Source organism: Methanocaldococcus infernus ME (genome assembly GCF_000092305.1).
Taxonomy (GTDB): Archaea; AGJL01; Methanococci; order Methanococcales; family Methanocaldococcaceae; genus Methanocaldococcus; species Methanocaldococcus infernus.
Genome location: NC_014122.1, coordinates 1,079,853 through 1,310,538 on the forward strand (window position 1 = coordinate 1,079,853; position 230,686 = coordinate 1,310,538).

The window sequence follows — 230,686 nt, forward strand, 5'->3', positions numbered from 1 at the left end:
CTATATCTCCAACATATATTTCCTCATTTCCTCTTTTAAAAGTCAGAGTTAAAATGATTCCCTCATTTGGATATCTTTTTTTTAATTTTTTAATATCTTCAATTATTTGTTTCTCCTTTTCTTTAAGTACTTGTTCTAATTTTTTTAAAAATTCAGTTTCTTTATATTTTTTTGCATCACTAACAGCTTTTAATATTTTATTTTTAAATGTTTTTTCTGGTTCTGTTAACTTAGATGTTGGACTTAGGTCAGCTCCTCTTGCAGATCCTTTTTTGTAAAGTAATTTTAATATTAGAGATTTATCAAAACTATCATCAAAAACCCCTAAATAGTTAAAATTTTCATCAAAGGTTATTTTAAAAATAATATTATATTTATTGTCAATATTTGGATTCTCTACAAGTATTGATAAGGGATTGTTAATATCTTTTTCTTCTTTTTTAATGATGTATTTACCAATTGCTGCTACACTTGATAGCATAGTTATCACCAGTTTGATATATATAACTGAATAATCATATATAACTTTTAAGATTTTCAACTGGTGAAGTTATGGACATTATATTAAAATCTTATGGATTTTTTATATATAAAAAAGGAGATAGGTTTATTTTTGAAGTTAAAGAAAATGGAGAAGTAAAGAAAGTTGAGATCTCTGCAAGTAAAGTTAAAAGAATAATTTTAGGAAAAGATGGAACTATTACTACATCAGCAATTAACTTAGCAATAGAATACAATATTCCAATAATATTTTTAAAAAATGAGGATCCTACAGCAATGATATGGCATTGTAAGTTAGGTAAGACTGGAAAAATAAGAAGAAATCAGATAAAGTTTTCAGACACTATTGAAGGAATGAAATATGCATCAAAATGGATTGAAAGAAAAATGAAAAATCAAATAGATTTTTTAAAAGAGCTTAAAAAGAACCATGGTAAGAAAGGAGATTTTAACAAAATAATTGATAATATAAAAGAGTGTATTGATGATTTAAATAGATACTTAAATAATACAAAGGAAAATTTAGGGACTGTTAGAGACACTATTATTGGAATTGAAGGGACTGCCTCAAAATACTATTTTAAAGGAATTAATTTAGCTCTTCCAGAAAAATATAAATTTAGTGAGAGAAGTAGAAGACCTGCAAAGGATAGGTTTAATGCTCTACTAAATTATGGTTATGGAATGCTTTATCCAGTTGTAGAAAAAGCTTGTATAGTTTCTGGTTTAGATCCATATATTGGATTTATACATTCTGATGGATATAATAAGAGGTCATTAGTCTATGATATAATAGAGATATATAGAATTTATGTGGATAAAGGAGTTGTAAGTTTTATAAATAAAAAGAAAGTAAAAGATGAGTTTTTTATTAAACTACATAATGGAGTAGCCTTGTCAGATACAGGAATTAAAGAGTTTGCAGCATTCATAAATGAATATATATTTGATAAAGAGCTTGAGATTTATAAAAAGAGATATAAATTTCCTGATGCTATACAAAAGGAATGTTATAAAATTGCAAATGATATAAGGGAGAGATATTTATGATTTATGTAATTTATGATATAAGTGATGATAAAATTAGAAAAAAAGTTTCTGATAAGTGTTTAAATTATGGATTATTAAGAATCCAAAAAAGTGTATTTGCGGGAAATCTAAACAAAAATAGAATTGATGAATTAAGAGTTTTCTGTGAGAATATTATTGAAGAGAATGACAAAGTTTACATAATTGAAGTTTGTGAAAAGTGTTTTGGAAAGTTAATTTGTATTGGTGAAGAATTTGATAAGGAGTTAGTTAATGACTCTAAAAAAACTATGGTGCTCTAAAATGGAATTTGATATGATAACAGTGTCAGATGTTATTGAATACTTATACTGTCCAAGATTTGTTTATTTTGAGAGAGTTTTAGGAATTCTTCAACATGAGGAAAAAAGAGAAAAAGTTTTAATTGGAAGGCATATTCATGAGCTGAAAGAAAAAATAAATAAAAACTATATCAGAAAATCAATAAATGCTAAATCAAAATATTCAAATGTTTATCTATCATCTAAGAAATACAAAATAGTTGGGATTGTAGATGAAGTTTTAGAATTAAATGATGGAAGCTTTTCACCTCTAGACTATAAGTTTGCAGAGTATAAAAGTAGATTATTTAAAACATATAAGTATCAATCTGTTTTGTATGGCTTATTGATTAAAGAAAATTTTAATGTCAATGTAAATAAAGGGTTTATAGTTTATGTGAGAAGTGGAAATCTTATTAAAGAAATTAAATTCAAAAAAGAAGATTTTAAAAAAGCTATTGAATTCATTAAACTTATATTTGAGATTATTGAAGATGAAAAATTTCCCATAGATATTAAAGTTAATAAAAAGAAATGTATTGATTGTTGTTATAGAAATTTATGCTGCCTTTAGAAGGAAACTTTTATAAGAAACTTTTAGAAAAAGTTTCATCAAAAGGAATTAGTTTGATGGGTTTTTATTTTTTTGTTATTAGTTATTTGGATATCGCTATTAACGTTTTTAATTAAGTTTTCTTGCTTTTATATAGGGGTTGTTGAAAATTGGTACGAGAAAATTGGGGAAAAGTAATACTGATTTTTTCGTTGGAGAATTGTGATTTTTTAGTTTTTTGGTTTGTTTGCTGTTATTTTATATGTTTTAGGTTTAGTTAGGAGTTGTTTTTAGTGAAATAAGGGTTAATTGCTGAGCTTTATTTTAACGGTTGTGCATAGTATTTTTAAATGGAGGGAACAATCTTTCTTACTTTTATATAGGGGTTCAATAATCAACCAGTAAGAAAACTCGGGTTTAAAAAGAAAGTTTTTTATAGGAGTTTTGATATAAAATAAGGACAGACATTAAGGGTTTGAATCGCCAGTCCATTAAAACAAGGATGGAAACTAAGTATCAATTTCTAATGTACCTTGGGTATCTGGGTTTGAATCGCCAGTCCATTAAAACAAGGATGGAAACCTTGTGCTTTTTCTTCTTGCCATTATCTCATTCCTCGTTTGAATCGCCAGTCCATTAAAACAAGGATGGAAACAGATGGACGGGTTGTTTTCTCATATCAATGATTTGTGTTTGAATCGCCAGTCCATTAAAACAAGGATGGAAACTTCACAGGAGTATGTTTAGGTGGTGGAAAATCAGATTCGTTTGAATCGCCAGTCCATTAAAACAAGGATGGAAACATAAAATAAGAGCGTATTCTCTAAAAAACTTTGGCTTGTTTGAATCGCCAGTCCATTAAAACAAGGATGGAAACCCCAGCAGATCTATGTCCTCCATTCCCGAGGAAAATGTGTTTGAATCGCCAGTCCATTAAAACAAGGATGGAAACCTTTTGCAGTTTTTAGGATGTGCATTTAACCAAACAAAAGTTTGAATCGCCAGTCCATTAAAACAAGAAAAAATGAAAAACATGATAGAAATTAGAGGAAAAAACAAGGAAGAAATTCTAAAGAAGATTGAGAGCTTAGGAGAGCATGAGGAAATATATATAAATAAAGAGCTTGATAGAGATATAGCTATAGCTCTCCTGGAAAATGTTGAGCCTTCTAAAATATATATCCCCATATCTAAATATAAAAGAAGCTCAAAGAAAATTCTTAAAGCTCTTGAGAAAATAGGAGTTGAAGTAATTCCAATTAAAGCCAAGGTTGGGAAGCCAACAAATATAGATAAAATTATAAAAAAATACTTAGATAAGAAGCCTAAGGAAATAGCTGAGCTTACAGGAATTAACTTAAAAACTGTTGAATATCACTACTACAAGCTAAAAAAGAGGGAAAAGGGTTGTATATCATCATCTCAGGTTTAGGAAGGGTGGGCTTTACCTTAGCTAAATACTTAGAAAAGAAACATGACTTAGTTTTAATTGACATAAACCCTAAGAAGTGTGAAATAGCCAGTAATGAGATTGATGGGATAGTAATAAATGGAGATTGTACAAAAATTAAAATTTTGGAGGATGCTGGCATAGATAATGCTGACTACTACATAGCTGTCACTGGGAAGGATGAAGTGAATTTGTTAAGCTCTCTTTTAGCTAAGAGTTATGGTGTCAAAACCATAGCAAGGATCTCTGAGCTTGAGTATAAAGATGTCTTTGAGAGGCTTGGGATTGACATAACCATCTCCCCTGAAATTATAGCAGCTAAATATATTGAGAAACTAATTGAAAGGCCAGGAATTATAGACTTGGCTATAGTTGGAAGAGGGGAAGCTGAAATCTTAGAGCTTAAGATTAGTAAAAATTCAAGGGCAGCCAACAAAAAAATTAAAGACTTAGGTGGAGGAAAAGATTTCTTAATAATCTCTGTTTTTGAAAATGGTAATTTAATTATCCCAAGTGGAGAAACCTTATTAAAGCCTGGAGATAGAATTTTAGTTCTTGTTAAAAGAGGGTGTGAGGATAAAATAAAAAAGTTGTTCCTTGAGTGAAAGAATGAAGGTTAAAGCTCCCTGTTCATCAGCAAACCTTGGGGTTGGCTTTGATGTCTTTGGCCTCTGTCTTGAAGAACCTTATGACATTATAGAGGTTAAGAAAATAGATGAAGGGATAGAGATAGAGGGAAAAGACATTCCTCTAAACCCTAAGGAAAATGTTGCTGGGGTTGTAGCTGAAAAGATGTTAAAAGACTTCAATATTGAGAGTGGAGTAAAGATAAAGATAAAAAAGGGAATTAAGGGAGGAAGTGGCTTAGGAAGCTCTGCAGCCTCAGCTGCTGGGACAGCATTTGCCATCAATGAGCTATTTAACTTAAAGTTGAGTAAGCTAAAGTTGGTTGATTATGCCTCCTATGGAGAGCTTATAGCCTCCGGAGCTAAGCATGCTGATAATGTAGCTCCAGCCATTTATGGAGGATTCACAATAGTTAACTACAATCCTCTAAATGTTCTCCACATAGATGTTGATTTTAATGTAATAGTGGCTATCCCTAATGTGAAAATAGAGACTAAGAAAGCAAGGGAAATAATTCCTAAGGAAGTGAGCTTAAAAGATATGGTTCATAACTTAGGTAGAGCTACAGGGATGATTTATGCTCTATTTAACAATGATTTAGAGTTATTTGGAAAGTATATGATGGAGGATAAGATAGTTGAACCATACAGAGGGAAACTGATCCCTCACTATTTTGAGGTTAAGGAGAAGTTGAAGAATTTAGCCTATGGAGTTTGTATAAGTGGCTCTGGCCCTTCCATCTTAGTTATCCCTAAGGAAGAGTTTCAAGATGAAATTATTGATATTTTAAGCTCTTACTATGATAAAATAATTAAAACAAGGGTAGGGAAGGGCTGTGAGTTATATAAAGCATGATAAATATGATAAGATCATTTGGAATAGAGTTAGGAAAGAGATAAGCTCTAATTTATCAGATGAGCTTACTGAATCCATCTTCTACCTCTTTTTTAAGTACAATGTTGAAATTATTAAGAGTCATGAAGTTATTGAGAAGATAATGAAGTCAAGGAAATTTAGTTATATTAAATCTATCACTACCCTTGATGAATCCCTTTCTCTAATAGCTACTAACCACTTCTGCTCAAACATTAAAGAGAAGGATGTTGAAGAAATTATGAGTGAGATTGAATCTTTTTTATCCCTAACCTATGGTTTTGGAGGAGGAGAGAAAATATTCTTAGACCCTAAGAAAAAGATAGAGTTATATGAAAAACTCTTAAAAAATAAAAATTTAATAAGATTCCTTGACTTCTTCACCAAATTCAATAGATTGGCTATAAAAAAGAGCAGGAGGAAGATAAAGCATATAGTTGGAGTTAAGTATGATGTTAAACTTGGGAATAGGATAAGTAATTTACTCCTCTCTGAAGTTAAGAACTTAGCTGATCCCTACTTACTCTTAGACTTTTTAAGAAGATACTCTGAAAGTAAATTACTAAACTATGAGATACTTGAAAATAGTGAGAAAAAAGAGTTAGTTATTTGCCTTGATGTTAGTGGGTCAATGAGAGGAAAAAAGGAAGAATGGGCTAAAGCCTTGGCTTTGGCTATAACAAATCTCTCAATCAATGAAGGGAAAAAAGTACATATAATTTTCTTTGATGATGGAGTTAGAGAGGTAAAGGAGTTCAATAAAAAGCTAAGTATGAATGACATTCTCTACATAGCCTCTGTTTTTTATGGAGGAGGGACAAACTTTGAAAAGCCATTAAAGAAGGCTATGGAGTATAATGGAGACATTATCTTTATCACTGATGGTGAGGCAGAGATATCAAAGAACTTTACTAACAAATTTATTGAGGAAAAGAAAAAGAGGGGGATAAAGCTATATTCCTTTTTCATAAACACTAAATCAACATACTCCTTAAAAAAGCTCTCTGATCTCTCTCTAACAATCTATGAGATAAATGAGAGATCAGCAGAAAAAATTTTAGATAAAATTATTTAGCCTCTTCTTCCTTCTTATGCTCTTCAAGAATCTTATCTAAAACCTTGGCTATCTTATCACAGCTTAACTTCTCCACCCTTCCATCAATGTGTATAAAGCAGGCATCAACATTTTCTGCCTTAATGTTCTCATTAACCTTATATAGTGAATATAGAGCTAACCTTAATCCCTCTTCTAAGTCCATGTCTTCCTTATACTCCTTTTCTAAGATTTCCATAACTGTCTGTCTTCCACTACCTATAGCTGTGGCTTTATACTCTATTAAAGCTCCACTTGGGTCTGTTTCAAATAACCTTCCTTCTCCTTTATCTATCCCAGCAATTAAGAGAGAAACTCCAAATGGTCTAACTCCTCCATGTTGAGTATAGGCCTGTTTAATATCACAGATCTTCTTAGCCAACAACTCTATAGAGATCTCTTCTCCATAGGTAACTCTATAAATTTGAGCCTCTAACCTTGCTCTATCAATTAAAACTCTTGCATCAGCCACCAACCCAGAGGTTGCAGCAGCTACATGGTCATCAATTTGGTAAATCTTCTCTATAGACCTTATCTTAATTAACTTACTTGTAACTCTTCTATCCACAGCTAAGATAACTCCATCCTTACAAACTATTCCTACTGCAGTAGTTCCTCTTTTTACTGCCTCTCTTGCATACTCAACTTGATATAACCTACCTTCAGGGCTAAATACTGTTATAGCCCTGTCATAAGCAGTTGGTGGTACAGCTTGCATATTTAATCACCAAGATTTTATTATAATTAAGGGAACATAATTTCTTAAGATAAAAAATTTTCTAAAGTGATTGGGAATGATATCAATAGTCTTAGGAACAAGGCCAGAAATTATAAAGCTCTCCCCTATAGTTAGGGCATTGGATGAAATAGAGTATTTTATTGTCCATACCAATCAGCACTACTCTGAGAACATGGATAGGGTATTTTTTGAAGAGCTTAACCTTCCAGAGCCAAAGTATAATTTAAATGTTGGTTCTGGTAACCATGGAGAACAGACAGGAAAAATGTTAATAAATATAGAAAAAGTTCTATTAAAAGAAAAGCCTAAGGTTGTTATAGTCCAAGGAGATACAAACTCAACACTATCTGGAGCCTTGGCAGCTTCAAAGTTACATATTAGAGTGGCTCATGTTGAAGCAGGTTTAAGAAGCTATGACAAAAGAATGCCTGAAGAGATTAATAGAATTTTAACTGATCATATTAGTGACTATCTATTTGCTCCAACTGAGATAGCTAAGGAGAACTTAATTAAGGAAGGAATTGAGGAAAATAAAATTTTTGTTGTAGGAAATACAATAGTTGATGCCACTCTGCAAAATTTAAAAATTGCTGAGAAAGTTATTAAAGATTTTGACTTAGAAGATTATTTTTTATTAACCCTACATAGGGCTGAAAATGTTGATAACAGAGAGAGGTTAAAGAAGATAGTTGAAGGAATATTAGAGGTTAGTGAAGTATATGAGAAAGATATTATCTTCCCAATCCACCCAAGAACCAAAAAGAAATTAAAAGAATTTAACTTATTTGATAAGCTAAAGGATAATGAAAGGATAAAAATCATTAATCCAGTAGGATATTTGAAATTTTTAATGTTAGAGAAGAATGCTGAATTAATATTAACTGACAGTGGTGGAGTTCAGGAAGAGGCTTGTATATTAAAGGTTCCATGTATAACCTTAAGGGACAATACTGAACGACCAGAAACTATAAAAGTTGGGGCTAATATCTTAGTAGGAGCCAATAAAGAGAAGCTAATTAAAGCTATAAGTGTTATGCTAAATAAAAAGAGAGATTGGGAAAACCCATTTGGAGATGGAAAGAGTGGAGAAAGAATAGTAAAAATATTGAGGGAAGAGCTATGAAGTTATCCTTAAAAACACCATGTACAACTTGGACATTTGATGAACTAATGGCTTGTGTCTTTGGGATTAAAGTTTTTGATGTTCACCTCTACTTCTATCTTTTAAAGCATGGTCCATTTAAGGTTAATGAGTTAGCTGAGAAATTAAATAAGAATAGAAGTACAATTCAGAGATCAGTGCAAAATTTAATGAATGCTGGCTTAGTTTATAGGAAACAGGTTAATTTAAAAGATGGTGGCTACTTCTATCTTTACTATGCTGTTCCATTTGAAGAAGTTAAAGAGAGAATGAAAAGAGAGATTGAAGGATGGTATAAGAAGATGAAGGATTGGATTGATAGCATAGAGTTAGAGGATCTGAGGGATTTACATTGTTAGAAATAACCTTCTTAGGCACTGGGGCAGCAATTCCATCTAAGAGAAGGAACCACATGGGAATAGCATTAAAATTTAATGGAGACATCTACTTACTTGACTGTGGTGAAAATATACAGAGACAGTTTTTATATACAAACCTCTCACCTATGAAGATAAAGGCTATTTTTATCACTCACTTACATGGAGATCACATCCTTGGCATTCCTGGGATTATTCAGAGTCTCTCTTTTATGGGAAGAACTCAGAAGTTAGAGATTTATGGACCTAAGGGGATTAAGGAGATTGTTGAGATGGCTAAAAATTTTGGATACAACTGTATAGAGTATGAGGTAGAGGTTAAGGAAATTAAAAAAAATAAAGAGGTTAAAATTTTAGAGGAAAAAGATTTTTGTTTCTATGCTTATCCCACTAAGCATTACATTCCTTCCTATGCATACATATTTAAGGAGATAAAGAAGCCAAGGCTTGACATAAATAAGGCTAAAGAGCTTGGCATAAAAGTGGGGCCTGACTTAAAAAAGTTAAAGGAAGGGATCCCAGTTAAAAACATTCATGGAGAAACTATTTTCCCTGAGCAAGTTCTTCTGCCCCCAAAAAGAGGAATTTGTGTAGCCTACAGTGGAGACACCTTACCAATAGAAGACTTTGCCCTATTTTTAAAAAATTTAGATTGCTCTCTTCTTATTCATGAAGCCACCTTTGACAGCTCTGAGAAGAGCTTAGCAGAAGAGACTTATCATTCAACTGTTGAAGATGCTTATAGAATATTCAAGCTTTCCCAAGCTGAGAAGTTGATATTAACACACATCTCAGCAAGATATGATAAAGAGGAGAACTTTTTAATTTATAAGAGAGATGTAGAGAGATTTAATGACAATATAGAGATATCAGAGGATTTAAAGAAGTATGAGGTGAGAGTTTGATAGCCATTATAGGAGGAACAGGAATGGCTGAAATTTTGAATGAAGGAAGAGAAAGGATAATCTATACAAAGTATGGAAAGGCTAAGATTTTAGAAGATGATAATGTTATTATCTTACTAAGACATGGTTTAAAGCATAACATTCCACCACATAGGATAAACTATAAAGCTAATATCTATGCTCTAAAGCTCTTAGGAGTAGATAAAATTTTAGCTATAAACTCTGTTGGTTCCCTAAAAAAAGAGATAAGGCCAGGAACTTTTTTTATTCCAAATGATTTTATGGAATTTACAAAGAGAAGAGATGACACTTTTTACAATGATAGGGTTGTTCATGTTGACCTCACTGAACCTTACTGTCCAGCTATGAGGAAAGAGCTTAAAAAAATTTTAGACAAGTTTAACTTTGAGTATCAAGAAGGGGTTTACATTTGTACAGAGGGGCCAAGGTTTGAAACTAAGAGTGAAATAAAATTCTATTCTAACCTTGGAGATGTTGTTGGAATGACTGGTTATCCAGAGGTTGTTTTAGCCAGAGAGCTTGGTTTATGCTACTCCTCTCTCTGTAATGTTACAAACTATGCCTGTGGAATCTCTGAAGATCTGTTAAGTGTTGAAGAAGTCTTTGAGACCATAAAGAAGATGGAGGAGAAGATAGTTAAGGTGGTTAGAGAGTTTATAAACTCTAATTTTGAAAGCTGTAAGTGTAGAGAAGCCTACGAGAGGGGGATAATTTGTTAATAGTTACTGTTGATGAATTTAAAAAGATGATAAGGAACAATGATGAGAGAATAGAGGAGGTTGATATAGTTACAACAGGAACCTGTGGCATCATGTCAGGAACTTTAGGAATCTTTCACATCCCTTTCAATGAGATTTTTAAAAGAGCTGAAAAGATATTTTTAGACAACATTGAGGGAAAAGTTGGAGTTTGTCCTAATGAATATCTTGGAAAGGTTGATGCTCTATTTTATGGAGAGGTTGGCTTTCTATTTAAAAGATTGGTGAGAGGGGAAGAATTAGAGGCTAAAGCCATAGCTGATGGGAAAGTTTATAGAAATATTGTAAACATAGATGAGCTTCCAACAGCTAAGATGTTAGGGACAAGGATGGCATTTAAGAATTATATGGCATTCACAAACTTAGGGGAGCCAGTAAAGACAATATTCCACAGATTTGAGCTAAAAAGAGGAGAAGCTACTTTCTCAGGATGTGGAGAAATTAATCCCTTAGAAAATATGGTTATTAAAAGTGAGAAAGATATTATAGGGAAGAAAGCTTTATTAAATGGTGCTGAAGCTTTAATCTTAGGGTTTGGAACAAGATCAAGCTTAGAGAGGCCAAATATAATGATCTCAGCTGATATGAAGGAGATGGACAGTTATTATTTAGGGGGCTTTTACACTTCAGGAGGAATTGAGATTTATAATACTGTAGCTATAGCTGTTGATGTTAGAGAGCATAGAGAGGCTTTGATGAAGTTAGATAAAGATATAGCCCTTCCTCTGGTTAATATCTTTGGAAGGGAAATAATTGATAAGGGAAAGTATAGTGAGGTTTGGGAAGATGTTGATCTAAGACCAAAGGTTCATGTTGAGAGATGTAAGAATTGTAAAAGTTGTGTCTCTGAAATCTCATGTCCTACTGAAGCCATAAAAAGAGAGAATGGCAAAATAAAAATTTCAGAAGATTGCTTTGGCTGTGGAGTTTGTAAAATATGCCCATATAATGTTTTTGAAATAAAGCTTGGCTCTATCTGTGGAATCCCTATAGTTTGTAGGCAATCTGACAGAAAAAGAGCTTTAGACTTAGCTAAAGAATTAAAGAGGAGACTAAAAGATGAGACCAAAGAGAATAGAGATTATTAAAAAGATTGTTGAGAATGTTAAGGATGAAATAATAGTCTGTAATATAGGAATTCCCTCAAAAGAACTTTATCACTTAAAAGATAGGGAGAGAAATTTTTATATGCTTGGTTCAATGGGCTTAGCTTCATCTATAGGCTTAGGCTTAGCTTTAAATGTTGATGAAAAGGTTATAGTTATTGATGGAGATGGCTCAATATTAATGAACCTTGGTTCCCTTGCTACTATCTCTTACTGTAAGCCAAAAAATTTAATCTTGGTTATAGTTGATAACTCTGCCTATGGCTCTACAGGGAATCAAGAGACAAGTGCAAAGGTTGTTAAGTTGGAGAAGATAGCTGAGGCTTGTAATTTAAATGTGGAGAAGAGTGAAACACTTGAAGAATTTGAAGAAATATTTAAAAAAGCTCTAACTAAGGATGAGTGTTTTGTTATAGTAGCTAAAGCTATCCCTTACAATGAAAAAGTGCCAAACATTCCTTTACATCCTGTTGAGATAAAGTATAGATTCATGAAATCCATAAATCAATAAATTTAATATTAGTTTTTCTAATAGCTAAGTTTATATATCTTAAATACCTTTTTTAAATAAAAAGCTCAAGTGTGAGCCTTATGAAAAAATTGGATGTTACTGGAGACATCTGTCCAATCCCTGTTTTGAAAACAAAAAAGGCTTTAGAAGAGTTAAACTCTGGGGAAGAGTTGGAAGTGGTTGGAGACTATAAACCTGCATTAGAGAATATTAAAAGATTTGCAGAGAATAATGGTTATATAGTGGTTACTGCCGAAGAAACTGAGAATGGATTTAGAATAGTAATTAAAAAACCTTAAGAGGGAAAAAATGAAGGTTACTGTTGTTATAACCTCTGCTCCTTATGGTAGGGAGAGAGCTTACTCAGCCTTAAGGTTTGCTCTAACTTCTCTATTAGAAGGGTTGGAAGTAAATATCTTCCTAATTGAAGATGGAGTTTATGTTGCTAAGAAGGGACAAGATCCTTCAGAGGTTCCTAACTACTTGGATTTATTAAAAAATGCCATTGAACTTGGAGCTAAGGTTAAGGCCTGTGGTCCTTGTTGTAAGGCAAGAGGGTTAAAAGAAGAGGATCTTATTGAAGGTGTTGAATTGGCAACAATGCATGACCTTGTTAGCTTTGTAAAAGAGAGTGACAAAGTTATCTCATTTTAAGGCTTTTTTATACTCTTCAACAAAGGTTTTGTAGCAAAGGTTTAAAACTTCTTTTATAACCTCTTCCTTCTTCTTTTTCTTATCATAAGGAGCATTCAACCCACCAGCTTCACTATGCCCTCCTCCAGAGCCATTAAGCTTTTTAGCTATCTTCTCCATAAGTTCTCCTAAGTGTATATATCTTGAAACATTCTTCCTACATCTTGCACTAACCCTTATCTCTCCTTCTTTCTTTCTAACTGCTACAACAAAGGCTAAGTCTGCTCCAATGCTGACAAGGGTTTTAGCACAGGAAGCTTCATGAGAGCTGACATGAGAGAGAGCTATATTTAGCCCATCAAACTCTTTTAAGACCATTCTACTACATGCCTTTAAGTGGGCTGTTCTCTTACTGTAGTCACTCTCTAAATTTAACATCCCTAAAATTTTGTTAAAAGAGATATCTTTTAAGAGATAACTTATCCTCTCAAAGGTTTGGGCATTTGCCAGCTTTAAATGCTTAGTGTCATAAACTATACCACAGAGAAGAGCTATTCTAACAGGCTTAGGAGGATATATATTTAACTCTCTGAAAATGTCTACCAAAATCTCAGAGGTTGAAGGATACTCCTTTATGATGGCTAACTTACACATGTCAGCAAGATCAGTCCTCTTATGATGATCAATTAAAATAACCTCTCTCTTCTTCAACTCTTCCTCATTAACCTTCAGCTGATTTATTGATGAGGTGTCAACTATAAAAACAGTGTCAGACAGCTTAGGATAACTTTCTACAAAGATAGCTTCATTAATTTCATTTAAAACATTCTTTGAAACCTTACTTATGGAGTCAGCATATATCTTACAGTCTGCATTTGGATTGTATTTATTAATTAAATATTTTAAAGCTATGGCACTTGCAATAGCATCAGGATCAGCATTGTGGTGGCATAAAATAGTATAACTATCTCTATTCAAATAATTTAATAGCTCCATAGTTATCCCAAAAAGTTAAAAAATTTATTGAGCAGCTGGGATAACACTCTGTAATTTCTTCTGGATCTCTTCTAACTTCTCCTTTAACTTGTCCTCCTGCTTTTGTAAAGTTTTTAACCTCAACTCTAAGGTTTCCAATTTCTCCTTAAGTTCATTTATAACTTCATCCTTCTTTCTCTTTACAAATAGGCCACCAACTAACTTATAAACCTCTTCAGCACTACTCTTCTCTAACTCCTCTAAAGCCTTCTTAGTCTCATTTAGCTCAGCTTCAACTCCCTGCTTCTGTAAAATGATCATCTGTAATTGCTGCTGAAACTGCTGAAATTGCATAAGTTGAGCTTGAACTTGTGGAGGGATTTCCAAAAACATCACCTATTTATCTTTTGTGTTTTTTAATTTTACTTAATCATATATAAACCTTTATTTTTTAAACCATTCTGGAAATCCTATAATTTTATAGCCACCAAAGGCACCTGATTTACTCTCAATTTCAAAGCCTAATTTTTTCAAATCTTTAATTCTATTATGTACAGCAACCCTACTTTTTCTATTTATATATTTTTTTAAAAATTCTCCTGAAATGTAGTTAGAGTCTTTAGCAAAAATTTTATAGTTTCTAAAAATTTCCTTACTCTTCTCTTCTCCAATTTCCTTAGAAAGTTTTTCATAAAGCTTAGGAATTTCTATTAAAATATTTAATAATATAAAATGGCCTATATCTAATTTAACCCCTGATTCATAAGCCTTTTCAAGAAATGTCCAAAAGTCATAATCTTTCTTTTTAATAACTTTCTCAATCTCCTTCTCTATTATCATGTTTTTCTCCTCTTAGCCACTTTCCTGGCTAATGCTACTCTACCTATCTCAATTAACCCAATGAAAAATTTTTCCAAACCTCCACAAGACCATATAGCCTTTCCAAAGGTAGTATTTTTAATTCTCTTCTCATACTCCTCTGGAGTTATCTCTTCTCCAGTCATCTTTTTAGTTACTATAGCTGAAGCTTCCATAAGCTCTTCCCAAGTTATATCTCCAAGATACTTCTGTAAGCTCTTAAAAATTTTATAAACAGGGATTTCATAAAGTTGAGCTAAGGTTCTAACAATGTCACAGTGTCTAACCATCCCTACAACTCTCTCCTCTCTATTTAATACTGGAATACTAACAACCTTATACTTAACAAACTTTAAAACTACCTCTCTTGCTTCATCATCTTCATAGACAACAATAACCTCTTCCTTGTTTCTCATATATTTACAAATGTTATCATCTAAATCTTTAACTCCAAGAAGTTCTAAGGTTGTGATCCAACCATATAACTTATCATTATCATCCAAAATAGGAGCTGCAAACCTCTTTTTCTTCTTGAACAACTCAATGGTCTTTTTTACAGAATAATCTTTATAAATCTTAATAAAGTTTCTATCCATTAAGTCCTTGACTTTCATGCTCTTCACCAAAAGAAAAAATAAAAAAGAAAAAAATTTAGAGTCTCTTCTTTATAGCTTCTATTAATGCCTCCTTTGTAGGTGCTCCTATAAACTCTATCTCTCCATCTATAACTATTGTAGGAACAGCCATAATTCCATATTCCATAGCCTTCTGAGGGTTTTGAGTAACATCAATATATTCAACCTCTATAGGCATCTCTTTAGCTACTTCTTCAACAACTCTCTTAGCTGCTGGACAGTGAGGACACATTGGGGATGTGAAAACTTCTACCTTAACCATCTAACCACCTCAAAAATTTTTAAAGAGCTATATACTTATTGTCCATATATAATATTTCACCCTTCCCTTCTAATTTTTCTAATATCTCCTTTAACTTATCTTCAGGAATCTTTACCATCTTACTAATATCGTCAAATGTTAGCTCTCCAAACCTTTTAATGATTTCTAATACTTTTTTCTCTATATCTTCATCAGTTGGAATCTTATCTAAGTATTTCCTTGTAGCCCTAATTTCCAACTCTCTCAGTAGTATCCAACTTCTCCCTCTCTTTCTTACAAGCTCAGCCTCTATATATCTATCATTGTCATTTTTAACATAGCCAATAACATCCAGAAGATCATCTTTATTTATTCCTTCTTTATCCATCTTAACCTTAACCTTATCAACTATTACATAATCTCCTTCAAATCCTTCAACATATCCCAATATTCTAACCTTCTTAATTTTTTTGCCATTTATTATTAAGTAGTTATCAACAACTTCATTAGTTAAAAACTCCTTTGGATAAATTTTTATAGCAACTTCCATTTATTACACCCTATAAAAATTCTTGGTAATGAATATGAACTTAATAATTATAGGGATTGGTGGATTCTTTGGAGCTATTTTAAGATATTTAATAAGTTCCTATATAACTAAGTTTAACTTCCCACTGGGAACCTTAATAGTGAATATCTTAGGTAGCTTTATCTTGGGCTTTATTATGTACTTCTCTCTCTACTCAACTATAAACCCTGAATATAGATTATTCATAGCCACTGGCTTCTGTGGAGCTTTAACAACCTTCTCAACCTTTTCATATGAAACCTTTCTCATGATAGAGGAAGGACTTTATATAAAAGCTCTTTTAAATATTTTGTTAAATATTATTCTTTGCCTAATCTCTATCTACCTTGGAAGAGTCTTAGCTTTATTCTTGGTGAGAGTGTGAAGCTCTTAAAGATTTATATAAGAGAGGGAGATAAGTATGAAGGTGAGCCCTTATATAAATACATAATAAGGGTTTTAAAAGAAAATAACATTTCAGGAGCTACAGTAGTAAAGGGAATTTATGGCTATGGAGAAAGAGGAATTTCAGACTTTAACATCTTATCCTTATCTGTAGATTTGCCAATTATTGTTGAAGCTGTTGATGAAGATGAGAAGATAAAGAAAGTTTTTAAAAAGATTAAGGAAATCTTAGGGAAAAATGGGTTAGCAATAATAATAAGTTGTGAGAAGTGATCAAGTATGATAGAGAGGGTTAAGGAATTTTTTGATAAAAAACCTTGGCTTTTGACAGTAGTAATTATCTTGTTACTAATGTTCCTAAGTTTTCAGCTTAGAGCCCAAACTGCAGATATGAAATTTGCCAAAAATGAGGAAATAAAAAAGTTATTTTCAGATGAGCATGGAAGGATGTATCTCTTGGCCTTAGATCCTTATTATTACTTAAGATTAACAGAGAACCTTTATAAGCATGGCCATGTTGGAGAAACTTTAAAAGTTGTTGATGGTAAGCTTGTTCCTTATGACACTTGTCAATATGCTCCTCCAGGCCATCCTGTTCCTTGGGAACCTCCAGTTATATGTTTAGTAGAGCTCTTAATCTATTATATCTGGCATTCAATTGATCCAACAGTAACCATAATGAATGCTGCCTTCTGGTTTCCACCACTGTTAAGTATGCTCCTCCCAATCCCAGTATTCTTTATAGTTAGGAGAATAACTAATAGTAACCTTGGAGCATTGGTTGGTTCAATAGTTATAATTTCAGCCCCTTCCTTACTTTATAAAACCTGTGGAGGATTTGCAGACACTCCAATTTTTGAAGTTCTTCCACTACTCTTTATAGTGTGGTTTATCTTTGAAGCTATCCATAATATCAATAATTCTAAAATAGTAAATAAAGAGCTCAAGTCCTTCCCAACTTTATACCTAATAGTTTCAATTGTATTAGTAGGAATAGTTGGAGCACTGCTTAATAACTTAGATGGAGAGATAGTTGTTAAGTTAGCTATTTCTTTTTACTCATTGTCAGTACTTCTAATCTTATTAGGGTTAGTTTATGTTGCTAAGAGATATTTAGAAAATAGAGAGATAGAGTTTGAAGTCTTCCTAACCTTAGCTTTATTAGTAACTCTCTTAGCCCCAAAAATGTGGGGCGCTTGGTGGTATGGCTTTGATATAGTCTCATTATTCTTAATTGTATATGCTGGAATCCAGTACTTTATAAATAAGAGTAAGGTTAAGATCCTTGAAAGATTGGAGATGAAAAATACTGTCTTCTTAGCAGTTTCTTACATTTTACTATCTTTCATCCTACTAACTTTAGTTTATGGAATTAACTTAGCTCTATCTCCAATAACATCACCAATTGGTTATCAGAAAGTTTTATCCTCCTATTCTTTATCAGTTGGTTGGCCAAATGTATTTACAACTGTTTCTGAGTTAGCTAAGCCAAATTCTTGGAATGAAATTTTCTACAATGCTATTGGCTCTCCATACATAGCACTCTTAGGAATCTTTGGATCCATACTTTCAGTTATCCTACTAAGAAAGGAGAAAATAGGAGTTGATATTAAATACTCTCTACTTCTCCTTATTTGGCTTGTTGTAACTTTATATGCAGCTACAAAGGGGATAAGGTTTGCTTCCTTAGCAACATCTCCATTAGCTATAGGCTTTGGAGTTTTTATAGGGCAGATGATTAATTTACTAAGAAGAGGAGACATCTTCCTCTATATTATAGCCCTTCCTTCTGTTATTATAGGGCTTATTATATTAATTAAAAGCTATACTAAAATTCCTTTAATTTTAGTTCCTACAACTTATGTTCCTTACATGGCCATAGGATTTTTAGTTACTTTAGCTATCTTAATAGTCTATAAGTTAGCTGATTTAATTAAAAGTAAGGATAACAAAAAAGAACTCTTTATAAAAGTCTCAGCTCTACTTCTCTGTATCTCAGCTATCTTACCACCATTAGCTATGGCTGTTCCTTTCTCAGTGGCTCCAACATTTAACAATGGCTGGAAAGAGAGTTTAGAGTGGATCAAGGAAGAGACTCCTAAGAATGCTGTCATAACTTGCTGGTGGGATAATGGACATATCTATACTTGGACAACAAGAAAGATGGTAACTTTTGATGGAGGTTCTCAGAACACTCCAAGAGCTTACTGGGTTGGTAGAGCCTTTGCTACATCAAATGAGAATTTATCAATAGGAATTTTAAGAATGTTAGCTACAAGTGGAGATGAAGCTTATAAAGAGAATGGAATATTGTGGAACTACACTAAAGGAAACATCTCTAAGATTGTTAAAATATTAAATGAAATTCTTCCTGTAAAGAGAAGTGAAGCTTACAAGATATTAACTGAGAAATATAAGTTAAAAGAGAGTGATGCCTTAAAGTTGTTGAACTACACTCATCCAGAACATCCAAATCCTGATTATTTAATAACATACAATAGAATGACTGACATAGCTCCAGTTTGGAGTATGTTTGGCTTCTGGAACTTCTCTTTACCTTCAAATACCCCAAATGAGAAGAGAGAGAAAGGCTATTTCCTTAAGGGAATATGTACAGTAAGAGGAGACATTATTGTAAGTAATATAAAGCAAAACCCATATATTTATGCTACACTGGTAAACTTAAGTAGTGGTAAAGTCTTCAGCTATGTTATTTACAACAACCAACCAGTGGGAACAATAAATATTCACAAAGTCTATATAAAGTCAGGAGACTTTGTTAAGGTGATTGAAGTAAATAACTCTGGAGAATTCTCAATCTTTGTTAGACCAGATAAAGGAATTTCTTGGTTATCAACAAGAAACTTGGAAGATAGTATTTATGCTAAACTCCATTTCTTAGATGGATATGGCTTAAAGCATATTAAATTAGTTAAAGCCTCCTTAGATCCTACAAACTTTGGAATCCAGCCAGGGTTTAGAGTTTATGAAGTTGATTATGGAAAGGAATATTTAAACTAAATTTATTTTTTTAATAACTCTTTTAGCTATTAGATTTTCTAAAAAGTAAAATTTTTATAAAAAATTTTTGTAAAAATTTAAGTTGTCTCTCTTTTAAAAATAAGTTGTTAAGGAGAAAAAGGAGGTATTAAAATTCCTAATATGGTGATCTTATGAGAATCTCTCCATTAGTTGCTGGGCTCATAGGAGGCTTTGTAGCTGCTTTGTTACAAGCATTCTTTAATGTCTTCCCCCCTCCAGCTTATGGAGTTTGTATAGCATGTCATACAAGAGATTTAGTTAATTGGATTGTTAATAATTTATTTGGAAGTAATTTAGGCTTAGCTCCTGTTTCTAAAGCCTTTCCAGTTTTAACAGTTGTTGGCATATTCATAGGAGCCTTTATAGCAGCCAATGCTCATAAGGAGTTTAAATTAAAAGAAACTCACAACCCTATAGTTGGCTTTGTTTTAGGAATCTTAGTTATTATCTTTGCCCTACTAATGGGAGGTTGTCCATTGAGAGAAACAATAAGAACAGCTTATGGAGATATTATAGCTTTCATAAGTTTAATAGCCATGTTCATTGGGGTTATAGTTGCAAGTGAGGTTTATCTAAAAAGAAAGGCTTGGTGAAAAAATGCTTCATGTCATAGGAACTTTTATTTTTGGGATAATATTGGGCTATCTCTTCCAAAGGGCAAGGATGTGCTTTATTGGAGGGATGAGAGATCTATATCTAATTAGAGATACTTGGCTAATTAAGGGACTTTTTGGTTTCTTCATTGGAGCTTTGATAGGTTATATAATATTTAGTGCTATTGGAAAAATTCCTGCTTTCCCATGGTTTGTAGCAAAAGGCTTAACTCCAATTCCAGGAGATCCTTTAGGAGCAAAAGGTTCTTTAATTGGCCATCTAATTTTAGCCATTATAGGAGGCTTTGGAGTGGGCTTTTTCTCAGTTATCCAAGGGGGCTGTCCATTAAGAAACTATGTAATGGCTGCTGAGGGAAATAAGACAGCTATGGCTTATATAGTTGGGCTGTGTGTTGGAGCTATTATCTTCCATACTGTTGTAGCTCCACTTGTTAAAATGCTCTTATTATAAATTTTTTATTTTGTGGGACTATGATCTTGGAAAAAGTTAAATCTCTATTTTCAAAAAGAGAAGATAGTAAAGAAGGAAAGGGATTAATTATTTTTAAAAGTGTTAAAGATGCTATGAAAGCTGAGAAGGTGTTAAAGGATTTTAATATAAGGGTTGTAGCTCCTCCTCCAGAGATTAGAGAGGGATGTGACTTAGCTATAGAGTATGAGTTAGTTGATGAAATAGGGATTAAAAGAATACTGAAAGAGAATAAAATAGAGCCTTTAAGGTTTATCTCTTTAAATGACTACTCTTTAAAGCCTTTAGAGCTTGTTAAGGTTAAATATATTGGAAACTTTGTTATGGTTAGATGTGGGAATATGAAAATAACCCTCAATAGAGAAGGGAAGATAGTCAATATCTCTGGTGGAGGTTGTCCAGATGTTCCTTATCTATCTTTGAAGTTGTTGGGAAAAAATATTTACAATAGTGAAGAGCCTAAGGATATTGGATATTCTCTCTGTGCATATACACTTCAGAAAGCCTTTGAAAGGGCAAGGGAAGAGGTGAAAAAATTAAGAGAATAAAGATAAAATTTAAAGACTTTGAGATTGAGGCTGAGCTTTATGAAGAGCTTGCTCCAAAGACAGTTAGGAAAATATTGGAAGGTCTTCCTATTAAAGGAATAGTTAATAGATGGGGAGATGAGATATATTTTGAAACTGAGGTTATTGTTGATGAGGAAGAAAATTCTAAAGAAGTTGTTGAGCTTGGAGACATTGCCTACTGGATCCCTGGGAGAGCTATTTGCCTATTCTTTGGGAAGACCCCAATAAGTGATGATAAAATAAGGCCTGCAAGTGCTGTTAATGTTATAGGAAAAATAATTAACATAGAAAAATATATTGATAAATTAAGAGAAGTTAAAGATGGAGAAGTTGTTGAAGTTAGAAGTGATGCTCAATGATCATAGCTGGAACTTTGCCAATAAAAGGCTTAGACTTAGTTAGAGGAAAACCAAGGTTAGAGGGAAATAAATTAATCTTAAATAACTTGGAGATTCCAATATCTATGGGTACTTCTACACTTATAGCAAGTGCTATAAAAACCTTAGAATACTTTGGAGAGAATGAGTTAGAGGTTATAACTGCTGGAGATATAGGAGAAGGAGATGGAAGCTTAAAGATTTACAATGAGTTGAAGGAAGTTAATGATGACTTGTTAGTTATTCATTACATAAAGCCAAAGATCTCAAAGATTAGGGAGATAGACTTTTCTCCAAAGATTATAGCTGATGCTGGAGGAATGTATGCTGCTAAGGCTGCAAATATTGGAGATAAATTTTTTCTCTTCCTTCCAGATGTTGGAGAACTCTCTTTCTTAGCTGATGAAAAAGCATATCATCCAGCATATGTTAGAGGCTTCATCTCTGAAGTTGATGATAGGGAAGTTCCTAAGCTAATTGAGAGAGCTTACAAAAATGTAAAGATGCCAAAATACTTAGTTGTTAAGGGAGAAAAAGACTATGTTGTTAGTGAGGGAAAGATTATTAAAACTATTGAAGAGCCTAAGATAGAAGCTATGGAGTGTATAGGAGGAACTGGAGACAGCTTAACAGGAATTATTTCCTCTTTAATTTCTCTCAACTTTAAGCCAGAAGAGGCCTGTATTTTGGGGTGTAAAGTAAATAGAGTTTTAGGAGAAATAAGTGAAGTGAAGCCTGATACAAAAATTGAAACTTTAATAAAAAATATTCCAAAAGCTTTAAAAATTTTAAAGATTTAATTAAGCTTATTTTTTCATATTTATGTTTATGACTATTTTAACATTCTTCATAATAATCTGTATGCCTCTCTCTTTTATAATAGATTTAATATCTTCAAACTCCAACCCTTCTTTTTCCTCTTCTTCTTTCTCTTCCTTAACCTCTTCAACTTCTTCCTTACCAAGGGATTCAACGATCGGATGACCTTTCTCTTTTAAGAATTTAATTAGTTCGTCAACGCTACTTACATCTTCCTCTGTTGCTATCTTGTCATAGAGCTCTTCAGGGATAGCTTCTTTAACCCTCTCTTTCAACTCCTTAGGTAGCCACACTACTCTCTTCCAACCGCCATCTCCTTGTAAGAACTTAGGAGACATCATATAGCCAATAGAAACGCCAACAAAGCCAGGAACTTGCTTTCCTCCACTACACTGTCCAGCTATTGAAGAGAAAGGCAAGCCGAGAGGAGTTTCTCCTTTAAAGTTTCTATGCACTACTCCAAAGCCATCCACTTCTGGAATGTAAAAGACGACAGCTTCAAAGCAACCACAGGAAGTACAAGGATTATTTAAAGCTGAGTGTAGGCAGAAAGACTCTACAGAGCCTTGAGATCTTTCAGAGACAACTTCATTAACTCCACTATAAACGCCAAGGGTTTCATCTAAGCACTCTCCCTTAGGAATTTCAAATATTGGTCCATTAGGATCTATCTTAGCCGCTGCTCTTGCGTCTAAGTAGTTTATCCCTCCACATAACGCTGGCCTATCTGGAGTTATAACACAGACATGAGTAGGAGCGAAACTTTGGCACATTATACAGCCATAAAACACGTCAACATCTTCCTCTTTTAAAGCCCTTGTTCTCTCGTCTCTCTTTTTATAAATCTCCTTAGCCTTCTCCAACTCTTCCTTTATCTTCTCAGGATCTGTAATTATTGTAACTTCACAGCTCTTTATAAATGGGAACTCTTCCTTGAAGAGTTGTTTAACGACTTCTCCAATATGTTTTAATCTCAAACCCTTTTTAAAGCTCTCCTTTCCTATTCTAATCCATATCTGATCTCTCTGATTTAAGTGCATAACTCCCTCTATGTAGTTAAAGAACTCGTGTATCCTCCTCTCTAAAACTCCTTCTAACTCCTCTTCTAAGTTGTCTCCACTAACCTTAACAATAATAGCGAATGGATACCTCTCCCCTTCCTTCATCTCATCTAACTCTTTTCCAATAACCTCAACCTTATCCTCAGCGTTATCAACAACCTTAACCAACTCAAAACCGAAACTCTTCGGCCCAGCGAGTTCAACATACATATCAGGCTTTCTTATCCTCTCTCCCTCATTCATCGGCCCTACTGAGACTGGAATCTTAAATTCTGAAACCTTAACCTCAATGCCCTTCATCTTTAAAGCTTTATCTACAATTTCATCTAAACTTGCCTTCTCTAAAGCTCCTTCAATTACTGGAACATCATTATCAGTGATAACAGGAATTCCAGCCTTTATACATCCAGCTCCAGCTGATAAAGTTATATTATCCAACTCTCCCAAGGCTAAGACAACAGCAGGAACCCTTTCTTTCAAATACTTTATAATTTCTTCAGTGTCTCCAGGCTTGACATTTCCAAAAATAAGAGGAGCCCTTATAGCTAAGTTAGCTGCATGTGAAGCTTTAGTTATCTCTTCTCCAATAGGAACTAATAATTTATCTAATCCAACCTCTATATTAGCCTCTTCAAGCTCTTTAACTATCTTTCCAACAAAGAGAGCTAATATATTTCTCTTCTGAATTTCTTCAATTAACTTCTTCAACTTTTCTTTATCTCCAACACTTCCCACAACCACAAAAATAGCTGGAATCTTCTTCTCAACCAATGGAACCCCAAGCCCTCTTAAAACTTCATCAGGAATAAACCCTGAACCTTCTCCTTTAGCATACTTTAAAGCCTCAAGAGCTTCAGCACAGATTAAGGTTATTACTCCAGCATTAAGAGCATTTTCTAAGCTTTTTTCATCTTCAATTTTTAAGCTTTTTATTAATTCTTTTAAATCTTTAACATTTTCAACTTTCTTCCCTAAAAGTCCATAGATTATAGGTAAGTTATAACTTGTTCCAGGATAGCCTAACTTTAAGTTGTCATCTTCATCTTTTATAGTATTCCATGTCAATTCTAACACTTTTTTAGCACCATCAATTATATTCTCAACTACCAAAATCTCACCTAAATTTTTTATTTTATTAAAGCTTTTAATCTAAAATAAAAGCCTATTTAATAAGCTTTAAAAATCAGTTATTCAAATAATATGAAAAATCTCTACATTTGTAATACTTAGGTGGTATAATGTCTCTAATTCTTTGTTACTTTGGAAATAATGGGGCTATAATCTTAGGAGATAGGAGGGAAATGTTCTTTAGAGGAAATGAGGAGAAGAGGAAAGAGTTGGAAGAACTACTATATAGTGGAGAAATAAAGAGTGAGGAAGAGCTTAGAAAAAAAGCTGAAGAGCTTGGAGTTAAGATAATTATTGAAGATAAAAGAAGAAAGGTTTGGAAAATAAAAAATGTTGTTGTAGGGGAGGTTAGAAGCTTAGGGTTGGATGCTAAAAGAAGGAGAGTTTATGCTACAAAAAGAAAAGCTAAGATATTAGAAATTCTAAATGACCAAATTATTGGGGAGAAGAACTTAGAAGGGTTCAGCATTATCATCTTCTCAAACAAATTTATTAAGGAGGAGATTAACAAATATCTAAAGGAGTATTATAGAGTATTACCAATGAAAAGAATTGATGAGGTTGGGGAAATCTTTAAAGAGATATATAAAAAGGTCTCTTGGCATCCTACTTTAAGTGAAGAGTTTGATGTAGAAAAGACAGATAAGGAAGAGGAAGACTTTGAAGAGGTTATAGAGGAAGATGTTAAAAAGTTATTTGAGTATAGGGAAGAATTGAAAAAGAAGTTAGTGGATTTTGGTAAGGTTATGGACATAGTTAATAGAATAGTCAAAAATGGAGAGATAGGAGAAGTGAAAAATGGAAAGCTACATTTATTTGATGACTATATAGCAGTAGATTCAATAAAACCAAATCCTAAAACCTATAAGGTTATAGATATTGAAGGAGCTGAGGATGGAGACATAATAGTTATAGAAAATGGAGAAATGAAAGTAAAAGGAAAAGATAAAAAGGTTAACACTAACTATATTATTATAAAATCATGGTGATTAAGATATGGCTGTTGCTATTGCTATTGCTTCTGGAAAAGGAGGAACTGGGAAAACAACAATTGCTGCTAACCTTGCTGTTGCATTAGCAAAGTTTGGGAAAAAGGTGGCTGTTTTAGATGCTGATATAGCTATGGCTAACTTAGAGCTTATCATGGGTTTGGAAGGGAAGCCAGTAACTTTAAATGATGTTCTTGCAGGGAAGGCAAGTATTAAGGAAGCTATCTATAAAGGGCCTGAGGGAGTTTTAGTCATTCCAGCAGGGGTTTCCTTAGAAAAATTTAGAAGAGCAAACCCTGAAAAGTTGGAAGAGGTTTTAAAAGAGATTCATGACTTAGTTGATATTTTAATTATAGACTGTCCTGCAGGGATAGGGAAAGAGACCCTTATAGCCATATCATCAGCTGATGGGCTTATCTTAGTGGTGAATCCTGAAATCTCTTCCATCTCTGATGCTTTGAAGGTTATAGCTATAGCAAAGAGGTTAGGAACTGAGATAATAGGGGCTATAGTTAATAGAGTATCTAATGAAAGTACTGAGCTTAGTGTTAAGGCAATCCAAACAATTTTAGAGATTCCAGTCCTTGGAGTGGTTCCTGAGGATCCACATGTAAGAAAGGCTGCAGCCTTTGGTACTCCTTTAGTTGTTATGTATCCAGATTCTCCTGCAGCTCAGGCTATAATGGAGATAGCTGCTAAGTTAATTGGAGCTAAGTATGAAGCTAAATATAAAAAGAAGAAAAAAGAAAGCTTTATCTCAAGACTTATTAAGGGACTATTTGGTGGTAGAAAATGATTTTATATATTGTGGTTGCAGCAAGTATTCTTTTGAATATTATATTATTAATTAAAGTTATACAACTACAGAGGGAGTTAGATGAATTAAAGAAAGCTACAAGATTAACTAAGGAAGAGGTTGAAAAGCTTAATGAGAGAATTAGAAGGTTAAAGCTTGGTGGATAAGTATGAAAAAACTGATAATAATGTTTTTACTATTCTTAGCTTTTCAAGCTACTTTAGCAGAAAATTTTTATGTTGATCTAACTCCAAAAACTTGTAGCTTAGGAGATCAAGTTTATCTAATTCTTAAAATTCCTGAGGGATTGAAAGACATTAAAATAAAAATTATCTCAGAGAAAGTGAATTTCTCTGACCAATATATTTATATCCCAAAGACTCAGAAAGAGATGGATAAGGTTATAGTGGGAAAAGCTACTGAAGAAGGAACTGGAGAGGTTTATGTAACAATCCTATACTTTAAAAATGGAAGCTCATTTATTGGGACATATAGGTTTTCTATCAATATAGTTGGTAGTAAAGAAAAAAGCTTAGTGGAGGAGAACAAAACTGAGGAAAAAGTGGAAAAAAATGAAAAGATAGAAGAAAGCAATATTACAGTTAATAACACTTTAATTAATAATAAAACTGAAATTAATAAAACTAAGCCTATAAATAAAAGTGAAGTTAATCTAACAGGAAAGCTTAACATTACTATAAAAACAGAGGAAAATAATAAAGAAGTTATAGAAGTGAATTATATTATTTATGCTATCCTTGGGCTTATATCAGGAGGAATCTTTGGATATCTATTAGGTTATGTAATTAACATAAAAGCTTAATAAGATGGCTTATGATTGTTGCAGTGGTTCCAGCATACAATGAGGAGAAAAATATTGAGAAGGTTTTAAAGGAGTTGGATGAAATAAAGATAGATGCTATAGTTGTGGATGATGGCTCTGAGGATAGGACAAGTGAGAAGGTAAAAAATTTTAAGCCAAAGAATATAAAAATCTTTTTAATAAGGAATAATAAAAACTTGGGAAAGGCTAAAGCCTTGGAGTTAGGAACTAAAGAGGCTTTGAGGTTAGGCTATAAATATATAGCATACATAGATGGAGACTATCAGCTGAAGCCAAGGGATATTTTAAAGCTCTACAAACTCTTAAAAGAGAGAGAAGCTGATGCTGTTTTTGGAGTTAGAAAATTTGATAACATTCCCTTCCCAAGAAAGATAACCAATTTTTTAGCAAATCTTTTAGTGTCTTTTGCTATTCTTGTACATACTAAAAGATTTTACTTTTTAAGAGATGTACAGTGTGGTTTAAGATTGATAAAGGCTGATCTCTTAAAAGATATTTACTTTGGGAAAGATTATTCAGTTGAGCATATTGTAGCTATACAGCTTATTAAAAAAGGGGCTAAGATCTTAGAGGAAGAGATAGATGTTGAATACCATGAAGATGCTGTCTCATATCTAAACTCTAAAAAAGTCTTAGATGTTATTAAAGAGGTTTTAAACTTTATATTTTGAGGGGGTACTAATTGTTTATGGGAGCCTCTACTGATGAAGGTTTAGAGATAGCTAAGAGGTCAAGAGATATAGTTAGAGAGAAGATAAAAGAGTATATAAAAAATTTTAGTGAAGAAGAGCTTGAAATAGTTGAGAGAGTTGTCCATGCTACAGCTGACCCAGAGTTTGCCAAGCTCTTGGTTTTTAAGAATGATCCTATAAAAGAGGGGGTAAGAGCTATTAAGGATAGAGTTCCTATAGTTGTTGATGTAAATATGGTTAAGGCTGGAGTTAGATATGAAAATATTATTTGCCCAATAAATAATAAAGAAACTTTGGAGTTGGCTAAGAAAGAGAATATAACAAGGGCTAAGGCTTCTATGAGAGTAGCTAAGAATTATATAGATAATGGAATAGTGGTTATTGGTAACTCTCCAACAGCTCTTTTAGAGGTTATCAATTTAGTTGAGCATCATAATGTGAAGCCAAGGCTCATTATAGGAGTTCCTGTAGGGTTTGTTAAGGCTGAGGAGAGTAAGGAAAAGTTATTAAATTTAGATTTGCCAATAATAACTTGCAAAGGAGCCAAGGGAGGAACTCCTGTAGCTGTCTCTATTATAAATGGAATTATAGCTAAAGCTCTTGGAGGGAAAGCTTAATGGACATCTTAGTTAGATATGGAGAGATTGGACTAAAGTCTAATGTTATAAGAAAAAAATTAGAAGAAATTTTAAGAAAAAATATTATCAAGAGCTTAAGAAGATATGAGATAGATGCTGAAGTTGAAATTTTACATAGAAGGCTGTTAGTCAAGGTTAATAAGGATGAAGGGAAAGCTTTAGAACTTTTAGGAAAAACTCCTGGGATAGTTTCCTATAGCCCTGTCTACATCTGTAACTTAGACATAAATGAAATTGTTAGCTTAGCCTTACAAGTGATGAGGAAGAAGTTAAAGGAAATAAAAAAAGAAGATGTAAAGTTTGCAGTGAAAACTAAGAGAAGTAATAAAAAATTTCCTTATAACTCAGTTGAGGTTAATGAAATTGTTGGAGAGAAGATAATAGAGAAGTTTAACCTAAAGGTTGATTTAGAAGAGCCAGATGTTGTTTTGGGAATAGAGATCTCTGATAAAGCCTATATATTTACAGAAACCTATAAAGGAGTTGGAGGACTTCCTGTTGGTAGCCAGGGAAGAGCTGTATGCTTAGTTTCTGATGGTATTGACAGCCCTGTAGCAGCCTTTATGATGATTAAGAGAGGATGTAGGGGGGTGATATTACACTTAAAAATTACTGAAGAAGCTCTCAACAAGGTTAGGAAGATTGTTGAAGTCTTAAATGACTATGATCCTGAGTTAGAATTTGTTGTTTATGATTATAAGAAAGAGCTTGAAGAGATCAAGGAGAAGTTAAAAAGCATAAAAAAGGAGGAATATACTTGTATATTCTGTAAGAAAAAGATGTTAAAGATAGCTGAAAAGTATGCTAAGTATCTTAACTGTGATGCTATTGTTACTGGAGACAACTTAGGACAGGTGGCTTCACAAACATTAAAGAACTTGAGAGTTATAAGCTCTTCTATAGAGTTTCCAATTTTAAGACCTTTAATAGGCTTTGATAAAAATGAGATCGTTGAAATTGCTAAAAGTATAGGGACTTACAACATTTCCATAGAGAAAGAAATTAAGTGTCCCTATCTCCCAAGATTTCCAAAAACTATATGTAAGTTAGAAGAGGTTAAGAAAGTTCAGGAAAAGGCTAACATAAAAATTTAGAGGGAGGGAAATGAAGGCTGTCTTAGCATACTCAGGGGGTTTAGATACAAGTTGCTGTCTAAAGCTCTTAGAGGATCAGGGTTATGAAGTTATCTCTGTCTGTGTAGATGTAGGCCAGCCAGAGGAGGAGATTAAAGAGGTTGAAGAGAAAGCTAAGCTCTTAGGGGCTAAGCACTATACTATAGATGCTAAGGAAGAATTTGTTAAGGACTATATTTTTAGGGCTATAAAGGCAAATGCTCAGTATGAAGGCTATCCATTATCAACAGCCTTAGCAAGGCCATTAATAGCTGACAAGGTTGTAGAGGTTGCCAAAAAAGAAGGAGCTGAAGTTATAGCCCATGGTTGTACTGGAAAGGGGAATGATCAGTTTAGATTTGAAACAGCTATAAGAATTAAGGCTCCAAATATAAAGATAGTTGCTCCAATAAGAGACTTGAATTTAACAAGGGCTGAGGAAATTGAGTATGCTAAGAAAAAGGGAATTCCAATTCCATCAGAGAGTAAGAAGTGGAGCATTGATGAGAACCTATGGGGGAGAAGTATAGAAGGTGGAGAATTAGAGGATCCTAATTTTATTCCTCCAGAGGAAATATACAGTTGGACTAAAAACCCTGCTGAAGATAGAGAGGAGGAAATAGTTGAAATAGAATTTAAGGAAGGGGTTCCTATAGCTATCAATGGAGAGAGGTTAGGTTTAGTAGAACTAATAAAGAAAGCTAATGAGATTGCTGGAAAACATGGGGTTGGAAGAATAGACATTATGGAGGATAGAATTATAGGACTAAAATCAAGGGAAAACTATGAATGTCCTGGAGCTATCTTATTGTTAACTGCTCATAAAGCCTTGGAACAGTTGGTTTTAACAAGAGACATTTTAAGATTTAAAGAACTTGTTGATTCTTTATATGGAGAGTTAATTTATAAAGGTCAGTGGTTCTCTCCATTTAGAGAAGCTTTAGATGCTTTCATAGATAAGACACAAGAGAGAGTTACTGGAACAGTAAAGGTTAAGCTATTTGGTGGCAGTGTAAGAGTTGTAGCAAGAGAAAGTGAATTCTCCCTATACAGTAGGGAGATGGTTTCCTTTGATGAGAAAGACCTTGACCAGAGAGAAATTGCTGGAATGGTTAAGTATCACTGCTTACAGGATTTATTATATTATATGAGGAAGTAAGTTGTCTTTGAAATGAAACTTTTAGAAAAAGCTCCATCTGAAACTTTTAGAAAAAGTTTCATCAAAAGAGTTAGCTTAATGAGTTTTTGTTATTAGTTATTTAGATATCGTTATTAATGTTTTTAATTAAGTTTTTCTTTGAAACTTTTAGAAAAAGTTTCATCAAAAGGAATTAGTTTGATGGGTTTTTATTTTTTTGTTATTAGTTATTTAGATATCGTTATTAACTTCCCTAATTAAGTTTTCTTGCTTTTATATAGGGGTCGTTGGAAATTGGTACGAGAAAATTGGGGAAAAGTAATACTGATTTTTTCGTTGGAGAATTGTGATTTTTTAGTTTGTTGGATTGTTTGCTGTTATTTTATAGTATTAGGTTTAATTGGACTTTATTTTTGGTTAAATAAGGGTTAATTGTTGAGCTTTGTTTTTACGGTTGTGCATAGTATTTTTAAATGGAGGGAACAATCTTTCTTACTTTTATATAGGGGTTCAATAACCAACCAGTAAGAAAACTCAGGTTAAAAAAGAAAGTTTTTTATAGGAGTTTTGATATAAAATAAGGACAGACATTAAGGGTTTGAATCGCCAGTCCATTAAAACAAGGATGGAAACCGATGGTTTAGAAGCCCTAACACAATTAATAGAAAAGTTTGAATCGCCAGTCCATTAAAACAAGGATGGAAACCTGGAGTTCCAACAACATACTTTTTTCTCCAAGGCACGTTTGAATCGCCAGTCCATTAAAACAAGGATGGAAACAAGCAGAGGTAAATACAATAGATAACGAATTAGTGAGTTTGAATCGCCAGTCCATTAAAACAAGGATGGAAACAAATTCTTCTTTTTAACTTTTCTACTATCTCCTGATAAGGTTTGAATCGCCAGTCCATTAAAACAAGGATGGAAACGCATTAGTTACCATATCTGCATATCTCAACGTAAACGTTTGAATCGCCAGTCCATTAAAACAAGGATGGAAACTGAATGTTCATTTTAAATATAAACATCTTGGATTAAAGTTTGAATCGCCAGTCCATTAAAACAAGGATGGAAACATGGATAAGATAAATCAAGCTCCTCCAGAACTTTCTTTCTCAATGTGATCTCAACAAAAGACATGTTTGAATCGCCAGTCCATTAAAACAAGGATGGAAACTTTTTGTTGGCTCAGGAGTTGGTGGGAAGATAATTGTTTGAATCGCCAGTCCATTAAAACAAGGATGGAAACACACTAACTTTGGGATTTTGTCTAGGGGTATTCTGGTTTGAATCGCCAGTCCATTAAAACAAGGATGGAAACATCTTGACGAAAGAACCCAAGAATCCCATATCCATTGTTTGAATCGCCAGTCCATTAAAACAAGGATGGAAACTCAACATAAATTCTCTTAGCACATATGTATTCCTCAGTTTGAATCGCCAGTCCATTAAAACAAGGATGGAAACACGTGGATAAGAGGTATGTGACATACTACATCATAGTTTGAATCGCCAGTCCATTAAAACAAGGATGGAAACTAAAATGATGCCCACTTCAGCATCTCATTATAAATTGTATCTTTTTTCAGTAAATTTTCATTACCAATTAAAATAAGCTTTCTTTTAGCCCTTGTTATAGCCACATTTAACCTTCTATAATCTTTTAAAAAACCAAAGTTTTTAGTTCTGACAAAAGAGATGACTATAGCTTCATTTTCCCTTCCCTGGAAGCCATCTACAGTGTTAACCTCAACATCTAAGCCTTCTTCTTCAAACATTCTTCTTAAGAGTCTAACCTGAGCATCATATGGAGTTATAACACTCACAGGAATTTTATACTTAACCAACTTCTTCACAACCTCTAAAACCTTCTTAGCCTCTTCCTCATTGTAGTAGGATGGAGAATCCTTATCTCTCTTCTCCTCTCCATCCACATGAAAGAATTGGACAGGAATCTTATTTATAATGTCTTTATCTTCCTCATCAACTTCCTTAACAAGATCCATTAAAGTTATATTCTTAACACTCTCAGCAGCCTTTAGCTTATTTTCATAAAACATCCTATTAGGAAATTCCATAATCTTCTCATTCATTCTATACTGAATCTCTAAGATTGATGAGAACTCAGGATACTTCTTTATAAGCTTTTCAAATAGTGTCTTTTTAAGCTCTTCATTATCACTTAAAACTGTTGGTGGCAACTGCTTATGATCTCCAGCCATTATTAGCTTCTCTCCCTTTATTATAGGGATTAAGCAAGATGGTTCCATAGCTTGGCTACCTTCATCTATAACCACAACATCAAAGAAGTAATCCTTTAAAACTTCAGAGCCAGCCATTGAGTTAGTTGAAACAATAACATCAGCCTCTTTAATGATTTCGTCAGCTATCTCCTTAGAAAGCTTTTCCAACTTATCAACTAAAACTTTTATCTTAGCATTCTTTTTAATCCACTGAGCCATGCTCTTTATCTTCTCCTTAGGAACTCCTCTATAGTCTTTATTTTTCTTAGCCACCTTTAAAATTTGGTCATCACTCATTCCCCTTCTCCATCTTGGAGATGGCTTTAAAAACTTGTCCCTCTCTTCTTTAATCTCAGAGATCTTCTCCTTTAACTTCAAAACCTTCTGATACTTTGGATGACACTCTATTAAGTAAGGAAGGGAATGCTCTATCAAATCCTTACTTATCCTTGTTGGATGACCAATTCTAACAACCTTTAAAAAAGGATACTTCTTTATCAAATACTCTAAAATGTTATCTGCAGCTATGTTAGAGTCTGCTGTTGCTAAAACCTTATGCTTATTAAATTTAACCTCCTGAACTATCACTTCAGTTAAAGTTCTTGTCTTCCCTGTCCCTGGAGGACCATGGATTAGGTAGAGGTCTTTACTTAAAATAGCTCTTTTCACAGCCCTCTTTTGAGATTCATTTAGCTCTTTATCATAAAATTCCATCTCAATATCTTCCTTTAAAGGTTTCTCTGGCTTTTCTATTCCTAAAATAATATTAATTAGCTTAGGCTTCTCTTTTTCAATGTATCTTAAAGCTTCCTTCATTCTCTTGAAGGTTATGTCATTTATGAAGAGATCTATCCTAACTCTCTCCTTAAAAACCCATCTTGGAACATCAACATCAAAGGCTACATCAATAAAGTTTTTCCCAACATAGATGACATTGGCATAGAGATCACTCTTTAAAGGATCTCCCTTACTAACTAAAACAACATCTCCTGGAGAGATCTCAGTCTTTATCTCTTTACTTCTCCCAAATCTTACTAAAGTACAGCCTAAGCTTTGCCCTAAAAATTTTCCCTTTAGATTTAAAATAGCTCTTCCAACCTCTTCTCTTTTCCTCCCAAGTCTTTTTATCTCTTCCTTGTGAAATTCCATTTCATACTTTCTCTCAAGCTCTATCAAATTTAGAAATTTTCTAACATACATGTCTATTAAGTTCAACCTTTCCCCTCTCACTTATATAGTAATTTTCAATTTTCTCCAAATTTCTTTAAGTTCCTCTATTTCTATTTGTCCAGGGGCTGAACTCTTCCCTTTGTAGGAGGCAAAGGTTAAGATAGAGCCAAAGTAAGGGGCTAAGATTCTTGTTAATCTCCCTTCTTCTCCCATTCCTATGGCTATAATTCTTCCCCTATATTTATTTGCAAGGTTTAAAATCTTTAGCACATCTTCCTTATCCTTAACCATAGTGGCAATCTTAGCAATATCTCCAATCTTTAAAGAATTCTCAACAACCTCACAAAGTTTTTCAAAAGAAGGAGTTTCCTCAAAGTTGTGATAGGAAATAATTACTTTAGTTTTTGACCCTATTCTATTCCTAAATTCAACTAACTCTTTATTTTTTTCTTCTCTTAACTCAACATCTATAAATTTTGCATTCTCCTCAATGGCTTTTTTAAACAACTCTACCCTCTCTCCCTTATCCCAATAACCTCCTTCCCATGTTGGTCTTATGGTTATAATGCTATTAAATTTACAAAACTTACCTATATCCTCTAAGCTAACCTCTTCTAAGTAGTCTAATCTAAACTCTACAATGTCAGCCACTTTCAAATACTCTTCAGCAACTCTTAGAGAATCTTCTACTTTCCTCTCAACAACCGGCAGAGCTATCATTCTCTCACTTTCTTAGATTTTAAAATTCTATAGCCTCCCTTTATTTTCACAGTTTCAACATTTCCAAACACTTCCTCCATATATTTAGCCATTGACTTAGCCCCTTGCTTGGTTTGGATAACCATCCAAAGCTCTCCACCATCTTTTAAATGGTTTAGAGCTTCACTAACTATTTTTTTAACCACATCCTTCCCAGCTCTAATGGGAGGGTTGGTAATAATTTTATCAAACTTTTCATCTACATTCTCATACAAATCTGAGAATCTAACTTCAGCATTCTTAATATTGTTTAACTTCACATTCTCCTTAGCTAACTTTAAAGCTCTTCTGTTAATATCAACCATTAAAACCTTCTTAACCTCATCAGCTAAGGCTATCCCTATTGCTCCATAGCCACAGCCTAAGTCTAAGATTTCATCTTCTTTATTAACTTCAACTGTTTCAATTAAGAGCTTTGTCCCCTTATCTATCTTATTATGAGAAAAAACTCCAGAGTCTGTTTTAAATTTAAAAAGCTTTCCTCTTAAAATTTCTTCTATCACTTTAATCTCTGACTTTGATGTTGGCTTCTCAGAAAAATAGTGCATGAACCTCACCAAAAATAAAAATTAGCCTTGCCCCTCTCTAACTCCCATAACCTCAAGTATCTTTTTAGTTATGGCTTCTTCAACAAGCTTCCTTAAAGATTCTTTATCTGAGACTGAGGCAAAGATTCCCAATGGAATAGTGGCTGCTGCAGCTGTTTGATGCCCTCCTCCTCCAAAGGCTTCTCTTAAAATCTCTCCTAAGTTAATTCTTAAATCCTTTGTTCTTGCAGAAATATGTATTTTATCTCCAACAATTCCATAAACAAATGTTGTAGAAATCCCTTCCATCTTTAAGAGAAAGTCAGCAGCTTGAGGAAGAGCGTCTCTATTACTTATCTCTTCAACATAGGCTAAAGCTATATTTCCTTTTATTATCTTTCTGTTCATAATAGCTTTAGCTATAACCTCCATCACTTCAGTAGAGATCTCAGGATTCTCAATCATATTCAGGATGGTAGCATCTATATAAGGCTGTAAGTAAGAGGCTGCTTCAAAGTCCAACTTAGAAACATTCCTTTTAAAGTAGTCAGTATCTGTCTGTATCCCATAAAAGAGAGCTGTAGCTAACTTCCTTGTTGGCTCTATGTTAAGTTCCATAAGATACTGGGTTAAAATAGATGCTGTAGCTCCAACATTTCTAACATCCATATACCTTGCTGAGATATCAGGATTTTGGTGATGGTCAATAACTATATCTATCTTCTCTGGGTCTATGTCAATATATTTACTTGATGAGCTATCAACTAAGGCAATGACACAGTATTTATTAATGTCAATATCTTTAAGATTTAATATTTCCACTTCTAATAGGTTTATCATAGCTTTGTTTTCATCATAGCCAATATTCCCACTGTATGCTATGTCAGAAGTAACTTCCCACTTCTCAGCAATGGTTTTTAAAGCCATGGCACTGGCTATAGCATCAGGATCAGGATTCCTATGGGTTATAATTAGTAACCCCTTCTTCCCATTCTTAGAAGAACAAAATTCTTTTTTCTTTTCAATTAAGATATTCTTTAGTTGAGTGAGCATTCTTTTTAGCTTAGCCTCCTCAACATCTTTAGCTATATCCTTAGCCCCACTCTCTAAGACATCTATTATTTTATCAATATCTAAGCCTTCATAGAGATCAGGCTGTCCTGGGATGTGTCTAACTATTTTATAGGCTGAAGGGTTTAAGTTACAGACAAGCTCAGCTATTCTTCTATTAACCTCTGGCTCATTGGTTAGCACTAAAATAATGTCAGCCTTTTCAATATTTGCCTTCTTTAGCACTTCCTCTTTAGTAGCATCTCCAATAACTATATTAAAGTCACTTTCCAGTTTCTCCTTATCATTAATTTCTTTATCAACTATAGTTATTTCTTCCTTCTCTTTAATAAGATTAGCAACTTTTTTACCAAATCTACCATAGCCTATAAGAAGTATCATGATTCCCCACTTAAGTTAAGACTTATAATTAATCTTGATATCAAATTATCACTTTGGATATATACTTTACCATTTATTGGAGATTGTTGAAAGCTAATTTTGGTTTTGTTAAAATTTGTAGATTTCATTAATAACATTAATGAATTTTTTGTCAACATCTCCTTTTATTAAAGTATCTAAATCATAAGTTAAAATATATAATTTTAAACCATCAAAAAATATCCCTTTTCCAACTATTCTTTTATCAAAGTTGTTATAGCTTTTTGATTTTGGGAAAATTAGGGCTGAGGCAATATCTTTATTCACATTAGAGTAATATCTTGCATAGGTATAAATTTGTCTAAGAATGTCTGGAGATAAAATAATTTCATTTTCCTTTTTAATTTCTTGATATTTGGCATCTAAAATTAGTATTGGCTTATTTTCTTTGTAAATTACATTATCATAAAGTCATTCTATCTAAACATTAACTTTTATATATTTAATTTCCTTTAAAATAAATTTTTTGATCTTCTATTACCATAATCTAAATTTTAGAAAATTTGTAAGGGGTTGGTTGTGATGAAGAAAAATGATAATAGAGGAATGAAAAATTTTGATAAAATTGAATTTCTAAGGAGAATTAGTAATATGAATAAGTTTGAGCTACATAGATACTACAAAAATATTGTAAAAGGTAGGCCTCTTGGAGATCCTTCTCTAAATGATATTGAGAGATTTAAGGCTTCAGAAATATTAATGAAAATGTTTGAGCCTGAGATAACAGATATTATTAGGCAAAAGTTAGTTTGCTCAAGGGTTTATTTTGATACTGAGATTATGCATGACTATATGGGCATTGATGCGGTAACTGACTTTGGAGATAGGATACAAATAAAATTAACTGACAAGGGAAAGAGAAAGCTGTTTGATGTTTTAAAGGTTAGCTTTAGTGAGAGAGAATACTTAAAGATTTTATTAAATGACTATCATGCTGATTACTACTTTAAATTTATTATAGAAGATGCTATAGAAAAGCCAAGGATTATAGCTTATTTGTGGTGTCCAATGGATTACATAAGAAAAAATATAGACAAGTTTAGAAAGAGGAAAAACAAAGCTGGAAAGGCATTTTATGAAGCTACCTTTAGAGAGTTGAACTTAACTATTTCTTCCCCTTAAGCTCTTTTATAACATTCTCTACAATCCGTGGAGCTAAGCCAATATAGGTTTTTGGGTTCATCAACTCTTCTAACTCCTCTTTTGTTAAATACTTCATAACTTCTTCATCTTCTAAGAGAACATCTTTTAGATGCCTTCCTTCCTCATAAGCCTTCATAGCATTTCTTCTAACAACTTCATAAGCTCTCTGTCTTCCCATCCCTCTCTTGGCCAACTCTATCATTATTCTCTCAGCCATTATCAAGCCCCTGGTTAGCTCAAGGTTTTTATCACAAGCTTCTTTATTAACCTTAAGTTTCTTTATTCCCTTTATAGCCAAGTTTAAGATGTGATCAGTTAAAACAGCTGTTTCAGCAAAGATACACCTCTCAGCTGAAGAATTTGTTAAATCCCTCTCTTCCCATAAAGGAATGTTGTCAAGCTCTGCTATACAGAGAGACTTTATAACCCTTGACAATCCACAGATCTGTTCAAAGGTTATAGGGTTCCTTTTATGTGGCATTGTTGAAGATCCTGTTTGCTTTTTAACATCAAATTCTTCTTCAAGCTCTCTAATTTCAGTCCTCTGCATGTTTCTAACAGTAACTCCTATTTTATTTAAGGTTTGGGCAATTAAAGCCAATAAGAAGATGTATTCAGAGTGCCTATCCCTCTGAATAACTTGGTTTGATATTAAAACTGGCTTTAGGTTTAAAATTTCAGCAACTCTTTTATGAACCTCCAATCCCTTCTCTCCCATAGCTGCTAATGTTCCAACTGCTCCAGTCATCTTAGAGACACAAACCCTCTCTCTAATTTGCTTTAGCCTTTCTAAGTGTCTATCAATCTCTGCAGCCCAGAGGGCAAACCTCATCCCATAGGTTGTTGGAATTGCATGTTGCCCATGTGTCCTTCCAATACAGACAGTTAATTTATGCTCTTCAGCTTTCTCTAATAAGATGTCTCTTAACTCTCTTAACTTCCTCTCTATAATGTCAAGGGTCTCTTTAATTAATAGAGAGTTAGCTGTATCAACAATATCATTTGAGGTAGCTCCAAAGTGTATATACTCTCCAGCATTTCCTTCACAAACCTCTGCTAAAGCTTTTATCATGGCTACAACATCATGCTTAGTCTCTCTTTCTATTTCTTTAACTCTCTCAAGCTTCACATACTTAGTTGAAGCCTTTCTATTTATTTCCTCAGCAGCCTCCTTAGGGATTAAGCCAAGCTCGGCCTGAGCCTTAGCTAAGGCAGCTTCAACTTTTAGCATCTTCTCTAACTTATTCTCTTCCTCCCAAACCTTCCTCATCTCTTCACTACCATATCTATAGTCTATGGGATGAACAGCCATTTTTTCACCTTTTTAGCTTTAGCTAAATAAAAAATAAAAACTAATTTATATATGCTGTGAAAGTTTTTAAAATAAAAATTTTGGGTTAGGAAAGTATGAGAGTGAAGGTTAGTTTATCAGCTGATGAGCCATTTAAGATATCTTTTAACCATCAATACTACTTAGCTTCAGCTATCTATAATATTGTTAAGGAGGGAAATCCAAACTTTGCTGAGAAGCTACATAAAATTAGAGATTTTAAATTTTATACATTCTCCACCTTAAAGTTACCAAGGAGAGTTATCTACAAAGATTACTTAGAGTCCTATGATGGAAAAGCTTATTTTTATGTATCTTCACCAAATAAAGAGTTTATAGAATGCTTTGTAAATGGCCTTTTTGAGAAGGGAAGGATTAGAGTAGGAAATATTATTTTTCATATTGAGAGGATCTCTCTTTTAGAGTCTCCAAAAGAATTTAAAATTTTAAAAACTTTATCTCCAATATATTTAAAGACTAAAGTAGAAGAAGATGGAAGGTTAAAAACTAAAGACTTGCTACCAACACACTCAAAGTTTTATGAAAATCTAAAAAAGAACTTGAAAAGAAAATATGAGAAATACTTTAATAAAGAGTGTAACTTAGATTTTGATTTTGAAATTTTAAAATTTAAGCCAAAAAGAGTTAAGATTAAAGGGGGCTATCTAACTTGCTCAGACTTGGTTTTTAAGGTTTGGGGAGACTATGAATTAATTAAATTTGGTTATGACTGTGGCTTTGGAGAAAAAAATAGCTTAGGTTTTGGAATGGTTGAGGTTAGTAAGTAGCTTTTTTGTTATTTATTTTCATTCTCTTAGGGGCGTTATTTTACTGTGCACTACTAGTTGAGGTGAAAAAAGATGCTGTAGTTTCCATCCCCTTAGGGGCGTTATTTTACTGGAGTAGGAAAATCATATACTGCTCTACATCTTGCAAGTTTCCATCCCCTTAGGGGCGTTATTTTACTGCTTTTCAATTGGCAAATTGAGCCTGTCAAATAGCTTATAATCGTTTCCATCCCCTTAGGGGCGTTATTTTACACACTCCATCTTATCACCTATTTCCTTTTCTGGATATGTTTCCATCCCCTTAGGGGCGTTATTTTACTACTGAAAAATGTAAAGCTGCTGGAGGTGTGCAAAATGAGAGTTTCCATCCCCTTAGGGGCGTTATTTTACGATTGAATATCTTCCAAATGGAACCCTAACTAATAACATTGTTTCCATCCCCTTAGGGGCGTTATTTTACCTTACCATAACTTCATTGTGGATTTTATCCAGTAACTCAGTTTCCATCCCCTTAGGGGCGTTATTTTACTGTATTGTATATAGGGGATATGAATGAGGAACTATGCAATGTTTCCATCCCCTTAGGGGCGTTATTTTACTTGCCAGCAGGAAAATAGACCTCTCTAAGCCAATTCCGTTTCCATCCCCTTAGGGGCGTTATTTTACATAACGAAAACAAAAATAAGAGGTGAGAGAGATGGAAGTTTCCATCCCCTTAGGGGCGTTATTTTACCTTAAATCATACGCCTTCAATATATCAACATAGTTTCCATCCCCTTAGGGGCGTTATTTTACGACATTACTCTGCTCAGTAGCAAGTGTAAAGTTGTTTGGTTTCCATCCCCTTAGGGGCGTTATTTTACTTACGACAAGATTTTGGGACATGGCTTGACTTTTTTTGTTTCCATCCCCTTAGGGGCGTTATTTTACCTCCATCTTTCACAATCAGAACTATCTCATCCCCGTTTCCATCCCCTTAGGGGCGTTATTTTACAAGGCAAAATTTTGCTTGTTTATAACATTCGCTCTTATAGTATATAAGCTTTATCCCTAATCAACGGGATGAAGGTTAGGTTCTCCTATTTATTTAAAAAGATCCGAAGTTTGGTAAAAATCCTTACTTTCCTTAATACTAAAATAAAACCAAACCTCAAAACCAAAAACAAAATTTCCAAAGGGAAAACAAAATTCTAAAAACAAATAACCTAAAAAACTAAAAAATCCTAATAATTCATAAAAACCGAATATTCAAATTAATAATACAAAGCTACCATCCGAAGCTAACTAAAAACCAAATAAAAATTAAAAAACTCACCTAAAAACAACAAAAATCTAAAAACAAGAATTTTAAACGAGATAACACTTAAATAAAAAAGAAAAAATAATAATTTATAAACTTCATAAATTTAAATATAAAAACTAAAGAATAGAAAACCTACAACCTTGGCTCATCATTAATTGTAATATTATTCTCTTTAAACCATCTTCCATATTTTTTATCCATATTTTTTATATGCATAACCAACCAGCCAACTAAAAAAGAAACAACTGATCTAAACTCACTATCGGACTTTTCAATCTTTGGTAACATCTTATTTACAATCATGTTAACAAACATATTATGAATTTTTTTATGATTTTCAAGTTCAGGATAGTTATATTTTTCCATAATTTCCTCTTCATGTTTAAAGTGCTTACTTGCATACTCAACTATATTATTTCTCAACAATTCTTTAGCTTTCTCAGACTCTTTATTTTCTAAGAGACTATAAACTTCATTTAGTGTTTCAATTAGTGTTTTATGCTCTTCATCAAAAGTAGAGATTCCAGTTTCTAAATCTTTGCTCCACTTTATAATTTCTTTCATATTATAACCCCACAAAATTTTTTATTTAATTAAATCAATTAAACAATTAAAAAAGTCATATTTAAAACTTAACTAATTAAAAAAAGTTGTCCAGGGTTAATTGTTTTTCTTGCTTTAACTCCTTCTCTGAAACTCCTAAGGATTCCATAATTCTTATGATAGGAGGGAGAATTTGATTGTCAATATAGTAATTGATATCAATCTCATCTAAACTAACTTCCTCTGGTAACTTGGCCCTCTCACTAACTTGCTTAGCCCCTTTAACTATTATATAGCCTAAGACATCTCCAGGTTTTATTTTCTTTCCTTCCCTAACCAACCTCTTGGCCAGCTCAACATGTGGAGCTGTACTCTTATACTCATTTAAATCCTTTGTTATCTGAGTGTAAATAATTAACTCCTCTTTATCCACTTCCAAGTTTCTTAGCTTCTTTATAGTCTCTTTAATAATTTTCTTAGCCTTCTCTATATCCCCCTCTTTCAATAGAGCCTCTAACACCTCTTTCTGTGTTCTCTTAGCTATTCCACTCCAGTCTCTTCTAACATATTCCAATCCTTTAATTATAATCTCCCCTTCCTCTGTAATTAGAGCATATTTCTTTTTTGTTATGAAAATGCCTCTACTATAAAATCCTTCAAACTCAAGCTCCATATCCTCTGGTAACTTACTATTTATATGATTTAAAAAGTTATAGGCTTTTTTTAGGATAGCTTCTTTATTCTCTCCCTTTATTGTCAGAAAGATTCCATCAGTGTCAGCATAGAGAACAGTAAAGCCAAAGACTTCAGCCTCCTTTATAGTTTCCATAATATACTTTCTCCCCAAGAAAGTGATGATTTCAGCGCAAACCTTATTATAAAATCTTGCTCTTGGATAGGCTAAATAGCCATAGACAGAGTTGGCTAAGATCTTTAAAGATTGTTGCTCATAATTTAACAACTTATCCTTTTCTTTCTTTAGCCTCTCTTTTATTTCTACTCTTCTTCTAACCAAGTCCTTAACTGTCATGGGGATTAAGCCAATCCTTCTCTTACAAAACCAATGTCCTAATATTTTCTCACTCTCTTCCTTACAGCATGGGCAGTCTAAGGTGTCAGGGCTTATATTATATGAGATTATTATACTTGGATACAATGATTTAAAGTCTAAATAAACAATGTTCTCATGAATCCCCTTTATTGGCTCTTTAACATAACCTCCCTCATAGCTCTCAGCAACTCTCCTTTTATACTCTTCCTCACTTGGCTTATTTGGCACTATATAGTTTAGCTTATAAGCCCTCTTCATCAGTAGATACTCAACCATCTGGCTTGAGCTCATCCTTGTAACTTCAAATAAAACTTGGTTAATAATCCTTGAGAACATCACTTCTAAAGGTAAAAAGTATTTTCCAATTAAGTAAGTGTATTTAGCATCCTGTAGGGAGTATTCAACTAAGATATTGTCTTTATCTTCCCAATACTCCACAAAATTTTTAATTTTAAGCTTTTCAACATTAAATAGGTTATAAACTACATCCTCCAAGGTGTATTTTGTTAATTTTAATAACCTCTTAGCTATTGGGTAGAGGTCTATATGAACCCTCCCAGGGATATAAACCTTTGTTTCCACACCTCTCTTTATCTTAATTTCTTCTCCCCCTCTACCTAACTTAACCTTTAGACCATAAAACTTAGCCCTCTCTTTTAAGAAGGGGAAGTCATAATAGTCTCCATTGTAGGTAAAGATTAAATCATAATTCTTAAGAATTTCAATAATCTTTAATATTAATTCTTTCTCATCCTTAACAAGCTCAACACTCTCATGAGAAAAGTCTTTATATGTTAAAACCTTCCCTCCTTTCTCATCCCAAAAGCTTGCCATAATGATTTTATTATCAACAACTTCAATGTCAAAAGCTACCATCTTCAACTCTGGCAGTTTGTCACTAACAACCCTCTTTTTCTCAAAGTCAAAGTATATCATTGGAACTATGTCATTGTCTATCATATACCTTTTAGCAAATGGAATGTCATGCTCATAAATCTCTTTAACCTTTTCAAACTCTTTAATAACTCTCAGCTTAGGAACCTTTTGAGGATGTGTTGCTATAATTTTCAAAATATCTTTTTCTTCTCTAATTATTCTTTTCTTTACAATTTCCATATCTTCAACAAATTTTAATAAATCTTTTCTAAGCAAAAATTTTTTAACTTCTTCTATATCTTCTTCTTTAGCATCTTCATAAAGTTCAACATAAAAATAGGGCTTAAAATTATAATCTTTCAAAATAGAGTTTAGTAAGTAGAGGTAAATAATTCCCTTATCTTTTTCAGTTTTGTAAGTGTTATCAAGTAAAACATCTATCATAAGTGATCAATTCTTATTCTTTTTCTTTGTAGCATTTTTCACTGTTGCCAATATCTTCTCTTTTTTCTCACTTTCTCCAAGCTCTTCACTAATAATATCTAAGAGATAGTTAACTAACTCATTTAAAGAGTCTATTAAATAAGGTAGAGTATCAACAAGCTCCTCCTCTGATATCACTCCAACTATTTTATTTGTACTTTTGTCTATAATAGGTAATTTAGTTATATTATACTTCTTCATTATTTTTAGAGCATCCTCTATACTTGTTTCTGGGTAGATAGTTACTATTTTACGTGTTGCTAAGTCCATAGCTTTAACGTTTGAAAGATCAGAAGTGTTATTTAAAACAGAGTATTTTAATATATCAAATATGGTCAATATTCCAACTGGATTATTACTTTGATCAACTAAAATACAGTATCTTTTATTCTTTTTTAACATTAACTCTAAAACTTTCTCCGCGCTAAGCGTGTTTCTTAAAAATAATGGTTCAGACATAACTGCAAGTACTGGGACATTTGTTAATGACGGATCCATGTTATTCCCTATTGAGTAATTTACTTTCAGTAAAACTAAATTTAATTTTTAACTTTTTCTCTATTTAAACGTTATTAAAATGTACTTAATTAAAATTGTTAAATTTGAATTTATAGATTAAATAGAATATAAAATTGTGAAAGCAAAATTAATTTCTTGAAAAAAGAATTGGTGGGCTCGGGGAGATTCGAACTCCCGACCACCGCCGTGTCAGGGCGGCATCATAGCCAGCTAGACCACGAGCCCACAAAAGTAAGCATTGTGATAATTTACAGAGGTTATATATAAAGTTTTCTGTTTTATTAATTTATAAATTCAAATAATTAGTATTTTATCTTGAAATAATTTCATAAACTTTTTTCAATACAATCAGTGCAAAAATAACTATTAAAACATAAGATGTTGATTTTAAAATTACTTTTGTTTTATAGTTTAGATAATATTCAAAGACGCTCATAAATATTAGAAGTTCAATTAACAAAAGAGTCATAAATATCTCAAAATAGTTAGATGTTAAATATGATGTAATTAGAACAATAATTGAAAACCCTAATAATAACTTATTTTTCATAAAAATCTCACCATAAAAACTTATCTGGATGTCCAAGTTTTTTTAAAGTTATTATATATTTAAATCCTTCTTTTTTGTTATCTACTGTTAGTAGCAAATTATTCGTTGAAAAAGCTATTGAAGCAATTATAGATGAAACAATTGGAGATAATATAAAATAATTTCCTTTTAGATTTTCTATTGTTAGAGTTATTTTATCATCTTTTTCTTCAAGTTCAATATTATCTAAATAGTTATAGGATTTTAATGTTCCTTCTACAATAGATATAGCTAAATATAAGTCACATTCATCTAATTTAACTTCTCCTCTATCCTCATATTCCTCTATTAACTCATAACCTAAAGGAGGTGAAATTAATAAACCAATAGGTGTTATAAAGGTTTTTTCATCAAATAATCCTAAATTTACTGAAGTTATTTTCTTTTTTGGAATTAATATACCTCCAGATTTTAAATTTTTATATGGAGGAATAAATATTATGTTTCCTACATAAATACTGGAAATTTTTTTAAATATCTTAGAGTAATTCTTATTAGCTTTTAAGTATAAATGTAAACCTTCATCTTCTAAAAAAGTATATGCAAGTATTGCTATAAAAATAGAAGAAATTCCTAAAGTAATATATCCATAGTATATGAGTAGAATTCCAACAATACTAAATATAGCTCCAACAATTATGTTTTTGTATTCACTTAGTTTTAATATAGTATCACCCCAACACCATATTTAGGTGAGATATTGAAAAAATTGTTATGTTTACTTACTTTATTAATGTTGTTAGGAAGTGTTTTTGGTAAAGTTATAAACACTGAAAATATTGTTGAAGATGATTCTTTTACTTATAAGTATTTTTCAAATGTTATTAATAAATATGAACAAGTATTTAACTTAATACTAAATAATGATAATTCATACATTAATATATCTAAGGGTTTATATTATAACCTTACAGCACTAAAAAATGAAGTTCTATATTATAAAATGAGTAATATAACAAGTCCAGTAACCTATATAATACCTCCTTTTTATGATTTTTCAAATGATTTATATTTATTATGTGAAATTAATAATAAATTTAAAAAAGAGAAAACATTAGAGGATTTAGAGAGACTAAAGATTTTAATAAATAATTTAGAGAATTATATTAAGGAGATAGAAAGTATTCAACTAAAAAAAGAAAATGAAACTTTAAAATTTGACACTGAAAATTTGAAATATTTAATAGAAATATATAAAATGAAATTTTTTAAAAAAAGGTTAGTTTATAATGGAACTCTAAAAATATTCATTTCAAAGGAAGATCCTATCATATATGAAAAGGTTAAAATATTTGGTTTGGCAGACAATGGATCAATTGTTATATATATAAAAAATTTGAGGAGTAATATATCTGAAAAACATACTTTAGAGGTTAAAAATAATACATTTTCTCTATATTACTCTTTTAAAGATTTGAGTGCTTATATGATCTATGCTAAACAAAATAATAAAACTTCAAACATTTTGTATATAAAAACGTCAAGAATACCAACATTTATATATACTGAAGAAAAGTTTAAAGGATATGTAAATTTACCTTTAAATATTAGCGGTTATATTTTAGACTATTTTGGTAATAAAGTTGATGGAAAAATATATTTTTTAAATGAAAGTTATAGAGTAGAGAATGGTCTTTTTTCAATATCAATAGTGTTCAATAAAACTTTTAATGAAACATTTTTAATAAAATTTTCACCAAGCAACCATATTTATAAGAACTCTACAAAATATATTAAAATAGACATTAAAAAAATTCCATTATTTATATCTATATACACAAAAACTAATACTAATAAAATTAGAGTACATGAGCCCTTAACAATTTATGGAAATATTACAAGCATTATTAATGTTAGTAACATTCCTGTCTATATAATAGTTGATAATAAAACATACAAAAAAATAGAAGTAAATAGTAGATTTTCATTCAATATATCTTTCAATAGCTCTGGGAATCATACTTTATATGTTTACTTCCCTGGAAATAACATATATGAAAGATCAAAATCAAACATAATTACTATTAATGTAGAAGAACCTAACTATTTAGCTTTTGCTATTGTGTCTATAATTACGATCTCTTTAATAGGATTTTACTATTTAAGATATAGAAAGGATAAAATTCCTGAAAATAAAGAGCATGTAGAAGAAGAGAAAGATAAATATAATTTTATTCCAAGAGATGTTGAGAAAGCATATAAGTTAATATTTGAATTCTTGACAGATAAATATAATTTACCAAAAACATTAACTCCAAGAGAATTACTGCAAAAAATTAAACATTTAGACAAAAATATATATGAGAAGTTAGATTTTATAACAAGAGTTTATGAGCATAGTATATATGGAAAACAAAAATTAGACAATTCAATAGTGGAAAAATACTTTAAAGATATAGAAAATATATTAAAAAGTGAGAATAATGAGAAAAATACTTAAATATGTTACTATAGCTATAATAGGAATTATTTTTATTTCCCTACCTTATTTCATTCCAATTATAAAGTCAAACACTCCTTATAGTGTATTTAACAAAAAATGGAATGGTTGTTTTGAATTTGGTAAATTACTATATCATCTTGGCAATATAAAGCCAATTATTAATCCATATAGTATGTATAAATTTAATAGTGATGGAGTTCTAATAATTATTGCTCCTGATATAGACTATAGTGATGAGGAAATTAACATTATTAAAAACTTCTTAGAATCTGGGGGAATTTTAATTTTAGCTGATGATACTGGGAAAGTTAACAAATTATTAGAAAAATTAAACATAAAAGAAAAAATAATAAATAAAGAAGTTAAAGATTTATTTTACTACAAAAATTGTAATTTGGTAATTTGTAGAAGCCCTTTTGGAAATGTAGTATTTAACTATCCAAGTTATATTAATAGTAAAGAGGGAGATATAAAAACCAGTATTGTTACAAGTAAAATATTAATGAAAAAAATAAATTATGGAGAAGGAGAAGTTATTTTAATTTCTGATCCTGATATTTTTATAAATGGTATGTACAAATATAATAAAGACTTTCTTAAAAATTTTTTTAAACAATTTGAAGGTAGAACCTTTTATATAGATGAACTTCACCATAGCTCATTTTCTTTATATGATGTAGGTGTTGTGTATATACAAAACCAAGTTTCTAATGAGACTAAATTTTTAATTTTTACAGTATTAGTAATAGGAAGCTATATATTATCAAACATTAGATTGGATTTATCAAGATTCTTAAGAAAAAAGATTGACTTAAAAGAAGTAGCTAAAAAATATAATATAGACTACAAAAAATTAAAAGAAATTATTGAAAAAATTTAAATCTTGGGGGATACATTTGAATGGAAAGCAATTCTATGAGAAAATTTTAAAGGAACTAAGAAAGTGTATTGTTGGCTATGAAGATGTTATTAAATTCTTGACTATTTCTATATTAGTTGGTGGTCATGTATTATTGGAAGGTTACCCAGGGTTGGGGAAAACTACATTAGCTAAAAATTTTGCTAAACTCTTTAATTTGAAATTTTCAAGGATACAAATGGTTCCTGATCTTCTACCCTCAGATATAACAGGATTTTACTATTTTAATCAAAAAACACAAGAATTTGAATTTAGAGAAGGGCCAATTTTTGCTAACATTGTTTTGGTTGATGAAATTAATAGAGCTTCACCAAAAACTCAGGCTTCTTTGTTGGAAGCTATGGAAGAAAAAACTGTAACTGTTGAAGGGAAAACTTTCAAATTACCAGAACCTTTTATGGTTATAGCCACCCAAAATCCATTGGAATTTGCTGGAGTTTATGAGCTACCAAAAGCTGAAATAGATAGATTTATGTTTAAATTAACCTTGGAATATCCTAAGTTAGATAATGAGAAACAGATACTTTATACTAAAGTTAATGGAGATAAAAAAGAGGTAAATCAGATATTTACCATAGATGATTTAAAAAAGGCCATGAATGATGTTAAAAATGTTAAGGTTTCTGAAAAAATATTAGATTACATTTGTAGAATAGCTAAAGAAACAAGAATTGATGAGAGAATAGAATATGGAATATCTCCAAGGGCTTCTGAACATATACTCTTAGCTTCTAAAGCTAATGCATACTTAGAAGGAAGATCTTATGTTATCCCAGATGATGTTAAAGCTGTAGCTAAATACTGCATTCCTCATAGAATTGTTGTTAATAGAGAATATGATATAGATGAAAGAGAATTAGTTGAAGAGATATTAAATAAAGTTAAAGTGGTTGAATGAAGAGGGATGACATTTTAATACTAACAATAATTTTATTAATGGCTCAAGCTTATTTATTTGTGAATATAAGTTCTATTATTTTAGCTTTATTAATATTAGGATATTTGATTTTTATAAAACTCTTTTTTGTCCCAAAGGTAAAAATATTTCCATTGAATAAGAAAATAGAATGTTATGAAGGGGAAGAAATAGAAATAAGATTTAAAATAAAAAACATGTCAAAAATTCCATTGGTAGTTAAATATATTTATGGCTGTGAAATTACTATAGAAAAAAATGGAGAAGGAATATATAAGTTATTTCTAAAATATGATAAAAAAGGAAGACATAAAATTGATGAATTTAAGTTTTTAGTTTATGAGAGGAATAAGATATTTTTTAAGGAATATGTTGTAAGTGACAGTGTAGTTATTGATGTTTACCCAAGTGTAGAAAGTCTAAAGAAATTACTAAGAATAAATAGAAATGCTAAAATTGCAGAAGAGTTTTTAACACTTTTAAAAAGTACTGTAGGGTTAGATTTTGAGGGAGTTAGGGAATATACAGTTGGTGATAGGTATAAAAGTATTGATTGGAAAAGATCTGCTAAATATCAAAATTTGATGGTTAAAGAATTTTTAAGGGAAGGGGAAAAGATAACTTTATTATTAGATGTTAGTAACACTTTTAAAAGAGGTAAGGCTGATAAGTTAGCTCAACTGGTTTATCATTTGATAGATTTATTAAATTCTAAAAATCTAAACTTTAAAGTAGTTTTATTTGATGACTTTGAAATAAAAGGTATTTATGAAAATTTAGACTTGAAAAAGGCAAAGAAGATTATCCAAGATTATTTAGAGGAGGTTTATGGAATCCCTAATTTGAGGGTGGAGGAATATAATTCTTTATATAGTATGTTAAGTAAAGTTGCTGAAGGGAAAGTTATATTAGTGACAGACTTTGCTCTAAGGATTAAGGATATATTAAATTTGTCTAAAAATTGTAAGCTTTTTGTTATTTCTTTGAATCCTATATTATTTCTAAGTAAAGAGGACTTAGATAGTGAAGAGAAGATAGTAAAAATATATCATAGATATGTAGAGAGGGAAAGGTTAAAGAAAAAGCTTTTACAGTACTGTCCAATTATAGATTTAGGTAAAAATGACATCATTGAGTTGAAACCATGATCTCTTCTATAGTGGCATTTATTACAGGATCAGTAATGATCAATTATTACTATGGACTTTTTATTTTAGTTATCTTTTTATTATTGATGAAGGGAAAAAAAGAGTTATCTTTAATTATTTATTTGTTATTTTTGATATTCTCATTTTATTACATTAAATTAAGCTTAGACACTTTTATTATTGCTTTGCCTTCACTATTACTTTTAGATTATCTCTTAGAGGAAAATTTTAAAGTTGATAAAGAGGAGATAATTTTCTCTTTGCTATTTCTTATTAGCTTTTTTAATAATTATTTATTTTTATCTCTTGTTTTCTTGAAGTTAATGAAAAATTTATATAAAAAATATAATATAAGATTTATATTTTTATATATTACTTACATAATAATTTTAGTATCACTTTTGTTATTTTTAGATGTGAATATATTTAATAAAATATTAATACTAATTGGCTTTGGTTGTCTATCCTTTATAGCATTTTTATATGAGGTGGAATAGATGCCTTTTGAGTTTGTGAGGTTAGAGATTCCAGGGGTTATATTAATAAAGCCAAAGGTGTTTGGAGATGAAAGAGGATTTTTTATGGAAACTTATAAGAAATCTGACTTTAAAGTATAAAAAAGTATAAAAATACTTATTTATCTTATTATGTTATGTTCATATATTTGGACAATTCCATAAAAGGATGGTTTATGTACTTGCAATTGATATATATACTTATAGAATAGAAATGTATAATATTATCATCCATCGATTTATTTAGTATACTTTTATAACAAAAACATTATATCGAAATTTGGTACATAACCAGGAGGAGTTGTCGAAAATTAAAAATTGATTATTATTGATTTATTACTTGATATTACTCTTATTAAAGTTTGTATGTTGTGAACTATCTATATTATATTAATACATTTCATTCTCCAATCTTACTGATAATTTTAAGTAGATTTTTTCCGTCTTGACCATATCTACTATCCCAAACAGCTGAAGTTATAGAAATTAAACCATAATCTTTATAATAACAAAGCTAAGATTGAAAGTTTATCATGAATTTGTTTTATTTAACCTTCTTTTTTGTAATATACATCAATCTGTTTATGGTAGCTCCGGTAGAATCTGATATATATAGCTTATCTGAACTTTTTAGAAGTTTATCAATTATTTCGTAAGTAATAGGGAGAATTTTAGATAAATCTTCTAAAGTAATTCTTTTAAATGACCTACCAAACGTAGAATGGTCAATATACGGATTAAACAGAGTTTTTGACAATGTTTCTAAATCTCTTAAACTTATTTTAAGGATAAATTTTATAATAAAGGCTGATATATACTGATTATATGATAATAAAGGATTTCTACCGACTCTACTAAACTTATTTTTGGATTCACCAAGTTAGTTATGGATAAAATTAAAATACAAGTTTGACGTAAATCAAAAAGTGAGCATCTTCTGTCCTATTTTTTCCAGTACTATTTTTACATTTTTATCCGCTCATACATTTTATTATCTCTTTAACTATATTCCATAATTTCATAATTTTTCGACAATCCCGACCAAGGATAAAAATTTATATAGGATAAAAGTTTTATCGAAAATTAGAATTATATGTAAAATTACATTTCTGTGGGGATGAAAATAAGGTTAAATATGAATTAACTTATATTTATATAAACGTCCTATAAATATATAATTATAATTATAATAACATAGTTTTAATAACTTAATACAAAATAGAAATTAAAATAACTTTTTATTGTTTCTAATATAATACTTGTTCTTATATTTTCGTTTAGATAATAAAATTTAATTTATGTTAATAAAAAATTTAATATATTTACTATATAACATAAAAATGCATAAAATTATATGGAAAACTGGTGATGAATCTTGAAAGTATTAAACCCACTTAAATTGCAAAATTGGGAGTTTAAAAAATTTTTGTTAGTAGTATTACTTCTTCAAATATCTCTATTAATATTATTTACACTAAAAAATAATTTTAAAGTAGAAACTTTTATTATAAAATCTTTAATTGGCTTTATTTACTTATCTTTTATTCCAGGTTATTTACTATTAAGAATACTAAGACTACATAATTTAAATACCATTGAAAGTTTTTCATATGCTTTGGGATTAAGCATATTTTTTGATATGCTTATTGGATTACTAATTAATATATTTTATCCAATGGTAGGAATTACTAATAAACCTATTTCAGAAATACCTATACTGTATACTATGGTTTCTATTATATTTATATTATGTATTTTTGCCTATTTTAGAGATAAAAATTATAATAGTCTAGATTTTATAGACATTAAAGATATTATAAATCCACAAGTCTTAATTTTAAGTTTAATTCCTTTTATGAGTATATTTGGAGTATATCTAATAAATTATTACAATTATAATATTTTATTAATGGCTATGATTATTATTATTGGAACACTTGTTTTGGTTATAGGATTTACAGATTATATAAAAAGTAAGTATTATCCTTATATTATTTGGCTTATAGCCTTTTCATTAGTGTATAGTGATACATTAATTGGAGATATTACAAAAATATATGATATGCAAAGATATTTTCCTAATTTAATAATTAATTTAGGATACTATGATTTAACAAAATATACAATTACATCTGCTACAATTTTAATATATTCAATTTTTATACCCATAGTAGTACTAATAACAAATTGTGATGTATCTATATTAACTAAATATTTGTTTCCACTATATTGGACTTTTGTTCCTATATTAATATATAATTTTACATGTAATTATTTAAATAATTTATTAACTAAAAAAGATGCGTTTTTTACATCTTTTTTATATATATCATTACCTGCCTTTTTTACACATCCAGTAATATTTCTCTTAAAACAAATATTAGCTAATTATATGTTATTATTATTTATAAATGTATTATTTAACAATAATATTAATAATACTTCTAAATATATTTTATTAGTTTTTGTATCATTTTCATTAATTTGGTCACATTATGGAACTTCAGCTTTAGTTTTTAATATGTTAGTTTGGACTTGTATTTGTATTTTTATTTGTACATATATATTTAATTATAAAGATATCAAAAGTGTATATAAAAAAATAATAAATATTACACTTATATATATAGTAATTTATACATCATGGTATATATATATAAGCCACGCGTCAGTTATAAGTACATTGATATTCTTAATTTTATCATCAATAAATAATACAATTTATGAAAAATTTAATCCTGAAATCTCAGGAGGAATTATTATATTAACTACTATAGTTGGATTTTGGAATTTTATCCAAAAACTTATTATTATCTTTTTTATATTCTGCTCATTATTAGGAACATTATATTTATTTTTAAATATATTTTTAAATAGAAGTATTAATAATAACTATGGTAATTATATAGTAATATATATATTCATGTCATTGTATTTTATTACCTTATTTATTATTATGTTTTTACCAAATATGAGTGTTATGGGTATTGGGAGAATATATTTAGTATCATTTGCAATTATTGCACCTAATATAATTATTGGATATAAATATTATTCAATAGTAATAAATAAATTATTTAAGTTATATTTTAAAATAGATTTACCAATATTTAATATAAAATATTTATATATATTAATAACATTCTTTTTATTGATTACTACTGGTTTTATAAATGAAATTACCAAAATAGATCCTCCTATGTTTGTTATTCTTAATAAGAATTCTGTTTTAAATAGTAATAATATAATTAGTATAGGATCTTACTATCATCGAGTAATATATTATACTGATCTATGTAGTGGAATGTGGTTCTCAAAATATTATAATAAAAAATTTTATGTATATGAGGCTGGGGGAGGATGGACTTTAGAAGAATATGGAATAATCCCACGTAAAAAAATACGAAAATTAAAAATAACACAAAAATATATTGGAAATAACTCATATGTTTATTTTAGTTTAATAAATATAAAAGGAATATGGGAAAGTTTACATAAGTCTAAAAATGTAATAATATATAAGAATATTACTAACCTCAATATTTACAATTACATAAAAGAAGTTAATAAAATATATAATAACGGTGGAAGTACAGTGTACTTATCTTAATTTTTTAATAGAAGTTATTAAAAAATATGAAATATAGTTAAAGAGATAATAAAATGTATGAGCGGGTAAAAATGTAAAAAGAAAAGAAAGGAATATACGAGTAGAGTCTTTAAAATAAGTACAACTACAATACTTAGGTGGATTAAAGATTTTAAAAAACTAAATAATACAAGTAAGAACGTTTAAGCTTAATGGAGCAAATACATTTAGAAATAGACGAAGTACTCTTTCGTTAGATCTATAAGAATAATAAGGCATGGATATGGATAGCAATCGATAAAAATACTGAGCTAATCATAGCTCATAAAACGTGCAATAGATCAGAAGGATCACTTAAAAAACTTCTTAATTTAATTAATAAAAGTAATATCAAGTAATAAATCAATAATAATCAATTTTTAATTTTTCGACAACCTCATTTTAAGAACAAACTTTATATTTTTATAGACTTTTAACTAATTTGTTCTAAAATTTATATGGCTTGTGAAAAAATGAATGAAAAATTAGAAAAAATCTTAACAACAATTTTATTAATAATTTTGATATTATGTATAATTGGGACTATTTATATATTTACTCATCCTAAACAGATGGAATACTTTACTGAATTTTACATCTTAGGGCCAGAAGGAAAAGCTTATGATTATCCTACAGAGCTTTATGTGAATGAAACAGGTTCAGTAATTATTGGAATTGTGAACCATGAAGGAAAGGTTATGAACTACACTGTAGAGATTTGGTTAGTTAATGGCACTTATGAAAATGGCTCTCTTATTATTCATAATATGTACTTCTTAGATAAATTTAATGTAACTTTGCCACCAAAACCTATTAGTATAGAGAAATGGGAACCTCAGTTTGAAAAGAGATATAACTTCACAATAAGTAAGCCAGGAAATTATCAACTGTGGTTTTTGCTATTTAAAGGAAATTACCCCAAGCTTCCATTTAAGTTGGTTAAGTGGAAAGACTATGCAAATACAACAGCCAAGGAGAGAATATACTGGGCTGAGGAAAATAAGATATTAAGTTTAAAATTAAATATCAAAGTTAAGGAAATTTAATTTTATCTTTAGCTTTATATATTATATTTCCTATTTTACAATTTTGAACAATCTCATACTTATAATTTAAATCTTCAAATTAACTAATAAAGGTGTTTTACATGTTTTCAGTTAAATTTAAAACCACTGAAGAATTGCCAGAGCCTTCACCAAGATTAATAGACCAAGTTATAGGGCAGGATGAAGCTGTAAAGATTGTTTTATCAGCTGTGAAGAATAAAAGAAATGCTATTTTACTTGGTGAGCCAGGAGTAGGGAAGTCAATGATAGTTAAGGCTGTTGGTGAAATTTTAGATGAGTTTGGAGAATTTACACCTTACTATGTAATAGCCAAGCCAAATTTAAAAAATATGGAGAGGCCAATAGTTGAAGTTATTGATGGCTACTATAAAGAGAAAAAGAAAGAATTACCAAAGATTAATTTTAATGCTCCAAGTCCATTTACTCTTTTAATAGTCATGATTATAGCTATCTTAGTTTCTCAGATGATAATTAAAACTATGCCAGCTGACTACCTCTTAGCAGCTGTGGCAATAACCTCTATGATAGTTCTAATCTTTGGCTTTATTATTGTCTTCTCATCTTTGTTAGGGGCAAGGGCTTCAATGCCCTCTGTAAGTCCATCAGACTTAGAGCCAGTTTTACTATATGAGTGTAAAAAGAGGCCTTTAGTAAGGGCCTCAGCTTACAATGTGACAAGGCTGTTAGGAGATGTTAAGCACTGTCCTCTTGGAGGTAAGCCACCTTTGGGAACTCCTCCACATAAGAGGATAATATTAGGAGCTATACATGAGGCTCATAGAGGAATCCTCTATGTTGATGAAATTAAAACTATGCCCTTGGAGGTTCAAGACTATATACTAACTGCCTTACAAGATAAAAAATTACCAATAAGTGGGAGAAACCCTAACTCAAGTGGAGCTACAGTGGAAACTAACCCTATCCCCTGTGACTTCATCTTAATCATGTCAGGGAATATGGATGACATCTACAATTTAAGGGCTCCATTAGTTGATAGAATAGACTATAAGATAGTGTTAAAGGATAAGATGGACAACACCTTAGAAAATAGGGATAAGATTTTACAGTTTATAGTCCAAGAGATAAGGAATAATAAGTTAAACCATATGACTTATGAAGCCTGTTGTGAGATTGTTAAAATAGCCCAGTATCTTGCTGGATCAAAGGATAAGTTAACATTAAGGTTAAGGTTACTTGCCAACATAATAAAGATGGCAAATGACTTAGCCATGGGTAAGGAGATTGAGGAGATACTAAAAAACTTTAAAGATAAGGATTATAAGCCACTTGAAAAAAAAGGGAAGGTTTATATTGATGCTGAACATGTAAGGAAGGTTTTTGAGTCAGGAATTTACAGCATGGAGAAACAAGTGGCTATAAACTATATTAAAAACTTTAAAAGATATAAACATATTGTTCCAAATGATACTCCAAAGGTTGGAGTTATCTATGGCTTAGCAGTCCTTGGTAGAGGAGGAGTTGGAGATGTGACTAAAATAGTGGTTCAAATCTTAGAGTCTAAGAATCCAGCTACTCATCTATTAAACATTAGTGGAGACATAGCTAAGCACTCAATAACCTTAGCTTCAGCTCTCTCTAAGAAGTTAATAGCCAATGGAAAACTACCACTACCAAAGAAAGATATTGATCTAAGTGATAAAGAGATTTATATACAGTTTAGCCAATCCTACTCCAAAATTGATGGAGACAGTGCAACAGCAGCAGTTTGTTTAGCTATAATCTCAGCTCTCTTAGAGATTCCTTTAAAGCAAGACTTTGCCATAACTGGAAGCTTAGATTTAACTGGAAATATCTTAGCTGTTGGAGGCATTAATGAGAAAATAGAGGCTGCTAAGAGGTATGGGTTTAAGAGAGTTATTATCCCAGAGGCTAATATGATTGATGTCATAGAGAGGGAAGGAATAGAGATAATTCCAGCAAAGACCTTAGATGACATAATTCCTTTAGTTTTTGACTATTAAGTCTTTTAAAATTCTCCTTGCTTCTCCAATGGTGAAGCCTAAGTCTACTGGTAAGTGGTCTTTTTTATTTAAAATTTCTAAGAGATGGGCTACCCTTGGTAATCTTAAATTAGCTTTTCTTAAAGTATTGACATCTCTAAAAACCTCTCTTGGCTCTCCTTCCTTTAAAATTTTACCATCATACATAATATAAACTCTATCAGCATAAACTGGGACAAGGTCAACATCATGGGTTGAGATGATTATAGTTATCCCTCTCTTATTTAGATCATAGAGAAGTTTCATAATCTTAGAGGCTCCTATAGGGTCTAAGCCAGCTGTTGGCTCATCTAAGACTATAATTTCTGGCTCCATGGCTAATACTCCAGCTATAGCTACTCTCTTCTTTTGCCCTCCACTTAGATGATGTGGAACTTTATTTTCAAAGCCTTCCAAGCCAACAGCTTTTAAAGCCTCTTTAACCCTTCTCTCCACCTCTTCCTTAGGTAAGCCTAAGTTTAATGGCCCAAAGGCCACATCATCCTTAACAGTTGGAGCAAATAACTGATCATCAGGATTTTGGAAAACAATTCCCACAGTTTTCCTAACCTCAAGTAATGACTTTTTATCATACTTTATAGGCTTTCCTTTGATAAGAACTTCTCCCTTAGTTGGTCTTAAGATTCCATTGAAGTGTAAAAATAGGGTTGTCTTTCCCACACCATTAGGTCCAAGTAAGGCAACCATCTCTCCTTTTTTGACTTTAAAATTTACCCCTTTTAAAACCTCTGTTCCATCAGGGTAGCTATAATGTAAATCCTTAGTCTCTAAGATGTACATAACAACACCACAAAAGAAATTTTGATTATGGTTAAAGAAGTTTTTAAGAGTATATAATAATTTTTAATTCTACTTGTGTTCATAATTATGGAACTTTCTTTCACAACTTAGTAACATATATATACAAAGTGGAACAAAGGTTCATATAAAAAGATTAAGGTGAGAAAATGGTTAGTGAATTTATAAAACTAATAGAGGAGGGTAAAGTAGAGGAGCTTATGAAAAGGTTAGATGAGGTTAAAGGTGATGCTAACTTAGAAATAATAGCCTTAAAGTTAATTGAAAGTGGTTATTTAAAAGAAGCTGAAGAAGTGGCTAAGAGAATTAAAGCTACAGGGTTAAGAGATGAGGTTTTAAGAAAGTTAGCCATCTCTTACATCTCCAAGGGAGAGGATAAGAAAGCTATAGAGTTGGCTAAAGAGATAAGAACTGAGTCAGATTTAGAAAAGATAGCTTTAGCTTTAATTGAGAAGGACAAGTTTAGAGAGGCTTTAGAAGTTATAGCCTTGATAAAGTCAAAGGCTATAAAGGAAGAGCTATTATTAAAGATTATAGACATCTTGTTAAAAAAGTTGAATATGTAATTACCATAGGCTAACTACTAATATTCCCTTAGCTCCTTCTCTTTTTTTAATCATTAATATAGCATCTTCTCCATCTTCATAGTAGTTGGGGATCAACTTCCTATCCTTATAGCCCATCTTGTAATAAAATTTCCTTGCAACAATGTTAGAGACTCTAACCTCTAAGATGATATAGTTGCACTTTAAGACATTAAAGTAATAGTGTTCCAAGGTTTTTAAAAGCTTCTCTCCAATTCCTCTTCTTCTAAACTCTTTTTTCACTGCTAAGGAAACTATATGTCCATTTCCCCAGTCCAATGTTCCAAGGATGTAGCCAACTACTCTACCATTGAGTTCAGCAACATAAAATAGATTTGGATACATTGCCCAAAGTCCTAAGATTAAGTTCCTTGGGTAAGGTTTCCTAAAGGCCTCTCTCTCTATCTCTTCAACTTCATCTATGTCTTCACTTTTAAACCTTCTAATTAAAACCATAGCTTTCTCACTTCTTATATTCTGTTGTTAAAACCTCTCTTATCTTCTTAGCCCTCTCCTCTCCAACACCTTCAACTCTCATCAACTCTCTCTCAGAGGCTGTAAATACATTCTCAACAGTTTTGAAATGCTCTAACAATCTCTCAGCCAAGGCTCCACCAACATCTGGGAGAGATTCAACAATAAACTTCTGCCTCTCTTGGAGTGTCATAGCTCTCTTTCCATATCTTATACTCACTGGCCTCTTCTCCTTTAATTGCTCCCTCTCAGCTATTTTTATAATGTAGTCAGCTGTTTCTTCCCTATCTTTTGTAAAGATTATTGGAATTCTATAGTCTAAGATGATAGAAAGGATAGCTCCTTTAATAGCATTCTCATGTATTCTACTAAAGTTATTGCCCTCAATTATTAATATAGGCCTCTCAACCTTTTTTAAGTCCTTCAGTTGGTTAAATAATCTCTTATCTATAATAGAATTGACAAAGTCCTCATCAGTTTTTCGCTCTATAACAACTCTGTCACTCACTATATAGTCTCCTAACTCCAAGGTTTTTAGCTCAACTTCTGCTTTCTCACTTAATAACTTAGCCATCCCTTTCTCTCTAACATCAACAATAATTTTAATCTTCTTTTTCCCTGTCTCTTTTTTCTCTTCCTCTCTCTTCTCTTCTTTACCTGAGCTTTTTAAAAAGTCTAATAAGGTTAGCTTCCTCTTCTCCTCTTTAGGTTCTTCTTTTTTCTCTTCCTCTTTCTTCTCTTCTTTAGTTTCTATTTTTTCCTCTTTATCTTCTTTTTCCTCTAAATATTCCTTCTTAATTGGATCCTCTCCATACTTCTCCTTTAACTTCTTCTCTATAGCTTTACAGATAGCCCTTAAAGTTCTCTTCATCTCCCTCTCTTTCTTTAGAGCACTCCAATAGTATGCTTCATCACTTGTTCCTTTACTTATTAAGATATAACAAGTTCCACCCTCTCCTCTCATTGCCCTTCCTCTTCTCTGTATAGTCCTTATCTCAGAGGGAACAGGCTCAAAGAAGATGACATAATTAACAGCTGGAATGTCAATTCCTTCCTCAGAGACACTTGTTGAAACTAAGACTTGCCCCTCTCTTTTAAATCTCTCAATGGCTTCAACCTGCTGCTTTTGACTCATCCCTTTTCCATCCCTACAGGATTGGCCAATAAACTTTATAGCCTTAATTCCATTCTTCTCCAAGAGACTAACAATTTTATCAACAGTATCTCTATATTGGGCAAAAACAATAATTCTTTCATCCTTATTTTTCTCTAAGATGCTTTTTATTAACTCCAATAGCTTTGGATACTTTGGATGCTCAACATTTAAAGACTTTAGTAAATTGACAGCCTTCTTAACCCTCTCATCACAAACCACATTTTTAGCAGACTTTGACCTCTGTAAAGAAAGCTTTTCAATATACTTTAAAAAGACATCTTTCCCTTGAGATTCTAAGAGTTCCTTAGCATACATTAATTTTAAAGCCTCTGAGCATTTCTTTATCAATTCATACTTTACCTCATCATCATAGGAAAAGAGCTTATTGTTTAACTCTAAAAGCTCTGTCTTAGTAACATTTATTGAATCTATAACCCCATGATCCTTTAAAAATTTCAATCTCTCTTTTAAGGCATCATCTAACAACTTTAAAGCTTTTTTAAACTCTTCTAGCAACTCAACTCTTATGGGAATCATTCTAACCTTAGCTACATAGGGTTTAACATCTTCATCACTCTCATCTCTAAACTCAATCCTCTTTATTCCTAAGTTTTCACAGATCTCCATAACCTTATCTACATCATGCCCAGGAGATGCTGTTAAGGCTAAGATATGACATTTATCTTTAAAGCTCTTAGCAACAAAGGCATAGGCATGGTTTCCAACTGTATGATGAGCCTCATCAGCTATTAGTAGGATGAAATCATCTACTTTTAACCTCCCTGATAAGATGTCATTTTCAATCACTTGAGGAGTGGCTATAAAGATTTTCCCCTCTCTATAAATCTTTTCTCTCTTTGCTGGAGGAATTTTTCCAGTTATTGCCACAATTCCATCAATATTTAAGATATCTTTAAAAGTTCTGTAATGTTGCTCAACTAAAGGCCTTGTTGGAGCAATAATTAAAACTTTTCCATCTTTTTTAGTTAGTAACCCAGCTATCACTAAGGCAGCTATTGCAGTCTTCCCTAAACCTGTTGGTAAAACCACTAATGTATTATCCTTTAATGCACTTGCAGCTATTAACTGTTGGTAAATTCTTGCCTCTAACTTATTTGGCTTTATAAATTTATGCTCAACATACATAGGAACCACAATTATAAATAAATCCAAATTTTAAACTAATATTATTTAGTGTTGTGAGGTGAGGCTATGAAAGAGTTAATAGAGAAGTATTTTGAGTTTGATAAATATAATACTGATTTTAAAACTGAGATCTTAGCAGGCTTAACTACCTTTATGACAATGGCTTATATCATCTTTGTCAATCCTCAAATTCTCAGCCAGGCAGGGATGGACTTTGGAGCTGTTATGGTAGCTACTTGCTTAGCTTCAGCTATAGCCACTTTAATCATGGGTTTATATGCAAAATATCCCTTTGCCTTAGCTCCAGGGATGGGGTTGAATGCTTACTTCACCTATGGAGTCTGCTTAGGGATGGGAATAGACTGGAGAGTTGCCTTAGGAGCAGTGTTTATTTCAGGAGTTCTCTTTGTTATATTAACCTTAACCAAAGTAAGGAGTTGGATCTTCAATGCCATCCCAAATGCTATAAAGTATGGAACAGCTGCAGGGATTGGTTTATTTATAGCTTTCATTGGACTAAAAAATGCTGGAATTATTGTTAGTAGTAAAGCTACTTATGTAACCTTAGGGAACTTATTAGAGCCTTATCCTCTGTTAGCCATGTTTGGGATCTTCTTAACTTCTATCTTGGTTAGTAGAAATGTTATAGGTGGAATTCTCTTAGGAATTATTATAACTTCTCTCATAGGAATGCTCTTAGGAATCTCTCCATTCCCTTCAGGAATCATCTCTATGCCACCATCAATAGAGCCAACATTTTTAAAGCTTGACATATTAGGGGCTTTAAACCTTGGACTTCTCACTATAGTTATGGCCTTCTTCTTTGTTGACCTCTTTGACACCCTCGGAACACTTAGCGCTCTCGCTTCCCAAGCTGGATATCTAAAAGATGGAAAACTGCCAAGATTGGAAAAGGCTCTGATGGCTGATTCCACTGGAACAGTTATAGGCTCACTGTTGGGAACTTCAACAGTTACAACCTATATAGAGTCTGCAAGTGGTATAGCCCTTGGAGGGAGAACTGGCTTAGTGGCTGTTGTTGTCTCTATACTATTTTTATTAGCCCTCTTCTTCTATCCTGTAGTTAAAGCCATTCCTCCCTATGCCACAGCTTCAGCCCTTGTTATAGTTGGAGCCTTAATGATGAAAGCTATTAAGGTTATAGATTGGGATGACTACACTGAAGCTATTCCTGCATTTATCACTTTATTGACAATTCCTCTAACTTTCAGTATAGCTACTGGTTTAGCTCTTGGTTTTATAACCTATCCAATCTTAAAAGTAGCCACTGGTAGATGGAGAGAGGTTCACTGGCTTGTTTATCTCTTAGCCATCATCTTTGCCCTTAGATTTATCTATCTTGGGAATTCATAAAACTTTTTTATTTTTATTAAGAGGGTTAAGATGGAGATGCTTAAACCACTACCACCAACATTAAGGGAAAAAAAGAGATACTTAGCAATAAAAATTTTATATGAAGATGAGATAAGTGAAGGGGAATTTATAAGATTGTTAAGAGATGCTTCTCTAAAGTTTATTGGCTATTGGGGAACAGCTAAAGCCAACCCTTGGCTTGTTTATTATAACTACCCTTATGCCATAGTTAGATGTCAAAGGGATCATGTTGATTTTGTTAAATCCTCTCTAATCTTAGTTAGAGAATTTAAAGATAAGCCTATAAATATTATATGCCTTGGAGTTTCTGGGACTATAAGGAAGGCTAAGATTAAATTTTTAGGGATTAAGCCAAAAAGATGGTTCTTAGTTAAGAGGGAGAAAAAATGAATGTTAATATTGGATTGTTTGGGCATATAGACCATGGAAAAACAGAGCTTGCTAAGAGGTTAACTGAAATCCCTTCAACCTCAGCCTTGGATAAGCCAAAGGAGTCTAAGCTTAGAGGAATTACTGTAGACCTTGGCTTCTCCTCTTTTAAGTTAGATAAATATAATGTAACCCTTGTAGATGCTCCAGGACATGCAGAGCTTATAAGAACTGCTATAGGTGCTGGGAGTATAATAGATATGGCTATCTTAGTTGTAGATGCTAAAGAGGGGCCTAAGACACAGACAGGAGAGCATTTGTTAGTCCTTGATCTTTTAAAGATTCCTACCATTGTAGCCATAAATAAGATAGATATTGCCACAGAGGAAGAGATTAAGAGGACAAGGACTTTAATGGAGCAAATATTAAAATCAACAAAGAATTTAAAGAACTCTAAAATAGTTTTAATCTCAGCTAAGACAGGAGAAGGGATAGAGAAGTTGAAGGAAGAGATTAAAAATCTCTTGGATAGTTTAGAGATAAAGAGGGATGTAAATAGCTTCTTCAAGATGCCTATTGATCATGCATTTAAAATTAAAGGGGTTGGCACTGTAGTCACTGGAACCATTCACAAAGGTAGAGTTAGGGTTGGAGACTCTCTTAAAATCTTACCAATAAACTATGAGGTTAAGGTTAAATCTATCCAATGCTTTAAGAAGAGTGTTGATAAAGCTGAAGCTGGAGATAGGGTAGGGATGAACATTATAGGGGTTGAGCCAGAGAACATTTTTAGAGGCTGTATCTTAACATCAAAGGATAGTAAGTTAAGAGTAACTGACCAATTTGTTGCAAAAATTAGGGTAGTTGATCTCTTCAAATATAACTTAGCTCCAAAAATGAAGGTTCACTTACACATGAACCTCTTAACAGTTACAGCTACTATAATCCCTTTTACTCACTATAAAGGACACTCTATAGTATTAAAAGAGGTTAAAGCTGGCTCTTCTTGTTACTGCTTAATAAAGCTTGATGAAAAGATTGTTGTTGAGGAGAAGGATAAAATACTGATCCTTAGACTTGATCTCCCTCCAACAACCTTAAGGATAGCTGGCTTTGGAGAGGTTTTAAGCTTTGACATTCCAGAGTTAAAGAAACTTGTTATTAAAGAGGGAAGAGTTGTTAAAAAGAAGGGTAGAATGGTTGTAGAGGGCTTGGCTCAAAGTAAAGCTTCAGCTGAGAGGTTAGTAGGGGAGAAAGTTTATATTCCAAGTAAAAATATAGAAGGGAAAATTATTGATACCTTTGGAACTAAGGGAAATCTGTTAGTGGAATTTAATGGAGAGGTTGAGCATGGAGACAAGGTTATCTTAGAGAGGATTAGAAGCTGGGGATAACTGAAGAAATTAAAAAAATAAGTACTATTACAAGCATAACCTTCTTAATGTCAGAGGAAACTTCCCTATTTTTCAAAGCTTTATAGCAAAGGTAGAGTAGGAGAAGATCACAAACTAAAACTCCAAGTAAATAAAACTTTCCAAAAATTTTTAATATGTAAGGGAGGGGGCTTAGAATAATAGCCAACAAAATTAAAAAAGTGGCTATATAGAGAGCTTTTTTATTAATTAAGATTGGTAGAGAGACAACATTCTCTTTTTTATCTCCTTCAATATCTTCATAGTCTTTAATTATCTCCCTTCCCCAAGTGGCTAAGAAGGAACAGAGGAAGAGGATGAAAGAGGGATAGAAGTTTTTCCCAGCCACAGCTCCAAATAGGAAGGTTGAGCCAGTTAAGTAACTTACTATAACATTTCCAATAGGCTTAAATCTCTTAAAGAATCTTGCATACAAAAAGAGGAGAAGAGAATTGATAAAAGCTATTAAAAAAGCTAAAAAATTTATGAAGATAGAGAGAAGTAAGCCAACAGCTAAGAAAGAGATGGCTAAAATTTTAGCCTCTTTTAAACTAACTTTCCCTGAAGGTAGGGGACGATGAGGTTTATTGATCTTATCTATCTCTATGTCATAGATATCATTAATAATATTCCCAAATCCACAAATGAAAAAGATAACAAGGAAAATTAATAAAGCTATTGTAGGAGAGGAGCCTTTTGAAATAATATAACCAACAATTCCACTAATTCCAGCTAAGACACAATTTTTAAATCTTATTAGCTCTAAGTAATGCATTTCTTTCCCTCTCTAAGATTTTGATCTTCTCCTCAACTCCATACTTGTAACCTCCAACTCCATCCTTGGCTATGACCCTATGACAGGGAATAATTAAAGGGAGGGGATTTTTATTTAAAGCCCTTCCTACAGCCCTTGGAGAGCTCTTTAATTTCTCAGCAAGTTCTCCATAAGTAATGGTTTCTCCAAAGGGAATTTTACAAACCTCTTTTAAAACTCTTTTTGTGAAATCAGAGGTTAAGAGCTTAAACCTTATTCTCTTCCTTGCCTCTTTGTCAGAGAGTTCTGCAAGGTAAAGTTTTAAGATAATTTTAGCTATCTCTTCTCCATCTTCAGAATAGCCTTCCAACTTACACTTTAAAGGAATTGTGTTTTCAACAAGATAACCATCTTTAAATATTAAGCCAATGTAGTAATTATTTATCTTTATCATAATCTCAACCAGGTGGGAGCTTGATAATAATCATTAACTACAAAACCTATAAAGAAGGTTTAGGAGAGAGAGGGAAAGAGATAGCTGAGATAGCTAAGAAAGTTTCTGAAGAGAGTGGGGTGGAGATAGCTGTAGCTCCTCAGTATGTTGATCTAAGGGAGATAGCTAAGATAACCAAATGTTATGCTCAACATGTTGATAACATAAAACCAGGAAGTTTTACAGGCCATATTTTGCCAGAGAGTATAAAAGATGCTGGAGCTGTTGGAACATTGATAAATCACTCTGAGAGAAGATTACTATTATCAGATATAGAGGAAATAATAAAGAGATGTAGGGAGTTAAGCTTAGAAACAGTGGTTTGTACCAACAATATAAATACTTCAAGGGCTGTAGCCACTTTAAAGCCAGACTATATAGCTGTTGAACCTCCTGAGTTGATAGGAACAGGAATTCCAGTTTCTAAGGCAAATCCTGAGATTGTTGAAGGAACAGTTAGAGCTGTCAAGGAAATTGATAAAGATATTAAAGTTCTCTGTGGGGCAGGAATATCTAAGGGAGAGGATGTTAAAGCTGCCTTAGAGCTTGGAGCTGAAGGAGTTTTATTAGCTTCAGGGGTGGTTAAGGCTAAGGATCCTGAGGCTGTGATAAGAGACTTAATAAAATATATTTAATTAAAGGGTTCAGATATGAAGCCCTATGTTATCTCAAATGTTGGCATGTCCTTGGATGGGAAGTTGGTGACTGTTGGAGGAGATTCAAGAATTTCATGTGAAGAAGACCTAATTAGGGTTCATAAACTTAGGGCTAAGGTAGATGCTATAATGGTTGGTATTGGGACAGTTCTTAAAGATGATCCAAGATTGACAGTTCATAAAATAAAGAGTGAAAAAAATCCTATAAGGATAGTGGTTGATAGCTCTTTAAGAATTCCTCTAAATGCAAGGGTCTTAAATAAAGAAGCTAAGACAATTATAGCTACAACAGAGAAAGCTAATAAAGAAAAGATTAAAGCCCTTGAAAATTTAGGGGTTGAAGTTATAGTATGTGGAAAGGAGAGAGTTGATTTAAAAAAGTTGATGGAAATCTTGTATGAGAAAGGAATTAGAAGTATCTTACTTGAAGGAGGAGGAACACTAAATTGGAGCATGTTTAAAGAGGGCTTAGTTGATGAAGTCTCTGTTTATATAGCCCCTATGATCTTTGGAGGAAAGAGTGTTAGCTATGTAGATGGAGAAGGATTTAAAAGTGTAGATGAGGCTGTTAAATTAAAATTAAAAAACTTTTACAAGTTAGGAGAAGGAATAGTTTTAGAGTTTGATGTAATAAAGTGAGCTATCTTTTCTATCTCCTCCACAGGCTCTAACTCTTCTCCAAGTAAGCATTTCCTTACAATCTCTCTGTTCTCTTTTATAACTCCTAAGATTTTATCCTTATCTAACCTATCCAAGAGTATCTTTAAGGTTTCATCATCAGCCTTATTTATAATAAAATAGTAATTCTTTCCTAACCTTTGGCAAATATCTTTAACCTTCTCAGCAAAATTTAGAGATTCTAAGGTTGGATCTACAATTAATATTATTAGGTCACAGCTCTCTTCAACTCCTCTACCAAAGTGCTCTAAGCCTGCTTCAGTGTCAATTATAGTATAGCCATCAAAATCAAGGTTATTTAAAAGCTCTTTTAGTAATGCTCCAATTGGACAGGCACAGCCTTCTCCAAAGTCATGGATTTTCCCAATGGTTAAAAAATAAATGTTATCTTTTTTGGTTAAATACTCTTTTATATCATTAAGGCTAATCTTATTTTTAAAGAGCTTTTCACTTCTCTTAAGCTTCTTAAACCCTTCTCTCCCACCAATGTAATTTATAAACTCTTTCCCTCTCTCAATGCCCAAGAACTTATTTAAGGTTAAGTTTGACTCATCTCCATCAATAACTAAAACCTCTTTATCCTTGGAGAGGCTCTTAGCCAACATAGCTGTAATAGTGCTTTTTCCAACTCCTCCCTTACCAATAATAGCTATCTTCATATAAATTCACATCCCTTAAATTTTATAGAAAATCAAAGGTGAAGAAAATGAGTTTAAAAGTAGGGTTCTTCAACTTACAAGGTGGAACAGGAAAGACAACAGTGGCAGCAAACTTTGCCTATGTGTTAAGTGAATTTACAAAAACCTTACTTATAGATTGTGATGTCTACTGTGGAACCATAGGTTTAATCTTTGGCTTAGAAGATAAAGAGCATAACTTAAACACCTACTTAAATGGAGAGTCTACAAGTGAAGAGATTATCTATAGTTATGATGAGCTTGATGTAATACATGCTGATGTAACCTCTAAGGCCTTTGGGTATAAGGTAGATATTGATAGATTCTCAGAGTTAATAAGTGAGATTTCAGATAGATATGACATAATAGTTATAGATTTCCCTCCAAATATAACTGAGGGTAGTTTAGTTTTTAACTATATTGGAGAAGAGGATTTAATAAACAAAATGATTATTGTTGGAGAAGATAGTATTCCAGGAATAATTAATTCTCTGAAGAGTATAGACTTGGCCAATGACTTTAGTATAGAAACTGCTGGAATTGTCATAAATAAATTTAAGAATGTATCTGACTTAACAGAGATTGCTGATGATCTCTTAGCAGTACTACCATATAGTGAAGAAGTGGAGAGGCAGTGGGTAGAGAGTGCTCCAATAGTTAAGTTGAATAGAAGAAATAAATTCTCAAAAAGTATGATAGACTTTACTCATACTATATCAAAAGAGCTATTGGAGAAAGACTTAACTACCTTAAGAGCCATAAGGTTGGCAAAAGAGATAGGAATGAGGGAGGAGTAAATGTTGGCTAAGAGAATAATCCCATGCTTAGACATTAAAAATGGGAGGGTTGTGAAGGGTACAAGATTTTTAAATCTAAGGGATGCTGGAGACCCTGTAGAGTTAGCTGAGTACTATGACAATGAAGGAGCTGATGAATTAGTTTTTTTAGACATTACAGCATCAGCTGAGAAGAGGAAGATAATTATAGATGTTGTTGAGAAAACTGCTGAAAAAGTTTTTATTCCTCTAACTGTTGGTGGAGGGGTTAAAGAGATTGAAGACTTTAGAGCCCTACTAAATGCTGGGGCTGATAAAGTATCAGTGAACACTGCAGCAGTGAAAAACCCTAACCTTATTAGAGAAGCAAGTGAAATCTTTGGTAGTCAGTGTGTTGTTGTGGCAATAGATGCTAAAAGAAACTATAATAGAGAGGAAGGGAAAAACTTGGTTAAGGTTGAAGATGGATATTGCTGGTTTGAAGTCTATATCTATGGAGGGAAGAAGGGGACAGGAATAGATGCTATAGATTGGGCTAAAAGGGTTGAAGAGTTAGGGGCTGGAGAGATACTATTAACAAGTATAGACAAGGATGGAACAAGAGAAGGTTATGATCTCTACTTAACAGAGGCTATTTCAAAAGCTGTTAATATCCCAGTTATAGCCTCTGGTGGAGCTGGAAAGCCAGAGCATGTATATGAAGCTCTTAAAATAACTGAAGCTGCTTTAATGGCTGGAATCTTACATTATGGAGAGTATACAATAGAGGAGATAAAAAGATATTGTAAAGAGAGAGGAATTCCTATAAGACTTTAAATTATTTTTATTTTTCTATTTTAATTTAAATATTTAAATTTATAGATATAATTATAAAAAATAAAAATATGGAGTAAGAGGGCTATAGCCCGCCTTCTGTAATTTCGGTGGCATTCGGCTAAGCGCCTTTTCGGCTTGCACCCCTCAGGGGCTGGAGGAGAGCCCGTTTCACCGGTTCCCTGGAAGTCCTCAACTTTTTCTATCATTGTCATCTCTTCCAGGGCCGTGTCGTTTCTGTTGCTCTTCTCCCTCCCTCTCGGGAGTTGCCCCTTCATCTCTTTATGGGGTGGGCGGAACTTCCTCCCTCCTAAGTTGGAGGGACAGCCACCAGCCCTCTTACTCCATAAGATAAGGTTTAAAAAATAGTGGCCGGCGGCGTCGCCCCTTTCCCGCCAGAAGGCAGTACTCGGGGCATCGCTGGGGGGCTTAACTTCCGAGTTCGGAATGGGATCGGGTGTAGCCCCCCCGCTATGGCCGCCGTACCAGATGGCTAAATTATTGGAAAGCAAAAAAATGGTGGGCCGCGCATAGGCCCCAAGCCCTTTAAGTGTCTGGACACCCTGCTGGGCTTGGGGCGATTAGTACCCGCGGGCTGAACGCCTCGCCTTAACGGCTCGGCGCTTACACCCCGGGCCTATCAACCCCCTCTTCTAGGGGAGCCCCATGGCCGCCTATTTTCGGGGAGGGTTTCGGGCTTAGATGCCTTCAGCCCTTATCCCTTAGCGCGTAGCTGCCCGGCAGTGCCCTGTCGGACAACCGGTAGACCAGAGGCGCCGGCGGCTCGTTCCTCTCGTACTAGAGCCACCTTCCCCTCAGGCGGCCAACACCCCCGGCAGATAGCAACCGAACTGTCTCACGACGTTCTAAACCCAGCTCACGATCCCCTTTAATGGGCGAACAGCCCCACCCTTGGGCCCTGCTGCAGGCCCAGGATGGGAAGAGCCGACATCGATGTAGCAAGCCGCGGGGTCGATATGGGCTCTTGCCCGCGACAACTCTGTTATCCCCGGGGTAGCTTTTCTGTTATCCCTGGCCCCCATCGGTGAGGCACAGGGGTTCGCTAGGCCCGGCTTTCGCCTCTTGGTCGGCCTCTTTTACCGACCAAGTCAGGCCGGCTTTTGCCCTTGCACTCAACGGCGGAGTTCTGACCCGCCTGAGCCGACCTTTGGGCCCCCCTGATGCCTTTTCAGGGGGGTGCCGCCCCAGCCAAACTGCCCACCTGCCGGTGTCCCCCCTCTCGGGGGTTAGGGACGTGGCCATGGGTGGGTGGTGTCCCATGGGCGCCTCCACCCTCCCCGGAGGGAGGGCTTCGACGGCTCCCACCTACGCTGTGCACCCACGGCCACGCCCCAACGACAGGCTGCAGTAAAGCTCCACGGGGTCTTCGCTTCCCGCCGGGGGTCTCCGGCCTTTGCACCGGAAAGGTAGGTTCACCGGGATCCGGCCCGGGACAGTGGGGGTCTCGTTACGCCATTCATGCAGGTCGGAACTTACCCGACAAGGAATTTCGCTACCTTAAGAGGGTTATAGTTACCCCCGCCGTTTACCGGCGCTTCGCCCGGTTGTACCCGGGTTTCACGTACCGGCACTGGGCAGGCGTCGGCCTTGGTACACACCCTTACGGGCTAGCCAAGACCTGTGTTTTTATTAAACAGTCGGACCCCCCTGGCCACTGCGACCTGCGGTCCCCTCACTAAGGAGAGGACCGCAGGCACCCCTTCTCCCGAAGTTACGGGGCCAATTTGCCGAGTTCCCTGGGCCGGATTACCCCGACACGCCTTAGGATACTCGCCTAGGGGCACCTGTGTCGGTTCTGGGTACGGTCACCGGGGATCCTTGCTGGCTCCCTTTTCACGGGCTCCAGGGCTCAGCCGAACCCTCCATAAGGAGGGCCCATCACGCTTTTGCCCGGTTCTCGCCATTACGGCACTCCCCGGGCTTATGCGCTTGGCCACCCCGACGGGGGTGGTCGGCCTACCCCGAAGCGTCGGAAGCCAGCCCTTGCGTTGCCGCACGTACCCCGGTGGCGCGGGAATATTAACCCGCTTCCCTTTCCCCCCTGAGGGAATTACCCCGGGGGTTAGGACCGGCTAACCCACAGCTGACGACCATTGCTGTGGAAACCTTGCCCCTTCGGCGGTGGGGATTCTCGCCCCACTTTGCTGTTACTACTGCCGGGATTCTCGTTCCCACGGGGTCCACTCGACCTCACGGCCGAGCTTCTACCCCCGCGGGACGCCCCCCTACCGGATCGCCTTTCGGCGCCCCCGGGTCTCGGCGGCCGGCTTAGCCCCCGTTATCTTCGGGGCCCCCGACCTCGGCGGGTGAGCTGTTACGCACTCTTTAAAGGATGGCTGCTTCTAAGCCTACCTCCCCGCTGTCTTAGGCCGGGGACACCCTTCTCATTTACACTTAGCCGGCACTTAGGGGCCTTAACCCGGGTCCCGGGTTGTTCCCCTCTCGGACGTACGGCTTACCCGTACGCCCTCACTCGGGGGCTACGGCGATGACGGGTTCGGAGTTCGACAGGGTGGCGAGGGCTCTCGCCCCCTAACCACCCTATCGGTGGCTCTACCCCGCCATCTACCTAACCCCCGGCTGACCTGCGGGTCATTTCGGGGGGAACCAGCTATCTCCGGGCTCGATTGGCTTTTCACCCCTAGACCGGGGTCAGAGGAGCCCTTTGCAAGGGAACACCCCTGCGGGCCTCCACCCCCCTGATGGGGGGCTTCACCCTACCCCGGCCTAGATCGCCCGGTTTCGGGTCGTACGGGTGTGACTCCGGGCCCTTTCAGACCCCGGCCCTCGCCCAGAGGGCTGCGGCCCTGTCGGTTTCCCTACGCCTTCGGCCTTGAAGGCCTTAGGCTCGCCACACCCGTACACTCCCCGGCCCGTTTTTCGAAACGGACGGCACGACCCCGGCATGCCCCTCCTCGTACTCCCTCCTCGCGGAGGTTTCCTTCGGAGGGGTTACCTTGAGGGCCGTGCCATTCCGTACCCGCCTGGTTTCAGGCTCTTTTCACCCCCCGACAGGGGTGCTTTTCAGCTTTCCCTCACGGTACTAGTTCGCTATCGGTCTCGGGACGTATTTAGGGTTGGAGGCCTAATGTCCCCCAGCTTCCCGCGCGATATCCAACGCGCGGTACTCAGGAATCTCCCGAGCCCCTGGCTGGTTACGCCTACGGGGCTTTCACCCTCTATGGCGCCCCATTCCAGGGGACTTCGGCTTCCCAGCCGAGGGGCTTATGGGAGATCCTGCAACCCCACATCTCCCTACCCTTTCGGGTAGGGATTCAGTTTGCCCTGTGCCGGTTTCGGTCGCCCCTACTCCCGGCATCTCGGTTGATTTCTTTTCCTGCGGGTACTCGGATGTTTCTTTTCCCCGCGTTCCCGCTCCTTACGGAGCGCCCCGAAGGGCAGGAAGTCCCATTCGGGAATCCCGGGATCGAAGGCTGCCTGCGCCTCCCCCGGGCTTATCGCAGCTTGCCACGCCCTTCGTCGGCGCCCGAGCCGAGCCATCCACCAGGCGGGCTGGTGCCCGGCAGGGTGTCCAGATTTCACCAGGGCTTGGGGCCTATGCGCGGCCCTCATGTTTTTATCGGGCCTCAGCCCACAACCCCTTTAAGAGATTGTGGGCCTCATCTATTAAAAAATAAAAAGTGGACCCGGTGGGATTTGAACCCACGGCCTCCGGCTTGCAAGGCCGGCGCTCTCCCAGCTGAGCTACGGGCCCACTTGGCTTATGAGGCAAGCCCACGGCTGGTTAGGGTACCCCTTTGCAGTAGGAGGTTTATTTTCTCGGGAGGTGATCCAGCCGCAGGTTCCCCTACGGCTACCTTGTTACGACTTCGCCCCCCTCGCCGAACCCAGGTTCGACCCCACCCTTGCGGATGGGGCCTCACCTGGGCTCGACTCGGGTGGCGTGACGGGCGGTGTGTGCAAGGAGCAGGGACGCATTCACCGCGCCATGGTGAGGCGCGATTACTACGGATTCCGGCTTCACGAGGGCGAGTTACAGCCCTCGATCCGGACTACGACCGGGTTTAGGGGATTAGCTCCCCCTTTCGGGGTCGCATCCCATTGTCCCGGCCATTGTAGCCCGCGTGTAGCCCAGGGGATTCGGGGCATGCGGACCTGTCGTTGCCCGCACCTTCCTCCTCCTTAGCGGAGGCGGTCCCCCATGAGTGCCCCTCCCCCGGAGGGGAGGATGGCAACATGGGGCACGGGTCTCGCTCGTTACCTGACTTAACAGGACGCCTCACGGTACGAGCTGACGACGGCCATGCACCACCTCTCGGCGCGTCTGGCAAGGTCGTCAACCTGGCCTTCATCCTGCCGTCGCCCCTGGTGAGATTCCCGGCGTTGAATCCAATTAAACCGCAGGCTCCACCCGTTGTAGTGCTCCCCCGCCAATTCCTTTAAGTTTCAGTCTTGCGACCGTACTCCCCAGGCGGCGGACTTAACGGCTTCCCTTCGGCACCGCGTGCCCCCGAAGGGCACGCGACACCTAGTCCGCAGAGTTTACAGCCGGGACTACCCGGGTATCTAATCCGGTTTGCTCCCCCGGCCTTCGTCCCTCACCGTCGGACCCGTTCCAGCCGGGCGCCTTCGCCACAGGTGGTCCCCCAGGGATCAACGCATTTCACCGCTACCCCTGGGGTACCCCCGGCCTCTCCCGGTCCCTAGCCCGGCAGTATCCCTGCCAGCCCCGCGGTTAAGCCGCGGGATTTAAGCAGGGACTTACCGGGCCGGCTACGGACGCTTTAGGCCCAATAACAGTGGCCACCACTTGGGCCGCCGGTATTACCGCGGCTGCTGGCACCGGACTTGCCCAGCCCTTATTCCCGGAGCTGTTTACACTCCGGAAAAGCCCTCCCAGAGGGAGGGCACTCGGGGTCCCCCCGTCGCGCTTTCGCGCATTGCGGAGGTTTCGCGCCTGCTGCGCCCCGTAGGGCCTGGACCCGTGTCTCAGTGTCCATCTCCGGGCTCCCCCTCTCAGGGCCCGTACGGATCGTAGGCTTGGTGGGCCGTTACCCCACCAACTACCTAATCCGCCGCAGCCCCATCCTCGGGCGCCCTTACGGGCTTTCGGGGAGGGATCATTCCAGACCTCCTCCCCTATGGGGGATTAGCCTCAGTTTCCCGAGGTTATCCCCCACCCGAGGGTAGGTTAGCCACGTGTTACTGAGCCGTTCGCCGGTGCTCCCCAAAAGGGGAGCCCCTTGACTCGCATGGCTTAGTCGGACCCCGATAGCAGTGGCCTCCGGCAGGATCAACCGGAATTAAATGGAGTACGGTCGCAAGAAAGGATAAAACCTTTCTTGCGCCTCCTACTGCAAAGGGGTTTTACCCCCAGCCGTGGGCTTGCCTCAGTCCCGACCCTCCCGGATCGGGAACGCATTTCATTTGCACCCTATAGGGGAGGGGAGATAATTGTAATGTTTTTAGGTTTAGAACAATTTATGAGAAAAAAATAAAAAATAAGGGCCGGGACCGGGAATTGAACCCGGGTCAGGGGATCCACAGTCCCCCAGGATGGCCACTACCCCACCCCGGCCACAACAATGGTGCAGGGGAGGGGATTTGAACCCCCGAACCCCTACGGGACCGGGTCCTAGGCCCGGCGCCTTTGGCCAGGCTTGGCGACCCCTGCTCTCTAATTGATTTAATTCTTTAAATCTAATTAAATAGGAAAAAATTAGTGCTCCGGCCGGGATTTGAACCCGGGTCGCGGGCTCGAAAGGCCCGCATGATTGGCCGGACTACACCACCGGAGCAAAGTAGTGGGCCCGAAGGGATTTGAACCCTTGACCACTCGGTTATGAGCCGAGCGCTCTGACCAGGCTGAGCTACGGGCCCACCAATTTAATTAATAAAAAAATAAAATTGGCGCCCCCAGCAGGACTCGAACCTGCGACCTACGGATTAACAGTCCGTCGCTCTACCAGCTGAGCTATGGGGGCACAATAAAGTAGTGCCGCGGGGGTGATTTGAACACCCGACAACGGGATCTTCAGTCCCGCGTTCTCCCAGGCTGAACTACCGCGGCACCACAACAGCATTAACCTTAAATTAAAAATTTGGTATATAAAGTTTTCTATTTTATTATTTTGAATATTTTTGTATTTAACTATTTATTTTAATAAATTAAACAAAGATTTATATAGCAATAGCAATTTTTTGATACAGAATTATACTTTAGAACTGGCGACCGTCGGTGATAACATGGCAAGAATGCATGCAAGAAAAAGAGGTCGCTCCGGTTCTACTAAGCCATACAGGACAGAGCCTCCTAAGTGGGTTAGTTACACACCGGAGCAAGTTGAAGAGTTAGTTGTAGAGTTAGCTAAAAAAGGTTACCAATCAGCTCAGATAGGGTTAATATTAAGAGATAACTATGGAATTCCAGATGTGAAGTTAATAACTGGAAAGAAGATAAGTAAGATAATGAAAGAACACAACCTCTACCCAAAGGTTCCTGAAGATTTATTAAACTTAATGAGAAGAGCAGTTAACTTAAGGAAACACTTAGAGCAACATCCTAAAGATTTACACTCAAAAAGAGGATTACAGTTAATAGAGTCTAAAATTAGAAGGTTAGTTAAATACTACAAAAGAAAGGGAGTTCTACCAATGGATTGGAGATACACACCAGAGACTGCAAGGTTGTTGGTAGAGCAAGGATAAACATGAAGGTTAAAAACTTCTTATTAACTGAGGAGAGAGCCATTATCTATAAAGGCTATGCTCTCCTCTCTGATCTTCACTTAGGTTTTGACATATCTTTTTTAGAAACTGGGGCTAACTTCCCAACCTTCCAAAAAGATACTATTTTTAACAAAATTTTGGAGATTGTTGAGAAGTATAAAGTTAAGACTCTAATTTTAAATGGAGATATAAAGCATAATTTCATCCCTATTGAGAAGGAGATTAGGTTAGTTAAAGATTTTATAGCCTCTTTAGAAGAGTATGCTGATCTCATCTTAATAAGAGGGAACCATGACACTTACTTAACTAAGATTTTTGAGGTTCATGAATACTTTAAGTTAGGGAAATATATTATATGTCATGGAGACAAAAAGTTAGAAGAGGAAGGCTTTTTTATCATTGGCCATGAGCATCCTTCAATAAAGTTGAGGGATGAGGTTGGAGCAATATATAAATTTCCCACATATTTAATAGGAAAAGAGATAATAGTTTTACCAAACTTTAACCCTCTCTCTCCAGGAAATGATTTAATTAATAACTATCCAAGCTCACCAATGTTAAAAAAGAGTTATGAAGAGTTGGAAGCTATAGCTATAACTGAAGCTGGCCTCTTAAACTTTGGAAAGATTGGAGAATTAAAAAGAGTTATTTTTTAAAGAGCTCTTCAACTATCTTAGCATAGGCAGGCCTTGTTATAAAGATTCCTATCAATATTCCTATAATGGTGGTTAGTGCAAAACCTTTTAATAACCCAACCCCTAAAACAAACAGAGGAAGCATAGCAGCTATTGATGTAGATGCAGAGGCAAAGATGACAAAGAAAGCTCTTTTTATACTTGCCTTTAATCTCTTAATCCCCTTTAATGCCTCATCAGCAATAACTATTTGATTATCTACCCCAGTCCCTACAGCTGCAACAATTCCAGCAAAGGATGGAAGATCAATTCTCCAGTTGATTAGTGAAGCTATCCCTAAGATAATTAAGATCTCTGAGAAACATGTTAGTAAGATAGGGAAAACTAATTTAGGACTTTTGTATCTAAATGCCACAACCAAAGAGACAGCAATAAAGGCAAGGGCTATAGCTATATATATCCCTTTTAATAGTTCTCTACCAAACTCTGGAGAGATGCTATAAGTATATTCAATATCCACCTTAACTGGAAGAGCCCCAGATTTTAGAGCTGTGTAAATAGCTAAAGCCTCAGCCTTCTCCTCCTCTGTTGGAGGGTATGGGCCAACAGTAATAACCTGATTTGGTGAAGGCTTTCCTGAGGTTAGCTCAGGGCTTAACACAGGAGCTGAGATAAGCTTATCATCCATGTATAAATAAACTCTATGGTAAGCCTTTCCTTTAACAAGCTCAGCCATCCTTTTAGCAGCATCAATCTTTAAAGAGAATGGAACCCCATAAGCTACCGTGTTCCCAGAGGGAACCTTTGTAGGAAACTCTACATTAGCTATATCTCTTCCAGTATAGAGAAGTGTTTTATTATCAAGAAGAGCTTTAAAATTACCTTGCTGTTTAAGGATCTTAATGATTGTATCAACATCTGCAGAGGCTGGAACTATAACAATAATTTCATTGTTTCCTCTTGAATAAACCTCTATATTTCCAAGCCCTGTAGCATCTAACCTATTCTTTATAATCTCAACAGTCATTGACATATCTCTCTCATTCAGTGGCTTCTCTGTCTTAAGCACTATTACAGTTCCTCCAGTTATATCAACCCCATAGTGAATTCCTTTAACAGCTATAACAATGGAGGAAAAGAGAATGGCTAAGATAAATATTACAATCCTCTTATCCTTTAACAACTCTTTCAATATCTCACCTTATAACTCTTGAAGAGTGATAATATGGATTTAACCATTATTGGTTACTTAGCTGGAATCTTTACAACCTTTGCCTCCCTACCTCAGCTTATTAAATCTATCAAAGAGAGAGATCTCTCAAGCTTCTCTTTAGCCTTTGTACTTATCTTTACAACAGGCTTATTTCTCTGGCTTATCTATGGAATTTTAAGAAATGATTACCCTATAATAATATTTAATGTTTTATCTCTCATGTTCTGGGTTCCTATAACATACTTAAAAATTAAGGAAGTGGTGAGAAATTGGAAGAAAAGATAGAGTTTTTGGCTAAGCATAAGAATTGGTTTGTTGTCAAAAAGTTGAAGATTGATGAGAATACAGAGGATATAGAGATAGCAAGGCTTTTAGCATCAATAGATGAAACTGTTTCAAGGAAATTTTTAGAGTATTTACCCTTTGACTTAAAAAAGTTAGAAGAGATTGCTGACCAAATCTATGTAAAGAAAAAGGGAAGAGTAAAGGAGGAGGAGATAGCTGAAGCTTTAAAAAAGTTAAAGTCTCCAGCTGTTAGTAGAAAGCTAAATGAGATCACTGAGAGTAAGGAAGGGAAGGAAATTTTAAAGATTATTTTGAATAACATTATTTTAGAGAGGCTGGGAATAGAAACAAGGGTTCCAAGTAGGTTAATTGAGAAGTACATTGAGAAGGAGAGGGAATATGAACCCTGAGGAAGTGTTAGAGAATTGTATTAAAGCATTTAAAATTACAAATAAATACTTTCCCTATGTTTCCTTTGAGAGAGCCCTTTTCTTAGGGTGGTACTGTAACTTAAAAGAGCCTTGTAAGTTTTGTTACATGAGTGTTCTTAAGGAGAGGATAAAGGAGCCTAAGAAGGCTAAGAGAAGCTTGGCAAGTATCTTAGCTGAAGCCATATTAATGAAGAGAATAGGTTGGAAGTTAGAGTTTATCTCTGGAGGTTATGGATACAGTGAGGAAGAGATTAATAGAATAGCTGAAGCTGTTGCCTATGTTCAGAGGTGTAAGCAGTACTTAAATGTTGGAGTTGTTGATGTAGAAAATATAAACTTAGATGTAATTGAGGGAGTTGTTGGAGCTGTAGAAACCTTAAGAGAGAGGGAAAAGCTCTGTCCAGGAAAGAGTTTAGAGAAGATAAAAGAGAATTTAATTAAGGCTAAAGATCTTGGGTTGAAAACTGGAATAACCATTATCTTAGGGTTGAATGAGAGAGAGGAAGACATTGAAAAACTTCTAAACCTTATAGAGGAGCTTGAGCTTGATAGAATAACCTTCTATTCCTTAAACCCTCAGAAGGGAACAATATTTGAGAATAAACCTTCAGTTACAACTATAGAGTATATGAACTGGGTTTCCTCTGTAAGGTTAGCCTTCCCAAAGATTAAAATTATTACTGGAGTTTGGACAGATAAGATAAGTATGATAAGCCCTCTAATCTTAGCTGGGAGTAATGTTATAACCAAATTTCCTCTCTTCTCAATCTATGGGACTAAGTATGCTCACTGGGTAGAGAAGGAGGTGAGAAAAGTTAAAGAGTTGTATGGAACATTCACAGACTTAGATATTTTAAAAGGCTTGAAGAAGTTGGAAAAAACCCCTTATGTTGATGAAGATATTAAGGTTAGTGACAAAACTGTAGAGTTGGTAGAAAGTATTAAAAGTGAGATCAGTAAGAAAATAAATGATTATATAAACAAGGTTGAGAAGAGGGCCAAAAATGGAGAGTAAGATTAGTAGAGGTATAATTAAAAAAGCTATGGAGATGTGGTTAGATAACTTAGAGGTTGATGTAGCCATTGTTGGAGCTGGACCAAGTGGATTAACCTGTGCAAGATACTTAGCTAAAGAGGGGTTAAAGGTTGTAGTCCTTGAAAGGCATCTCTTCTTTGGTGGAGGAACCTGGGGAGGTGGAATGGGCTTTCCATATATAACAGTTGAGGAAGAGGCTAAGCATTTATTAGAAGAGGTTGGGGTTAAGTTGGAGAAGGTTGATGATCTCTATGTAGCTGACTCTGTTGAGGTTCCAGCTAAGTTGGCTACAGCAGCTATAGACAGTGGAGCTAAAATACTTACTGGAATAGTGGTTGAAGACCTAATTTTAAAAAATGAGGAAGTTAGAGGGGTTGTTATAAACACCTATGCCATAGAAAAGGCTGGCTTACATGTTGACCCCTTAGCTATTGAGAGTAAAGTAGTGGTTGATGCCACTGGGCATGATGCCTATGTTACAAACATCTTAGTTAAAAAGAATAAGGTTAACTTAAAGGTTGAAGGAGAGAGATCAATGTGGGCTGAGAGAGGAGAGAAAGAGTTATTAAAATATACAAAAGAAATATATCCTAACTTCTTTGTCTGTGGAATGGCTGCCAATGCTGTCCATGGTGGCTACAGAATGGGAGCAATCTTTGGAGGCATGTACTTATCTGGAAAGTTGTGTGCTGAAAAAATTTTAAAGAAGTTAAAATGACCCTAAAAGAGATAATAAATAAAATTTTTTGGCATCCAGATTTTAAGAAGGAGGATTATGTTATAGTTATTTTAGATAGAGGAGCTAAAAATAATAGAAGAGAGATTCCTCTAAGTGAAATAGAGGTTAGAGGAAATTTTATAGTCTATTTTGACACTTACATTCCTCTACATAGGGTTTTAGAGGTTAAAAATAAAAGAACAGGAGAAATTATTTACCAAAAGCTCTATCTAAGATAATGTCTATTAACCTCTCATCTGCTCCTATTGGCTCTCTATAGATGATTTCAACACCCTCAGGAATCTCTATATGCTCATGCTCATGATCATGATGATGATGACCATCAATTTTAACTCTTTCTTCTAAACCTAACATATGAGGAATGTCTCTTAAGGTGTGAACACCATGGGCTAAGAAAACAGGAACAACAATAATTTTTTTTGCTCCTCTCTCAATAGCTTTTTTTACTGCTTGAGGAATAGTTGGCTCATTGAATTCCATTAACCCTATCTCAACAATTTCAAAAACCTCTTTTTCCTTTATTTTCTCAGCCAATTTTTCTAACAGTTCTTTACTATATGGTAATCTACTACCATGTCCTACAAGTACAAGAGCCTCCAATGTTTCACCTTGTAATAAATTTTTTACTAAAGTTCATACTCATCTTATATTAACTTAACTCTTTGAGAGCCTCTTTTAACTGTTCCTCATTTGGAGCCTTTCCATGGAATGCCACATTATTCTCCATAAATGACACTCCTTTTCCTTTAACAGTTCTTGCTATTATAGCCTTTGGCTTACCATTCTTTAAGCTCTTTGCTTTATTTATGGTTTCAATGATTTCCTTGAAGTTGTGCCCATCTATCTCAAAAGTATCCCAGCCAAAGGCTTTAAATTTCTCCTTTAAATCTCCTAAGGCCATAACCTCCTCTGTATTTCCATCTATTTGTAGATAGTTTCTATCAACAATGGCTATTAAATTATCTAACTTATAATGAGCTGCAGCCATAGCTGCTTCCCAGACTATTCCCTCTTGGCATTCCCCATCTCCTAAGAGGACATAGATATAATTCTTCAAGTTATCTAACTTGTAACCTATAGCCATCCCAACACTTGCAGAAAAACCCTGTCCTAAGGATCCTGTACAGATCTCAACTCCAGGAGTGTCCATTGATGGATGCCCTTGTAGCTTTCCCTCCAACTTTCTAAGCTTCCATAGCTCCTCTTCCTCTATAATCCCAAGCTCTGAGAGTATAGCATATAAAGCAGGAGCAGCATGCCCTTTACTTAAAACAAATCTATCTCTCTCTTTTTTATAGGGGTTTTTTGGATCATAGTCCATGATATGGAAATAGAGGGCTACCATTATATCAGTGGCACTTAAAGAGCCTCCAGGATGTCCAGACTTGGCTAAGCCAACCATTTTAACAATCTTGTATCTAACTCTCTTAGCAATCTCTTCCAATCTCTTAATGTCCATTTTATTTCACCCTAACAAAGTTTATAGCATGTGTTGTTTTCTCATAAAATGCTGGATACCCTACATTAAACTCTTCCAGATACTTTAAAAAGCTCTCATTTATAAACATTGAGTAGCCTTTATTAAGATATTCAATAGCTTTAAATGGACTTTCAACTCTAACTAAAACTTTAAACTTTATCTTCTCCTCTTTTAAAATATTATAAACTATCCTCTGAGCACTGTATCTTATGCCTATTAACTTCCTATAGTCAAAATTGTCCTTACTAACCATTATAAATTTATCATAAAAAGTTTTCACAATGTCCAATTTGTAGCTTCCATACTCATACTTTATAAACCTCTCATCTTCAAGCCTATAAAGCCAGTAGGGATCATCTATTCCTAAGATATTAACTAACCCTAACCTTAAAAGAGTTAGAGCTGAGCCAAAAGAGGTTATTATAAGATTGTCAAAAATTTTTTTGCCAAACTCTCCACTTATGTAGCCAGAAACTACAAACTTCTTATTTAAATTTTCTTCAAGATAATTATCTATTATAGCTAAGGCTTTCTCAGTCAAAACTGTTCCTGAGGATGTGGAATAATAAAGCTTAAATCCTAACTTCCTCTCCATCCTTTTGAGTTGAACATTTAAAGCTGAGGGAGAGATATTTAAAACCTTAGCAGCCTCTTTTTGTGACCTTGTCCTATATAAAGTTAATAAAATCTCAATCTGTCTCTTTGTTAGGTTAATCATCTTCATCATAGTAAAGTCTATATGTATCTATATCATAGCCCATCTTATTTAAGATAAATCTAACAACTCTTCCAGGGTCTCTTGACTTTGTTATGGCTCTTCCAACAATAATAATTTCATAACTATTAATTAACTTGTCAATCTCTTCTAACTTAACTCCTCCAGCTATAGCTCTTTTAAAGTTCCCCTCTAAAGAGAACTCTCTTCTTTTATTTTCATCTATCCCAGTATGAAAGACTATAACATCTGGCTTATTTTTTAGAGAGTTATAAAGCTTCTGGGGATTTTGGACATTTAGAAGATCTAAGTAAGAGATGAGCCCATACTTATTAGCCTCACTTAAAGCCCTCTCTATAGTTTCCCTTGGAGCTAAGCCACTAACAACAACAGCGTCAGCTGTGTGTTCAAAGGCTAACCTAACCTCTAAGCCTCCAGCATCCAAGGTTTTTAAATCAGCCACTATAAAGCCATCAAAGCTTTCCCTAATTTTTTCAATAACCTCTAAGCCAAATCTTTTTATTAGAGGAGTTCCAGCTTCTAAGATTAGGTGATCACTTTCAGGAAGGTTATTTAAAATAAACTCTAAGTTCTCTAAGGATGGGACATCTAAGGCTATCTGTAAATATGGAGGATTCTCAAGCTTATCATCCCTAAATCCAACTAATGGGTGTAAAGCTCTAAACTTCTCTCTCTTAACCTTGTCTAAGCTTGGATAGTCATTTAATGCTCTTAAAATTGCAGTTCTTGCTGATGCATAAAATTGCTGAAACACCCTTTTTTTATAAATTTTTGTTAGTGGAACCTCAGGAACATTGACATTAAAAACTATATACTCAGAGTTTAAGTTTAAGTCAGCTACAGCCTTGGCTATGGCAAATTGAACAACTCCATAAAATAGCTCTTCTTTAGCTTCACTATCTAAGTTGTTAATTGGCTTAACAATAGTTAGGGGCTTAACTATTAAATTAGGCCTCAAATTTGCTAAAATCCCCCCGCTTGAAAAAGTTTTTAAAAATAGCTCTTTGTTGTTTAGGCAAACATTAACCCAAGCTAAGCCATAGCTTGCCTCACCAAACTTCATACTGATCCCTTCAATATCTTTGAGAGCAATCTAATTATATCTCCATCTGATATTATCCCTACTAACTTCTCCTCTCTGTTTAAAACTGGCAATTGGTTTATAATCTCTTCCTTCTTAACATCCATCTTCTTTATAGCCTCTATAATACTTTCATCCTCATAAACTGTAATAACCTCCTTTGTCATCACATCCTCAACTGTAGTTTCTAAAGTATATTTGTCCTTTATTAAATTGTAGCCTATATCTGTGGTTGTAACTATCCCAATTAATTTTTCTCCATCAACAACTGGAAGAGAGCTAATCTTATACTTCAACATCTTCTCAAATGCCTTTACAGCAAGCTCATCCTTATTTATGGTGATAACCTCCCTTGTCATCACATCCTTAACTTTAATTCTCTTTAACTCATCTAACATCCTTCTCAACCTAAAAATTTTTTATTTAATTTAAATTTTACAAAAAATATTAAAGATTTTTGATTTATTTTTACTTCTTTGGTAGATTTTAATTTACAAATATAAAAAAGAAACCTTTATATTCAAGGTTTTAAAAATAAATTTATTTGTGAAAACTATGGTTGGTTATCTCTTTATCCTACTTGGGCTATTGGCAATTGTTGCTGAAATTGTTACTCCTGGCTTATATATGCCAGCCTTGGGGATAGCTTTAATTATCTATGGGATTTTTTTAATGATAATGCCAAACCTCTCCCTAATCTCAGCTATTTTAGCTGGTTTATTGACTATAGTGGTGTTAAACAAATTTGTCTATTCTGTTAAGAGTGAGGTTAAGGTTGGAGTAGAGAGGTTAATCAATAAAGAGGGCTATGCCTTGGAAGACTTTGATGAAGAGGGCTTTGGAAGGGTTGAAGTTGAAGGAGAAAATTGGTTAGCAAGGGGAGAGGGGATAAAGAAGGGGGATAAGGTTATTGTTATTGGCTATGAAGGAACTACCCTTAAAGTTAAAAAGGTGGAAGAATGAGCTTTATTTTTTGGCTAATTATTGGAGTTTTAGTTTTGTTCATTATTATTAAGAGTATAGTTATAGTTAACCAATATGAAGGAGGTTTAATATTTAGGTTGGGTAAAGTGATAGGGAAGTTGAAGCCAGGGATAAATATTATAATCCCCTTCTTAGATGTGCCTGTTAAGATAGATCTGAGAACAAGAGTTGTTAATGTTCCAGTTCAAGAAATGATTACTAAGGATAATGCTGTTGTTAAGGTAGATGCTATTGTTTACTATAGAGTTATAGATGTTGAGAGAGCTATCTTAGAGGTTGAAGACTATGAATATGCAATAATAAACTTAGCTCAAACTACTCTAAGGGCTATTATAGGAAGCTTAGAGTTAGATGAAGTTCTGAATAAGAGAGAGTATATAAACTCTAAGCTTTTAGAGGTTTTAGATAGGGAAACTAACCAATGGGGAGTTAGAGTTGAAAAGGTTGAGGTTAAAGAGATAGACCCTCCACAGGATATAAAAGAGGCAATGGCTCAGCAGATGAAGGCTGAGAGGTTAAAGAGAGCTGCTATCTTAGAGGCTGAGGGAGAGAAGCAGGCAAGAATTTTAAAGGCTCAGGGGATAGCTGAGAGTTATAGAATAGAGGCTGAAGGGCAAGCTAAGGCTATACAGATAGTAGCTGAAGCTGCAAGACAGTACTTTAAAGATGAGGCTCAACTGTATAAAGCCTTGGAAGTTACAAACAATGTTTTAAAAGACAACTCTAAGTATATTATAAGTGAGAACATCTTAGACTTTGCCAAGAGGTTTATAAAGAAAGATTAGCTTCTCTTAATCACTATTGTTAAGATGTCTTCATCCTCTAACTTATGATCTAAACCAACCCTTTGCCCAGGATACTTAACAGATTTTCCCCAGACTAAGGCATATCTGAAGTTTTTAACAAAATCTCTATGAAGCTTTTCACAGACATCTTTAACTGTTGCTCCCTTCCTCATAATTAGAGGTTCATCAAAGTCAGGCTTTTTACCCTGTGGCTTTAAATAAATTTTTATAAATCCTAACTTGTTGTATATTTTCTCCTTTAGTAGATCTAAGTTAATCTCTTTGTTTCCTGAGACTAAGACATAATCTTTCCCAAACTCTTTTAACCTCTCTTCAATATACTTTAAATATTCTTCATCAGCCAAGTCTATTTTATTAACAACCACTAAAGAGGGAATATAAACTCTATTCCCAGCAACAACATCTATAAATTGCTCTACACTTATATCCTCTCTTATTACAACATCAGCATTGTGAATTCTATACTCATTAAGTATAGCTTCAATTGTATCCTTGTCTATCTTTGTTAAGGGCACAGTAGAAGTTACATTTATCCCTCCTCTATCCTTAACCTTAATCTTCACATCTGGAGGCTTCTGATCAAGTCTAATCCCAACATTGTAAAGCTCTCTTTCAATTACAGGAAGATGCTCTAAGGTGTAGATGTCAACAGTTAATAGTATTAGGTCAGCACTTCTTACAGCTGATAAAACCTCTGTTCCTCTTCCCTTTCCTGAAGAGGCTCCAACAATAATACCAGGAGCATCTAACAATTGAATCTTAGCCCCTTTATATTCTAAAACTCCTGGAACTATAGTTAAAGTTGTGAAAGCATAGGCTCCAACTTCAGAGTTGGCATTGGTTAACTTGTTTAATAGAGTGGATTTACCAACTGAAGGAAAACCAACAAATGCAGCTGTGGCATCCCCACTCTTCTTTACAGCATACCCCTTTCCTCCTCCACCTCCAGATCTACTTTGAGCCTTCTCTCTCAGTTTGGCAAGCTTAGCCTTTAGCCTTGCTATGTGTTTCTGAGTAGCCTTATTATATGGAGTTTTCTTTAACTCCTCTTCAATTCTCCTAATTTCCTCAGCAATGTCCATGTAAGACTCACCAAATTTTTTAATATACTGTAGCTTTTCCATCCTTAACCTTAATTAAAGCTATCCCTTCCCTCTTAGCAAGCTCTATAGCCTTATCTGTTGCTGTTGCTTTAGATATTATAACATTTATATTAGCATTTACAGCCTTCCTTACAATTTCATAGGGAATTCTTCCACTGTATCTTAAAATTAAATTATCAAAATTTTTATTATTTAGGATACAAAAGCCTATAGCTTTATCAACTGCATTATGCCTACTTATATCCTCAAAAAAGCATATTATTTCCTCTCCCTCAAAAATAGAAGCCCAGTGAAAGCCTGAAGTTAGCTTCCAATATTTATAGTCAAGTTCTAAGCTACCAATCTTTTTAATTAAATTGATGTCTAAGTTTAAATTTCCTTTTTTCCTCTCTTTCTTCTCATAACTTCCATAGACATAAATATTCTTTTCTTCAATTTCAATAGCCTCAATATTGGTTAGATAACCCTCAGAAACTGAAAAGCCAGCTGAAAATTCTTTAAGATTTGAGGGAGAAATAGAATGAGAGCTTAAAATTAACCTATCATTTATATGTAAGTTATAGAACTCTTCAACTGGAACATATATATATTCTTCCTTACCATCAATCTTTACCTTCACCCTCTTGATCATAGCTAATCATCTTTATAGCCTTTGTTGGGCAAACCTCTTCACAGATCCTACAGAGGACACACTTATCATTATCTATCTCAACAACTCCCCCTATGTCATAAATACAATCTATAGGACATTCTTCAACACAAACCATACAGCCAACACAAAGCTCTTTATCAACTTCCATATGTCCCTCTTTATAAATATTTCCTAATTCTCTCTCAACCTTAACAGCCTTCTTAGGACACTGTTCTTCACAGGCTCCACAGCCAATACAAAGATCTAAGTTAACAGAAAAGCTTTTTTTCCTAACAACCTTTATAGCCTTTGTTGGGCAAACCATTGCACAGATTCCACACTTTCCACATTTCTCATCATTGAAAATATAATTTTTTAACCTAATTTTTCTCTTCATCACTTCTTTTTTATTGATTGAGAGAACTATCTTACTATCTTTTATATTTACATCTCCCTCTATCACAAAGATGGCATCAACTGGACAAGTTTTAGCACAGATCTCACACTTAATACAGTTATCCTTTATCTTCACAGCTCTCTTAACCTTTGCTCTCTCTATAGCATCAACAGGACACTCTTTATAGCATAGGTTACATTTGCAACAGATACTTTCATTAACATAAATTAACTTTCCCCTAATCTCAGAGAGATGGTTAGCTATATGCTTCAATAACTCTTCATCCTCATCCATGTCTTCAAAAATTTCTTTTAAATCTTTAACTATCTCCATTTAGACCCCTTTTAGATATATTGCCTTTGTAGGACATATCTCTTCACATTTTCCACAAAGTTCACATTTCTTCTTATCAATAACTATCTTATCCTTAAATTTATTTTCTTCAATGCTCATAGCTCCAAATATACAATTTTTTACACAAATTAGGCAGGAAATACATTTCCTATAGTTATAGAAGATGTCTACATATTTCTTAATTTCCCTCTCCTTAACCACTCCATCTTCTAAGTATCTAACCTTCCTTACCAACTTTATAGCCTTTGTTGGGCAAACTTTAACACATCTTCCACAGAACATACACTTCTCTTTATTAATTTCAACACTCTCCTCTCCATCAAAAATACAGTTTGCTGGACAAACCTCTTTACAGAGGTTACAGAGGACACACCTATCTTTAATAACATAGATATCTCTAACATTTACCTCTAAGATTACAAAGTTTTTTAGCAAATTCAGACATTTCTCCTTGTAAGAGATTTTCAAGTCTTTCAATGAGATCATCCTCAATTGTTCTTATTTTTGCCATCTTCTTGGCTTCATCAATATTAACCAACTTTATAGTATCTACTGGACACTCCCTCTCACATAAGCCACAGACAATACACTTATCTGGTAAAATATAGGGAAGCTTAGTTTTCTTACTTATGGTAATGGCTCCAAACTTACAAACTTTATAACAGGCTCTGCAACCTATACAATCTTCTTCCAAGACAACATAGCACTTAACCTTCTCCTTAGCTATAGGCTCTTTTCTAACCCTAATAGCTGTGGTTGGGCAAACCTCTAAGCAGTAGAAGCAGTTTAAGCAACTAATTATTTCTCCCTTCTCAATATCTATCTCACCAGGACAAACTTCAACACAGTTTAGGCAAGCTATACATAGACTTTTAACAATATGCGGCTTTTCCACTTTTTCCTCATAGGTTAGCTTATTAAACTCTTTTAATATTTTTAGTCTGAAAGCCCTATCAAATTTTTCATTCATCTCCTCTTCAGTGAAGACAACAATAGCATTTTTCAATGGGCAGACTTCTAAGCATCTCTTGCAAGTTATACATCTTTCAACATCTATTTTATAGGCTTTCTCAGTTTTATGTATTACACCTATAGGGCAAGCTCTTTCACACTTCCCACAGTTTGCACAAACCTCTTCATCTATCTGTAGATAGTGAAACTTAGGAACTGAAAAGGGTTGTCCTTCAACACTAACTCTATGCTTATCCAACTCTAAAACTCCTGTTGGACAAACTTCAACACAGTTTAGACAAGCTATACAGGAATCTACTTCAATATTTGGAATCTTTTTCTCCCTCTCTACCATCTCTATAGCCTTTGCTGGACAACTCTCTTTACAGGCTTCACAACTTATACACTTTTCAGGATACTTTACAATAGGAGGAACCTTTCTAAATCTTGGCTTATCTTCATAATCCTCTTTTTTTGTTTTAGCATCCAAAACTCTTTTTATCCTCTTAACAATCTCATAAATGTAGAAGATGGAAGAGGCCATAGTTATCTCCTATACTGGTAGATTTTCCCATCCTTAACTATATAAATAGCTCTTTCAGCACAGGCTACACAGGGGTCGGTTGTTACATAGGTAGCTACAGCGTCAGCTACAGTTGGACAGGTCTTAATCATATACTTATAGCTCTCAAAGTTCATCACTGAGGGAGTTCTAATATTGATTTTCTTAACAATTCCTCCAGAGGTTATAGCCATTTGGTAAAGTACTTCCCCTCTATGAGCTTCATTTCTAACCTCTCCCTCTCCAGCCTTAATTTCAGCTCTAACTCTATAGTCTCCAGAGCATTCTAAATAATGCTCTAAAGCCTTCTCAACCAATCTTATACTCTCAAGTATCTCCTCAAATCTAACCATGGTTCTTGCAAAGTTGTCTCCTTCCTTCCTCCACTTAACTTTAAATTTAAGCTCTTTGTAAATCTTCTTCCTTAATCTCCAATCACTCTCAGGTAAGCCAGAGGCTCTTGCTATTGGCCCAACAGCTCTGGTTTTCATAATATCTTTATATTTTAGAACTCCAATTCCCTTACTTCTCAAACCCACTAAAGGAGCCTTTTCAAAGGCATTCATAACATTTTCAACATCTTCCTTTATACTATTAATTTTGTCAATAATTTCCTCAGCCATCTCTTTAGTTATGTCCTTTCTAACCCCCCCAATAACATTAAAGGATAAGTTAATCCTATTCCCAGTAATTAGCTCAAATAAATCCATAATTGGCTCTCTAATATTCAATAGCCATAAACCAAGAGTTTCATGCTCTATAGCTAAGCAGTATGTAGAGATGGCTAAGAGATGGCTATGTATCCTCTCTAACTCATAGATTACTACTCTTAAATATTTAGCCTTATCTGGCACTTCTATCTTAGAAATTTTTTCCACACACTGGGCAAAGGTGTGAGTGTGAACATTTGAGCAAATTCCACAGACCCTTTCAGCAAGATGGATAGCTTTATGACAGTGCTTTCCTTCCATAATTTTCTCTATTCCTCTATGAGCATAACCCATCTCTAACTCTACATCTACAGGCCTCTCTCCTTCAAGGACAAGTTTAATTCTCATTGGCTCTTTTAAGGCTGGATGTATTGGACCTATTGGGATTGTAGGCATTTTTTCTCCCTTTCAGCTATTAGTTTTGGAGCCACCTTTAAGATAGCTTTAATAATCTCAGCTGGCTTTGGAGGACAGCCAGGAACTTTGGCATCAACTGGCAGGATATTTAAAACCCCTTTACAAGTATGTCCTTCCTTAAAGATCCCTCCACTTAAGGCACAGGCTCCAAGGGCTATAACAATCTTAGGCTCAGGAACTTTCTCATAGAGCTCTTTAATTCTCTCCTTCCACTGTAGGGTTACTGGACCACTCACCACTAAGATATCAGCTTCCCTTGGATTGTTGTGGAAATATATCCCATACTGTTCCAAATCATACCTTGGGGCTAAGCAGGAGAGAACTTCAACATCACAGCCATTACAGCCACCAGTGTTAATTAGGCAGAGATGTAAAGACCTCTTTCTAAAGAAGGTTTTCATTCTTTCCCCCTTAAAGCCTTTATAACCTTCTCTCTCCCCTCTTTTAAAGAGTCTTTATATGGAACTTTATAGAGGACAGTTTTCTCAACTACAAGCTTCCTTATCTTATCAGCTTCTTTCCTATCTATAAGGCTGAAGAAGTCTGAGAGCCAGCAGAGGCCAAGGTCTATATCTACTTTTCTTCCTAAGCATCCCATCTTAGCCTGTTCAGCATAGGCATGTATCTCATAGCAGGAGCAAAAGTCATACTTCTCTAATATAATGTCAATAAGCTCTTCTAACTCAATTCCCAACTTCTTGGCCATTGGAATTAGAGCATCCTCTATTAGGTATCTGTTTAAGAAAATATTTCTTTTCTGTTTTTTTGAAAGCTCTTCATACTTTTTATCAAGCTCTTCAATCATAATAACACCCAAAGAGTAAAGGCTAAGGCTAAGCCTATGAGAAATTCAACTCTACCATATCCTGACCTCATCCCTAAGGGGAAGGCTAAGAGGAGAGAGCCAAGTGGTAAGTTAAAATTAACCACTATTCCCCCTAAAATTCCAAGGGCTAAGGCTAAGGGATCGACTCTTTTTATGTTGTATGGATAAGGATACTTTCTATAGCTATATTCTAACCCTAAGAGATTCCCAATAACAAAGAGGATAAGTGAGATATCTAAAATTAAGAGATCCATACTAAGACACCCTTAAGATGTATAAGGCATAGGCAAAGAGGATAAGAACTATAAGCATGAAGTAAATTTCCAACTTCTCTAACAATTTTGCATATCTCCTATTTAATGAGAAAAATGAGAGTATGGCCATAGCTAACCCTATAAAAATTAGTGGGAAAACATTAACTTGGTAGAGGGTAACAAGGATACAGTAAATAGTTCCTATTAAACAGGAGATTGAGAAGAAATAAACATAGAGCTTCATAAGTAATCACCATAATATTCTATGCAATAGATCTAAGAGAACAAGTGCTGCAAGAGTCATCTGTAGCATAACTGAATGGTGAGGGGCTAAGAGAGGGGTTAGGGAGTTAATGATAGCTAATATTATTGTTATTACAACCATAACCAAGAGAGTTAGAGGATAACTTAAAGCTATTGGGCCTAAGAAGATGGCTATGAAAAGCCAAAGTAGGACATAGTAAGCTATGGAATCAGCTATCATGATCATACTGTATAATAAACCAAAATGCTCAGTTAAGTAGCCACTAACTATATCCTTTCCCTTAACTATACCAAATGGGCTATATGGAGACTTTGAAATTAGTAAGATGAAGAAGGCTAAGGCACAGAGAGGGAGTTTAAAGAGAAGATATCCATGAGCTAATTGATAATTGATAATGTCTCCAATATTTAGAGAGTTTGTTAATATGTATATTGTAGCAACCACTGCAAATAGAGGAACCTCTGCAGCTGCTGAGAAGACACTTCTAACCCCTCCCATCTTTCCATATGGAGAACCTGAGGATAAACCACAACCATGCTCAACTATCTTCTGTAAAACATAGATTCCCATGATAATTAAAAGAGAGCCTTTTAGAACTTGAGAGATAATTAAAGCTGAGAGCCAGATAGCTATGTCAAGCCAAGCTACAAAGATGTAGAGAGGTTGAGCAGCTGTTATTGGGAAAGTGACTTCTTTAAAATAAAATTTAAATGTGTGGATTAAGTGCTGTATTATTGGAGGACCAGGTCTAAGTTGAAGCTTAGCCATCACTTTCCTATGTAAACCTAACAATAAAGAGCCTACAAGAAATGCATGTAAGGTTAGTAGAAAGAGCTCAACCATGCTAAAACCCTCTAAATGGAATTCTTCCTATCTTACTTCTTCTAACCTTTGGAATTAGGAAAGAGCCTATCCCAAAGATTAGGGAAGGGATTGAAATGATGTAAAGAGAGTACTCTAAAAATTTATCTTCTGTGTAAAGCATCAAAATTAGTGAGAGAATGCCAACAATCAATGAGTAAAGTCCATATCTTCTAACTTCATCCATACTATCACTAACTTAGGTGTATTAGAATATCAACAGTCCTTATAATAACCAAGAGTGAGGAGAGGTGAATCATCAATATATAAGGAGACCCTGGAGCTCTAAACATCTCTGCCTTTGCAGCATAGAATGGAGCTATTCCAACCTCTCCAGCCATTCCAATGGCAAATAATGATTTTTCAAAGATTAAGTCATAGGACTTTTTACTTAACTCCAATAAAGAAAGTGTTCCAGCCTTAGCCAATACTAAAGAATCTGAGGCAAAGAGGGGAAGAGAGGCTATGATAGCAACTAACCCATAGTTAAAGGCTGCATTTAAAACCCAATCTCTTTTAACGGCAGAAACAATTCCAATATTTGATATTCCAATGAGAACTAAAAATAAGGTGTAGTCAAAGAGATCATAGGTTATCATAGCTCCAGCGGTGGCGAGACCACAGAAGATAGCCATCAATCTCCTTATCTTCATCTCTTCCAAGCTAACCTCTATTAACTTGTCTCCACTAAACTTATTAGCCTCTAACTGCTTCTCAGGCTTGGTTAAATAAACTATGATGGTAAAGACTAAGGCAATAACAAACCCAACAGTTGAGAATGGAGAGAAATAAAAAATTATGTCTCCAAATGGCACTATCATCCTATTTCTCCTCCGCAAGTCCAACTAAACCCATCTTTGATCCTACTTTAATAACTAACCCAATCCCAGCCATCAATAAGAAGGAGAGCCAATACTTTGGAAAGAGGAAGAAGCCAAGAAATCCTATAACCCAGCAAGCCCAAGCTATTCCTGATAAACCAGATAACCCTTCCCAGACAAACTTGTAGAGGTTGTCTAAGCTACATATATGCCTTCTTGAGAAGGCATAGAATAATAAGCCAGTAGCTATTAAGGCTCCTCCAGTAAAGCCAGTTAAGATAGAGCCATAAACAATTAAAACTAAGGCTAAGAATTTAGGAGCTGTTCTTAAAACTTCCATATTTAGGCAGATATCTAAGCTCTTAGTTTTTTTCTTCTTTATCTGAGTTTTAACTAATAAGATTTCAGAAACTGCTAAAAGTTCAGCTAAGCCAACAACCAAACCTGGTAAGATTAGGGCTTCAGCTAAGTCGGTGCCAACAGCAGCTATAATGACAAGCATGGCACACTCTACCAAGTCAGTTAAAATTAGTGAGTGTAGCTTATCATTTTGAAAGCTTATAGCCAACAAAGAGAGAATGCCAACAACAAAGCCTATAAAGATTGTTAGGCTATACATCACTATTCCCCTTTAAGTATAGGCTTGTGAAGATGATAAAGGACAGTAGGAGGATAGTACTTTCCAGCACTGTATCCATTCCTCTGGTGTAGTAGAGGATTTCATCTAAGATTCCTCCAGGGGTTGAGACTATAGTGGTGCCAAAGAAGTAAGTTTTATCTTTGATAAAGCTGGCTATTGGAGTTAAGTAAGCTGTAATCTTCCCAAGATTTGGAAGATATTGGGGATATTGAGCTTTAACCTCAGCAGGCTCTTTTAATGGAACTCCTCCTCTATCATATGGAGCCAGAGGAGTTTTTAATATCTGGGAGTGAAACTCTGGCTTAGGGTAGAGTTGATCACTATTATAATAATGAGGAACCATAAGCCCAAGGATGAATATTAAGGAGAGTATGAAGGCAAAGATCTTAGGAACTATGTCAGGGTTAGACAATAGATTCCATATCTTCCCTATCTTCATCATCTTCCCTCATGGTTCTGATTAAGATGGCTCTAACAATGATAATGGTTAGTAAAGCATTGACAGCCAAGTAAGTCATTAAGGCAAGGGTTTCATCATAGGCTAAGAAAACTAAAGAGACTCCACAGCTGGCAACCTCTATATTTAAGAATCTAACCAATGGATCCTCAACATTTGGCCCAATTATTGAGCCAAGGGTTCCAACAATCAGTAAGAAAAAGCCTATATAGAGTTCTAACATCTCAAACCCCTTTTTATGGAATTATAGCCTTAGGCTCAACCTTCTCCTCTTTCAGTTTTTTGTACTTCATATATCCAATTAAGATAACTATGGTTACAATTGGCTCAGTTATTGCTGCAACTATGGCTACATCTAAGTAGTAATAGTAGGTTATGAAACCAATAATTCCAATCTCAATAAGGGTGAGCATAATTATTTTGTTTATGATGTCAGTGTGAACTATAACCCCCAAAGAGCCAACAATACAACAGAGAGCTGAAATTAGTAATATCAAAGTTTCACCTTTCCTAAGGTGTGGGCTATAGCATTTGATGAGAGAGTGGAAGAAATAAAGAAAACTATAGCCAAGATTCCACCCATTGGTGAATCAACATATAAAGCTATCAAAGCAGAGAAGGCAAAGCTTAAACAACAGAGATATAAAAGTTTCCTCTCCCTACTCTTTGTTATGAAAATTCTAATTAACATTAGAATAATAATAAAACTAACAACTTCAGTTATCATTTAACCACCTTAAAGAGCTTAGCTATCCTATAAAGGAGCCATGAAGCTCTTCTATGCTCTAAGCCCTGAATTGTAAATATTGCTAAAGCTGTGCCAGCAATAAAGTATTTTGGCTCAATTATTGGCTTTAGAATTGTTATAATAAGTGTTATAGATAAAGCTCCCAAGGTTCCAGCATAGCCAGGATCTGAACACAACCTATTCCCAATCCAAACCATTAATGAAGCTATTAAACCTCCATCAACTCCCATTAAGTAAGTCATTATACTTCCCAATAAAGTGCCAGCTGAAGCATCTGGGGAACAGACAATATTCCCCATAAAGTAGCCTCCATGGATATTTCCTCCTATGCTCTCAATCTTTTTTCCAATAGTGTCAGCTCCACTAACCCCTGGCTTCTCTGGCAAGCCTAAGAGAGTGTCAATGATAACAAAGTTCAGCCAGCAGATAACTGTAGCCAAAATTAGAGAAAGCACTATGACTCACCAAATAATTTATCTGAGTATTTTGATAATAAGAATCCTAATATCCCAGCAAGTACTGAAAAAAATAAACCTGGATAAAAGAGATGTTTAAAAATTGCATAAAATCCAAGGGCTAAAATAGGAGTTGGAAAAATTACTGAAGATTCAAAGCTAAACTTATCCCTTGGCTTTAAAGGCATCTTAAAGAGAAATGCCAATCCCATTGAAACAATAGCTGAGAGGATATAGAGAAGCATGAAATCACCAGCAGTGAATAATTAGGCAATTATCATTAACCCCATAAATAGGAGGAACCTCTCCCTTAGGGAAGGATTGGATTATAACCCTTAACCTATTTCTCTCATAAAACTTCTTCTCTATCCTTCTTATATCTGAGCAATCTAAGACTATTGAAAAATCTTTATCCTCTAAATATTTCCCAAAAATCTCTAACCTACCTCTCATTATGTTAATATCAATAATATCAACAAACTTCAGCCTCTTCTTAATTTCAGTTAGAATACTATTCCTATTTAGGATGATGATACTATTATCATTAATATTTCTTATATATCTGAGATCTTCATTTTTCTTGATGTCATATATTAACTCTATAAGAGCATCTTCAAATTTTAGAAGAGATAGAGTATCCAAAAGCCCATAAATTGGATCCTCAGGATTCCTTTGTGAGTAGCACTTAAGTAACCCATAGGTTATGGCACAGGCTATAAGCTCTGTAGCCTCTCTCTTTCCTTTTTCTAACATACTTAGATGAGACTGGCTAATTCCACTCTCTTTAGCTAACTTTGACTGAGTAATCTTTAGCTTTTCTCTAAAGGTTTGTATATACCTTGGATTTAGGAGAATGCACTTCTCTATAATTTCTAACTTGTTATACATGGACATCATTATAACAGTGGAATAATTTTATTACATGGGAATAATTGTATATAAAGGTTACTAACAGAATAAGTTTTAATATTTGATATTCCAAAAATAGTTATAGTTTGGGATATGGAAATTTTATTATTGGTGAGATAATGAAAAAAAATTTCATTTTTTTAACAATAAATGTTATACTCATAACTCTTCTTTTGTCATTTGACTTTAAGAATACATACTTAAATATATTTATATTAGTTTTTACTATAATAATTGATATTATGTGGATTTGTAAATTAACTAATAAAAAGCTAAAATTTATAAAATTATGAAACTACTGTCTATAACTACTGCCTATAGTGGTTGAGCCAGTTGCTTTGGGAGATATTGGAGCAGCTTATTATATTAACTTAATTATATTAAAGTCATAAATATAATGATATTATTAATGATGGAGAAAAGGATGGAATAAAAATTCTTTCAGCTGTAGCTGAAGTTGAAGGGACAGCAGAAGCGGCATTATTGGCTGCAGCAGGCCTTACTGGAGCAGGATTAGTAGCTGTAGGTGTTACATTGGTTTGCTGAATATTTAATGAGTGATGGTAGTGGTAAATGGTAGTGGTAATATGAAATCTTTTATTTTTTATTTTTTTAATAATTGGCGTTTATTATTAAATTTATGGGTAATATTTATTGCTAGTTTCTTAGTTACCATGCTATTAAAACCTAAAATAAATATTAACTTTAAAAAATCTGTAACTGTATCTATTATTTGTGTAATATATGCATTGCTAAGTATATTTGCTTATTATGTTATTGGAAATGTAGGTCTAAAAATATTGTCTAATGTGTTTATTTCAACAATATTCTTTGGGATTGGAATAATATTATACATTAAATCTGAAAAATTAAATAAAATTACTAAATACGCTGCAATTGTGTTATTACTATTGTCTATAATGGATTTAATGAAATTATTCATAAAGATTTTAATTAAATTAATTCTGTGAAACCATGAAAAAACTACCGCTAATATTAACAATATCTATTTTCATAATTGGTTTTATTTCAGGAGTTATATCAATAAATAACTTATCAAAAATTAACAATAATAGCTTACCTAACTTTAAACCTAAAATACAATTTAATTTTATTTCAATATTAACAAACAACTTAAAAGTTATTCTTCTAATGTTAGCAGGAGCTATAACCTTCGGTTTATCCACTTTTATAAATCTACTATTCAACGGATTTAACGTAGGCGTTTTAATCGGCTCTACTTTCCTAACTAATGAACCATTAAAATTAATAACTGCCTTAATCCTTCCACACGGAATATTCGAAATCCCAGCTATGTTAATAGCAGCAATAGCGGGCTTTAAAATCCCTTATGAAATAACCCTATATTTATTAGATAAAAAAGAAAAACCAATAACAGAGGAAGATATAAAAGAATTCTTAAAATTAGCTTTAATTTCAATAATTCTAATTATTATAGCAGCTTTCGTAGAGGTTTATATCACACCAGAGGTAGCTAAGTTACTTATGTAAATCGCTTTACCATTTTATTAATTATTAAAAATCTTAATAGGCAATACATTTCCTTTTTTATACTTTACTATTCGATTTAAATCGTTATATATATATAGGTTTTGCATTTATTTTGTTTATGAAAGTGTGTTAAAATACTTTAAAAAATTAAAAAATAGTTGGCGATGATGCCTCAGTATAGAGGCAGAGCCAATAAGAGTAGTAGAACCACTATGTAAGGGTGGCAAAATGAATATATCCAAAAGCAACATACTTAAAGGTTTCGCTGCTGTGGCTATGCTTTGCATGATAGGAGCTTTAGTAGCTGAGCCAGTGGCTTTGGGAGATATTGGTCAAGTATATATGACATGGAATATCGATAAAGAGTATGGTCAGAGACTATTTAATGCTGGAACAATATTAACTACTGCTGGAGGTTTAGCAATAGGTACTGGAATTGGAGCAGAAGTGGGATTAATTATTGGGGCCACAGGAGTGATTACCATGGCGTAATTATATTTTAACATTTTTTATTTTATTTTTATTGCACTATTATCATTTATAGCTTCTATTGAGGGATATAATGGGAACCATGTTTATATTTCCAAAAAAGCATTATTTATATTTTATAATTATATCATATATTGCTTTAGTGTCTCTAATGATGTATTCAATCTATAGTGGAAATTTTAGCATAAAGCAACTACCTGCCTTTTTACTCACTACACTTTTTTTAATAATTATAGTACGTTATCTACAAAAAACCATGGAAAAATGAACATAATATTTATCAAGGTTAAACTAAAAATACAGTGAAACCATGAAACTGCCATCAATACTAACAATCCTAATCTCTTCAATAGGTTTCATTATTAGGTATTAAATTTATTTTTTGCATTATTATATTATGAAAAAAAGAAAAATTATTAAAAAATAGCTGGCGATGATGAATAGGTAGGAACTATTCGGAGCCAAACCTTTGACTGTGATGAACTTTTATAAGTTCTAAGCCTTCTATCTAATCTCAATCAAATCACTACAAGAAGTGACAGAATGAAATATTCAAAAGCAACATACTTAAAGGTTTCGCTGCTGTGGCTATGCTTTGCATGATAGGAGCTGTGTTTGCTGAATCTACAGTGTTAAAAGCATTTGCAGCTGGAGCGGCAGCTGGTTTGGAATTAGCTGAAGGATCTCCAATGGGCGTCTTAACAGCTGCAGAGGGTATTGGTGTTACTGGTCTTTATTGGGGATTGGCACTTTGTGTAGTGGGTACAGCATGTTTGCCAGTTACTGCAACTCTATTAGCTATAGGCGCTGCAGCTTAATAAAACTATTCACTTTTTAGGTGAATGCAATGGAAGCAACAAATTATATTAAAAATTTGAAAGATCAATCAATAATTACCATATTATTTTGTAGCCTAATTTATATTTTTAGTTTGGTACTTCTGTCTATTTCTTTTAATTTTATAGTTGCAGTTAATACTTTAAACATTATATTTCTATTAGGGGTTGTACTAGGTTATTATGTGGTTAAAAATATTTTAAAATGGGACCTAAAAGAAAGAGAATTTTTAGGGTATTTGTATTTACCTATGTTATTTTTGCTTCCAATTCTCGCAGTAAGTTCCACTGAATTTTTAAAATTGATTTTTAACATTTCATTATCAAATGAAAAATCTTTAATAGTTATGATTTGTTCAGGGATTTGTTTTATTGCAAGTTATTTTATTGGTTTTTGTCTTTATATATTAAAAAATCAAATGAGGAAATTATGAAATTGTATGAAGTCCTTCCCATAGTTTTATTTTTGATATTTTTTGTTTTTGGATACTTTACAAAAATCCCTACATATGATAATACTCCAAACATTGACATAAACACAATATTTCCGAACACTTTTTTAGGAATATTATCAAATAACTTAAAAGTTATATTAACAAATTTATCTGGAAGTGTCCTATTTGGATTATCTACTTTTGTCAATATGCTCTATAATGGATATATATTGGGTGTTCAAGCCAAGATATTTACTGTTACTTACGGAGTATATTTTGTTTTAATTACTACCATACCCCATTGCATTTTTGAAATCCCAGCTATGTTAATAGCAGCAATAGCGGGCTTTAAAATCCCTTATGAAATAACCCTCTATCTCTTAGATAGAAAAGAAAAACCAATAACGGAAGAAGATATAAAAGAATTCTTAAAATTAGCTTTAATTTCAATAATTCTAATTATTATAGCAGCTTTCGTAGAGGTTTATATCACACCAGAGGTAGCTAAGTTACTTATGTAAATCGCTTTACCATTTTATTAATTATTAAAAATCTTAATAAACAATACATTTCCTTTTTTATACTTTACTATTCGATTTAAATCGTTATATATATATAGGTTTTGCATTTATTTTGTTTATGAAAAATGTGGAAAACAATAGGAACATTAGAAAGTGTGTTAAAATAAAACACTTTAAAAAATTAAAAAATAGTTGGCGATGATGCCTCAGTAATAGAGGCAGAGCCAATAAGAGTAGTAGAACCACTATGTAAGGGTGGCAAAATGAATATATTCAAAAGCAACATACTTAAAGGTTTCGCTGCTGTGGCTATGCTTTGCATGATAGGAGCTTTAGTAGCTGAGCCAGTGGCTTTAGGGAATTGTGGAAAATATTTGGCAGAAAATGCGGATAGTGATTTGGTCAAGGCACTTGGTTATGCTTCTCAAGGTGTTGGTGTTGCATCATTAAACGCTGCATATACAGTTGCAGCAGCATCATGGGAACTTTATTTAGTATGCCCTGAAGCTGCAGTTCCAGTTTTATTAGTTGGTGGTTCAGGAGCCATTCTTTATGCATAATACAATAACTTTTTCTTTTTAAATTATTTTTTACAAATAATGATATATGTAGATTGAATGGTGAAAATATGAATATTATAATTACAATAATTATAATTTCATTTTCAATATTATTAAGTGTTAAGTTATTTTATTCCCTAATGAAAAGTCTAAAAAAAGAGGAAATAAAATTAAAAAATTTTGAGGTCATATACAAATTTGTAATTCCTATTATCTTTGCACTTGTAGGGGTGGAATATAGCAATAGTATATTTATAAGTACTGGTATTAACTCAAAATCGTTTACTTTGTTTATTTTAGATACGATAGTAGTTATATTAATACTAATGATATACCATGTAAGTTTAGCTATACTCTCAAGAATTATACAATCAAAATTAAGTTCAAGTAAGTAACTTTTAAATTTAGGGTTAAACTATGCTCAAGTATACAAACAATATATTAATTATCTTAGCTGTAATTTTAATCTATATTATTGGGTTTATTAATGGGTATTACACAAACAATAATGAAATAAAGACACTAAATAATAATAAATCAAAGTTAAGATTTAATTCTTCATTACCAAAACTTTTATTAAACAACTTAATAGCAGATTTTTTAATGCTGGCAGGTTCTATAACCTTCGGTTTATCCACTTTTATAAATTTAATATTCAATGGTTTTAATCTTGGGTTATTAGTTTCTAATGCTTATAACAGCGGAATGCCCACAAAATTAATTTTAGCTTTAATCCTCCCACACGGAATATTTGAAATCCCAGCTATGTTAATAGCAGCAATAGCGGGCTTTAAAATCCCTTATGAAATAACCCTATATTTATTAGATAAAAAAGAAAAACCAATAACAGAGGAAGATATAAAAGAATTCTTAAAATTAGCTTTAATTTCAATAATTCTAATTATTATAGCAGCTTTCGTAGAGGTTTATATCACACCAGAGGTAGCTAAGTTACTTATGTAAATCGCTTTACCATTTTATTAATTATTAAAAATCTTAATAGGCAATACATTTCCTTTTTTATACTTTACTATTCGATTTAAATCGTTATATATATATATAGGTTTTGCATTTATTTTGTTTATGAAAAATGTGGAAAACAATAGGAACATTAGAAAGTGTGTTAAAATAAAACACTTTAAAAAATTAAAAAATAGTTGGCGATGATGCCTCAGTAATAGAGGCAGAGCCAATAAGAGTAGTAGAACCACTATGTAAGGGTGGCAAAATGAATATATTCAAAAGCAACATACTTAAAGGTTTCGCTGCTGTGGCTATGCTTTGCATGATAGGAGCTTTAGTAGCTGAGCCAGTGGCTTTGGGAGATATATCAGCTTACTATTTGTATAAACACTCAAAAAATGGAGATTACTATAATGCTGGTCAGGATGCAGTAGTATTATATGGGGCTGGTGAAACAATAGCAAAAGGGGTAGGTTATTTAGCATTAGTTTCCGAAACTGGTGCTGAAGCAGGTTTATTGGCAGCAGGTGTAGCAACTGGTGGAGTAGCTTTAATTGCTATTGGAATTGGTGTAGCGGCTTAATCTTACAATTTATATAAATTTTAATTTTTTAAATATATATTTTTCCTTTATTGGGGGAAACTATGAACAACAATAAAAAAACATATCGTAAATTATATTGGCATATTTGGTATATACTATTTGGAATCCTCCTTATATTAATGTTTAATTTAGAACCTCCGTATAAAACATGGATTATAGGATTATTGGTCATCATGGCTTTATCAAGGATAATAATATTATGGATTGATATCGATAAATAACTTATCAAAAATTAACAATAATAGCTTACCTAACTTTAAACCTAAAATACAATTTAATTTTATTTCAATATTAACAAACAACTTAAAAGTTATTCTTCTAATGTTAGCAGGAGCTATAACCTTCGGTTTATCCACTTTTATAAATCTACTATTCAACGGATTTAACGTAGGCGTTTTAATCGGCTCTACTTTCCTAACTAATGAACCATTAAAATTAATAACTGCCTTAATCCTTCCACACGGAATATTCGAAATCCCAGCTATGTTAATAGCAGCAATAGCGGGCTTTAAAATCCCTTATGAAATAACCCTCTATCTCTTAGATAGAAAAGAAAAACCAATAACGGAAGAAGATATAAAAGAATTCTTAAAATTAGCTTTAATTTCAATAATATTAATCATTATAGCAGCTTTCGTAGAGGTTTATATCACACCAGAGGTAGCTAAGTTACTTATGTAAATCGCTTTACCATTTTATTAATTATTAAAAATCTTAATAAACAATACATTTCCTTTTTTATACTTTACTATTCGATTTAAATCGTTATATATATATATATAGGTTTTGCATTTATTTTGTTTATGAAAAATGTGGAAAACAATAGGAACATTAGAAAGTGTGTTAAAATAAAACACTTTAAAAAATTAAAAAATAGTTGGCGATGATGCCTCAGTAATAGAGGCAGAGCCAATAAGAGTAGTAGAACCACTATGTAAGGGTGGCAAAATGAATATATTCAAAAGCAACATACTTAAAGGTTTCGCTGCTGTGGCTATGCTTTGCATGATAGGAGCTTTAGTAGCTGAGCCAGTGGCTTTGGGAGATATTTCATGGGCAGCAACATGGGTTGTAAATAATATTATGCATAATTCTGTAAGTGGAGATGCACAATATGATACTATTGTAACTTCTACTGGAGCATTAGCAGCTTACGGATTTAAAAATGGGATTAGATTTGCAGTAAGGGGAGTAGTAATTGGAGCCTCTGCGGGTCCTGAAGGCGCTATAGCAGGTGCTGTTTTAGGATTTGCTGCTGGAGTTGCATAAGTTGCATTAGATATTTTTATTTTTTATTTTTTATAATTAAAGGGTGGTTTCATGTATGAAAGTAGTAATTATTCGGGAAATATTTTGTTGTGGATTTTATTTAATGGATTTATGGTAGTGACATTGTCAACATTATTTGAGTATCTAATGTTCTATGCACACGATATTTTAGTAAGATCCATATTTCAAATTTTTGGAATATTGGTTATTTCTACATTTCTTGAGTATATATTCCAATATAAAATATTAAAAAATAAATGTCAAATATCAAAATCAAAAATTATTTACAATTCAGTATTTATAGCACTTTTATTTTACATGATAATCATTAATACAGATTTTAGCACTTGGATTTTTATCCTGCCTGTCATTAGTATGATTGTACTTTTTATTAGATATAACGATTATTTATCTTTTAGAAGGAGATTTTAATAGATAATATAGTGAAACCATGAAACTACCATCAATATTAACAATTCTAATCTTCCCAATAATTCTAATCATCATAGCAGCATTTGTAGAGGTTTATATCACACCAAAAATAGCGAATTATTTATTAACATAACACTTAAATATAATTAAATAAACATAATACTAAATACTAATTAAATATCAAAAAATAAAGGGGAGAAAATGAACATAAAAGAACTAATCCTAAATCCAAACAACTTCTTTAAAAATTTAGCAAATAGGGAGGTATCTCTTAAAACACCGTTCTTGATAGTTCTTACATTTTCGGTGTTTATGTCTATTTATACATATTACACAACATCAACAATGTTTAAAATATTTCCATCTGATATGCAAGGTATTATGTCAATGATGATGATAATTTCCGCAACATCTGCTTTAGTAGGTGGATTTGTATCATGGATAATAATAGCTGGGATCATGCATATAATTTCAATGGTTTTCAAAGGAGAAGGTTCCTTTAAAAGAACTTTAGCATTTGTAGGTTATGGATTTTTACCAAATATTATAGGGCTATTGATATCCATTCCTATTACATATTATTTTCTTTCAAATGCTCATATTCCAACTTTAACTATGGAACAACTACAAAATCCAGAGGTTTTAAAGCAGGTAATAAAATCTATGTTTCCAAAATCAATGTTATATACTAATCTTTTAATTGGCTTAGCTGTTACTTTATGGAATCTATATATTTGGACCTATGCTATTAAGTATGCAAGAAACTTAGAGTTAAGGAAAGCTTTTATAGTGGCATTAATCCCAACATTATTATTTGGCTTGTATCAGCTCTACAAAATAATTAAGCTTATTATTTAAGGGATAAAATGAAGAGAATATTTACATATTTTATTCTTTTGATATTATTAAACTTAGTCTATGCAACAATAAATTTTGTAAATTTTGACTATAAAAATGAGTACTTAGAGCCAGGAAAAACTTATGATGTTTGGGTTGTTGTTATCCCTGACAAAGATATTAATAATACTATTTTTAGTATCTCTCCTTATGGATTAAGTAAAAAATATATAGAAATAATTAAGGGAGAGGATTATGAAGGCTCTCTTGTAGAGGGTGAGAAAGGAGTAGGGCATTTTATTATTAAAGTTAAAGATGATGCTCCACCTTACAACTATAAGTTTATTGTTTATTGTAACTACACCATTAATAAAAGATACTATTCAGAAAATCAGGTCTTTGAGATTCCAGTTAGGGGAAAACCCTTAATTTCTATTGATAGTCCTACAACATTAAAGGAAGGTTACAATGAGATTTTTTTAGAAGTTACTAACAAAGGAACAGGATCTGCTCAGAATATAAAAATAGTATTTAATGGAGAAAAGAATATTCAAATTTTGGGAGATAATACTTACATAATAGAGAACTTAAATGCTGGTATAACTAAGTTAATAAAATTAAAGTTATATGCCAATGGAGACCTTGGAACTATAAATTATAAAGTCTTGTATGAAAGTCCTTACAACCTATTAATTTTAAAGAGTAAGACAGAATCTATAGATTCTGAGACACTAAATTATGACAATGAAAAAATATTTAGTGAAAGTGGAACTTTAACTTTTAAGATAATCCCAAGTGACTTAATTTTTATCTCATTGAAAAATCTAACGTATCCTGTAGGAGAAATATGTAACTTAACACTAATTTTAAAAAATAACTATAAAGATTCGTATTTCACTGTTATTATTGACAAATATTATGTAGGAGATAATAAGAAAGAGTTGTTTATAAAGAGAGGAGAAGTTAAAGAAGTTCCTTTTAAGATAAAAGTGGATAAGACAGGCTTAGTAAATATCCCAATAAAAATTTATTTTGATAAAAATGAGATCAATAAGAATTTAACTATAAACATAGTTGGAAAGCCTGACTTAGTTTTATCAGGTGTTAATGTTGAAGGCTTTAAACATTTGGTCATTACTGGAGATTTATGTAACATAGGAACTGGAATAGCTAAAAGTGTTTTAATAAGCTTAGTAAAAACAGAAAATATAGAGCCAGAGAAGCCTTATGAAAACTATTTTGTAGGAACTTTAAATCCAGATGATTATGGAAGTTTTGAATTACACTGTCAAATTAATGGAACTGTAAATGAGATACCAATTAAAATAATGTATAGGGATGAGAATAATAACTTAATAACTATATATAAGTCAATAAAAATTAATAAAACCATTTCTCCAAAAAGTGAGAGTAAAGATAATTATTTAGTCATTGGGGTTGGCATTCTCTTCTTTATAGGAGTAATCTACTTAATTTATAAAGGGATTATAAAGAAATTTTGAGGTTTAACTTATGATTGAACTAAAAAATGTAACCAAAGTTTATAAGATGGGTAATGAGCTAATCTATGCTTTAAAAAACATAAATTTAAAAATAAAAGAGGGTGAATTTGTTTCAATTATGGGACCCTCAGGAAGTGGTAAGTCTACTCTATTAAATATTATTGGTTGTTTAGACAGGCCAACAGAGGGAGAGGTTTACATTGACAAAATAAAAACAAATGATTTAGATGATGATGAATTAACAAAAATTAGAAGGGATAAGATTGGCTTTGTCTTCCAACAATTTAATTTAATCCCTCTACTAACAGCTTTAGAGAATGTTGAGCTTCCACTAATTTTTAAATATAAGAATTCTATGAGTGAAGCTGAGAGGAAAAGAAGAGCTTTAGAATGCTTAAAGATGGCTGAGTTGGATGAGAAATTTGCTAACCACAAGCCAAATCAGTTGAGTGGAGGACAACAGCAGAGAGTGGCTATAGCAAGGGCTATAGTAAATGATCCAAAAATTATTTTAGCTGATGAACCAACTGGAGCCTTAGATAGTAAAACAGGAAGGAAAATTATGGAATTATTAAAGAAATTAAATGGCTATGGAAAAACTATTGTGGTTGTTACTCATGATATAAATGTATCTAAATATGGAGATAGAATAATTTATATAAAGGATGGCTCAATTGAAAGGGAAGAGAATGTATCTTGAAATGGCAAAGAGAAACTTAATGAGGCATAAGCTAAGAACCATCTTAGCTTTATTGGGAATTATAGTAGGTGTAGCCACTATAACAACCTTAGGAATCTTAGGGGAGAGTGCTAAAGTAGGGATAGAGAAAAATTTTGGAGATGTGGCAAACTATATCTTAATCTTTCCCAACTGGATGGCTGGAGTTAAGTATTTTACAGATAAAGACTTACTGAAACTTAGAGGAATTGGTGGGAAAGTAATCCCAATAAAGGAAACTTATGACTCTATCTATATTGTTGGAAAAAATAAACATGTAGAAGTAAGAATTTTTGGAATTAAAAAAGATGAAATCAAATACTTAAATTTGGATATAAAATTATCTAACACTCAAACAGCTGTAGACTCCTTCTTTTCAGAGCTACATGAGGTTAAAAAAGGGGACACTATAAAGATAAAAAATATCTCTTTTAGGATCTCTTCTCTATACAATTCAACCTTTATAATTCCAAGGAACTCTATAATTTTGACTGAAAGATCTTTCAACAGATTTTATAAGCTTAATTACACAAGAATTGCTATTTATGTTCCTAACATGAATAAAATTAAGGAGGTTCAAAATGAGATAGATAAAAGATTAAATAAAAAGAAAAAGAGGGCTATAGTTATCTCATTAGGTTCAATATTGAATAAGATATCTAATGCCATAAACACTATAACCTACATCTTAATGGCTATTGGAGGAATCTCTCTATTGGTTGCTGGGCTTGGAATAGGGAATGTTATGCTCATGAATGTTATAGAGAGGACTAAAGAAATTGGAATTATGAGAAGTGTAGGGGCTTCAAAGAAAGATATCATGCTTCTATTTTTATATGAAGCCTTAATCTTAGGAATTATTGGTTCAGCCATTGGCTCAGCTATAGGTTTAGGGATAAGTTATATAATAGTTAATTTACTACATACTTCACTTCCAGCAAGTTCAATACTTTACATAATATTAGGAGTTTTGTTTGGAGTAGGCACTGCTTTAATCTCTGCCTTATATCCTGCTTATAAGGCAGCTAACTTAGATCCAATAAAGGCACTGAGGGGAGAGTAATGGAGAAAAATATTAAAGTGGTGTCAGCTGAGTTATTAAAAGGGGCTAAGATGTTGTCTAAACACTGTAAAAATTGTGGATTTCCATTATTTGAGAAGAATGGTGTGATATATTGCCCAATTTGCAGTAAAAATAAAGAAAAAGAGGAGAAGAAATTTACAAGTGTCCCTGAGAATGGATATAAAAAGATTATTGACAGTAAAATAAACTATTTATTTAACAAGTTAAAGAATGAAGATGATGTCCATAACATAAGAGAGATCTGTGAAACCATCTTAATATTGATGAAGCTAAAAAGTATGAGGTGAATTTCTTGGTTAATAAGGAGAAAGTTTTAGAAGCTTTAAAAAAGGTTTCTGATCCACACATGGGGCTTAACATAGTTGATATGGGATTAGTTAAAGATTTAGAAGTTGATGAAGAAGGAAATGTTAAATTTAAAATAATCCCAACAAATCCTATGTGTATGAGTGCTTTACACATGGCTGTACAGGCAAAAGAAGAGGTTAAGAAATTAGAGGGGGTTAAAAAGGTTGATGTGAAAATAGAAGGGCATGTTATGGAAGATGAGCTAAATAAGATTTTAAATGACTAAACCTCTTAACTTTCTCATCTTCTCTATTCTCTTCCTTATAAGCTCTTTTTTTCCTATGTCACTTCTATGATAAACTCTTCCATTTATAAATTTAGTTGCTTCCTCAGCTATTCTTTCAGCTTCCTCTATAGTATCAGAAACCCCAACAACAGCTACAGCTCTTGAGCCTGTCATGTAAAGTTTTCCATCTCTCTCATCAACTGAAGCATAGTGAAGAATTGCTCCAACTTTCTTTATCTTCTCCTCATCAACATAGATCTCTTCTCCTCTTACTGGCTTATCTGGATATCCCATAGGGACAACATACTTACAGACAGTAGCTTTGTTCTCAAACTCTACATCAACTTTATCTAACCTTCTATTAACAATAGCTTCACAGATGTCCAAGAAGTTGCTCTTCAAGATGGCCAAGATGTTCATAGCCTCAGGGTCTCCAAATCTTGCATTATACTCTATTATCTTAGGCCCATCCTTGGTTAGCATAAATTGGCCATACAAAATTCCTTTATAGCCATCAACTTCTTTTTTTAAAGCTTTAACTGTCTCTTCCATAATTTCCTTAGCTTCTTTAGCATCCTCTTCAGTTAAGAAAGGCAACTTATGGTTAGGGCATGAGTAAGAGCCCATTCCTCCTGTTATACTTCCTTTATCTCCCTCTAAGGCATGTGGGTGATCTTGAACAAATGGAGTAAACTTAATATTGTCTTTATCAACAAAGCCATGTAATGTAAATTCAACCCCTTCCAACTTCTCCTCTATTAAAACCTTTCCTCCTCCTAAGCCACTTTCAAAGATTTCCTTAGCATACTTTTTAGCCTCTTCATTGTCTTTTAATTGTTCCCCAACAACCTTAACCCCTTTCCCTCCAGTTAGTCCAACTGGCTTAACAACAGCTTTAATTCCTTTCTCTGTAAGCTCATCTATAAAGCTCTCTAACTCCTCTCCATACTCATCAAAACTTTTCCATAGAAGAGAGCCCTTAATATTATACTTTTTAAACAGATTTCTCATAAATTCTTTACTTGTTTCTATCTTAGCAGCCTCTTTACTTGGCCCAACTGTTGGAACTCCTAAAGATTCTAAGAGATCAACAGCCCCTTTTTCTAATGGAGCCTCTGGGCCAATAATGGCTAAGTCAGGATTTATTTTTTTAGCAAAGTCTTCTATTTCATTAAGCTCTGTTTCCTTAGCTAACCTTATCTCCTCTGATAACCTTGCTATCCCAGGATTCTTATTTTTCATTAATGTATATAGCTTGATATCACTCTTTTTTAGAGCATGGGCTATAGCACTCTCTCTTGCTCCTCCTCCTATGAGTAATACTTTCACCATCTCACCAAGGCTAAATTTTTAATAAAAAATCTTAAAAAAGCTTTTAATAAATTTTTGCTTTATATCTTATATAATTTCCCACCTAATCTTTCTTCTTTTTAATTCCTTCTTAGCCTTCTCTGTCAGCTTAACCTTACTCCCTGTTATTAGTAGAGGCTTAGCTTTAATATTGTTAGCCTTCTTATGTAGCTTAATAATGTCAGAGGTTGTTAAAACTTGCCTTCCACTTTTAACTTCAACAGCATATTTATAGTTGCCTCTCTTAGCAATAATATCATATTCAGCTTTTTTATGCTGATTTATTCTTTTAATTACATTTCTGCCAATTATTTTATAACCCTTCTCTTTTAGGTAGTTAGCAGCTCTTCCTTCCTTCTTCTTTCCTTTTCTCATTCTATCACTTAAATATATTCAATAATTAAACAAAAATATATTTTAGCCAAACTTATCATTTATTCTTTTGGTGGTAGGATATGCATGTTGCATGCTCTGAAACAATGAGGAAATATTTTGAAAGTATTGTTAAAGAAGTTAATAAAATTTACAGAATAGCAGAAATTTGTAGACAGAAGGGTTTAGATCCAGTAGACCATGTTGAAATTTACTTAGCTAAAGACATGGCTGATAGAGTTGAGGGATTAGTTGGACCTAAAGGAGTTGCTGAGAGAATTAGGGAGTTGGTTAAAGAGCATGGGAAGGAGATAGCTGCTTTAAAGATAGCTGAGGAAATTATAGAGGGAAAATTTGGAGACTTTGATAAAGAAAAGAGAGCTGAACAGGCAGTAAGAACAGCCTTAGCAGTCTTAACAGAGGGAATTGTTGCTGCTCCTTTGGAGGGAATAGCTGATGTTAAGATAAAGAAAAACTTTGATGGCACTGAATACTTAGCTATTTACTATGCAGGACCTATAAGAAGTGCTGGAGGGACAGCTCAGGCTTTGTCTGTCTTAGTAGGAGACTTTGTTAGAAAGGCTTTAGGTTTAGATAAGTATAAGCCAACTGAAGATGAGATAGAGAGATATGTGGAAGAAGTTGAACTCTACCAGTCTGAAGTAGGTTCTTTCCAATACTCACCAACAGCTGATGAGATTAGGAAAGCTATAAGGAATATTCCAATAGAGATAACTGGAGAAGCTACTGATGATGTTGAAGTCTCTGGGCATAGGGATTTAAAGAGAGTTGAAACCAACCAACTGAGAGGAGGAGCTCTCTTAGTTTTGGTTGAAGGAGTTCTATTAAAGGCTCCAAAGATATTAAAATATATTGATAAGTTAAAAATAGAGGGCTGGGATTGGCTAAATGACTTTGTTAATAAAGGAAAGGAAGAGGAGAAGGAGGAAGAAGAGGAGATAGAGGAGGAAGAGTTGGAAGAGGACTTAAAATATTGGAGAGATGTAAAGATAGAAGCTAACAAAAAGTATATTAGTGAAGTCATTGCTGGGAGGCCAGTCTTTTCCCACCCTTCCAAGGTTGGAGGATTTAGGTTAAGGTATGGTAGAAGTAGAAATACTGGCTTTGCCACTCAAGGGTTTCATCCTGCTTTAATGTACTTAGTTGATGAATTTATGGCTATTGGAACTCAGCTAAAAACTGAGAGACCTGGAAAGGCCACTTGTGTAGTGCCTGTTGATAGCATAGAGGGACCAATAGTCAGATTAAAGAATGGAGATGTGTTAAGGGTTGAGAGTGTTGAAGAAGCTATAAAAATTAGGGATCAAGTTGATAAGATCCTCTTCTTGGGAGATGTGTTAGTTAATTATGGAGACTTCTTAGAAAATAACCATCCTCTACTTCCAAGCTGTTGGTGTGAGGAGTGGCTTGAAAGAATATTAGAGAAGGAAAATATTGAGTATAGTAAAGAGTTTATAAAGAACCCTAAGCCAGAGGAAGCTGTTGAATTTGCCATAAAAACAAGAACTCCACTACATCCAAGGTTCACCTATAGATGGCATGACATCAGTAAAGAAGATGTTCTAAAGTTAAGAGAGTGGTTATTAAGTGGAAGTGAAATTAAAAATGAGTGGGTAGTTAATTTAAATAATGAAGGAAAAAGAATTTTAGAGTTAATAGGATGTCCTCACAAGGTTAGAGAGAAGAAAGTAATTATTGAGGAATACTATCCCCTACTCTACTCCTTAGGCTATGATGTAAAGGAGAAGAGAGATTTAGTAGAGAACTTAGAGGAGAAGGTTAAAGAGGCTAAGAATGCTTTACACTTAATTAACCTTTTAGCTCCTTTTGAGGTTAGAAGAAACACCTATGTTTATGTTGGGGCAAGGATGGGAAGGCCTGAAAAGGCAGCTCCAAGGAAGATGAAGCCACCAGTCTCTGGCTTATTCCCTATAGGAAATGCTGGAGGCTCTGTAAGGCTCATTAATAAAGCTGTTGAAGAAAATAAAAGTGATGATGTTGAAGTTTCCTATACAATCTGCCCAAACTGTGGGAAAATCTCTTTATATAGAACTTGTCCATTCTGTGGGACAAAGGTTGAGCTTGATAAATTTGGTAGAGTTAGAATTAACTTAAAGGATTATTGGTACTCAGCTCTAAAAAGGTTGAATGTTAGGCCAAGGGATGTTAAGTGTATTAAGGGAATGACATCAAAGAAGAAGATAGTTGAGCCCTTAGAAAAGGCTATTTTAAGATCTATGCATGAAGTATATGTCTTCAAGGATGGGACTGCAAGGTTTGACTGCACTGATGTCCCAATAACTCATTTTAAGCCAAGGGAGATAAATGTTAGTGTTGAGAAGTTGAGAGAATTAGGTTATGAGAAAGATATTCATGGAAATCCTTTAGTTGGTGAAGACCAAGTTATTGAGCTTAAGCCTCAAGATATTATACTACCAGAGGAGTGTGCAGAATACTTTATTAAAGTGGCAAACTTCATAGATGATCTCTTAGAAAAGTTCTATGGTGTGGAGAGATATTACAATGTCAAGAGTAAAGAGGATTTAATTGGACACTTAGTTATTGGAATGGCTCCACACACCTCTGCAGGGATGGTTGGTAGAATTATTGGCTATTGTAAAGCAAATGTAGGCTACGCTCATCCTTACTTCCATGCAGCTAAGAGGAGAAATTGCTTCACTGAAGATACTGAAGTATTAGTTAACATTAATGGAGAAGTTAAAAGAATAACCATTAAAGAGCTTTATGAGATGTTTGAAAATGAAAGATTTGAAAAGGGAGTTTGGGTTAGGGATAAGCCTAAGTTAGATATAAAGGTGTATTCCTTTGACCCTGAGAATAAGAAGGTTGTTTTAACTGACATTGTTGATGTTATTAAGGCTAACTCTCCAGAGCATTTAATTAAGATTGAGCTTGAAGAAGGAAAGAGCTTTACAGTCACTCCTGATCACTGGGTTTTGGTGTATGATGGAGGAAATATTATTAAAAAGAGAGCCTTTGAAGTTAAAGAGGGAGATTTATTTATTTCACCAGACTTAAAAAGAGACTTAAAAAAGTTTGAATTACTTAAAGTTAAAAAAATTGAATATATTAAATCTTCTAAGCCATTTGTTTATTGTTTGAATGCTAAGAACTATCACAATGTAATAGTAAATGATTATATATTATTGGCTCAATGTGATGGAGATGAAGATGCTATCTTCTTGCTCTTAGACGCCTTCTTAAACTTCTCTAAGCTCTTTCTCCCAGATAAAAGAGGAGGGCAGATGGATGCCCCATTGGTTTTAACAACTATCTTAGACCCTAAGGAGGTTGATGGAGAAGTTCATAATATGGATGTGATGTGGAAGTATCCTTTAGAGTTTTATGAGAAAACCCTTGAAATGGTTTCTCCTAAGGAAATTAAAGATATTATGGAGATAGTTGAAGATAGGTTAGGGAAGCCAGAACAGTATGAGAATCTTGGCTACACCCATGAAACCTCTTCCATTGACCTTGGTCCTAAGGTTTGCTCCTACAAAACATTAAACACCATGTTAGATAAAACTACATCTCAGTTAAAGGTGGCTAAAAAAATAAGAGCTGTAGATGAGAGAGATGTGGCTGAGAAGGTTATACAGAGCCACTTCATCCCTGACTTGATAGGGAACTTAAGAGCCTTCTCAAGGCAGGCTGTTAGATGTAAATGTGGAGCTAAGTATAGAAGAATTCCACTAAAAGGGGTTTGTACAAAGTGTGGCTCCAACCTGATCTTAACAGTTTCAAAAGGAGCTGTTGAGAAGTACATGGATGTAGCTGAGAAGATGGCTGAGGAATATAATGTAAGTGAATATCTAAAACAAAGGTTAAAGTTAATAAGAGAGGGAATAAACTCTTTATTTGAAAATGATAAAAGTAAGCAGGTTAAGTTAAGTGACTTCTTTAAAGTTTAAACCTCCTCAGCATCCTCTTTTATCTGAGAAACATATCTTTCTAACTCAACCTCTTCCTTAAATGCCAATAAAATATTCTCCCCTATTAGCCCAAGATTATATTTTAAGGTGGTTAAATAATTTTTTAAGTCAACAAATTCCTTATTTAATATCTCCTCAGGAAGCTCTTCAACATTTAGTATAATAACATCTACATCTGGAGCCTTCTCTTTAACAACCTTAAAATCTATAGGGTGCCTAATCCTGGCCACAAATAATTTAGGATATATCTTTATCTCTTTAACTACTTCAACAACTTTCTCCTCTTCTTTTTCCTCTTCTTTAACCTCCTCTATTTCCTGAGAAGGCTGAATTTCAATAGGGACATATTCACCCTCTTCCTCAACATCAATAGGCTTAGGTAGGCTTTTATTTGACTTTATTTTCTTTATTATTTTTTTTAAATCTTTTTTAATGTCTTCTATAACCATAAATATCCCTCACTCAACTGTGACACTCTTAGCTAATCCTCTTGGCTTGTCTACATCTCTACCAAGTTGGACAGCTTTGTAGTAAGCTAACAACTGATAGGCTGGAGCATAAACTATTGGAGAAATCTCTTCTATAACATTTGGTACTTCTATATTTATAGTATTTTTTAATGGAGTTGGAGTTATAGCTATAACTTTCCCATTTCTTGCTTTAACCTCCTCTATGTTGGAGATGATTGAAGAATAAACAGCTGACTCCTTTGGAGGAACTATGGCTATAGTATCCATATTCTCATCTATCAGTGAGATGGTTCCATGCTTTAACATCCCTGAACTCATCCCTTCAGCATGTAAGTAAGTGATCTCTTTAAACTTTAAAGCTCCTTCTAAGGCACTCACCAAGTTTATCCCTTTGGAGATAAAGATATAGTTACTAACTTTTAAACTATTTGCTATCTCTTTAATTTTTTCTCTCTTGTTTAGAACTTCCTCTATATAGTTTGGAAGCTTCTTTAGCTCTTCCTCATATCTCCTCATATCCTTTCCTAAGAGCTTTCCATACTCTATAAAGGCTCTATAAATTATTGTTAGCTGAGAGGTGAAGGTTTTTGTTGCACAGACAGCTATCTCTATCCCAGCTCCCATTAGGATGGTTAGATCAGCTTCTCTTGTGGCGGTTGAGCCAAGGACATTAACTATAGACACTACCTTAGCCCCTCTTTCCTTGGCAAATCTCATAGCTTTAAGGGTGTCGTAGGTTTCTCCACTCTGAGTTATGGCTATAACTAAAGTGTCTTTATCAACAACCCCCTTATTTAAAAACTCTGAAGCCTCTTGAGCTATAACCAACTTATTCAACTTAGCAAAGAGATATTCAGCATAGATACAGGCATGATAGGAAGTTCCCATCCCTATAAAGTAAACTTTATCATACTTTTCAATTAACTTAGAAAGTTCTTTAATTTCCTTCTCAGAAATCTTAGATGAGATTTTTAAAGTTTCCCTCTGCTCCATAATTTCTTTTAGCATGAAATGCTCATATCCTCCTTTCTCAGCCTGAGAGATGTCTAAATCTATCTTGATAATTTCTCTCTCTACCACTTTTCCTTCATTCTCTACCCAAATTTTTCCATTTTCAATAAACACTATATCTTTATCTTTTAGTATCATAGCTCTCTTTGTATAGTCTAAGAAAGCTGTTATGTCACTTCCTAAGAAAAATTCATTCTCTCCTAAACCAACTATTAGAGGGCTTTCATTCCTTGCTCCTATTAGCAGGTTAGGGTGATCTTCATGTATAATAGCTAAGGCATAAGTTCCCTTAACCTTTTTCAAAGCTCTTCTTACAGCCTCTTTAAAGTCCTTACAGCTCTTTAGCTCTTCCTCTATCAAGTGGGCTATAACTTCACTGTCAGTTTCTGACTTAAACTTATGTCCCTTTTTTATAAGCTCTTCCTTTAACTCCATGTAGTTGGTAATAATTCCATTATGAACTATAGCTATCTTCCCTGAGCAGTCAGTATGTGGATGAGCATTTTCTTTACTTACTTTTCCATGGGTAGCCCATCTTGAATTATGATTAACTATTAAATTTCCAATGAAGTTATGATACTCATCAACCTCTAAGTCATAGACATAATCAACATCTGACTCAACCTTCTCAATCTTGAACCTTGTCCAAACTATGTCTCCATCTAAGAATTTTTTTAAATAGTTTGCTTTATCATGTAAGCCTTTATTATTTAGCTCTTCTATAATCTTCTCAATTGTATAGTCAGTACAGTATTCTTCTTTATTTTTTATTGTTTTTAAGGAAACATCTAAAAACTCTATAATCTCTTTTTTTGTGAGTGGGACAGAGATATATTTAAAATTAAGACCTTTCATCTTGCTTAGTATTTTATCTAACTTCTCCATCTTGTCTTCAGCAGTAAAGCCAATATATTTTTTAAATAGCTCAAGAGATTTTTTATCACTTATAATAAGAGTATGTGAATCTTTCCAACTTTCTTTTTTCCCTCTTGCCCTTGAGTAAGATGCCAAAATTCCAAATCTTAACAATAAAAATTGAATTTCTCTTATAAGTTGTTCTGAAGTCATCACTATACTAATCTCTTTAGCATCAGTTCCCACACAACCCTCTGCATCAAATAGCCCTCTTAAGTATGAAGCAACTAAATCATCATCTAACTTAAATATAAATTCTGGAGTTCTTTTACTTCCTGTTTTGTTAAATACCTCTGGGACATTTTCTCTAAACCAATCAACTAAGTATTTGCTGTTTATTTCTAATATGTAATAGTTTCCATCTCCTTTTCTAATGTTCCCTTCTAAATTAAAAATATTTTTAAATAACTCCTTATACTTTTCAAGTACTTCCTTTCTTTCATCTTTTAATCTCAATGATCTATTTGAAGGGAAATATCCATCTCCAATAATATAGCCAATAATTTGCATCAATTCAGGAGAGGGAACTTTTGGAAATTTAATAGGGTTTTTCTCTACAATGTCTTCAAAGCTAATATTGTAAAAGGAACATAACTTCTTTAATCTCTCTTCTTCAACACTCTCTAAAATTCCATTTTCAATTTTTGTAATATAGCTCTCTTTTAATCCTGTAATTTTCTCAACATCTTTTCTTGTCAATCTTAATTTTTCTCTAACTTTTCTTAGCTCATTTCTTACTGATTCATCTAACTTATAATGCTTTTCCACACTAACATCCTTAAACTTGACACCATTGTTAAAATTAAAGTTTAACTTTCTTACTATTCCAATTAGCTCATTTCCATTTAGATCCTTTACACACTTCTCAACAATTTTCCCATTCTCTACAACAAAGAGCCTATGCTCTCCAGTTGTAATAAGCTCAGAAAAGGTAGTTTTTATTTTGTATAATATCTTTGGAGCTTTATGTTTAAACTTTTTAATTTTTTTGCTATATAACTTCAAATCTTCAAAATTGGCTGATAAGACTTTATCTTCATCAAGTTCAGAAATCTTCTTTATCCTTCCATCTGATAATATAATATAAGTATCTGGATGTAGGCAATGTCCTATCCCAATACTTCCCTCAAGATCTAAAAATCTCTCTTTTTTAGCCACTTCTTCAACTTTACCAACATCTTTTTTTATAACTAACTTTTCATCAATAACTCCAATCCCACAGCTGTCATAGCCTCTATACTCTAACCTTCTCAGCCCATTATAAAGAACTTTTGAAGCCTTTCCTTTTCCAATATAGCCTATAATTCCACACATATTAAACCCCTCTATAATACTTAAAGAAGATTCTACAAGTTCCTTCTTCAGAAACCATACAGCTACCTACTGGGTTTAGAGGATTACAACTCTTTCCAAACAATTTACAGTCTGTTGGTAATTTCTCTCCTCTTAAAATTTTATCACATATACAACCCTTTGGAATCTTCTCCTTAATGTCTGGAATCTCTTCCCTCTCCAAGATGTCATATTTTTTGAACTCCTCCTTCAATTCAAAGCCTCCACCTTTTATAATAGGGAAGCCTCTCCATCTTTTATCTGAGGGAGTGAAAACTTTCTCTATAATTTTTTGAGCTACAACATTTCCCTCTTCCTTTACAACTCTATCATATTCATTCTCAACTCTAATATTATTTTCATTAAGTTGCTTTAAGATCATGTAAATTGAAATTAAGATATCCATAGGTTCAAAGCCAGCTATTACCATTGGCACCCTATACTTCTCAACTAAGGGATAGTAAGGCTTAACCCCTATAATGGCTGAGACATGCCCAGGGCATATGAAGGCATCTATCTTACTGTCTTCTAACAAAAACTCCATAACTGGAGGGGTTCTCCTATGACAATTAAGGATAAAGAAATTATCTATATTTAAGTTTATTAGCTCAGCCCCAGTTGTTGGAGCAGTGGTTTCAAATCCTATAGCCAAGAATAAAAAATTTTTATCTTTCTCTCTCTTAGCCATCCTTACAGCATCAGTTATACTATAAACTATTCTTACATCTTTCCCTTCAGCTCTAACATCAAATAGAGATTTTTCACTCCCTGGAACTCTGTAGAGATCTCCAAGGGTAGTTATTACATAATTCTCACTAAGGTAGATAGCCGTATCTATCTCCTTCTGAGTAGTGACACAAACAGGACAGCCAGGGCCAGGGATAAGTAGTAAATTCTCTGGGAGTAATTCCCTAAGCCCATATTTGCAAATTGTATGCTCATGGCTTCCACAGACATGCATTATCTTTAACTCATCAAACTCTTTTGCTAATTCATTTATTTTGGAAGTAACTTTCTTAACAAGTTCTCTCATAGAAATCACCTAAGTTTATTTAGACAATTAACTAAAATTCTAAAAGTTTTTATAAGGATAATTGTTAATGATTGATAATGACAAATTATAAAAGGTGTGGATAGTGATTGAAATTAGATTCCATGGGAGAGGAGGGCAAGGGGCTGTTACTGCAGCCCAAATTTTGGCTAAAGCTGCCTTTTATGATGGAAAGTATTGCCAGGCATTTCCTTTTTTTGGTGTTGAGAGGAGAGGTGCACCAGTTAGAGCTTTCACAAGAATTGATGATAAAGAAATTTTGATAAGATCTCAAATCTATGAGCCTGATTATGTTGTTGTCTTAGATCCAACTCTTTTAGATTCTGTAAATGTCTTAGAGGGGTTAAAGAAGGATGGAGCTGTAATTGTTAACACTGTTAAAGACTTAGATTTAGGATATAAAGTTTATACACTTGACGCAACAAAGATAGCCTTAGATGTTTTAGGAGTTCCTATTGTTAATACATCAATGGTTGGAGCCTTTGCTGGAGCAACTAAGTTGGTTAGCTTAGAATCTGTAAAGAAAGCTATTTTAGAGACATTTAAAGGGAAGTTGGGAGAGAAGAATGCCTTAGCTGCTGAGAAGGCATACAATGAGATCATAGAGAAGTATGGTGAGTAAGTATGGTTAATATTGGAGCCATTATCTATGAACCAGGAAGCTCAGTTAAGAACAAAACAGGAACTTGGAGAGTATTTAAACCTATTTTGAATGTTGAGCTCTGTGTTAAATGTGAAAATTGCTATATCTTCTGCCCAGAGCCTGCTATTTATGAGGAAGATGGAGTTTTTAAAATAAATTATGACTACTGTAAAGGCTGCTTAATCTGTGCCAATGAGTGTCCAACTGGAGCTATAACAAAGACAAGGGAAGAAAAATAATTAAAAAAAGAGGGAAACAATGAAAAAGGTTATAACTGGAACTTCAGCAGCTGCTGAAGCTGTTAGGTTGTGTGACGTTGACGTTGTTGCAGCTTATCCAATCACTCCACAAACAAGCTGTGTTGAAAAGATAGCTGAATTTGTGGCTAATGGAGAGTTGGATGCTGAATATATAAAGGTTGAGAGTGAGCACTCAGCAATGGCTGCCTGTATAGGAGCAAGTGCTACAGGAGCAAGAACCTTTACTGCTACAGCTTCTCAAGGATTAGCTTTAATGCATGAACTTCTCTTCATAGCTTCAGGGATGAGATTACCAATAGTTATGCTAAACACAAATAGAGCATTATCAGCTCCAATAAATATATGGTGTGATCATCAAGATTCTATATCCCAAAGAGACACTGGTTGGATACAACTTTATGCTGAGAACAACCAGGAAACTTTAGATTTGGTTATACAAGCTTATAAGATAGCTGAAACTGTCTTACTTCCAGTGATGGTTAATATTGATGGGTTTATCTTAACCCATACAGTTGAGCCTGTTGAGATTCCAGAGGAAGAGAAGGTTAGAAACTTTGTTGGAGTTTATGAGCCAAGGCATGCATACTTAGATCCAGATAGGCCAATAACCCAAGGACCTGTAGGAGTGCCAGAGTGTTACATGGAAACAAGAAAACAGATAGAGGAAGCTATGGAAGAGGCTAAGAAAGTTATTGATAAGGTTAATAAAGAGTTTGAAAAAGAGTTTGGCAGAAAGTATAGTTTAATTGAAACTTATAACTTGGAGAATGCTGACACTGTCTTAATGGCTATGGGATCAGTTTGTGGAACCATTAAACACTACATCAATAACTATGACAATAAGGTTGGTCTCATAAAGGTTAGAACATATAGACCCTTCCCAAAAGAGGAGATAAGGAAAGTTTTAGAAGATTTTGATAAGGTTGGAATCTTAGATAAAAATATAAGCTTTGGAATGAACATGGGAGCTTTAGCTATAGATTGCTTAACTATACTTAAGGATAAAACTATCTGTAATTATATAGTTGGGCTTGGAGGAAGGGATATAACAATTCAGAATATTAAGGAGATTGTTGAAAACTTAAGAAGAGCTAAAAAAGATAAAACTGAGTGGATAGGACTAAATAAATAATTTTTTGGTGAGATTATGCAATTTCCAAGGGAAGAGTTTTTAGCTCCTGGACATAGAGGATGTGCTGGCTGTGGAGCTTCTATAGTTGTTAGACTGGCATTAAAAGCTGCTGGAAAAGATACTATAGTTACAACTCCAACTGGCTGTTTAGAGGTTATGACAACCCCTTACCCAGAAACAGCTTGGAAGGTTCCCTGGATCCATGTGGCCTTTGAATGTGCTGGAGCTGTGGCAAGTGGGATAAGTAGGGCTGTAAAAGCTTTAAAGAGAAAGAGAGGGAAATTTAAAGATAAAAAGATAAATGTTATAGCTATTGGGGGAGATGGAGGATCAGCAGATATAGGATTTCAATCCCTAAGTGGAGCTATGGAAAGAGGGGAAGATATTCTCTATATTATGTATGATAATGAAGCTTACATGAACACAGGAATTCAGAGAAGTTCAGAAACTCCACTATTTGCTGCAACAACAACCTCTCCAGCAGGGAAGGTTTGGAAAGGAGAGGATAAGCCAAAGAAAGACATGCCCATGATCATGGCTGCCCATGGGGTTCCTTATGTTGCAACAGCCTGTATAAGCTATCCTGAAGACTTCATGAGAAAGGTTAAAAAAGCTCTCTCAATTGAGGGGCCTAAATTTATTCATGTGTTACAGCCATGTACCACAGGTTGGGGCTACCCACCAGATAAAACTATAGAAATTGGTAGGTTAGCTGTAGAAACTGGAGTTTTCCCATTGTATGAAATAGAGTATGGAGAATTTAGATTAACTTACAAGCCAGCCAAGAGAAAGCCAGTTAAGGAATATATAAGAATGCAGAAGAGGTTTAGACACTTAACAGATGAAGACATTGAAAAAATTCAGAAGTATATAGATGAGAGATGTAAGCTTTTAGGCTTGTAAAGAATTTTTATTAAGGGGGGGGCTCATGAAGAAGATAATGATGACTAACTACACCTGTGACAACTGTGGAGACTGTATAAAGGCTTGTATGCAGGTTAATAAAGTAGCAAGAATAGGGATATTTGAGAAGGATGGGAAATATTTACCAATTGTTTGCCAGCACTGTAGATCAGCTCCTTGTAAAGAGGTTTGTCCAGTTGAAGCCATCTACTTTAAAGATAGCTATGTCTATTTAGACTTAGAAAAATGTATAGGCTGTGGCCTCTGTGCCTTAGCCTGTCCATTTGGAGCTATAACAATGGAAGATAAGGCTTATAAGTGTATATTGTGTGATGGAGAGGAGCCAGCTTGTGTAAAGGCTTGTTCAAAAAGATGCTTAGAGCTTGTTGATGTTAATGAGCTAACATTTGCTAAGAGAGATAAGACATTAGAGTTATTCAGTAAGATGGGTAAGGGAGGAGGAAAAGAGGTTTTAGATAAAGTGACTACAGAGGCTAAATTAAGCAAGATGGTGGATAATCTATGATCAATCCATCTTTATGTATAAGTTGTGGGAAGTGTGAAAGGATTTGTCCAAAAAATGGAATATTTATTATTGACAATGTTCCAATAAGATGTTATCACTGTGAGGGAAACCCTTGCTTGTTAGCTTGCCCAAAGGAAGCCATTAAAAGGATAAATGGGAAAGTGGTTATTATTGAAGAAAAATGTATAGGCTGTGGCCTCTGTGCCTTAGCCTGTCCATTTGGAGCTATAAAGATGAGTAGAATAGCTATTAAGTGTGATGGCTGCTACTCCTTAGAAAAAGAGCTCTGCTCTTCAGTTTGCCCAACTGGAGCAATAAGTAGCTTAGATGAAATAAATGAGAAGAAGGTTGAGAGTACAGTAAATAAGTTAAATATTTTAAAAAGAATTTATGGATTAAAGAGTTAAAGCTTTAAACACTTCCTCTAACTTATTTATTGTTTCTTCTACAACTTCCTCATGCTTTATAGATGTGAAGCAACATTCAAACTGTGAAGGTGGAACAAAGATTCCTCTTTTTAGTAGCTCATGGAAATACTTCATATACTTTTCAGTGTCACTCTTCTTAGCTATGTCATAGTTAATAACTTCCTCCTTGTTAAAGTAGATCTGAAACATTGAAGCTATTTGATAAATTTTAGCCTCTACCTTATACCTCTCTGAAAGCTCTTTTAGGGCATTAGCTATTTCCTCTGCAAACTTGGTAGTTTTTTTATAAAAGTTTTCATCAAGTTGTTCCAATGTAGCTATCCCAGCTGTTACTGAAACAGGGTTACCATTAAAGGTTCCAGCCTGATAAACCTTTCCTGAGGGAGAGAAGTGTTCCATAATCTCCCTCTTCCCTACAATAGCACCAATTGGAAACCCTCCCCCTAAGATTTTCCCCAAGGTGGCTAAGTCAGGAACAACATTGAAATATTCCTGAGCCCCTCCTCTTGCCAATCTGAAGCCTGTTATAACCTCATCAAAGATTAATAAGATATTATTTTCCTCAGTAATCTCTCTTAAAAACTTTAGATACCCTTCTTTTGGTAAGATACAGCCAACATTACCCATAACAGGCTCAACAATAACACAGGCTATTTCATCTCTATTCTCTTTTATAGCCTTCTCTAAAGCTTCCTCATCATTGAAAGGGACTAATATAGTGTTTTTTGTTGTTTCCTCAGGAATTCCTGGAGAGTTTGGAGTTCCATGGGTTAGAGCTCCACTACCACTTTTAACTAAGACATAGTCATGGGCTCCATGATAGGCTCCATCAAACTTAATTATCTTCTTTCTTCCTGTATATCCTCTTGCCAACCTTATGGCTGACATTGTTGCCTCAGTTCCAGAATTTACAAATCTTACAAGTTCAGCACATGGTACCCTATCAACAACCATCTCAGCTAAGATAATCTCTTTCTCAGTTGGACAACCATAGGCTGTTCCTAAGTATAGCTGTTTTTCAACTTTTTTTATAACCTTCTCATTTGCATGCCCTAAAACCATTGGACCATAGGCTAAACAATAATCAATATACTTATTTCCATCAACATCATATAGATAACAATCCTTAGCTCTCTCAACAAAAAAGGGATAGGGTTTGAAGTATCTAACTGGGCTATTAACCCCACCAACTAAATATTTCTTAGCTCTCTCAAACAATTCCTTAGATTTCATTTGATCACCTCAGAAAATTCTTTATTGGCTAAATAAAGTTTGCTTAATTATAATAGTTATGCTCAGACTATTTTTAAATTATTTAAAAAACTCTTTAACAAAGATTTTTATACTGTTACAAAATTTTATAATGATTAATAATGATAAATTAGGTGGGTCTATGGATTTAAATGCTATAATAAAAATCTTGGAGAAGGTTGGGAAGATTGAGATTGAGAATATAGTGATAACAGCTGATGAGCTAATTATAAATATTCCTTCAGCCCCTCCTGTTAAAATTCCTCAAACTCCAGAGATGAAAGAGAAATTAGTGGAAGAATTTAAAATTAAAGAGCCTGAGGGTATAGATTGGGAGCCACCAGTGGAGAAGTATAAAGGAAGAATAAGGGAGGTTTCCTTTGGAAAGCCTAAGAGTGAAGGAGGAAGAGGAGTAGTTGTAAAGATTGGAGGGCAAAGAGCTTTATATAGATTTGAAGAGCCTCAGCCAAACCCTCCAGTTGTAACCTTTGACATCTTTGACATGCCAATGCCATCATTTCCTAAACCTATAAGGCAGTATTTTGAAGATGTCATGGAGGATCCAGTGGAATGGGCTAAGAAGTGTGTCAAGTTTGGAGCTGACATGATAACTATCCATCATATCTCAACAGACCCAAAAATTAAAGATAAGTCTCCTAAGGAAGCTGCTAAGCTAATGGAAGATCTTTTACAAGCTGTTAAGGTTCCTTTTGTTATTGGAGGTAGTGGAAACCCTGATAAAGATCCTTTAGTCCTTGAAGAGTGTGCTAAGGCTGCAGAAGGAGATAGATGCTTATTAGCTTCAGCAAACTTAGAGTTAGATTATAAGAAAATTGTTAATGCTGCTATGAAGTATGATCACAATGTCTTAGCCTGGACAATTATGGATCCAAATATGGCTAAGGATTTAAATAGAAAGCTTATAGATGCTGGCTTAGATCCAAACAGGATAGTTATGGACCCTACAACTTGTGCCTTAGGTTATGGGATTGAATTTTCAATAAATGCTATGGTAAGGTTAAGACTCTCTGGACTAAAGGGAGATGAGTTAGTGAATATGCCAATGTCTTCAGGAACCACAAATGCCAATGGAGCAAGAGAAGCGTGGATGACAAATAAAGAGTGGGGAGATAAGAAGTATAGATTAGCCCTATGGGAGATAACAACAGGTTTAACCATGTTACTCTGTGGAGTTGATCTATTCATGATGCTAAACCCTGTAGCTGTTAAAACCCTAAAGAAGGTTGGTGAGAAATTAACAAATAAATTTAAGATGCCTAAAAAGGTTGATTGGATCATAGCTTAGGTGAGCTTTCATGAAAAAAGTTAATGCAATGGACATCTATAAGTTACTTCCTAAAAGGAACTGTAAGAAGTGTGGCTATACTTGTATGGCCTTTGCCACCAAGCTATTGGAGAGAGAGGAGAGCTTAGATAAATGTCCATTTCTTACAGAGGAAAATAGAAAGAAGATTTTAGAGCTTATCTCTCCACCTGTTAGAGAGGTTTCCTTTGGAGGAAAAAAGAAAGTTGTCTTAGGTGGAGAGGAAGTAATGTACAGATATCAGAAAACCTTCTTTAACCCAACAGCTATTGGAGTAGATGTAGAAGATACTTTAACTGAGGAAGAGATTAGAGAGAGGGCTAAGAAAATAGAGGACTTTGTCTTTGAGAGAACTGGAGAAAAATTAAAGTTAGACTTTATTGTTATAAGAAACAAATCTCAAGACCCTGAGAAGTTTGTTAAAGCTATAAAGATTGTTGAAGAAGCTACAGAAATGCCTATCTGCTTAGCAACAAATAACTTAGAAAGTTTAAAGAAAGCCTTAGATGTGGTTAAGCAAAAACCTTTAATTTACTCAGCAACTAAGGAGAATTTAGATGAGATACTAAAGATCATTAAAGAGAAGAATAAAGAGGTTGCCTTAGTCTTATCTTCAGGGGATGTTAAAGAGCTAAAGTATATGGCTGCTAAGTGCTTGGTGAATGGTTTAGAAGATGTTGTTTTAGAGCCTTACTTAGACCCTGAAGATGTCTTCAACACTGTTGATATGAATGTTATGATAAGAAGAAGTGCCATTGAGAGAGGAGATAAATACTTAGGATTTCCAATATTAAATTGTCCTATAGTTTCTTACTTCTATGCCTTAAATAACCCTGTCCCACCAGATGAATTTTTCAGTAAAGAGGATAGTGCTAAAATTTATGAAGCTACAGTTTCAGCCACTTTATTAAATAGATATGCTGATGCCTTAATTATTCACAACTTAGACATCTGGGAGTTAATGCCAATCTTAACCTTAAGACAGGCTATTTACACTGATCCAAGGAAGCCTCAAGAGGTTGAGCCTGGCTTATATCCAATTGGAAACCCAGATGAGAATAGTCCAGTTATACTAACCACTAACTTCTCCCTAACCTTCTACACTGTCACAGGAGACTTTGAAAAGGATAATGTAACCTGTTGGCTCTTGGTTATGGACACTGGAGGGAAGGCTGTTGACGTCTCTGTAGCTGGAGGACAGTACAATGGAGAGAATGCTAAGAAATTAATTGAAGAGACTGGAATAGCTGAAAAGGTTAACCATAGAATTATCATTCTCCCAGCCTTAGCAGCATCAACAAGGGGAGATATAGAGGAAAAGACTGGATGGACTTGTGTAGTAGGAACAAGAGACTCTTCACAGGTTGGAGAGTTCTTAAGAAAGAACTGGGATAGGATTTTAAAAGAGTGGAGAGAGAAAAATAAAAGTTAGAGAATATTTAGCTTGGTTAGTAAGATAATGATTACATAGGAGAGTGTAACAAAGGGAACATAGGGATAGGTTTCAATCACTGTAAGCTCTTTAATCTTATCCTTATACTTTTTTAACTTCTCTATATCCTCTTCACTTAACCCCTCTCCATCACATAGAAGATAGTTCTTTTCCTTATTTTCAAGCATAAATTTAATTCTACCAAGGAGTGAGAGATTTTTAACCTCTACATCATCATTATCTTTAAAGATTATTACATCCCTTAAAATATCTCCTTCTTTAAGCTCATCAATTTTCTTCTTTGTAGAGATCTCAGCTCCAGCAAGGGCATAGACAACCAAAGCTATAAGAATTATCTCAAATATATAAATTATTGAGCTTAGGAGTAAGTTATTCTTTATAAAGTATTCTTTGTCCAAGAGGTAGATAAGGAGAAGATAGAGGGGGAAAAAGTAGGCTAACTTCTTAGATATCTCCTTATATTTTTTATTCTTCTTTAGGTAAAAGATTGACACTATTATATATAAATAAATTAGAATTGTTCCATAGGGAATATTTAGCTTATAAATTATATAGTAAAGGATTCCCATAACAGTGGCTAAATAAAAGGAAGAGTATAAGATTTCCTTATAATATCTCCTAAAAATTTTAAATAATGGATAGATGGCTACTAAGAGCATACTTATGGCTATCATATATAAGATTGGCTTGGGTAGGAAGTAAAATAAGTCATAGGAAAAAATTGGGGCTAAGGCTGTGAAGAGCTTAACATCTCCTCCTCCCATCCCAATGCTTAAAATTAAACATAAGATAAAAGTGCTTATCATCCCAATAATAGCATCAAAGCCAAAAAAATAGTAACCAATAGGAAGGTTAATTAAAAACATGGCTATAACATACTTGTGAGGAATAATTTTTTCTTTTATATCTGTTATTGATGCCAAAATTAAAATAAAAAAATTTATTATATAAGCTATGTCTAAGAGGCTCATTTTCTCATAACCTTATCCTTTATCCCAAGCATAACCTTATGATTGTCTAAGAGCTTAATAGCTTCTTCAGTTGGTAAATATCTTATTAGATAAGCTATTTCTTTATAAACTTCAATGGCTATATCAACACTATGGATCCAATGGCACTTTTCACAGCTCCAAACTTTTCCATGTTTCCCTTCTATATATTCCCCTAAGCTTTCATCCTCACAAGGATAGAATGGGCAAAAACACCATAGGCAAGTTTGTCCCTCAAAATGGCAGGGATAGTAAGGGCAATCCCTATTAACTATCTTTAATAGAACTTCTTTTAAAAAGTTCTCAGCAAGCTCTATCAATTTTAATCACCAAAAAAAATTAGAAATTATTTTCCTAAAACTTCTAAAGCTCTCTCAACTCCACTCTCTTTAATCTCAAATCCAAGCTCTTTTAAAGCCAACTCAAGACATGAGATAGTGGCTAAGATCTCTTTCTCTCCACAGACTCCCATGTGTCCAATTCTAAATATCTTTCCTGAAAGATGCTTTTGCCCACCAGCAACCACTATATTATACTTCTTATTTAGTATCTCTCTTAACTTGTCATCAATTCCTTCAGGATACTTTATAGATGTAACTGTTATTGACCTTGCCTTCTCCTTGGCAAATAGCTCTAAGCCCATAGCCATTATAGCCTCTTGTGTAGCCCTTGCTAACCTCTCATGTCTCTTAACCCTATTCTCAATCCCTTCCTCTAAGATTAGGTCTAAAGCAACATTTAAGGCATAGATTAAATTAACTGCAGGAGTGTAAGGGTTTTGCCTCTTCTCTTCATAGTATTTCTTGTAAGTTTTGAGATCTAAGTAAAATCCTACCTTATCATTCTTCTCAATAACTTCCCAAGCCTTCTCACTTACAGTAATCCCAGCCAACCCTGGAGGAGCAGCTAAACACTTCTGGGAGCCAGTGACACAGATGTCTATGTTGAATTTATCAACATTAACATAGTCTCCTCCAAGAGAGGAGACAGTATCAACAATATATAAGGTATTGAAATCCTTAACCACCTTTCCTATCTCCTCTATCAAGTTCTTAGCTCCTGTTGAAGTCTCATTATGTACTACAGTAACAGCTTTAATTTCTTCATTCTCCTCTAAGAGCTCTTTAACCCTCTTAGGGTCAGCCATGTCCCCCCATTCAACCTCATACTTTATACTCTCTCCCTTGTAAGCTTCAACAATCTTAGAAAATCTTTCTCCAAAGTTTCCAGTTATTATATTGAGAACCTTATCTCCCTTACTTACAATATTGGAGATAGCCATATCCATAGCAGAGGTTCCAGAGCCAGTTATGATAAAGGTGTCATTTTCAGTGATAAACACCTTCTTTAACTTTTCAACAGTGTCTTCAAAGAGTTCTGAGAACTCTTTACTCCTATGCCCTATAACTGGGAAGGACATAGCATTTAAAACCTCTGGAGGAACAATTGTAGGCCCTGGGAGCATTAAAAGTTTATTTGTATTAATTTTCATCTTAATCCCTCTTTCTACTTTTTAAGTACTCTTCCCAATCTTTTAAGAACCTCTCTAAGCCTATGTCTGTTAAAGGATGCTTAAACAACTTCTCCATAACTGCTGGAGGAATTGTAGCTATATCAGCTCCAATCTTAGCAGCTTCTAAGACATGTAAAGGATGTCTCACTGAAGCCACTATAACCTCTGTCTTAATATTATAATTTTTGTAAATTTTGACTACATCTTCAACTAACTTCATCCCTACATGGCCTATATCATCTAACCTTCCAACAAATGGAGAGACATAGGTAGCTCCAGCCTTAGCAGCAAGTAGAGCCTGTAGAGGAGAGAAGACAAGAGTAACATTAGTCTTTATTCCCTCCTTAGATAAGATCTTTACAGCCTTCATTCCTTCCTTAGTCATTGGGATCTTTATCACTATGTTGTCAGCTAACTTAGCCAATTCTTTAGCCTCTTTAACCATTCCCTCAGCATCTGTTGAGATAACTTCAGCACTAACTGGCCCATCAACAATTTCACAGATCTCTTTAACTACTTCATAAAACTCTCTTCCTTCTTTAGCTACCAATGTAGGGTTTGTTGTTACTCCATCAACTAAGCCAAGCTCAGCATACTTTTTTATCTCCTCAGTATTTGCAGTGTCTAAGAAGAATTTCATAGCCATCCCTCAGAGAATTTTTTATTACCAAATTGTTTTTTGGTTATATAAAATTTTCAGATTATTAAAAATTCTCAAAAAATTCATAAAAATTATATATTATATTGTTCAATGACCATAATAAAAATCTTTAAATTTTGGGAAGTTAATATAAAATTTAATGGGGCTTCTTAAAAAAGGTGGTTATTCTTGATGAAATTTAGCATAGATGAGTTGGCAAAGAATAATAGAGGATCTTTAGGGAATGATGTTGATGTTACAGTTTTTAGACTAATTAGATTTATGGATTTAGAGAGATACTTAGGAAAAGCTGCAAACAATATTTTCTATGAGTGTGGGAAAACTTTAGGAAGAGATTTAAATATTAATAGTATTGATGAGCTTGTTAAATTCTGTAAAGTGTATAAAATTTGTAGGGCTGAAATAGTTAGTGAAGATCCTTTAAGAATTAGAATTTATGAGTGTATAACTTGCTCTGGCCTTCCTAATGTTGGAGAGCCATTATGCTATTTTGAAGGTGGATTTATAGCTGGATGTTTAGAGAACATACTTAATAAAAGAGTTAGAGCTAAAGAAACCCATTGTGCTGGATTAGGAAATGAGTTTTGTGAGTTTGAGATAAAGATATTATAGAGAGGGGAAAAATGAAGTGGAAGTTAAAGGATGAGATAGTTGATACTGAAATGTGTGCTCAATGCTCAACCTGTGCAATAGTTTGCCCTAACAACTTGGTTAAGTTTGATGAAAAGCCTTACTTAGGAGAGGAATGTTTAAGAAAAGGGCATGGAATGTGCTATGAAGTTTGTCCAAGAGTTAATTCATTTAAATATCAAGTAAAAATAAGAGAAAGATTTAAGGAAGAATATTACTATGCCAAAGGAGATATAGAAGGGCAAGATGGAGGGGTTGTAACCACCTCTTTAAAGTATCTCTTGGAGAAAGGAGAGATTGATGGAGCTATAGTTGTTGGTAGAGATGAGTATTGGAAACCTGTCTCTATGGTTGTTCAGACTGCTGAAGATATTGTGAAGGGAGCAAAGTCAAAATATACAGTTTCAACACTTGAAGCTCTAAGGAAAGCTGGAGAGCTTGGATTAAAAAAAGTGGCAGTTGTTGGCTTACCATGTCAAATAAATGGGCTGAGGAAATTACAATATTTCCCTTACCACTCAAGGCATGACTTTGAAATAGGAAAAGATGGAAAGCCAGTGAAGTTACCAAAGATAGAATACTTTATAGGGTTATTCTGTACAAAGAAGTTTGAATATGACAACTTTAAAGAAGTTCTTGAGAAGTATGGAGTTAATATTAAAGATGTGGAGAAGTTTGATATTAAGAAAGGGAAGTTATTAGTTTATTTAAAGAATGAGGTTAAAGAAATTCCAATAAAGGAATTTAAGCCATTATCAGGATGTAAAGTTTGTAAAGACTTTACTGCTGAGCTTTCAGATATTTCAGTTGGTTCAGTTGGTTCTCCTGAGGGTTACACAACAGTAATTATAAGAACTAAGAAAGGAGAAAAGATAAAGGAGGCTTTAGAGTTAAAAGAAGGAGTAGATATAGAGAAAATTAAGAAATTAGCTGAGAAGAAGGTTAAGGAGTTTAAGGAAGAGATTGAGAAGAGAAGGAAGGAAGGGAAAAAGATCTCTCTATACTGGCTTGGAGATTATGGAGGGGTTAAGAAAGAGCCAACAGGAAGTTACTTTATAAGGGTTAGAGCTAAACCTGGACAGTGGTACAGTGTGGAAGAGCTTGAAAAGCTTACTGAGATAGCTAAAAAGTATAATTTGAGGGTTAAGCTAACAAATAGGGGAACCTTTGAATATCATGGAGCTGATGGATTTGAAGTAGAAAATATTATAAAGGAGATTAATGAAGCTGGGTTCATCACTGGCTCAGAGGGACCATTAGTTAGAGCCATCTTAGCCTGTCCAGGAGAAGGAAACTGTGGAAGTGGTTTAATAAAAACCTATGAGTTAGCTGAACTCATTGAAGAAGAGTTTAAAGAATATCCAACACCAAATAAGTTTAAGATAGCCATCTCTGGCTGTCCAAGCTCTTGTATAAGGGCTCAGATACATGATATAGGGATTATTGGAGTTAAGTATCCTAAGGTAAATGATAACTGTAATGGCTGTGGAAGATGTTATGAAGTTTGTAAGTTAGAGTGTATTTACATAAGAGGCTCTTACTCTTACACCAACTATAATATTTGTATAGGCTGTGGAAAATGTATTAAAGCCTGTCCAAATGAAGCAAGGGAAGTTTTAGAAGAAGGCTATATTATGTACATAGGAGGAAGAGGAGGAAAGAAGATAGTTGAAGGATTCACCTTAAAGGTTAAAGATGTTGAAGAGATGAAAAGAATAATTAGAAAGACCATAGAGCTCTATAATAAATATGCTATAAAGCCACAAAGAGAGAGGCTATCAGATGTTATTAAAAGAGTTGGAAAAATAAACTTTATAAGGGAGCTAATGTCCTAACCTATTTTTTTATCTTCTTCTAAAACCTCATCAATTATTTTTAGTAAGTAATCTACTAAGCTTTTTAAGGTGTCTAACAACTCTGGGGAAATATTAATAATTTCATCTATTGTAATCATTCCAATAATTTTACCTTCATCAACTATAAACACTTCTTTCTTCCCTGTTTTTTTCATTAAATTTAGGACTTCTGTAATTGTCTTATCAGGAGGAACCTTTAATATGTCCTCTGACACAATCTCCTCTACTTTAACCTTATCTAATGGAATCTTTTTGAATATCACTTTTTTAACAATATCCTCATCCTTGGCTACTCCAATCTTATCCCTATTTTTTTCATAAACCACTAAAACACATGGAACATTTTCCTTAACCATAAGCTTGGCTACATCATAGACAGAGATGTTTCCTCCAACTATAATAGGCTCTTTCATAATCATAACTACAGGAACATCTGCTACCATGTTTCCACATCTTCTTTAAATTTGTTTAATTTTAAACTTTAAACATTATTATATTACAACTATATTATTCTTTTTCCTAACTTCAACTTTACCATCCTTCAAATAGAACTTTACTATCCTACTACTGTTCCCTCCAACATCCTCCCCAACTATTGGGATTCCATACTCTTTTAATAGTTTTTTAGCCATAGCCACATTTTTCTCTCCTACATTTATTCCCCTAAAGCTTTTAAACATGTTTGCCCCACCAGCTAATTTAGCTACCAACTTCTCAGGCCTTGCCCCTTCAATTGTCATCTTGGTTATTAAAGCTGGGATAGCTGTATTTACATACTTCCCTGGATCCTTAACTTCTCCCCTTGCTTCAGGTAATACAGAATGAGCCATCCCACCAATTCTTTTCCATTTGTCATAAAGCATAATAGCTACACAGGAGCCTAAGATGGTTTCTAAAATTTCTGGGCTCCTTGCAACTTCTAAACCCCCAATACCAACCTTTATAACCATAACATAGCCCCCCAAAACACTTAAAAAATCAAAAAACAAAATAGTGGTTTAAGTTTTATGTTAATGGATATATATAAAATTAAAATATGAATTTCATCCATAGCTAAATAAGAGTATGATGAAAAGAGGTAGATGTTCATGGATCTTTTATATGAGAATACTTGGAAAGCTCCTTCTCCATACAATCCAAAATTAAAATTGAAGGACATCTATATCTATGACACTACCCTAAGGGATGGTGAGCAAACTCCAGGGGTTTGTTTTACAAAAGAGCAAAAGTTAGAGATAGCCAGAGCTTTAGATGAACTTGGAGTTTCTCAAATTGAAGCTGGCTTTCCTATAGTCTCTAAAAGGGAGGCTGAGATAGTTAAAGCTATAGCAAGTGAAAATTTAAATGCTGACATCTTGGCTTTAAGTAGAATAAGAAAGGAAGATATCAATAAGGCTATAGACTGTGATGTAGATGGGATCATAACCTTTATAGCTACTTCTCCTTTACACATAAAATGTAAATTTAAAGGGAAAAGGCTGGAAGACTTTTTTGACACTATAGTGGAGTGTATAGAGTATGCTAAATCTCATGGCTTATTTGTAGCCTTCTCAGCTGAAGATGGAACAAGGACACCATTAGAAGACTTAATTAGGGTTCATAAATTAGCTGAAGAGGCTGGAGCTGACAGAGTTCATGTTGCTGACACAGCTGGAACAGCCACACCTCAGGCTATGGAATTCATTTGTAAGGCTTTAACTTGCTCACTAAATAAGGCTCATGTTGGTGTTCATTGTCATAATGACTTTGGCTTAGCTGTGATAAACTCTATCTATGGCCTAATAGGAGGAGCTAAGGCTGTTTCAACAACAGTTAATGGTATAGGAGAGAGAGCTGGAAACACTTCCTTGGAAGAGCTTATCATGTCTTTAATAGTGTTGTATGATGTTGATTTAAAGTTAAATTTAGAAGTTCTTCCTAAGCTCTGTAGGATGGTTGAAGAGTATTCAGGGATAAAGAATCCTAAAAATAAGCCAATAGTTGGAGAGCTTGTCTTCTCCCATGAGAGTGGGATACATGTTGATGCTGTCATAGAGAATCCTCTAACTTATGAGCCCTTCCTTCCTGAAAAGATAGGATTAAAAAGAAATATAATACTTGGAAAACACTCAGGAAAGAGGGCAGTTAAATATAAGCTAAAGCTCTTAGGTGTAGAGGTTGAGGATAAACTCTTAGATAAGATTGTTGAGAGGGTTAAAGAACTTAGAGAGAAGGGAGAAAAAATAGATGATGAAAAACTCTTAGAGATAGTTGAAGAAATAAAGAGAATTAAAGATTAAATCAAAAATAAAAGCTAAATTTTGAGAATTTATAATTCTAACCTAAAAATTTCAATTTTAATTAAAAAATTTCAATTACTTTCAATTTTAGTTAAATAAGCTTAATTTTTTCTCTTTTTTTAAGCACCGAATAATTTATATATTAGTCTTATGCTATTTTAAACTAAATATCTCTATCAATTTTTATAAATTTTATTAAATTTTTCTTATTTTCAAAAAATAAGGAGGGATAACAAGATGATAAACATTTTACCAATTCCTAATACAGTTTCTTTAGTAGCGGGGAGTAGTGAGGGAGAAACACCACTAAATGCCTTTGATGGAGCTTTATTAAAGGCAGGAATTGGGAATGTCAATTTATTAAAAATTAGTAGTATTATGCCACCTAAGGCTGAACTTGTTCCTCTTCCTAAGTTGCCAATGGGAGCTTTAGTACCTACAGCTTATGGCTGTATAATAAGTGACAACCCTGGAGAGCTTATAGCTGCTGCTGTCAGTATAGCTATTCCTAAGGATGAAGAGCTTTGTGGCTTAATTATGGAATACTCTGGGAAGTGCTCAAAGAGAGAGGCTGAAGAGAGAGTTAGGGAGATGGCTAAGATTGGCTTTGAAATGAGAGGCTGGGAGATTAAAAAAATAGAGAGTATATCTGTAGAGCATGAGGTTGAAAAAATTGGCTGTGCCTTTGCTGCTGCAGCTCTTTGGTACAAGTGAAAGGAGGTGATGTTATGTTTAAGCACTTAGGAAAACACTTAATCTTAGAATTATGGGGGTGTGATAGAAAGGCTTTAGATGATGAGGAAGGAATAAGAGACATGTTAATTAAGAGTGTTGAAGCCTGTAATGCTACTTTAATCTGTGTTAAGACACATAAATTTTGTCCTCAGGGAGTTACTGGAGTGGCTGTCTTAGCTGAGAGCCATATAGCTATTCACACCTATCCAGAGTATGGCTATGCAGCCCTTGACATCTTCACCTGTGGAGAACATACTGATCCATACAAGGCTTTAGATGTATTAAAAGAGTTCTTAAAACCAGAGAGTTGGCAAATTATTGACTTAAAGAGAGGGATTATGGAAAATATGGGAACCTTTGAACTAAAATAGGTTTAGGTGGAGTTGATGGTAAATAATGTGTGGTTCACAGAGTATCATAATAAAAATGTTGCCCTCTCTGTGAGAGTTAAAGATATTCTATATAAAGATAAGTCAGAATATCAAGAAATACTAATCCTTGACACCTATGATTTTGGTAAAGTATTGGTTTTAGACAACACTTTCCAAACCACTGAGTTTGATGAATTCATCTACCATGAGCTAATCTCTCACATCCCTCTTTTTACCCATCCAAATCCTAAAGATATATTAGTTATAGGAGGAGGAGATGGAGGAACAGTTAGAGAGGTTGTTAAGCATAACATAAATAAAGTTGATTTTGTTGAGCTTGATAGTAAAGTTTTAGAGGCTTGTAAAAAGTATATGCCAAAGCTCAGCTGTGAGATGGAAAATGAGAAAGTAAATATTATTATTACTGATGGAATTAAGTATGTTGCTGAAACTGAAAAAAAGTATGATGTTATTATTATAGATTGTCCTGATCCTGTTGGTCCAGCAAAGGGATTGTTTGAAAAAGAATTCTATAAAAATGTCTTTAAATGCTTAAAAGATGATGGGCTAATGGTTCAACAGTCAGAGAGTCCATTGTATAACTTAGACCTTATTAAAAATATAGCTAAATACTTAAGGGAAGCTGGCTTCTCCATCATTATGCCCTATGTTTATCCAATGCCTTCCTATCCAAGTGGCATGTGGAGCTTTATGTTAGCCTCTAAAAAGTACAATCCTATGGAAGTAGATGAAGAAACCATAAAAGAGAGGCTTAACTTTGAGACAAAATATTATGATGAGCAAGTTCATAAGGGAATATTCTTAGCAACACCAAGATTTTTAAAAGAAGCTATAAAATAAATTATTTTTTCTTAGACACAACTCTTATACTCTCCACTGGTAAGGTTATAGGAATTGGGACAGTAGCATTAATTAACTCTAAGGTTATCTCTTCTTTATTCTTATCAACTCTAATAACCTTAGCCCTCTCTCCTTTGAATGGACCAGCAACAATTTCAACAACATCTCCTTTTTCAATCTCTTCAACAATTTTCTTAGGAGATAAGAGTGGCTCAATCTCTTCTAAGGGGATGACTCCTCTCACATATCCTTTAACCTTGGGAACTCCTTTAATTAATGTTTTAAGCTCCTCCTCATTGTCTGCTTCAACAAATATATAGCCCTTTAACTGATCAGAGGCTAAGATTGAGCTAACATTTAAATTTTCTTTTTCAGCCTTGGCTGAGAGTAGTAAAGCTACATTCTTTTCTTGCCTTCCCATGGTTCTAACTGCAAATATCATAGCTCTTCCCTTAAAAATTTAATTTTATGGTTTAATAACTCCCTTAATATAGGAGATTGGAACATGGATTATATAACCAATGATCCCTAATAGAGAGATCCCCAAGCCAGTAATTTTAGCCACAGTTATAAATTCCTCTTTAGTAGGCTTCCTCAGCACTAGCCATATCCTCTTACACTCTTCAATAAACTCAAGCACTTGATCATAGAGCTTTTCTAAATTCATGCTCTCACAGTTAAATAATTCTTTTTATCTTTTTAAGCTCATCTTTTTTCTTTCTTTTAAGTCCATCTGGAGTTATCTCTAACCTTGACTGAACTCCTGTAACCACTAACAAGACTTTAAGAGTGTCCTCTAAGCTATCATCTATTGTAGCTCCCCATATAATTGTAGCCTCTGGATCCAGCCTTGAAGATACTGCTGAAACCACTTCCCTTGATTCTTCAAGTGTCATATCCTCTGGCCCCATAACATGGATTAAAGCTCCTTTAGCTCCATCTATATCAACATCCAAGAGAGGAGAGTTTAAAGCCATGTTTATAGCTTCCTTAGCTCTCTTCTCTCCATCACTTTCTCCTATCCCTATCATTGCCATTCCGCCGTTGGACATAACAGCTTTAACATCAGCAAAGTCCACATTAATTAACCCATCTTTTGTAATAAGCTCCACTAAACCTTTAACAGCATTTATTAATACTTCATCAGCCACTTTAAAAGCCATCTTAATGGGCATGTGGGGGACTATATCAAACAATTTTTCATTTGGAATAACCACTAAAGTATCAACTCTCTCCTTTAACTTTTCAAGTCCTTGCATAGCATTCCTCATTCTAACTTTCCCTTCCATTTCAAATGGAAGGGTTACAACAGCTACAGTTAAGGCTCCTAACTTCTTAGCTATCTCAGCCACAACTGGAGCTGACCCTGTTCCTGTCCCTCCACCTAACCCACAAGTGATAAAGACCATATCAGCATCTTGAATAGCAGCTTTTATTTCTTCAGCATTCTCCTTAGCTGCCTCTTCTCCTTTTTTAGGGTCTCCTCCAGCTCCTAAACCTCTTGTTAATTTCTTTCCAATCAAGATTTTTTTATCAGCTTTAGTTCTTAAAAGCTGTTGAGCATCTGTATTAATAGCTATGGTTGTAGCCCCTTCTATTCCTTCAGTAGTTAATCTTGTAATTGTATTATTTCCAGCTCCTCCACAGCCAACTACAACTATTCTTGCCTTAGTTTGCTGAATATACTCTAACAACTCTTTGTTATCAGGGGTCATCTCAATGTCTTCTTCTATTCCAATGTCTTCCTCTAAAACTTTTTTAAGAAATTTCATAATTTATCCCTTTTTTAGCTATAATTGTGAATATTACACAAAAAACTTATATTTAAGTTTTAAGATAAGTATAATATTGTGGGACTTGTGAGGGGGGAGAATGTGAAGAAAATATTGTTAATATTTTTGGTGTCTTATTTCATTATCTTAATTAACCTTATAATATTTAAAGGTAATTTAGCAATTGCATTAGTGTCCTCACTACTCTCTTCTATATTTATCACTCTTTTAGCCATTAAAGTATTAACTGATGAGCTTGATAAGCTACTTTTAGAAGTAATTAAAAAATTAGAGAAAGGAGAAAGTTATAATTTAAAATATTTTAAATTAAAAGTTATTGAAAAAATTAAAGAAATATTAGAGAATTTAAAGAAATGCAAGAAAAAAATTAAAGAGATGAATGCTGAACTCAAAAAAACTTTTGATGAGCTTTTAGAAGCTTTTAAAGAGTTTGAAAAAGGAAATTTATCAGTAAGATTAAATGAGAATAGGAAAAGGAACAAGTTGCAAAAAATTTTTAATAGGGCTTTAGATAAGCTGACAAATATTATAGAGAATATTAGAAAAGAGGTTTTAGAGCTAAACACTCAAATAGAGATATTAAAAGAGCAGGCTAAGAGATCTAAAGAGCTTGCTGAACAACTTTCAGATGCTGCTCAGCAAGTGGCTACAGCTGCATCTGATCAAACTGAGAAGATACATGATATAAAAGATGAAATTGAGAAAACCCATGAGTTGGCTAAAAAGACAGAGCTTTTATCTAAGGAAGGGGAGGAAATGTCATTAAATGTCATGCAAAAAATTGATAATGGGTTAAATAAGGTTGAGAATGCTGTCAATACTATGGAGAAGATTAATGAAGTTATTGAAAGATTAAGTAAAGCTATAGAAGAACTTGGTAACAAGTCTAAAAAAATAAATGAAATCTCAGTTTTAATTAAAGATATTGCAAAACAGACAAGTTTATTAGCTTTAAATGCCTCTATTGAAGCAGCAAGGGCTGGAGATGCTGGGAGAGGCTTTGCTGTAGTTGCAAGTGAAATTAAAAAGCTGGCTGAGGAGATTGGTAGATCAATAGAAGATATAAATAAGACAGTTGAGGAAATACAAAATCAGATAGATAGAACTGTAGAGCTTGGAAATCTTGGGAAGAAGGAAGTTGAAAATGGAGTTTTGGCAATAGATGAAGTTAATAAAGTATTTTTAGAGATAAAGGATAGTATTCACTCAACAGCTGAGAAAATAAAGAGTATTAGAGAATCAGCTGACATAACCATAGAGAATATGGGACAGGCTTTAAGAGACATTCAAGATCTTGCCTCAATCTCTGAGCAATTTACAGCCACAGCTGAGGAATTAACTTCAACAGTGGAAGAGGAGAAGAAGATAGTTGAAGAGCTTGAGAAAGTGATAGATAACTTAAATAAAGTTTCTAAGTCTGTTAGAGACAGTATTATGAAAATTAAGACTACAAGGGATATAAGTGTTGATGAAGCTCATAGACTCTTAGGAGATCCTGATTGGATATTTGTTAATGTAGTTCCAAGGGCTAAGTATGATGGGAAAATTCCAGGCTCTCTTTATATCCCAATAGAGGAGTTAGAGGATAGATTAAATGAGATTCCAAAAGATAAGAAAGTTATTGTCTATTGTAAGTTAGGATTTACAAGTCCAAGAGGTTACCAAATTCTTAAGAAGCATGGTTATGATGTCTATAACTTAGAAGGGGGATTAAAAGCTTGGAAAGAAAGAGGTTATGAGGTAGAAAGATGAAAACCTTAATTATTGGCTGTGGAAACCTCTTATTTGGAGATGATGGCTTTGGCTACTATGTTATAAAGAAGTTAGAATCCTTAAATTTAGGGGAAGATGTGGAAATTATAGATGCTGGAGCTGGAGGATCTTATTATTTAATGGGGTTAGTTGATGAAAACATAAAAAAAATAATTATAGTGGATGCTATTGACTTCAACCTAAAGCCAGGGGAAATAAAGATTGTGGATATAGATGAGCTTCCAAATTTAAAAAAGTATAGCTTTGATGCTCATAATGTACAGTTAGCCCCTTATTTAAAGGAGTTGTCTAAGAAAGTTGAAATAAAGATTATAGGCTGTCAGGTTAAAGAGGTTCCAATCCCTGAGATTAAAATAGGGTTGTCTAAGGAGGTTGAAGAAGCTGTTGATAAGGCTGTTGAACTAATCTTAAAAGAGTTGTGGGGAAAGAATGCTAAAAAATATCTTGTTGGGGAAGGCAAATAGGGAAATGATAACCCAAATCTATGGATTTCCAGGAGTTGGTAAGACAAATGTTTGTATTATGAATGTTGTCAATTATGCTAAAGAGGGAAAAGTGATTTATGTAGACACTGAAGGGGGCTTATTTATTGAAAGAATTAGGCAGATAACTGATGATGATAAAGTTATAGAGAACTTACTAATCTATAATGTCTATAGTTTTAAGGAGCAAGATGAAATTATAAGGGGAGAGCTTCCTCTTCTGTCTAATATAAGCTTAATTGTTGTTGATAACATTATTTCCCTATATAGATTAGAGGTTTCAAGTGATGCTGAGAAGAACATGAGCTTAAACAAGATGCTTGGGCAACAGTTAAAGACTCTTTTAAAAGTGGCTAAGATTAGAAAGATTCCAATAATTATTACTAACCAGGCAAGAGACACTATAGAGGGCTTTGAAGCTACAGGAGGTAGAATATTGGAATATTGGAGTAAGTGCATAGTTAGATTAGAAAAGAACTCTGAGAGATTAGCTATTTTAGAGAAACATCCCTATGCTCCTCAACAGTGGGTTAAATTTAAAATAACAAATAAGGGAATAGAAATTATTTAAAAGTTTTAGAGGTGAAAAATATTGAAGAAAATTTTATTTTTGCTAATTTTATTACCTTTAGTTAATGCCTATGTAATATATGTTAATACTTCAACCCCTGACTATGAAAACTCTAAAATTTTGCTAAATGAGTTATTTGACTCAAGAGAAATCTTTTTTAATGATACATATGTTAAGATAGTGTTTAACAATATTTACTATAAACCTTTGGTTAATTCCACAGTAAATATAGATAATCTTACTATAAACCTTGATTCAGGAGTTTTGGAATATGTAATTCCTATAAAAGAGAATATAACTATTAATGGGAAAAGTTATAAGTTGTTGAAGAAAAAGAATAGTGAAGTTATTTACAAGGGAGAGGAAAAGGAGATAACAACAAAATATGAATTGAAATTTTTGAATAAAAGTATTAAGGTTGAGCTAATCTCTTTAGATGGAAACTCTGTAACTATTAAATTAGATAATAAGTCAGTAATACTACATAAGAAAGAGCCTAAGATTATTGATAATTTAGTGATAGAGTTCTGTAATTATACAAAACTTTTAAATTCCTATTCTTTTACTTTTAAAGTTTCTCCAATAATTATTTTAAAGAGGGGAGAAGAGTTTCCTATGGATAAAAGATTTTTGGTTGAAGATATTAAAGATAACAAAATTATCTTAAAATTAAAAGATAAGTTTAATGGCTCTATTTCTATCAATGGAAAAAGATACTCAATAAAGAAGATTAAAAATAACATCTTAAAAATTAGAATCTTGTATAGTAAAGATTTCCCACTAAATGAAAGTGAATATATTGATAATAACTTCTTTATTTTTAACCACTCTCTCTACTATAAGGATAAAGAAATAAAAGAAAATAAAATCATTTACTTAGGAGAAATTAACCCAGGCTTAGGGTTAGATGTTAATGATGACATTATCCTCATAGGTGGACCTGTTGTTAATCCATACACTAAGTTATTAATTAAGATGAACCTAATTTTAAATATCTCCAATACTTACCCAGGAGATGATAAAGGTTTAATAATTAAGATAAAAAACCCACAAAATCCTAACCATTACATATATATCTTAGCAGGGTCTAATAGAGTTGGTACAAAGAAAGCTATAAATTATTTTGTAAATAACTACAATGGAGAGAATGAAGTTCTTGTTAAATAAGGTGATTGAATGGTTAAAATAGCTCTCTTAACTTGTGGAGCAGAATGGAGTGGAGTTTATAAAGAAATTGAAAAAGCTGCTAAGGAAGTTGGTGGAGAATTAGTTTTTCCAGAAGTTAGCTTAGATTATATTGATGAAGTAGAGGAAAGGTTAGGTTTTAAAGTAGCATCAGCTAATTTAAAGTTAATGTTTGCCAGAGCCATGTCATTAATTGAGGGAAACACTGATGCTGAAGCTGCCTTTATAGCCACATGTTTCAGATGTGCTGAGGGAGCATTAGTAAGAAATGAGGTTAGGAAGTTAATCCAAGAAAATACAAAGTTGCCAGTTGTTATGTACTCTTTCACTGAAAGAACTAAGGCTTCTGAGCTTTTAACAAGGATGGAAGCTTTGGTAACAATTGTTGAGAGAAAAGCCTTATTGGCAAGGAAGAAGCAAGAGGGGATAAGCTTAGGAATAGATTCAGGAAGTACTACAACTAAGGCCGTAGTTATGATAGACAATAAAGTGGCTGGAACTGGTTGGATATATACAAAGGATGTTATTGAATCTGCTAAAGAAGCTGTTGATCTTGCTCTAAAAGAGGCTGGGATTAGCTTTGATCAAGTTGAAACAATAGGAACTACTGGTTATGGGAGATACACTATAGGAGAGTACTTTAAAGCTGACCTCATTCAGGAAGAGCTAACAGTTAACTCAAAAGGAGCTGCATATCTTGCTGACAAGCAAGAGGGAGAGGCTACAGTTATAGACATTGGAGGAATGGATAATAAAGCTATCTCTCTATATGATGCTATCCCTGATGGCTTTACAATGGGAGGAATCTGTGCTGGAGCAAGTGGAAGGTTCTTTGAAATCACAGCAAGAAGGTTAGGGGTTAGCTTACAAGAACTTGGTGAGCTTGCAGCTAAGGGAGATTGGAGAAAGATTAAGATGAATAGCTACTGTATAGTCTTTGGAATTCAGGATTTAGTTACTGCCTTAGCTGAGGGAGCTAAGGCTGAAGATGTTGCTGCAGCAGCAGCTCACTCAGTTGCTGAGCAAGTGTTTGAACAACAGTTACAAGAGGTTGATGTTAGGGATCCAGTAATCTTAGTTGGAGGAAGTAGTTTATTGAAAGGTTTAGTCTTGGCTATGGAAGAAGTTTTAGGAAGAAAGGTTATAGTTCCTCCTTACTCTCAACACATAGGAGCTGTAGGAGCTGCTTTATTATCTTCTGGATTTAGATATAAGAAGATAAAAGCTTAAATCTTATTTTTCAATCTTTTATTTTAGTCCTTAAATTTTATTAAAAACTATTTTACTGGTGGTTAATTATGATAGTGAAGTGTCCAATTTGTGAGGGTACAGGGAAGAAGATAGTTAGATATAAAACTTGTCCTGTCTGTCAGGGGACAGGATATATAGATGAGTTCTCACCAAAACAGCACATGAAGAGAGTTTCTAAAAGGGTTACTTATGACTTAGACTATGGAGAGATCCCTTGTCCAAAGTGTAAAGGAGAGGGAAAGATTCCTATCTATGATACTTGTGACTTCTGTGGTGGTAGTGGGAAGGTAGTTAAGTGTGACAGATGTGGAGCTATAATAGGGAAGTATCCTGACTTTAAAGATAGAACTCTCTGTGATAAGTGTTTAAAGGAAGAAGAGGAGAGGAGAAAAGGATTAAGAAATGTCTATGTCTTTGATGAGGTTGCTACATACTATGATGTTGAGCCTGGGAAGTTCTATAAAGGAGTTGTAACAAGGATAGAGAAATATGGAGCCTTCATTAACTTAAATGAGAAAATTAGAGGGCTTTTAAGGCCAAGAGATATGGTTAGTTTAAAGTTAGATGACTTAAAGGTTGGAGATGAGATAATAGTACAAGCTGTAGATGTTAGGCCTGAGAAGAGAGAGATAGACTTTAGATATATCCCACTATCTACCTATGACTTAATTCAGTTTGAAAAAGAGGTTCCTGTTAGTAAGATAAAGGACATTACTGAAAACTTGGTTGAGATGAGGGATCAAGTTGTCCATATCATAGGAGAAGTGGTTCAGATAGTTCAAACTCCTGGGCCAACAATCTTTACAGTAACAGATGGAACTGACTTCACTTGGGTGGCAGCTTTAGAGATAGCTGGGTTAAGGGCTCATCCAGAGGTTAAGGTTGGAGATATTATAGATGTGATTGGAAGAGTTAATATAAGAGAGGGAAGGCTACAGATAGAGAGAATTAAGCTTAAGAAGTTAGAAGGAGAGGAAGCTGAGAAGATAAAGAAAGAGATTGAAGAGGAGATAGATAAGAGGGCTGAGCCTGCAAGAGATATTAAATTTTTAGTTGAGAGTGAAGTTTTAGAGAGGCTAAGGAGTAGAATGGCTGATGTTGCTAAGAGGATAAGAAAGGCTGTATTGGATGGAAGGCCAATAATAATAAGGCATCATGCAGATACTGATGGATACAGTGGAGGGTTGGCATTAGAGAAGGCTATACTTCCAATTATAGATAAGTTTGCTATAGATGTAGATGCCATCTGGCACTTCTTCAAGAGAAGGCCATCAAAGGCACCATTTTATGAGTTAGAGGATGTGACTAAAGATTTAGTTTACTCTATAGAAGACTCTTTAAAGTTTGGCCAGAAGTTACCTTTAATAGTTTTAATAGATAATGGAAGTACTCATGAAGATATCCCAGCAATATCAAAGGCTAAGGCTTATGGAATAGAGGTTATTGTTATTGACCACCACTTCCCAGGAGAAGTTAAGGATGGGAAGGTAGAGGTTGATGACTATATTGATGCTCATGTTAACCCTTACTTAGTTGGTGGAGACAGTAACTTAACTGCTGGAGTTTTAGGAACAGAGATAGCAAGGATGATAAATCCTGAGGTTGAAGAGCAAATAAAGCATCTTCCAGGAATTGCTGTTGTGGCTGATCATGCTAAAGGTAGAGAGGTAGAGGAATATATAAAAATAGCTCTAAATAGAATAAATGAGCTAAGCCAAAAGTATGGGAAAAAGAGGAAATATGACAGAGAATACTTAGAGAAGATAAGTTTAGCTATGGATTTTGAAGCTTTCTATTTAAGATTTATGGATGGTAAGGGAATAGTTGATGACATCTTAGGAACAAACATAAAAGAGTTTGGAAGGCATGAAGAGCTTATAGATATTCTATATGAGCAAGCTATGAAGATGGTTGAGAGGCAGATGAAAGCAGTTATCCCAGCTTTAAAAACTGAGTTCTTAGAGAATGGAATTATATTGAATACTTTAGATGTTGAAAAGTATGCTCATAAATTCACCTTCCCACCACCAGGAAAAACTACAGGATTTGCTCATGACTATATAGTTAAGAAGTATGGAGAGGATAAGCCAATTATCACCCTATCCTATGGTCCAGACTTTGGAGTTGTTAGAGCCACTGATCCAGTACATGAGAAATATGACTTTAACTTAAACTTAATTGTTAAAAGACTGATGGAAGAGATTCCTGAAGCCTCTGTTGATGGAGGAGGACATGAGTGTGCTGGAAGTTTAAAGTTTGTTGAGGGTTATAGAGATAAGGTTATAGGTAGATTTATAGAGATTATTAGAGAAATGAAACCAAGAAATTAATAATATCTGTCTTTTTTAACATAAAGTTTTTTATAAATTAAAGATAAAACATTTTATTCAAAAAAGAGAAGAGGTTTTTTAATGTTACCAAAAACAACTATTAAGAGAGTAATGAAAAATTATACAGACTTAAATATCTCATCAGAAGCTGTAGATGAGCTAATTAACCTATTAGAAGAGATGATCAAGGTTACTACAGAAGTTGCAGAGAAGAATGCTAAAAGAGAGGGTAGGAAAACAATACTAAGGAGAGACATAAAGAACTGTGATGAAGAGAGGTTAAAAAGGAAAATTTTAGAGTTAAGTGAGAGAACTGATAAGATGCCAATAATAGTTAAGGAGATCTTAGCCATTATAACCTCTGAGTTAGAGTGATGGAGATGAGAGCTTTCTTAGCTATAGACATTCCAAAAGATATAAAGGAAGAAATTTACAAATTCCAAAAAAATTTTAAGATAAGGGGGATTAAGTTAGTGGAAAAACAAAATTTGCATATAACTGTTAAGTTCTTGGGAGAGATTGATGAGGAAACTCTCAATAAAATTCTTAACTTAGATTTAAGAATAGAGCCAAGAACTGTTAAGTTAGAGGGCTTGGGGGTTTTTCCAAATCCTAATTATATAAGGGTTATCTGGATAGGAGTTCAGGGGTTGGTTGAGCTCTTTAAAGAGATTGATGAGAAGTTACATAGCTTAGGCTTTGAGAAGGAGAAAAGTTATGTTCCTCATTTAACAATTGGTAGAGTTAAATTTATTGACAATAAGAAAGAGCTAAGGGAGAGGATAGAGAAGTTTGAAGATATTAACTTTGGAACCTTCACAGTAGATAAAATTAAGTTATATAAATCAACACTAACACCTATGGGGCCTATATATGAAGTCATTAGAGAATGGTAGGTTAAGGAAGCTTTACTACACTATCCATATACTTACAGAAGGAGATAAAAGAAAATGGGTTAGGCAAGAAGTTTTAATAGCAATTCTTTACTATCTAACAAATAAAGGGATCTTTAGCTATCTCTTTTCTCCTTCTCCATATTACTGGTTAGATAGGATTAAGTTTATTAATTATTCTTATGAAATCTTTGATGACTTGAATATTTTAGTTAATAATGAGATAGTAAATGAACTCTTAGTCTCTGTTAGAGGGCATGGAGAGTTTATAATTGGATATAGTATAAATAAGATACTTGATGATGTCATCAATGATAAAGAATTGGAAGTTATTAAAAATCTTCTATTGGATGAGAATGGGAAGTTAAAAAAGATTAAGTTAGAAAGTGATGGCTTAATACTTGGAGATGAAAAAATTGAGATTACAAAATTAAAAAAGATTGATTATAGTACTAAACCATATAGGTTGAAGGTATCACTATGGGTAACAAAGATTTGATGTTAGAGAATCCAATTATTATATTAAATGAATGGATCCCTTTTGGTAAAAACTATATTACAGACTTTATAGATAGGATAACTTTAAAGAGATATCAAAAGACTAAGAAGTATTTTACAGCTACAGATAGGATAGATGAGCCTATTTTTAAAATTGAGAAGTTCTACTCAAAGGTTGAAGTTCTACAATTTATTCCTGATGTCTCTATCCAATTTAGGGCAAACTATGAGAATGTAGATATGGTTATTTACACTGACTATTTGGGTAGAGTCATCTACTCCTCAGAGATTCCTGAGAAGTTAAGTGTTAGAAAGCTTTCTTTTATTATTCCTGATCTAATTTTAAAGAGTTCTAAGCTAATCATTAACTTCATCTCTCCTTCTCAGAGATTTATTTTAGAAGGATTACATGGAGAAATTAAAATATATAAGCATATTTCTATACTTGTGAGAAACACCTTTGAGCTAAGCTCTGAGAATTTGTCAGTTGTTAGCCAAGTTATAGGCACTATAAAAAATATTATTAGAGTAGATGATGGCTTTATCATCTTTGGAGACTATGGGTTGTTAATAGCTCATAAAGAGCCTGAGAAGTTTGAAAAGTTTATCTATTACTATCCTTTTATAAGAAGCTTAACAGGAGTTTTAAAAGATGTTTTCTTAAAGATTAATGATATAGCTTCAAGGTTAGAAAATATTGGAGAGATGTTAGAGGAAAGTGTAGATTGGGACAATGTTGGGAAAATTAGAGGGGAGCTTAGTGAAATTGATAGAGAAATGGCTATTATTGAAACAACCTTAGGTTACTTAGATGAAGTTATTGAAATTTTGTTAAAAAACTATCCTCCAAATTTTGATGAGTTTGAGCTAAATTTACTTGAGCTACTTGAAGCAAAAAGAAAGATTGAAAGGTTAAGCTATAGGTTAATTGAAATTAAAAATATCTTAAAGAGTAATGAGAATTTAGCCACAAGCTTAGCAAGGTTATTAACAACCATCTCAGAAGATTTAGAAAGGGAAATAGTTTCCCAGTTGGCATTAAATACTAAGTATCAAGTAGCCTTAGGAGAAGCTATGGAACTCTTAGAAATAGGAATCTTTGGGGTCTATGCCCTTGAAGCTGTTCATATTCTATTAATAACCTCTGGCTATGAGGATAAGGTTCATCATTTCTATTTCTTAAACTTCCCCTTAGACTTTTGGATTGTCCTATTCTCAACAGTCTTTGGAATTTTAGTAGGAACCTACTTAATTAAAAGAAAGAAAAGGAAAATCTTGCATGGGTGTTAATTGGATGATAAAAAAAGCTTTAACCATTGCTGGAAGTGATAGTGGCTCTGGAGCAGGGATAGAGGCTGATCTAAAAACCTTCTGTTCCTTTGGAGTTTATGGTTTAGTGGCTATAACAGCAATAACTGCTCAGAATACTTATGAGATTAGAGAGATTAGAGAGTTAGATGCTAAGATAGTTAGAGAGCAAATAATAGCTGTAGCTGAAGACTTTGGAGTTGATGCTGCTAAGACAGGGATGCTTTATAGTGGAGAAATTATTAAAGAGGTTAGGAAGGTTGTAAAAGATTATCAATTTCCTTTAGTTGTTGATCCTGTCATGCTCTCTAAAACTAACACTTTATTATTAAAAGAAGATGCTATAGAAAAGCTTGAGAACCTATTTAAGATTTCTACTTTAATAACTCCAAATATTAATGAGGCTGAATTTTTAAGCTCTAAGAAGATAACCAATTTAGATGATGCTATTGAAGTAGCTAAAACACTATTTGAAAAATATAAAACTAACATATTAATTAAAGGAGGGCATTTAAAAGGAGAAGCTATTGATATTTTATATAATGGAGAGCTCAAATTATTTAAATCTCAAAGGGTTTCTGGCTGTACTCATGGAACAGGCTGTAGCTTTTCAGCAGCTATCACTGCCTGTTTAGCTAAAGGAGAGGAGTTAGAAGAAGCTATAAAGAAGGCTAAGGACTTTATTATAAAGAGTATAAGAAATAGTTATAGGATTGGAAAAAAATACTGCCCTGTTAATTCTCTCTCTATTTTAGAGGAAAAAGCTAAGAGATGGGAAACTTATAGGGAGTTAAAAGAAAGTGTAAAAGAACTTATCTCTTTAAATCCTCTTCATTTAATCCCAGAGGTTGGTAGTAACTTTGTCTATTCTCTACCATATCCTTACAATAAAGATATTAATGATGTTGCTGGGGTTGAAGGGAGGATAGTGAAAACTAAAAGAAGAGTTGTTCCTGTTGGAGATATAGACTTTGGAGTTAGTGACCATTTAGCAAGAGCTATCTTAACCTACATGGAGTTTTATCCTGAAGTGAGAAGTTGCTTAAATATAAAATACTCAGAAAAAACCATAGAGAAAGCTAAAAAGTATTTTAAGGTTTCCTTTTATGATAGAAGAAAGGAGCCTGAAGATGTTAAGAAGAGAGAAGGGGCTACAATCCCTTGGGGGGTTAGAGAAGCTTTAAAATTTGGGAAAGTTGATATCATTTATCATCTTGGAGACTATGGGAAAGAGCCAATGATCTTAATCTTTGGAAAAAATCCTAAGGAAGTTTTAGAGAAATTAAGGCTCTTAATCTAAATTTTGTGAGAGTATGAAAATTGGAGTTGTAATTCATGGCCCAACAATTATAGACAGTGGCTGGGCTGAAAAAATTATTAAGATGTTAAAAAAACTTGGAGAAGTTAAGGCTAAGTTAGGGGGCACAATGGGAAGAGTGGCAGTTATAGACAATAACTTAGAAAACTTAATAGACATCTCTGAGAAAATTATGCCATCTGAGAGTTTAAAAAGGCTTAGTGAAGAAGCTGATATCTTATTCTTACTTAACTATGGGAAGAGTAAAGAAACTGGCCATACATTTGGTAAAATTGTTGTTAGTAGAGCAAATATTAAAAAGCCAGTTATTCAAATTGAGAGACCTGGAGAGAGGGATGGAAGTATAATAGTTTGGAACTACAGTGAAGAGCTTAACAATATCTTAGAGTTTTTAAAGGAACATTTAAATTTAAATATTGAGAAGTGTTCAAGTAAAGGCTTAGAGGTTTGGGAAGAGAATAATAAAGTTTTTAGGAAAGTTCATGGAGTTTCTCCTGGAGAAACTATCTTAGTTAATGGAGTTGTTGTAGGAAGAGCTAAAGAGAGGGAAGTTATCTTAGTAGCTGAAGATGGGAAAATAATTGATATTATAGGAGGAGAGCTTAAAGAGGAAGGAGTAGAAAGATTAAAGAATGTTGATTTAAATAAGGCTATAATAAAAACTGGAATTTTAAGGAAAAAGGCTAATAAGTTAAGAGTGAAAGAAGGGAAAGATGAAGGCTATGTCTCAATTATAGACCATGCTGGAGAAGATTGTATAGAAAAGGCTAAGGACTTTGTCATCACTATTGGAGATGACACTACACAGATCTGTGGAGACATATTATCAAGATTTGGAGTTAAAATTATTGGAGTTACTGATGGAGATGCTGATAAAATTATAGAAGAGCCAAAATTTACTGATGGCTCAGTTATCCTCTTGGTCAAGAATGTTAGAGATGACCATGCTGGAGAGATATTAAAGAAAAATTTAAAAGAAAGAAAGTATAAATTTGATGAGTTAGTTGAAGAAGTTGAAAAAATCTTTAAAAATTATGGAATAGAGTATGAAAAAATCAAAAAATAAGGATGAAACATGAAGCCCAAGGTTGTGGTTGTAGGAAGGAGTAATGTAGGAAAATCTACCTTAGTTAGACTACTTACAGGAGATAAGAGAGTTAGAGTTGGAAAGAGGCCAGGGGTTACATTAAGGATAAATGAGTATGAGCTAAAGAACTACACCTTAGTAGACATGCCTGGTTTTGGTTTTATAAAAGGAAGACCTAAAGAAATTGAAGAGAGAGTTAAAGATAATATAGTTAGATATTTAGAAGAGAATGCTGATCAGATAGCTACAGCTATTCAAATCATAGACGGAAAATCCTTCATAGAGATAGTTGAAAGATGGAAAGATAAAGAGATTCCAATAGATATAGAGATGTTTGACTTCATCACAGAGTTAAAAATTTCTCCTATTTTAGTAGTGAATAAAATGGATAAGATAAAGAAAAATGAGAGAGATAAGATATTAAATTCTATCTGTGAGTATCTAAAAATGTCTCCACCCTGGCATCAGTGGAAATTTATAGTGCCAGCATGCTTAAAGAAGGGAGAAGGATTAGATGAAATTAAAAGATTAATTAATAAGAGAGTTGAAGTATTTAAGAAATTAAAATGAGTGTCCCCTCTCCTATCCTACTCCTCCCTCATCTCTGGGCAAGATCAGGGGAGTGGGCCAGAGAGGGAAAATTATCTTTTAATTTGTGATAATATATAAAGGTAATCTTTTGTTGTAAGGTGAAACTATGAAATTCTTTAATCGAGAAAAAGAAATTAGAGAGATTCTTTCTATTTTGGAGTTTGAGCCTAATTTTATCTATTTTATTTATGGGCCTATTAATAGTGGGAAAACAGCTTTAATTAACGAAGTTATCAATAAGCTTGATGAGAAATATGTGGTATTTTATTTTGACTTGAGAGAGATTTTTATTTCTAAATATGAAGACTTTATAGAGGTTTTGTTTGAGGAGTATGAAGAAGATAAAAATCCTATAGAATTGGTTAAGAGCTTAGTTAAAGACTCTTCCGTTCTCTTTGGAATTCCTACACCAAAGAATACGTTAGAAACTTTACTGAGTAAAAAGAAACCTAAAAATGTTTTTAAATATATAACTAATATTTTATTGGAGCTTAGGAAAGAAGGAAAACAACCAATTATTATCTTAGACGAGCTTCAGAAGATAGGAGATTTAAAAATTAACGGCTTTTTGATTTATGAGCTTTTTAATTACTTCATAAGTTTAACTAAGCATAAACACCTATGTCACGTCTTTTGCCTATCTTCAGATTCTTTATTTATTGAGAAGGTTTATAGTGAAGCAATGTTAAACGGTAGAGCTAAATATTTATTAGTTGATGACTTTGATAAAGAAACAGCTTTAAGATTTATGGATTTTTTAGCTAAAAACATTTTAAATAAAAAACTCTCAAATAAAGAAAAAGAATTAATTTATTCCTACGTTGGAGGGAAACCTGTAGATATAATTTACGTTATCCAAGAACTCAAAATTAAAAATCTAAAAGAGATTCTAAATTACTTATTAAGCGATGCTAAACAAAAACTAAAATACTTCTTAGAAGACGTTAAAGAGAAAAATGAAACTCTTTATAAAGAAATCTTGGACGCTTTAAAAGTATTTAAAGATAGTTATGAGGTTGAAGATATAACAATAAATAAAAAGGTTAGAGAGCTCTTAGTTAAGAGAAATATTCTATTTTTGGATCCCATTAGAGGTACTTTAAAGCCCCAAAGCTTTTTAGTTTGGAGAGCTATAAAAAAGATTATATAAATTTCAAGAGAGAAAAATTATTAAAAATACCCAGAAATAATATCCAAGGGGTTGATTATGAATATTAAAAGATTTTTAATCTTAATTTTACCCCTTATAGTTTTATCAGGATGTATAGAGAATGAGCAAAGCACAACCTTAAAAGTTTTTCATGCTGGTTCTCTCTCAGTGCCTTTTGAGAAGTATAAGGAGTTGTTTGAAAAAACCCATAAAAATATAAATATTGAGAATGAGCCAGCTGGTAGTGTGAAGTGTGTAAGAAAAATTATTGACCTTAAAAAAAGAGCAGATGTTTTAGCTGTAGCTGACTATACCTTAATCCCTAAGATGATGTTCCCAGACTATGCTGATTGGTATGTGATGTTTGCAAGGAATGAGATAGTGTTAGCATACACAAATAAGAGTAAATACTATAAAGAAATTAATAAAGACAATTGGCATAAAATCTTAGAAAAAGAGGATGTTAAATTTGGCTTCTCAAATCCTAATCTTGATCCTTGTGGTTATAGGACTTTAATGGTTTTAGCTTTAGCCTCTCATTACTACAAAGAGCCAGTATTTGAAACTTTGATAGAGGAGAATACTAACATAAAGATAGAAAACAATACTATAATAGTTCCAAAAGATATTAAGGTTAATACTAATAAGATAGTAATGAGAGGGAAAGAGGTTGATCTCTTAGCTCCATTAGAGACTGGAGCTTATGACTACTTATTTATTTATAAGAGTGTTGCTAAGCAGCATGGCCTTAACTATGTAGAGTTGCCAGAAGACATTAGCTTGGGAAGCTATGATAAAGAAGAAACCTATAAAAAAATTAAAGTCCATTTCTTAATGAACAATAAAACAATAGAAGGGAAGCCTATAATTTATGGACTAACTATTCCTAAAAATGCTCCACATAAAAAAGAGGCTTTAGAGTTTGTAAAATTTATACTTGAACATCCTGAAGTTTTAAAAGAATGCTATCAACAGCCAATAACTCCAGCTATAGGGAAGGGGAATATCCCAGAAGAACTAAAAGGGCTGGTGAAGAATGGATAAGATCTTTTATTTTATTTTATCCATAACTTTCCTTTTTATCTTTCTTCCAATTTTTTACTCTTTAACTAATCCAGGAAACTTATCATATCTTTTCCATGCTGAAGTTTTAGAGGCTTTTAAAGTTACTATCTTAGCTGGCATCTTAGCCACTTTTATCTCTCTTCTTCTATCTTTACCTTCAGCTTACATCTTAGCAAGAAAGGAGTTTAAGTTTAAAAAGTTTGTTGAAGGAATTTTAGATTTACCTATGGCTATTCCTCATGTAGTAGTTGGAATTATGCTACTCTCTTTTATTTATGGGATAGATCCTTTAAAAGAGCTTGTAGGGCCTTATATAGTGGATAACTTTTTTGGGATAGTCTTGGTTTATCTCTTTGTTGGCCTACCTTTCATGCTCAACTCTTTAAAAGATGGGATCTTAGCAGTTGATGAAGAGCTTGAGCATGTCTCAAGAACCTTAGGAGCAAGTAAGGTTAAAACCTTCTTCACCATCATTCTCCCTTTAATAAGAAACAATATTATAACTGGCTCAATTCTCTGCTTTGCCAGGGGGATAAGTGAAGTTGGGGCTTTGTTGGTTATAGCATACTACCCTAAAACTGTCCCAATTTTGATATTGGAAAACTTTAATAACTTTGGCCTTCAAGCCTCTAAGCCTCTTGCTGTAGCCATGATAATCTTAAGCTTGATTATCTTCATAATACTTAAGGAGATTTAGATGATCACTATAAAGAACTTATCCAAGAGATGGAAGGAGTTTCAGCTAAAGGACATAAGCTTTAGCTTAGATAAAGAATATTGTATTATCTTAGGCCCTTCTGGAAGTGGGAAGTCAGTTTTATTAAAGTGCATAGCTGGAATCTTAAAACCTGATGAGGGAAACATCTTTTTAGAGGGGGAGGAGATAACTAACAAAGCTCCAGAGGATAGAAATATTGGCTATGTTCCTCAAAATTATGCCCTCTTCCCACATCTAAATGTTTATAAAAATATAGCCTATGGCTTAACCATTAAAAAAGTTGATAAGCTAAAAATTGAGAGAAAAGTTAGAGAGATAGCTGAATTTTTAAATATTGCTCATCTCCTTGATAGAGAGCCAAAAAGCTTAAGTGGTGGAGAGCAACAGAGAGTAGCTTTAGCAAGAGCCTTAGTTTTGGAGCCTAAACTTCTACTATTAGATGAGCCAACATCTTCCTTAGATATAAGTATAAAGGAAGAAATTATAAAAGAGCTTAGCAAGATAGAGATAGCTGTTATCCATGTCACCCATGACTTGGTTGAAGCAAGAAGCTTAGCTGAAAAGTTGGGAATCTTTATAGATGGAAAACTCTTAGAGTTTGGAGATAAAAAAATATTGGATAAGCCAAAAAATAGAAAGGTTGCTAAATTTTTAGGGTTTAATGTTATTGATGACAAGATAGTAAGCCCTTGGGATGTTAAAGTAGAATTAGGAGGAGAATATAAAGTTTTAAATGTTTTAGACTATGGTTATTATAAAAAAATTTTAGTTGATTATAATGGAACTCTATTAAAGATTTTCACAAAAAAGAATATCTCAATAGGAGACAAGGTTAATGTTTATATACAATAATACTTACATTATCCTTAGTTTTTTCTAAGGCCAACTCTAATAGAGAATTTACAATCTCCTTAACCTCTTTCTTTTCCCTAATCACATCTAAGATTTCTCTCTCCCTAACATAGTCATGAAGCCCATCAGAGCTTAACAGTAAGAGATCTCCTTCTTTTAACTCCAAATTATAGAGATCAACCTTAAGCTCCACTCCTAAAGCATGTGATATAATATTCTTCATCGGATGGGTTAAAGCTTCTTCCTCTGAAATGATTCCATTGTCTATTAAAGCTTGAACTAATGAATGATCCTTAGTTTTAAAAACTATCTCTCCATTTCTAATTAAGTAAGCTCTACTGTCTCCACAGTTTGCTATATAACACTTATCTCCCCTAATAACAGCAGTTGTTAATGTTGTTCCCATTCCCTCTTTATCTCCAACAGCCTCTTCCAATATTCTTTTATGTGCCTCTTCATAGGCTTTTATTAATAAGCTCTCTATATCCTCATTGTTTGTTAAAAACACTTCTCTTAAGGTTTCTGTGGCTATCTTTGAAGCCACTTCTCCAGCATTATGCCCTCCAAGCCCATCAGCAACAGCTAAGAGGTAAATATCATTTATCTTTTCAACCAATATATTGTCTTCATTATTTTCTCTCTTCCCTTTGTGTGAAACTCCATAGGCTTTATCCACTTCCTTAGTGATGAATTCCATAATTTTCACACCAAATAAGATTTTTTTCTGAATAACAAATTTTCTATAAGTCTCTAATATAAAAATTATTAATAAGTTGTTAAAATAAAGATGCTAAAAAATGGGATCTAACATGATCATAGAGGAGGGAAAGGTTAAGATAGATATCCCAGATGATTTAACAATAACTAAGGATGATGAAGTTTTCTACAATCCAAAAATGGAGACTTGTAGGGATATAAGTGTAGCTGTAATAAAGGCTTTTCTTGAAGGAAAAGAAGAATTTTATATAGCTGATGCTCTTGCTGGAACTGGAGTTAGAGGGCTAAGGTATGCTAAGGAAGTTGGAGGAGAAGTTTATCTAAATGATATAAATCCTAAGGCTTACAAAAGGATAATTGCAAATGCCAATTTAAATAATATAAAGAATATTAAGGTTTTTAATGAAGATGCCAATGTTTTTTTAGCCAAGCATTTTAGATTTTTCCATGTTGTTGATATAGATCCCTTTGGCTCTCCATCTCCATATATAGACATGGCTATAAGAGCATTAAAGCCTAAGAATGCTCTTCTCTGTTTAACAGCCACTGATACAGCTGCCCTATGTGGAAGGGCTAAAAAAGCTTGCCTTAGGAAGTACTTAGCTTATCCATTGCTAAGTAGAGATTGTCATGAGATGGCTTTAAGGATTTTAATAGGCTATGCTATGAGAATGGCTACAAAGTATGAGATTCAACTAATGCCCATCTTTGCCCATGCCACTGATCACTATGTAAGGGTTTATCTAAAAACTGATAGAGGAGCTAAGAAAGCTGATGAAGTATTTAAATATCTTGGCTATGTAAGAGAGGTTAATGGCTTTAAAATTATCAAGCCCTACAATAAACCAGAGGAAAACTTTGCTGGCCCTTTATATATAGGAAATTTGTATAATAAGGAAATTGTTGAAAAAGCCTTAAAATACTGTGAAGGTAGAGCTTATAAGATAGTCTCTAAAATAAAAGAAGAGGCAGAGATAGAGCAAGTTGGATGCTATGACACCCATCAATTGGGAAAGCTTTTAAAGGTTTCAGTTCCTCCTATAAACTATATAGTTGAAAGCCTAAAGGAGAAGGGTTATAAAGTAGCCATCCCTCACTATAATCCAAGGGGGATAAAAACCAATGCTCCACCTAGGGAGATTATAGATATTATGGTGAGAAAATGATCAGAAAATTTCTCATTATTGTCTTAACCCTTGTTATCCTCTCTGGTTGTACTGTTGTTCCTAAATCTTTTCAGGATAATTTTGAAGAATACAATATAGGGCAAAAGGCACCATTTGGAAAGTGGAAGCTAAAGCAAGGAGAGTTTGTGATAACTGCAATCTTAAGTGAAGATAAGAAGAATTTAAATAAGGTTGCTGAATCCATAAATCATGGAGTTATTTATGTAGATGAAAACTTCTCTGATTTTATGTATAGTGTTGACATAAAAAGAAAAGAACCATCTGATCAGCCAAGGATTTACTTTGGATTACAAAATAATGCAAACTCTGGCTATTACATAGTTTTAGAACGTAATGATATGGGATATTCCCTTTATAAATTTAATGGCTCTGAAGTTAAGCTCTTAAATAGAAGTTACTCAGCAGCCCCTGCAGGCACTGACTTTTACAGATATCAAGTTGTAGTTAAGGGAAATCTAATAAAGTTCTTTGCCGGGGGACAATTATATATAACTTATAGAGATAACAGTACTAAAGCCATTGTTGGAGGAATTGGAATAGGATATGGAAATGGTTACTATGACAATGTAAGGGTTGAGGTAATAAGTTAATTTAAATTAACAAATTAGAAAAGTTTTTATATAACTTCTTTAAATTTTATCTTTGCTCTTGTGTAGGGCGGTGGCTCAGCCTGGTTAGAGTGCTCGGCTGATAACCGAGTGGTCCGGGGTTCAAATCCCCGCCGCCCTATCATTTTTCTATTTTAGATAACTCAAATTAAATCTAAATTTAATTAAATCTTTAATTTATGATTTTAAATATTTTTACTTATCTAAATTTTCCAATAAGAATTTTCTAAAAGAGTAAGAGATGTGATGAGCTATATTTATAGCCTCTAACTCTCCTCTTGTCTTTGGGAATATCACTTTCTTTCTTAGAACACCTTCAACAACATCCTTAGAAAGGTTAAAAAATTCTCCTCTTTCACAAAGGACATATTCAAAGTCTTCAAATTTATTTATAAACTCTTTTAATTCTCTTAAAATGTCCCTAACCTTCTGGCTCTTCTCTTCCTTAACCATCACATCTATCTTTTCCACATGGACAATTCTGTCAGCTAAGATCTCTAAGAGTATGCCAGCATAAACCCTTAAATACCTATTCCCAATATTATGCCTTCCAGAGATGTCTATGGCTAAAACCTTTATCTTCCCACCTTCTCAGCCCATTTAAATAGTAATTCTCTTGCTCTCTTAAGTTTTAAAATACTATATTCTAATAAAAATTTTAAATATTCATCATCTATAAAAATTCTCTTTCCCTCTCCTATTGGAGCATCTATTTTATAGGTGGTTAAGATCTCAACAATAACTCTTTTGTTGGAGATAGATTTAATAGATGAAGCCTTTAAGCCAGAGTGTATAGCTAAGTCTAATAAATACTTAGCCCTCTCAACATCTCTACAGGCAATATGTAAAATAGGAGAGTTCATAACAAAAATTAAATAGCCATCAACTGGCCTAACTCTACTCTTAACCTCATCAAAGCTTGGATAGTTGTGCCACTTCCCTAACCATCTTGAGAACAGCTTAGGATTCTTATACTTTGGAATCTCCATGATGCCAATCCTTCCTATACAGCTTGATGTTGTATAATAATCCTTTAAAGAGTTAATCTTATCTAAGATTGGAATAATTTCTTCATCCACCAAGCCCTCAGCTATGGCTAAGTTTAACTTCATCAAGGTTCTCTTCTTATCCTCATCAAACATTTTCTCACTTTTGGTGATATTAATGGAGTGTTCCCTCTGTATTCACACAGAGAAGACTAAGAAAATTATTAATGGCCTGTGTGTTGATTGCCTAACTTATAAAAAGTATCCTCCAGACTTTGAGAAGATGAAGGAAGAGGTTGAAGAAAGATTAAGAAAGTTAAGAGGAACAAAGGATAAGTGTATTTTATCCTTCTCTGGTGGGAAAGATAGTGTCTCAGCCTTAAAGATGCTTGTTGAGGACTTTAAGATTAAGCCACTATGTGTTTTAGTAGATAATAAATATCTTGCAAGAGAAGCTATTGAAAATGCTTTAAACTTAGCTAAACACTATAACTTAAACCTCCTAATTATTAATAAAGATTTTACAGAATTATTTAATGATGCTTTATCAAGAGGAGAAAGCCCTTGTAGGAGATGCTCAAGACTAATTATGAGAAGTGTCTGGAAGGTGGCTAAGAGTTTAAATATTAAGTATATTATAACTGGCCATGAGCTACCCTTTGGCCACTCAGCTATAAGAAGGATGAAGGAAGGAGTAGAGATGATAAGGCTCTTAGCTCCCTATAGAATTAAAGAAGAAGATAAATATAAAATGATAGAACACTTAAATTTTAAAAAACCTAACCTTGCTGGATACACAACCAACTGCTTAGTTCTTGGTTTAGCTATACAAAGATTCTATGATAAATATGGGTTTAGCTTTGAGATTGATAGAATTGCTACAATGGTTAGGTTGGGCTTGTTAGATAAAGAGAGGGCTAAAAAACTTGTTGAGAGGCCAGAGGTTCCTTTAGAAGTTATATTAGAGCTAAGAAAAAGAGGGTTAAGAGTATGATTATAAGGATAAATGACAATAACTTTTTAGATAACTTTAACAATCCTCTTTTTTTATGTGTCATCTCTTCCATAGAGACAACTCTATACTACCCAATCTCTGGAGTTCATAAAGATTTTATAAGATATACTCCAGCTGCTGATGTTGAATTAGTATTCTTGGGGAAAACCCTATCTATAAAAACTCCTCCCTTAGACTCTTCTCTATCTCCATCTCCAGCAGTGATAAGTAGAGCTTGCATCTCTCTTTTAAATATAAAAAATCTTCATACAAATGCTGGCTCTTTTGTAAAGCCTAAGATCCCTCATATCTTAGTTGATGAAAAGCCCACTGGAAGGATAGAGTTAGGAAAAGCTATGAGTAATTCAAAAGAGCTCTTTAACCTTGGCTATCTCTTAGGGAAAAATCTTACTGCAGAGAGCTTAATCATTGGAGAATCTGTCCCTGGAGGAACAACAACAGCCTTAGGGGTTTTAAAGGGTCTTGGCTATGATGCTGAGCATAAGGTTAGCTCAGGCTCTATAAATAATCCTCATGAGCTAAAAATTAAGGTTGTTAATAGTGGCCTCTCCAAGGTTGAGAGGAGAGAGCTCTTTAATATATTAAATGCTGTTGGAGACAAGATGATGCCAGTGGTTGCTGGCATTGTTAAGGGGTTTAAAGGAAATGTCTTATTAGCTGGAGGTACACAGATGGCTGCAGTTTTGGCTGTTATTAAAGAGATAGATAGAGAGTTATTAAAAAAGGTTGCTATTGGGACAACTGAATTTGTTTTAAATGATAAAAATAGTGATCTTATAGGATTGGTTGAGCAAATAGGAGATGTTCCAATATATGGAGCTAAGTTAGGATTTGAAAAGAGTAGCTTAGAAGGTTTAAGGAAATACTGTGAAGGGGCTGTTAAAGAGGGTGTAGGAGCAGGAGGCTTGGCTGTTTATACACTGAGTAAGGGAATATCTAATGAGAAGATAAGGGAAGAGATTGAGAAGAATTTTAGTAAGTGGTATCCCAATACTCAGAGGTGAAGAGAATAGCAACAGGATAGTTAATTTTTTCCATAAATTTAGAGCCTTCAACTATGTAATAGATAGCTTCTTCCCCATTCTTTGGAACAAAGTAAGGGATCTCACAAACCTCTAAAAGCTTTTTTGTCCACAACCCCATAGGAATCTGAGCAGGAATTTCCTCTTTTAGTAAGCCTCTATGGCTAATTATCAATAATGTAGGAATCTGATAAGTTTTATAAAGAGAAGCTATAGCATTTATTGAATTCCCTAAGCCAGAGTTTTGCATAATTATACATGTTTTTTCTCCAGCTAAGTAGGCTCCAGCACAGATTCCAAAGGCTTCTTCCTCTCTTGTCACTGGAATATGTTTAATTTCTTTATCATTATTAATTAACTCTAAAAGAGTTTTAAATTTGGCACAGGGAAGAGAGCAGATAAATTTAATGTTAGCCTTCTTAATCCCTCTATATATATGTTCAGCCAATTTACTCCTCCTCTTTTATGTAACCTTCATTCTCCTCTTTCTTAGCTAAGCTTAAAACCTCTGATTTATAGACAATAACATTTCTTATTGGGAATATTTTTTTACACTCCTCTTTTATCTTCTCAGCCATCTCTCCAAAGAGCATAGCTTGGACATACTGAGGGAATGTTTTCTCTTTAGCCATATTCTTAATAATTTCTTCAGCCTTCTTTCTTATATCTGATTTCTGTCTTGTATGTGCTCTCCTTGCAGTTAAAACACTAACCTTAGTTCTAACCTTATAGTTGTCTTGTGTTGTCACATCTAAGATAACATCAACCTTACTCATTCTCCTTCTAACCTGTGCTTTCATAAACTCTCTTGTTGTGTCATGCCCATAGTATTGAGCTATAGCCTTATTTCCAGTAATCCCAAAGATTTTAAAGTATATTCTATGCATGTGCTTAGTAGGATCTCCTGTTAAATCTTTTAAGCTTGTTTCTGCAACTCTTCCTAAAACTAAGCTTGGATCATTTGCTGGAGTATAACCTATAAAGACACCACCAAACTCTGGAGTAGCATATATCTCATACCAAACCTTCTCCTTCCATTTATCTCTCACTTTTCTTACTTTTCTTCTTGCCCTTGCTGTAGCCATTCAATCACCTTTTAATATCTTTTAAATACTCTGTTAAATCTATTGAACTTCTTGAAAACTTTACAGGATCTCCATAAATCCTTTTTATCTCAATAGCTTTAGCTTTCCTTCTATCTCCTTTCTCTGTTTTAATCTTCTTTATTTTAAAGAGTCCTTCATTTACTTTATAAACTTTATCAACTTCAAACTCAAAATCTGGAGGAACTATAAGATAAATGCTATATGTCTTACCCCTATCATTTATAGAGATTCCTATCTTCTTAGGAGCTGATAAAGATTTAGTCCATAAGTATTTTATCTCCTCTCCTTTAGCTTTATTGACACTCTCAGGAACCTCTATTTTAGTTATCCTTAAAGTTTCTCCATCAACTTCAATTTCATCTCCAACTTTGTATTCAACATCATGAATTAAATTGATCATCTTAGCCTCTGACTTATCTTCTCTACTAATTATTAGCTTAGCTTGACTTAACTTAACCTTATCCTCAATCTCTTTAACATGTCCACAGTTTAAACATCTAACTAAGTAGTAAGCATATTTATTAGACTCTCTCTTTTTTAGCACTTCAAACTCCTCATTCCCACAGATCTCACACTTATCATAAATCTTTTCCATACTATAACCTTACTTTCTTCTTCTCCTTCTTCTCTTATCCTTTGGCTGAATGATAATTCTAACCTTTGGATTCATAGCCTTCTCTAAGAATTGCTCATAAGTAAATGGTACTTGATCTCCTTCCAATAAACCTTTATTCTTTAAGAACTCTCTTGTCATTAAGTAATAAATTAGAGCTACTGCCTTCTTCCCCTTATTGTTTGTTGGAATAACCAAGTCTATGAAAGTTGTTAAATGCTCTGTATCACAGAGGGAAACTATTGGAATTCCTATTTCTGTAGCCTCTCTTAAAGCCTGTCTGTCAACTCTTGGGTCACTTATGAAGATAACTTCAGGTTCAATAAAGTCTCTATAAGCAGGGTTTGTTAGAGTTCCTGGGACAAATCTACCTATGACAGTTCTAACTCCTGTATATTTACCAAACTCTTCTAATGGACCCATGGTATAGATTCTCCTTGAAACAGCTAAAATATCCTCTGGCTCATACTTAGCCAAGAACTTAGCAGCTATTCTTAACCTTTCATCAGTTTTCCTAACATCCAAAACATAGAGCCCATCAGCTCTTACTCTGTAAATAAACCTCTCCATATCCTTAGTTTTGTGCTGTGTCCCTATGTGAATCCCTGCTGCTAAGTAAGTATCTAATGGAACCAACAATTCATCAGTCCCTGTCATCTTTTCCCATCCTCCTAAGCATTTTTAAATGGCTAAAAGAGTATTTATCTTATAAAATTAGGGGGTTTAAAATAGAGGTTTTCCCCCAACTCATTAAAATTGAATGAAGATATATAAACTTTTCTATGGATAAAGTTTAAATATAGAGAGTTAGATTATTAGCTAAGATTAAATTTTAATCTTTTTATTGTCTCTTTTAAAACACTAAAAATAAGGTGGATAAACATGGCAAGTTTAAGACCAAATAGATGTTATAGAGATGTTGACAAACCACCATACACAAGAAAAGAATATATAAAAGGGGTTCCACAGCCTAAGGTTGTGCACTTTATAATGGGTAATCTCTCAGCAGACTTTCCTGTTCAGCTTGACTTAGTCTCAACTAAGGCTATACAGATAAGACACAATGCCTTAGAGGCTGCAAGGGTTGCAGCTAACAAGTATTTAACTAAGCAATGTGGAAGAATGGGATACAAGTTTCAGATAAGAGTTTACCCTCATCAAGTTTTAAGAGAGCATAAAATGGCTACTGGAGCTGGAGCAGATAGAATTTCTGATGGAATGAGATTAGCATTTGGAAAACCTATAGGAACAGCTGCAAGAGTTAAGGAAGGGCAAGCTGTCATGAGTGTCTGGGTTAACCCTGATAAGTATGAAGCTGCAAAAGAAGCTTTAAGAAGGGCGGCTATGAAGTTACCAATGCCTTGTAAGATTGTAATAGCAAAAGGTAGAGAATTATTAAAGATTTAAATCTTTAGAGAGTAATTTTTATATATCACTTAACATAATTTTTTAATGCTATTTTTGAGCAGGGGTAGCCAAGCCCGGCTAAGGCGCTGGACTTGAGATCCAGTGGGGCCTTGCCCCGCCTGGGTTCAAATCCCAGCCCCTGCGCCATTGGTTTTTTCTCTTGTTTACTCTTTTTTGGTTAAGTCCAGTGGTAAAGTTAAGGAATATTTTAAAAAATCTTTGGTAAATTCTCTTTTGGACTTCTGTTTTTAAGTACTAATTAATAAAGTTAAGTTTTTTAGGTTAAAATTTAGTTATATTTAAATTTGTTAATTTATGCTATATAAAACTAAAGAGAGAAATACTTAACATTAAACATTTTTAATACAGACAATTTTTTGGTGGGAAGATGAAGTTTATAGTAACCACTCAGAGAGGTTTAGAGAATACAGTAGTTAACCTACTAAAAGAAAAATATAAAAAAGATTTTAAGTTTGAAACATCTCCTGATGGATTTCATGGAGTAGTTATTATTGAGGGAGATGAAGATATAAAAGAGAAACTTTTAGAGATTCCTGAGGTTGAGAGAGTCTTAAAAGTAGATTTTGAAGTAGAGCCAAAGTTTGAGAGCATTGTAAATATGGCTGAGAAGATAAAGGATTTTATTAAAGAGGATGAGAGCTTTGCAATAGAAACCAAAAAAAGAGGAGAGCATGATTTCAACTCTATAGATGTTAATAGAGTATTAGGGGCTAAGATAAAGGATTTAACTAATGCCTCTGTTGACCTCATCTATCCTGACAAGGTTGTTTATGTTGAGATTTTTAAGAATAGGGCTTACATTTGTATAGAGGGAAGAGATGAATTTAAAAATAGAAAGTACACAAAGGAGAAGGAGAATGCAAGGAAGTTATTTAAGAGGGTTGTGATTGTCCAACTTCCTTACTTAGGAGAAAAGAAAGTTTGTAGAAAGTTTGGAGAAGCTATAGGAAGAGCTGCTCAGGGGTTTGAGGTTAAGGAGTTAATTATAGCTCCTAAGGAAAAGGTTAATGCCTTTGAGCTAATGGAGTTTATTAAAGGGGTTCAGATTGGGCAGAAGTCAAGGCATGAGATTCAGAAAAGGGCTTATCCATTTAAAGTTAAAGAAGTTCCTATTTCAGTTCAAGATATGTACCAAGTATTTAGAGAAAAGAAGAGGAAGAATAGGTTAATAATTGTCACTGATCCTAAGGGAGAGGATATAAATAAAATTAAGGATAAGTTGGCTAAGGACATGAGAGGGAAAAGAGAAATTATTGTTTTCTGTGGATCAAGGGAAGGAATACCAAGGGGAATATTAAGATTAGCTGACTATGTTATAGACTTAGCTCCACATATGACATTTGCTACAGAGCATGCTATTCCATCAGCTCTAATAGCTCTTTGGAGTGTATATAATGAAAAGAGAGAGTAATTTTTTGTTTTTAGAGTTTTGCACTGCACCCACTATGGGGTGCAGTTTTGATATACACCCTTCCCACTATGGAGAAGGGTAAAAATCTAATATTAAGTTTTTATGATAATGATATAAAAGCTTTTAAGTTTTAAGCTTTTAAATTAACAGTTGTTAGGTTTTGGTTATGAAACTTTATATATATCATGCTAATCAATGTCATCCTAAGAAATGTACTTCCCTAAAGATGAAGAAGTTAGGAAAAGCTATAATATTAAATAAGCCTAATCTAATTCCAAAGCACTCTTTAATTCTAAATCCTTACTCAAAAAAAGCCCTCTCTCCAGAGGATAGGGAGATAGTTGAAAAATTTGGAATCACTGGATTAGACTGTTCTTGGAATGATGCTGAAAACATCCTAAAAAAGTTTAGATTTAAGAATCAGAGAGCTCTCCCCTATTTAGTTGCCTGTAACCCTGTAAATTATGGAAAACCTTGCTTACTCTCAACCTTGGAAGCCTTTATAGCAGCTCTCTATATAACCAATTTTAAAGACTTGGCTTATGAATTAACAAAATGTTTTAAATGGGCAGAAACATTTATAAAGGTTAATTATAATTTATTGGAAAGTTATTCTAAGGCTAAAGATTCCAAGGAAGTGGTTGAGATACAAAACAAATACTTAGAAAAAATAAGCCTTAAGGTGAAATAATGCCTTTTGAAGAAGCTATAAAGAGAATATTTATGAAAAAGATATGTATGAGATGTAATGCAAGAAATCCATGGAAAGCTGAGAAGTGTAGAAAGTGTGGCTATAAAGGGTTAAGACCAAAGGCTAAGGAGCCAAGAGGATAACTTATTTATATCACTTTACTCTTTAATTATCTAAAACTTTTTAGGGGCAATACCTCCGGATTGCCCTATTTTTTAAATAGATGAAGGAGGGATAGAAATGGCAATATATGTTAAGTTTAAAGTTCCAGAGGATTTACAAAAAGAGCTTTTAGATGCTGTAGCTAAAGCAGAGAAGATAAGAAAAGGAGCTAATGAGGTTACTAAAGCAGTTGAGAGGAAACAGGCTAAGCTTGTTATCATAGCTGAAGATGTCAAGCCAGAGGAGATAGTTGCTCACCTTCCAGTTTTATGTGAAGAAAAAGGAATTCCTTATGCTTATGTAGCTTCAAAACAAGATTTAGGAAAGGCTGCAGGAATTGAAGTTGCTGCCTCTTCAGTAGCTATTATAAAGCCAGCAAATGAAGAAGAGTTAAATGCACTAATTGAAAAAATAAATGCTCTTAAACAATAAATTATTTATATTCTTTTTATTTTATTTTAAGAATAATAAAATTAAAATTTTTTAAAATATTTTTAAGGTGTTTAAAACATGGAAGATGAATTTGTATATAAAGGAGCTGTAGCTGCTGAGGTTATAGAAATTGTTGGGAGAACAGGAGTTACAGGAGAGATTGTACAAGTTAGATGTAAAATCTTAGGAGGAAAAGATGCTGGTAGAGTTTTAGTTAGGAATGTTAAAGGTCCTGTTAAGGTTGGAGACATAATTATGCTAAGAGAAACAGAGAGAGAGGCAAGACCATTAGATAGAAGAAGATAAATAAAAGGTGATGAAATGCCAGAATGGAAAAAGTGTAGCTTTTGTGGCTATGAGATAGAGCCAGGAACTGGAAAGATGTATGTTGAGAAGGATGGAACAGTTCTTTACTTCTGTTCCTCAAAGTGTGAAAAGAACTATAGAATGGGAAGAAACCCAAGAAAGTTAAAATGGACTAAAATTTACCAAGACTTAAAAGCTGAGTTAAAGCAGGCTCAGCAAAAATAAATTAAATTTTTTTATTATTAAATATTTATAAAACTAAATAAAGTGATATTATGAACCTCATTGACCTCTTCTCTGGCTGTGGTGGCTTTAGCAAGGGTTTCTTAGATCAGGGATTTAATATCTTAGGAGCTATTGAAAACTTTAAACCAGCTGTAGAAACCTATATTTACAACATTAAAGCTAAGGTTTGGATGGAAGATATTAAAAGAGTTCCTCCTAAGGCATTTGACAAGTTTATAGGAGAGGAGAAAGTTGATCTTATCATTGGCTCTCCTCCCTGTGAGCCATTTACTAAGGCTAACCCACTTATAAGGGATAGGGTTGAAGATAGGCTATACAAAGATAAGAGAGGGATCTTAACCCTAACTTTTATAGAGTATGTAAAATACTTCTCACAAAAAAATGAAGACTTAATTTTTATTATGGAGAATGTTCCACAAATTAAAGAGCTTAAAAGTGAGCTAAAGGAACTTTTTGGAGAAGTAGGATTTAAGATTTATTTTAATCTCTTAAGAGCTGAGCACTATGGAAATCCATCAATAAGGGCAAGGATGTTTATATCAAACATTAAATTAAAGCCTAAGAAAGGGAAGAAAGTTGTGGTGGAAGAAGCTTTAAAAGATATTCCAAAGGATGCTAAGAATCATGAGATAAAAAAGCTCTCTAAGGATAAGTTGGAGAAGATAAAAAGATTAAAGTGGGGAGAGGCACTATATAGATTTAGAGGGAAGAGTAAGGTTATGCAGAATTGGATAAGGCTACATCCTAAAAAGTTAGCTCCAACTGTGAAGGGGAAGGTTAGATTTATCCATCCATATGAAGATAGGTTACTAACTGTTAGAGAGCAGGCAAGGCTAATGAGTTATCCTGATGACTTTGTCTTCTTTGGAGGTAGAGAGGTTCAATATAACCAAATTGGTGAAAGTGTTCCTCCTTGTTTAAGTAGAGCTATAGCTAACTACCTTAAGGTGAGAGCATAATAACTAAGTTATTAAAAGCTTTAAAGGAAGCTAAAGATGAAGACTTTAAAGTTTTAAGGGTTATAGAGTTACTAATGAGATATCATGAATGGGTTCCCTTGGATGAGATTGTTAGAAAGGCTAAGATGCCAGAGAAAGATGTTCTCTATAGGTTGAATAGGCTAAGTAAGTTTGAGTTTGTTGTTAGATCAACCTATGGCTATGCTGTTTCTATGGGAGGTTATGATGCCTTAGCAATTAATGCACTTGTTAAAAAAGGGATTCTAAAGGCTATAGGAAATAAGTTAGGGGTTGGAAAGGAAGGGGATGTTTATAATGTTCTTCTCAATGATGATAGAGTAGCTGTTCTAAAGTTTCATAAGCATGGAAGAACTTGCTTCACAAGGGGGAAGAGATATAGAGATTATTTAGCAGATAAGCATCATATAAGTTGGCTTTATGTTTCAAGATTGTCAGCTGAGAGAGAGTTTAATATTCTAAATGAGCTCTACCCATTGGTTAAGGTACCAGAGCCAATAGCTTGGAATAGACATGCTATCATTATGGGAAAGGTTGAAGGGGAAGAGCTTAAGAGAATAGATTTATCAGAGTTCTTATCAAGGGAAGAGATTGAAGAGCTATTTTGGAAGATTATTGAAGAGGTTAAAAAGGCTTATAAAATTGGTTATATTCATGGAGACTTAAGTGAGTTTAATATAATCTACAATGGAGAGGACTTTGTTATCATAGACTGGCCTCAGGCTGTTCCAACCTATCATCCAGAGGCAAGGTTTTATTTAAAGAGAGATATAGAGAATGTTGTGAGATACTTTAAAAAGTATAAAGTGGAGAAGGATGTTGATGAACTTTTCAAGTATATAACTGAGGTGAAAGATTGAGAAAATTTTTACTTATTTTTTTAGCCTTCTTTATCATACTTTCAGGATGTACAACAACAAAGGAGGAAAAGGTTAGCTTAAATCTCTATCCATTAGATAAAATAGAGTCTTTAAAGTGTAACATTATTTTAGAGATGGGAGGGAAAAATATTAGTGGAGTTTGTGAATTTGATGACAATAGATACTATTTTTACAAAGATAATGTAACTTTAACATATTTCTATAACAACACTTTCATTAAAAAGGGAGAAAATAGTAGTATAAAAATAATCTACATTAACTTTAAGCATGATTTAGATAAAATAAATGCTATTAAAAACCTTCTCCTTCCATTATATGACAATGAAACCTTTAAAACTGAGAAGGTTGAGAGGAAAGATAACTATATCTATGTCCTAAGGGTTAGAAAATATAGTAATGTATCCATTGGATACTATATAAAAGATGGCTTGCCAGAGATTATAGACTTGGGTGGAGGAAATAAAATATATATCAAGTACATTGAGATAAATAAGGAGATAAAGCCAAAGATCTATGACATAAATGCCAGCACTTTGGTAGTTTATGCCAATGTATCCAACATATCAAAGATAAAGAAATATTTAGCCTTTAAACCTATCCTATTTAATGTCTCTATAGAATCTTTAGTTTATGCTAATAGAGAGAATAAAAGTATGCTAAAAATAGCTGGTAAGTTTAAAAATAAAACTGTTGTAATTAGTGAGGAATATCCTTACAATGGCTCTATTTACCTCCCTTTATATGTGAATGTTAGCTATGACAATGTTGAAGCATACTACAATCCTTTAGGTGGCTATCTCCTCACCCTAATTAACAATACATTTATTAAGATCTATGCTGATAATGAAACTGCTATAGAACTTTTGAAAACCAAGATAGGGTGAAATCTTTGGCTAAAGTAGGAATAATCATGGGGAGTGACTCAGACCTTCCAATTTTAAAAGATGCTGCTAAAACCCTTGAAGAGCTTGGCATAGACTATATTATGACAATAGCTTCAGCACATAGAACTCCTGAGAGGGTTGTTAAGTGCATAAAAGAGTTTGAGGAGAAAGAGGTAGAAGTCATCATAGCTGGAGCTGGTGGAGCTGCTCATCTTCCAGGGGTTGTAGCTTCTCTAACTATTCTACCAGTTATAGGAGTTCCAATTAAATCAACCTTACAGGGACTTGACTCACTATTGTCTATTGTTCAAATGCCTTCTGGTATTCCAGTGGCTACAGTAGCCATAAATAATGCCAAAAATGCAGCTCTCTTGGCTGCTGAAATACTTGGAATAAAGTATGATGATGTAAGGGAGAAGTTGATTGAGTATAGAAAGAAAATGAAAGAGAGTGTAGAGAAAAAGGGCGAACTTTTAGAGAAGTTAGGTTATGAAGAATACTTAGAAAAATACAAGAAATAAAATATTAAAATAAATAAAATAGAAAACTTTATATACAACTTTTATAATTCTTTATTTTGCTCAGGTTCGGAGCCTCGGTGGCTCAGCCTGGTAGAGCGCCTGACTTGTAATCAGGTGGTCGGGGGTTCAAATCCCCCCCGGGGCTCCAATCCTTGCCCATGTGGGCCTGTGGGGTAGCCTGGTCTATCCTTTGGGATTTGGGATCCTGAGACCCCAGTTCAAATCTGGGCAGGCCCACCATTTCCCTGTCCCGCGGTAGTTCAGCCTGGTAGAACGGGGGACTGTAGATCCCCATGTCGCTGGTTCAAATCCGGCCCGCGGGACCATTAAAATCCTTTCAACCGAAAAGTATATATATAACAAAAGCTTATTTGTTGTACCAACAAACCTTAAGTGGGCCCGTAGCTCAGCCTGGCAGAGCGCCTGGCTTTTAACCAGGTGGTCGGGGGTTCAAATCCCCTCGGGCCCGCTTGGTACGGCGGCCATAGCGGGGGGGCTACACCCGATCCCATTCCGAACTCGGAAGTTAAGCCCCCCAGCGATGCCCCGAGTACTGCCTTCTGGCGGGAAAGGGGCGACGCCGCCGGCCACCTTTTTATTATATTAATTATTCTCAAGGAAATCCTTGGCTTATATGCCCTGGTGGTGTAGCCCGGCCTATCATACGGGACTGTCACTCCCGTGACTCGGGTTCAAATCCCGGCCAGGGCGCCAATATTTTTTATTATTAATCATTATATCCATGAATTCTTTTATAGTGATTAACAATGCTAAAGTTTCTTATTAAACACCTATTTTTTAACAACAATAATAAAGAGCCAACAGAAACTGAGAAAATTAAGTTAGATAACTGTATTTGCTGTGAACTCTGCTTATCAGTTTGCCCAACTGAAGCCATTTCTCTTTTTAAATACTCTAAGGTTATTTGTGAATACTGTAAGCTCTGTGAAGATATTTGTAAAAAGAAATATTGTGAAAGCTGTGGCTACTGTTCTCTATTTTGTCCCCTCATCTATATAAAGAACTTAACCCCTAAGCCAAAAACTCCAGTTATTGATAAAAAATCTTGTGTAAGTTGTGGCCTATGTAGCTGTGAAGCCATAGACATTAAAAATAAAAAAATTGATGAAGATAAGTGTAACCTTTGCCTGTCCTGTGTAGAGAAGTGTCCTATGTTGGCTATAAAAACTCCTGAGGAGTATGTAAAAAGCTTATTTATAAAAGTTGATTATGATAAATGTATATTCTGTAGAGCATGTGAGGAAATATGTCCAATAAAGAATTTAGAGAAAGGATAAGAGAAGAGTTAGAGGAGATAAAAAAATTAGGTCTTTATAGAAAGCTTAGAACTGTTAAAGGCTTAAATTTCTCTTCAAATGACTACTTAGCTTTATCAAGTCATCCAAGGGTTGTTAAAGCTCTAAGCTATAGCTTAGCTGGAGCTACTGGATCAAGACTAACATCTGGAAATGTAAATCATGAAATACTTGAGGAGGAGATAGCTAAATTTAAAAATTTTCCTACCTCATTAATTTACCCTTCAGGATATCAGGCTAATCTTGGATTAATCTCTTCTCTATGTAAGAAAGGGGATTTAATACTAAGTGATGAGCTAAATCATGCTTCTATTATAGATGGATGTAGGCTAAGTAAGGCTGATAAGATAATTTATAAGCATAATGATATTAACTCTCTTTATGAGATTTTGGAGAAGAATCATAAAAATTATAAGAATATCTTTATAGTTACAGACTCAGTTTTTAGCATGGATGGAGATATAGCAAATTTAAAGGAGATAAAAAAGATAGCTGATGAGTTCTCCTCAGTGTTGATAGTTGATGATGCCCATGCCACAGGAGTTTTAGGAGATAGAGGAAGAGGGAGCTTTGAGTACTTTAAAATTAGGCCTTCAGATAATACTATAGTGGTTGTAACCTTTTCCAAAGCCCTTGGTTGTCAGGGAGGAGCTGTTTGCTGTATAGAGGAAGTTAGAGAGTATTTAATAAATACATCAAGAGCCTTTATTTACTCAACAGCCCTCTCTCCAGCTTTGGTTAATGCTGTATTAGAATCTTTAAAAATTATTAAAGAAACAGATATAGTTAAGAGGCTTAAAGATAAGGTAGAAGAGGCTAACAAGATACTTTTAAGATACAAACTAATAGAGGAAAGAAGAGAGGTTCCAATATTCCCAATTATTTTAGGAGAGCTAACTATGAAGGTTTCAGAGGAGTTAATTAAAAATAATATCTTCTGTGTTGGGATTAGATATCCAACAGTTCCTAAGGGAAAGGAAAGAATTAGGGTTTCAATAACCTTAAACCATAAAAAAGAGGACATAGAGCTTTTAGCTAAGAAGATGAAAGAGAGTATTCTAAAATTCTCCTCTTAATTAAATTTAAGAACTCATCTATTTTTCTTTTAGAGTAGCCATATCTCTTAGCCACTCTATAAATAATCTTTTCTCCTCCACTACTGTACTGAGCAGCCTTCTTAGGCCTTAAGGCTATCTCCTTTGGAAGATAGTTGAGAGCTATATCTCTCAATATTCTTTTCCTATCTTCAGATAGTTTAAATTCAATTGGCATTGAGAGGGAGGTTTTTACAACATTTAAGTCCAAGAAAGGAACCCTCAGCTCAACAGTGTTAGCCATTGTGCAATGGTCATCCCTCTCTAAATTAACCTTCCCAATATTTTTTAAATCCTCTAACATCTTCTTCTCTAACTCTTCTTTACTCATTTTATAGTATTTTGAATATCCTAAAAAGAGCTCATCAGCTCCCTGTCCAGAGAGGGCTACTTTATTTTTATCCTTGCTGATTAGCTCTGATGCCACATATATAGGTAAGCCAACCCCAAGGTTTAACATATTTATCTCATCAACAGCCTTAGCTGTCTTAAATAAATACTCCTCAAACTCATCCTCTTCAATAACCTTAACTTTAAGCTCAACTCCTAAGTGATCAGCCAACATCTGAGAGTATTTTAAATCTTCACTTCCCTCCAAGCCTACAGAGTAGAGCTTAACATTCCTATTATACTTAACAGAAAGAGCTGCTACTAAAGAGCTGTCTAAACCTCCAGAGCAAATTATGGCTACTCTATTAAGCTCAGCCACTCTCTTAAACACAGCCTTTTTTAAATCTTCCTCCAAATATTTCTTAGCTTTTTCATAACTCTCTATCTTCATTCTTCCTAACTTAACTATCCCTCTAATTTCTCTAAACTTATTGGTGTCTAAATTATAAATTAATGCTGAATTTTGCTCAACTCTTTTGATATTTTTATTTAGAGTATCTAAATCTTTTTCATAACCTTCTCTTATCAACAATTTCCATAGAGCCTTTCTCTCTGAGGCAAAGGCAAAGTATTTTTTAGTATCTATATAGAAGAGAGGCTTCACTCCAAAGGGATCCCTTGCTAAAAAGAGAAGGTTGTTTTTTGAGTCATATAGAGCAAGGGCATAGTCCCCATCTAAGATGTCAAAGCCCTCCTTATAAGCATAAAATATAGCTTCACAATCACAGTCAGTTTTAAACTCATACTGTTCCATAAGCTCTCTATAGTTGTAGATCTCACCATTACAAACTAAGCATAGTTCATCATCATAGAGAGGCTGAGCAGTTTTCCCAACTATTGCTAATCTATTATGTCCAAGAGCTATACTTCTAATTTCAAAGTTATCAACATTGTTTAAGTCTTTTGTATATATTAATTCATTGTCATAGAATATTCCATGATTATCTCTTCCCCTATGCTCTATAGCCTTTAACATCTCTACTAAAAGAGAGCCTTCTAAGCTCTCATCCTTACAAACAATTCCTGCAATCCCACACATCTTTACTCTCCCAGGTTTATAATCTTTCTTATCTCCTTCCTACCCTTCTCAAATTCCTTTAGATCTAAAAATTCATGTTTAGTATGGGCTAAATTTAAATCTCCAACTCCAAAAATTACAGCTTTAGCTTTTAAAATTTTATGGAAAAAATAAGCCTCTGCTGTAGCAGGAAAGAAGGAAACATTTTTTAACCTATTTATAAGCTCTTCATCCTTTAAAAGATAGAAGTCTGCAAAGTATTTATCTTCCTTTAAGAAGCCCTTAACATTCTCATAATCATTAATAACTTTCTCTATCTTTCCAATTATGTTATTTTCAACACTTCTAACATCTAAGATAACTTCAGCCTCTTCTGGAATAATGTTACTTTCAACCCCTCCCCTTATGATGGTTGGAGTTATCTTAGAACTATAAATCTTATCAACCTTTATCTTTCCTAACTTTAAGCTTTTCAGCTTTAAAATAATCTCTGAGAGCTTCTCTATAGGATTGTCTCCTTCCTTTGAAGCATGCCTTGGCTCTCCAAAGGCTTTAATTATATATTCAAACCTTCCCTTATGCCCAATACAAACCTTTAAGTTTGTTGGCTCCCCAACTATACAAAACACTCCCTCTTTTATCTTCCCTTTCATAGCTTGGCAAAAGCCATAAATTCCCTTGGAAGCCTTTTCTTCATCTGGAGAGATAACCAAAAGAGAGTTATCCAACTCTAAGAAAAGATCAGTTAATAGAGCTACTTGCCCCTTAGCATCTATTGCTCCAGTTCCATAGATTTTATTCCCTTCTATCCTTATAGGAGTTTGGAACTTAACAGTATCTATATGAGAATTTAATATTACATCCCAATCTCTCCCTTTATAAGCCACAAAGCAGTTATTGATGATTGAACATTTTATATTTAATTCTTTAAAAAATCCCTCTAAGTACTTAAATGCTCTTTTAACTCCTTCTTCATGGTCAGTTCTTATCTTTAAAAGCTCCAATAGAAAGTTTTCTATTTTCATTTGAAATTACCCTTAATTAAATATTAATACAAAAACTAAAAAACTTTATGTTCTTTTAACAAAAATAATAAAAGACTTTAGATAAAAATAGAATAAAAAATAAAAAAGCCTTAAGGCTTCTCTATTCTAACGGCCTTTCCGTCTTTCCATTCTACGAAGATTGGTTCCTCTGGAATATTATCAAGGGTTTTAAAGTACTCTACGGCAGCTTTAGTTCCCCATCTGTCTGAACCAGCTAAGAGTAGAACTTTAACCTCTTTGTAGAGATGATCGGAGATCTTAACATTCAACTTGATCATTTCAATAACTCCCTTATTCTTTCCTGGATATTCATTAGTTACTTTAATCGGGAACTTATCCATTAACTTCTTGGTTAATGGATTAGCTACAGGCCCTCCGATTAGGATAGTGTCTTTAGTTATCTTTTCATCTGTAGCTAAGATTGGATTTTTCTTTAATCCTTTAGCGAAGTTTAAGTCTATATCATTTCCAGCATAAACGTTAGAGACTTGAATAAATGTTTTTAATATGTATGACTTAACATCTTCGGCTACATCATGATATCTTATAGCTGGAGAAGTTTTCCAAGTGTTTCTTCTTTCATAGGTTTCTTCTTTAGTTATATTTATCTCCTTAACAAATTCAACTTCTAAGATAGGATCCTTAACTAATGTTATCTCTAAGATTCCCTCTTGATAGACATACCATCCTAAGGAAGTATTAACCTCTGGATCGTTGAATTCTTTTAACTCTTTATTATCTACGGTAACATTTAGGCTAACAACGTTTCCTATTGGAATTATTATGGTTATGAACCCTTTCTTTGAAGTATTTACAACATTCATTGTTATTTTTCCTTTGACGATTTTTTTGTTATTAACTATTGTTTCATTAACATTTGTATCAGTCTTTGTTATATTAAACCCTTCTGAAGCTACAGCTACAGGCTTAATATACTCAGAAATATTTTCAACATCTACATCAACAACTTTTACAACATTTATCACTTTTTCGATAGCAGATTCGTTAATTTTTTCTAATACTTTATCTAAAGATACATTAACTAAAGGAATAGTTATATTTACAGGAATTTCTTTTAATGGAATAATTGAAACATTTATGTTCTTTTTCTTAATAGTTTTTATTTCTTCCTTACTATATGGTAATATTTCAGATACTTCTAATAATTCTAAGGTAAAGACTACATTTCCTGAGCAAGGTCCTGTAATTGGCCCTTCAACATTACCGGTATAACTTCCTCTAATTGTATTATCACTTATATATCCGTTAAAGTCTCCAGAGATATTTACGGTGTAACCTTTTATAGAAATACTTCCTATAAACTTACCAACTATTTTGTTATTATCTACAACTGTTCCATTAATTATTCCTTCAAATTTGGTATTGTATAGTGTTTCTTTTTCATTGATATTTAATTTAGCATTCCCTACAATTTTTAGCATTACTTTTTTATCTTTAATTATTCCACTAACTTCTCCCTCAGAAATTGTTGCATGTATATTATACTCATTGTTTATATTTCCTGTAACATTTCCATTAACTAAACCGTGGATCTCTAAAGATTTATTTGAACTTATTATTTGTTCTAAAGTTATTGTGAAGATTTTTATATTTGCTTTATTTATAAATACTTTATTAAACTTATATCCATTAGCATCAGATACAACCAAGTTTGTTAGTTTAATATCTGAATTTCCATCATTTAAAGCCTTAAACTTGACAGTTGCAATAGTAAGAGAATGATTAATATTTCCATCCATTATCTTGAACAATACTTTACCTTTTTCGTAAGTTATATTTTCAAATAATATTCCATTCTCTTTAGACGCATTTATTAAAAATGTAAAGTTTTCGCACTCTAATACATTAGGATCATACACTAAAATACCTTCTATTGCCTTTACAGGCCTGTTAGCTGTTATATTATTTAATACTATATTTACTTCAAAAGTTTTTCCGGTTTTTATTATATTTGTTGAAGGTATTAAATTTACGCTTATAGGCTCTTCTATAGCATATAATTCAGTGACATATTTATTGTTGCTCTCATTACTTTCATCAATATTATTGTTACAATCAACTAAAATACACAGTACATAATTCCTCTCTTCTGTAGGTATGAACGTAAAGTTTATTTCTTTAGACTCTCCAACATTTAACCCATTAATTATAGATGATCCTACCTCATTTGTATCTACCAATAATTTAACTGAAAAATTATTTGTTATATTACGTTCTCCAATATTTCTCACTAATACTGATACTGTATTATTTGCATACGCTTTAAGTAATTTTGGAGAAGTAATTTCTCCAACTAAGTCGGGTTTAATAGGAATAATAGTTACACTAGAGTTTTTCAATTTAACATTTTCATAAGCTATTCCTTCGTTGTTAGATATCTTAGTTCCTTTTAAATAAACTTCTGTTTTGGTAGAATTTAACGCTTTAAATCTCAAAGTTGCTATTGTAAAGTTTCCAGAAGGTTGATTATTAAACCATACTAAGCTAATCCAAACTTTACCATTTAAAACACTAACGTCTTTTAGATTTGCACTATTTGCAATATTACTTAAAATAATATTATCTTTGGTTATATTTAATATACTTGAATTAAAGCATATATAAGTTTCAAGTCCTCCACATTTTGTATTATTTGGAATATTTTTCACATTTAATGTTAAATTAAAAGTGTCTCCAACTTTAGTATTTACATTAGAAGGATCTAACTCAACTATAATATTATCCTCTCCATATATACTTACAATTGATAGTAACATTAGTATAAACATTATCACTTTCCATTTCATTCATTCTCACCCAAAATCTTTTAATTAAAATGGAAAGAAAGAAAAAATTTATTTAGCTATGTAAGGTACTGCTGTATTGTTATCTGGGTTATATTTTAAGAAATAGTGAGTAGTTCTTCCTTTGAATACATCTGGGTGTAATATTGTTGCTAAATCCATTAACACCTCGTCAGTATTCATTAATCCAAGTTGCCAGTAATCTTCACTTATACAGAATAATCTCCCATCTTTTACAGCTTTAAAGTTTTCATATCCAGGATGTTCCTCTTTGAAGTTTGACAACCACTTTGTGCTTGATGGAACAACCCATACATCTGCATTTCTTGCCCTTTCTGCAAAGGTTTCATAACTTATACATTCACTACCTGTTCCTGGAATATCTTTAAATATATAATCTCCTTTACAATATTCCATTATTCCTTTAGCAACATAGGATTGTGCTCTTGGAACATAAGTTCCTCCCCATTCTGGATAATTTTTACCCCATGCCACTAATGGTCTATCACAGTTTCTTGTCAATCTTTTGACGTTTAATGCCCTCTTTTCTATTCTTGTGAAGTATTTACTTGCGACATCTTCCTTGTTGTAAAATGCTGCAAACACCTTTACCCATTCACATCTTGCAAGATAGGAATCTTCCAAGTATTCTGCATCAGCAACGTAAGTTAAGTTCAATTCCTTGCATTTCTCAATTATTTTATCACCATCATATCCAGGATAAACAAATATAACTTGTGGTGAAAGTTTAATAATTAGCTCATAATTTGGATTGTATGTTGAACCAACATCAATTATTGAGCCATTTTCAAGCCTTTTTTTAATGTCATCAAAATACCACTCATATAACTTTCCCCACATTATTCCCTTTACTGAGCTAATTACTGATCCATCATCATCTATAGGCTCCATCAAGGCTATATGAGTTGAACTCATAACTACAACTCTTTTTAATGGAATATTGATTACTTTGTCATATTTTCCTTCAGCCCAAGAAGGAATTGGCTGACTTTCATTTTTTAATAAAAATCTCTGCCCAGTGGCATCTTCAACTATTTTGTAGGCGTATTTTTCGCCATTGTATGGATTTACTTCGTTTCCGTATTCATCGTAGTACGTTATCTTTATATTTTTAGCATAATGAATAGGTTCTCTCATTTTTTGATAATTAACAAAGAGATAAACGACATCTGCAATATCTATGCTACCATCTGCGTTTAAATCACCATCTTCTATTTCGAGGTTTCTGTGTTTGAAGAGATAAACGACATCTGCAATATCTATGGAACCGTCTTTATTTACATCACCCAATCTATGGTTGTAATCACCTTCTGCATATACAGGCATCAATAGTAAGAGAACGGTAAGTAATATATACCCAATGATATTAATATTTTTCGGCATCATACCACCATTTAATATTTATAATTTAGTTTGATAGTTTATATTAGATTGTTATTATTTTAAACAAATAGTTAATTTTATTAAGAAAATCTTTAACAAAGATTAGTAGCAGCAATAGGTATATATGTTTTACGGTAATTTTTACTATTAATAAAGTAACCTTTAATTTGGTGATAGCATGAAAAAGTTTGCTGCATTGTTGATTCTTCTTATACTTCCAACATGCATAGCAATGGATATTTCAGTAAATGCTCCTTCTGAAGTTAAAAAAGGAGATTTATTTACTGTAGATATTTATGCAAATAATGTTTCAAATTGTGGAGGCTTAGAATGTAATATTTATCTTTCTGATAATCTTATAGTGGAAAATGTAATTCCATATGATGTTGGAGCTGATTATAATTTAACAATAAACAAAAATAAAAGTGCAGTAATACAATATGCTTTTTTAACTCATCCAAAAAATAACGACTTTAAAGTTGGGGAATTTAAGATTAGAGCTCTAAAATCTGGAAATGCTACAATAGCAATTAAAGTAATAGCATCTGATAGTGAAGGAAATGCTATTAAAATTCCTAGGAAGGTAATAAATCTTAAAATAATTTCTAATAATAGTCAAGAAGTTAATAATACAAAAATAAAAAAAAATAAAATATTTTTATTCAACCCAATAATTTTTGTATCAATCATCATATTAATCGGTATAATAATATATATAATTAAAAAATAAGGTGGTAGAGAGTGATTAAAAATTTTTTATTTATATATATTATGTTTCTAATTCTTGTTTTTTTTAATTATTCTTTTGCAAAAGAAGAAATTTACGTTAAATTAGTCCCTAAAGAAGTTATCTCGAATGGAGAAATAGTTAAACTTAATATAACAATAGAAAATATACCAAAAATTGGTGAGATAAAATATGACAACTATGAGAAAACAGAAGATGGTGGATGTGGAGGGGTAGAGATTTATATAAATTATTCCAATCACCTAAAACCATATGGGTTTAATTGGAGTAATATTTGTAAAAAAGAAAAATTAAAGTTTTACGAATTTAAAAACAATACTTTTAGGTTAGAAATATCTTTTAGCAAACCTATTGAGGAAGATTTCTGTATAGGGGAAATAATGTTTATTCCAGTAAAAGAAGGAGAAGCTCAATTAAATATATCAGGAGTTGTTAGCTCAGCATTAGGATATAAGTATGATGGAATTAATGAATATTTAGATTATTACACAAAAACATTTAAAAAATACCCAGATACAAAATTTTTTGGAGCAAGAATAATAATAAAAAAGACTAAAAACATAACAAACACTACTATGAAACTAAAAGAAGACATTGAAGAAACTAAAATATCATCATCAACAATAGTAAATAGAATTTATATAGCTCCAAACGCAAAGGAACCTAAAGTTATTGTTAAAGAAATTAATATAACTGAATATCAACCAATTGTTAAAATAATTTTAGAAAAAAAGAACAATTTTAAATTTCCATGGTTTAATCTTCTTTTTGGTATGTTATTTGGGATTTTTTTTGGTTTGATCATATCAAAATTTAAAAGATGATAACTATGAAATTAAAATATTTATTAATATCGGTAGTATTAATATTTTTATTTTACACAGCTTTTGGTCATGAAGTTAAATTAACTCCTGAAAATGTTAGTGTAAATGAGTATGAATATTTTAATTTAACGTTAAGTGCTAATACATCAGAAAAATTAGGTGGATTTGAAGACATTATTTGTTTCCCAAATGCATTAAATATAACCAAAGATAATATTATTTTAAGTAATATTGCAAATAGTGCAGATCTAAAAGACGTTAGTGTTTTAAATGGTAAAGTTTGGATTAGCTTAGTATGGTTTAATAATCAACCTTCTGGAAACTTTACAATAGCAACTTTGAGATTTAAAGCGTTAAATGATGGAATATATCAAATAACTCAAAAACCCAAACTATCTGATATAGAAGGGCAGGTGTTGGATACAACATGTAATTCTGTTAGAGTAACTGTTAAGCCTCTAAACTTAACAATTGTTGAAATAAAGCCAATAAATCCTAAACTAAATAATAATTTTGATGTTGTTATTTCAATAGAAAATGCAAAAGAGCCTGTTTATAATATAACTGGAATAATTTACTATCCAAAAGACCTAAATGTAGTTGATCTAAACTTCTATTACTTAGAAAACAATATTTCAAATGTTAACTTAAATTTTGATAATAATAGCATACAATTTTCTATTAATTTAAATACATCAAAGAAAGATTTTGACTTAATGAAACTAACCTTTTTTACTAATAAAGAAGGAACTTACTTAATTAATGCAACTATAAAAGTAAATGGACATAAAACAACAGTAAAACCAGCAAATTTTCCAATAGGTAAAAAAATTCCTTCAGAAAGGTTTGTTGGTTTTTCAACATTTGAAAAAAATGTTTCTTATGGTGATAAAGAATTTATTTATATTACTGCAAAAAATATAGACACAAATATATCAGAAATTAAGGGTAAAATAGAATATAATTCAACAATTCTTAAAATTAGTGATATATCTACAAGCTTAAATACTATAGAAAAAAATTGGACAGTTAAAAATAATTCAATAGATTTTTATATTAAAACAAATGGGACTGTAAGTAATAATTTCAATATTTTATCTTTTTGGGTAGAGCCTATAAAAAATGAGAATACAACAACAGAAATAAAGATTTCACAGATTTATTTATTTAATGAGAATGGGAGTATTAATGTTCCAATAAGGGATAAAATAATTATTCATATTATTCCAAAGGAAAATAATACATATATGAAAGAAAATAATACTTCACTAAAAGTATTTTTTGCTATAGAAATAATTGATGATTTTAAAGTTAATTTTTACTCCTTATGTAATGATAATAATACACATTACTTTTGGACATTTGGGGACAATTCAAATTCAACAAGTGCAAATCCTTCTCATAAATATGAAAAAGAAGGATTGTACATAATTAAATTAAAAGTTAATAATTCATTTGGTGAAACATCATATGATGAGTGTTTACTAGAAATAAAAAAATTAAGGCCTATTAATATTACTTTTAGTAATAAAACAATACACTCAAACAAATCTAATGTAACTATATATTGTAACATTACTGTAAAGAACCCATTTTCCACAAAAATTTATGGGAATATTCAATTTATAGACTATAATGACTACAAACCAGAAAAAACATATATTCCATTTGAGTTGTTACCAAATGAAACAAAAGTATTTTCAATTCCTATAAATATCTCAAAAAGTACACAAATAAAAGGATATGTTGAATATTATATGCCCATTAAAAGATTAATTAAATATGTATGGAGTTTTAAAGAAAATATTGAGTTAATAAAACCAAAAGAAGTAAAATTTAACAACTACTATTACAATCTAACCTTAAATCAATTAAAAATTATTATAAAAATAAATAAAATTAGAAAAAATTATACAATAACAAAAAAGATAGAAATTGAGGAAAATGAAGAAAACTTTATAAATTTAATAGTTTCTTTAATAGGATTTCTAATAGGACTAACATCAATTTATTTGAAGATTCATAAGTTTTAATTTTTGGTGATTAAATGTTAAAAACAGAGAATCTTGCAGTTGGATACAACAAAAGAATTATTATTGACAATATAAACTTAGAAATTAAAGAAGGAGAAATTCTAGCAATAATAGGGCCAAATGGTGTAGGAAAATCAACACTATTAAAGTGTATAGCATCTTATTTAGATCCTATAAAAGGTGTGGTTTACTTAGACTCAAATGTAATACATAAACTAAAACCTTCTCAACTTGCTAAAAAAATGGCTGTAGTTTTAACAGAGAGGGTAAATCCTGGAAATTTAACAGGATTTGATATAATTGCAATAGGTAGACATCCATACACTGATCTATTTGGAAGGCTAACAGAAAAAGATAAAGAGATTATAATAGAATCTGCAAGAGCTGTTAATGCTTTACATTTACTTGAAAAAAACTTCTTTGAAATGAGTGATGGTGAAAGACAAAAAATTATGATCGCAAGAGCATTGGCACAAGAACCAAAGGTTTTAATTTTAGATGAACCAACATCATTCTTAGATGCAAAACATAAAATAGAGCTTACATTACTATTAAGAAAATTAGCAATAGAAAAGAATTTAGCTATAGTTGTGACAATCCATGATATAGAACTTGCTTTAAGAATTGCTGATAAAATAGCTTTAATTAAAGATGGTAAAATAATAGGTTATGGTCACCCAGAGGATATTATGGATAAAGAAACTGTAAATAATTTATATGATCTAAAGAGTGCAAATTTTAATGAGGAAATTGGATATTTTGAATTAAAAAATGAAAATACTATAGTTAAAAAAGTTTTTGTAGTTTGTGGTGGAGGTAGTGGAGCAAATGTTCTTAGATATTTAGTTAAAAATAGATATAAAGTTTATTGTGGAGTCTTACATGAGAATGATATTGATTATGTAATTGCTAAAACTATGGAAACTGTAGTTGTTAGTGAAAAGCCATATCAACCAATATCTGAAGAAAAGTTTAATGAAGCCCTAAAATATATAAAAATGTGTGATGTTGTTATAGAAACTAACTTTCCTATTGGAGAGATTAACAAGTTGAATTTAAAGCTTATAGGACTTACTAAAGAATATGGTAAAAAAGTCATTAAATTTAGTGGAAAAATTAAAGAATTAAACAAGCAATTATTAAGTTTATTTTAAATTATTCAACTCTATTTATTTTATTCTCTGGAAATATTATAGCATTGTTTCCACAACACATATAAGAACAGGCATTACTGTTAATTACACAGTTGTATGGATATTTAACAACAACTCTATTATTTTCTACATCATAAACACCCTTTGGACAGAAATCAACACATTTTTTACAATTTTTACATTTTTCATAGTCAATTTTTGGAAACCATGGGATTTCTTTCCTTTTCTTCCCACCAAATTCCTCATATTCTAACTCCATAACTACATCATAGAGCATTCTATATAGTTTTTTATTGGGTTCTCTAACAAGCTTTGTAATTTTTTCATAAGTATCATATATCTCTTTAATTCCTAATTCCTTTGAAAGTTTTTTAATCTCTAAATTCAAAATCATAAATTCCCTAATTTTCTTTAAAAGTTCTTTTTTCTTTTCCATGTTTTCACCTCATTTAAAATTACTTTACCACATCCCAAAAAATTTTTAATATGCGTTAATATATAATTTATCAAAATTATTTGAAAGTTTTTTAACTTAATCTGAATGGTGAAAATATGATAAAAATAGGTTTTGTATCTACAGTAGATAGTGATGATTTGGTTTTTGAAGAGGCATATAAAGAAGTAAAAAAGTATGGGATTGAACTTAAAATATTGGATTATAAATGTAGTAAAGAAGAATTTAAAGAGTTTTTAGAGTTTATTAAAGATGCTAACATTGTATTTACAAAACTCATGGGAGGAAAAAATGCATTTAGGTATTTTGATGAATTGAAGGCATTTGTTGATAAACATAACATTCCATTCCTTCCACTACCTACATTAAATGAAGTTCATCCAGATTTGGATGAGGCAACAACAGTGAGCGAGGATGTTAAATTAAAGGTTATCAAATATTTAGGTTATGAAGGAGTTGAAAATTATAAAAATCTCTTATTATATCTGGCAAATAAATTTGGAGACAAAAACATTCCCTACGAGGAGCCAAAACCCATGCCATGGCAAGGAATTTATTACAAAAACAAATACTTTGAAACTTTGGATGATTATTTAGATTATTTAAAAGAAATTGGTAAAGAAATAAATGGAAAACCAATAATAGGCATCCTATTTTACAGAATTGGTTTATTGCAAACAATATCGATTACCTCAACGACTTAATTGAAATTGTTGAGGATAAAAGAGCAATACCTGTTGCCGTCTTCACATCCCATTTAAAAAATGAATTAGGGGCTATTGGGACATTAGGGGTGTTTAAGAAATTTTTCTATAAAGATGGCAAGCCATTCATCCATGCCTTAATAAATACAACTATGTTTACCTTATCCATGGGAGTTAAGGCAGATATCTTAAAGGATGAACCAGAATTTTTGAAGGAATTAGATGTTCCAATTTTGCAGGGAATTATAAGCACTGGATTTATTGAAGATTGGGAAAAATCAATATCTGGGGTAAATCCAATTGATTTAGTAATTGGAATGGCCATACCTGAATTTGATGGAGCAATAATACATTCTCCAATAGGAGGAAAAGAAAAGGTTAAGGATGGAGAAATTGGAGTTCCAATTATAAAATATAAAGCAATAAAAGATAGAGTAGAAAAAATTGTTGATTTATCACTAAAGTATGCAAATTTAAAGTTAAAACCAAACAATAAAAAAAGAATAGCCATAATTTTCCACAACTATCCACCAAGGAATGATAAAATAGCAAGTGCTTTTGGGTTAGATAGTCCTGAAAGTGTTTTAAATATATTAAAAGAGTTAAAAAAGAGAGGTTTTATTGTTGATGAACTCTATGAAAATGGAACTGAATTAATTAAAAAGATGTTAAATTACGCAACAAATGATAAGAGGTTTTTAACTGAGGAAATGATAAAGAAAGCTGTAGGAAAAGTTAAAAAAGAGGATTAAAGATGGTTTAATTCACTATCTGAGAAAGTAAAAAAGGAAATGATCAAAAATTGGGGGCAATTCCTGGAGAAGTTATGAATTTTGATGAGGAATTAATAATCCCAGGAATAATAAATGGAAATATATTTATCTCTGTTCAACCACCAAGAGGCTTTGGAGAAGATCCATTTGCTATTTATCACTCTCCAGATCTACCATCAACCCACTATGGGTGTTCCTATAAAAGGAGAGAAGTTAGTCAATATGATCTTTATGATTATTAGATATCAATTTAATTATTTAGAAAAGTTAGCAAAGGTTTTAGGTTATGATTGGGATAGATTAAATAAAGAAAAAGGGAAAAACCACAAAATTATAGATAGAATAAATGAGATTGGATTAAATTTACTGAAGGAATACATGAAATATAATTTTGATGAAAACAAAATTGATAAACTAAAAATTATAAAAATTAATTCTGAAATAAGAGAGATTTTAAAAGTTGTTTCAAAAATCTATAGAAATTTAATGAAAGTAAATGAAGAAGTTGAAAATGCAGTAAATGCCTTGGAAGGAAGATATATTCCGCCAAAAATAGCAGGAGCCCCAACAAAGGATATAAATTGTCTCCCTACAGGAAGAAACTTTTATTCATACAATCCTCAAGAAATTCCAACAAAAAGTGCCTATGAAATAGGAAAGAAATTAGCCGAAGACTTAATCAATAAATATTTAAAAGAAGAGGGAAAATATCCTGAGTATATTGGGATTGTTGTTTGGGGATCTCCTACAATGAGAACTAAAGGAGATGACATTGGAGAGATTTTATATTTATTGGGGGTTAAGCCTGTTTGGAACAAGATGGGAAGAGTTGTTGGCATAGAGGTTATTCCATTAGAGGAATTGGGAAGACCAAGGATAGATGTAACTTTAAGAATTAGTGGCTTATTTAGAGATACATTCCCACAAGTTATTGAGCTAATTGATGAAGCAATAAGAACTGTCGCAAATTTAGATGAACCAGACGAGATGAACTATGTGAAAAAACACTATAAGCAAGAAATTGAAGAAAAATTAAAAAAAGGAATTGATGAAAGGATAGCAAGAGAAACCTCTTTATATAGAATATTTGGATGTAAACCAGGATGTTATGGAGCAGGAGTTGCCGATTTATTAGAAAGTAAAAATTGGAAATCATTAGAGGATTTAGCAAAGGTTTATGTTGAGTGGGGAGGGTATGCTTATGGAAAAAATATTTATGGAGTTGAAGCAAAGGAAGAGTTTATTAAAAGACTCTCAAAGATTGAATTAACAGTTAAAAATGAAGATAGTCAAGAATGGACATCTTTGAGGGGGATGACTTCAACAGTTACCATGGTGGAATGATTGCAGCTGTAACTTATTACTCAGGTAAGCAGCCAAAAAGTTATATTGGAGACACTTCAAATCCAAGTAAGATAAAAACAAAACATTTAAAGGAAGAAGGAAAACAAATATTTAGAACAAAAATAATAAATCCAAAGTGGATTGAAGGAATGAAAAAGCATGGATATAAAGGAGCATCTGACTTTTCAAAGTACATTGATCATATATTCCAATGGGATGCCACCTCAAATATAATAGACGATTGGATGTATGAAAAAATTGCTGAAAAATATATTTTTAATAAAGAAATGGAAAAATTCTTTAAAGAAAATAACCCTTATGCCTTGTTGAATATAACTGAGAGGTTATTGGAAGCAATAGAGAGGGGTATGTGGAAAGCAAATAAAGAAATGAAAGAAAAATTAAGAAAGAAATATTTAGAAATTGAGGGAATGATAGAAGAAAAACTTTAAATTTTTATGTTCTATTATATTTTTTTATTGTTATAGAGTTTAAATGTGAAATTATTAAATATCTAATCCTAAAAGTAACAAATAAATGTAATTTAAACTGTATTTATTGTTATGCATTTAATAAAAACAATAAAGATATGGATTTTAAAACTGCAAAGAATGCAGTTGATTGTATTTTAGAAATGGATAATAAGTTAAAAATTCAATTTACTGGTGGGGAACCACTTTTGAATTTTAATTTAATTGAAAGAATAATAAAATACTGTAATAAAAATTACTCTGATAAAGATATCTCTTATGCAATACAGACGAATGGAACTCTAATAAATAAAAAATTTGTTAAAAAAATTAAGGAATTAAATATAAAAATTGGCATTAGCATAGATGGTTTGGAAATAAATGACACACTAAGACCCTACAAAAACAAAAAACCTTCAACAATAGACACGTTAAGAGGAATATATCTTTTATAAAGAATATAATATTCCTTTTGGTATAACAGTGGTTGTAACAAACAAAAATCTTCCAAACATAAAGGAATTCGTTGAATATTTAATTACTTTAGGGATTAAAAGTATAAGTTTTGATCTATTAAAGCCAAAGAGAAAAGAACATTTAAAATTAATGCCGAATGAAGATGAATTTAATAAAATTTTAAATGAGTTGAGAAATTATCCAATATATATTAAGAACATATTAAGAAAAGAAAAACTAAAGGAAAGTAAAAAATATTGCTTTTTAAATAGTGGAGACTTACTCTTTGTCAATGAGTTTGGAAATATCTACCCCTGTCCTACATTAGAAGGGTATTTTTATATGGGTAATATAAATAAAATTGATAAAGAAAATCTAAAATTATTTAAAATTAATTGTAATTACTGTTTTGCAAGGAAATTTTTAATAGATACTATATAGGAGATAATATGATAGGCGTCTCAACAAGTATATTTGCAGATTCAAATACAAAGTTAGAAGATGCTTTATCAATTTTAGAAGATAAAACAAAATATGTTGAACTTATTTGTGATGGACGCTTAAATGTTATGGAAAATATTGAAGTTCCACTTTCTTTTGATTTGAAATATACATTACATTGTCCACTTTCAGATATGAATTTATCGTCCTTTAGGGAAAAGGTTAGAAAAACAAGTATAGAAGTTGTTGAGGATATTTTAAAAGTTGCCGATAAAGCGAACGCTTCCTTAATAGTTCTTCATCCAGGTTATTGTATCTTTAAAGAAGATTATACAAAAGCATTAAATGCTTTAAAAAAGTCTATATTCGAGTTAAATAGACTTCAAAGTGAATATTCCATAAAAATAACAATAGAAAATATGCCATCTTATAGTATGTTTATGTTTAGGGAACCAACTGAGGAAATTATTGAAATTTTAGGAGATGTTGGAATAACCTTTGATATTGGACATTCTTTTTTAAATAACAACATTAATGAATTTTTAAATGATAAAATCATTGATAAAATTTTCCATATCCACATTCATGATAACAATGGAGAGTTTGATGAACATCTATGTATAGGAAAGGGAAAGATTGAATTTGAAAAATATAAAAGAAAGTTAAAACGAATAAATTGTATAGAAATGATTGAAATGCAGTATAAGAGTATTAAAGATTTGGATTTATGTATTGAAAGGGTTAAAAAGTTGTTTAGGTGATAATATGGAAAGAATTTTAAATATGGATGATTGGGATGCATATAAAATTTCTCATACTGTTGATGTTGATGGAGAAGTTGAAAAAACAAAATCCCTAATAATTGAATTTGGTAAAAAAAGAAGAGTTTTGTCAACAAGAGAGGGATTTAAGAAAGTTAAATACGTTGGAAATCATTCAATCCCCGTACCATTTTGGGATAAGATTCACAACTACAAAGATTATGAAGATCATGTTTTAAGGAAGATTGGGATTAAAAAGGAGGATATTGCTTTACTATCAACTGGAGCTAATATGGATAATTTAGCTATTGCAAAAGAGGAATTTGATGAATTTTATGTAGTTGCTTTTACAACTGCTGGAGCAAAGTATAACGCAATAAGATTAGGAGATGAAGAAGCAGAGTATATTGAAAAAGATTTTAAAACTTACAAAATTGAAAATGGAAAATTAATCCCTAAAGAAGAAATTGGAACTGTTAATATTATTTTAATAACAAATGCAAGATTAACTGATGGAGCTATGGCAAGGGCTATAATAACCATTACAGAGGCAAAAACTAATGCCTTTCAAGAGTTAAATATAAGAAGTACTAAACATTCTGAACTTCAAGCAACAGGAACAGGAACAGATAATGTTATAGTTGTTGGGGGTTTTGGTAAAGGAGTTAATTACACAGGAGGACATACAAAAATTGGAGAAATGATGGCCAAGGTTGTTAAAAGCTCTGTAATAGAAGCATTAATTAAACAAGATAACTTAAAAATAAACTAAAGATCAATTTTCAAATGTTTTTCTGACTTATATATTAAATAAACTACTAATAATCCTCCAAATAAATCTAAAATTGATTTCACAGGAATTACTTTTGGAGCAAATAATTTTATTGATATTAAATAACATAGTAGTGAAATAAACATTCCAACTAACATTGAGGCAGGAATAGTCCATCTATGATCAGAGGTTTTCATTATAATCCTTGCAATATATGGAGAGGCAATACCAATAAATGGTATTAAACCAACAAATGGTATTATTGTTCCAACAATAAAACTTGATAAGAATAAAATTAATAATCTAACTTTTTTTATATTTAAACCAAAACTTTTTGCATAGTTTTCACCAAACAATAGAGCATTTAAATGTTTTGAAAGTAAATAAGATATTATCAAAAATATTATTGAGCAAGTCAATATTAATTTTAGATTTTCCCATCTTACACCTGTAAAATTACCTTGTAAATACATCCAAAACTCTTGGATTTCAATGTTATCTGCAAAGGTTATAAGATAGCTTTCTACTCCATAATAGAAGTAGGTAAATAATATTGTACAAACTAACACTCCACTTACATCTCTAATTCTTGAGGCAAGAAATAATAGAACAATTAGTGCTAAACTTGCTCCTATCCAGCCACCTATAACATGATCAGGAATATTTAGAAAGTTTGAAAATGAAAATCCAAGAAATATAGTAATTGCTACACCAAGAATAGCTCCACTTGAGATCCCAGTTGTGTATGGGGATGCCAAAAGATTTCTAAATAGTGTTTGGAGTTTTAATCCTGAAACAGACAAAACCATTCCAACAATTACAGCAGTCACCAATGGTGGAATTCTTACTTCCCATATTAATATATCTTTAAATTTATCTCCAGTGCTACCATAAAATAAAAAATTTTTAACATCTTGAATTGTTATAGACTTTGCACTACCTCCTTTAAAAATTCCATAAATAAAAAGTGAAAATATTAATATTACTAACAAAAAAATAATGAAAATTCTTCTCATTTAAATCCCCATCTTTCCCCTTTTTATATATATTATTATTGCAATTGGTGATCCTATTATCGCTAAAGGGCACATCAAAGTCAATTCTGAACTTGTTGTTGGAACTATAATACCAGGTCTTACAAGGATATCAGCTATTATCAAAAAAATTGCTCCAATTAGCATAGTAGTTGGGATCACATAGAGATGCTTTGATGTTCCACATAATAATCTTGCAACTATTGGACAAACTAATCCAACAAATCCAATAGGTCCAGAAAATGCTATAATGCTTGCTGTAATCATACAAGATATTAAAATAATTAAAATTCTTAATTTTTTAATATCAATTCCAACACTTCTTGCATAATTTTCGCCAAGTAAATATGCATCAAGAAATTTTGATAAAAAATATACCAAAAAACAGCAAATAATTATTATACTACTCATTATTAATGACTGCTTCATTGTTATAGAACTTAAAGATCCATATCCCCACATTATAAAACTGGCTAAGACATTATTATCAACACCAATAAAATCACTAAATGAAATAACAATTGTGATTAGCCCAGATGAAATATAACCTATCATTAGCCCAACAATCAGAAGAGTAGTAATTTGTCTAACTTTCTTTGCAAGGGATAAAACAACTAACATAGTTAATAATGAACCTAAATAAGCAGATGTAATAAAGCCCCATATAGAATGAGGAATGCCAAGCTTAAATAATAGAGATGTAAAAACATATAGTGCTACACCAAGAGACGCTCCACTTGATACTCCTATTAAGTAAGGATCAGCAAGAGGGTTTCTAAATAAACTTTGCATTAATAAACCTGCAACAGCTAATCCCATCCCTGCAAAGATTGCTCCAATTGTTCTTGGTAATCTACATTTTTCAATTATTTTGTCATAGATAGGGTTTCCAGTAGTGCCCATTATTAAATAATTATAAAATTTTTTTGGCTCTATTTTAATGGTTCCATTTGTTATACTTAATAATGATAAAAAGCCCAATATAAATAAAAGAAATAGTAAAAACAAACCTATCCTAATTTTCAAAAATACATCACCTTATATTATTAATTAACTATAATAATCTTGAAGAGATATAAAAATATTTTAAATTTATAAATCTAAAAAATAAAATATATTATTTTAATTTCTTGAAGTAATGTAACTTACTATCTCCATCATCAAAACATTCTGGATGTACCATTCTTGCAAAATCTTCAATTAATAAGTCCATATTTACATTCCCATCATATGAATAACTAAATTTTGTTGTATACACTCTCTTTGCACTATCTAAAACTGGAGCTAAGTCAGGTCTTCTTTCTTTTAATTCCTCAAGCGTATCCATTGGCTCTTTTAGTGAGTTCCAATTCATATAGATAAATACATCACATCCCTTAATATGTTCTAAAGTAGTTTCTTTGTCAAGATTTACATAGGAAGTTCCTGGAATATCAAGGAAGCAGTAATCTCCTTTAACTTCTAATATCCACTTTGCACAGTAATTTTGAGCACAATACACCCAAGGTCCAGAATATGGTGACCAATAGAGCATGGCAACTTTTGGCCTATAAGTTGCCTTTCTTGTTTTTCTCACTAATTCATTTCTCTTTTTCCAAACTTTTTGTAGGAAATCATTTCCTTTCTTGTCTAAGTTATAGAATGCGGCATATACTTTTGCCCATTCTGCTTTTGCAAGGAAGTCGGGTTCATTTGATTCAATAGTTACAAGATAATTTATACCTAAATCACTTACTGTAGCAATGTCCTTAGCTAAATAACTGTGTGTCCAAGGAATGAAAATGATGTCAGGGTTTATGTTCAATAACACTTCCTTGTTAATACTTCCCCATTTTCCAATAGGAACAATATCTCCATTATCGACATAAGGTTTTAATTTAGGAAACACTCCATAATCTTTTATTTTAATGTATGTATATTCAGAAACGCCCTTAATAGACTTTCTTACATTATCGTCATCTAATGCCTCAAGCATGGCTATTTGAAATGCGTTTAATGTACATACTTTTTTTACAGGAGCATAAATAACTTTCACATCAGGAGGTAAATTACTTGGAAGTTTTTCTCCATCTTTTACAATACAGTATTTATTATACACTTTGTTATTATATTCTGTTGTTATAATTTTATATGCCCAGTTTTCGTTATAATTTACAGGATTTCCATTTGTATCATAATATTCTATTTTAAAGTTTTTCGCAAATACTACAGGCTCTCTCCATTTTTGATAGTTGTTAAATAAATATACGACATCTGCTATATCAACTGAATTATCACAATTTAAATCACCCTTTTCTAATCCAACGTCCCTGTGCTTAAAAAGATAAACTACATCTGCAATGTTAATTGACCCATCTCCATTTACATCTCCAATAACTTCTCCAAATACTATAGGACTTAATAAAATCATTATTACAAATAAAAACATTCTTCTTAACATATTATCCACCAACTTATAGTTAACAATTTTAATTAATAATTTTGTTATATTATATAGTACTTTAATAATATAAAACTTTCGAATTTTATTATTAAAAATTATTAACTATATAAAGTCTACCTCTACCAAACATAAAATACATTTAATTATAATTTAAATAATTATAATTAATATTATAAGAATTAAGACATATAAAAATAAGATAATCGCAATAAAAATTTAAATATTATTAGGTGATAACTTGAAAAAGCTATTAATAATTTTTTCAATTTTAGCTTTAACTTTATTTTCTGGCTGTCTTGAAAAGCCAACAGTAGAGTTTAAAGGAGAGAAGGTTGAAAATTTAGGAGATCTAACCAAGGTTACAATAGACATTTATGTTAATAATCCTAACCCATTAGGAGTTAAGATTGATGAATTAACGTTAGATATTTACGCTCTTGCCAATGGAGATAAAATAAAGATTGGAGAAGCTGTAAAAAGAGATATTTCTATAAATCTAGGAGATAATAATATAGAAATTCCTATTTTAATTAATAATAGTAGATTAATAGAATACTTCATAAAAACTAAAAGAACTAAAATTCCTGTAAAGGTTGAGGGAGAAATAAAAGTTAATCTGATGTTAATTTCAGTTCCAATTCCTATAAGTTATGAGACAGAAATTGATATAGGTAATTTAGCTAAAGAATATCTTAAAAGAGAAGCTATAAAGAATATAGAATCTATCAGAGAAATAGTTAAGCAAAATAACTCCATAAATCAGGAAGAAATAAAAAAGCTTGCTGAAAAATATAATATAAGCCCAGATGAACTTAAACAATTAATTAATAAATAATTTTTAATTTTTCTTTTTTCTAACTATAAAAAGTTTTTATATAAATTTAAAATTAATATATAAAATTAAAATTTACAAAAGTTAAGGTGTTAAATTTGGATCCAAAGATTGCTCTTAGGAAAGAGATGGTTGCTGAATTTACACTAAACAGATCTTTTAACACCTACAAGGGAAAGGTTGTTAAAGCTGAATTCACAAGTCCTTTAGAGGGGATTGTTGTAAAGAATAAAAAAGATCAGCTCTATTTTTATCCTCTTTTAGCTTTGCACATGGTTAAGCCCTTAAATTGTTTTCCCATAAATGTTATTCCTAAAACTTCTCTACCAACAAATCCTAAGAATATTCATATAAAAGAAGCCCTTTCAAGAATTGTTGGGAGAACTGTTAAGGTTTTCTATGAAAATCCAAAAACTTCTTACCTTGGAAGATTATTAGGCTTTAAAAGAGGAGTCTTTTCTTGGACTTTGGTTATGGAGATACATGGAGAAGTTGTTCTTCTTTTTAATCCTGATTACATTATTTATTATGGGACAAGATGGGACTTTTTAAAAAATAATCCTCCCTATAAGCCTCCTAAGTTGATGAATATAACTAAGACAGCTAACTATTTAAAGAGATGTTTATTAGAGGAGATAAAGATAGAGCCAGAGCATCCAAGGATAAATATTGAAGATAAAGTTTATGTTTATCCCTATGGGGTTGTTTATGAGGATGAATACTTAGGAGAAGTGGTTATAAACATCTTAAAAGAAAAAGAGTTTATTTAAGGTAGCCAAGTGCTGTCATCTTTTAACTTCTCTGGCAAGTAAGTATTAACAACATACTTTAAACCATACTTAGCTAAGGACTGCTGTTCAGCCCTAACTCCCATCTCAAGCATCTGCTTTAAAGCTTTTTGCCACTCAGGGAAGCTCTTAACAAAGTCATCATTCTTAAGCCCATCCTTTATTCTCTTTATATCTTGCTCTTTTAAAGGATGTGTTGGAAGATCATAGTCAATAATATCCTGAGGAGTTATCCCTATCAACCTTGCAGCTGGGATAGATAGCTTATCAGCTAAGTGAATAGCTTTTCCACTACCTACTTTTAAGGTTCTATATATATTGAGATATCCATAAGGATCTCCATCAGTAAAAACAAGAACTGGAAGTTCATATTCCTCATGTAACCTCTTTATAAACCTTCTTGTTGCTCTTGCAGGAACTCCTTTTAAAGAAACCAATATACAATTATGTTTATCCCAAAATCTCTCAGCATTTAACCTTGCAAACATCCCTGATGTTTCTATGGCTAAGATGAAATCAGCATCAGTTTCAAAGTTCAGCTTAGTTATATCATTTGGAATATTGTAAGCACCAGTCCCTAACCTTCTACAGTCAACAACTAACTCTCCCTCTGGAGTTTCCTCAATAATCTTTAATGGCCCTACAACAGCTGAACCATCTTCCTCTGGGACAAAGCCAAGATGCTCTCTTAAAACTCCTAATGCTGCTTCTAAATCCTCTATAACATTGTTAGATGCCTGCTGATCATCAAATCTTGCCTCTCCCCAGTTCTTGGAGACATAGTAAGCTTCCCTAAGTGTTGAGAAGTCATCATTCTCCAACAATTCCTTAGCAAATTCCATCATCTTAGTGGTTTGAGCAAAGATCTTAGCCTGGCTAACTGTTAAAGTTCTCTCCTTTTCCTTACCAACTAAAGTAAATGATCCCTTCTTCCTATCAAATAGAGCATTGCTTAAACTTCTTATAGGCATCTTTATCTTAGGCCTTTTTCCCTTCATCAAGTCATCATACATCTTCTTAGCAAGCTCTATAATTTTTTGTTTAGCTATTTCTCTTGGCTTCTTAGGAATCTTTGGAATTTTAACCATGCTTAATCACTCATTTAAATGTTATACAATTTTTTAGCTCTCTCTATTCCTCTCCTTGATAACCTATCTCTATCCATAGTATAAACTTCTAAGCCAGGAATGATAATTCTAACACAGTCCACTCCAACCTTATTTAAATTCACATATATAAGATTGTCAAAACTATGTTCCAATAACTTATTTATTACAAATTTTATATCTTTTTTTAAATCATAGCTTGCATGGTTTGGTAAATCACTAAGCTCAATTTTTTCCTCACTTTCAAACCACTTCTTATTTATCCTTTTTATTCTCTCATAATTTACTCTATTTAAAAATCTTTCCCTTAACTTAGCATCTCTCCTTTTTTTATGAACCTGTGAAGCTCTACTCTGGGCTACTTCAGTTAAAGCTCTTATAATAGCTATCTCAGGGTTGATATGACAGCCAACCCCTATACACATCATTAGAGGATCTTTATCATCACAAACTGCTGCTACAACAGGAATTTCAAATTCTGAAGTTAGATCTTTTAAAATTATATTAATTCCAGCCCTTTCAAATTTTTCAAGTAAGTTTTGAATAATTTCATTATTAATACTATCCTTATCTATCTCTCTTGGAATTTTTGGAGAGAGATCCGCTAAGCTCCAAGCATCTCTTTCAATTACTTCAAAGGTTCCATGAACTATAGCTTCTTCTAAGCAGTTTCCACTTGCCAATCCATTAGTGTGTCCTCTAAATAAATTAATTTCTTTTAGTGGGTAAAAGACAGCGTCAACAGGAACATCAATATAACTTTCTGAGATTAAGTCATAGCCTTGAACCCATTCTTTAACCTTCCTTGATGAATATTTTGGAAGAATAAGCTTTTCAATATCTATTGGGTTCTCAGGATCCTTAATTAAGTTTTCATCATAAGCTGCTGAATATCTTTCAATAGCCTCCATACAGGCTGAAACCCTTGCCTGAATGTCAATGAAACCTTTTCCATAATGATAGACATAAGCTTCTTTCCCATCTAAAAAGACTTTTCTTTTGAGATAATAAACTGGAATTCCTACCTTATCTAAATGCTCTATACTTTTAATTTCAACAGTATTTATTTTCTTTAGAGCTTCTTCTATATCTTTTAAAGTTTCTTCAGGTTTCTTAATTTTATAATAAAACTTAACCTTCATACTTAACCACATGTAAAAATTTGAAATTTTTAATTTTAGGGTTTATCTGTAAATTACTATTTTAGCTTAATCTATAAAAAAAGTTACTTAAAATAAAAATTTAAAATATAAAAATTAAAAAAGTTTATTCTTTAATCATGTCAACAGCTTTTAAGCCTATCTTAGCAACATCTTCTGGTAAGCCAACATATCCAGGAGCTAAGTGCTCTGGCTTCTGTCCTTCAGTTAAAACCCACTTTATGAACTCTTTTATAGCCTTAGCCTTCTCTGGAGAGTAGTGCTTTCCATTCTTGTTTTCCCAGACTAAGAAGTGGGTGAATGCAACTATTGGGTAACTATTTTCTCCAGGAGCATTTAACATTTGCTTTAAGTCTTCCTTGTATCCCTCAGTTGGATCTGGGATATAAGCCTTAACTCCTGAAACAGCAGCCTTTATAGTTTCATCAGTTGGCTTAACAAAGTTTCCAGCCTTGTTTTTAAGAGCTGCTACTGGTAAGTTATTCTCAATAGCATAACTTAACTCTGTGTAAGCTATTGAATATGGAGTTTTTGTTAAAGCTGCTACAACTCCAGAGTTCCCTTTTTGTCCTATTCCTCTACCTTCTTTATCAACTGGCCAGTTAATTAATTTTCCAACTAAATCTTCTGGCCACTCTTTACTTGCTAAGCTTAAGTATGTTGTAAATATAGCAGTTGTACCACTTGAGTCACTTCTGTGTATAACAATTATTTTCTGATGAGGTAAGTTGAGATCTGGGTTTAAAGCTTTTATCTTTGGATCATCCCAATATTCTATTTTTCCTAAGAAAATTTCAGCTAAGGTATCTCCATCTAATTTTAAAGTTTTATCTCCTATCTCAGGAACATTGTAAGTTACAACAACAGCACCAACAATTTCAGGGAACTGTAATGGCTGATCTCCAGTTTCTAAGAATTTTTTCCACATAGATTCTTTAACAGGAGGATCAGTTCTTCCAATGTCAGTTAAACCTTTTAAGAAAGCTTCTTGTCCATGTCCAGATCCTCCACCTTCATACTCAATCTTAACATTTGGATTTATCTTTTGATAATCTTCAATCCACTTTTGTATCTGATACTTTGGAAATGTAGCTCCTGTAGTCCTTATAACAATAACTTTGTTAGCAGTTTTTTCCTCTCCTGCAGTAGCAGGTTTCTCTTGCCCCTGGGTAGTTCCTTGACATCCTGCCAAAGAGATTATTGGAACTATCATTAATAGAGCCAAAAATATGGCTAAATATTTCTTCATTAGCTCTCACCTAAGATTTTTAAAGCTAAAATTTACAAATAAATCATAATCAAAAAGAGGTATATAAATGTTACTATTTAGCTAAAAATTTCACAATTTATGAACAAAATAGATTATCTGAAAACATCTTCCTCTTTTTCTCTTATTAAATCTCTTCCTCTACCTTCTCCAAAGGGTACGTTAGCTTTTCTTATAATCACTATAGGAATCCCTTCATTAGCCTCTCCCATTACTACATTAGCCATACTTGCAAGTTCATCAGCTATAGCTACTTCAGTGCTCTTAAGCTCTCTTCCAAATAAATCCTTCTCTCCCTTCCTATCCCATAGAGCAAGGATTCCACTAACTCCTATGGCTACTCCAACAGAGCCTTTTCTAAATGGCCTTCCAAAGCTGTCTGAGATTATAACTCCTACATCCTTTCCTGTTAATTCTTTAATCCTTCTTCTAATTCTTTCAGCACTTCTATCTGGATCCTCTGGCAATAATTTAATTCCTATAACATTACTTTCATCAACTCCACTATTTGCACAGACAAAGCCATGCTTAGTTTCAGTTATTATAAAGTTTTTTCCCACCCTTACAATCTCTTTAGCCTCATCTAATATAGCTTGGACAACCTCAGGCTCTTTTCCAACCTTCTTAGCCAACTCTAAAGCTTCCTTAGAAACCTTAATTTCCTCTTTTTTCAAAATTCTTCCTTCTAACTTAGAAATTAGAGTCTCTGCTATAACCACTATATCTTTATCCTCAACAAAATCTTTTATAAGCTCAGCTATATCTACTTCCTCCCCTCCCTTAAAAATAGGTAGCTCTAATCCAATAACCTCAACCTTTCTTTTAATTCTAACCATAATTATAACCAAAAAATTTTTAGTAGGTTTTGGCAATAGCTATATACTTCTTTCCTTCATACTCTGTTTCTCCAAGAACCTTAGCATCAACCTTTTCTTCCAACTCCTCTTTATATATAGAGTTATCATAAGGCACTAAAATAATCCCTCTCTTTTTCTCAAGCATTTCCTTAGCTTCTTCAACATCACAAATAGTTATGAACTTTTTAAACCTCTCCTTAGCACTCTCCTTTAATCTCTTACTTATGTCTTCTAAGGTCTCTCTAACTTTCTCCTCTAACTCACTCTCCTCTATAACTATTTTCTCTCCTGTGTCTCTTCTAACCAATGTTATCTTTCCCTCTTCTATATCCCTTGGTCCTATATCTATCCTTAGAGGAACTCCCTTTATCTCCCAATCATAATACTTCTTCCCAGGCCTAATGTCTCTATCATCTATATGAACTCTATACTCCTTTAACCTCTCAGCCACTTCCTTAGCCTTATTTATAACCATCTCTTCCTTTCCTTTGAAGATTAGAGGGATTATAACCACTTGAATAGGAGCCACTACAGGAGGTAGCTTTAAACCCTTCTCATCTCCATGGATGGCTATAATGGAAGCTATAGCCCTATCAGAGATTCCATAACATGTTTGATAAGCATAATCCTTATCTCCTGTTGGAGTTTCAAACTCTATCTCAAAGGTTTTTGAAAAATGTTGTCCTAAGTTATGGACAGTTCCTATTTGTATAGCCCTACCATCTGGGAAGATGGTGTCAAAGGCTATTGTATAATCAGCTCCAGGGAACTTATCCCACTCTGGTCTCTTTATTATTAAATAAGGAATTCCTAAGGTGTCAAAGAACTTCTTATATATTCCAATAGCTTCCTTAACTTGCTTTTCAGCCTCTTCCTTTGTAGCATGAGCTGTATGAGCCTCTTTAAAGGTCATTATCTCTCTTAGCCTTATTAATGGCCTTGTATGCTTGGTTTCATATCTGAAAGTATTGACTATCTGATATAACTTTATTGGTAAATCAGTATGAACCTTAACCCAAAGCTTTAGCATATAATAAATAGCTGTTTCTGATGTTGGCCTTAAGGCTAATTTAACATCTAAAGGTGTTTTTCCACCATGGGTTACCCAGTAAACCTCATCTTCAAATCCCTTTATATGCTCTCCTTCCTTAGCCAATAATGTCTCTGGGATTAATAAAGGAAAGAGCACTTGTTCATGCCCACTTTCATCCAATAACTTGCTTAGAATTTCAAAAGTATATTTTCTAATTTTAAATCCATATGGTAGATAAACACCACATCCCTTTATTGGATATCTAACATCATATATTTCAGCTCTCTCTAAGATTTCTGAGTACCACTCTGAAAACTCCATATTCTTTCACCATTTTTTATGTGTCTAAGGGAATTACTATAGGGATATTATTTATTTTTTGTATAGTTACATCAATCTCATAAACCTCTCTTATAATATCAGGAGTCACACTATCCTTTTTTCTAACATCAACAATTTTACCATCTTTCATAAATATGAGTGTGTCAGAATATCTTAAAGCTAAGTTTATGTCATGCATAACCATTATTGTAACTATATTCTTCTCCTTTGTAATTTTTCTAATCAACTTTAAAATTTCAATTTGGTTTTTTAGATCTAAGTTATTTGTGGGCTCATCCAATAGTAAAACCTTTGGCTCTTGGACTAAGGCTCTGGCTATAACAACCTTTTGTAACTCTCCTCCTGAAAGCTCATTTGTATATCTTAAAGTATAGTCCTCTAAGTTAAGTAATTTTATTATTTCATAGGTCTTTTTCAAGTCTTCTTTAGAAGGCTCCCATGTAATAAATGGCTTTCTTCCTAATAGTATGGTGTCAAATACTGTTAAATATGTACCATCAGACTTTTGTGGAACATAGCCTAAAAGTTTGGCCAAGCTTTTCCTATCTAAATTATTTAAATTTAAATTTTCTAATAAAATAGTTCCTTTCTTAGGTTTTAAAATCTTTGCTATACACTTTAATAGTGTTGATTTTCCAGCACCATTAACCCCTAATATAGAAACAAGCTCTCCCTTAGAGACATTAAATTTCACATTATCTAACACTTTTTTACTCTTATAATAAAACTCTATACCCTCAACAGATAGGATCATAATAAATTCCCCCCTAAAAAGAGATTTATTTCATCTTTAGTAGGAGATATAAAAACATTGGAGCCCCTAAGAATGAGGTTAGTATCCCAACAGGCAGAATAATTGGAGCCATAATGGTTCTTGCTAATGTATCTGAAACCAATAAAATGAGAGATCCTAATGTAGAAGTTAGAGGAATAAGAAATCTATCATCATCACCTATTAGTATCCTTGATATATGTGGAGAAATTAAACCTATAAAGCCAATGATTCCCAAAAAAGAAACTGTCACTGCAACCAGTAGAGAAGATAAAAATAACCCTATTAATCTTTCCCTTTCTACATCAACACCTAAAGATTTGGCTACATCCTCTCCAAGAGTTAGGGAAAGATAATTCCATCTTTTGTAGTAAAAATATACTATAATAGATATAGTAACCAAAAACATTAGAAATAGCTCATTCCAAACAACCCTTCCTAAGTCTCCAAAGCTCCAATAAACTATAGCTGCTAACTGTAGTTCATCAGCAAAGTATTGTAGTAAGATGGTTCCAGCAGTAAATAAGGAACTTATGGCTACTCCAGACAAAATAACTGCCTCTGGAGACAAATTTTTAATCTTAGATAAAATTAAAATTATTATTATGGCTAAAAATGCTCCTAAAAAAGCAAAGAGGGTTATAAAATAAGGATTGTTAATTATTATCCCAGCTTTTTTAATTTCTCCAAAACCAAATAAAATAATTGCCAAAGCAGCTCCAAACATGGCTCCATGAGATACTCCTAAGGTGAATGGGCTTGCCAATGGGTTTTTTAAGAGCCTTTGCATAACTAAACCAGACACTGATAAAGCTGCTCCTGCGATTATTGCTCCTATAACTCTTGGCATCCTTAAGTTCCAAACAACTACATTAACATATTTATTAGTATCCATAAAAAAGATTGCCCTTATAACCTCATCAAATTTTAAAGTGTAGTCTCCAACAGAAAGGGAAACTATTATAAATATTATTAAAATAGCTGTGACAAAACATATAGTTAGTATTTTTCTTTTAATATATTCCTTATAATTAATGACCATTACTCCACCTTTTTAGAAATTATCATCTTACTTCCTCTATAGCACTTTAACTCTAAAAATTCCTTTAAATCTACAATATCTAAAATTTCAAAGCCTAAATTTTCTAAATAGTCTAAGTAATCATTAAAACTTAGATCTCCTTCAAAAGTAAATCTAATTGGACTTTTTCTTAAAATGTCTGATTTTCTCATTAGCCAATCAATATTATTTACATAGAATTCTAAATCTTCTTCACCATCCCAAAAGAATTGTTTGTTAATAAACAAGCCTCCAATATTTAAGGCATCATATACTTTCCTAATTATCTCTGGATTTTTTCCTCCAGGATGATAAGAGCTAAAAATAATGTCATAGTTCTCTCCAATACTATCCTTCCAGAAATTTCCTTTTATAAGCTCTATATTTTTAGCTTTATATTTTTCAATATATTTTCTTGTTTCTTCTATCACTTCTGGAAGATCAAAAACATAGCACTTTAAATTTTTATTCAACTTGCTAAAGTATATTGCATACAATCCATGCCCTCCAGCTAAGTCTAAAAGCTTTTTAGCATTCTTAATTTCATTTTTAAATCTTAGTCTTATATACTCCATAATCCTTGGTAATTCCCAAACCTTACACTCATTAGCCATTTTATGGATAACTTTAGTAAAGTTTAACCTTTTTTCTTTAAAATCCTTCCAATTCTCAATATCATTAAAATATTCATCCTCAAGATAAGGAATTATTGAGAATTCAGAATTCTCTCTTAGATATAGATCAGAAACTAAAGTATTTTTGTATTTTCCTCTTATTTTTTCAATTAGTTTCAACTCTAATAGAATTTTTAATATATATTCTAATATGTTTTTATCCAAATTTATTTTAATTAAAATTTCATCAAAAGTTTTAGGCTCTGATAGAATGTCAAAAATTTTTAACTCAATAGCCTTTTTTAATATGTAAAATAGTTTTATATTTATATACAAATCATAAAAAATATCTAAAATATATGGTTTCTTAATCATTGCTCTCACTTAAATTTAATCTCTTAAAACCTCCCCAAAATTGAGCCATTTCTTTATAAACAGGTTTTCCTACTAAAAATACATAAATTTCATCTGCTTTCTCCTCAGGGTTTATATCTTTAAATCTCTCTGGATAAAGAATTTTTCCAATATAGTAAGCATCTGCAAGTGCAGTTCCTATATTTGTTGTGTAAAAGTTGTAAGGAAGCAAGCCATACACATCTCCATTTTTAAATGCTTTTAGAGAGTTATAGAATTCCTTATTCCTCTTGTAGTCATTGATAACTAACTTTAATCCTCCTTCATCTATAAAGATAATGTCTGGATTCCACTTTAAGAGTTGTTCTTTACTTATAAACACATGTCCTGTTTTGTTTAACTGATCTACTACATTTCTTGCATGAACAGCTTCAAAGGGAGGATATTTGCACATTGTACTCTCAATTCCCCTCTGTCCTTTATATCCAATTCCCCCAACATAAACTGTTAGTTTTTTATCTTCTGGAATATCTTTAGTTCTACTATTTAGATCATTTAAACAATTGTCAATAAATTTTATAACTTCTTTAGCCCTATCCTCTTTGTTTAGTATTTTTCCAGCTAATTCTAATGATGTATAAAGCTCTTCTTCATTAAATGTAGCTAACTTCCCATAACTTAAAACTACTACAGGAATTCCAGTTCTTTCTTGTATTTTATCAGCTTGCTCTTTGGTTATGTAGCATGCAAATATCACATCTGGCTCAACTTTTAATATTTCCTCTAAGTTAGGCTTTGGATTAGGTCCACCTTGTCCTATAGTAGGAAGTTTAGCTAATTCAGGATGTGCCAACCTATAAGGTCTCCCATATGGTGTCCATAACTTCTCAGCATCTTCAACTCCAACAACCTTGTCAGTGGCATTTAGATAAACTATAAGTCTTAGACATCCTGGGCCAATGCACACAATTCTATTAACATCCTTTGGAACCTCTACATCTCTTCCTAAAAGGTCTTTAACCTTTACATGCTCTTCTAAATTTTTATTATTGTTTATACATCCACATGTAAATATTAGTAACAAAAATACTAAAAATATTAATATTTTCCTCATAAAATCACCTTATGGCATGAAAATTAGTATGAAGAATATATTAAAGAGTATTATTATATAAACCTAACTGCTTAAGTTATTCTGATAGAAATTATTAAAAATTTGCAGTTATAAATTAAAAGAAAATCTTAAAATTAAATAAATCTAATTTTAGTTTTGGATAGTGAGGAGAATGGTGGAGAGCTTGAACATGAAAAAACTCTGGGAAGAATTATTAGAGATAGCTAAAACATATCACAAAGAGAACAAATATTTTTACTCAAAAACAAAAAGAGGAGTTTATAAAATAAAGAGCTATGATAAAGATAAAATTGTAATAAAAAAGTTTAATGGGCTTGATGAAGTCCTAACAAAGAATAGGTTGTTTAGTAACATAGACAAGTTAATTTATGGAACTCCTTGGAAAATTTCTTCTTGCCTTAAAACTTTCCTCCTGCTCCACCCAAAAATTAAAGAAGAGAATGGAAATTTAAAGTTAGTTAATGAAGAAGATTAATTAATCTTTGAAAATTTTATATATTCTTCATTTCATTAGAGATCCAAAAATGGAGAAGAATATGTAGTCAAACTTAGTTTCTTTAAATATCTCATCTAAAACACAGCTAACCCAAATACTTGGAAGTCTCCTAAACTTAATTCCTACTAAGCCCTCAAGAATTCTAAGTTTATTTTTATGCAACATAGAACTTTTTAAGTTATCACATATAAAAATATTTTTAAGTTTATTAGGTAATTTTTTATTTAAATTATTTCTTTTATATAATATCTTTTTAATATACTTTGGATCCTCTCCAAAGACTTCATAAAATCTTGGATCCTCAGATTTTAACCAGTTAATAGCTGAATTTACAATAATTGAACATACAGCTCCTATATGAACATAACCATTATCAGGATATTCAGAGAAGTCATCAATAACAGCCAACTTTCTTTTAGTTTTTGGAGCTATGATATAAAATTTTGAAAATTTTAAGTCATCATATTCAACATTAAAAGTTAGATATTTTATAAGTTTTTTAGCAAGATTGTTATCATATGGGCTAAAAATAGGGTATTTCTCTAAATATTTTTTAAGTTCATGCATATCTAAATTTCTTTCATGTTCATTCATAAAACCACCTCAAAAAACCTTTTTAGGTGAGACTATGAAAAAGCTGGCTGTTGATGCTGTCATTTATGTTAGAGAGGGATTTAACTTTGATGAAGCATTTAATAAAGTTTTAGAAATATTAGGAGAGGATGTTAAAATTATCTCCTTGGAAAGGCCTGAATTAGCTTTATTTTATGATGACCAATACTTTTATAGATGTGGCTTTATGTTAGATAAGGAGCTAAAAGAAGAGGTGGATGTTGAAAAAATTAGAGAGAAGTTAAAAGATATTTTTAAGGATGAAATTATTTATACTTTAACATGTGAGATTTTAGGAGATTAAAAGGTGAAGAGCTTTGAAATTTTTAAAAAAGATCTTGGAAGAAGTGAAACCATCAGAGGAAGAGGTTAGGGAGTTAAAGGAAGTTGCCAACAAGGTTATAGATAAAATTAAAGAGTTCTCTGACAACTCTGTTTTAGAGGTTTTACACCTTGGCTCATCTGCAAGGAACACAAATTTAAAGAATGACTTTGATATTGATATATTTGTTTTATTTGATAAATCCCTTTCAATTGAAGAGTTAGAGAGAAAGGGCTTAGAACTTGGAAAAAAAGCCTTAGAGAGCTTAGGAGGCTCTTATGTAATAAGCTATGCCTCCCATCCTTATGTTAAGGGAAAGCTTGGGAAGTATAATATAGATATAGTTCCATGCTATAAAATAGAGTTTGGAGAGAAGATTATATCAGCTGTTGATAGAACTCCACTACACCACAAATTTTTAGTTGAGAGGTTAAATGAAAAGCTGTGTGATGAAGTTAGACTATTAAAAGCTTTTTTAAAGAGCTTAAATATTTATGGCTCTGATGTAAAAACTAAGGGATTCTCTGGCTATCTCTGTGAGCTTCTAATTTTAAAATATGGCTCTTTTTTAAACCTCTTACAAGATGCTCAAAATTGGAGGTTAAGGAAAGTTATTATTTTAGATGACATCTATAAAATTTATGAGAATCCCAAATTTAAGGAGTTTGATGATCCTCTAATTGTCTATGATCCCACAGATTTAAATAGAAATGTAGCCTCTCCCCTTAGTAAAGAGAATTTTTGTAAATTTGTTTATTACTCATGGCTCTTTTTAAGTGAGCCTAAGGAAGAGTTTTTCTACAACTACCATAAGAGGTTAGAAGAAGAGCTTAATGAGAGAGAACATGGGTTCATTGTAAAATTGGAATTTCCAAAGGAAGAGGTTGATGATATTGTCTATCCTCAACTTGAAAAGTTAGAAAAAAGTATAAATAAGCATATTATAAAAAATGATTTTGTTCCAATAAGAAGTAAGTGCTACACCACTGATAACTATTGTTATATAGAGTGGGAATTTCTTGTTTATGAGCTTCCAAATGTTAAGGTTATTGAAGGTCCTCCAATTTTTGCCAAGGAGAGGGTTAAATCTTTCATAAGGAAGCATAAAAAGACTTTTGTTAAGGATTGTAAGCTCTGCTGTTATGAGGAGAGGAAGTATAAGAATGTCTTAGAGCTATTTAAAGATATTTTAAATAAGAAAGTTCCTATTGCAAAAACTAAGCATATTAGTTTAGAGAAAGGTAAATTGATATGGAGTCAAGTACAATAATAAAGAAGGTTAATGAATTCTTAGACTCTATAAAGAATATAAATAAAGAGATTGAAGAGGCTCTTAAGAAAAATAAAGTAGACAATATTATAAAAAAATTGAGGGAAAATTTAGAGATTTTACATGAATTTAAAGCTAAGATGGAATTTTTAGAATTTGACTCTCCTTATAAAAATATAGTTAAAATTAAAGCTGATTCAGAGAGTGCTCAAGAAATTTCCAACTTCTCAAGTTATTTGAGGAGAGTAGCCAATGAGAAAAAAGCCTCTCTGGAGAGGGTTAAGCATGCCTTAGCTTCTCATAAGATGGCTATAGCCCATCTAACTGATGACATTGGAAATAAAAAAATTGTTGTTCACTTGCCACTTGATGGCTCTTATAAGGAGAAGATATTTACACTCCCAACTTATTTAATAGCTCTCTACAAAGATTTCTTAGATGTGCTTGAGCCTAAAGGTAGAGGGGTTTTAACCTCTTACACCATATCCTTCATCTCATTTAAAGATGGGAAGAGAAGCTTTAATAGAGTTAAAGTAGAGGATCCAAACTATGAGAAGTACTTAAAGGAAAGATTTGGGAATGTGATAATTACAGGGATAAAGAAGAATTATTCAAAGAATAAGCTTATTGAAGACCAACATGTTAGGAAATGCTTAGCCATCTCATACATTTATGCTTACAAGGATGAGATAGAGGAAGAAATAGAGAGAAGGTTAAAAAATATTTTAAATGAGAAAGAGAGAAGAATTTTAAAGGAGTATTTGGAACTTTGTAAAGATTTTAAAGATGAGTGTGATGTCTTTGGTGGAATACTTGATGTTAGAGCCTTGGAAGAGAAGATGTTGAAAGAGCTTAATTTTAAAAAATTGTTGGAAGAGAGGGGCTTATATAAAGATGGAGAGCCAATAGAGGAGTTGAGAAAGGCTATAGAGGTTAAAGAAACAATTTCTAAGGAAGTTGGTAAAGACATAGTCCTTAGGAAGTTCTCAGAGGATATATTTAAATTTTATTTATATAAAAATCCTGATGAGAGGAGTAGATCTTCTCTTTTCCCTTCAATCATTACAACTCCTAACATAAGTTATTTAAATTGGCTAAAATTGGACATTGATGGAAAGAAAGTTTTAGATATTAAATTTAAGCTTGAGCCAGAGTTTCCTAAGTATAACTTATCAACTAAATACCTTGGTGGAGCTATTTTATACTTACTTTATGACTGGGACACTGTTGAAAGATATGGATTTAAAAGGAAGGATGTTGAAGACCTTTTAAAAAAGATGGCTTTAGTTGAGCCAATTAAGGAGATGCTTAAAGATAAAGTTGATATTAAAAAGTTGGAGAGATTTGGAAAGGTTAAGAAGAAAAAGACTAAGAAGTTCTTAGAAGCCCTTGGAGGTTTATAATGATTGATGTAGATTTACACATTCATTCAAAGTATTCAGGTGGAACATCAAAAGATATGAATGTAGAGAATATCTTAAAATATAGTAAGGTTAAGGGCTTAGATGTTGTTGGAACAGGAGATTGTTTAAATCCTAAGTATTTAGAGGAAATAAAGGAATTTAAAGATAGAGAGTTAGTTTTAACTGTAGAGGTTGAAGATAAAGATAGGGTTCATCATCTTCTTATAGTTCCCTCAATAAGTAAGGCTGAGGAGTTAAGAGAATCCTTTAAAAAATATTCAAAAAATATAGACACTGAGGGAAGGCCAAAGATAGAGCTTAGTGGAGAGGAAATCTTTGAAATTGCTAAAAGCTCTGGCTCATTAATTGGACCAGCTCATGCCTTCACACCTTGGACTTCTATATATAAAAGTTTCAATTCTATCTATGAGTGCTACAAAAATAAGCCAGACTTTGTAGAGCTTGGTTTATCAGCAGACACAGAGATGGCTGATAGTATAAGAGAGCTTAGAGACATTCCATTTTTAACCAACTCTGATGCCCACTCTTATTATCCTCATAGGTTGGGAAGAGAGTTTAATAGGGTTGAGATGACAGTTGGAAACATAGAGGAGAACTTTGAAGAGTTGAGGAAGGCTATAAAGCATAATAAAATTTATGCAAATATTGGAGTATTTCCAGAGCTTGGAAAGTATCATTTAACAGCCTGTTCAAAGTGCTACACAAAATTTAAAAAAGAAGATGCTGAGAGGTTTAATTGGAGATGCCCTGAGTGCAAGGGTTTGATAAAAAAAGGTGTCTTGGATAGGGTTAAAGAGTTGAGTGATGGGAAAATAGAGCATCCAAGCTTTAGACCTCCATACATAAAAATAATTCCTCTTTTAGAAATTATTTCCTTATCAACAGGAAAGGGAGTTTATTCAAAAACTGTTAATACTATTTGGAATAAATTTATAGAAAACTTTAAAAATGAGATCTCTATCTTGTTGGATATAGAGATTGAAGAGCTTAAGAATATAAATGAGAGAGTCGCCAAAACCATAGAGTTGTTTAGAAAAGGAGAGATCTATATTATCCCAGGTGGTGGAGGGAAGTATGGGGAAATTTCTTTCACACCAAAAGAGATAAACTATTACAAGGAGAAAGTAACCTTAGATAGATGGTTAAGTTGTTGAACTCTCAGCATCATTATATAGCTCACTTCCAACCTCAACCTCTTCCTCAAAGCCCTTACTACCTTTAAGTGTTTCTATTCTGAACATATAAGACTTATACCAAATATCTTTTGGCTTCTTCTTTATTGGAGCTAACTTCCAAGCCCTTGTTTCCTCTTCATAGCCCCAGTTTATATAGTGGTTGAAATCCTTTATTATGTCTGTGATGACAACATTAAAGTCATTTATTAAAATTCTTTGAATCTCTCTCCACTTGTCTAAAGAGCTTTCCCTCCTTGTAATTCCAAAATAGCCAGCTCTTCTTTCTCCTTTTAAGGCTGATATTCCCCTACCAATAAAGGTTTTTATTGCAAACACTGTTTCAGGAGGGTCAGTGATAAAGGTGTCAAAGCTTCTCTTATAACCCTCAGGAAGAGGCTTTCTTAAGTCTAAGGTTATAACCTCAATATTTTTAAATTTAAGTTCATCAGCAACCTCTTTTATAAAGTTCATTAACCTCTCATCAATATCTACAGCCACTATTCTCCTTGGCAAGTTGGAGAGCATTAAGGCTATTGATGTTAAGTCATCATCTCCTAAGACTAAAACATCTTTATTAAATAAGTCTCCTCTTGAATTCATTAAGGCTACTCTTGCAACAGTACATTCAGGAGTTACAAAGCCTTGGTCATATTCATGTTTTGGTAAGGGCCTATCTTTAGTTATCTCTTTAAACTTCTCCAATAACTCTTTATAATTCTTTAAAGATATCCCTCTACCTTCACAGCATTCACATACATTAATCTCCTTCTTCCCTATCCCATACTCTTTTATAAAGCTTAACCCCTTCTCAGTTAGCTTAATCTCATCTTCTATCTTAACTAACCCTTCCTTTTCTAAAACTCTTATGATGTCAGCAACCAATGGAAGAGGTTCTTCACTATACTCAACAATCTTCCAAAAATCTCCTGTTAGCAAAATAGAGGATAGAACATTCTCAATACTCTTCTCATACACAGGAATCTCTGAAACTTCTCTTACTTTCTCTAACAAGTCTTTCATTCTTTCACCACTTTTCTATATGTTGCTTTCTGTCCTAAACCTTCATTAACAGAGACTTCAATATATTCTAAATTGATGTGATCTTTAAGCCTGTTATAGAGTTCATCAGCTATATAGATAGCAAGGTCTTCAGCTGATGTTGATGGAATTGGAAGGAGTAAGATGTCATCAACAGGAATGAGATACTCTTTTTCTTTATATTTAAAATATACTTTATTGTCTCTAATCTCATAGTATAAGTCTTTATGAAACTTAGGGATTAGGAGTTTATGGTCCAACCTTTTACAGATTTCTTTAACAATCTTTTTAACAATTCTAAAATCACATAAAAAATTTCCCTTCTTTTCTCCAGAGAGTTCCACATCTACATAGTAGGAGTGTCCATGAATATAGCCACATGTTTCATGTCCAAATATAATATGTGCTGAGGAAAACTTTAAGTTTGAATATAAACCATCAAGCTTTATTCTCACTTTTAACCACCTTTTTAAAATAGTTAATTAAGCCACCAGCATCTAAGATTTCCTTCTCAACTCCCTTAGGAACTTTACACTCTATCTTAATCCCTTTGTTTATTACTCTTATCTCTTCCTTATTTAGGTCAATCTCTATTATGTCTCCTTCTTCAATCTCATCAGTGTTAGCTATGACAGGATAGAGAGCATTGTTTATAGCATTCCTATAAAAGATTCTTGCAAAGCTCTTGGCTACAACTACAGGAATGCCAAGATACTTTATAGCTAATACAGCCTGCTCTCTTGAGGAGCCACAGCCAAAGTTTTCTCCAGCTACTATAATGTCTCCTTCCTTAACCTTCTTAGAGAATTCTTTATCTAAGCCATACATACAGTATTTAGCATACTCCCTTGGATCCCTTGCTCTTAAGTAAGGACCAGGGATAATTAGATCTGTATCTATATCATCTCCAAACTTCCAAACTCTTCCTTTGATGATCAAGCTTTCCCCCTTCAGAAGAATTTTAGTAAGATAACTATATAGATGATGTCTAAGAATAAAGTTATTAGAGCATTAATAATAACTATCTTAGTTCCTAACCTTAAGCCAAATAGTGAGGTTTGTAGGGGAAGAGAGTGTCTAATATACTTACTTGAGAAACTTACTATATTCCCTATGATTAGCCCAATAATTATTTCCTTTGGAGTTAGCAAGTTATTCCTTAAAAATTCTCCAGCCATAACTATGGCTGCATTGACGTTAAGAGTTTCAGTTAAAGCCAAGATAGCAACATTAGGGCTTAAGTTTAAGAGGTTAGTTATTGGCTTAACAAGGTTGGCAAATGTATTAAAAAAGCCAACTTTTGATAAAAAGGTTACTAATGTAATCATTGAGAACATAATTATTCCTAATCTCTTACCAAACTTTAAGGTCTTTTTTAATGAATCTCTTAAATTCTTCTTTTTATCAATCTTTTCAAGTTTAAAATCTTTATTTTCTGAACTTGAAAACTTATAAAGTATGATAAAGCCAATCAAACTTTTAATTATTGAAGTTAATAATCTAATTAAGATAAAGATAACTCCAACAAAGCCAAGGATTGGGATAACCACAGGAATAAAGAAGGTTAAAAGATGAGAGAAAACTGAGGGAAAAGAGTTTAACAAAGAGGAGCCAATAACTTCAATCTCATTAACCTTTCCCTCTTTATAGCCAGTTGCTAAGATTGTGTAGCCAACAGTTGGGCTTAGAAAGCAAGTTAGGAATGAGTATGTTGAGACTTGGTTTATATTTACTCTTTTTAGGAGAGGGGATAGTAGCTTAGAAATATTTGAGAGGATCCCTAAGTTTATTAGAAAGTTTATGATAAAGATAGTTGGTAAAATAATAGCTAATAATTTTATTGTGTAAATTCCTGAAATTTTTAAACTTTCTAATAGCTCAGCTATCATAACTATCATGCTAAAAACTTTTTGATGGGGTTTTTATATTTATTGGTTTTTAGGTTTTATCTTGTTTAAAGTTTTTGTTTTTAGGTTTTTGTTGTTTTTAGATGATTTTGTTGGTTTTTATTTGGTTTTTGGTTGGTTTCGGAGGGTAGCTTAATGTTATTAATTTAAATATTCGGTTTTTGTGAATTATTGGGATTTTTTAGTTTTTTAGGTTATTTATTTTTAGAATTTTGTTTTCCCTTTGGAAATTTCGTTTTTAGTTTAAAGGTTTGATTTTATTTTAGTATTAAGGAAAATAAGAATTTTTACCAAACTTCGGATCTTTTTAAATAAATGGAAGAACCTAACCTTCATCCAGTTGATTAGGGATAAAGCTTATATACTATAAGAGCGAATGTTATAAACACGCAAAATTTTGCCTTGTAAAATAACGCCCCTAAGGGGATGGAAACGATAGTTATTATGGGATTGCTAAAAATATGGTATCGTAAAATAACGCCCCTAAGGGGATGGAAACTGCGGGGCTAAACAAAGAAAAAGGGGGGTTGAGAATGGTAAAATAACGCCCCTAAGGGGATGGAAACTATTTTTCAAGGTTGTTTAAAACCTCTTCAATTTCCTGTAAAATAACGCCCCTAAGGGGATGGAAACTTAAGAGATAGAAACGAAAAAATATATCCAAAAAACAGTTAGTGAATCAAAAATCATAATTCACCATACATGAAGCAAAATAGGGATTGGCTACAGCATGATTGTGAAAATAGGAGCCTAAAACTTTACCATTACATAAACCATCTAAATTATTTATAATTCCCTTTCCTCTTAAAATTTTAATTAAAAGTTTTCCCTTAACATCAACTAACTTAGAGTAATGGAACTCATGGCCCTTAACTACTTTATCTTTTTTCCCTATTAAGCAATCTTCTTTAAATTTAGCTATAACATAGCTTAATCCTTGAACTTCCCTTGTCATTATGGCTTTACAGTCCAAGAGGGAAGCCATAGGGTAGTTATCAATAGATTTAGATAGATACATTAAGCCCCCACACTCTCCATATATGTAACCATCAAATTCCCTTAAACTCTCCAACAGTTCTTTATTCCTACTTAATCTCTCTTTAAAAAGCTCTGGATAGCCTCCACCTATGTAGAGAAGGTCAACATCAGGAACTTCTTTATCATGTAAAGGAGAGAAAAACTTTATCTTAGCTCCATTCTCTTTTAAGGCATCAAAGTTGTCCCAGTAATAAAAGTTGAAGGCTTCATCATAAGCCACTCCAACCTTTTTATAGCTCTTTTCAACCTCCCAAAGGTAAACCTTGTCAACCTCTTCAAAGTCATAGTCAGAAATCTCTAAGATCTTGGAGAGATCAAGATAGCTCTCTATAACTTCCCCCCACTTCTCTATTTTCTCAGATAAATCTTTTTCTGCAGTTGGCACTAAGCCTAAGTGTCTGCTCTCAGTATTTAATAGAGAGGTTCTTGGAATGAAGCCAAGAATTTCAACCTCAGGGAGATAGTAAGAGAAAGCCTCTTTAAGCTTTTTTATATGCTTCTCTCCTCTCACTTGGTTAAAAATAACTCCTCTAATATTTATGTTATCAAAGCTTAAAAATCCTTTAACAATGGCTACAGCACTTCTTGTTATACTCTTAGCATTTACAATTAAAATAACTGGACAACCTAAGATCTTAGCTATACTTGCTGAGCTTCCAACATCAGAGGTTGGAGAAAAGCCTTCATATAAGCCCCTAACCCCCTCAATAATATTAATTTCTTTAGCATTCTTTTGGAATAGATATTTTATTTGTTCTTCATTCATGAAGAAAGAGTCTAAGTTTCTTCCAGGGTTCCCTGTTGCCATGTAGTGATAAGATGGATCTATATAATCAGGGCCAACCTTAAATCCTTGAACATCATACTTTTTAGATAGAGCTTTCATAATTCCTGTGGTTATTACTGTCTTCCCTACTTCACTTGACACTCCTGAGATGAGAACAGCTTTCATACTAAAACCCTCTTTTAGGTGAGAACTTGAAAGTGATTCCAATAGCTTCAGAAAGTTTAGGAGTTAGATCACTCTCCACTTTTATAAAAACTAAGGATATAGCCTTAGTTATAGATCCAGGCTTAGCCTTGGCTCCAGATAGATACAAGTTAGAGCCAGCAGAGATAGAGTTTGAAACACTACATAAGCTTAGAGAAGAGCTAAATAAGTATTGTGAAAAAGCCAATATCTTGGTTATCTCTCATTATCATTATGATCACTATACTCCATTTTTTGATGATAAATATTTAGAGTCTAAAAACTATGCCTCCAAAATATATAGAGATAAGATCTTACTTATAAAGCATCCTACTGAACACATAAACCAAAGTCAAATGAATAGAGCTAAGGAATTTTTAGAGAATGTCAAAGACTTAGCCAAGAAAATAGAGTTTGCTGACAATAAAGAGTTTGTATTTGGAGATACAAGAATTAAGATCTCAAAGCCTTTCCCTCATGGGAAGGATGATAAATTAGGATATGTGATAATAACAATAGTTGATGATGGAAATTTTAAAGTGATGCATACTTCAGACACTCAAGGGATATTATTTGATGAGATTAAAGATTTAATAATAAGGGAGAATCCTAACCTCCTAATTGTTGGGGGGCCTCCAACATATATGATGTACAGATATGGGAAAAAATCTTTAGAGCTAACAAATAAGAACCTTGATGAAATTAGGAAAAAGATAGATGGAACTATTATTATAGACCATCACTTAGTTAGAGACAAGAAATTTAAGGAGAAGATAAATATTGACTTTATAACCATGGCTGAATACTTAGGGAAAAAGAACATGCCTTTAGAAGCTTATAGAAAAGAGCTTCATAAAGGAATGAAAATAGAAGAGTTATTTTAGTTGCAATCCTCATTAAGTCAGATTGCAACTTTTTTAAGGCTTTTGAGATTTTATTTATTTAAAAATCATCTCAATCTGAACATTGTCAGGAATCTTTATTCTTGTTATGTGCCTTAAAGCTCTGTCATCAGCATCAATCTCTATTAACCTCTTGTGAATCTTCAAGTACCATCTGTCAAAGGTTGATGAACCCTCCCCATCTGGACTTCTCCTTGTTGTAACCCTTAAGATCTTTGTTGGTAATGGGATTGGTCCTGACATATCCACTCCTGTCTTCTCAGCTATCTCCTTTATTTGCCTACATATTTCATCTAAGACTACATGATCAGTACTTGACAACTTTATCCTTACTCTCTTCATACTCTCACCTTTAGATTTAAATTTAAAAATTTAGAAAAATATTAAAAAAAGAAAAAAGGATTTATTTGTTCTTAGGCTTGACATCTATAGCCATTCCAGCAGCTATAGTCATACCCATATCTCTGATAGCGAATCTTCCTAATTGTGGAATCTCTCTAACGTTTTCTATAACCATTGGCTTAGTTGGTTTTATTCTAACGATTGCAGCGTCTCCAGTCTTTAAGAACTGTGGATTCTCTTCAATAACTTGTCCAGTTCTTGGGTCTAATTTCTTTAATAACTCAACGAATGTACAGGCAACTTGTGCAGTGTGTGCGTGGAAGACTGGTGTGTAACCAACGGTTATAGCTGTTGGGTGTTGTAAGATAACGATCTGTGCTGTAAATTCATCAGCAACTGTTGGTGGGTTGTCTGGATGTCCACAGACGTCTCCTCTCTTAATGTCTTTCTTACTAACTCCTCTAACGTTAAATCCTATGTTGTCTCCAGGCTCTGCTTGTGGAATTTGCTCGTGGTGCATCTCTATGGACTTAACTTCTCCACTAACTCCTGCAGGTTCAAAGACAACCTTATCTCCAGGTCTTAAGATTCCAGTTTCAACTCTACCAACTGGGACAGTACCGACTCCAGTGATTGAGTAAACGTCTTGTATTGGGATTCTTAATGGTAAATTAACTGGTTTTTCTGGTGGTTGGAACTTGTCAATAGCTTCAACTAATGTTGGACCCTTGTACCATGGCATGTTTTCTGATCTCTTAACGACGTTGTCTCCTTTTAATGAAGCGGTTGGGATAAAGTCTATCTGATCTGGGTTGTAACCTAATATCTTTAATAACTGCTCAGATAACATTTTTTTCATTTTTTCGTATTCTTCTTGGCTGTAATTGACAGTATCCATTTTGTTTATACAAACTGCTATTTGCTTAATTCCTAATGTTCTTGCTAAGAACATGTGCTCTCTTGTTTGTGGCTGGATTCCTGTCTTAGCGTCGTTAACATCAACGACTAAGATAGCTGCATCAGCCTGAGAAGCCCCTGTAATCATGTTTTTAATGAAGTCTTTGTGTCCTGGACAATCCACGATAGTAACTTCATACTTCTTAGTTTCGAACTTCTTGTGAGCAACGTCTATAGTAACTCCTCTTTCTCTCTCTTCTTTTAACTTATCCATAACATAGGCAAACTCGAATCCTGCCTTACCTCTCTCCTGAGCTTCTCTTTTTAATTTTTCTAACTCTTGTGGGTCGATAGCTCCACTGTCATATAATAATCTTCCGACGGTTGTTGACTTTCCAGCATCAACGTGTCCAATGAATGCTACGTTTAAAACTGGTTTTTGCTTAGCCATATTATCACCTTAATTTCACATTTTTAGAAATTTTTTGTTAAATTATTGTTATAATGGGTTTATAATCTTTATGGTTTATAAACTTAATGACGCGGGGGCCGGGATTTGAACCCGGGTAGGGCTATGCCCAACGGGATTAGCAGTCCCGCGCCGTACCAGGCTGGGCCACCCCCGCATAAAAAGGGTTATTATAGGAAAATTATTATGTGGGAATGATAATAAATTTATGGAGTATATATACTTTACTCTTCCTTAAAGTAGTCATCATAAACTCCTTCATCAATCTCCTTCTGAACAACCTTAGGATCTTTTCCTTCTACAGTAACCCCCATGGAAACACAGGTTCCTAAAACCTCCTTAGCAGCATTTTTTAAAGTGTAGGAGAGCATAGCATCCTTTTTAATCTTAGCTATTTTTATGACTTGATCCATACTTAAGTTACCAACAACCTCATGCTTTGGCTCATGAGCTCCTTTTTCTATTCCTAACTCTTTTTTAATTAAAGCTGATGTTGGAGGAATTCCAACCTCAATTTCAAAACTTCTTGTTTCAGTATCAACTATAACCTTAACAGGAACCTGCATTCCAGCATAGTCCTTAGTTTTCTCATTAATAGCTTTAACAACCTGCATAACATTAACTCCCAATGGACCAATGGCTGGCCCCAATGGTGGCCCAGCTGTTGCCTGTCCTCCAGTAACTAAAACTTCAACCACTTCCTTTTTCCCCATGTTTCCACCAAATTAATAATTTTAAAAATTTTTGGCTTATACTAATTTTAGGTGTTATTATATATATTTTACTACCCATTGATTAAGTTAATTTCATTACTATAGCTAAAGTATAAAAATTTAGTTTAAAATTTAATAATTAAATTTTTAGTTAAGAAGGGGAAAACATGAGAATGTTGTTAATACACTCTGACTACTTAGAATTTGAAGCCAAGGAAAAAACAAAGATAGCTGAAGATACTGAAAATTTAAAGGGCAAGCTTGAGGAATGTTTAGTTTCTTTTATAGCTGTAGAGAGAGAGGATGAAAGTAATGTTAAAGGAATTATTGATAAAGCTGTTGAAGAAATAAAGAAAGTGGCTGAGAAGTTAAAGGTTAAGAATATTGTTATCTACCCCTATGCTCATCTCTCTTCTAACCTATCTTCTCCAGAAACTGCTTTAGAGGTTTTAAAAGGAATTGAGAAAGAGCTTAAAAAAGAGTTTAATGTCCTAAGAGCTCCATTTGGTTGGTATAAGGCTTTTAAGTTAAGTTGTAAAGGACATCCACTAAGTGAGTTATCAAGGAAGATAGTCCCAGAGGAAGAGAAGAAGGAGAAGGAAGAGGTTGAATCAGAGTTTTACTTAATAAAGGATGGAGAACTTATAAAAATTGATAAAGATAACTTGAAGGTTATTGAAAACAAGTATCTTAGACAGTTGGCAAAGTATGAGTTAGGAATAAGAGAGAGCTTAGAAAAGGAGCCTAAGCATGTGAAGTTAATCAAAGAAAAAGAAATTTGTAGTAATGAAGAAGCTTCAGATCTTGGACACTTTAGATGGTATCCTAAGGGTAAGTTGATTAGGGATTTAATAGCTGACTATGTCTATTACTTAGTTCTCTCACATGGAGCTATGCCAGTGGAAACTCCTGTGATGTATGACTTAAACAATAAGGCTATTAAGGAACATGCTGACAAGTTTGGAGAGAGACAGTATAGGTTTAGAATGGGTAATAAAGAGTTGATGTTAAGATTTGCAGCCTGTTTTGGACAGTTTATGATAAAAAAGGATATGTATTTGTTACCTAAGTATCTTCCTTTAAAGTTGTATGAGCTCTCAACCTACAGTTTTAGATATGAGCAAAGTGGAGAGCTTGTAGGTTTAAAGAGATTGAGAGCCTTTACAATGCCTGATATGCATACAGTTTGCTTAAACTTAGAGCAAGCTATGGAAGAGTTTGAAAAACAGTTCTGGATGTGTCTAAAAACTGGAGAAGATTTAGAGTTAGACTACTATGTTATCTTTAGATTCACCAAGGATTTCTTTGAAGAGCATAAAGATTGGTTCCTAAGGATGGCTAAGGAGTATAAGGAGAGGTATAATAAAGATTTGCTCTTAGAAATTCTTCCTAAGAGAAAGCACTACTGGGTTGGAAAGGTAGATATTGCTGTCATAGACAGCTTGGGAAGGCCTATAGAGAACCCAACAGTACAGATAGATGTTGAAAGTAGTAAGAGATTTGATATTAAAGTTCATGCTGATAAAGAGATTTATCCTATTATTCTACACTGCTCTCCAACAGGCTCAATTGAGAGGGTTATCTGTGCCCTCTTAGAGAGAGATATGGAACTTCCCTACTTCCCAATCTGGCTCTCTCCTATTCAAGTTAGGGTTATCTCAGTCTCAGAGAAGTATAATGAGTATGCTGAAAATATAGTTAAAGAGCTAATAAAGAATAATATTAGAGCTGACTTAGATGATAGAGACTTAAGAGTTGGTAAGAAGATAAGAGAGGCTGGGAAGGATTGGGTTCCTTATGTTGTTGTGGTTGGAGAGGAAGAGGTTAAGGGTAACAAATTAACTGTAACCATAAGGGAGAAGTCAACTTTAAAAGAGCCATACAAGGTTAAGATGAGCTTAGAAGAGCTTATAAAAGAGGTTAAGGAGAAGTGTAAAGATAAGCCATTTAGGCCTCTTCCATTACCTTATAAAGTTTCCTTACAACCAAAGTTTAACTGATAGCTATGTCTGTCCCTAACTTTTGTGATGCTGGGGCTAAGCCAATAAGAGGGGTTAAGCCAATATACTGTGAAAAATTTGTTATTGGAGAGGCTGTTACAGTTAAAGCTGATGATGAAGACTGGGGGACGGTGGTTAAAGCTATTGATTATGCCAGAGGAAAGATAATAGTTGCTGAGATCTCTGGAGAAGAGAGAGCTGTCTGGGGTGGCTTAGCTTCCCTAAATGCTAAAATTTTTGGGGTTAAGGGAGTTGTAATTTATGGTTATGTTAGGGATGTTGAAGACATTATAAGATTAAAATTTCCTGTCTTTGCCAAGGGAATTTTACCAAATGCTGGAAAGCCAATAGGAAGGGGTAAGATAAATGAGCCTATAAAGTTAGATGATATAGAGATAAAGCCAGGGGATTACATAGTTATGGATAAGAATGGAGTAGCCTATATAAAGAGGGAAGAGCTGGAGAATATAAAGGAGAGGGTAAAGAAAATTAAAGAGAAGGAAAAGAATATAAGGGAGAAAATACTTAGAGGAAAAAGTTTAGCTGAAATTTTAAACTTGTAGAGGGGTAGAGAAGTGAATATAAAAAAGATATTAAAGTATGTTGAAAATGGTAGTGCCATTAGATACATAGTTAGAGGATTAATTGATGGCTCTCTCTCAACCCTTGGGGTAGTGATTGGAGCAAGTGGCTCAGCTGATCCAACCATTATAATCTCAGCTGGCTTAGGTGGAGGCTTAGCCAATGGTCTCTCCAATATCTTAGGAGCCTTTACAGCTGAAAAAGCTTCTTTAGAGAGAGATAGGATAAACATGGAAAAGAAACTTTTAAAGAAATCTGGCTACTTGAAAAATTCTATTATTTATAAAAGAGCTATCAGAGAAACTATGATCTGTGGAGTTGTTGATGGAGTCTCTACAACCTTAGGCTCAGCTCTTCCAGTAATTCCTTTCTTTTTCTTTGATGTCCATACAGCTCTATACATGGCTATAGGGATAACAATTATTATATTATTTATCTTAGGAGCCTTCATAGGAGTGATATCAAGAGCTAATATAGTTACTTCAGGTATTAAAATGGTTATTGGAGCTCTATTAGTTTCAATTTTATGCTTTGCCATAGAGAAGATATTATGAAAGCTACTGAGCTATTAAAGAAGTTAAAAGAGGAGGCTAAGAACTTTAGCATCTATGACATAGCTAAGGTTAGAGCCTTCTTAGAGAGGGATGCCAAATATCTACCAAAAAACTATAGAGAGAAGTATGTAAATAAGATGTTAGAACATTTTTTAAAAAGCTTAAAAGAGGTTAAGGAATATAAGTTAAAGGAAGACTATGAAATAGATGAGAAAAAGCTTAAAGCTCTCTTAGATAGGATTGAGAATAGTGGCTATGATGAAACCTTTATAAGACTCTCAAAAATAGTCTGTCCCTTCTTAGTATTTATAGCTAAAAAACCAATTCATCCCTTAGATTTAGAATTCCCAGGAGGTCTAAAAATTATTAAAAAAGGAGATAAATATTATTGTCCAGTTAAGGAGAAGCAGAAGAATCAGTTCTCACTCTGCCCCTTCTGTATTTGCCAACCTCTCTAAGTATTTTATAGCCTCTTCCTTACTAACTTCTACCCAAAGCCCAGACATCTCAATAAAAATTTTTCTATTTTCAGGAAGAGATTTTATAAATTCTAAGGTCTCTTTAATCTTTCTTCTCCTCTCCTCCTTCATTTTCCTCCTCTTCCTTCTCCTCTTTCTCCTTGCTAATTAACTCTTCTATTTTAGCATAAAGCTCAGCTATAGCTTGCTCTAAAACTAATCTAAAGGCTAATAACTTTTGGATTTCATTCTCTATATACTTTAGAGCCTCTTCATATTCAAGCTCAGCAGAGATATTTTGCCCTATGGAAACTACAACCTTATCCATCTTCTCCAACTTCATCTCAACTTGAGCTATTGATCCTACTGGAACTAAGACAACCTTACCCTCTCCAAGTTCTTTTAAGCTTTTTAATGTAGCTAAAGACTGTCTTAATGTAGCTACTAAAGAATCTAATCTTGTTATCTCAGCCCTTAACCCCTCTATTTGGGAAACATATGCTCTTATTGTGTCCATCTGTTCTCACCTCATGTTATTTTCTTCTTATTTTATTTGTTACTTTGAAGTTCTATATAAACCTTTTTATTTTATTATTTTAAATATAAAAATAAATTTTGAGTAAAATTTTTATAAAACCTTTGCAATTAAATATCTTGCCTATTTTGAGTGGGCTGGTAGCTCAGCCTGGGAGAGCGCCGCATTGGCTGTGCGGAGGCCGCGGGTTCAAATCCCGCCCAGTCCACCATTTTTTTCCTCATAATTTTTTCTTTAAGTTTTAATTTTATTTACCTAATAATCTATAGATTTAAATTAATAAATAACAGGGTTTAAATTCTTTCTGAGCCATATTATAATTTTGTGAAACTATGGTTAGCTTGGAAAGAAAAAAGGAGATTTGTTGGGAGGTTAATAGATATAAAGCCTTAGGAATAACAAAGAGCTGTTTAAATAACTCTTATATAATCAAAGATAAAGAGAAGATTATCTTTGACCCTATAGCTGTTAAAGATGAGAAAGCTGATTACATTGTTATTACAAACTTTTTAGAGCTTGAGCATATAAAATTAAGTAAAGAAAATAAATATATTGTTACAAAGTTTGGGAAAGAAGTTATTGAAAATTTTGGAGAATATGATTACTTAGTTATAGGCTATGGTGATGAATTTAACATAGGGGAAACTAACTTAAAATTTTACTGCACTGACTTTTATATAACCTCTTACTGGTTAGAGAAAGATATTCTACTTTCAGGAGAGCTCTTTAGCCAATATGAAGTTATTGGAAGCTCTGATACTAAGGAAGATTTTAGGAAGTTGATGGAAGAGTTGAAAGAGCATTATGCCAATATTTTACTTCCTCATAGGGAAGATATCTTAAAACTATTGGAAGATTTTAAAAACTTGGAAATTAAGAAAATTTTGCCTTCTCATGGAGTTTGTTGGGAGAAATATATAGAGAATGTTTTCTTTGAATATAAATTTTGGAGCTTAGGAAATTATAGGGAGAGGGCTGTTATTGTCTTCATCTCCCTATATCAGGCTACTGAACTTATAGCCAAGGCTCTTAAAGAAGGGTTAGAAGAAGAGGTTGAGGTCAGAGTTCATAGGTTAAACTTCTCTAAGGTAACTGAGGTTATGAGAGATCTGTTAGATGCTAAATATTTATTGGTGGGATCTCCAACAATTAATAATGATATTCACCCAAAGGTTAAGTTTTTCTTGGATTATATGAAAAAGTTAAATCCAAGTAGTAATAAAATAGCTGTTCCCTTTGGCTCTTATGGATTTGAGAGTGCTCATTATAGGTTAATTGACTTACTAAGTGAACTTGAATTTAAGGTAGTTTATGATGACATCTTATTCACTAAATTTATCCCTGATAAAAGTAGGTTGGAAAAGATTAAGGAGTTTGCTAAGAAACTTTTAACTCTTGATCCTTAAAAGGGTGATCCTCTATTTATTTACCAACCCTCTTATCCTTTAAAAATAAAAAAGTAGCTATTTTTGGCTGTGGGAATGTTGGGAAAAGGAGAGCTAAAAAGCTATTAAATGCTGGGGCTGAGGTTCATATCTATTCAAAAGACTTTGATGAGAGATTATTAAACTATGGGAATGTAAAATTTTTTAAGATTGATCTCTCTAAGGTTGGTGAAGAAGAGTTAAAAAATATTATAAAAAATTATGACTTTATAGTAACAGCTGTCAATGAAGAAATAAATAAGAAGATTAGTGAGATAGCCATAAAATTAAATAAATTTGTAAATTCTTCAACTGAAGAGCTTAACTTTATCATTCCAGCCTGTGTAGTTAAAGAGGATATAATTTTTTCCATCTACACAGGAGGGAAAAGCCCCATATTAGCAAGAGAGATTAGGAAGATGGTTGAAAAATATATAGATAAAGGAGAGATAGAATTTATAGGAGCATTTAGAAAATTTTTAAAAGATAAAGTTAAGGATAGTAAAAAAAGGAGAGAAATTTTGGAGAAGCTATTTACCAATGAAAGATTTCAAGAAGAGCTTTTAAGATTGATAGAAAAGTGGGAAGATGATAACAATACTGAAGGCTGATCATAAGAAGTATAGAGTTGATGAGTTAGAAAAGCTAAGAGTAGATGAGGAAGAGTTCTATAAAAACTTTGATAACTCTATTTTACTACAAACTTGTAATAGAGTTGAGATGATCTTTTTTAACCATGATTTAGAAGAAATTAAAAGAAAGGTTAAAAATTTTGACAAATTTGATATTTTAATTGATGATGAAGCTATCATTCACCTATTTAGATTAGCCTCTGGCTTAGAGTCTATGATTGTTGGGGAGTTTCAAATTTTAGGACAGTTGAAGAATAGTTATTTAAAAGCTAAAAACTTGGGAAAAATTAAGAGTAAAGAATTTGAGAAAATTATTTTAAAAGCTATTCATGTAGGACAGAGGGTTAGATTGGAAACAGATATTGGAAAGGGTTCAGTGTCTATAGCCTCTGCTGCTGTTGAGTTGGTTGAGAAACTTACAGGTTTGGAGGGAAAGAATTTATTGCTAATTGGAGCTGGAGAGATGGGGACTTTAGTGGCTAAGGCATTAAAGGAGAAAAAAATTAAGGCTATTATTGTAGCCAATAGAACCTATGAGAAAGCTGAGAGCTTAGCTAAAGAGCTTGGTGGAATAGCTATAAAGTTTGATAAGCTTAAAGAAGCTTTAAAATATGCAGATATTGTTATAAGTGCCACTTCAGCTCCTCATCCTATCTTAACAAAGGAGAGAGTTAGAGATATAGGGGAAACAATTATAATAGATATTGCAAATCCAAGGGATACTACAGATGATATAAGAGAGCTAAGTTATATAAAGCTCTTCACTATAGATGATTTAAGAATTGTGGCTGAGGAAAATTTAAAGAAGAGAGAGAAAGAGATTCCAAAGGTTGAGGAAATTATTAAAGAGGAGTTCAAAGTTTTAAAAGAGAAGTTGGAAGATTTAAAAGTTGAGGAAGAGATTAAAGAGTTCTGTAAAGTTTTGGAAGAGATTAGGGAAAGAGAGGTTAAAAAAGCTATTGATATATTTAAAAATAAAAATATAAGCTTTGAGGAAGTGTTAGAAAACTTTTCTAAGGCTCTATGTAAAAGGGTGATCTGTGAAGTCAAGAGATTTTATAAGAATTAAAAAAGTGTGCCTACCTTTGGAAAACCTTAAAGCTTCATAGAAGCCCAGAAGGGCTACTCAGCCAGGCCGCCTTGTAGGTAGGCTATTCTTAAGGGGACATCATCCTCTAAGTGTCAGTCCCCTTAATATAAAAATTACTTAATTTAGCTATAAAAATTTTACTGGTGATACTCTTGATTGGTTTAGTGGGAAAGCCAAATGTTGGAAAGTCAACATTCTTCAATGCCTTAACAGAGAAAGAGGTTGATATTGGAAACTATCCTTTCACAACCATAGAGCCAAATAAGGGAATAGGGTTTATAACCTCAGAGTGTCCATGTAAGGAGTTAAATTTAAAGTGTAATCCAAGAAATTCTAAGTGTATAGATGGGATAAGATATATTCCTGTTGAAGTGGTTGATGTTGCTGGGCTTGTCCCAGGAGCTTATGAAGGTAGAGGAATGGGAAACAAATTCTTAGATGATTTAAGACAGGCTGATGCTTTTATCTTGGTTGTAGATGCCTCTGGAAGAACAGATAAAGAGGGGAATATTGGAGAAGGGGATCCTGTTGAAGATGTTAAATTCCTCTTGGAAGAGTTAGACATGTGGATCTATAAAATTCTATCAAAAAATTGGGATAAGTTGTTAAGGAGAGCCCAGCAGGAGAAGAATATAGTTAAGTTATTAAAGGATCAGTTGAGTGGCTTAAATATTAGTGAGGAAGATATTAAAATGGCTATAAGAGACTTTGATGAAAGCTTAATGAAGTGGAAAGAAGAGGATTTATTGGAATTAGCTAAAAGGTTAAGGAAGATATCTAAGCCTTTTATTATAGCTGCTAATAAAGCAGATCTTCCAGAGGCTGAGGAAAATATAAAGAGGTTAAAGAGAGAATTTAAAGACTATCTTGTAATTCCAACCTCTGCAGAGATTGAGTTAGCATTAAAAAGAGCTGAGAAGTCTGGGATTATAAAGAGAGTATTTGATAGAGAAAAAGAAGATTTTATTATCTTGGATGAGAGTAAGTTAAGCCCTCAGATGAAGAGAGCTTTAGACTATATAAAGGAGTTCTTAGATAAATATGGAAGTACTGGAGTTCAGAAGTGTTTAAATGAAGCTTACTTTAATTTATTAAACTCTATAGTAGTTTATCCTGTTGAGGATGAAAATAAATTCTCTGATAAGGAAGGGAATGTCTTACCAGATGCTTTCTTAATGAGAAAGGGAGATACAGCAAGAGACTTAGCCTATAAGATACATACTGATTTAGGAGAGAGATTTTTATATGCCATAGATGCAAGGAAAAAGATTAGGTTAGGAGCAGACTATGAGTTGAAGCATAATGATATAATAAAAATTGTTGCTGTAAGATGAAAAGGATGAAGAAGATAATTATTTTCCCTGGCTACTATATTCCTCACATTGGTGGATTGGAAACACATGTAGATGAGTTTGTTAAACACTTATCTAAAGATGAAAATTTTGAAATCTATGTCTTTGCTCCAAATATTCCAGAGGCTGAAGAGTTTGAGATTAGATATAATAAGGTTAAGGTTTATAGATATCCAGCATTTGAAATTATTCCTAACTATCCAGTTCCTAACATCTTTAACCTTAAATTTTGGAAGATGTTTCTTAATCTATATAAAATAGATTTTGATATTGTCATGACAAGAACAAGGTTTTTTTCAAACACCTTACTTGGCTTTATCTTTGCAAAGCTGAGACTAAAGAGGAAGAAGTTAATTCATGTAGAACATGGCAGTGCCTTTGTTAAGGTGGAGAACAAGTTGGTTAATAAGATAGCTTATCTATATGATATGGTTATAGGAAGGCTCATTTTTAATAAGGCTGATTATGTTATAGCCATCTCTGAGGCTGTTAGAGAGTTTATTAAAAATTTTACTGATAGGGAAGTTCCAGTTATTTATAGGGGGCTTGAGATAGAAGAAATTGAGAAAATTAAGGAAGATGAAGAAATAAAAGAAAGATTTAAAGATAAAATAAAGCTTTGCTTTGTTGGCAGGCTTTACAAGTGGAAAGGAGTTGAAAATATTATTAAAGCTTATAAGTTATTTCCTAAAGAGCTTAGGGAAAAGGTAGTTTTAATAATAGTTGGCTATGGAGAAGATTTGGAAAGGTTAAAGAGGCTTTCTGGGGAATATTTAAATAATGGAATCTACTTTTTAGGAAAACAGCCTTTTGAGAGAGCCATAGCCATAATAAAATCTTGTGATATTTATATTCATTCCTCTTACCCTGGTGGAGGTTTATCAAGCTCTTTACTTCAAGCTATGGCTTGTGGAAAAGCTATAGTTGCAAGTCCTCATGAAGGGGCTAAGGAAGTTATTGTTAATGGAGTTAATGGAATTCTTTTAAAGGATAACACTCCAGAAAGCTTAAAAGAGGGAATAGTTTATTTAATTGAGAATAGAGATAAGTGGGATCTCTTTGGAGAGAATTGTAAGAAACTTATAAGGGAAAAGTTTAGTTGGGATAAAAATATTGAGAGATATAAAAATATTTTAGGTAGGTGAAGTTATTGAGTTATAAAGAGAGGGTTGTTAAAGGTATTACTTGGAATTTTTTACTTCTGATGTTATCCGCTCCTATTGGTTATCTAGTTAGGGTT

248 protein-coding genes, 17 tRNA genes, 4 rRNA genes, 1 other RNA gene, 5 pseudogenes and 3 CRISPR repeat arrays (2 of these 278 only partly in view) are annotated in these 230,686 nt (G+C 33.3%); of the genes and pseudogenes, 161 read left to right on the forward strand and 114 right to left on the reverse strand.

What is annotated here, in order from left to right; all coding sequences use genetic code 11:
• Positions 1–481: the beginning of a TIGR02556 family CRISPR-associated protein gene (locus METIN_RS05985; RefSeq protein ID WP_048203438.1), read on the reverse strand. The gene continues 1,316 nt to the left of window position 1, outside the view; 481 of the gene's 1,797 nt are visible here — the first part of the coding sequence; it begins with the start codon at positions 479–481; its stop codon lies off the left edge, out of view.
• 71 nt (positions 482–552) lie between these two features.
• Between METIN_RS05985 and cas1 the strand changes: the two genes are divergently transcribed.
• From cas1 to METIN_RS06020, 7 genes are all read left to right on the forward strand, one after another.
• Entirely contained in the window at positions 553–1,551 is a 999-nt protein-coding gene (cas1, locus tag METIN_RS05990) for a CRISPR-associated endonuclease Cas1 (protein WP_013100596.1), read from the forward strand.
• Complete coding sequence (cas2, locus tag METIN_RS05995) at positions 1,548–1,832, forward strand: CRISPR-associated endonuclease Cas2 (protein ID WP_013100597.1); 285 nt, start codon at positions 1,548–1,550, stop codon at positions 1,830–1,832. The genes cas1 and cas2 overlap by 4 nt, the downstream gene beginning before the upstream one ends.
• Before the next feature lies 1 nt (position 1,833).
• Positions 1,834–2,424, forward strand: a complete 591-nt coding sequence (gene cas4, locus METIN_RS06000; RefSeq protein WP_048203440.1) for a CRISPR-associated protein Cas4 — start codon at positions 1,834–1,836, stop codon at positions 2,422–2,424.
• Positions 2,425–2,876: 452 nt separating this feature from the next.
• Positions 2,877–3,431: direct repeats of the CRISPR family, unit length 37 nt; unit sequence GTTTGAATCGCCAGTCCATTAAAACAAGGATGGAAAC.
• Positions 3,432–3,436: 5 nt separating this feature from the next.
• Positions 3,437–3,835, forward strand: coding sequence for a hypothetical protein (locus METIN_RS06005; RefSeq protein WP_013100599.1), 399 nt, complete (start codon positions 3,437–3,439; stop codon positions 3,833–3,835).
• The gene (locus METIN_RS06010; RefSeq protein WP_013100600.1) at positions 3,811–4,458 is read left to right on the forward strand and encodes a potassium channel family protein; all 648 of its coding nucleotides are present in this window, start codon (positions 3,811–3,813) and stop codon (positions 4,456–4,458) included. The genes METIN_RS06005 and METIN_RS06010 overlap by 25 nt, the downstream gene beginning before the upstream one ends.
• Positions 4,459–4,462: 4 nt before the next feature.
• Entirely contained in the window at positions 4,463–5,335 is an 873-nt protein-coding gene (locus METIN_RS06015; protein WP_013100601.1) for a homoserine kinase, read from the forward strand.
• Positions 5,316–6,428 (forward strand): vWA domain-containing protein, encoded by a 1,113-nt coding sequence (locus METIN_RS06020; RefSeq protein WP_013100602.1) that lies wholly within the window; start codon positions 5,316–5,318, stop codon positions 6,426–6,428. Before METIN_RS06015 ends, METIN_RS06020 begins: the two co-directional genes overlap by 20 nt.
• Here the strand turns inward: METIN_RS06020 and psmA are convergent.
• Positions 6,421–7,164 (reverse strand): archaeal proteasome endopeptidase complex subunit alpha, encoded by a 744-nt coding sequence (psmA, locus tag METIN_RS06025; RefSeq protein WP_013100603.1) that lies wholly within the window; start codon positions 7,162–7,164, stop codon positions 6,421–6,423. The two genes, METIN_RS06020 and psmA, sit on opposite strands and share 8 nt — an antisense overlap.
• Before the next feature lie 76 nt (positions 7,165–7,240).
• On the opposite strand from psmA, the gene wecB reads away from it, so the two are divergent.
• From wecB to METIN_RS06065, 8 genes are all read left to right on the forward strand, one after another.
• The gene (gene wecB, locus METIN_RS06030; RefSeq protein ID WP_013100604.1) at positions 7,241–8,308 is read left to right on the forward strand and encodes a non-hydrolyzing UDP-N-acetylglucosamine 2-epimerase; all 1,068 of its coding nucleotides are present in this window, start codon (positions 7,241–7,243) and stop codon (positions 8,306–8,308) included.
• Positions 8,305–8,685 carry a helix-turn-helix domain-containing protein gene (locus METIN_RS06035; protein ID WP_013100605.1) on the forward strand — a complete coding sequence of 127 codons (381 nt, stop codon included), beginning with the start codon at positions 8,305–8,307 and terminating at the stop codon, positions 8,683–8,685. The genes wecB and METIN_RS06035 overlap by 4 nt, the downstream gene beginning before the upstream one ends.
• Positions 8,679–9,608: a ribonuclease Z gene (gene rnz, locus METIN_RS06040; RefSeq protein ID WP_013100606.1), complete on the forward strand. Its 930-nt coding sequence runs from the start codon at positions 8,679–8,681 to the stop codon at positions 9,606–9,608. Before METIN_RS06035 ends, rnz begins: the two co-directional genes overlap by 7 nt.
• Entirely contained in the window at positions 9,605–10,348 is a 744-nt protein-coding gene (locus METIN_RS06045) for an MTAP family purine nucleoside phosphorylase (protein WP_013100607.1), read from the forward strand. Before rnz ends, METIN_RS06045 begins: the two co-directional genes overlap by 4 nt.
• Positions 10,342–11,475, forward strand: a complete 1,134-nt coding sequence (locus METIN_RS06050; RefSeq protein WP_013100608.1) for a methanogenesis marker 16 metalloprotein — start codon at positions 10,342–10,344, stop codon at positions 11,473–11,475. Before METIN_RS06045 ends, METIN_RS06050 begins: the two co-directional genes overlap by 7 nt.
• Positions 11,447–12,004: a sulfopyruvate decarboxylase subunit beta gene (comE, locus tag METIN_RS06055; protein WP_013100609.1), complete on the forward strand. Its 558-nt coding sequence runs from the start codon at positions 11,447–11,449 to the stop codon at positions 12,002–12,004. Before METIN_RS06050 ends, comE begins: the two co-directional genes overlap by 29 nt.
• Before the next feature lie 80 nt (positions 12,005–12,084).
• Positions 12,085–12,303 (forward strand): sulfurtransferase TusA family protein, encoded by a 219-nt coding sequence (locus tag METIN_RS06060; protein WP_013100610.1) that lies wholly within the window; start codon positions 12,085–12,087, stop codon positions 12,301–12,303.
• A 10-nt stretch (positions 12,304–12,313) separates the two neighbouring features.
• Positions 12,314–12,658, forward strand: a complete 345-nt coding sequence (locus tag METIN_RS06065) for a DsrE/DsrF/TusD sulfur relay family protein (protein WP_013100611.1) — start codon at positions 12,314–12,316, stop codon at positions 12,656–12,658.
• On the opposite strand, the gene METIN_RS06070 is transcribed toward METIN_RS06065, so the two are convergent.
• From METIN_RS06070 to METIN_RS06095, 6 genes are read right to left on the reverse strand one after another with little or no spacing between them, the layout of a single operon-like run.
• Positions 12,650–13,633, reverse strand: a complete 984-nt coding sequence (locus tag METIN_RS06070) for a DHH family phosphoesterase (protein WP_013100612.1) — start codon at positions 13,631–13,633, stop codon at positions 12,650–12,652. The two genes, METIN_RS06065 and METIN_RS06070, sit on opposite strands and share 9 nt — an antisense overlap.
• Positions 13,634–13,657: 24 nt before the next feature.
• Complete coding sequence (locus METIN_RS06075; protein ID WP_013100613.1) at positions 13,658–13,999, reverse strand: prefoldin subunit beta; 342 nt, start codon at positions 13,997–13,999, stop codon at positions 13,658–13,660.
• 57 nt (positions 14,000–14,056) lie between these two features.
• Entirely contained in the window at positions 14,057–14,452 is a 396-nt protein-coding gene (locus tag METIN_RS06080; RefSeq protein WP_013100614.1) for an HTH domain-containing protein, read from the reverse strand.
• The gene (locus METIN_RS06085) at positions 14,449–15,084 is read right to left on the reverse strand and encodes a CBS domain-containing protein (protein WP_013100615.1); all 636 of its coding nucleotides are present in this window, start codon (positions 15,082–15,084) and stop codon (positions 14,449–14,451) included. Before METIN_RS06085 ends, METIN_RS06080 begins: the two co-directional genes overlap by 4 nt.
• A 37-nt stretch (positions 15,085–15,121) precedes the next feature.
• Entirely contained in the window at positions 15,122–15,367 is a 246-nt protein-coding gene (locus METIN_RS06090) for an MJ0307 family thioredoxin (protein WP_013100616.1), read from the reverse strand.
• A gap of 19 nt (positions 15,368–15,386) precedes the next feature.
• Positions 15,387–15,896, reverse strand: coding sequence for a hypothetical protein (locus METIN_RS06095; RefSeq protein WP_013100617.1), 510 nt, complete (start codon positions 15,894–15,896; stop codon positions 15,387–15,389).
• A gap of 28 nt (positions 15,897–15,924) precedes the next feature.
• Between METIN_RS06095 and crcB the strand changes: the two genes are divergently transcribed.
• The 8 genes from crcB (at position 15,925) to METIN_RS06135 (ending at position 22,190) form a co-directional block, all read left to right on the forward strand.
• Positions 15,925–16,299, forward strand: a complete 375-nt coding sequence (gene crcB / locus METIN_RS06100; RefSeq protein ID WP_013100618.1) for a fluoride efflux transporter CrcB — start codon at positions 15,925–15,927, stop codon at positions 16,297–16,299.
• Positions 16,296–16,592, forward strand: coding sequence for a DUF190 domain-containing protein (locus tag METIN_RS06105; RefSeq protein ID WP_013100619.1), 297 nt, complete (start codon positions 16,296–16,298; stop codon positions 16,590–16,592). The genes crcB and METIN_RS06105 overlap by 4 nt, the downstream gene beginning before the upstream one ends.
• A gap of 6 nt (positions 16,593–16,598) precedes the next feature.
• Positions 16,599–19,340 carry an STT3 domain-containing protein gene (locus METIN_RS06110; RefSeq protein WP_013100620.1) on the forward strand — a complete coding sequence of 914 codons (2,742 nt, stop codon included), beginning with the start codon at positions 16,599–16,601 and terminating at the stop codon, positions 19,338–19,340.
• 152 nt (positions 19,341–19,492) lie between these two features.
• Entirely contained in the window at positions 19,493–19,954 is a 462-nt protein-coding gene (locus METIN_RS06115; protein WP_013100621.1) for a cytochrome c, read from the forward strand.
• Between the two features lie 4 nt (positions 19,955–19,958).
• Entirely contained in the window at positions 19,959–20,426 is a 468-nt protein-coding gene (locus tag METIN_RS06120) for a YeeE/YedE thiosulfate transporter family protein (RefSeq protein ID WP_013100622.1), read from the forward strand.
• 20 nt (positions 20,427–20,446) lie between these two features.
• Entirely contained in the window at positions 20,447–20,992 is a 546-nt protein-coding gene (locus METIN_RS06125; protein ID WP_013100623.1) for a DUF3343 domain-containing protein, read from the forward strand.
• A complete protein-coding gene (locus METIN_RS06130) occupies positions 20,980–21,372 on the forward strand; it encodes a cyclophilin-like fold protein (protein ID WP_013100624.1) in 393 nt (130 codons plus the stop codon). The genes METIN_RS06125 and METIN_RS06130 overlap by 13 nt, the downstream gene beginning before the upstream one ends.
• Positions 21,369–22,190 carry an NAD(P)H-hydrate dehydratase gene (locus tag METIN_RS06135; RefSeq protein WP_013100625.1) on the forward strand — a complete coding sequence of 274 codons (822 nt, stop codon included), beginning with the start codon at positions 21,369–21,371 and terminating at the stop codon, positions 22,188–22,190. Before METIN_RS06130 ends, METIN_RS06135 begins: the two co-directional genes overlap by 4 nt.
• 6 nt (positions 22,191–22,196) lie before the next feature.
• On the opposite strand, the gene acsB is transcribed toward METIN_RS06135, so the two are convergent.
• Positions 22,197–24,380 carry an acetyl-CoA decarbonylase/synthase complex subunit alpha/beta gene (gene acsB, locus METIN_RS07605; protein WP_013100626.1) on the reverse strand — a complete coding sequence of 728 codons (2,184 nt, stop codon included), beginning with the start codon at positions 24,378–24,380 and terminating at the stop codon, positions 22,197–22,199.
• Positions 24,381–24,508: 128 nt separating this feature from the next.
• Here acsB and METIN_RS06145 point away from each other — a divergent pair, with 128 nt between their 5' ends.
• From METIN_RS06145 to METIN_RS06175, 8 genes are read left to right on the forward strand one after another with little or no spacing between them, the layout of a single operon-like run.
• The gene (locus METIN_RS06145; RefSeq protein WP_013100627.1) at positions 24,509–25,387 is read left to right on the forward strand and encodes an MJ0548 connectase family domain-containing protein; all 879 of its coding nucleotides are present in this window, start codon (positions 24,509–24,511) and stop codon (positions 25,385–25,387) included.
• A 7-nt stretch (positions 25,388–25,394) separates the two neighbouring features.
• Positions 25,395–26,183 carry a cell division ATPase MinD gene (gene minD, locus METIN_RS06150; protein ID WP_013100628.1) on the forward strand — a complete coding sequence of 263 codons (789 nt, stop codon included), beginning with the start codon at positions 25,395–25,397 and terminating at the stop codon, positions 26,181–26,183.
• On the forward strand, positions 26,180–26,350 hold the full coding sequence (locus METIN_RS07730; RefSeq protein ID WP_013100629.1) for a hypothetical protein: 171 nt from the start codon (positions 26,180–26,182) through the stop codon (positions 26,348–26,350). Before minD ends, METIN_RS07730 begins: the two co-directional genes overlap by 4 nt.
• 2 nt (positions 26,351–26,352) lie before the next feature.
• Positions 26,353–27,006: a hypothetical protein gene (locus METIN_RS06155; protein WP_013100630.1), complete on the forward strand. Its 654-nt coding sequence runs from the start codon at positions 26,353–26,355 to the stop codon at positions 27,004–27,006.
• A gap of 14 nt (positions 27,007–27,020) precedes the next feature.
• Positions 27,021–27,698, forward strand: coding sequence for a glycosyltransferase family 2 protein (locus tag METIN_RS06160; RefSeq protein ID WP_048203592.1), 678 nt, complete (start codon positions 27,021–27,023; stop codon positions 27,696–27,698).
• Positions 27,699–27,715: 17 nt separating this feature from the next.
• Positions 27,716–28,336, forward strand: coding sequence for a cobalt-precorrin-8 methylmutase (locus METIN_RS06165; RefSeq protein WP_048203593.1), 621 nt, complete (start codon positions 27,716–27,718; stop codon positions 28,334–28,336).
• Positions 28,336–29,451, forward strand: a complete 1,116-nt coding sequence (gene thiI / locus METIN_RS06170; protein WP_013100633.1) for a tRNA uracil 4-sulfurtransferase ThiI — start codon at positions 28,336–28,338, stop codon at positions 29,449–29,451. Before METIN_RS06165 ends, thiI begins: the two co-directional genes overlap by 1 nt.
• 10 nt (positions 29,452–29,461) lie before the next feature.
• Positions 29,462–30,628 (forward strand): argininosuccinate synthase, encoded by a 1,167-nt coding sequence (locus tag METIN_RS06175; protein ID WP_013100634.1) that lies wholly within the window; start codon positions 29,462–29,464, stop codon positions 30,626–30,628.
• A 575-nt stretch (positions 30,629–31,203) separates the two neighbouring features.
• Positions 31,204–32,146: a CRISPR direct-repeat array (repeat unit 37 nt; unit sequence GTTTGAATCGCCAGTCCATTAAAACAAGGATGGAAAC).
• 8 nt (positions 32,147–32,154) lie between these two features.
• Here METIN_RS06175 and METIN_RS06180 read toward each other — a convergent pair.
• The 4 genes and pseudogenes from METIN_RS06180 to METIN_RS06195 form a co-directional block, all read right to left on the reverse strand.
• Positions 32,155–34,065, reverse strand: a pseudogene (locus METIN_RS06180) (IGHMBP2 family helicase); the annotation flags it as partial.
• A 15-nt stretch (positions 34,066–34,080) separates the two neighbouring features.
• Positions 34,081–34,740 (reverse strand): type I 3-dehydroquinate dehydratase, encoded by a 660-nt coding sequence (aroD, locus tag METIN_RS06185; RefSeq protein WP_013100636.1) that lies wholly within the window; start codon positions 34,738–34,740, stop codon positions 34,081–34,083.
• A complete protein-coding gene (locus METIN_RS06190; protein WP_013100637.1) occupies positions 34,737–35,327 on the reverse strand; it encodes a class I SAM-dependent methyltransferase in 591 nt (196 codons plus the stop codon). The genes aroD and METIN_RS06190 overlap by 4 nt, the downstream gene beginning before the upstream one ends.
• Before the next feature lie 21 nt (positions 35,328–35,348).
• Complete coding sequence (locus METIN_RS06195; protein ID WP_013100638.1) at positions 35,349–36,758, reverse strand: DHH family phosphoesterase; 1,410 nt, start codon at positions 36,756–36,758, stop codon at positions 35,349–35,351.
• Between the two features lie 561 nt (positions 36,759–37,319).
• Here METIN_RS06195 and METIN_RS06205 point away from each other — a divergent pair.
• Positions 37,320–37,919 (forward strand): hypothetical protein, encoded by a 600-nt coding sequence (locus METIN_RS06205; protein WP_013100639.1) that lies wholly within the window; start codon positions 37,320–37,322, stop codon positions 37,917–37,919.
• Here METIN_RS06205 and purB read toward each other — a convergent pair.
• A complete protein-coding gene (purB, locus tag METIN_RS06210; RefSeq protein ID WP_013100640.1) occupies positions 37,903–39,252 on the reverse strand; it encodes an adenylosuccinate lyase in 1,350 nt (449 codons plus the stop codon). The genes METIN_RS06205 and purB overlap by 17 nt on opposite strands.
• A 95-nt stretch (positions 39,253–39,347) precedes the next feature.
• Here purB and cas6 point away from each other — a divergent pair, with 95 nt between their 5' ends.
• Positions 39,348–40,058 (forward strand): CRISPR-associated endoribonuclease Cas6, encoded by a 711-nt coding sequence (gene cas6, locus METIN_RS06215; protein WP_013100641.1) that lies wholly within the window; start codon positions 39,348–39,350, stop codon positions 40,056–40,058.
• Between the two features lie 14 nt (positions 40,059–40,072).
• A CRISPR array of direct repeats spans positions 40,073–41,052; the repeat unit is 30 nt; unit sequence GTTTCCATCCCCTTAGGGGCGTTATTTTAC.
• 441 nt (positions 41,053–41,493) lie between these two features.
• Here the strand turns inward: cas6 and METIN_RS06220 are convergent.
• From METIN_RS06220 to METIN_RS06240, 5 genes are all read right to left on the reverse strand, one after another.
• Positions 41,494–41,925, reverse strand: a complete 432-nt coding sequence (locus tag METIN_RS06220; protein WP_013100642.1) for a bacteriohemerythrin — start codon at positions 41,923–41,925, stop codon at positions 41,494–41,496.
• A gap of 76 nt (positions 41,926–42,001) precedes the next feature.
• Positions 42,002–44,275, reverse strand: a complete 2,274-nt coding sequence (locus METIN_RS06225) for a DNA-directed DNA polymerase (RefSeq protein ID WP_013100643.1) — start codon at positions 44,273–44,275, stop codon at positions 42,002–42,004.
• A gap of 6 nt (positions 44,276–44,281) precedes the next feature.
• Positions 44,282–44,812 (reverse strand): CBS domain-containing protein, encoded by a 531-nt coding sequence (locus tag METIN_RS06230; RefSeq protein ID WP_013100644.1) that lies wholly within the window; start codon positions 44,810–44,812, stop codon positions 44,282–44,284.
• A gap of 169 nt (positions 44,813–44,981) precedes the next feature.
• Positions 44,982–45,058, reverse strand: a tRNA-Val gene (locus METIN_RS06235).
• A gap of 85 nt (positions 45,059–45,143) precedes the next feature.
• Positions 45,144–45,383, reverse strand: coding sequence for a hypothetical protein (locus tag METIN_RS06240; RefSeq protein ID WP_013100645.1), 240 nt, complete (start codon positions 45,381–45,383; stop codon positions 45,144–45,146).
• Between the two features lie 739 nt (positions 45,384–46,122).
• On the opposite strand from METIN_RS06240, the gene METIN_RS06245 reads away from it, so the two are divergent.
• The 8 genes and pseudogenes from METIN_RS06245 to lonB all read left to right on the forward strand — a co-directional run bounded on the left by METIN_RS06245 (position 46,123) and on the right by lonB (position 58,040).
• Positions 46,123–47,862: an Ig-like domain repeat protein gene (locus METIN_RS06245; protein ID WP_048203450.1), complete on the forward strand. Its 1,740-nt coding sequence runs from the start codon at positions 46,123–46,125 to the stop codon at positions 47,860–47,862.
• On the forward strand, positions 47,846–48,745 hold the full coding sequence (locus METIN_RS06250; RefSeq protein ID WP_013100648.1) for a DUF4350 domain-containing protein: 900 nt from the start codon (positions 47,846–47,848) through the stop codon (positions 48,743–48,745). The genes METIN_RS06245 and METIN_RS06250 overlap by 17 nt, the downstream gene beginning before the upstream one ends.
• Positions 48,746–48,761: 16 nt before the next feature.
• Positions 48,762–49,682, forward strand: a complete 921-nt coding sequence (locus METIN_RS06255; RefSeq protein WP_013100649.1) for an AAA family ATPase — start codon at positions 48,762–48,764, stop codon at positions 49,680–49,682.
• A complete protein-coding gene (locus METIN_RS06260) occupies positions 49,679–50,848 on the forward strand; it encodes a DUF58 domain-containing protein (protein ID WP_013100650.1) in 1,170 nt (389 codons plus the stop codon). Before METIN_RS06255 ends, METIN_RS06260 begins: the two co-directional genes overlap by 4 nt.
• 497 nt (positions 50,849–51,345) lie before the next feature.
• Positions 51,346–51,459: pseudogene (locus METIN_RS07610) on the forward strand (dTDP-4-dehydrorhamnose 3,5-epimerase family protein); the annotation flags it as partial.
• 1,279 nt (positions 51,460–52,738) lie between these two features.
• Positions 52,739–54,973: a DUF2206 domain-containing protein gene (locus METIN_RS06270; protein WP_013100653.1), complete on the forward strand. Its 2,235-nt coding sequence runs from the start codon at positions 52,739–52,741 to the stop codon at positions 54,971–54,973.
• Between the two features lie 491 nt (positions 54,974–55,464).
• On the forward strand, positions 55,465–56,037 hold the full coding sequence (locus tag METIN_RS06275) for a DUF1616 domain-containing protein (RefSeq protein WP_052294360.1): 573 nt from the start codon (positions 55,465–55,467) through the stop codon (positions 56,035–56,037).
• A gap of 101 nt (positions 56,038–56,138) precedes the next feature.
• Entirely contained in the window at positions 56,139–58,040 is a 1,902-nt protein-coding gene (gene lonB / locus METIN_RS06280) for an ATP-dependent protease LonB (RefSeq protein WP_013100655.1), read from the forward strand.
• Here the strand turns inward: lonB and METIN_RS06285 are convergent.
• Positions 58,023–58,859: an ATP-binding cassette domain-containing protein gene (locus METIN_RS06285; RefSeq protein WP_013100656.1), complete on the reverse strand. Its 837-nt coding sequence runs from the start codon at positions 58,857–58,859 to the stop codon at positions 58,023–58,025. The genes lonB and METIN_RS06285 overlap by 18 nt on opposite strands.
• Before the next feature lie 167 nt (positions 58,860–59,026).
• On the opposite strand from METIN_RS06285, the gene METIN_RS06290 reads away from it, so the two are divergent.
• The gene (locus METIN_RS06290; RefSeq protein ID WP_013100657.1) at positions 59,027–59,443 is read left to right on the forward strand and encodes a hypothetical protein; all 417 of its coding nucleotides are present in this window, start codon (positions 59,027–59,029) and stop codon (positions 59,441–59,443) included.
• Here METIN_RS06290 and rimI read toward each other — a convergent pair whose 3' ends face one another.
• Both rimI and METIN_RS06300 read right to left on the reverse strand, forming a co-directional pair.
• Positions 59,444–59,917 carry a ribosomal protein S18-alanine N-acetyltransferase gene (gene rimI, locus METIN_RS06295; protein ID WP_013100658.1) on the reverse strand — a complete coding sequence of 158 codons (474 nt, stop codon included), beginning with the start codon at positions 59,915–59,917 and terminating at the stop codon, positions 59,444–59,446.
• Between the two features lie 7 nt (positions 59,918–59,924).
• On the reverse strand, positions 59,925–62,237 hold the full coding sequence (locus tag METIN_RS06300; RefSeq protein ID WP_013100659.1) for a DEAD/DEAH box helicase: 2,313 nt from the start codon (positions 62,235–62,237) through the stop codon (positions 59,925–59,927).
• A 66-nt stretch (positions 62,238–62,303) separates the two neighbouring features.
• On the opposite strand from METIN_RS06300, the gene METIN_RS06305 reads away from it, so the two are divergent.
• Genes METIN_RS06305 through selB form a run of 3 tightly spaced genes read left to right on the forward strand, consistent with a single transcriptional unit; the run spans position 62,304 to position 65,395 of the window.
• Entirely contained in the window at positions 62,304–63,611 is a 1,308-nt protein-coding gene (locus METIN_RS06305; RefSeq protein ID WP_013100660.1) for an NCS2 family permease, read from the forward strand.
• Positions 63,612–63,647: 36 nt separating this feature from the next.
• Positions 63,648–64,022 (forward strand): Rpp14/Pop5 family protein, encoded by a 375-nt coding sequence (locus METIN_RS06310; RefSeq protein WP_048203597.1) that lies wholly within the window; start codon positions 63,648–63,650, stop codon positions 64,020–64,022.
• On the forward strand, positions 64,019–65,395 hold the full coding sequence (selB, locus tag METIN_RS06315) for a selenocysteine-specific translation elongation factor (protein WP_013100662.1): 1,377 nt from the start codon (positions 64,019–64,021) through the stop codon (positions 65,393–65,395). Before METIN_RS06310 ends, selB begins: the two co-directional genes overlap by 4 nt.
• Here the strand turns inward: selB and METIN_RS06320 are convergent.
• Together METIN_RS06320 and METIN_RS06325 are read right to left on the reverse strand one after the other, a co-directional pair.
• The gene (locus METIN_RS06320) at positions 65,379–66,188 is read right to left on the reverse strand and encodes a UbiA family prenyltransferase (protein WP_013100663.1); all 810 of its coding nucleotides are present in this window, start codon (positions 66,186–66,188) and stop codon (positions 65,379–65,381) included. The genes selB and METIN_RS06320 overlap by 17 nt on opposite strands.
• The gene (locus METIN_RS06325) at positions 66,160–66,621 is read right to left on the reverse strand and encodes a methylated-DNA--[protein]-cysteine S-methyltransferase (protein WP_013100664.1); all 462 of its coding nucleotides are present in this window, start codon (positions 66,619–66,621) and stop codon (positions 66,160–66,162) included. The genes METIN_RS06320 and METIN_RS06325 overlap by 29 nt, the downstream gene beginning before the upstream one ends.
• Before the next feature lie 20 nt (positions 66,622–66,641).
• Here METIN_RS06325 and tpiA point away from each other — a divergent pair, with 20 nt between their 5' ends.
• Together tpiA and METIN_RS06335 are read left to right on the forward strand one after the other, a co-directional pair.
• Positions 66,642–67,295, forward strand: a complete 654-nt coding sequence (tpiA, locus tag METIN_RS06330) for a triose-phosphate isomerase (RefSeq protein ID WP_013100665.1) — start codon at positions 66,642–66,644, stop codon at positions 67,293–67,295.
• 15 nt (positions 67,296–67,310) lie between these two features.
• A complete protein-coding gene (locus METIN_RS06335) occupies positions 67,311–67,955 on the forward strand; it encodes a 2,5-diamino-6-(ribosylamino)-4(3H)-pyrimidinone 5'-phosphate reductase (RefSeq protein ID WP_013100666.1) in 645 nt (214 codons plus the stop codon).
• On the opposite strand, the gene METIN_RS06340 is transcribed toward METIN_RS06335, so the two are convergent.
• On the reverse strand, positions 67,907–68,653 hold the full coding sequence (locus METIN_RS06340; protein ID WP_013100667.1) for an ATP-binding protein: 747 nt from the start codon (positions 68,651–68,653) through the stop codon (positions 67,907–67,909). The genes METIN_RS06335 and METIN_RS06340 overlap by 49 nt on opposite strands.
• Positions 68,654–68,700: 47 nt before the next feature.
• Here METIN_RS06340 and METIN_RS06345 point away from each other — a divergent pair, with 47 nt between their 5' ends.
• Complete coding sequence (locus METIN_RS06345) at positions 68,701–69,468, forward strand: MinD/ParA family ATP-binding protein (RefSeq protein WP_013100668.1); 768 nt, start codon at positions 68,701–68,703, stop codon at positions 69,466–69,468.
• Complete coding sequence (gene hisF / locus METIN_RS06350) at positions 69,469–70,263, forward strand: imidazole glycerol phosphate synthase subunit HisF (protein WP_013100669.1); 795 nt, start codon at positions 69,469–69,471, stop codon at positions 70,261–70,263. It begins immediately after the preceding gene.
• A gap of 73 nt (positions 70,264–70,336) precedes the next feature.
• Here hisF and rnpB read toward each other — a convergent pair.
• The 11 genes from rnpB to METIN_RS06405 form a co-directional block, all read right to left on the reverse strand.
• An RNA gene (gene rnpB / locus METIN_RS07480) (RNase P RNA component) lies at positions 70,337–70,603 on the reverse strand.
• Between the two features lie 27 nt (positions 70,604–70,630).
• Positions 70,631–70,745 (reverse strand): 5S ribosomal RNA (gene rrf / locus METIN_RS06360).
• Between the two features lie 76 nt (positions 70,746–70,821).
• Positions 70,822–73,810, reverse strand: a 23S ribosomal RNA gene (locus tag METIN_RS06365).
• A gap of 113 nt (positions 73,811–73,923) precedes the next feature.
• A tRNA-Ala gene (locus METIN_RS06370) sits at positions 73,924–73,996 on the reverse strand.
• A gap of 67 nt (positions 73,997–74,063) precedes the next feature.
• A 16S ribosomal RNA gene (locus METIN_RS06375) occupies positions 74,064–75,546 on the reverse strand.
• A gap of 202 nt (positions 75,547–75,748) precedes the next feature.
• Positions 75,749–75,820, reverse strand: a tRNA-His gene (locus tag METIN_RS06380).
• A gap of 8 nt (positions 75,821–75,828) precedes the next feature.
• A tRNA-Leu gene (locus METIN_RS06385) sits at positions 75,829–75,916 on the reverse strand.
• A 49-nt stretch (positions 75,917–75,965) separates the two neighbouring features.
• A tRNA-Glu gene (locus tag METIN_RS06390) sits at positions 75,966–76,040 on the reverse strand.
• A 7-nt stretch (positions 76,041–76,047) separates the two neighbouring features.
• Positions 76,048–76,122: transfer RNA gene (locus METIN_RS06395), tRNA-Ile, on the reverse strand.
• A 28-nt stretch (positions 76,123–76,150) separates the two neighbouring features.
• Positions 76,151–76,226: transfer RNA gene (locus METIN_RS06400), tRNA-Asn, on the reverse strand.
• A gap of 12 nt (positions 76,227–76,238) precedes the next feature.
• Positions 76,239–76,312: transfer RNA gene (locus METIN_RS06405), tRNA-Phe, on the reverse strand.
• Between the two features lie 176 nt (positions 76,313–76,488).
• On the opposite strand from METIN_RS06405, the gene METIN_RS06410 reads away from it, so the two are divergent.
• Positions 76,489–76,950 carry a 30S ribosomal protein S15 gene (locus METIN_RS06410; protein WP_013100670.1) on the forward strand — a complete coding sequence of 154 codons (462 nt, stop codon included), beginning with the start codon at positions 76,489–76,491 and terminating at the stop codon, positions 76,948–76,950.
• A complete protein-coding gene (locus METIN_RS06415; protein WP_332247385.1) occupies positions 76,902–77,627 on the forward strand; it encodes a metallophosphoesterase in 726 nt (241 codons plus the stop codon). The genes METIN_RS06410 and METIN_RS06415 overlap by 49 nt, the downstream gene beginning before the upstream one ends.
• Here METIN_RS06415 and METIN_RS06420 read toward each other — a convergent pair.
• Positions 77,617–78,798, reverse strand: a complete 1,182-nt coding sequence (locus tag METIN_RS06420; RefSeq protein WP_013100672.1) for a preprotein translocase subunit SecD — start codon at positions 78,796–78,798, stop codon at positions 77,617–77,619. The genes METIN_RS06415 and METIN_RS06420 overlap by 11 nt on opposite strands.
• Before the next feature lie 33 nt (positions 78,799–78,831).
• Between METIN_RS06420 and METIN_RS06425 the strand changes: the two genes are divergently transcribed.
• The 5 genes from METIN_RS06425 to METIN_RS06445 are packed head-to-tail and all read left to right on the forward strand — an operon-like array spanning position 78,832 to position 81,528.
• Positions 78,832–79,104 carry a SemiSWEET transporter gene (locus tag METIN_RS06425; RefSeq protein ID WP_013100673.1) on the forward strand — a complete coding sequence of 91 codons (273 nt, stop codon included), beginning with the start codon at positions 78,832–78,834 and terminating at the stop codon, positions 79,102–79,104.
• Positions 79,089–79,514, forward strand: a complete 426-nt coding sequence (locus METIN_RS06430) for a DUF2666 domain-containing protein (RefSeq protein WP_013100674.1) — start codon at positions 79,089–79,091, stop codon at positions 79,512–79,514. The genes METIN_RS06425 and METIN_RS06430 overlap by 16 nt, the downstream gene beginning before the upstream one ends.
• On the forward strand, positions 79,504–80,550 hold the full coding sequence (locus METIN_RS06435; RefSeq protein WP_013100675.1) for a radical SAM protein: 1,047 nt from the start codon (positions 79,504–79,506) through the stop codon (positions 80,548–80,550). Before METIN_RS06430 ends, METIN_RS06435 begins: the two co-directional genes overlap by 11 nt.
• Positions 80,540–81,289, forward strand: a complete 750-nt coding sequence (locus tag METIN_RS06440; protein WP_013100676.1) for a sulfide-dependent adenosine diphosphate thiazole synthase — start codon at positions 80,540–80,542, stop codon at positions 81,287–81,289. The genes METIN_RS06435 and METIN_RS06440 overlap by 11 nt, the downstream gene beginning before the upstream one ends.
• Positions 81,286–81,528 carry a DUF504 domain-containing protein gene (locus METIN_RS06445; protein ID WP_013100677.1) on the forward strand — a complete coding sequence of 81 codons (243 nt, stop codon included), beginning with the start codon at positions 81,286–81,288 and terminating at the stop codon, positions 81,526–81,528. The genes METIN_RS06440 and METIN_RS06445 overlap by 4 nt, the downstream gene beginning before the upstream one ends.
• On the opposite strand, the gene cfbA is transcribed toward METIN_RS06445, so the two are convergent.
• Genes cfbA through METIN_RS06470 form a run of 5 tightly spaced genes read right to left on the reverse strand, consistent with a single transcriptional unit; the run spans position 81,500 to position 85,005 of the window.
• The gene (gene cfbA / locus METIN_RS06450; RefSeq protein ID WP_013100678.1) at positions 81,500–81,910 is read right to left on the reverse strand and encodes a sirohydrochlorin nickelochelatase; all 411 of its coding nucleotides are present in this window, start codon (positions 81,908–81,910) and stop codon (positions 81,500–81,502) included. The two genes, METIN_RS06445 and cfbA, sit on opposite strands and share 29 nt — an antisense overlap.
• 49 nt (positions 81,911–81,959) lie before the next feature.
• The gene (locus tag METIN_RS06455) at positions 81,960–82,769 is read right to left on the reverse strand and encodes a transketolase (RefSeq protein WP_013100679.1); all 810 of its coding nucleotides are present in this window, start codon (positions 82,767–82,769) and stop codon (positions 81,960–81,962) included.
• Between the two features lies 1 nt (position 82,770).
• Positions 82,771–83,508 (reverse strand): helix-turn-helix domain-containing protein, encoded by a 738-nt coding sequence (locus tag METIN_RS06460; protein WP_232156302.1) that lies wholly within the window; start codon positions 83,506–83,508, stop codon positions 82,771–82,773.
• Complete coding sequence (locus tag METIN_RS06465) at positions 83,501–84,589, reverse strand: bifunctional 5,6,7,8-tetrahydromethanopterin hydro-lyase/3-hexulose-6-phosphate synthase (protein ID WP_013100681.1); 1,089 nt, start codon at positions 84,587–84,589, stop codon at positions 83,501–83,503. Before METIN_RS06465 ends, METIN_RS06460 begins: the two co-directional genes overlap by 8 nt.
• A complete protein-coding gene (locus METIN_RS06470) occupies positions 84,586–85,005 on the reverse strand; it encodes a CBS domain-containing protein (protein ID WP_013100682.1) in 420 nt (139 codons plus the stop codon). Before METIN_RS06470 ends, METIN_RS06465 begins: the two co-directional genes overlap by 4 nt.
• A gap of 157 nt (positions 85,006–85,162) precedes the next feature.
• On the opposite strand from METIN_RS06470, the gene METIN_RS06475 reads away from it, so the two are divergent.
• Both METIN_RS06475 and METIN_RS06480 read left to right on the forward strand, forming a co-directional pair.
• The gene (locus tag METIN_RS06475; RefSeq protein WP_013100683.1) at positions 85,163–85,570 is read left to right on the forward strand and encodes an NfeD family protein; all 408 of its coding nucleotides are present in this window, start codon (positions 85,163–85,165) and stop codon (positions 85,568–85,570) included.
• Positions 85,567–86,376: an SPFH domain-containing protein gene (locus tag METIN_RS06480; RefSeq protein ID WP_013100684.1), complete on the forward strand. Its 810-nt coding sequence runs from the start codon at positions 85,567–85,569 to the stop codon at positions 86,374–86,376. Before METIN_RS06475 ends, METIN_RS06480 begins: the two co-directional genes overlap by 4 nt.
• On the opposite strand, the gene METIN_RS06485 is transcribed toward METIN_RS06480, so the two are convergent.
• Genes METIN_RS06485 through METIN_RS06585 form a run of 21 tightly spaced genes read right to left on the reverse strand, consistent with a single transcriptional unit; the run spans position 86,373 to position 97,737 of the window.
• Complete coding sequence (locus METIN_RS06485; protein ID WP_048203457.1) at positions 86,373–87,479, reverse strand: OBG GTPase family GTP-binding protein; 1,107 nt, start codon at positions 87,477–87,479, stop codon at positions 86,373–86,375. The two genes, METIN_RS06480 and METIN_RS06485, sit on opposite strands and share 4 nt — an antisense overlap.
• A gap of 19 nt (positions 87,480–87,498) precedes the next feature.
• The gene (locus METIN_RS06490; RefSeq protein ID WP_013100686.1) at positions 87,499–88,131 is read right to left on the reverse strand and encodes a formate dehydrogenase accessory sulfurtransferase FdhD; all 633 of its coding nucleotides are present in this window, start codon (positions 88,129–88,131) and stop codon (positions 87,499–87,501) included.
• A complete protein-coding gene (locus tag METIN_RS06495) occupies positions 88,103–88,861 on the reverse strand; it encodes a 4Fe-4S binding protein (RefSeq protein ID WP_013100687.1) in 759 nt (252 codons plus the stop codon). Before METIN_RS06495 ends, METIN_RS06490 begins: the two co-directional genes overlap by 29 nt.
• Positions 88,862–89,359, reverse strand: coding sequence for a 4Fe-4S binding protein (locus METIN_RS06500; protein WP_232156303.1), 498 nt, complete (start codon positions 89,357–89,359; stop codon positions 88,862–88,864). It abuts the gene before it with no gap.
• On the reverse strand, positions 89,280–90,377 hold the full coding sequence (locus METIN_RS06505) for a 4Fe-4S dicluster domain-containing protein (RefSeq protein WP_013100689.1): 1,098 nt from the start codon (positions 90,375–90,377) through the stop codon (positions 89,280–89,282). The genes METIN_RS06500 and METIN_RS06505 overlap by 80 nt, the downstream gene beginning before the upstream one ends.
• Positions 90,378–90,379: 2 nt before the next feature.
• Complete coding sequence (locus tag METIN_RS06510; RefSeq protein WP_013100690.1) at positions 90,380–91,501, reverse strand: hydrogenase large subunit; 1,122 nt, start codon at positions 91,499–91,501, stop codon at positions 90,380–90,382.
• Positions 91,483–91,923, reverse strand: a complete 441-nt coding sequence (locus METIN_RS06515) for an NADH-quinone oxidoreductase subunit B family protein (protein ID WP_013100691.1) — start codon at positions 91,921–91,923, stop codon at positions 91,483–91,485. Before METIN_RS06515 ends, METIN_RS06510 begins: the two co-directional genes overlap by 19 nt.
• Positions 91,920–92,327, reverse strand: a complete 408-nt coding sequence (locus METIN_RS06520; protein ID WP_013100692.1) for a DUF1959 family protein — start codon at positions 92,325–92,327, stop codon at positions 91,920–91,922. Before METIN_RS06520 ends, METIN_RS06515 begins: the two co-directional genes overlap by 4 nt.
• Positions 92,324–92,602 (reverse strand): energy-converting hydrogenase subunit EhaL family protein, encoded by a 279-nt coding sequence (locus METIN_RS06525; RefSeq protein ID WP_013100693.1) that lies wholly within the window; start codon positions 92,600–92,602, stop codon positions 92,324–92,326. Before METIN_RS06525 ends, METIN_RS06520 begins: the two co-directional genes overlap by 4 nt.
• A 1-nt stretch (position 92,603) precedes the next feature.
• Complete coding sequence (locus METIN_RS06530) at positions 92,604–92,846, reverse strand: hypothetical protein (RefSeq protein WP_013100694.1); 243 nt, start codon at positions 92,844–92,846, stop codon at positions 92,604–92,606.
• Positions 92,847–92,852: 6 nt separating this feature from the next.
• Positions 92,853–93,710, reverse strand: coding sequence for a respiratory chain complex I subunit 1 family protein (locus tag METIN_RS06535; RefSeq protein ID WP_013100695.1), 858 nt, complete (start codon positions 93,708–93,710; stop codon positions 92,853–92,855).
• Between the two features lies 1 nt (position 93,711).
• Entirely contained in the window at positions 93,712–93,915 is a 204-nt protein-coding gene (locus tag METIN_RS06540) for a hypothetical protein (protein ID WP_013100696.1), read from the reverse strand.
• 7 nt (positions 93,916–93,922) lie between these two features.
• Complete coding sequence (locus METIN_RS06545) at positions 93,923–94,549, reverse strand: membrane protein (RefSeq protein ID WP_013100697.1); 627 nt, start codon at positions 94,547–94,549, stop codon at positions 93,923–93,925.
• Between the two features lies 1 nt (position 94,550).
• The gene (locus METIN_RS06550; protein WP_013100698.1) at positions 94,551–95,168 is read right to left on the reverse strand and encodes an EhaG family protein; all 618 of its coding nucleotides are present in this window, start codon (positions 95,166–95,168) and stop codon (positions 94,551–94,553) included.
• Entirely contained in the window at positions 95,161–95,631 is a 471-nt protein-coding gene (locus METIN_RS06555; protein ID WP_048203461.1) for an EhaF family protein, read from the reverse strand. Before METIN_RS06555 ends, METIN_RS06550 begins: the two co-directional genes overlap by 8 nt.
• A complete protein-coding gene (locus tag METIN_RS06560) occupies positions 95,594–95,869 on the reverse strand; it encodes a DUF2107 family protein (protein ID WP_013100700.1) in 276 nt (91 codons plus the stop codon). The genes METIN_RS06555 and METIN_RS06560 overlap by 38 nt, the downstream gene beginning before the upstream one ends.
• 13 nt (positions 95,870–95,882) lie before the next feature.
• Positions 95,883–96,143 carry a DUF2108 domain-containing protein gene (locus tag METIN_RS06565; RefSeq protein WP_013100701.1) on the reverse strand — a complete coding sequence of 87 codons (261 nt, stop codon included), beginning with the start codon at positions 96,141–96,143 and terminating at the stop codon, positions 95,883–95,885.
• The gene (locus METIN_RS06570) at positions 96,140–96,373 is read right to left on the reverse strand and encodes a DUF2109 domain-containing protein (RefSeq protein ID WP_013100702.1); all 234 of its coding nucleotides are present in this window, start codon (positions 96,371–96,373) and stop codon (positions 96,140–96,142) included. The genes METIN_RS06565 and METIN_RS06570 overlap by 4 nt, the downstream gene beginning before the upstream one ends.
• On the reverse strand, positions 96,370–96,849 hold the full coding sequence (locus METIN_RS06575) for a hypothetical protein (RefSeq protein WP_013100703.1): 480 nt from the start codon (positions 96,847–96,849) through the stop codon (positions 96,370–96,372). Before METIN_RS06575 ends, METIN_RS06570 begins: the two co-directional genes overlap by 4 nt.
• Positions 96,849–97,094, reverse strand: a complete 246-nt coding sequence (gene ehaA, locus METIN_RS06580; protein ID WP_013100704.1) for an energy-converting NiFe hydrogenase A subunit EhaA — start codon at positions 97,092–97,094, stop codon at positions 96,849–96,851. Before ehaA ends, METIN_RS06575 begins: the two co-directional genes overlap by 1 nt.
• 4 nt (positions 97,095–97,098) lie before the next feature.
• Positions 97,099–97,737, reverse strand: coding sequence for a helix-turn-helix domain-containing protein (locus METIN_RS06585; RefSeq protein WP_048203599.1), 639 nt, complete (start codon positions 97,735–97,737; stop codon positions 97,099–97,101).
• 608 nt (positions 97,738–98,345) lie between these two features.
• On the opposite strand from METIN_RS06585, the gene METIN_RS06590 reads away from it, so the two are divergent.
• The 19 genes and pseudogenes from METIN_RS06590 (at position 98,346) to METIN_RS06690 (ending at position 110,093) form a co-directional block, all read left to right on the forward strand.
• Positions 98,346–98,729 carry a hypothetical protein gene (locus tag METIN_RS06590; protein ID WP_232156304.1) on the forward strand — a complete coding sequence of 128 codons (384 nt, stop codon included), beginning with the start codon at positions 98,346–98,348 and terminating at the stop codon, positions 98,727–98,729.
• Positions 98,730–98,733: 4 nt separating this feature from the next.
• Positions 98,734–99,270, forward strand: coding sequence for a stage II sporulation protein M (locus METIN_RS06595; protein ID WP_013100707.1), 537 nt, complete (start codon positions 98,734–98,736; stop codon positions 99,268–99,270).
• A gap of 276 nt (positions 99,271–99,546) precedes the next feature.
• Positions 99,547–99,762 (forward strand): hypothetical protein, encoded by a 216-nt coding sequence (locus tag METIN_RS06600; protein WP_157198831.1) that lies wholly within the window; start codon positions 99,547–99,549, stop codon positions 99,760–99,762.
• Positions 99,763–100,349: 587 nt separating this feature from the next.
• Positions 100,350–100,577, forward strand: coding sequence for a hypothetical protein (locus METIN_RS06610; RefSeq protein ID WP_013100709.1), 228 nt, complete (start codon positions 100,350–100,352; stop codon positions 100,575–100,577).
• A gap of 29 nt (positions 100,578–100,606) precedes the next feature.
• Entirely contained in the window at positions 100,607–101,029 is a 423-nt protein-coding gene (locus tag METIN_RS06615) for a hypothetical protein (protein ID WP_013100710.1), read from the forward strand.
• Positions 101,026–101,550, forward strand: a complete 525-nt coding sequence (locus METIN_RS06620) for a stage II sporulation protein M (RefSeq protein ID WP_013100711.1) — start codon at positions 101,026–101,028, stop codon at positions 101,548–101,550. The genes METIN_RS06615 and METIN_RS06620 overlap by 4 nt, the downstream gene beginning before the upstream one ends.
• A gap of 263 nt (positions 101,551–101,813) precedes the next feature.
• Positions 101,814–102,110, forward strand: coding sequence for a hypothetical protein (locus METIN_RS07465; protein ID WP_013100712.1), 297 nt, complete (start codon positions 101,814–101,816; stop codon positions 102,108–102,110).
• Positions 102,111–102,178: 68 nt separating this feature from the next.
• Entirely contained in the window at positions 102,179–102,505 is a 327-nt protein-coding gene (locus METIN_RS06630) for a hypothetical protein (protein WP_013100713.1), read from the forward strand.
• A gap of 22 nt (positions 102,506–102,527) precedes the next feature.
• The gene (locus tag METIN_RS06635; protein ID WP_013100714.1) at positions 102,528–103,073 is read left to right on the forward strand and encodes a stage II sporulation protein M; all 546 of its coding nucleotides are present in this window, start codon (positions 102,528–102,530) and stop codon (positions 103,071–103,073) included.
• Between the two features lie 313 nt (positions 103,074–103,386).
• On the forward strand, positions 103,387–103,656 hold the full coding sequence (locus tag METIN_RS06640) for a hypothetical protein (RefSeq protein WP_198002863.1): 270 nt from the start codon (positions 103,387–103,389) through the stop codon (positions 103,654–103,656).
• Between the two features lie 225 nt (positions 103,657–103,881).
• Positions 103,882–104,358 (forward strand): stage II sporulation protein M, encoded by a 477-nt coding sequence (locus tag METIN_RS06650; RefSeq protein ID WP_013100717.1) that lies wholly within the window; start codon positions 103,882–103,884, stop codon positions 104,356–104,358.
• Positions 104,359–104,673: 315 nt separating this feature from the next.
• On the forward strand, positions 104,674–104,946 hold the full coding sequence (locus METIN_RS06655; protein ID WP_198002864.1) for a hypothetical protein: 273 nt from the start codon (positions 104,674–104,676) through the stop codon (positions 104,944–104,946).
• Positions 104,947–105,433: 487 nt separating this feature from the next.
• Positions 105,434–105,511, forward strand: a pseudogene (locus METIN_RS07670) (stage II sporulation protein M); the annotation flags it as partial.
• 68 nt (positions 105,512–105,579) lie between these two features.
• Positions 105,580–106,236: a Yip1 family protein gene (locus tag METIN_RS06665; protein ID WP_013100720.1), complete on the forward strand. Its 657-nt coding sequence runs from the start codon at positions 105,580–105,582 to the stop codon at positions 106,234–106,236.
• A gap of 8 nt (positions 106,237–106,244) precedes the next feature.
• Entirely contained in the window at positions 106,245–107,717 is a 1,473-nt protein-coding gene (locus tag METIN_RS06670) for a COG1361 S-layer family protein (RefSeq protein ID WP_013100721.1), read from the forward strand.
• Between the two features lie 10 nt (positions 107,718–107,727).
• On the forward strand, positions 107,728–108,417 hold the full coding sequence (locus tag METIN_RS06675) for an ABC transporter ATP-binding protein (protein WP_013100722.1): 690 nt from the start codon (positions 107,728–107,730) through the stop codon (positions 108,415–108,417).
• Entirely contained in the window at positions 108,407–109,498 is a 1,092-nt protein-coding gene (locus METIN_RS06680; protein ID WP_013100723.1) for an ABC transporter permease, read from the forward strand. The genes METIN_RS06675 and METIN_RS06680 overlap by 11 nt, the downstream gene beginning before the upstream one ends.
• Positions 109,498–109,806: an Sjogren's syndrome/scleroderma autoantigen 1 family protein gene (locus tag METIN_RS06685; RefSeq protein ID WP_013100724.1), complete on the forward strand. Its 309-nt coding sequence runs from the start codon at positions 109,498–109,500 to the stop codon at positions 109,804–109,806. Before METIN_RS06680 ends, METIN_RS06685 begins: the two co-directional genes overlap by 1 nt.
• A 5-nt stretch (positions 109,807–109,811) precedes the next feature.
• Entirely contained in the window at positions 109,812–110,093 is a 282-nt protein-coding gene (locus tag METIN_RS06690) for a metal-sulfur cluster assembly factor (RefSeq protein WP_013100725.1), read from the forward strand.
• On the opposite strand, the gene purD is transcribed toward METIN_RS06690, so the two are convergent.
• Both purD and METIN_RS06700 read right to left on the reverse strand, forming a co-directional pair.
• Positions 110,082–111,422 (reverse strand): phosphoribosylamine--glycine ligase, encoded by a 1,341-nt coding sequence (gene purD / locus METIN_RS06695; RefSeq protein ID WP_048203467.1) that lies wholly within the window; start codon positions 111,420–111,422, stop codon positions 110,082–110,084. The genes METIN_RS06690 and purD overlap by 12 nt on opposite strands.
• Before the next feature lie 69 nt (positions 111,423–111,491).
• Positions 111,492–111,818: a YraN family protein gene (locus tag METIN_RS06700; protein WP_013100727.1), complete on the reverse strand. Its 327-nt coding sequence runs from the start codon at positions 111,816–111,818 to the stop codon at positions 111,492–111,494.
• A gap of 80 nt (positions 111,819–111,898) precedes the next feature.
• On the opposite strand from METIN_RS06700, the gene METIN_RS06705 reads away from it, so the two are divergent.
• Complete coding sequence (locus METIN_RS06705; RefSeq protein WP_013100728.1) at positions 111,899–115,768, forward strand: DNA-directed DNA polymerase II large subunit; 3,870 nt, start codon at positions 111,899–111,901, stop codon at positions 115,766–115,768.
• Here METIN_RS06705 and METIN_RS06710 read toward each other — a convergent pair.
• From METIN_RS06710 to hypD, 3 genes are read right to left on the reverse strand one after another with little or no spacing between them, the layout of a single operon-like run.
• Positions 115,765–116,238, reverse strand: a complete 474-nt coding sequence (locus METIN_RS06710) for a hypothetical protein (protein ID WP_013100729.1) — start codon at positions 116,236–116,238, stop codon at positions 115,765–115,767. The two genes, METIN_RS06705 and METIN_RS06710, sit on opposite strands and share 4 nt — an antisense overlap.
• Before the next feature lie 9 nt (positions 116,239–116,247).
• Positions 116,248–119,499: a glutamine--fructose-6-phosphate transaminase (isomerizing) gene (glmS, locus tag METIN_RS07470; RefSeq protein WP_013100730.1), complete on the reverse strand. Its 3,252-nt coding sequence runs from the start codon at positions 119,497–119,499 to the stop codon at positions 116,248–116,250.
• A 1-nt stretch (position 119,500) separates the two neighbouring features.
• Positions 119,501–120,550 (reverse strand): hydrogenase formation protein HypD, encoded by a 1,050-nt coding sequence (gene hypD, locus METIN_RS06720; RefSeq protein WP_013100731.1) that lies wholly within the window; start codon positions 120,548–120,550, stop codon positions 119,501–119,503.
• A 103-nt stretch (positions 120,551–120,653) separates the two neighbouring features.
• Here hypD and METIN_RS06725 point away from each other — a divergent pair, with 103 nt between their 5' ends.
• Genes METIN_RS06725 through METIN_RS06750 form a run of 6 tightly spaced genes read left to right on the forward strand, consistent with a single transcriptional unit; the run spans position 120,654 to position 124,439 of the window.
• Positions 120,654–121,190 carry a pyruvate ferredoxin oxidoreductase subunit gamma gene (locus tag METIN_RS06725; protein WP_013100732.1) on the forward strand — a complete coding sequence of 179 codons (537 nt, stop codon included), beginning with the start codon at positions 120,654–120,656 and terminating at the stop codon, positions 121,188–121,190.
• A gap of 2 nt (positions 121,191–121,192) precedes the next feature.
• Entirely contained in the window at positions 121,193–121,450 is a 258-nt protein-coding gene (porD, locus tag METIN_RS06730) for a pyruvate synthase subunit PorD (protein ID WP_013100733.1), read from the forward strand.
• A 19-nt stretch (positions 121,451–121,469) separates the two neighbouring features.
• Positions 121,470–122,603 (forward strand): pyruvate synthase subunit PorA, encoded by a 1,134-nt coding sequence (gene porA / locus METIN_RS06735; RefSeq protein WP_013100734.1) that lies wholly within the window; start codon positions 121,470–121,472, stop codon positions 122,601–122,603.
• 15 nt (positions 122,604–122,618) lie between these two features.
• The gene (porB, locus tag METIN_RS06740; protein WP_013100735.1) at positions 122,619–123,506 is read left to right on the forward strand and encodes a pyruvate synthase subunit PorB; all 888 of its coding nucleotides are present in this window, start codon (positions 122,619–122,621) and stop codon (positions 123,504–123,506) included.
• A gap of 25 nt (positions 123,507–123,531) precedes the next feature.
• Positions 123,532–124,032 carry a 4Fe-4S dicluster domain-containing protein gene (locus METIN_RS06745; protein ID WP_013100736.1) on the forward strand — a complete coding sequence of 167 codons (501 nt, stop codon included), beginning with the start codon at positions 123,532–123,534 and terminating at the stop codon, positions 124,030–124,032.
• The gene (locus tag METIN_RS06750) at positions 124,029–124,439 is read left to right on the forward strand and encodes a 4Fe-4S dicluster domain-containing protein (protein WP_013100737.1); all 411 of its coding nucleotides are present in this window, start codon (positions 124,029–124,031) and stop codon (positions 124,437–124,439) included. The genes METIN_RS06745 and METIN_RS06750 overlap by 4 nt, the downstream gene beginning before the upstream one ends.
• Here METIN_RS06750 and hemL read toward each other — a convergent pair.
• Positions 124,428–125,693, reverse strand: a complete 1,266-nt coding sequence (hemL, locus tag METIN_RS06755; protein WP_013100738.1) for a glutamate-1-semialdehyde 2,1-aminomutase — start codon at positions 125,691–125,693, stop codon at positions 124,428–124,430. The genes METIN_RS06750 and hemL overlap by 12 nt on opposite strands.
• Before the next feature lie 130 nt (positions 125,694–125,823).
• Here hemL and cdhD point away from each other — a divergent pair, with 130 nt between their 5' ends.
• Both cdhD and acsC read left to right on the forward strand, forming a co-directional pair.
• Positions 125,824–127,017, forward strand: coding sequence for a CO dehydrogenase/acetyl-CoA synthase subunit delta (cdhD, locus tag METIN_RS06760; RefSeq protein WP_083771765.1), 1,194 nt, complete (start codon positions 125,824–125,826; stop codon positions 127,015–127,017).
• Between the two features lie 10 nt (positions 127,018–127,027).
• Positions 127,028–128,467, forward strand: a complete 1,440-nt coding sequence (acsC, locus tag METIN_RS06765; RefSeq protein ID WP_013100740.1) for an acetyl-CoA decarbonylase/synthase complex subunit gamma — start codon at positions 127,028–127,030, stop codon at positions 128,465–128,467.
• On the opposite strand, the gene METIN_RS06770 is transcribed toward acsC, so the two are convergent.
• Genes METIN_RS06770 through fsa form a run of 4 tightly spaced genes read right to left on the reverse strand, consistent with a single transcriptional unit; the run spans position 128,464 to position 131,630 of the window.
• Positions 128,464–129,459 carry an A24 family peptidase C-terminal domain-containing protein gene (locus METIN_RS06770; protein WP_013100741.1) on the reverse strand — a complete coding sequence of 332 codons (996 nt, stop codon included), beginning with the start codon at positions 129,457–129,459 and terminating at the stop codon, positions 128,464–128,466. The genes acsC and METIN_RS06770 overlap by 4 nt on opposite strands.
• Entirely contained in the window at positions 129,456–129,797 is a 342-nt protein-coding gene (locus tag METIN_RS06775) for a cysteine-rich small domain-containing protein (RefSeq protein WP_013100742.1), read from the reverse strand. The genes METIN_RS06770 and METIN_RS06775 overlap by 4 nt, the downstream gene beginning before the upstream one ends.
• 26 nt (positions 129,798–129,823) lie before the next feature.
• Entirely contained in the window at positions 129,824–130,969 is a 1,146-nt protein-coding gene (locus METIN_RS06780; protein ID WP_013100743.1) for a pyridoxal-phosphate-dependent aminotransferase family protein, read from the reverse strand.
• Position 130,970: 1 nt separating this feature from the next.
• A complete protein-coding gene (gene fsa / locus METIN_RS06785) occupies positions 130,971–131,630 on the reverse strand; it encodes a fructose-6-phosphate aldolase (RefSeq protein ID WP_013100744.1) in 660 nt (219 codons plus the stop codon).
• Positions 131,631–131,822: 192 nt separating this feature from the next.
• Here fsa and METIN_RS06790 point away from each other — a divergent pair, with 192 nt between their 5' ends.
• Together METIN_RS06790 and METIN_RS06795 are read left to right on the forward strand one after the other, a co-directional pair.
• The gene (locus METIN_RS06790) at positions 131,823–132,263 is read left to right on the forward strand and encodes a V4R domain-containing protein (RefSeq protein ID WP_013100745.1); all 441 of its coding nucleotides are present in this window, start codon (positions 131,823–131,825) and stop codon (positions 132,261–132,263) included.
• Positions 132,264–132,274: 11 nt separating this feature from the next.
• Entirely contained in the window at positions 132,275–134,116 is a 1,842-nt protein-coding gene (locus METIN_RS06795) for a Coenzyme F420 hydrogenase/dehydrogenase, beta subunit C-terminal domain (protein WP_013100746.1), read from the forward strand.
• Here METIN_RS06795 and METIN_RS06800 read toward each other — a convergent pair.
• Positions 134,113–134,580 carry a CBS domain-containing protein gene (locus METIN_RS06800; RefSeq protein ID WP_013100747.1) on the reverse strand — a complete coding sequence of 156 codons (468 nt, stop codon included), beginning with the start codon at positions 134,578–134,580 and terminating at the stop codon, positions 134,113–134,115. The genes METIN_RS06795 and METIN_RS06800 overlap by 4 nt on opposite strands.
• A gap of 48 nt (positions 134,581–134,628) precedes the next feature.
• Positions 134,629–135,087, reverse strand: a complete 459-nt coding sequence (locus METIN_RS06805; RefSeq protein ID WP_013100748.1) for a chemotaxis protein CheD — start codon at positions 135,085–135,087, stop codon at positions 134,629–134,631.
• A gap of 138 nt (positions 135,088–135,225) precedes the next feature.
• Here METIN_RS06805 and METIN_RS06810 point away from each other — a divergent pair, with 138 nt between their 5' ends.
• From METIN_RS06810 to speE, 4 genes are all read left to right on the forward strand, one after another.
• Positions 135,226–136,416, forward strand: coding sequence for a homocitrate synthase family protein (locus tag METIN_RS06810; protein ID WP_013100749.1), 1,191 nt, complete (start codon positions 135,226–135,228; stop codon positions 136,414–136,416).
• Between the two features lie 237 nt (positions 136,417–136,653).
• Positions 136,654–137,130, forward strand: a complete 477-nt coding sequence (locus METIN_RS06815; protein WP_013100750.1) for a pyruvoyl-dependent arginine decarboxylase — start codon at positions 136,654–136,656, stop codon at positions 137,128–137,130.
• A gap of 14 nt (positions 137,131–137,144) precedes the next feature.
• Complete coding sequence (gene speD, locus METIN_RS06820; protein ID WP_013100751.1) at positions 137,145–137,522, forward strand: adenosylmethionine decarboxylase; 378 nt, start codon at positions 137,145–137,147, stop codon at positions 137,520–137,522.
• A 15-nt stretch (positions 137,523–137,537) separates the two neighbouring features.
• Entirely contained in the window at positions 137,538–138,383 is an 846-nt protein-coding gene (gene speE / locus METIN_RS06825; RefSeq protein ID WP_013100752.1) for a spermidine synthase, read from the forward strand.
• Between the two features lies 1 nt (position 138,384).
• On the opposite strand, the gene METIN_RS06830 is transcribed toward speE, so the two are convergent.
• Genes METIN_RS06830 through ftsZ form a run of 3 tightly spaced genes read right to left on the reverse strand, consistent with a single transcriptional unit; the run spans position 138,385 to position 140,155 of the window.
• Entirely contained in the window at positions 138,385–138,825 is a 441-nt protein-coding gene (locus METIN_RS06830) for a transcription elongation factor Spt5 (protein WP_013100753.1), read from the reverse strand.
• 24 nt (positions 138,826–138,849) lie between these two features.
• A complete protein-coding gene (locus METIN_RS06835) occupies positions 138,850–139,050 on the reverse strand; it encodes a protein translocase SEC61 complex subunit gamma (protein ID WP_013100754.1) in 201 nt (66 codons plus the stop codon).
• Positions 139,051–139,060: 10 nt separating this feature from the next.
• Entirely contained in the window at positions 139,061–140,155 is a 1,095-nt protein-coding gene (gene ftsZ, locus METIN_RS06840; RefSeq protein ID WP_013100755.1) for a cell division protein FtsZ, read from the reverse strand.
• Between the two features lie 102 nt (positions 140,156–140,257).
• On the opposite strand from ftsZ, the gene METIN_RS06845 reads away from it, so the two are divergent.
• From METIN_RS06845 to METIN_RS06925, 17 genes are all read left to right on the forward strand, one after another.
• Positions 140,258–141,928, forward strand: a complete 1,671-nt coding sequence (locus tag METIN_RS06845; protein ID WP_013100756.1) for a methyl-accepting chemotaxis protein — start codon at positions 140,258–140,260, stop codon at positions 141,926–141,928.
• Positions 141,925–142,413 carry a coenzyme F420-reducing hydrogenase, FrhD protein gene (gene frhD / locus METIN_RS06850; protein ID WP_013100757.1) on the forward strand — a complete coding sequence of 163 codons (489 nt, stop codon included), beginning with the start codon at positions 141,925–141,927 and terminating at the stop codon, positions 142,411–142,413. Before METIN_RS06845 ends, frhD begins: the two co-directional genes overlap by 4 nt.
• Positions 142,379–143,002 carry a DNA repair and recombination protein RadB gene (gene radB / locus METIN_RS06855; protein WP_013100758.1) on the forward strand — a complete coding sequence of 208 codons (624 nt, stop codon included), beginning with the start codon at positions 142,379–142,381 and terminating at the stop codon, positions 143,000–143,002. Before frhD ends, radB begins: the two co-directional genes overlap by 35 nt.
• 21 nt (positions 143,003–143,023) lie before the next feature.
• On the forward strand, positions 143,024–144,169 hold the full coding sequence (locus METIN_RS06860) for an S-layer family protein (RefSeq protein ID WP_013100759.1): 1,146 nt from the start codon (positions 143,024–143,026) through the stop codon (positions 144,167–144,169).
• A gap of 9 nt (positions 144,170–144,178) precedes the next feature.
• The gene (locus METIN_RS06865; protein WP_013100760.1) at positions 144,179–145,417 is read left to right on the forward strand and encodes a methanogenesis marker 15 protein; all 1,239 of its coding nucleotides are present in this window, start codon (positions 144,179–144,181) and stop codon (positions 145,415–145,417) included.
• Between the two features lie 68 nt (positions 145,418–145,485).
• Positions 145,486–147,768, forward strand: a complete 2,283-nt coding sequence (locus METIN_RS06870) for a DHH family phosphoesterase (RefSeq protein ID WP_013100761.1) — start codon at positions 145,486–145,488, stop codon at positions 147,766–147,768.
• A gap of 81 nt (positions 147,769–147,849) precedes the next feature.
• On the forward strand, positions 147,850–148,143 hold the full coding sequence (locus METIN_RS06875; protein ID WP_013100762.1) for a histone family protein: 294 nt from the start codon (positions 147,850–147,852) through the stop codon (positions 148,141–148,143).
• Positions 148,144–148,148: 5 nt separating this feature from the next.
• Positions 148,149–148,664, forward strand: a complete 516-nt coding sequence (gene thpR, locus METIN_RS06880) for an RNA 2',3'-cyclic phosphodiesterase (RefSeq protein ID WP_048203614.1) — start codon at positions 148,149–148,151, stop codon at positions 148,662–148,664.
• On the forward strand, positions 148,642–149,160 hold the full coding sequence (locus METIN_RS06885; protein ID WP_013100764.1) for a hypothetical protein: 519 nt from the start codon (positions 148,642–148,644) through the stop codon (positions 149,158–149,160). The genes thpR and METIN_RS06885 overlap by 23 nt, the downstream gene beginning before the upstream one ends.
• The gene (locus tag METIN_RS06890; RefSeq protein WP_013100765.1) at positions 149,142–150,449 is read left to right on the forward strand and encodes a hypothetical protein; all 1,308 of its coding nucleotides are present in this window, start codon (positions 149,142–149,144) and stop codon (positions 150,447–150,449) included. Before METIN_RS06885 ends, METIN_RS06890 begins: the two co-directional genes overlap by 19 nt.
• Positions 150,450–150,453: 4 nt before the next feature.
• Positions 150,454–151,767, forward strand: coding sequence for a bifunctional hydroxymethylpyrimidine kinase/phosphomethylpyrimidine kinase (locus METIN_RS06895; protein WP_048203472.1), 1,314 nt, complete (start codon positions 150,454–150,456; stop codon positions 151,765–151,767).
• Positions 151,768–151,780: 13 nt separating this feature from the next.
• Complete coding sequence (locus METIN_RS06900; protein ID WP_013100767.1) at positions 151,781–152,851, forward strand: DUF2117 family protein; 1,071 nt, start codon at positions 151,781–151,783, stop codon at positions 152,849–152,851.
• A 9-nt stretch (positions 152,852–152,860) separates the two neighbouring features.
• Complete coding sequence (engB, locus tag METIN_RS06905; protein ID WP_013100768.1) at positions 152,861–153,442, forward strand: GTP-binding protein EngB; 582 nt, start codon at positions 152,861–152,863, stop codon at positions 153,440–153,442.
• Between the two features lie 127 nt (positions 153,443–153,569).
• Positions 153,570–154,613 carry an ATP-binding protein gene (locus METIN_RS06910; protein ID WP_013100769.1) on the forward strand — a complete coding sequence of 348 codons (1,044 nt, stop codon included), beginning with the start codon at positions 153,570–153,572 and terminating at the stop codon, positions 154,611–154,613.
• A 57-nt stretch (positions 154,614–154,670) separates the two neighbouring features.
• Positions 154,671–155,657 carry a tungstate ABC transporter substrate-binding protein WtpA gene (gene wtpA / locus METIN_RS06915; RefSeq protein ID WP_013100770.1) on the forward strand — a complete coding sequence of 329 codons (987 nt, stop codon included), beginning with the start codon at positions 154,671–154,673 and terminating at the stop codon, positions 155,655–155,657.
• On the forward strand, positions 155,650–156,375 hold the full coding sequence (locus METIN_RS06920; protein ID WP_013100771.1) for an ABC transporter permease: 726 nt from the start codon (positions 155,650–155,652) through the stop codon (positions 156,373–156,375). The genes wtpA and METIN_RS06920 overlap by 8 nt, the downstream gene beginning before the upstream one ends.
• Positions 156,376–157,248, forward strand: a complete 873-nt coding sequence (locus METIN_RS06925; RefSeq protein WP_013100772.1) for an ATP-binding cassette domain-containing protein — start codon at positions 156,376–156,378, stop codon at positions 157,246–157,248.
• Here METIN_RS06925 and METIN_RS06930 read toward each other — a convergent pair.
• Positions 157,229–157,945 (reverse strand): Stp1/IreP family PP2C-type Ser/Thr phosphatase, encoded by a 717-nt coding sequence (locus METIN_RS06930; protein WP_013100773.1) that lies wholly within the window; start codon positions 157,943–157,945, stop codon positions 157,229–157,231. The genes METIN_RS06925 and METIN_RS06930 overlap by 20 nt on opposite strands.
• Before the next feature lie 112 nt (positions 157,946–158,057).
• Between METIN_RS06930 and METIN_RS06935 the strand changes: the two genes are divergently transcribed.
• The 3 genes from METIN_RS06935 to METIN_RS06945 all read left to right on the forward strand — a co-directional run bounded on the left by METIN_RS06935 (position 158,058) and on the right by METIN_RS06945 (position 159,881).
• The gene (locus tag METIN_RS06935; protein ID WP_013100774.1) at positions 158,058–159,131 is read left to right on the forward strand and encodes a tRNA (guanine(10)-N(2))-dimethyltransferase; all 1,074 of its coding nucleotides are present in this window, start codon (positions 158,058–158,060) and stop codon (positions 159,129–159,131) included.
• Positions 159,128–159,742, forward strand: coding sequence for a family 16 glycoside hydrolase (locus tag METIN_RS06940; protein WP_013100775.1), 615 nt, complete (start codon positions 159,128–159,130; stop codon positions 159,740–159,742). The genes METIN_RS06935 and METIN_RS06940 overlap by 4 nt, the downstream gene beginning before the upstream one ends.
• 64 nt (positions 159,743–159,806) lie before the next feature.
• Positions 159,807–159,881, forward strand: a tRNA-Ile gene (locus METIN_RS06945).
• A gap of 74 nt (positions 159,882–159,955) precedes the next feature.
• Here the strand turns inward: METIN_RS06945 and METIN_RS06950 are convergent.
• Both METIN_RS06950 and taw3 read right to left on the reverse strand, forming a co-directional pair.
• Positions 159,956–160,339: a DUF2209 family protein gene (locus METIN_RS06950; RefSeq protein WP_013100776.1), complete on the reverse strand. Its 384-nt coding sequence runs from the start codon at positions 160,337–160,339 to the stop codon at positions 159,956–159,958.
• Positions 160,336–160,902 carry a tRNA(Phe) 7-((3-amino-3-carboxypropyl)-4-demethylwyosine(37)-N(4))-methyltransferase Taw3 gene (taw3, locus tag METIN_RS06955; RefSeq protein ID WP_013100777.1) on the reverse strand — a complete coding sequence of 189 codons (567 nt, stop codon included), beginning with the start codon at positions 160,900–160,902 and terminating at the stop codon, positions 160,336–160,338. Before taw3 ends, METIN_RS06950 begins: the two co-directional genes overlap by 4 nt.
• 22 nt (positions 160,903–160,924) lie before the next feature.
• On the opposite strand from taw3, the gene METIN_RS06960 reads away from it, so the two are divergent.
• Both METIN_RS06960 and cobT read left to right on the forward strand, forming a co-directional pair.
• Positions 160,925–161,740 carry a phosphoadenosine phosphosulfate reductase domain-containing protein gene (locus METIN_RS06960; protein WP_013100778.1) on the forward strand — a complete coding sequence of 272 codons (816 nt, stop codon included), beginning with the start codon at positions 160,925–160,927 and terminating at the stop codon, positions 161,738–161,740.
• Complete coding sequence (gene cobT, locus METIN_RS06965; protein ID WP_013100779.1) at positions 161,737–162,765, forward strand: nicotinate mononucleotide-dependent phosphoribosyltransferase CobT; 1,029 nt, start codon at positions 161,737–161,739, stop codon at positions 162,763–162,765. Before METIN_RS06960 ends, cobT begins: the two co-directional genes overlap by 4 nt.
• Here the strand turns inward: cobT and comD are convergent.
• Genes comD through rpsB form a run of 4 tightly spaced genes read right to left on the reverse strand, consistent with a single transcriptional unit; the run spans position 162,734 to position 165,159 of the window.
• A complete protein-coding gene (gene comD / locus METIN_RS06970; protein ID WP_013100780.1) occupies positions 162,734–163,231 on the reverse strand; it encodes a sulfopyruvate decarboxylase subunit alpha in 498 nt (165 codons plus the stop codon). The genes cobT and comD overlap by 32 nt on opposite strands.
• A gap of 1 nt (position 163,232) precedes the next feature.
• Positions 163,233–163,868 (reverse strand): 30S ribosomal protein S3ae, encoded by a 636-nt coding sequence (locus METIN_RS06975; protein ID WP_013100781.1) that lies wholly within the window; start codon positions 163,866–163,868, stop codon positions 163,233–163,235.
• Between the two features lie 4 nt (positions 163,869–163,872).
• The gene (locus tag METIN_RS06980; protein WP_013100782.1) at positions 163,873–164,484 is read right to left on the reverse strand and encodes an HVO_0476 family zinc finger protein; all 612 of its coding nucleotides are present in this window, start codon (positions 164,482–164,484) and stop codon (positions 163,873–163,875) included.
• Between the two features lie 9 nt (positions 164,485–164,493).
• Positions 164,494–165,159 carry a 30S ribosomal protein S2 gene (gene rpsB / locus METIN_RS06985; RefSeq protein WP_013100783.1) on the reverse strand — a complete coding sequence of 222 codons (666 nt, stop codon included), beginning with the start codon at positions 165,157–165,159 and terminating at the stop codon, positions 164,494–164,496.
• 225 nt (positions 165,160–165,384) lie between these two features.
• On the opposite strand from rpsB, the gene rplJ reads away from it, so the two are divergent.
• The 20 genes from rplJ (at position 165,385) to METIN_RS07085 (ending at position 174,833) form a co-directional block, all read left to right on the forward strand.
• Entirely contained in the window at positions 165,385–165,909 is a 525-nt protein-coding gene (rplJ, locus tag METIN_RS06990) for a 50S ribosomal protein L16 (RefSeq protein ID WP_013100784.1), read from the forward strand.
• A gap of 58 nt (positions 165,910–165,967) precedes the next feature.
• Positions 165,968–166,056 (forward strand) — tRNA-Ser (locus METIN_RS06995).
• 241 nt (positions 166,057–166,297) lie between these two features.
• Positions 166,298–167,341 (forward strand): SPOUT family RNA methylase, encoded by a 1,044-nt coding sequence (locus METIN_RS07000; protein ID WP_013100785.1) that lies wholly within the window; start codon positions 166,298–166,300, stop codon positions 167,339–167,341.
• 166 nt (positions 167,342–167,507) lie between these two features.
• A complete protein-coding gene (locus METIN_RS07005; RefSeq protein WP_013100786.1) occupies positions 167,508–168,032 on the forward strand; it encodes a DUF367 family protein in 525 nt (174 codons plus the stop codon).
• Positions 168,032–168,175: a 50S ribosomal protein L40e gene (locus METIN_RS07010; protein WP_013100787.1), complete on the forward strand. Its 144-nt coding sequence runs from the start codon at positions 168,032–168,034 to the stop codon at positions 168,173–168,175. The genes METIN_RS07005 and METIN_RS07010 overlap by 1 nt, the downstream gene beginning before the upstream one ends.
• A gap of 97 nt (positions 168,176–168,272) precedes the next feature.
• Entirely contained in the window at positions 168,273–168,626 is a 354-nt protein-coding gene (rpl7ae, locus tag METIN_RS07015) for a 50S ribosomal protein L7Ae (RefSeq protein ID WP_013100788.1), read from the forward strand.
• 78 nt (positions 168,627–168,704) lie between these two features.
• Positions 168,705–168,932 carry a 30S ribosomal protein S28e gene (locus tag METIN_RS07020; RefSeq protein WP_013100789.1) on the forward strand — a complete coding sequence of 76 codons (228 nt, stop codon included), beginning with the start codon at positions 168,705–168,707 and terminating at the stop codon, positions 168,930–168,932.
• A gap of 15 nt (positions 168,933–168,947) precedes the next feature.
• The gene (locus tag METIN_RS07025) at positions 168,948–169,157 is read left to right on the forward strand and encodes a 50S ribosomal protein L24e (protein ID WP_013100790.1); all 210 of its coding nucleotides are present in this window, start codon (positions 168,948–168,950) and stop codon (positions 169,155–169,157) included.
• A gap of 50 nt (positions 169,158–169,207) precedes the next feature.
• Entirely contained in the window at positions 169,208–170,137 is a 930-nt protein-coding gene (locus tag METIN_RS07030) for a DNA cytosine methyltransferase (RefSeq protein ID WP_013100791.1), read from the forward strand.
• Entirely contained in the window at positions 170,134–171,015 is an 882-nt protein-coding gene (locus tag METIN_RS07035) for a serine/threonine-protein kinase RIO2 (RefSeq protein WP_083771766.1), read from the forward strand. The genes METIN_RS07030 and METIN_RS07035 overlap by 4 nt, the downstream gene beginning before the upstream one ends.
• The gene (locus METIN_RS07040) at positions 171,012–171,920 is read left to right on the forward strand and encodes a hypothetical protein (RefSeq protein ID WP_013100793.1); all 909 of its coding nucleotides are present in this window, start codon (positions 171,012–171,014) and stop codon (positions 171,918–171,920) included. Before METIN_RS07035 ends, METIN_RS07040 begins: the two co-directional genes overlap by 4 nt.
• Positions 171,921–171,925: 5 nt before the next feature.
• Positions 171,926–172,441 (forward strand): 5-(carboxyamino)imidazole ribonucleotide mutase, encoded by a 516-nt coding sequence (gene purE, locus METIN_RS07045; protein ID WP_013100794.1) that lies wholly within the window; start codon positions 171,926–171,928, stop codon positions 172,439–172,441.
• 71 nt (positions 172,442–172,512) lie between these two features.
• Positions 172,513–172,589 (forward strand) — tRNA-Thr (locus tag METIN_RS07050).
• A 14-nt stretch (positions 172,590–172,603) separates the two neighbouring features.
• A tRNA-Pro gene (locus tag METIN_RS07055) sits at positions 172,604–172,681 on the forward strand.
• 9 nt (positions 172,682–172,690) lie between these two features.
• Positions 172,691–172,767: transfer RNA gene (locus METIN_RS07060), tRNA-Tyr, on the forward strand.
• A 69-nt stretch (positions 172,768–172,836) separates the two neighbouring features.
• Positions 172,837–172,910, forward strand: a tRNA-Lys gene (locus METIN_RS07065).
• A 5-nt stretch (positions 172,911–172,915) separates the two neighbouring features.
• Positions 172,916–173,030 (forward strand): 5S ribosomal RNA (gene rrf / locus METIN_RS07070).
• A gap of 47 nt (positions 173,031–173,077) precedes the next feature.
• Positions 173,078–173,155 (forward strand) — tRNA-Asp (locus tag METIN_RS07075).
• Between the two features lie 53 nt (positions 173,156–173,208).
• Entirely contained in the window at positions 173,209–173,739 is a 531-nt protein-coding gene (locus METIN_RS07080) for a 4Fe-4S binding protein (RefSeq protein ID WP_013100795.1), read from the forward strand.
• Positions 173,709–174,833, forward strand: coding sequence for an aminotransferase class I/II-fold pyridoxal phosphate-dependent enzyme (locus tag METIN_RS07085; protein ID WP_013100796.1), 1,125 nt, complete (start codon positions 173,709–173,711; stop codon positions 174,831–174,833). The genes METIN_RS07080 and METIN_RS07085 overlap by 31 nt, the downstream gene beginning before the upstream one ends.
• Here the strand turns inward: METIN_RS07085 and asnB are convergent.
• The 4 genes from asnB to METIN_RS07105 all read right to left on the reverse strand — a co-directional run bounded on the left by asnB (position 174,793) and on the right by METIN_RS07105 (position 181,513).
• Positions 174,793–176,280, reverse strand: a complete 1,488-nt coding sequence (asnB, locus tag METIN_RS07090; protein WP_013100797.1) for an asparagine synthase (glutamine-hydrolyzing) — start codon at positions 176,278–176,280, stop codon at positions 174,793–174,795. The two genes, METIN_RS07085 and asnB, sit on opposite strands and share 41 nt — an antisense overlap.
• 2 nt (positions 176,281–176,282) lie before the next feature.
• On the reverse strand, positions 176,283–177,284 hold the full coding sequence (locus METIN_RS07095; RefSeq protein WP_013100798.1) for a M20/M25/M40 family metallo-hydrolase: 1,002 nt from the start codon (positions 177,282–177,284) through the stop codon (positions 176,283–176,285).
• Positions 177,285–177,394: 110 nt separating this feature from the next.
• Complete coding sequence (locus tag METIN_RS07765) at positions 177,395–180,112, reverse strand: CARDB domain-containing protein (RefSeq protein ID WP_013100799.1); 2,718 nt, start codon at positions 180,110–180,112, stop codon at positions 177,395–177,397.
• A 48-nt stretch (positions 180,113–180,160) separates the two neighbouring features.
• Positions 180,161–181,513, reverse strand: coding sequence for an ABC transporter substrate-binding protein (locus METIN_RS07105; protein ID WP_013100800.1), 1,353 nt, complete (start codon positions 181,511–181,513; stop codon positions 180,161–180,163).
• Positions 181,514–181,691: 178 nt separating this feature from the next.
• On the opposite strand from METIN_RS07105, the gene METIN_RS07110 reads away from it, so the two are divergent.
• From METIN_RS07110 to METIN_RS07125, 4 genes are read left to right on the forward strand one after another with little or no spacing between them, the layout of a single operon-like run.
• Complete coding sequence (locus METIN_RS07110; protein ID WP_013100801.1) at positions 181,692–182,243, forward strand: hypothetical protein; 552 nt, start codon at positions 181,692–181,694, stop codon at positions 182,241–182,243.
• An 11-nt stretch (positions 182,244–182,254) separates the two neighbouring features.
• Positions 182,255–183,085, forward strand: coding sequence for a hypothetical protein (locus tag METIN_RS07115; protein ID WP_013100802.1), 831 nt, complete (start codon positions 182,255–182,257; stop codon positions 183,083–183,085).
• 5 nt (positions 183,086–183,090) lie between these two features.
• Complete coding sequence (locus METIN_RS07120; RefSeq protein ID WP_157198832.1) at positions 183,091–185,118, forward strand: PKD domain-containing protein; 2,028 nt, start codon at positions 183,091–183,093, stop codon at positions 185,116–185,118.
• A 14-nt stretch (positions 185,119–185,132) separates the two neighbouring features.
• The gene (locus METIN_RS07125) at positions 185,133–186,272 is read left to right on the forward strand and encodes an ABC transporter ATP-binding protein (protein WP_013100804.1); all 1,140 of its coding nucleotides are present in this window, start codon (positions 185,133–185,135) and stop codon (positions 186,270–186,272) included.
• A gap of 1 nt (position 186,273) precedes the next feature.
• Here the strand turns inward: METIN_RS07125 and METIN_RS07130 are convergent, their stop codons facing one another.
• Positions 186,274–186,708 (reverse strand): 4Fe-4S dicluster domain-containing protein, encoded by a 435-nt coding sequence (locus METIN_RS07130; protein ID WP_013100805.1) that lies wholly within the window; start codon positions 186,706–186,708, stop codon positions 186,274–186,276.
• A 116-nt stretch (positions 186,709–186,824) separates the two neighbouring features.
• Here METIN_RS07130 and METIN_RS07800 point away from each other — a divergent pair.
• The 4 genes and pseudogenes from METIN_RS07800 (at position 186,825) to METIN_RS07150 (ending at position 192,447) form a co-directional block, all read left to right on the forward strand.
• Positions 186,825–189,999 (forward strand): annotated as a pseudogene (locus METIN_RS07800) (cobaltochelatase subunit CobN).
• Between the two features lie 53 nt (positions 190,000–190,052).
• Positions 190,053–190,914 (forward strand): annotated as a pseudogene (locus METIN_RS07140) (radical SAM protein).
• Between the two features lie 8 nt (positions 190,915–190,922).
• Positions 190,923–191,675 (forward strand): sugar phosphate isomerase/epimerase family protein, encoded by a 753-nt coding sequence (locus METIN_RS07145; RefSeq protein ID WP_013100806.1) that lies wholly within the window; start codon positions 190,923–190,925, stop codon positions 191,673–191,675.
• A gap of 4 nt (positions 191,676–191,679) precedes the next feature.
• Entirely contained in the window at positions 191,680–192,447 is a 768-nt protein-coding gene (locus METIN_RS07150) for an adenosylcobinamide amidohydrolase (RefSeq protein WP_013100807.1), read from the forward strand.
• On the opposite strand, the gene METIN_RS07155 is transcribed toward METIN_RS07150, so the two are convergent.
• From METIN_RS07155 to METIN_RS07165, 3 genes are all read right to left on the reverse strand, one after another.
• Positions 192,444–193,463: a FecCD family ABC transporter permease gene (locus METIN_RS07155; RefSeq protein ID WP_013100808.1), complete on the reverse strand. Its 1,020-nt coding sequence runs from the start codon at positions 193,461–193,463 to the stop codon at positions 192,444–192,446. The genes METIN_RS07150 and METIN_RS07155 overlap by 4 nt on opposite strands.
• Positions 193,464–194,507, reverse strand: a complete 1,044-nt coding sequence (locus tag METIN_RS07160; protein WP_013100809.1) for a FecCD family ABC transporter permease — start codon at positions 194,505–194,507, stop codon at positions 193,464–193,466. It abuts the gene before it with no gap.
• 91 nt (positions 194,508–194,598) lie between these two features.
• A complete protein-coding gene (locus METIN_RS07165) occupies positions 194,599–195,921 on the reverse strand; it encodes an ABC transporter substrate-binding protein (RefSeq protein WP_013100810.1) in 1,323 nt (440 codons plus the stop codon).
• Positions 195,922–196,162: 241 nt separating this feature from the next.
• Between METIN_RS07165 and METIN_RS07170 the strand changes: the two genes are divergently transcribed.
• Positions 196,163–196,759 (forward strand): NDR1/HIN1-like protein, encoded by a 597-nt coding sequence (locus METIN_RS07170; protein ID WP_013100811.1) that lies wholly within the window; start codon positions 196,163–196,165, stop codon positions 196,757–196,759.
• 95 nt (positions 196,760–196,854) lie between these two features.
• The gene (locus METIN_RS07175) at positions 196,855–197,526 is read left to right on the forward strand and encodes a hypothetical protein (RefSeq protein ID WP_013100812.1); all 672 of its coding nucleotides are present in this window, start codon (positions 196,855–196,857) and stop codon (positions 197,524–197,526) included.
• Here the strand turns inward: METIN_RS07175 and METIN_RS07180 are convergent.
• The 9 genes from METIN_RS07180 to METIN_RS07220 all read right to left on the reverse strand — a co-directional run bounded on the left by METIN_RS07180 (position 197,523) and on the right by METIN_RS07220 (position 207,223).
• The gene (locus tag METIN_RS07180) at positions 197,523–198,632 is read right to left on the reverse strand and encodes a DNA topoisomerase IV subunit A (protein ID WP_013100813.1); all 1,110 of its coding nucleotides are present in this window, start codon (positions 198,630–198,632) and stop codon (positions 197,523–197,525) included. The genes METIN_RS07175 and METIN_RS07180 overlap by 4 nt on opposite strands.
• 14 nt (positions 198,633–198,646) lie before the next feature.
• Positions 198,647–199,792 (reverse strand): YcaO-related McrA-glycine thioamidation protein, encoded by a 1,146-nt coding sequence (locus METIN_RS07185; RefSeq protein ID WP_013100814.1) that lies wholly within the window; start codon positions 199,790–199,792, stop codon positions 198,647–198,649.
• Positions 199,793–199,916: 124 nt separating this feature from the next.
• Positions 199,917–201,059, reverse strand: coding sequence for a phosphate ABC transporter substrate-binding protein PstS (gene pstS, locus METIN_RS07190; protein ID WP_013100815.1), 1,143 nt, complete (start codon positions 201,057–201,059; stop codon positions 199,917–199,919).
• Positions 201,060–201,172: 113 nt separating this feature from the next.
• Entirely contained in the window at positions 201,173–201,913 is a 741-nt protein-coding gene (locus METIN_RS07195) for a coenzyme F420-0:L-glutamate ligase (protein WP_013100816.1), read from the reverse strand.
• A gap of 19 nt (positions 201,914–201,932) precedes the next feature.
• On the reverse strand, positions 201,933–203,288 hold the full coding sequence (proS, locus tag METIN_RS07200) for a proline--tRNA ligase (protein ID WP_013100817.1): 1,356 nt from the start codon (positions 203,286–203,288) through the stop codon (positions 201,933–201,935).
• Between the two features lie 16 nt (positions 203,289–203,304).
• Positions 203,305–204,063 (reverse strand): ABC transporter ATP-binding protein, encoded by a 759-nt coding sequence (locus METIN_RS07205; RefSeq protein WP_013100818.1) that lies wholly within the window; start codon positions 204,061–204,063, stop codon positions 203,305–203,307.
• A gap of 25 nt (positions 204,064–204,088) precedes the next feature.
• Positions 204,089–205,123 carry a FecCD family ABC transporter permease gene (locus tag METIN_RS07210; protein WP_013100819.1) on the reverse strand — a complete coding sequence of 345 codons (1,035 nt, stop codon included), beginning with the start codon at positions 205,121–205,123 and terminating at the stop codon, positions 204,089–204,091.
• Positions 205,123–206,130, reverse strand: a complete 1,008-nt coding sequence (locus METIN_RS07215) for a methyltransferase (RefSeq protein ID WP_013100820.1) — start codon at positions 206,128–206,130, stop codon at positions 205,123–205,125. Before METIN_RS07215 ends, METIN_RS07210 begins: the two co-directional genes overlap by 1 nt.
• Complete coding sequence (locus METIN_RS07220; RefSeq protein ID WP_013100821.1) at positions 206,123–207,223, reverse strand: iron ABC transporter substrate-binding protein; 1,101 nt, start codon at positions 207,221–207,223, stop codon at positions 206,123–206,125. Before METIN_RS07220 ends, METIN_RS07215 begins: the two co-directional genes overlap by 8 nt.
• A gap of 184 nt (positions 207,224–207,407) precedes the next feature.
• On the opposite strand from METIN_RS07220, the gene METIN_RS07225 reads away from it, so the two are divergent.
• Positions 207,408–207,719 carry a hypothetical protein gene (locus tag METIN_RS07225; protein WP_157198834.1) on the forward strand — a complete coding sequence of 104 codons (312 nt, stop codon included), beginning with the start codon at positions 207,408–207,410 and terminating at the stop codon, positions 207,717–207,719.
• A 27-nt stretch (positions 207,720–207,746) separates the two neighbouring features.
• Here METIN_RS07225 and METIN_RS07230 read toward each other — a convergent pair whose 3' ends face one another.
• Positions 207,747–208,334: a hypothetical protein gene (locus tag METIN_RS07230; RefSeq protein WP_013100823.1), complete on the reverse strand. Its 588-nt coding sequence runs from the start codon at positions 208,332–208,334 to the stop codon at positions 207,747–207,749.
• A gap of 34 nt (positions 208,335–208,368) precedes the next feature.
• Here METIN_RS07230 and METIN_RS07235 point away from each other — a divergent pair, with 34 nt between their 5' ends.
• The 4 genes from METIN_RS07235 to METIN_RS07250 are packed head-to-tail and all read left to right on the forward strand — an operon-like array spanning position 208,369 to position 212,522.
• Positions 208,369–208,656, forward strand: a complete 288-nt coding sequence (locus tag METIN_RS07235) for a hypothetical protein (protein WP_013100824.1) — start codon at positions 208,369–208,371, stop codon at positions 208,654–208,656.
• A gap of 13 nt (positions 208,657–208,669) precedes the next feature.
• Positions 208,670–209,944, forward strand: a complete 1,275-nt coding sequence (gene cca / locus METIN_RS07240) for a CCA tRNA nucleotidyltransferase (RefSeq protein ID WP_013100825.1) — start codon at positions 208,670–208,672, stop codon at positions 209,942–209,944.
• Positions 209,926–211,347 (forward strand): DUF530 family protein, encoded by a 1,422-nt coding sequence (locus METIN_RS07245; protein ID WP_013100826.1) that lies wholly within the window; start codon positions 209,926–209,928, stop codon positions 211,345–211,347. The genes cca and METIN_RS07245 overlap by 19 nt, the downstream gene beginning before the upstream one ends.
• Positions 211,344–212,522 carry a TIGR00375 family protein gene (locus tag METIN_RS07250; RefSeq protein ID WP_048203473.1) on the forward strand — a complete coding sequence of 393 codons (1,179 nt, stop codon included), beginning with the start codon at positions 211,344–211,346 and terminating at the stop codon, positions 212,520–212,522. The genes METIN_RS07245 and METIN_RS07250 overlap by 4 nt, the downstream gene beginning before the upstream one ends.
• Here the strand turns inward: METIN_RS07250 and METIN_RS07255 are convergent.
• The 5 genes from METIN_RS07255 to cfbB all read right to left on the reverse strand — a co-directional run bounded on the left by METIN_RS07255 (position 212,511) and on the right by cfbB (position 217,478).
• A complete protein-coding gene (locus METIN_RS07255) occupies positions 212,511–213,563 on the reverse strand; it encodes a bis-aminopropyl spermidine synthase family protein (RefSeq protein WP_013100828.1) in 1,053 nt (350 codons plus the stop codon). The two genes, METIN_RS07250 and METIN_RS07255, sit on opposite strands and share 12 nt — an antisense overlap.
• Positions 213,560–214,036 (reverse strand): 6-carboxytetrahydropterin synthase QueD, encoded by a 477-nt coding sequence (locus METIN_RS07260; protein ID WP_013100829.1) that lies wholly within the window; start codon positions 214,034–214,036, stop codon positions 213,560–213,562. Before METIN_RS07260 ends, METIN_RS07255 begins: the two co-directional genes overlap by 4 nt.
• Positions 214,020–214,520: a homoaconitase small subunit gene (gene hacB / locus METIN_RS07265; RefSeq protein WP_013100830.1), complete on the reverse strand. Its 501-nt coding sequence runs from the start codon at positions 214,518–214,520 to the stop codon at positions 214,020–214,022. Before hacB ends, METIN_RS07260 begins: the two co-directional genes overlap by 17 nt.
• A gap of 11 nt (positions 214,521–214,531) precedes the next feature.
• A complete protein-coding gene (locus tag METIN_RS07270; protein WP_013100831.1) occupies positions 214,532–215,479 on the reverse strand; it encodes a nucleoside recognition domain-containing protein in 948 nt (315 codons plus the stop codon).
• Positions 215,480–216,167: 688 nt separating this feature from the next.
• Positions 216,168–217,478, reverse strand: a complete 1,311-nt coding sequence (gene cfbB, locus METIN_RS07275) for a Ni-sirohydrochlorin a,c-diamide synthase (protein WP_013100832.1) — start codon at positions 217,476–217,478, stop codon at positions 216,168–216,170.
• A gap of 26 nt (positions 217,479–217,504) precedes the next feature.
• Here cfbB and METIN_RS07280 point away from each other — a divergent pair, with 26 nt between their 5' ends.
• On the forward strand, positions 217,505–218,380 hold the full coding sequence (locus METIN_RS07280) for an MBL fold metallo-hydrolase (protein ID WP_013100833.1): 876 nt from the start codon (positions 217,505–217,507) through the stop codon (positions 218,378–218,380).
• A 54-nt stretch (positions 218,381–218,434) separates the two neighbouring features.
• Here the strand turns inward: METIN_RS07280 and rpsJ are convergent, their stop codons facing one another.
• From rpsJ to METIN_RS07300, 4 genes are all read right to left on the reverse strand, one after another.
• Positions 218,435–218,740 carry a 30S ribosomal protein S10 gene (rpsJ, locus tag METIN_RS07285; RefSeq protein ID WP_013100834.1) on the reverse strand — a complete coding sequence of 102 codons (306 nt, stop codon included), beginning with the start codon at positions 218,738–218,740 and terminating at the stop codon, positions 218,435–218,437.
• A gap of 61 nt (positions 218,741–218,801) precedes the next feature.
• Positions 218,802–220,088 carry a translation elongation factor EF-1 subunit alpha gene (gene tuf / locus METIN_RS07290; RefSeq protein ID WP_013100835.1) on the reverse strand — a complete coding sequence of 429 codons (1,287 nt, stop codon included), beginning with the start codon at positions 220,086–220,088 and terminating at the stop codon, positions 218,802–218,804.
• A gap of 90 nt (positions 220,089–220,178) precedes the next feature.
• Positions 220,179–220,263: transfer RNA gene (locus METIN_RS07295), tRNA-Ser, on the reverse strand.
• Between the two features lie 67 nt (positions 220,264–220,330).
• Positions 220,331–220,819: a 50S ribosomal protein L11 gene (locus METIN_RS07300; protein WP_013100836.1), complete on the reverse strand. Its 489-nt coding sequence runs from the start codon at positions 220,817–220,819 to the stop codon at positions 220,331–220,333.
• Between the two features lie 167 nt (positions 220,820–220,986).
• Between METIN_RS07300 and METIN_RS07305 the strand changes: the two genes are divergently transcribed.
• The 4 genes from METIN_RS07305 to METIN_RS07320 are packed head-to-tail and all read left to right on the forward strand — an operon-like array spanning position 220,987 to position 224,413.
• A complete protein-coding gene (locus METIN_RS07305) occupies positions 220,987–222,819 on the forward strand; it encodes a threonine--tRNA ligase (protein ID WP_013100837.1) in 1,833 nt (610 codons plus the stop codon).
• A gap of 5 nt (positions 222,820–222,824) precedes the next feature.
• Positions 222,825–223,382, forward strand: a complete 558-nt coding sequence (locus METIN_RS07310; protein ID WP_013100838.1) for an RraA family protein — start codon at positions 222,825–222,827, stop codon at positions 223,380–223,382.
• Between the two features lie 12 nt (positions 223,383–223,394).
• Complete coding sequence (locus METIN_RS07315; protein WP_013100839.1) at positions 223,395–223,955, forward strand: TIGR00267 family protein; 561 nt, start codon at positions 223,395–223,397, stop codon at positions 223,953–223,955.
• The gene (locus METIN_RS07320; protein WP_013100840.1) at positions 223,952–224,413 is read left to right on the forward strand and encodes a DUF2115 domain-containing protein; all 462 of its coding nucleotides are present in this window, start codon (positions 223,952–223,954) and stop codon (positions 224,411–224,413) included. The genes METIN_RS07315 and METIN_RS07320 overlap by 4 nt, the downstream gene beginning before the upstream one ends.
• On the opposite strand, the gene METIN_RS07735 is transcribed toward METIN_RS07320, so the two are convergent.
• Complete coding sequence (locus METIN_RS07735; RefSeq protein WP_013100841.1) at positions 224,378–224,545, reverse strand: hypothetical protein; 168 nt, start codon at positions 224,543–224,545, stop codon at positions 224,378–224,380. The genes METIN_RS07320 and METIN_RS07735 overlap by 36 nt on opposite strands.
• On the reverse strand, positions 224,517–224,930 hold the full coding sequence (pfdA, locus tag METIN_RS07325) for a prefoldin subunit alpha (RefSeq protein WP_013100842.1): 414 nt from the start codon (positions 224,928–224,930) through the stop codon (positions 224,517–224,519). Before pfdA ends, METIN_RS07735 begins: the two co-directional genes overlap by 29 nt.
• 152 nt (positions 224,931–225,082) lie before the next feature.
• Between pfdA and METIN_RS07330 the strand changes: the two genes are divergently transcribed.
• The 7 genes from METIN_RS07330 to METIN_RS07360 all read left to right on the forward strand — a co-directional run.
• A tRNA-Ala gene (locus METIN_RS07330) sits at positions 225,083–225,159 on the forward strand.
• Between the two features lie 121 nt (positions 225,160–225,280).
• Entirely contained in the window at positions 225,281–226,354 is a 1,074-nt protein-coding gene (locus METIN_RS07335) for a flavodoxin domain-containing protein (protein WP_013100843.1), read from the forward strand.
• A 59-nt stretch (positions 226,355–226,413) separates the two neighbouring features.
• The gene (locus METIN_RS07340) at positions 226,414–226,983 is read left to right on the forward strand and encodes a precorrin-2 dehydrogenase/sirohydrochlorin ferrochelatase family protein (RefSeq protein ID WP_332247515.1); all 570 of its coding nucleotides are present in this window, start codon (positions 226,414–226,416) and stop codon (positions 226,981–226,983) included.
• Positions 226,964–228,073: a glutamyl-tRNA reductase gene (gene hemA, locus METIN_RS07345; protein ID WP_048203632.1), complete on the forward strand. Its 1,110-nt coding sequence runs from the start codon at positions 226,964–226,966 to the stop codon at positions 228,071–228,073. The genes METIN_RS07340 and hemA overlap by 20 nt, the downstream gene beginning before the upstream one ends.
• A gap of 167 nt (positions 228,074–228,240) precedes the next feature.
• Entirely contained in the window at positions 228,241–229,428 is a 1,188-nt protein-coding gene (locus METIN_RS07350) for a redox-regulated ATPase YchF (protein WP_198002862.1), read from the forward strand.
• Positions 229,425–230,591 carry a glycosyltransferase family 4 protein gene (locus tag METIN_RS07355; protein ID WP_013100847.1) on the forward strand — a complete coding sequence of 389 codons (1,167 nt, stop codon included), beginning with the start codon at positions 229,425–229,427 and terminating at the stop codon, positions 230,589–230,591. The genes METIN_RS07350 and METIN_RS07355 overlap by 4 nt, the downstream gene beginning before the upstream one ends.
• Before the next feature lie 5 nt (positions 230,592–230,596).
• Positions 230,597–230,686 carry the 5' end (the start) of a flippase gene (locus METIN_RS07360; RefSeq protein ID WP_013100848.1) on the forward strand. The gene runs 1,446 nt beyond the window's last position, so the window shows 90 of its 1,536 coding nt (coding positions 1–90); it begins with the start codon at positions 230,597–230,599; the stop codon falls past the right edge of the window.

Coding starts and splice junctions, on each gene's coding strand:
- METIN_RS07110 (WP_013100801.1), top strand. CDS start 181,692: ATGAAAAAGTTTGCTGCATTGTTGATTCTTCTTATACTTCCAACATGC.
- METIN_RS06155 (WP_013100630.1), top strand. CDS start 26,353: ATGAAAAAACTGATAATAATGTTTTTACTATTCTTAGCTTTTCAAGCT.
- glmS (WP_013100730.1), bottom strand. CDS start 119,499: ATGTGTGGAATTATAGGCTATATTGGAAAAGGAAAGGCTTCAAAAGTT.
- METIN_RS06510 (WP_013100690.1), bottom strand. CDS start 91,501: ATGCCTACAATCCCAATAGGTCCAATACATCCAGCCTTAAAAGAGCCA.
- METIN_RS06285 (WP_013100656.1), bottom strand. CDS start 58,859: ATGTACATCTTAGAGACTAAGGATTTACATTATAGCTACCCTGATGGA.
- METIN_RS06225 (WP_013100643.1), bottom strand. CDS start 44,275: ATGATAGATGTTTTACTTGATAACACTTACAAAACTGAAAAAGATAAG.
- METIN_RS06475 (WP_013100683.1), top strand. CDS start 85,163: ATGGTTGGTTATCTCTTTATCCTACTTGGGCTATTGGCAATTGTTGCT.
- METIN_RS06885 (WP_013100764.1), top strand. CDS start 148,642: ATGAAGTCATTAGAGAATGGTAGGTTAAGGAAGCTTTACTACACTATC.
- selB (WP_013100662.1), top strand. CDS start 64,019: ATGAATGTTAATATTGGATTGTTTGGGCATATAGACCATGGAAAAACA.
- METIN_RS06710 (WP_013100729.1), bottom strand. CDS start 116,238: ATGGTTATAGAAGACATTAAAAAAGATTTAAAAAAAATAATAAAGAAA.
- METIN_RS06490 (WP_013100686.1), bottom strand. CDS start 88,131: ATGATCAAGAGGGTGAAGGTAAAGATTGATGGTAAGGAAGAATATATA.
- asnB (WP_013100797.1), bottom strand. CDS start 176,280: ATGTGTGGGATTGCAGGAATTGTTTGTAAGGATGAGAGCTTAGAAGGC.
- METIN_RS06345 (WP_013100668.1), top strand. CDS start 68,701: ATGAGTTTAAAAGTAGGGTTCTTCAACTTACAAGGTGGAACAGGAAAG.
- thpR (WP_048203614.1), top strand. CDS start 148,149: ATGAGAGCTTTCTTAGCTATAGACATTCCAAAAGATATAAAGGAAGAA.
- METIN_RS06135 (WP_013100625.1), top strand. CDS start 21,369: ATGATCATAGCTGGAACTTTGCCAATAAAAGGCTTAGACTTAGTTAGA.
- METIN_RS07080 (WP_013100795.1), top strand. CDS start 173,209: ATGCTAAAGTTTCTTATTAAACACCTATTTTTTAACAACAATAATAAA.
- METIN_RS07195 (WP_013100816.1), bottom strand. CDS start 201,913: ATGGTTAGAATTAAAAGAAAGGTTGAGGTTATTGGATTAGAGCTACCT.
- METIN_RS06410 (WP_013100670.1), top strand. CDS start 76,489: ATGGCAAGAATGCATGCAAGAAAAAGAGGTCGCTCCGGTTCTACTAAG.
- METIN_RS06205 (WP_013100639.1), top strand. CDS start 37,320: ATGAAGAAAAATGATAATAGAGGAATGAAAAATTTTGATAAAATTGAA.
- METIN_RS06460 (WP_232156302.1), bottom strand. CDS start 83,508: ATGATTAACCTAACAAAGAGACAGATTGAGATTTTATTAACTTTATAT.
- METIN_RS07165 (WP_013100810.1), bottom strand. CDS start 195,921: ATGTTAAGAAGAATGTTTTTATTTGTAATAATGATTTTATTAAGTCCT.
- METIN_RS06095 (WP_013100617.1), bottom strand. CDS start 15,896: ATGGAAGTTGCTATAAAAATTTATCCAAAGGAGTTTTTAACTAATGAA.
- METIN_RS07235 (WP_013100824.1), top strand. CDS start 208,369: ATGAAAAAGCTGGCTGTTGATGCTGTCATTTATGTTAGAGAGGGATTT.
- METIN_RS06980 (WP_013100782.1), bottom strand. CDS start 164,484: ATGGAAAAGATTTATGATAAGTGTGAGATCTGTGGGAATGAGGAGTTT.
- METIN_RS07765 (WP_013100799.1), bottom strand. CDS start 180,112: ATGAAATGGAAAGTGATAATGTTTATACTAATGTTACTATCAATTGTA.
- METIN_RS06015 (WP_013100601.1), top strand. CDS start 4,463: ATGAAGGTTAAAGCTCCCTGTTCATCAGCAAACCTTGGGGTTGGCTTT.
- METIN_RS06195 (WP_013100638.1), bottom strand. CDS start 36,758: ATGATACTTCTTATAGGCTATGGTAGATTTGGTAAAAAAGTTGCTAAT.
- METIN_RS07220 (WP_013100821.1), bottom strand. CDS start 207,223: ATGAGGAAAATATTAATATTTTTAGTATTTTTGTTACTAATATTTACA.
- METIN_RS07005 (WP_013100786.1), top strand. CDS start 167,508: ATGAAACTTTATATATATCATGCTAATCAATGTCATCCTAAGAAATGT.
- METIN_RS06035 (WP_013100605.1), top strand. CDS start 8,305: ATGAAGTTATCCTTAAAAACACCATGTACAACTTGGACATTTGATGAA.
- METIN_RS06800 (WP_013100747.1), bottom strand. CDS start 134,580: ATGGTAGCAGATGTTCCTGTAGTTATGATTATGAAAGAGCCTATTATA.
- METIN_RS06670 (WP_013100721.1), top strand. CDS start 106,245: ATGAAGAGAATATTTACATATTTTATTCTTTTGATATTATTAAACTTA.
- METIN_RS06870 (WP_013100761.1), top strand. CDS start 145,486: ATGATAGTGAAGTGTCCAATTTGTGAGGGTACAGGGAAGAAGATAGTT.
- METIN_RS06640 (WP_198002863.1), top strand. CDS start 103,387: ATGCTTTGCATGATAGGAGCTTTAGTAGCTGAGCCAGTGGCTTTGGGA.
- METIN_RS06680 (WP_013100723.1), top strand. CDS start 108,407: ATGTATCTTGAAATGGCAAAGAGAAACTTAATGAGGCATAAGCTAAGA.
- METIN_RS06865 (WP_013100760.1), top strand. CDS start 144,179: ATGGTTAAAATAGCTCTCTTAACTTGTGGAGCAGAATGGAGTGGAGTT.
- METIN_RS06635 (WP_013100714.1), top strand. CDS start 102,528: ATGCTCAAGTATACAAACAATATATTAATTATCTTAGCTGTAATTTTA.
- cobT (WP_013100779.1), top strand. CDS start 161,737: ATGATTATAAGGATAAATGACAATAACTTTTTAGATAACTTTAACAAT.
- rpsB (WP_013100783.1), bottom strand. CDS start 165,159: ATGACAGGGACTGATGAATTGTTGGTTCCATTAGATACTTACTTAGCA.
- ftsZ (WP_013100755.1), bottom strand. CDS start 140,155: ATGAAATTTCTTAAAAAAGTTTTAGAGGAAGACATTGGAATAGAAGAA.
- METIN_RS06910 (WP_013100769.1), top strand. CDS start 153,570: ATGAAATTCTTTAATCGAGAAAAAGAAATTAGAGAGATTCTTTCTATT.
- minD (WP_013100628.1), top strand. CDS start 25,395: ATGGCTGTTGCTATTGCTATTGCTTCTGGAAAAGGAGGAACTGGGAAA.
- METIN_RS07030 (WP_013100791.1), top strand. CDS start 169,208: ATGAACCTCATTGACCTCTTCTCTGGCTGTGGTGGCTTTAGCAAGGGT.
- METIN_RS07155 (WP_013100808.1), bottom strand. CDS start 193,463: ATGAGAAGAATTTTCATTATTTTTTTGTTAGTAATATTAATATTTTCA.
- cas1 (WP_013100596.1), top strand. CDS start 553: ATGGACATTATATTAAAATCTTATGGATTTTTTATATATAAAAAAGGA.
- METIN_RS06465 (WP_013100681.1), bottom strand. CDS start 84,589: ATGAAGTTTGGTGAGGCAAGCTATGGCTTAGCTTGGGTTAATGTTTGC.
- METIN_RS06665 (WP_013100720.1), top strand. CDS start 105,580: ATGAACATAAAAGAACTAATCCTAAATCCAAACAACTTCTTTAAAAAT.
- METIN_RS06335 (WP_013100666.1), top strand. CDS start 67,311: ATGAAGCCCTATGTTATCTCAAATGTTGGCATGTCCTTGGATGGGAAG.
- purB (WP_013100640.1), bottom strand. CDS start 39,252: ATGGCTGTTCATCCCATAGACTATAGATATGGTAGTGAAGAGATGAGG.
- METIN_RS06700 (WP_013100727.1), bottom strand. CDS start 111,818: ATGAGAAAAGGAAAGAAGAAGGAAGGAAGAGCTGCTAACTACCTAAAA.
- speE (WP_013100752.1), top strand. CDS start 137,538: ATGGTAAATAATGTGTGGTTCACAGAGTATCATAATAAAAATGTTGCC.
- METIN_RS06570 (WP_013100702.1), bottom strand. CDS start 96,373: ATGATAACTGAAGTTGTTAGTTTTATTATTATTCTAATGTTAATTAGA.
- METIN_RS06560 (WP_013100700.1), bottom strand. CDS start 95,869: ATGTTAGAACTCTATATAGGCTTTTTCTTACTGATTGTTGGAACCCTT.
- taw3 (WP_013100777.1), bottom strand. CDS start 160,902: ATGTTTGATGAGGATAAGAAGAGAACCTTGATGAAGTTAAACTTAGCC.
- METIN_RS06300 (WP_013100659.1), bottom strand. CDS start 62,237: ATGTATGTTGAGCATAAATTTATAAAGCCAAATAAGTTAGAGGCAAGA.
- comE (WP_013100609.1), top strand. CDS start 11,447: ATGAGACCAAAGAGAATAGAGATTATTAAAAAGATTGTTGAGAATGTT.
- METIN_RS07150 (WP_013100807.1), top strand. CDS start 191,680: ATGGAAAGAATTTTAAATATGGATGATTGGGATGCATATAAAATTTCT.
- METIN_RS06675 (WP_013100722.1), top strand. CDS start 107,728: ATGATTGAACTAAAAAATGTAACCAAAGTTTATAAGATGGGTAATGAG.
- METIN_RS06935 (WP_013100774.1), top strand. CDS start 158,058: ATGATCATAGAGGAGGGAAAGGTTAAGATAGATATCCCAGATGATTTA.
- METIN_RS06145 (WP_013100627.1), top strand. CDS start 24,509: ATGTCTCTAATTCTTTGTTACTTTGGAAATAATGGGGCTATAATCTTA.
- METIN_RS06815 (WP_013100750.1), top strand. CDS start 136,654: ATGATAAACATTTTACCAATTCCTAATACAGTTTCTTTAGTAGCGGGG.
- METIN_RS06920 (WP_013100771.1), top strand. CDS start 155,650: ATGGATAAGATCTTTTATTTTATTTTATCCATAACTTTCCTTTTTATC.
- METIN_RS06685 (WP_013100724.1), top strand. CDS start 109,498: ATGGAGAAAAATATTAAAGTGGTGTCAGCTGAGTTATTAAAAGGGGCT.
- METIN_RS07205 (WP_013100818.1), bottom strand. CDS start 204,063: ATGATCCTATCTGTTGAGGGTATAGAGTTTTATTATAAGAGTAAAAAA.
- METIN_RS06455 (WP_013100679.1), bottom strand. CDS start 82,769: ATGGACATTAAGAGATTGGAAGAGATTGCTAAGAGAGTTAGATACAAG.
- METIN_RS07145 (WP_013100806.1), top strand. CDS start 190,923: ATGATAGGCGTCTCAACAAGTATATTTGCAGATTCAAATACAAAGTTA.
- cdhD (WP_083771765.1), top strand. CDS start 125,824: ATGATTAATAATGATAAATTAGGTGGGTCTATGGATTTAAATGCTATA.
- METIN_RS07310 (WP_013100838.1), top strand. CDS start 222,825: ATGTCTGTCCCTAACTTTTGTGATGCTGGGGCTAAGCCAATAAGAGGG.
- METIN_RS07335 (WP_013100843.1), top strand. CDS start 225,281: ATGGTTAGCTTGGAAAGAAAAAAGGAGATTTGTTGGGAGGTTAATAGA.
- METIN_RS06895 (WP_048203472.1), top strand. CDS start 150,454: ATGATAAAAAAAGCTTTAACCATTGCTGGAAGTGATAGTGGCTCTGGA.
- frhD (WP_013100757.1), top strand. CDS start 141,925: ATGAAAACCTTAATTATTGGCTGTGGAAACCTCTTATTTGGAGATGAT.
- aroD (WP_013100636.1), bottom strand. CDS start 34,740: ATGATAGCTCTGCCGGTTGTTGAGAGGAAAGTAGAAGATTCTCTAAGA.
- METIN_RS06630 (WP_013100713.1), top strand. CDS start 102,179: ATGAATATTATAATTACAATAATTATAATTTCATTTTCAATATTATTA.
- METIN_RS07255 (WP_013100828.1), bottom strand. CDS start 213,563: ATGAAAGACTTGTTAGAGAAAGTAAGAGAAGTTTCAGAGATTCCTGTG.
- METIN_RS06190 (WP_013100637.1), bottom strand. CDS start 35,327: ATGCACTATTTTTCTGAGAAGCCAACATCAAAGTCAGAGATTAAAGTG.
- METIN_RS06275 (WP_052294360.1), top strand. CDS start 55,465: ATGAATGAAAAATTAGAAAAAATCTTAACAACAATTTTATTAATAATT.
- METIN_RS06080 (WP_013100614.1), bottom strand. CDS start 14,452: ATGATAATAGAGAAGGAGATTGAGAAAGTTATTAAAAAGAAAGATTAT.
- METIN_RS06890 (WP_013100765.1), top strand. CDS start 149,142: ATGGGTAACAAAGATTTGATGTTAGAGAATCCAATTATTATATTAAAT.
- METIN_RS06325 (WP_013100664.1), bottom strand. CDS start 66,621: ATGATAAAGATAAATAATTACTACATTGGCTTAATATTTAAAGATGGT.
- METIN_RS07120 (WP_157198832.1), top strand. CDS start 183,091: ATGAAATTAAAATATTTATTAATATCGGTAGTATTAATATTTTTATTT.
- wtpA (WP_013100770.1), top strand. CDS start 154,671: ATGAATATTAAAAGATTTTTAATCTTAATTTTACCCCTTATAGTTTTA.
- METIN_RS07025 (WP_013100790.1), top strand. CDS start 168,948: ATGCCAGAATGGAAAAAGTGTAGCTTTTGTGGCTATGAGATAGAGCCA.
- porA (WP_013100734.1), top strand. CDS start 121,470: ATGAAAAAGGTTATAACTGGAACTTCAGCAGCTGCTGAAGCTGTTAGG.
- METIN_RS06320 (WP_013100663.1), bottom strand. CDS start 66,188: ATGCATTACTTAGAGCTAATAAGATTTAAAAATTGTGTCTTAGCTGGA.
- METIN_RS06525 (WP_013100693.1), bottom strand. CDS start 92,602: ATGGATCTCTTAATTTTAGATATCTCACTTATCCTCTTTGTTATTGGG.
- cas4 (WP_048203440.1), top strand. CDS start 1,834: ATGGAATTTGATATGATAACAGTGTCAGATGTTATTGAATACTTATAC.
- METIN_RS06745 (WP_013100736.1), top strand. CDS start 123,532: ATGAAGAAGATAATGATGACTAACTACACCTGTGACAACTGTGGAGAC.
- METIN_RS06085 (WP_013100615.1), bottom strand. CDS start 15,084: ATGAAAGTCAAGGACTTAATGGATAGAAACTTTATTAAGATTTATAAA.
- METIN_RS07020 (WP_013100789.1), top strand. CDS start 168,705: ATGGAAGATGAATTTGTATATAAAGGAGCTGTAGCTGCTGAGGTTATA.
- METIN_RS06545 (WP_013100697.1), bottom strand. CDS start 94,549: ATGATAGTGCCATTTGGAGACATAATTTTTTATTTCTCTCCATTCTCA.
- cas2 (WP_013100597.1), top strand. CDS start 1,548: ATGATTTATGTAATTTATGATATAAGTGATGATAAAATTAGAAAAAAA.
- METIN_RS07085 (WP_013100796.1), top strand. CDS start 173,709: ATGTCCAATAAAGAATTTAGAGAAAGGATAAGAGAAGAGTTAGAGGAG.
- pstS (WP_013100815.1), bottom strand. CDS start 201,059: ATGAAGAAATATTTAGCCATATTTTTGGCTCTATTAATGATAGTTCCA.
- METIN_RS07210 (WP_013100819.1), bottom strand. CDS start 205,123: ATGGTCATTAATTATAAGGAATATATTAAAAGAAAAATACTAACTATA.
- METIN_RS06620 (WP_013100711.1), top strand. CDS start 101,026: ATGAAATTGTATGAAGTCCTTCCCATAGTTTTATTTTTGATATTTTTT.
- METIN_RS06805 (WP_013100748.1), bottom strand. CDS start 135,087: ATGGTTATAAAGGTTGGTATTGGGGGTTTAGAAGTTGCAAGGAGCCCA.
- METIN_RS06875 (WP_013100762.1), top strand. CDS start 147,850: ATGTTACCAAAAACAACTATTAAGAGAGTAATGAAAAATTATACAGAC.
- METIN_RS07095 (WP_013100798.1), bottom strand. CDS start 177,284: ATGAAAATAGAAAACTTTCTATTGGAGCTTTTAAAGATAAGAACTGAC.
- cfbB (WP_013100832.1), bottom strand. CDS start 217,478: ATGAAAGCTGTTCTCATCTCAGGAGTGTCAAGTGAAGTAGGGAAGACA.
- METIN_RS06770 (WP_013100741.1), bottom strand. CDS start 129,459: ATGAGCCTCTTAGACATAGCTTATATAATAAATTTTTTTATTTTAATT.
- METIN_RS06440 (WP_013100676.1), top strand. CDS start 80,540: ATGGAGAGTAAGATTAGTAGAGGTATAATTAAAAAAGCTATGGAGATG.
- rpl7ae (WP_013100788.1), top strand. CDS start 168,273: ATGGCAATATATGTTAAGTTTAAAGTTCCAGAGGATTTACAAAAAGAG.
- hemL (WP_013100738.1), bottom strand. CDS start 125,693: ATGAAATCTAAGGAATTGTTTGAGAGAGCTAAGAAATATTTAGTTGGT.
- METIN_RS06445 (WP_013100677.1), top strand. CDS start 81,286: ATGACCCTAAAAGAGATAATAAATAAAATTTTTTGGCATCCAGATTTT.
- METIN_RS07185 (WP_013100814.1), bottom strand. CDS start 199,792: ATGAAGGTTAAGTTTTATTATAAAATTAAGAAACCTGAAGAAACTTTA.
- METIN_RS06240 (WP_013100645.1), bottom strand. CDS start 45,383: ATGAAAAATAAGTTATTATTAGGGTTTTCAATTATTGTTCTAATTACA.
- METIN_RS07105 (WP_013100800.1), bottom strand. CDS start 181,513: ATGCCGAAAAATATTAATATCATTGGGTATATATTACTTACCGTTCTC.
- METIN_RS06975 (WP_013100781.1), bottom strand. CDS start 163,868: ATGGCTACAGCAAGGGCAAGAAGAAAAGTAAGAAAAGTGAGAGATAAA.
- METIN_RS07230 (WP_013100823.1), bottom strand. CDS start 208,334: ATGAATGAACATGAAAGAAATTTAGATATGCATGAACTTAAAAAATAT.
- METIN_RS06310 (WP_048203597.1), top strand. CDS start 63,648: ATGCTTAAACCACTACCACCAACATTAAGGGAAAAAAAGAGATACTTA.
- METIN_RS06125 (WP_013100623.1), top strand. CDS start 20,447: ATGATCTTGGAAAAAGTTAAATCTCTATTTTCAAAAAGAGAAGATAGT.
- METIN_RS07130 (WP_013100805.1), bottom strand. CDS start 186,708: ATGGAAAAGAAAAAAGAACTTTTAAAGAAAATTAGGGAATTTATGATT.
- METIN_RS07305 (WP_013100837.1), top strand. CDS start 220,987: ATGAGAATGTTGTTAATACACTCTGACTACTTAGAATTTGAAGCCAAG.
- METIN_RS06810 (WP_013100749.1), top strand. CDS start 135,226: ATGGATCTTTTATATGAGAATACTTGGAAAGCTCCTTCTCCATACAAT.
- tuf (WP_013100835.1), bottom strand. CDS start 220,088: ATGGCTAAGCAAAAACCAGTTTTAAACGTAGCATTCATTGGACACGTT.
- METIN_RS06780 (WP_013100743.1), bottom strand. CDS start 130,969: ATGAAAATTAATACAAATAAACTTTTAATGCTCCCAGGGCCTACAATT.
- METIN_RS06595 (WP_013100707.1), top strand. CDS start 98,734: ATGAAAAAACTACCGCTAATATTAACAATATCTATTTTCATAATTGGT.
- METIN_RS06590 (WP_232156304.1), top strand. CDS start 98,346: ATGAAATCTTTTATTTTTTATTTTTTTAATAATTGGCGTTTATTATTA.
- radB (WP_013100758.1), top strand. CDS start 142,379: ATGCTAAAAAATATCTTGTTGGGGAAGGCAAATAGGGAAATGATAACC.
- METIN_RS06495 (WP_013100687.1), bottom strand. CDS start 88,861: ATGGAGATAGTTAAAGATTTAAAAGAAATTTTTGAAGACATGGATGAG.
- thiI (WP_013100633.1), top strand. CDS start 28,336: ATGGACATCTTAGTTAGATATGGAGAGATTGGACTAAAGTCTAATGTT.
- METIN_RS07245 (WP_013100826.1), top strand. CDS start 209,926: ATGGAGTCAAGTACAATAATAAAGAAGGTTAATGAATTCTTAGACTCT.
- METIN_RS06505 (WP_013100689.1), bottom strand. CDS start 90,377: ATGGCCTCTTCCATCTTCTACATTTATGAGATTGTTAAGAGGATAAAA.
- cas6 (WP_013100641.1), top strand. CDS start 39,348: ATGAGAGTGAAGGTTAGTTTATCAGCTGATGAGCCATTTAAGATATCT.
- wecB (WP_013100604.1), top strand. CDS start 7,241: ATGATATCAATAGTCTTAGGAACAAGGCCAGAAATTATAAAGCTCTCC.
- METIN_RS06615 (WP_013100710.1), top strand. CDS start 100,607: ATGGAAGCAACAAATTATATTAAAAATTTGAAAGATCAATCAATAATT.
- METIN_RS06530 (WP_013100694.1), bottom strand. CDS start 92,846: ATGAAGCTCTATGTTTATTTCTTCTCAATCTCCTGTTTAATAGGAACT.
- METIN_RS07730 (WP_013100629.1), top strand. CDS start 26,180: ATGATTTTATATATTGTGGTTGCAGCAAGTATTCTTTTGAATATTATA.
- METIN_RS06750 (WP_013100737.1), top strand. CDS start 124,029: ATGATCAATCCATCTTTATGTATAAGTTGTGGGAAGTGTGAAAGGATT.
- METIN_RS06480 (WP_013100684.1), top strand. CDS start 85,567: ATGAGCTTTATTTTTTGGCTAATTATTGGAGTTTTAGTTTTGTTCATT.
- METIN_RS06165 (WP_048203593.1), top strand. CDS start 27,716: ATGGGAGCCTCTACTGATGAAGGTTTAGAGATAGCTAAGAGGTCAAGA.
- METIN_RS06060 (WP_013100610.1), top strand. CDS start 12,085: ATGAAAAAATTGGATGTTACTGGAGACATCTGTCCAATCCCTGTTTTG.
- METIN_RS06115 (WP_013100621.1), top strand. CDS start 19,493: ATGAGAATCTCTCCATTAGTTGCTGGGCTCATAGGAGGCTTTGTAGCT.
- METIN_RS06795 (WP_013100746.1), top strand. CDS start 132,275: ATGAAGTGGAAGTTAAAGGATGAGATAGTTGATACTGAAATGTGTGCT.
- METIN_RS06175 (WP_013100634.1), top strand. CDS start 29,462: ATGAAGGCTGTCTTAGCATACTCAGGGGGTTTAGATACAAGTTGCTGT.
- METIN_RS06090 (WP_013100616.1), bottom strand. CDS start 15,367: ATGGTTAAGGTAGAAGTTTTCACATCCCCAATGTGTCCTCACTGTCCA.
- METIN_RS06485 (WP_048203457.1), bottom strand. CDS start 87,479: ATGGACATTGCTGAGGAAATTAGGAGAATTGAAGAGGAGTTAAAGAAA.
- METIN_RS06005 (WP_013100599.1), top strand. CDS start 3,437: ATGATAGAAATTAGAGGAAAAAACAAGGAAGAAATTCTAAAGAAGATT.
- METIN_RS06220 (WP_013100642.1), bottom strand. CDS start 41,925: ATGAAAGAAATTATAAAGTGGAGCAAAGATTTAGAAACTGGAATCTCT.
- METIN_RS07270 (WP_013100831.1), bottom strand. CDS start 215,479: ATGATAGTTATGATAGCTGAGCTATTAGAAAGTTTAAAAATTTCAGGA.
- METIN_RS06435 (WP_013100675.1), top strand. CDS start 79,504: ATGAACCCTGAGGAAGTGTTAGAGAATTGTATTAAAGCATTTAAAATT.
- rimI (WP_013100658.1), bottom strand. CDS start 59,917: ATGGTTTTAATTAGAAGGTTTAAAAGTGAAGACATAGATGAAGTTGAA.
- METIN_RS06830 (WP_013100753.1), bottom strand. CDS start 138,825: ATGATATTTGCAGTTAGAACCATGGGAAGGCAAGAAAAGAATGTAGCT.
- METIN_RS06425 (WP_013100673.1), top strand. CDS start 78,832: ATGGATTTAACCATTATTGGTTACTTAGCTGGAATCTTTACAACCTTT.
- METIN_RS06260 (WP_013100650.1), top strand. CDS start 49,679: ATGAAGAGGGATGACATTTTAATACTAACAATAATTTTATTAATGGCT.
- proS (WP_013100817.1), bottom strand. CDS start 203,288: ATGGAGTTTTCAGAGTGGTACTCAGAAATCTTAGAGAGAGCTGAAATA.
- METIN_RS06705 (WP_013100728.1), top strand. CDS start 111,899: ATGCATGTTGCATGCTCTGAAACAATGAGGAAATATTTTGAAAGTATT.
- METIN_RS06550 (WP_013100698.1), bottom strand. CDS start 95,168: ATGTATAGCCTAACAATCTTTATAGGCTTTGTTGTTGGCATTCTCTCT.
- METIN_RS06305 (WP_013100660.1), top strand. CDS start 62,304: ATGAAAGAGTTAATAGAGAAGTATTTTGAGTTTGATAAATATAATACT.
- METIN_RS07465 (WP_013100712.1), top strand. CDS start 101,814: ATGAATATATTCAAAAGCAACATACTTAAAGGTTTCGCTGCTGTGGCT.
- METIN_RS06835 (WP_013100754.1), bottom strand. CDS start 139,050: ATGAATTTAGAAAAGCTCTATGATCAAGTGCTTGAGTTTATTGAAGAG.
- METIN_RS06585 (WP_048203599.1), bottom strand. CDS start 97,737: ATGTATAACAAGTTAGAAATTATAGAGAAGTGCATTCTCCTAAATCCA.
- METIN_RS06120 (WP_013100622.1), top strand. CDS start 19,959: ATGCTTCATGTCATAGGAACTTTTATTTTTGGGATAATATTGGGCTAT.
- METIN_RS06555 (WP_048203461.1), bottom strand. CDS start 95,631: ATGATGAAGATAGGGAAGATATGGAATCTATTGTCTAACCCTGACATA.
- METIN_RS07010 (WP_013100787.1), top strand. CDS start 168,032: ATGCCTTTTGAAGAAGCTATAAAGAGAATATTTATGAAAAAGATATGT.
- METIN_RS06515 (WP_013100691.1), bottom strand. CDS start 91,923: ATGAAAACCTTCTTTAGAAAGAGGTCTTTACATCTCTGCCTAATTAAC.
- porB (WP_013100735.1), top strand. CDS start 122,619: ATGCAATTTCCAAGGGAAGAGTTTTTAGCTCCTGGACATAGAGGATGT.
- rpsJ (WP_013100834.1), bottom strand. CDS start 218,740: ATGAAGAGAGTAAGGATAAAGTTGTCAAGTACTGATCATGTAGTCTTA.
- porD (WP_013100733.1), top strand. CDS start 121,193: ATGGTTAATATTGGAGCCATTATCTATGAACCAGGAAGCTCAGTTAAG.
- pfdA (WP_013100842.1), bottom strand. CDS start 224,930: ATGGACACAATAAGAGCATATGTTTCCCAAATAGAGGGGTTAAGGGCT.
- METIN_RS07300 (WP_013100836.1), bottom strand. CDS start 220,819: ATGGGGAAAAAGGAAGTGGTTGAAGTTTTAGTTACTGGAGGACAGGCA.
- hisF (WP_013100669.1), top strand. CDS start 69,469: ATGTTGGCTAAGAGAATAATCCCATGCTTAGACATTAAAAATGGGAGG.
- METIN_RS06535 (WP_013100695.1), bottom strand. CDS start 93,710: ATGGTTGAGCTCTTTCTACTAACCTTACATGCATTTCTTGTAGGCTCT.
- METIN_RS06790 (WP_013100745.1), top strand. CDS start 131,823: ATGAAATTTAGCATAGATGAGTTGGCAAAGAATAATAGAGGATCTTTA.
- rplJ (WP_013100784.1), top strand. CDS start 165,385: ATGGCAAGTTTAAGACCAAATAGATGTTATAGAGATGTTGACAAACCA.
- METIN_RS06930 (WP_013100773.1), bottom strand. CDS start 157,945: ATGGAATTCATCACTAAGGAAGTGGATAAAGCCTATGGAGTTTCACAC.
- METIN_RS06065 (WP_013100611.1), top strand. CDS start 12,314: ATGAAGGTTACTGTTGTTATAACCTCTGCTCCTTATGGTAGGGAGAGA.
- METIN_RS07735 (WP_013100841.1), bottom strand. CDS start 224,545: ATGAAGGAGGAGAGGAGAAGAAAGATTAAAGAGACCTTAGAATTTATA.
- METIN_RS06470 (WP_013100682.1), bottom strand. CDS start 85,005: ATGTTAGATGAGTTAAAGAGAATTAAAGTTAAGGATGTGATGACAAGG.
- METIN_RS07320 (WP_013100840.1), top strand. CDS start 223,952: ATGAAAGCTACTGAGCTATTAAAGAAGTTAAAAGAGGAGGCTAAGAAC.
- lonB (WP_013100655.1), top strand. CDS start 56,139: ATGTTTTCAGTTAAATTTAAAACCACTGAAGAATTGCCAGAGCCTTCA.
- METIN_RS06610 (WP_013100709.1), top strand. CDS start 100,350: ATGCTTTGCATGATAGGAGCTGTGTTTGCTGAATCTACAGTGTTAAAA.
- METIN_RS06230 (WP_013100644.1), bottom strand. CDS start 44,812: ATGGATCCGTCATTAACAAATGTCCCAGTACTTGCAGTTATGTCTGAA.
- engB (WP_013100768.1), top strand. CDS start 152,861: ATGAAGCCCAAGGTTGTGGTTGTAGGAAGGAGTAATGTAGGAAAATCT.
- psmA (WP_013100603.1), bottom strand. CDS start 7,164: ATGCAAGCTGTACCACCAACTGCTTATGACAGGGCTATAACAGTATTT.
- hypD (WP_013100731.1), bottom strand. CDS start 120,550: ATGAGAGAACTTGTTAAGAAAGTTACTTCCAAAATAAATGAATTAGCA.
- METIN_RS06900 (WP_013100767.1), top strand. CDS start 151,781: ATGAAAATTGGAGTTGTAATTCATGGCCCAACAATTATAGACAGTGGC.
- METIN_RS07000 (WP_013100785.1), top strand. CDS start 166,298: ATGAAGTTTATAGTAACCACTCAGAGAGGTTTAGAGAATACAGTAGTT.
- METIN_RS06520 (WP_013100692.1), bottom strand. CDS start 92,327: ATGATTGAAGAGCTTGATAAAAAGTATGAAGAGCTTTCAAAAAAACAG.
- speD (WP_013100751.1), top strand. CDS start 137,145: ATGTTTAAGCACTTAGGAAAACACTTAATCTTAGAATTATGGGGGTGT.
- METIN_RS07355 (WP_013100847.1), top strand. CDS start 229,425: ATGAAAAGGATGAAGAAGATAATTATTTTCCCTGGCTACTATATTCCT.
- METIN_RS06960 (WP_013100778.1), top strand. CDS start 160,925: ATGGAGTGTTCCCTCTGTATTCACACAGAGAAGACTAAGAAAATTATT.
- fsa (WP_013100744.1), bottom strand. CDS start 131,630: ATGAAATTCTTCTTAGACACTGCAAATACTGAGGAGATAAAAAAGTAT.
- METIN_RS06250 (WP_013100648.1), top strand. CDS start 47,846: ATGAGAAAAATACTTAAATATGTTACTATAGCTATAATAGGAATTATT.
- METIN_RS06290 (WP_013100657.1), top strand. CDS start 59,027: ATGGTTAGTGAATTTATAAAACTAATAGAGGAGGGTAAAGTAGAGGAG.
- METIN_RS06925 (WP_013100772.1), top strand. CDS start 156,376: ATGATCACTATAAAGAACTTATCCAAGAGATGGAAGGAGTTTCAGCTA.
- METIN_RS07180 (WP_013100813.1), bottom strand. CDS start 198,632: ATGGTTAAAATTCCAAAGATTCCTAAGAAGCCAAGAGAAATAGCTAAA.
- METIN_RS07215 (WP_013100820.1), bottom strand. CDS start 206,130: ATGATTAAGAAACCATATATTTTAGATATTTTTTATGATTTGTATATA.
- METIN_RS06600 (WP_157198831.1), top strand. CDS start 99,547: ATGCTTTGCATGATAGGAGCTTTAGTAGCTGAGCCAGTGGCTTTGGGA.
- METIN_RS06070 (WP_013100612.1), bottom strand. CDS start 13,633: ATGGAGCTATTAAATTATTTGAATAGAGATAGTTATACTATTTTATGC.
- METIN_RS06540 (WP_013100696.1), bottom strand. CDS start 93,915: ATGGATGAAGTTAGAAGATATGGACTTTACTCATTGATTGTTGGCATT.
- METIN_RS06110 (WP_013100620.1), top strand. CDS start 16,599: ATGATAGAGAGGGTTAAGGAATTTTTTGATAAAAAACCTTGGCTTTTG.
- METIN_RS07125 (WP_013100804.1), top strand. CDS start 185,133: ATGTTAAAAACAGAGAATCTTGCAGTTGGATACAACAAAAGAATTATT.
- METIN_RS06655 (WP_198002864.1), top strand. CDS start 104,674: ATGCTTTGCATGATAGGAGCTTTAGTAGCTGAGCCAGTGGCTTTGGGA.
- acsC (WP_013100740.1), top strand. CDS start 127,028: ATGAAAAAAGTTAATGCAATGGACATCTATAAGTTACTTCCTAAAAGG.
- METIN_RS06940 (WP_013100775.1), top strand. CDS start 159,128: ATGATCAGAAAATTTCTCATTATTGTCTTAACCCTTGTTATCCTCTCT.
- crcB (WP_013100618.1), top strand. CDS start 15,925: ATGAATATGAACTTAATAATTATAGGGATTGGTGGATTCTTTGGAGCT.
- METIN_RS06340 (WP_013100667.1), bottom strand. CDS start 68,653: ATGAAGATAGCTATTATTGGTAAGGGAGGAGTTGGAAAAAGCACTATT.
- ehaA (WP_013100704.1), bottom strand. CDS start 97,094: ATGCTTCTCTATATCCTCTCAGCTATTGTTTCAATGGGATTGGCATTT.